Source organism: Desulfoluna spongiiphila, from assembly GCF_900101345.1.
GTDB lineage: Bacteria > Desulfobacterota > Desulfobacteria > Desulfobacterales > Desulfolunaceae > Desulfoluna > Desulfoluna spongiiphila.
The window spans coordinates 229,313-459,998 of the sequence record NZ_FMUX01000001.1 but is presented as its reverse complement, the minus strand read 5'-3'; the positions used below and the strand labels follow the sequence as shown (position 1 = coordinate 459,998).

The window sequence follows — 230,686 nt, the reverse complement described above, 5'->3', positions numbered from 1 at the left end:
GGCAGCGGGAAGCGGCCCGGGCCACGGGTCTGGGTGAGCTGCAGGTGTTTCGCTACGTCATCCTGCCCCAGGCCCTGCGGAAAATCCTTTCGCCCCTTGCCGGGCAGTTTATCTCCACCATCAAGGACTCGGCCATCATGAGCGTCATCTCCATTCAGGAGCTCACCTTCCAGGGCATGGAGATCATGTCCGCCACCTTTCTCACCTTCGAGGTGTGGCTCACCGTGACCTTCCTCTACTTTATCCTCACCTTCAGCCTCTCCCGGGGTGTGGCTCTCATCGACCGCCGGATCACCAAATTCTGAGCCGGGTCAGATGGCTGCAGAAATAAAATAAAAGCACAAAAAGCATCGCCTCCGGCGGCAAGGTGGGCCACCTTGAAAGCAGGTTACCGCCGGGGTTTGCCCTTCGTTCCTCGGGGCAAATCCCGGCGGTATTCTGGCGAACCATTGGATGATTATTTGGCCGCGACCTGCAAAGAGCCAATTCGTAGGGTGCACTCCGTGCACCAAAATCAAAGCCCGTCATGCCCCGAACGCCTCGGTAGAATATAGACCTTGGGTGACCCGGACATGGTGCACAGAGTGCACCCTGCGGGCCGTCGGACTTTTGGGGCGGTGTCATCAATAAGATCCTGATGGCCCAAACGATGACCATGGCCCGGCGAGCCACAAAAGCCCCACAAGGCGGAATCCGTCGCTCCCCCCTTTATGACCTATCCCCCTATGACCTCATTTACCTGAGCTCTATATCCGCCTGCCGAACCTGCCTCAGGGCCTGCCTGATGCGCTCTTCATTCTCCACCAGGGCCAGGCGGAGGTAGCCTTCGCCCTCTTTGCTGAAGCCCGCACCGGGGGCCACGGCCACGTGGGCTTTTTCCATGAGTTCCATGGCAAAGGCCATGGAGTCCTGGCTGTTTTTGTAGCGTTCGGGGATCTTGACCCAGAGGAACATCCCGGCTTTGGGGGCGTCCACTTCCCAGTCCATGCGCCGGAGGACGTCGCACATGGTGTCCCGCCGTTTGAGGTAGACCTCCACCTGTTCGGTGATGTTGGCCTCGCAGTCGCGAAGGGCGACGATGCCTGCTGCCTGGATGGCGGTGAAGATGCCGTAGTCGTAGTATCCCTTGATTTTTTCCAGCCCCTTGATCATCTCGGCGTTGCCCACGCAGTAGCCCATGCGCCATCCGGCCATGTTGTAGGATTTGGAGAAGGATCCGAATTCTACGCCCACGTCTTTTGCCCCGGGGACCTCGAAGAAGCTGGGTGCTTTGTAGCCGTCGTAGGTGATGCGCGAATAGGCGAAATCCTGGATCACCATGAATCGGTATTTCTTGGCGAGTTTCACCACCTCTTTGAAAAAGTCGACGCTGGTGACCTGGCCCGTGGGGTTGTGGGGGTAGTTGAGCATCAGCATCTTGGGCACGGGGTACATGGATTCGCAGAGGTCGGCGATCTGCCTGAGCATGTCCTCGTCCGAGGCCATGGGGAACCGCATGACGTTGGCCCCTGCGATGATGGCGGCGTAGATGTGGACGGGAAACGCCGGGGTGGGCACCATGATGGTGTCTCCGGGCCCTAACAGGGCCAGGCAGAGGTGGGAGACCCCCTCCTTGGAGCCGATGGTGGTGATCACCTCGGAGCCGGGATCAAGAGAGACCCCGTAATCCCTGTCGTACATCAGGGCCAGCTCCTGCTTCAGATGCTTGATGCCCCCGGCCACGGGGTAGCGGTGGCTCTTGGGGTCCTTGGCCACTTTGCAGAGCATCTCGGTCACCTTGTCCGGTGCCGGGTCCACGGGGTTGCCCATGCCCAGGTCAATGACATCGAGTCCCTTCCTGCGCTTATCCATCTTCATTTTGTTGATCATGCCGAACAGGTACGGGGGCAGGTGGCCCATTCGTTCCGAGTATCTGATGATTGAATCTTCCGTCATGTGTCGCCTCCGGTTGGGTTTTTAGTAAGAAGGCTTTACGGGTCGGTTCGGGTGGGGCGGGTGCCCCGGGGACAACCCGGGGCAAAAAAAAAGCCATGGGTTGCCGTCGTCAACCCATGGCGTTCTTACTGCGGTCTGTCTATTCAGAGGGCAGCGAAACGACAATGGGTTGACCCCATGGCCGCTGCCGCCGCCAATATGTGGCAAGCGTTGTTCATCTGGTATCCTTGAATAAAAGTTCCTTTTTTGATTACGCGTATTGACGCCGTCTGTCAATCGAAAAACTCGGGAGGAGACGGCCTCCGGGATCCCGTGGCGGGTCCTGCGTCACGTGTTCCCCCGGGCTCAGGGCAGAAGGAACCCCCGTTGTTTTTTTGAAACGTATTTGTCAAACGTTTCAAGAATGTGTCCCCCGGCAGGGCCGCCGGGGGCTCTTTTGCCGTCATGGTTTTAGTGCCGGAAGGTCCACACGATGAGAAGGCCTCCGGCCGTGCCTGTCACGGTGACCTTATCCAGGGTGGCCTGGATATCCACGCGGGTGAACTCCCGTTTCATCAGGTAGCTGGCAATGAATTTTCGCGATTTGACGGGGAGCTCCGAAAACCCGTCCAGAAGGGCTTTGGGCACCTCGATGGCCCCCGGGATGTACCGGGCCTCGTCGGTTAAGCCCCGGGGCCTCGGGCTTACACGGATGGTCTCTTTGGTGTGCAGCTTCAGGGTGATGGACTCTTCGGGGCTCAGGTGCACCACCAGGTCCACGGGGGTGTTGTAGCAGCTGAAGTTGGTCAGCTCGGCCGCCCAGTCCCCGGCGTTGATGATGTGATACCAGGGAAGGCCCGGGGTGAGGGATCCCAGGTTATCCATGTTTTTGGCGTAGTACCGGTCGTCCCGATCCCCCAGGGTGAGGTGGGTGGTGTCCCCCTCCCGGTTGTCCAGGATCGTACCGGACAGGGGCATGCCCGTGGGGTGAAAGGTCCATTGGGAGGTGTCGTCTACCTCGGTGATGTCCTTTTCAAAGTACCCGGTTACCCCCTCGTCGTTGCTGCCTTCCACCCGCAGGGTGCGATGGATGCAGTTACGCCCGATTTTGTGGATGCTGATGCGGTCCGTGATGGTGCCGGAGATTTTCGGGTGGCGGATCCAGTCCGTGGGGATCTGGATGAGGGGGATAAGCTTGTCGCGCTGGTCTTCGTAGGAGGAGGGGAGAAAGGCGTCGGCACCCCCGATATCAAAGTCGTAGAAACGTGTGTACATGTCCCCGTACTTGTTGATGAGAAAAAGGTGCGACCCGCTGGTGCTCAGGTTGACCGCCTGGAAGGCCCCACGCTCCGGCCCGCAGATTCCGTAGCTGTAGTCCGTGGGAAGCCAGGGGTCGTTGTAGATCAGGTCCTGGCCGTTGGGGCCCAGCATCCAGATATGGGAGCACTTGGCCAGCCCCACCTCGAACAGGTTGCCCGCCGGATCGGTCCAGAACCCGTCTTCCCGCCTTGAGACCACGGAAAAATCCCAGGTGAGGATCTCATCGGTAAGCTTCATCCCGGGGCCCATCCAAAAGGGAATACCCCACTCCTTCTGCCAGGTGAAGTCCGACACATCGTCCAGTCCCTTCCACATGGTATAGATCTGACGCTCGCCGTTTAAGGCGATGATGTGCTCATCGTCCATGGCAAGCTCGGTGACCTCGCCAGCCAGACCGTCGGGCAGGTCCAGCTTGACCCGCGGCTCCGGTGTGTTTACACCGGTTCGTTCCTTGATCCAGATGTCGCCATCTTTGATCTTGACGTCGTACCGGGTGTTGAACGAGGCCTGGTTGCCTCGGAAACAGACCCTGTCTTCGAAACTCTCTGCCATAAGGGCGGTGGCCGGGATCAGGCTGAAAAGAAAAAATGCCGTTAACACGAAACTGAGTTTTTTCATGACGTGTCCCCCTGGGCTGGACGGTTATGGGTGGCAAGGCTTTTGGACAGACAGAGGCCAGAGAGGGGGCTCGGGCAGCGAGAGCACATCCAGGTGGGGCATGCGTGAGCCCTTCGTTCGCGTTGTGTGTGATGGGATACCCTGAAGTATAAAGAAAGGCGTGGGGAATCGCAATGAACATATGAACAAAACTCCCATATGTTCATTTTTTTTAGGGGGCCATGGTCCGGTTGAGGATGGCAGAAAACCGGGCCTTGAACACCTGCCGGGAGACCCCCTGGATGATGGTGACCTTTCGTGAACCGGTGTCTGTGACGCGGGTTGTACCGCACCGGTTGTCGGTGTCGTTCTCCGTCAAGTCGACGTCCAGATAGGCTTTGTGGGACTGGCAGCCTGCCATGTCCCCGGTCATGACCAGGGTGGCCAGGGGGTCGAAGACGGGCACGGGGATGCCCTCGTTGTGGCTGCCCGTTTTTCTGAGGAGGATGCGCTTTGCCAGGGTGGCCAGGGGATCCACGGCGGTGATGGCCTCCGCCATGTCCGGGCCCAGGAGCACGTGGTTGCAGGCGTCCAGGGGTACCAGGGTCAAGGGGATGGTGGAACCCACGATGCGCCTGGCCGCCAGGGAGTCCACAAAGACGTTCCACTCCGCCCCGTGGTTGGTGGCGTAGGCCGGGCCCTGGTCCCACTCCTTTCTGGCGTTGTTGAGCAGGGCCACGTTGCCGTCCACATGGACGGCCCCGGCCATGGCGACCATCTCTTCAATCCTGTCAAGCCGGGCGGACGGGAAGGCGTCCAGCATTCTGGCGGGGGTGGTGAACCCGCCGAGGCAGAGAAGGGTGATTTTATCCTCGGCATTCTCCAGGGTGTCGGCCAGGAACTGCCAGGCGTGTCGCGTGTCTGTATCCGGGATAATGGCGGGGGTAAGGGGGCCCAAAAGCCCCATGACGCTGTTCATGTCGTCTTTAAAGGGTTGGGGAAAGGTGTGGCCGTATCCCGTGGGCGTACTCGTTCCCGCGCAGAGCCTCGTTTGGGTCTGCCTTCCCAGCTCCACAAGGGTCCGGGCGATGGTCGTGCCCCACCGGAGGTCGGTCTCTCCGCACCCGGTGACGCAGATTCCGAGGAGATCCACCGAAGGGTGCTTCATCAGGGCAAGGATGGAGAGGATGTCGTCCCATCCCATGTCTGAGTCGACAATGACGCGTTTGCGTGCTGGGTTCACGGAACCTCCTTTGGGCTTTGTGAGGCGGTCTGGTCGTGGGGGCTTTCAAACAAAAGGTCGGAGAGCGGTTTCCTGCATTCTACACCGGCCGGGCCGCCGGAGGCAAAAAACAAAAGCGATGCCTTCCATGGTGAACGTGAGAGAAAAAAGCAAGCCTCCGGCGGCCAGGGAATAAATCCCCTGGACCCCAGGTTGCGAATGCTCCCAGCCCTCGTTCCTCGGGCTGATCACATTCGCGGGTGGGCTTCGCTCATGGTGAACAAACAAAGCCTGTTTATTGAATTTTCAGGATGTTGTCTTCATGCAGGGCCGCCGGAGGCAACAGCATGCGGAAGTAGCGCAACAACACATGCTTTTGCTGCGTTCCAGGCCCTTCGTTACATTTCTTCACACATTCTCCACAGAATGACACGCACAACCCGTGATAGCCATGGACTCATCGGAAGTCATGCTGCCCTAAGGCAGCAAAGATCAAACACAAGGCTTGAGGATGCGAGGTGACTATTGTGGGACGGTTTGTTTTTTTTATGATGTGCGTGGTGTTTTGTTGTGCCCCCTTGGGCGTATGGGCCGAGGGCCCGGCCCCGGAGGGTGACGAGGGTGGATTTTACGGCACCGCCATGCTCGGGGGCGGTGTGTCTCACTGGCAGCCCAGTCTTTTGGATGCGGAAGATGGAAACGAAACCATCACCAGCCTGGAAGACACCGCCGATAAAGAGACCTCGTTTATCCCCTTGATGACCCTGGAGGGGGGATACTATTTTGATTCCACGGGGACGTGGGTGTCCATGGACGTGGTGGACGGCCTCGAAGAGCTTGAGACAAGCGTCATCGGCAACCTCACCGTGGGGCAGTCCCTGGGGGAGATGGGGACCATGGCCCTGAGCTTTTCCCGGCATCGCACCGATGTCTGGAAGGATCCCTACCTCGTGGGATCGGCCCGGGAGATGACCAAGTCCAAAGACCGCACCCTGGGTCTCTCCTGGGAGGATGTCCTGGGGCTCCCCGTTAGCCTGGACGTCGCCTACACCCTTACGCGGGTGCGGGACGACGTGTCCGGGAAGAACAACCCGGACCTGAAAAGGGACGGGGAGACCGGTGAAGCCACGGTGTCGTTTCCCCTGTTCTTTGGAGAGCGGTCCTTCGTCCTGGCCGGACTGGGGGGTGTTCAGGGTGATTTTGACGGCAAAAGCAACAGCTACGACGGATACCGCGTAAACCTCATGTACATTCTGGATATGGATCGCTGGAGTCTCTCTTCGGTGGTGTCCGGAGAGCAGAGACGTTACGATGCAGCCCACCCGGTGTTTGGAAAAACTCGTGAGGACAAGGGGTGGATTTTCAGCACGGAATATGTCTACCACGCCCCGTTGGGGTACGACCGTTATTTCTTCCAGGCAAGGGCGGCCATGGGGGAGACGACAAGCAATATCTCCTTTTTTGAAAGCTCTACGCTGATGGTGGGGGCGGGCATCGGGTATACCTTTTAAGCCCGGTGTCTTTTATTACTCTGTGGGTGGTTCTGCTGATCTGACATATCTGAAATTGCTTTCACGGTATGCATTGCCTACAATGCGGAGGCTGATTCTCAGATCAGCTGGGACAGCAGGACATGGCCCTGTAAAGGGGCCACCCCCAAGCGATATCTTGACTGACACACAGAAGGTACACCTTAGGTATGAGAAGCGCGACCAGTGCAGTGGTTTTTTTACTGAGTGTATGGGTTGCAGGGCCTCTTCACGCCCTGACCCTGCAGGACGCCGTAAAGGCGGGCCTGAGAAACAGCCACACCCTGAAAGAGGCGGCCCATGGGACCGACATTGAGAAGTACAGGCGGGACACGGCCCAGGCGGCGTTGATGCCCAAGGTCACCTCACGCTACGGCTACTCCCGGACAGACCGGTCGGCGGGCGTTGACGGACGGGACAGCTCGTCTGCCGGGGTGGCGGTGAGCTGGAACCTGTTTAACGGGCTGGCCGACCTCAACGCCTATCGGTCTGCTGCGTCAGGCTATCAGGCCCGGCAGTTTCAGGAGACCGGCCTGGTGGAAGACTACAAGCTTAAGGTGATTAAGGCCTACATCGAGGTGTTGAGCGCCCGGAAGAAGAGGGCGGTGGCCACAGAGTCCGAGGCGCTCCTGCAGTCACAACTCAAGACCACGCGGTTGTCCTACAAGGTGGGGCTCTTCCCGAAAAACGAGGTCCTCAAGGTGGAATCCCGGGCCGTGGCCGCCCACCGCAAGGTCCTGGAAGCCCAAAGCAAGGTGAGGGTGGCGATCTTCGACCTGGAGAAGGTGACGGGGCTTTCCCTTTCCAGCGCTGTGCCTCTGACGGATTTTCCGGCGGAGACCCCGGGGGTTCCTGCCATGGAGCAATTGACGGCCATGATGGATGCCCACCGCAGCGAACTGAAATATCTGGACACATTGCTGACCTCCAGGGGGTACGATGCACAGGCTGCCAAAGGCAGCTGGTGGCCTTCCCTGGACGTGTCAGCCGGGTGGAATCATTACGGGGATTCGGCCATGCCCGACGGCAGGGCCTACGGCAACAACGACGATACCGTGGCCCGGGCCGATCTCAGCTGGACCCTTTTTGACGGCACGGCCAGGAAAAGCCGCCTGGCAAGCGCCCGGTCCGAGGTCTCCCGGGTTCAGGAGACCCTTGCAGACACCCGGACGACCCTTGAAACGGCCTTGAAGCGGGTGGTGGAAGATTATCGGCTCGCCGTGGCGAGCTACGATGCCGCCCACAGCGAGGTGGCTTCGGCCCGTGAGAACCATCGCGTTACAGAGGCCATGGTCAAGGCCAGCAGCGCCACGCCCACGGACCTTCTGGATGCCAACATGATGCTCACCCAGGCGGAGAACAGCCGTGCCGAGGCGCGGTATGCCATGTATAGGGCCATGGCGGAGATGGAGCGGGCCGTTGAAACGCACCTGTTTTATGACGGCGGCAAGAGGTTCTTCGATTATGATTGAGATCAAGGGTCTGCACAAAACATACCCCCTGGGAGAGGGGCGGCTCCATGTGCTCAAGGGCATCGATCTGTCGGTGGGTGAAGGGGAGATGGTGTCGGTGATGGGCTCCTCGGGATCGGGGAAGTCAACCCTCCTGAACATTCTGGGGCTTCTGGACAGCTACGACAGCGGCTCTTACCACCTCAACGGCATGGCCGTGGGTGCCATGGACGAAACCCGGGCAGCACGTCTTCGCAACCGGAACCTGGGCTTCGTCTTCCAGTCCTTTAACCTTATTCCTTTCAAGACAGCCGAAGAGAACGTGGCCCTGCCTTTGTACTACCGGGGCGTTCGAAGGCGCGAGAGAAATCGTCTTGCCAGGTCCCTGTTGGCGCGCGTGGGGCTGGCAGACCGGGCTGGCCACCTTCCCGGAGAGCTCTCCGGCGGGCAGAAGCAGCGGGTGGCCATTGCCCGGGCCCTTATCACCGATCCACCCCTGATCTTGGCGGACGAGCCCACCGGCGCCCTGGACACCGACACCTCCTACGGGGTGATGGCCCTGCTCCGGGAGATCAACGCCACGGGCAAGACCATCGTCATCATCACCCATGAACCCGACATCGCGGAGATGACGGACCGCATGATCCGGTTGAAGGACGGACGCATCGAGACCGGGGCACCGGCGTGCAAGGGGGGCGGAGATGTTTGACGCGGACCGCTGGCGTGAGGTCTTCGGCGTGTTGAACAGGAATCGCCTGAGGACCCTTTTGACGGGGTTTTCCGTGGCCTGGGGGATTTTTATCCTCATTGTCCTCCTGGGGGCGGGCACCGGCCTTGAAAACGGCCTGCGGGAAAACTTCAAGGGAGAGGCCATGAACGCCATCTCCGTGTACGGCGGGTTTACCCAGAAAGACCACGGCGGGGTGTCGGCGGGCCGGGAGATTCGGTTGGCAGAAGGGGATCCAGAGCTGGTCCGCGGGCGCATCAGGGGCATTGGCCACATGGCCCCGGTCATCGAGCTGAACCTGGAGACCCCGGTGCGCCACGGCAGCGAGTACGGGTTTTTCAGCGTGGAGGCCGTCTGCCCGGAGAACCGGCACATCACCCGTGTGGAGATGACCCGGGGGCGCTACCTGAACTCCGTGGATATGCGGGAGACCCGCAAAACAGCGGTGGTGGACGACGAGATCGCCCGGGCTCTCTTTGGAAAGGCAGAGGCCGTGGGCCAGTCCCTTCTCATCGGGGGGATTCCCTTTACCGTGGTGGGTGTCTTCAAGCGTCTGTCCAGCTTCGGCAGTCGGACGATCTACATTCCCTTTGCCACGGGACAGCGCCTTTTTCAGGCCGACCGGAAGATCTCGGGGTTTACCTATCTTGTGGACGGCGAGACCCCCCTGGCAAAAAGTCGCCTCATGGAAGCCGGCACCCGGGTTGCCCTGGCCGGCAAGCATCGCTTCGACCCGTCGGACAAAGCCGCCCTCATGACCATGAACAGCCAGGAAGAGTCCATCATGATCCGCAAGCTTTTTACGGCCATTCGCCTGTTTCTCTGGATCACAGGCATCGGGACCCTTATTGCGGGCATCGTGGGGATCAGCAACATCATGCTGATCACCGTGCGTGAGCGGACCCGGGAGATCGGCATCCGCAAAGCCGTGGGGGCCACACCCGCATCCGTGGTGGGCATGGTGGTGACCGAGGCCGTGCTCATCACCGTGGCGGCCGGGTACACCGGCCTGGTGGCAGGGGTGGCCACCCTGGAACTGGTGCAGTGGATCATGGCGGTGACAAGCGCCAAGGCAGCCGAGAGCACAGACCTCCTTGCCAATTTCACCGTGTTCCTCAACCCCACCGTGGACTTCGGCATCGCGGTAAAGGCGCTGCTCCTCCTGTCGGCTGCCGGGGTCCTGGCCGGTTTTTTCCCGGCGCGAAGGGCCGCCCTTGTGAAACCCATTGAGGCCATGCGGGAGTAACGACCATGTTTGATGCGGATTACTGGAAAGAGATTTTCCACACCCTGGGATGCAACAAGACCCGGACGTTATTGACGGCCTTTGGGGTGTTCTGGGGCCTCTTCATGCTCACCCTCCTGGCCGGTGCGGGAAACGCCCTGAGAAACGGGGCCATGAAGGACTTTGACGGGTACGCCAAAAACGGTGCCTACCTCTGGTCCCAGCCCACGGGAAAACCCTGCGGTGGATACAGCCGGGGACGGGAGTGGCATATCACCCTGCAGGACGTGGCCGTGCTCAAGCACAAATTGGCCGAGCTTAAAAGCATTGCCCCGCGCCTTCACGCGGGCAGCGGGGCCAAGAACGTGGCCCGGGGGGCCCGGTCGGCCTCCTTTACCGTGGTGGGGGACGTGCCGAGCTGGCGGGACATCGAGTCCATGAAGATCCTGAAGGGCCGGTTTATCAACGGCCTGGACATCCGGGAAAAGCGGAAGGTGTGCGTCATTGGCAAACGGGTGGCTGAGGTGCTCTTTTTACCCGGAGAGGAGCCCATCGGAAAAAAGGTGAAAGTCTTCGGCGGGTATTTCCGTGTGGTGGGGGTGGTGGCCCCCGTCTCCGCCCAGGATCGCCAGAAAAGTCGTACGGTTCACCTGCCCTTTGCCACCCTGGGCGGCCTCCTGAATTTGGGAGACGACATCCACTACATGGGCGTCACCGCTGCCGACGGTGTGAGCGTGGCCACCCTGGAGGAGCGCATCATCGCCATCCTCAAGGAGCGCCACAGCATCGCCCCCGACGATGCCCAGGCCGTGGGCCACCTGAACATCGAGCGCCAGTACAGAAAAATGACGAGCCTCTTTTTCGGGATCTCCGCTCTCTCCTGGGCCGTGGGCCTGGGGACCCTGGCTGCCGGTGTCATCGGGATCTGCAACATCATGCTTCTGGTGATCCGGGAGCGGACCCGCGAGATCGGGATCAAAAGGGCCCTGGGCGCCACGCCCCTCCAGATCCGGCTCCAGATTGTCTGCGAGTCGGCCCTGCTCACCTGCGTGTCCGGGTATGCGGGCCTGTCTGCAGGCGTACTGATTCTGGAGGCCGTCAACCGCGTGCTCAAAAAGGCCTCGGCCGTCGGAGAGGGGAGCATGTTCCTCAACCCCTCCATCAGCCTGGACGCGGCCCTGGGAGCCCTTGCCGTCCTGGTGGTGGCAGGCATTCTGGCAGGTCTTCTGCCTGCCCAGCGGGCCGTTCGCATCAAGCCTGTGGAGGCCATCCAGGACGAATAGGTTCGCACATGCTCCGGCCCTTCGGTCTCATTTGCTTACGGGCTGCGCCCGTGAAAAATTGACCGAAGCGGCCTTTTCGTCCGTCGTTACCCGTGCCGCACAGGAGTGCGGCACTCCAGGGGGCAAAGGGAGGCGGAGGGGATGTACATTAGGACGACGGTAACTATTAGCGACCCGCCAGAGGCAACCGAATAGCTACGGTAGACGTTTGTTTGAAAGGCGGATGTGTTTGACCCGAGGAACGAGGGGCAAAGCGCATTCGCAACCTGCTTTAAGCTGACCCATGATGGTTCGTGGGGCAAAATGCCACGACTATGGAGTGTGATGAAACGATGAAAAAAATAATGACATGTCTTGCTGTGCTTTCCGTTGCCGCTCTGTTTATCGGCACCTTTGTGTTTCTCTACGGCAAGTCCCACGGGCCGGTGGAGACCTTCGGGACGGTTTCGCCGTCCTATGGGGACATTTCCAACCGGATTCTCATCACGGGCCACATCGAGCCGAGAAAAGAGATCAACATCAAGTCCCGGGTGGCGGGCATCATCCAGAATCTGGAAAAAGAGGCGGGTATGTCCGTGAAGAAGGGCGAGATCATCGCCACCATTCAGATCGTGCCTGAGATGATCCAGTTGAGCGGGGCGCGCTCCCGTGTGGAGGTGGCTCGCATCAACCTCGCCAACTGCAAGGACACCCTCAGGCGTAACCGGGAGCTGTTTCAGTCCGCCTCCATTTCTGAGTCCAAGATGGACGAGCACGAGCTTGCCGCCGACCTGGCCCAGGCTGAGCTCAAGGCCGCGAGGGAGAACCTCCAGCTTATTCTGGAGGGACGGGCAGGGGACAGGGACACCGCCTCCAACACCCTCATTCGCTCCACCATCGACGGGATGATCCTGAGTGTTCCGGTGAAGCAGGGGGACTCGGTCATTGAGAGCAACTCCATGAACGAGGGCACCAACATCGCCGTCATCGCGGACATGAAGGACATGATCTTCAAGGGGACGGTGGATGAAATCGACGTGGAAAAGGTGAAGACGGGCATGCCTGTTGCCGTCACCCTGAGCGCGGACCGGCAGAAGGCCCTGTCCGGGGTCACGGAGTTCATCTCCCCCAAGGGCACCCAGACCAACGGGGCGGTAAAGTTTGACCTGCGGGCCACCCTGGACCTTCCAGGTGAAGGGCTGCTGCGATCGGGCTACAGCGCGGCCGGAGAAATTGTCCTGGCCGAGCGAAAGCACGTGCTCATGATCGATGAAGGGGTGGTGACCTTTGAAGAGAAAGGGGCCTTCGTGAACCTCGTCACCGGCGAAGACCCCCTGGTCTGTGAACGCCGCACCGTGACCACAGGCCTCTCCGACGGCATCCATGTGGAGATCGTCGCCGGCCTGGAACCCGGGGACAAGGTCAAGGCAGATGACAGCCTGGTCAAGAGCCTTGCGGGCCGACCGGGTGACGAAGAGTCGGACGTGATGTAAGAATAACTGTCATCAGAAAAAAATCATGCCATGAAGAAGATCTTTATCAAATTATACCTGTTGCTGCTGCTGGTTCTGGCGGTGTGGGTCGGGGCGTTTCTGGCTGTACTGCCCTACCTTGAGTCCCTTGAAAAAGAGAACAACGAGCGCATCATGAAAGGGGTGATGGATCTTGCCGTTCGCGAGTTCCGGGCGGTTCCCCCCTCCCGGTGGCCGGAGCTGGTGAGGGCCTTTGGGGAGGTGTCCGGCAGGCTTGCCTCGGTTGTGCCCCTGGCTGATGTGAAGGGCCTGGAAGAAGACGCACAACAGGGACTGCGAGACGGTGAACTCGTGAGTGATTACTCGGAAGACGCCTTTTACCGGCGGCTTGGCAAGAGCGACCAGGTGCTTCTGGTGGAGCCGGGCCGTGACGGGTCGAGCTGGTACACGGGGGAAGACGACCGGGTCTCGGACCTTACCGTGTTTCTGGTCTCCCGGGAACTTCGGCGACAGGATTCCCTTTCCGCCGAGGAGGCCCTTGCCGCCATCCGGCCGGTCTTCGGGTTTCCCGTCCGGCTGAGCAAGGCCCCTCCCGCCGCCGGGGGGGAACGGGCTGTGGACCGCCTGGCCCGCAGGGGGATCTGGGTGGACAAGAAGGCAGACATTGCCTGGTGCACTCTCCCCGGTGTTGAGAGTTACCTTGTCCTCGGTTCCCTGGACGAGGGAGAGGCCCTTCTCTATTACGTATCGGTGTACTGTGTCCTTGGCATGTTTCTGGTTCTTATTGCCGCAGGGGCCTTTCTCTGGACCCGGCCCCTGTGGCGGGACCTCGATGCCCTCACCGGGGTGGCCGAGCGGTTCAAAAAGGGTGACCTGTCGGCCCGGGTGGCGGTCTCCAAGGGGTCGGCCGTGCACATCCTCGCCGAGGAGTTCAACGCCATGGCAGCACAGGTTCAACGGGAGATCTCCTACCGCATTGACCTGGCCGACGCCGTCTCCCATGAGCTGCGGTCGCCTTTGGCGCGCCTCCAGTTTGCCTTCGGGCTGCTGGACGAGGCCACCGATGCAGGGGCAAGACAGAAACTCAATGCAGAGATCCAGTGCAGCATCGAAGAATTAGACGGGCTGGTGGAAGAGCTGCTCGCTTTTTCCCGCATGGAGCATGGGGGCGAAAAACCCGATTTTCAAGAGGTGAACATGACCCGGTGGCTGGAGACGTTTCGCGCCGGGATTTCCGTGGTGAGGCCGGAGGTGGAAGTGGCTTTCCGGGACCTCCTGGAACCGGAACAGGCAACGGCCCTGGCTGAAGAACGCCTGTTGGGGAGGGCCCTGGGGAACCTTGTGGGCAATGCGGTGCGGTATGCCCGGAGTTCTGTTGAGGTGTCCCTGGAACGATCAGGGGACGACTTTTTTCTCACCGTGGAGGATGACGGGTGCGGCATTGCCGAGGAACACCGGGAAAACGTCTTTGTGCCCTTTATCCGGCTGGATGGGAGCAGGGACAGGGAGTCCGGAAACCACGGCCTGGGCCTTGCCATTGTCCGCAGCATTGCCGAGCGCCACAGGGGCCGCGTGACCATCGGTGAGTCTCCCCTGGGCGGTGCCCTGGTCCGTTTGTCCTGGCCTGTTCAGGACGCATCTACGCAGGATCGTCCCACGCCGTCGTAACAAGCAGGTACCCCGCCGCCCAGACGGTTTTGATTCGTTTGGGGCGCTTGGGGTCATCCCCCACCTTTTTCCTGACCCGGGAGACCAGAACATCCACGGATCGATCCTGCCCGTCGTAGGCCACACCACGAATTGTTGTTGAGATTTCATCACGGCTGACCACCTCGCCCGCCCTGGAGGCCAGGAGGGTGAGCAGATTGAACTCGTTGGTGGTGAGGCTCAGGGGATCCCCTGAAAGGAACGCGTTTCGGTCCCGGGTGTCGATGACGAGGCTTCCGAACGTGAAGGTGTCCGTGGCATGTCGGGGCTCGGCTTCCGCCTGGGTGCGCCGGAGCAGGGCCGTGAGCCGGGCAAGGAGCACCCGGGGCGTCACGGGCTTGGCCACGTAGTCGTCGGCCCCGAGTTCCAGGCCCACCACATGATCGATGTCGTCCCCCTTGGCCGTGAGCATCAGGATCGGGCCGGTAAATGTGGGGCGGACAGCCCGGCAAATGGAAAACCCGTCCAGGCCCGGCAGCATGATATCCAGGACAATCACCTTCGGCGAACACTCCGCCAGCCTTTTTTCCGCGCAATCTCCCCGCCGTTCCCATGTCACGTGAAAGCCATTGTTATCAAGGTACTCTTTGATCATCGGGGCAAGGCGGTTGTCGTCTTCAACCAGCAGCAGGGGGATCTTCTTTTCCATGTCAACAACTCCAAGCATGTAACGGAAAAAGATAGCTCTCAGAATCGGAATCCGAGAGGTTCGACGCGCGGTATCCGACCGTGTCGGGTGGTGCGGCGGGGGAGACACATAACGATACGAGTCTGGTCGTACCATGGTTTTTTCCGTGGCGGCAACGGGTTTTTGCCGTGATGGGAACACTCATCCCTTTTGGGAAACTGTTTCTTCACATTTGTATACATTTTTACACACAATCTCCATAGAATGTGCCCCCTTGACGGCTCTACACTGTGCCCAGAAGTCAACCCCGTCGGCACACCGATGCGTGGTTACCGGAAACACACGATCCGGCCGCCATGGCGGAACCGGGTGTTAACTGCGAAGACAAAGCACACCAAGGAGTCAGAATGAAGAATCAAGGGAACACAGCGGCGGTTGTTTTATTTTTAGTCACACTCATTGCATGCGGTTTTTGGAGCTCTCCCGCGCTCTGCAAAGGGGCGTGCATCGAAGAGGCGGCACCGGGCATCGGAGCTGTGCCTGCCTCCATGGAACCAGGCTACAAACGGGCATTCTGCAAATATACCAAGGTCGTTGCACCCAACGGAAACCCCATTCATATTTTTGCCCAGGACAAGATCACCGACCTGCAAATGCTTCGGGCCAAAGGGGTGCTGGAGCATTACCTGACGGATTGCCCCGGCTCCCTTTACGGCGAGGACAAATCCGCCGTGGCCAACCGAATGGCCGACAACGGTGCGGCGTTGCTTTTGTTGAACGGGAGCGACGACCGGTGGTTTCCGGTGAGGGTGGAGGGGCAACCGCTTTATCAGGACGAAATCCAGGTGGAGGGCGGGGAGTGGTACATGAACCAGGACTACGAACACCACCGGGACGCCACCTTTGAAGAGATCCTGCACCTGGTGCATGACTTCGGCATCGGCGTGGACGGACCCCACTCCTTGCCGGGAGCCTTGCCCGGGCTTCAGGCCAGGATTCGTGTCGCCCAGCAACATGCCCTGGCAAACGGTCTGATGGGGGACCTGCCGGAGGAGGTGGTTGACGAGTGGACCCGGGAAAACAGCCTCTCCCAGGAGTACCTGGCCGCCGTGGTGGACAGCTGGTACGGCCTCTGGGGGGCCTGGCCGTGGAATGATCGCGGCATGTACGGGCAGTACTGCGCAAAGGACCGGAATGGCCTTCGACAGAACGACCCCATGGGGGCGGCCATGATGGATAACACCTTTTTTCACCCCTATCTCACCTACAACGCACGCATCGACCCCGGGTTTGAAGGGACCTTTTCCCTGCGCTTTGACCCCGAGCTTCCGTATACCCATCATGCCCGTTACCTCAAAGACGTCACCCTGACAGGGGACAGAAGCAGCAACGTGCGTGTCAACGGGTACAACAATGACATCACGGGCAACAGCGGCAAAAACACCGTGCTGTTCAGCGGGAACTACGCAGAGTACACCATCCGCCTGAGGAGCGGCTTCAGCATCCGCGTCGAGGATGGGGTCTCAAACCGGGACGGCATCAATACCCTGCGAGACATCGAGGTGCTTACGTTCCAGGATCGTGTTCTGGTGTTGGGCTCCGAAACATAAAAGGGCGTGTTTGCTTAGCGGAAGGAGGTTCGGTTTCTCCCGGAAGCCTTGCTCTCGTAAAGGAGGGTGTCGGCTCGTTTGATGAGGGTGTCGATGGTGTCCCCACGGCGTACGATGGTGGCGCCCATGGAGATGGTGACCTTGAGGGGGATGCCTTCGTGGAGGCAGAAGGTATTTTCGATGAGGGTGCGCAGGCGGTTGCCGAGGGACTCCAGGGCTTCGGCCGTGATGTTGCGTATGATGCCGATGAACTCCTCTCCGCCCCACCGGCCGTAGAGGTCAAAGGCCCGGGAGTTGGCGGTGAAGGTGTCTGCAATCACTTTCAGGACCTTGTCCCCGGCGTCATGGCCAAAGGTGTCGTTCACCACCTTGAAGTGATCGATATCCATGAAAAGGATGCCGAAGGGGACGCCGTAGCGCTTGTGTTCCTCCAGGTCCCCCTGGAGGGCCCGGATGATGCCGGTACGGTTGGCCAGCTGGGTGAGAATGTCCAAAAGGGCCAGTTTCTCCAGCTCCTTGATCCTCTGCTCCGTCAAGGTCTGGTAGCTGATGTCCGTGAAAAGCTCGATGCCGCCGATTACGTTGCCGGCCGTGTCGTTGAGGGTACTGACCCGGACGGAGACCGGGATGCGGTGGCCGTTTTTGTGGTGCAGGAAGATGTCGGCTTCCCGCATCTTCTTATCGGCCATGGTTTTTTCCAGGGGGCACCTGCCGGTGCAGAGCTTGTTTCCCTTGCCGTCCAGGTGGGTGAGGATGTTTTCCGAGCATTTTTTGCCGAGGACCTCCCCTGCGGCGTACCCGGTGATGCGTTCGGCGGCTTTGTTCCAGAAGGTGATGGCGCGGTTTTTGTCCACGATGTACAGACCGTCGTGGATGTTGTCGACGATTTTCGGGAATGCGGTTTTGATGTCCATGGGGCCCTTCTCTCGTGTTTCTGTCTTCAAAGACGGGCCGTGGAGGGGGGTGGGACGGGGTAAAACCGGGTGTATCTTTTCATGTTACGACCTGTTGCGAGCATATCACAAAGATTGCGCTGCGGGCAATGAAAGAGACCGGGGTGAGCAGGGCGATCAATACGAAGCGCGGGGGCGAAGATGAAAAAAACGGTAATTGCTCGGCTGCAAAATAGCCGACTGGCTAACACGTTGTAAGAAGAGGTGGCAACGCACCCCGGATCATCAGGTACACGCCCCGCCGCCACGTTGCTCATGTGGGTAGACGTCGGTGACGTGATCGTTTGAAATGCCGTGCAGCCAGAATCGACAACCGTTCATTCGGTTTGCTGCTATTTACAGTGCTAAGGAAGACGTATGAAATTTTCACGCCGTATCGAGTCCATGACTTACCACCTTGTCAAATCATTAATAACCTTTATCGGGCTAATTTCCCCACGACGAGCCGACCGGCTTGCTCATTTCGTCGGACATGCCTGGTTTAAGTACGATACACGGCATCGAACCGTGGCCATGGACAATCTGACCCATGTCTTCGGTGATTCCATGGACCAGAAAGCGCTTACGGGACTTGCCAAGCTGAATTTTGTCAACACGGTTCGTATTCTTTTTGAAATGGGGCAGAGCACCCGGTGGCCATTGGAGAGTATCTGCCATCAGTTTCGTTATTACGGTATGAACCACGTCATCAATGCCCATAAGAAAGGTAAAGGGGTCTTGCTGGTTATGGCTCATATCGGTAATTGGGAGCTTGCGGCCCCAGCTATTATGGCCTCCGGTTTTCAGTCCGCCGCCGTGTATCGAACCCTTGATTTTAAGCCTTTGGACCGATACACCAAGGAGATTCGACAAAAGTTTGGATGCCGTATGTATCCCACGCGAAGGGCTGTCTATGGTATTCGTAAAGAGCTTTTTAAAGGAAATCTCGTGGGTCTGCTTATTGATCAAAATGCCAGCAAACCCCGTCAAAGCGTTTTTGTGGACTTTTTGGGGAGAAAGGCCAGTGCGAATAAAGGTTTGGCCTTCTTTGCCATGGCCACTGACGTGCCAGTAATCTCTTTTTTTGTGGTACGAGAAAACGGCAAATTTCGGGCGGAGTTCGGTCCGGAAGTTCCCGTGGTGAAGACCGGTGACCCGGAGAAGGACCTCGTGGAGAACACCCAGGCCTTTAACCGTGTCATCGAAGAGATGGTACGGCGCTATCCGGATCAGTGGTTCTGGATCCATCGACGCTGGAAGACCAGACCCCTTCAGGAGAGCGTCTCCGGAAGGGAGGTTGGCCATCTCGAAACCCTGTAGACCTGGTCGTCGCTCGTCTTAAACCGTCGGCCCGTCCAGGAACACCGGAGACAAAGTCTAAATGCGTTGGACCTGCAAGGGTGAGGCGACTTGCTGTTTTCCTGCTTTTGATGGCCCTGTTGGCTATTGCCATTATGGGAAATCCATGGCAAGTGAGTGGGGATGTGTTGATGCCGGAATCACCTTTACTCGACGTATAAGGCATAATCTATGACTTCATTTTCATTCCCCCTTATCAGTGATCGCCTCTCTCTCCGTCCCCCCCGGCCAACGGACCGCGATTTTTTCGTTGCGCTATACGGCGACGCGGATGTGATGCGCTATATTCCACCCCACAACGCCCCGCTTCCCGAAGAGGAGGCGGCCCTTCGCCTTGAGGTGCTCATGGACCACTGGCGGGAGTTCGGCTACGGAATGTTTGTGGTGTCCTGGAAAGAGACCGGGGAGCCCATCGGCTACTGCGGGCTGCGGTACCTTAAAGAGGTGAAGAGCATCGAGCTGGGCTCCATCCTGGGCAAGGAGAGCTGGGGACAGGGCGTGGGCCCGGAAGCGGGCCGACTGTGCATTGAATTCACGCGGGACCACCTGAAGGCGGAGCGCATCGTCTCCCTGACGGACCCCGACAACGCCAGGTCCGGTCATGTCCTTACCACATTCGGCTTTTCACGGCGCCCGGAGCTGGACGGCGAGTACCACGGCATGCCCCACCTTTTCTTCCAGATGGATTTTTAGCCCGGATATTTCACGAAATGCCTAAATATCTCTGAGTCACCAGTTGCCATGACACCTTCTTGTTTTAACCGGACCGTTTTCTCATGAAATATACGGGTTAAGGTCACGGTAAAGAATAGTCCCCAGGGTCTTGAAGAGTATTCTCCAGTCGTGGACCGCGAGTCGTGTTTTCTTTTTTATTGAGGCGGTGCATGGTCCGGCCCGGCGGCGTTTTTTTGTTTTTCAGCCCGGGCCCTTCCTGTGGCATGTTTTGTGTAACGTACCCTTACCATACAATGTTTCAATCCATGACGATTCAGCCGGCGTTGACCGGTATGTATAAGCGTAAGGGAGGTACCGTTATGAAGACCATGAAAAAAGCCTATCTGCATGTCGTTTTCGCCGCCGTGGTTGCAGCCTTTGTGATGGCTGCCGCACCGGCCCAGGCCGGGATATTTGATTTTACTCAAGGCAGGGTTGCCGTTCCGGGTACCGAGCTCCATGAACTGGGCACCGAAGCCCTGGACCGTGGGCTGGGTGGCATCAGCTACTTTACCAACGGTGAAGGCCGTGTGGTGGAAGTCCGGGCCAAGGAGATGGCCAACGGGGACTTGCGCGTGGCTGTAAGGCGGGTTCATATCCCGAAGAATTATGTGGCTGATACCCATGACCAGACCCTTGAGGCAGAGCGCACCTGGCAGAGCCTGGCGGACCTTTCCGAGCAGCAGCCCTGGGTCGGTGGATACGCGGTTCTTCCCCACAATGAGGGGGTGAAGGCCTATAAGTTCGGCGTGATGGTGGAGACCGAGTTCAATAGAAACCACCAGAGAGACAACTGATCCACGCCCGCCTTAACGGCGGGGGTGCCCTTTACGAAAAGGACAGGAGAACGGGGGTATGGAGCCCATGCCCCCTCGCTTGTCATCTTCCATGACGTCCTTTCCTGGGGCGAGCCTTGTGATTCGCAGCACCGACTGTGCTGCATGCATTGGCAAAAACAAACGGCAGAAAAGGAGTACATCAAGCATCAGGCCCGGCTATAACGGCTCCACTATGATTCCAGACCAGACCCTTTCTCGTCATCCCTATTCCCCTTTCTTTCCTCCCGGGCGACCACACAAGCGCAATCAGTGAACAGAAAATGAGGGGCATCAGCCCATGAGCAGAGGCCGCAGGGTTAACCCAGCGGCAGAAAGCGGTGCCCAGAGGCATCGGATAACGAACCATTCAGCCGGAATTCTCCGGCTTTGATACATCCTTTAAGTTAGAGGAATACCCATGAAGACCTTAAAAGGCATATATGTCCATATCGTCACCGTCACCATTGTCATGGTTGCGTTGAGCTTCTCCTCCGGCCCCGCTGTTGCAGGGCTTTTTGATTTTACAAAAGGCACGGTGGCAGAGCCCGGCACCGAACTCCATGACCTGGGGACCCAGGCGTTGAACGATGGCCTCGACGGCATCAGCTACTTCACCAACGGTGAGGGGCATGTGATGAAGGTTCAGGCCAAGGAGATGACAAACGGCGACCTGCGTGTGGCAGTCAACAAGGTTCATATCCCACGGGATTATGTCGTTGAAAACACCGAGCAGGCCATGGAGGCGGAGCGCACTCTAAAAGAGCTGGATGCACTGGCTGAGCAGCAGCCCTGGATCGGCGGTTACGCTGTCCTTCCCCATAACGAAGGCATGAAAGCATACCAGACGGGGGTGATGGTGGAGAATGAGAAGCGGCGCAGTGAGTCCGGCGCATACGACAACAACCGGGCCGATTGCTGCTGGGGCTTCTGATCCCCTTTGGGGGACAGTGCTACACGGATTCTCTCCGGGCCTTGCCCCCGGCTGTTTGCGGAAGGGCCAGCCTCCCAACGGTCGGTGAGAAGGCCCGGTTCACGATGGTACAAAGGGCCGAGGCCCCATACAAAAGCGGGCGCATGAATGTCATGCGCCCGCTTTTGTTTGTGGGCTCACAGGTGCCGTCCTATGGCCTGCCCCGCCATTGACAGTTCCCGCGCCCTGGCCCATGATGGACACCTGACCTGACTTTATTTTTTGGAGATCCCATGGAACACAACCTGATTGCCTATACCATCGCCATCACGCTTCTCACCATCACACCAGGCATCGACACCATCCTGGTGATCCGCAACACGACCCGGGGGGCCATGAAAGACGGTTTTTTTACCAGCCTCGGCATCTGTTCGGGGCTCTTTGTCCACGCCACCTTTTCCGCCGTGGGGATTTCCGTAATCCTTCTGCACTCCGCCGTTGCCTTCGGGCTGCTCAAGCTCATGGGGGCCGCGTACCTGATCTGGCTGGGGATTGTGAGCCTCCGGTCGGCCGCCACCCCAAGGAGCGGGAGCTCCGTGGAAGACATACCGCCGGGTTTCGGTGACTTTCGCGTGGCAAGGTCCCTGCGCGAGGGGTTTCTCTCCAACGTCCTGAACCCCAAGACCATCGTCTTTTACATGGCCTTCCTGCCCCAGTTCATCGACCCCGCCCGTCCCGCCCTGGTGCAGGCCCTTGGCCTTGCCGGACTCCATTTTGTGATCGCCATGGTCTGGCAGACAGGCCTTGCCGCCATGGTGGACCGTGCCAAGGTTATTCTCATGAAAGAGGCGGTGCAGCGCACCTTGGATGGCATCACCGGCGTTTTGATGGTGATGTTCGGGGTGTTGTTGGGGTGGGAGAGGTGAGGTAAGAAAAATAGGAAAAACGGGTAATAGGTCATAAAAAGAAAGTGATAAGCCATAGGTGGTGGGGTATTTTCTATCACCTATCACCTATCACCTATCACCTATCACCTATCACCTATCACCTATCACCTGTTTACCCGTTTTTTCGGAACACCTCCGCAATGCCCTCCAGGGCCGCCTGGATCACGGGCTCTTTTTCCCGTTTTTTTACATAGCCGAAGGAGAGGGGAAGGGTCAGGTTTTCTCCGTCCCAGACGGCAAGGGTGTCCCTCTCTTCAGCTTTGAGGGCGTCTTCCCGCAGCATGATGGAGAGGCCGAGGCCGGACTGGACCATGGTGGTGATGGTGGATTCGTTGTCCGAGAGCATGGCCGCTCCGGGGCGGGTGTCGTCTTTCCGGAGCAGAGGTGTCAGGGCTTCGTTGTAGGGACAGTGAGGGGGAAAACCTACCCAGGGCAGGGCGGCGATAGCCTGCCAGGAAGCCCCTTTGATTTTATCGGCCCACGGGGCCGGTCCGGCCACCACCAGGTCGATCTCTTTGAGAAAGAGGCCGGCGATTTCGCCGTGGGGGCACGATCCGTAGAAAAACCCGCCGTCGATGACACCCGCTTTTAAATCCAGGAGAATTTTGCCGGAGATGCTCTGGTGGTAGGAGAGGTGAACCCCGGGGTGCCGCGTTTTGAGCCAGGTGGCAAAGGGGGCGGCCTTGAGACCCGAGGGCTCCGAGTTGAGGCCGATGCGAAGGGTGCCGGTAAGCTCCCGGCGCAGCTTCTGGGCCTGGAGCTCCATGGCGCGGGTCGCCTCAAGGATGGTCCGGGCCGACTCTTTTAAAAGGAGCCCCTCATCGGTCAAGACCATGCCTTTGGGGGTGCGGTGAAACAACGGGGTGCCGAGGGATTCCTCAAGGGCCTTGATGTGGGCGCTCACCGCCGGCTGGCTGGTGTTGAGCCGTTCGGCTGCGCGTGTCAGGTGGGCTTCCTCCGCCACCGCGACAAAGGTTTTTAGCTGGTATATTTCCACGGTTTCCCCCGGTTGATCAGGATTTGTGAAGAGGCCGATCCGCTCTTACGATTGGATAGAAATTACCACACCGATGTAGGTTAAAGACAGGATTATTTACTTTAATGAGGTGTGGTATGAGACAATCAGTCGGCGTGGTATGTTCTTTTTTTAAGGACCTTTTAAGGGCTGAGGATTCCCGGTTGATAAAGCCGGAGTTGCATTGTTCATGGACCGGGACGGGATGGGGCGAGGCATGTAAAACCGTGGTCTGGTATGGCCTGGCGGTTGCCGGGGTGATGCTGGTGGCGCGGTTGTAGCCCGGCCCTCGGCACGGACGCGGGGAAATATCCGGGCTAAGGCCATGGCAACACCCGGTATTCGGGTTAAGGTTTTTTAAAGGGCAGCCGAAAAGAAAGAGACAAGGCAACTTCAAGCGGGATGGGCAGTGCAACGCGGGGTGGATCGCCACAGCGCGTTGCCGGGCAAAAAAACACGCGTTGACGGGCACAAGCGATGGTCTCTTTATTTGGATTCGGAAGCGGAAAAACCGCCGGGCCGCGGCCCCTGGCACCAGGTCGGCTGGTGACAGCCCGTGTGGTGCAGGCCAACCCCGACGGCACAGCCACCCTTCAAATCGGCAAACGCGAGGTGGAAGCCACGGTCAACCAGCCCATGAAAAACGGGGCCCTGATGCGCATGCGCGTCACCGACGTGGACACGAGCCGCATCGCCCTGCGTCAACTCACCTTTGCAAACCATCCCGTGGGGCGCTACCTCGTGGCCCTTCGAAACCTGGGGCGCCAGGGACCGTTTCAGCACCTCTTCACCCTCTTTGGCGCCACCCTCCCCACCAAGGGAGCCACCGCCGCCACCCACCTCAAAGAGAAACTCCAGCGTTTTGTCTCCCAGATTGCCGTCAAACCCGGAAAGAGCGGGGCCGAAGACGTCCGGCGCATGGTGCGTCAATCCGGCCTCATGCATGAGCACAACCTTATGCAGGGGGGCCAGGGCGGTGACGAGGACCTCAAAGGGCTCTCCATGAAGCTTGCCCAGGCCGTGAAACGGGAAGAACCCCTCGGAAAAGCGGTGAAGGCCCTCATCGACGGCATCGAAAAACTCCAGGTGGTGAATCGCGCCACCGGGGAGGTGTCGGGGCGTTTTCTCCTGCCCTTGCCCATCGTGATGGACGGCACCCTGAGTTTCGGCCAGCTCCTCATCGACCGTGGGGAAGAGGGGCCCTCCGGCAGGGACGCAAAGGAGAGGGTGACGCGGATGTCCATGCTGCTGGACCTGACCCGGCTCGGGGAACTTCGGGCCGATATCTCCCTGTTCAAAGGGGCGGTGAGGGGGACCTTTTCGGTGACGACCCCCGAAGCCGAAGCCCTGTTGACCCACGACCTGGAGGCGCTGACCCGGAGCCTTTCGGAAAAAGGCTTTTCCGTGAGGAAGATGGGCGTTCAGCGGGTCGACCGCGCGGTGATGGCGGGCACCTCCCTGGTGGATGACCTGGTGGATGCAGTGGATGGGCTCCATGTCTCGACCTGATAAAAAACGGCAGACCGCCGTGGCCCTTGGCTACAAAGGAGGCGAGGGCAACGCGCCCACGGTCAAGGCCAAGGGGCATGGGCCCGTGGCTGAAAAGATCATCGACCTGGCCCGTGAACACGGGGTGCCCATCCAGAGTGACCCCGACCTGGTGGAAGTCCTGGCCGCCCTGGACCTCGATATGGAGATCCCCGAAGAGATCTACGCCGTGGTGGCCGAACTCCTTGCCTTTGTCTACCGTACCAACAACAAAGTCCCCGAAACTCCTTGATTTTCTGTAATGACATCCCATTGTTTTAGCCTGGTCGTTTTCTCATGAAATATCCGGGTTAGGGTCACCTTCACGTTTATCGCACCACCCGCATCATGAAGCCCGGCAGTATCCCATAACCAACATGGGTTCCCGCCTTCGCGGGAAAGACGGTACAGAGTGTGATGCCCTTCGCACCTCCTCGTCTTCCCGGGAAAAGGGGCCGGTTGTACCGTTTTGCTGTCCGGCACCTGCCACCTTTCGTATCCTCAAGTGACCGGGGACCCATGCCCGGAATTACATGTTCCTTCTGTAGTATGGCGACCAAAGGTAATTCGCGGTTTTTATGGTCCTGGCTGAAACGATGACTAAGGCCAAAAAAAACGAGAAAAATCGGCGGAAACGGAGCGCCGCACTCCGGTGCGGCTTTTTAGTCCGTCGTTACTCGTGCCGCACAGGAGTGCGGCGCTCCAGGGGGCAAGGGGGTTCGGGGTGCGGGTAAATGACGATGGTCAAGGCCGCCGTTTGTTTGAAAGGCGGATGTGATTTGACCCGAGGAACGAGGGGCAAAGCGCATCCGCAACCTGCTTTCGAGGTGGCACACCTCGCCGCCGGAGGCCTATGCATGCTTTTTCCAGCCGTTTTATGTGGGTTAACCCAGAACGATCCCGAAGGGTTGCAGGAGCTGGAAGGCATTTGCCCGGTCGAAGGTGGCCCCTTTCAGGTCGTTGTGGCAGGGGTTGATGGTGAAGCCTGCGGCGCCCCTGAAGTCGGCACCTTTGAAGGCGCAGCTGGAGAAGGTGGTGGTGCGGAACTGGACGTTGGTGAAGTCGGTGCCCCTGAGGTTGCATTCCCGGAAGTTGGACCCTTCGATGACGGAGTTCGAAAACGGTGTGTTTCTAAGGTCAAGGCCGGTGAAGGTGCAGGAGATGAGTTTGGTTCCCGTAAAGACCAGGTTGATGCAGAAGTCGTTGAGGGTGCTGAAGTTGATGCCCGCAATTTTGCATGCTTCGAACCGGACCCCGTCAAAGGTGGTGCGCAGCACCTCGGACATCATCAGGGATGAGGAGAGGAAGGTGCAGTTCTCGAAGGTGGTGTTGGTAAGGGCGGTATTCGAGAAGGTGCAGTTCGTAAAGGAACACCCTTCGAACACCTTGCCGGAGAGGTCGGCGTCTGTGGCGTCCACATGGGTGAAGGCCTCGTCGTAAAAGTCGTCGCTGTGGTAAATCATGGCGGTCCGGTGTGTTATCCCGTGGGGTTCGTGTGGTTGGGGCCGTTGTTGTGTCGGGCCCACGATACCACAAGGTGATTCTGTTTCCTATTGGGATTCACGAGTCCAAGTCAGGACGCCCGCGCGTGGCCGTTTTATTACGGAACGGCCGCGCGCGGGTTTGCCAGGCGACTGTGTTCAGGCGCGCTCGGGGTTTCCCGGTGCATTGCAGGCCTGCTTTACTCTGTGACACACGTCTTTTGAAGAGCCCTTACTGCTGGCCACGGGCAAAGCCCGTCAGCGAATGTGATCGGCCTGAGGAACGAAGGCCGGGAGCATTTGCGACCCTGGGGTCAAGGGGCTCAGCCCCTTGCCGCCGGAGGCTGTTTTTTTTGAGCTGAATAGTTACAAAAAAAACGACCGAAACGGTGCGCCGCACTCCGATGCGGATTTTTGGTCCGTCGTTACCCGTGCCGCACAGGAGTGCGGCGCTCCAGGGGGCAAGGGGCTTTGGGGAGTGATGCCAATACACCAATCGCCCAAACGATGATCACGGCCGACGTTTGTTTTATAGGCGGATGTGATTTGCCCCGAGGGACGAGGGGCAAAACGCATCCGCAACCTGCTTTCAAGGTGGCACACCTTGCCGCCGGAGGCTGCTTTTTTACCCGATCCCCATGGCCGCGGCCTGGTTGGCGAGTTCGTCGCGGAAGTCGGGGTGGGCGATGCTGATGAGGGCCTGGGCCCGCTCAACCGTGGACTTGCCCTTGAGCTGGACCATGCCGTATTCGGTGGCCACGTACTGGACCAGGGAGCGGGGCAGGGTGACGATGGAGCCCGGGGCCAGGGTGGGGTTGATGCGGGAGTGCACCTCCCCTTTGCTGTCCGTGTAGGTGGAGCTGATGCCGATGATCCCTTTGCCCCCTTTGGAGCCGAAGGCCCCGAAGATGAAGTCGAGCTGGCCCCCGGTGCCCGAGACCTGACGGGTGCCTGCGGATTCCGAGCAGACCTGGCTGTAAAGGTCGATGGCAACGGCGTTGTTGACGGCCACCACCTTGGGGTTCAAGGCGACGATCTTGGGATCGTTGATGTAGTGCACCGGATAGGAGGCACAGGTGGGGTTGTTGTGGAGGAAGTCGTAGAGCTTCTGGGTGCCCATGGCAAAGGTGTAGGCCATTTTGTATTTGTCGATGACCTTTCTGGCTCCGGTGATTTTTCCGCATTCATAGAGGTCCACGCAGGAGTCCACGAGCATTTCGGTGTGAACCCCCAGGTCCTTGAGGTCGCTGTCGGCGAGCATGCTGCCGATGACGTTGGGCAGGGCACCGATGCCCAGCTGGAGACAGGAGCCGTCTTCGATGACTTCCATGATGTGGGCCGCAATGGACCGGTCGATGTCCGAGGCGTTGGCCGCCGGGACCTGCACGAGGGTATCGGTGCGTCCTTCCACCACCGCATCCACGCGGGTGATGTGGATGGATTCCTGGTTTCCGCCCAGGCAGTTGGGGACGTTGGGGTTGACCTCCACCACCACGCGGCGGGCTTTGTCCACGGCGGCAGAGGCCATGGAGTTGGAGATGCCGTAGTTGAAATAGCCCCGCTCGTCCATGGGGCCGGTGGTGAGGACAACGATGTCGTAGTCCTGGTACTTTCGCATGATGCGGGGGCCCTGGTGGTAGGTCAGGGGGATGTAGTTGCAGCGGCCCTGCTTGTGGAGCTTCCGGCTGACGCCACCGAAGTGCCAGTCGTTGAGGATGAAGTGGTTTCCGTCGGGGTCCACCTCGGCCACCTTGGGCATCTGGGTGAAGCAGACGCTGTCCACATTGACACCGGTCACTCCATCCTTCTGGGCGGCCAGGGCGGCATCGCACAACCTCGGGAAGAGGGTGAACTCCCCGTAAAAGATTCGGTCGCCCGATTTTACACCTGCCATGGCTTCCGCTGCGCCGGTTCTTTTCAGTTCATACTCACGCTCTACTCGTTCGCTCATCTGGCCCTCCTTTTTGCGGTTTGATTTATGGGGGAACAACAGTGTTCCTTTGCAAACCGCGTGTCGCACCGCGAATAAAAATGATTACACCAGAAAACAGTCACTGATTTAAGGGACCGTTATACACACAAGTAGAGAGTAATTCAATATATCCTTAATAAATACACGCTGTTAATATATAGTAACGCAATTCACAAAAAGAAATAGATTCTTTTAAGCAATAATGGGTTCAATATCGGATCCGAGGTGCGAATAAGTCATATTGTTTTCGGTGTTCAGCTGGTCCGACTAAGGGATCCCAACGGGATCACTGTGTTGACAACCCGTCCTCCTTTGCGGATAGTCTAAGGATAGTATCCTGTTAAATTTTGTGTAAACGCACGTGTATGGCGTGGGGAGGGATGGCTCGGCATGAAAATTTCGACCTTGAGTCTGCTGGAGGAGTTGGAACGTCCTGAGTATGCTGCCATGAAAAAGGCCTTTCGGAGGCGGCGGTATGTGAAGGGGGAGAGCATCGCCTTTCCCGAGGCGTCGCAAAACGAGGTGTTTGTGGTGGCTGAAGGGCGTTTACGCGTGTTCAGGGCCTATGAGGAGAAGGAGTTTACCTTTGCGGTGCTGGAGCCCGGGGACATCTACAGCAGTCACACCGGTGCCCATGTGGTGGCCCTCACCGACGGGGTTCTTCTTGTCACCGATGTGGGGACCTTTCATCGGGAGATGATGGAGACCCCGGCCGTAACCCAGGCCATGGTACGGGTGCTGGGGGGGCTGTTGAAAAACGCCTTTCAGATCATCGACGGCCTGGTGTTCAGCGACAGCACCACCCGCCTTGCCGCTTTTCTCCTTGCAGAGGCCCGGGGCGAACCCGAAGGGCCCGTGGTTCGCCTGAGCGTGACCATCGAAGAGCTGGCCCTTCACTTGGGCATGTCCCGTCAGACCGCCTCCACCCTCCTTGCGGACATGGGCCGCTCCGGCGTGATTCGAAAACTGGGGCGGGGGGTCTACCGGATTGAGGATCCTGACCGCCTGGGGGGGGCTGGCGCGTTGATGATTCCGGGTCGGACCGCCTTGCATGCCATGTGACAGAGTCCTGTCTTTCCTGTATTTCGGCCTCTTATGTCGCCTGGCTGACAGAAAAAGGCCCCCGTACAAGGTACGCTGTGCGCATAACGGTGTGGTGTCGGCACTCTTGCCGGAAGGGGTTCGGGGAGATATCGGCACTGGAAACATGGAGGTCGGCATGGCAAGGGAAAAACGGAAGATAGAAGAGCTTTCGATGTGGGAAGACGCCCGGGCAATGATTAGAAAGGCCCAGGCAGAGGGCATTGAGACGGTGTGGGACCGCCTGGAAGAGCAGACCCCCCACTGCAGGTTTTGTGAGCTCGGCACCACGTGTCGGAACTGCACCATGGGGCCCTGCCGCATCAGCCCGAAAAAGGGCGGCAAGATGCAGCGGGGCGTGTGCGGGGCCGACGCAGATGTGGTGGTGGCCCGCAACTTCGGCCGGTTTATCGCCGGCGGAGCTGCGGGTCACTCCGACCATGGCCGGGACCTCATTGAGGTCCTGGCCGGGGTGGCCGAGGGCGAGTGCCCGGATTACGGAATCCGTGACAAGGCCAAGCTCGTGCGCATTGCAGAAGAGCTGGGCATCAAGAGCGAGGGGCGCTCGGAGATGGATATCGCCGGGGACCTTGCCGAGGTGCTGTTCGGGGATTTCGGGAGCCGGAAGGCGGAGGTGGCGTTTTTAAAGCGGGCGCCTGAAAGCCGTCGCGAGACCTGGAAACAGCTCGGCATGACCCCCCGGGGCGTGGACCGCGAGATCGCCGAGATGATGCACCGCACCCACATGGGCTGCGACAACGACGCCCCGAGTACCCTGATCCACGCCGCGCGTACAGCCCTTGCCGACGGTTGGGCCGGTTCCATGATCGGTACGGAGCTCTCGGATATCATCTTCGGCACGCCCACGCCGTCTGAGTCCACGGCCAACCTGGGGGTGCTCAAAAAGGACCAGGTCAACATCCTTGTCCACGGGCACAACCCGGTGGTCTCGGAGATGATCCTGGCGGCGGCACGCATGCCGGAGCTCGTGGCCCGGGCCAAGGACGTCGGCGCGTCCGGGATCAACGTCGGGGGCCTGTGCTGCACGGGCAATGAGCTGTTGATGCGCCAGGGGATCCCCATGGCAGGGAACCATCTCATGACCGAGCTCTCCATCGTCACCGGTGCCGTGGAGGCCGTGGTGGTGGATTATCAGTGCATCATGCCCAGCATGGTCCAGATCTCCGGCTGTTACCACACCCGGTTCATCACCACCTCGGGCAAGGCACGTTTCACCGGGGCCACCCATTTTGACATCCACCCGGAAAACGCCATGGAAAAAGCCCGGGAGATTGTGGCCCTGGCCGTGGACGCCTTTGCCGAGCGGGATGCTTCTCGTGTTGAGATTCCCCATGAGCCGGTCCCCATCATGACCGGGTTTTCCAACGAGGCGATCCTTGCGGCCGTGGGCGGTACCCCCGATCCCCTTATCGACGCCATGAAGCGGGGCGCCATCCGAGGCGTGGTGGGCATCGTGGGCTGCAACAACCCCAAGTTTACCCAGGATTCCATGAACGTCGGCCTGGCAAAGGCCCTTTTAAAAAAGGATATCCTCGTGCTGGTGACGGGCTGCGTCACCACCGCTGCGGGCAAGGCCGGGCTCCTCATGCCCGAGGGGGCCGAGATGGCCGGGCCCGGGCTCAAGGAGGTGTGCGGAGCCCTGGGCATCCCGCCGGTGCTCCATATGGGCAGCTGCGTGGACAACGCCCGTATCCTCCAGCTCTGCGCCCTCCTTGCCGAAACCTGCGGCGTGGATATTTCAGACCTTCCCGTGGCCGCCTCTTCCCCGGAGTGGTACTCGGAGAAAGCCGCTGCCATCGGCCTCTACGCCGTGGCCTCGGGTATCGAGACCCACCTGGGCCATCCCCCCAACATCCTGGGCTCCGACACCGTGACCCACCTCGCCACCGAAGGCCTGGAAGACCTGGTGGGTGCGCGGTTTATCATTGAAAAGGACCCGGAAGAGGCCGCCGAACGCCTGGACAAACGCATCACGGCCAAACGGGTGGGGCTGGGGTGGAATCCTTAGGTGTGGAAAGGGCTCAGAGGCAAAGCTAAAAGCAGCCTCCGGCGGCGAGGTGAGCCACCTCAAAAGCGGATTGCCCTTGCGCTTCGCCCTTCGTTCCTCAGGGCAAATCGCAAGGACGTTCGCTGCGGGCTACGCCCGCCACCAAAGCTGGCGGCTGGATGGGTAGTGTCACAAGGTTTGTAAGGGTGAGGGGACGGTGTCGGCACTTTAGGGCCGGGACAAAAATAAAACATACAAAAGCGATGCCTCCGGCGGCAAGGTGAGCCACCTTGAAAGCTCTTTGCCGCTGCGCATTAACCCTCGTCCCTCGGGCTAAAGCGCAGCGGCATTTTTGGTACATTTATTTGTGTTTGAACCCTTAGCAGAAGTGTTTTTTATCTGAATGCCTCCGGGGAGTAACGAGCAAAAAAGCTTACCGCCGGAGTTCTTCCGCTCAACGACAAAGTAGATTCAACGGTTTTTATGTTTCTTTACCACGAAGATGTCATCGTGCTGAATGAAGGCACTTGAGCACCCTTGTCGTTAACCACGGGCGCAGCCCGTAAGCGAATGCGACACCCCGAGGCACGAGGGGTGGAGCATTCGCGAGCCCGGGTTATTTTTCTCGGATGACCTGGGCCCTTGAGGTAAAGGAGATGCCCTGCTGGGCCCGGGTGCTGATCATGATGGTCTCGATGAGGGCTGGTGAGATCGGGCTGTTTGCCTCCCAGGAGACGATGAAGCTGGCCCCGGAGCCTCCGGTCTTGTCGGACTCCTTGAGGATAAAGCGGGTGGCGGCCAGGGGGGCGATGGTAAGGGGTTTGGTGACATGACGCCTGAGGAGCTTGCCGTCGGAGCCGTAGTAATCCACACGGTTGATGGTGACGGGGCTGTGGGGGTCGGTGTTGCGGAGGCTCAAGGTCACCGCAAGGTCAAAGGGTTTTCCCATGTTTCCGCTGTAGATGTGCGAGTACACCGGCACGTAGACGGTCTGGCCCTTTGAGGCGGCATGGGCGCTGGGGGCAGTGGGAGCGAGAAGGACAATGAGGGCCATGGCAGCCAGGACGCGTATGCATTTCATCTGGGATTCCTCTCTTTATTACAGTGATGCATCAGTATACGGCCAGGGGCCCGATGCCTCTATCTTTTTTTTTCTTTGAGTTAATATTTCCCTTCCAATCAGGCCAATCATAACACATTTTTCCTATCACCTATCACCTATCACCTATCACCTATCACCTATCACCTATCACCTGACTTCCCTGCATCTCCTGCTTCAGGTAGCATTTCTGGGCAAAGGCTGCGATCTCCGCTTCCAGGTTGGGCAGCTCCGAGTCCCCGAAGACAGCATCCATAAAGGGCACAATCCGTTCATGTGCCGAGCCCGCACTCATCCTGTGTTTCTGGGTGATGGACTGGATCTGGGAGGTGGCCGCTGTCTCCTGCATGCACCCGAAGGGGCCCACATGGTAGATCCCGCTGATGCGGGGCATGTGTCCTTTGGTGAAGAGATAGGCCTCACCGATGGAGATGGGGGATTCCCCCTGGATGTGCCGGTCGTACACCAGGTCCTTCTGGATCTGGCTGAGGAGGTGCTCGGAGTCGTGGCTTTCCCTGCCTTTGAGAAAGTCCTGAAAGGGGGCTGTGAGTTTTTTTCCACGGCTCTGCATGTAGCTTTGTTTGATCATGGACAGGACCATCCGTTTCCAGCTGTACGCCTTTTTAAACTCCTCGATGGCGGTTTTGTTGGTGTACCCCATCCACTGGCCCAGGGGAGAGAGCATCACCTCCAGCCCGTATTTTTCCAGCAGCAGGATGGACTCCTGGTTTGCGTTGCGGTGGAGCCGTACAAAAATTTCTCCGTTGATCACCACCACGGGTTTTCTCTCGATGCCCGGGTCGAGGATGGCCTGAAAGTCATTGTTAGCCCGGGTCATAAATGCGACGAACTCTTTTGAGCCGGCCCGTCGGGCCACCATGGCGTAAAGTTCCGTTGTCAGGTCGTCGTAGAGGGTCTGGGCGGCTCCCTTTTTCTTTTCGTAGGGCCGGGTCCGCAAAAGGGCGTTGCCCAGGATATCCAGGCAGGCGGTTCCCTTGAAGAGCCCGGCAGCCTGCCTCAGGATCCCGAAGTCGGAGACGGGCACATTGGTGTAGTCCTTTTCCGCGTCCGGGCTCAGGATATCCACGTTTCCGAGGCCGTTTTCCCGAAAGAGCTGCTTTAAGATCACGTGGTACTGCCCGAACCGGCAGGGGCCCTGGGCCATGGGCTGGAAGACCACGGCGTTGGTGTTGGGGTTGATGCCCCGGTCCATGAGACTGTAGAGCCAGGCCAGGCAGTCTCCCACCTGGTAGGCAAAGGGCATGCAGGTGTTGGTGCCCACCATCTTGCGTGCGATCTCCTGGGCCCTGCCGGTCTGGGTGGGCATCACCTCTGCGGTGAACCCCAGGCTTTGGAAGGAAGCGGCCAGGACATGGGAGTTGTCCCCCATGTAAGGGATGCCGATGCGTTTGTCTTTAAGGACCACCGGGCGTATTTTTCGCCGGAAGTCGGCCAGGCGAACGGACTTGGGTTGGTGGGTTTTGACCACCTCGTTGTTGGCCAGGGTCCGCGTGCCGAACTGGGCGTTGCTGGAGTGGCCGTCGGTCTGCAGGATCAGGTGGGGCTTGCCGGCTTTATTGATGATGGCCTCTTCGTGGTAGAGGAGGATGGAGTCGGTACCGCAGTTGAAGTTGGTGGCCCGCACGGGGTAGAGGTTGGGCCCAAGGGCGGTTTCAAGGGTGTATCGGATGATGGCTTTGCCCTGGACCCAGTACATGTTTTCGGCAATGTCGTTGATATCAAACTCCGGCGGCCTCGTGAAAAAGGCCGGAACAAAATGGAGGCCGTGGGAGGCAAAGAGTTCGTGGATCCGTGAGCCGGCTTTGTTGTCCAGCAGGGTGTACCCCCGGCCGATGCCCATGAAGATCTTCTCCCCCTTGGCCGTGAGCCCTGCGATGATTTTTTCTCCCCGGCTGTAAATCTCCGACAGGCATTCGGCTTCAGCTTTCCGGGCGCTTTCCACGGCCTCAAACACCCGGCCCAGGGAGAAACGGGGTCCGAACACACGGGAGAGGTCCTCCCACACCGCCTTTTCGATGGGGTGGGCCGGGTCGTCGAAGTGGAGGACGGGAAGCAGCACATCGTCGTTGCCGATGCCCACGGCATCCTTGGCCAGGAACCCGTCTCCGGCCACGTACGGGCAGAATCGGTTTTTTTCCCACAGGGCCCCGATGGCGTTGACGAGCAGGACCTTGTCCTTTCCTTTTCTGAGGTGCTCTTTGAGAAAGGCGGTGTGGCCGTGGGCAAGCTTTACGGGAAAGCAGGTCTCGGAGTGGGAGTAGTGGATCCCCAGGTTGGTGATCCGGTCGTCGGATTCCGGGGAGAGGGCCACTTCAAAGCCGAGGTGGTGATAAAGGGCCGCGTAAAAGATCCCTTTTTCATTGAGGAAGGTGAGGCTCCGGGGAATCAGGACCCGCTCTTTGTCCGACGGGGAGTCAAGGGCCTGGGTAAAGCGCTCCAGGTGGCGGTTCATCATCCGTTTGTACCGTGCCACATAATCCGGTGCCTTGGCTGTTCCCGAGTCTGTGTTCCCCTTGGGGCAGGCCCCGCCGGAGAGGACCAGATCGTCGCCGATGGTGTAGACCTGCAGCTTGCAGTCCTTAACGGAGCAGGAGTCGGCCACCAGGCGGCTGCAGCGTTCCTCTGAGGTGGTGAATTCCGTGTCGGCAAGGCCAAGGCCCCTGAATCTGCATTCAACGGGTTGCCCCTGTTTGCGGCACGTTTCCATGGCCTGACGGGCGGCGATGGCGGCGCCCAGGGCCCCGAAGAGCTGCCGGTGGGGAAAGGCGTGGACCTCCATGCCTGTATGCAGGGCAAGGGCCGCAAGGCAGGCTGTGCCCTTGAAGGGGCCCCCCTGGGCCGAGGCAAAGTCCCCGAAGGGCTCGTTGCCGATGAACTTGTTGACGTACCCTCCCATGAATCCGTAGGCGATGGCCGCAGCGATCTCCTCTTTGGGAAACCCCAGGGCCACAAGCCGGGCGATGCCCGCTTCGGTGAAGACACCGCAGGTGTCGTCCACTATGGGAGTCCGGGCTGCCCTTAAGGCATATTCGTGAAAGCTGGTGCCGATATCCAGGCCGATCATCTCCACCATGTTCTGCATGGTCTGCCCGGTTCCGGCCATGCAGCTCAGGTTCATGCGGGACTTTTTGACGGTGCCGTCATCATTGAAGAGGGTGAACTTGGCATCCTGGCCCCCGAGTTCGAAGATCGTGTCCACCTTTTCGTTGAAATGTTTGACCCCGAAGGCATGGCAGGTGATTTCGTCTTTGACGATGTCCATGGAAAGGGCCGACGGGCTTTTTCCCGTGTCGGTGAAGAGCTTGTGGTAGAAAGCGCCGGAGGAGCCCGTGTAGGCCACCGCCTGAATGGAGAGGGCATCGCCCAGGGCAGAGCGTATCTGGCGGAACACCTCCTTGGCGGCGTGAAGGGGCCGCCCGTTGGTGTTGAGGCAGATCTCGGCCACGATGGAAAGGTTCGAAGCATCGGCCACGATGGCCTTGGTGGTGGTGGAGCCGCCGTCAATGCCCAGGATCACCTCCCGGTGGGAGGGGCCGTCCGTGTCATACACCGACAGGTCCTGGATTTTTGTGACGCGGGCGGGTTCATCGTATATGCGTACCCTGCCAAGGGCCGTGGAAAGGGCCGGGGCCGTCTTGACGGTGCCCTTTTCCGCCTGGGATAGGGCGACCAGGGCGTCGCTGCGGAAGGTGGCGGAAACAGGTCCGGCGCAGACCACCGCCCCGATGGCCCCTGCGCTGCGAAACAGCTCGGGCACGTCGATGGTGAGGTTTAACGTTTCGGCAAGGACGTTCACCAGGTGCCGGTTGCCGAAGATGCCCCCGGTGACCACGGCCCGCTCGGTTCCGGCAAAGGCCCGTGTTTTCAGCACGTCGGACCGGTAATTTTTGACGATGCGGTCGCAAAGGCCCTGGAGGATATTGGGGATCTCTTCCCCCCGGTTCTGGAGGTGGATCATGTCGGACTGGATGACCACCCCGCACCTTCCGCCCACGTCGATCTCCCGGGTGGCTTGCTCCAGGGAGGCTTCGGCTTTGCCGAAGATCGTCTCCAGCTGGTCCTGAAGGCGTCCCCGGTTGGTTTTTCGGTCCTCGCTAAGGGAGACGGGCACCTCGCCTTCAAAAAACCGGCGGCACTGCTTGGCCATGAGGATCCCGCTTCCCCCGCCGCACTTGGTGCCCGTGGCATGATCCGGCACAAAAGCCCGTGACCCGTTTCCGCCTGCCAGGGTCTCCCGCTTGAAGTAGTAGGGGTCTTTGGCCCCAATGTGGAAGATGTGATCGGCCGACGGCGCAATGATCCCCACGCCTGCGGGGATGGTGAGGGTGTCGTAAAAGAAGGGGACGTTCAATGCCTCGGCAAAGTACTCCCCGCCGCTTCCCGTAAAGGCTGTGGTGGCGATGTTTTCACGGCCGTAGCGCGCAATGATCTCATCATAGGCCTCTTTGAGGGCGTCTGCGGGGTTGCCGAAGTGCATCAGGGCATCCGGGGCGTGGACCACCTCGAACCGGGGTGTCAGAACAACCGAATGCACAGAATCCGTACCGATATCGAAACCGACAGCGTAGTGTTTCATGGCGAGTGTTCTTTCATTGTGGTTGAGTTTATCCGTTGCGAGGGCAGGCGCGCGAAGCAGGTAAGGGCCGCAGGAAGATCAACGTAAGAAAAGGCTGGCTGCGGGTCGCTTTGGCGCTGGTGCGCAACAACGCGTTTTGGGGGCCTTGGGGTGTGATTGTTTCCACCCCGGGAAACAGCTTGCCCAATGATACCAAAACACAGCGGATTATGAAGAAAAATCTGCCAGCCGGTCTCCCGGTCTCCCGGGGTGATGGCCGCCCATCGCTTGAAACGGCGCGGACTGGCATGGCTTGAAAAAATATGGGCCTGTGGCGGTGCCGGAGCTCTGCATGATTCGAAACGGTATGGTATAGTAAAGAAACGGTTAACTTATGCCCATCTGCATTTCTCCCTTGATGTTCCCCTTCCAAGTCACTATAACCGAACGCCCGGACCGACGGCCGGCTCACAGGAGGTGAACAGTGGACCCGGCTTGATCCAGTCTTTCAATTCCTCTCACGTTGGCTGCCTTGCAACACCTTTTGATTCCGGCGTTTTTTCAATGCTATTGAGGGGACAGCTCCCATGCCACAGTATGATATCGTTATTTTAGGTGCCGGGGCCTCGGGGCTCTGGGCCGCCATGACCGCGGCAGGTCGCGGGAAATCGGTCTGTGTGATCGATCACGGAAAGAGGGCGGGCCGAAAGGTGCTCATCGCAGGGGGCGGCAAGTGCAACTTTACGAACCTTCGGCTGACCCCCGGGGATTTTGTCTGCGCAAACCCCCACTTCGTGAAATCCGCCCTGGCCCGGTTGACCCCCTGGGACCTGGTGGCCTTCCTTGAACGCCACGACATCCCCTGGGAAGAGCGGGAGCACGGGCAGTTGTTCTGCAGGGAGTCTGCGGCGGATGTTGTCTCTGCCCTGGAGTCCGAATGCCGAAGGGCGCGGGTGACCCTGCGCCTGGGTGAAGAGATCAGGGCCGTTAAGAAAAAGGACCATTTCCACGTGACCCTGGGCCGTGGGGAGGTGACGGCCACCTCCTGCCTCATCGCCCTGGGCGGACCGGCCTGGCCCCAGGCCGGTGCAACGGATACGGGGCATCACATCGCCAAGCAGTTCGGACACACCATCATCCCGGCCCGTCCGGCCCTGGTCCCCTTTACCCTCCCCAGCGACTGGCCGCTGCGGGGCCTCACCGGCATCGCCCTGCCCGTTGCCATCACCGTCGGCGGGGCACGTTTTACCGAAAACCTTCTTTTCACCCACAAAGGTGTGAGCGGACCCGTGGTACTCCAGGCCTCCTGCCGATGGGAAAAGGGCATGGCCCTTGCCATGGATTTCCTGCCGGAGACCCCCCTCGATGCCCTTTTTTACCGGGCCGGGGGCAAACCCCAGGTACGTACCGTCCTTGCCCGTGTTCTTCCCGAACGCCTGGTCATCGCCCTGTTGCCGCCTAAGCTGGCAACGAAACAGATTGCCCAGCTTACCCGCAAAGACCATGACCTCCTCACCCGCCTTGTCCACACCTACACCGTCACCCCCGCAGGCACCGAAGGCATGCGCAAAGCCGAAGCCACCGCAGGGGGCGTGGACACCGCGGATGTCTCCTCCAAAACCATGGAGAGCCGACTTACCCCGGGGCTTTATCTTACCGGTGAGGTCTTGGACGTCACCGGCCAGCTCGGCGGGTTCAATCTCCACTGGGCCTGGGCTTCGGGGCAGGCCGCGGGGGAGGCGATGTAGGGGCGGTCTTCATGTTGCGAAAGACACAGGGGCCGCTTCTGCGCCGCATGTGGGGACCCCAGCCGTGGCAGCCGTATTACCCTGTAGGGTGCACTCTGAGCACCATGTTCGATGGGATAAAAGGTTGTCATGTTCTAACGGTTTGTGGGAATTCGGGGGCGTGGGTTTTGGTGCATGGAATGCACCCTACGGGTCTCGGTGGTCCTTACGCCCGGGCTTAATCCCTAAGCTCAAATGCAAAAGCGCCTTGCCCCGAGGAACGAGGGACAAGGCGCTTTTGCAATATGCTTTCGAGGTGGCTCACCTCGCCGCCGGTGGCAGGCTTTATTTGATGTACCGGATGCCTTCCCCTTGTGTGACGGTTCCGATTTTGTAGGCTTTTTCGCCCATGGTTTCGATGGTCGCCATCATGGCGTCGGCCTCTGAGGGGGAAACGGCGAGGATAAAGCCGATGCCCATGTTAAAGGTCTTGAACATCTCGGCCTCATCAATGTTGCCTTTTTCCTGGATGAGGGGGAAAAGGGGGTTCATCTCCCAGCTGCCCATGGTGATGTCGGCGCCTAAGCCCTCGGGGAGGACCCGGGGGATGTTTTCGGTAAAGCCGCCGCCGGTGACGTGGACCATGCCGTTGACCGGGTGGTTGGCAAGGATCTCAAGGATCTCTTTGACGTAGATCTTGGTGGGGGCCAGAAGGGCCTCGCCCAGGGTCATGCCCAGCTCGTCCACGTGGTCGCTTACCTTCATCTCCAAGACGTCGAAGAAGAGCTTTCGCACCAGCGAGTAGCCGTTGGAGTGGATGCCCGTGGAGGGCAGGCCGATGAGGACGTCTCCGTCCTTGATCTTGCTGCCGTCGATGATTTTCTCTTTTTCCACGATGCCCACGGTAAAGCCCGCGATGTCGTACTCGTCATCGGTGTAGAATCCGGGCATTTCAGCGGTCTCTCCGCCGATGAGGGAGGCACCGGACTGCTTGCAGCCCTCGGCGATGCCTTTCACGATGTCGGCCACCTTGTCGGAGCTGATGCGGCCCGTTGCGATGTAGTCGAGGAAGAAGAGGGGCTTTGCCCCCTGGACCAGGATGTCGTTGACGCACATGGCCACCAGGTCGATGCCGGCAGAATCATGGACGTCCGTCAGGAAAGCGATCTTCAGCTTGGTGCCCACCCCGTCGGTACCGGAGACCAATACCGGCTTTTTGTACCCTTCCAGATCCAGCTCAAACAGCCCGCCGAATCCGCCCAGGCCACCTAACACCCCCTTGGTGAAGGTCTCCTGCACATAGGCTTTCATCTTCTCAACGGCGGCAGCGCCCTCTTCGATGTCCACGCCGGCGTCGGCGTACGTCAGTTTCGTCTTCTCACTCATATCTTTAATCCTCATTCAGGATAAATTTTTATTAAAAATAAGCCTCCGGCGGCCAGGGGATGATCCCCTGGACCCCATATTGCGAATGTTCCAGGCCTTCGTTCCTCAGGCCAGTTACATTCGCTGACGGGCTGCGCCCGTGAAAACGGCTTTTGTGGTTCAATTTTTTTCGCGACGTCCAACGGGAGCGTAGCCTTTGGCGAAGGCCGGTTGTGAACGTCGTGGTGACGATTTACCGCAACCTGCATGATGCCATCAGCTCTCCCACGGGCGCAGCCCGTAAGCAAATGCGACGGCCGAGGAACGAGGCCAGGAGCATTTGCGAACCCCCGGCTATTCGAACATGTTTTTGTCGACTTCTTCGGGGACGTCCATGGGGTAGTCTCCGTCGAAGCAGGCGGTACACATGTCGCAGTTGGTTTTGCCCACAGACTCCAGGAGGCCTTTTACGCTGATGTAGCCCAGGGAGTCAGCGCCGATGAGTTCGCGTACCTCTTCGTCGCTTTTGGAGGAGCCAACGAGCTGTTTGCGGTTGGGGGTGTCGATGCCGAAGAAGCAGGGGTATTTTACCGAGGCGGAGCTCACCCGCATGTGGACTTCGGTGGCGCCTGCGTTTTTCAGGGCGTCCACGATCTTGCGACTGGTGGTGCCACGGACGATGGAGTCATCCACCACCACGACCCGTTTGCCCTTGATGTTCTCTTTCAGGACGTTGAGCTTGAGGCGGACGGCCAGCTCACGGGATTCCTGATCGGGCTGGATAAAGGTACGGCCGATGTATTTGTTTTTGATCAGGCCGATGCCGTAGGGGATGCCGGACTCCTGCCCGAAGCCGATGGCGGCGTCGATGCCGGAGTCGGGAACCGCGATGACGATATCGGCGTCCACGGGGTGCTCCTTGGCCAGGGTCTTTCCTGCGCAGCGACGGGAGCTGGAGACGCTGACCCCGTCGATGATGCTGTCGGGACGGGCAAAGTAGACGTATTCGAAGATGCAGTGGGCAACGCGCTTGCTGTCGTCGTAGGTGATGGATTCGATGCCGTTTTCATCGATGATGACCATCTCGCCGTTTTTCACGTCCCGCACGAGCTCGGCGCCTACCACGTCCAGGGCGCAGCTCTCGGAGGAGAGGACCAGGCCGCCGTCGGGGAGCTTGCCGATGCATAAGGGGCGCAGGCCGTTGGGGTCCCGCACGCCGATGAGTTTGCCCTCGCAGACGATGACCAGGGCAAAGGCCCCTTTGATCTGCTGCACGGTCTTGAGGATGGACTCCTTAAACCCCAGGGAGTAGTTCTTGGCGATGAGGTTGGCAATCACCTCGGTGTCGATGGAGGTCTGGAAGATGGAGCCGGAGAGCTCCAGTTCGTCCCGGATCTTGTCGGCGTTCACCAGGTTGCCGTTGTGGGTGAGGGCGATGCTGCCCCCCCGGTAGTTGATGACCAGGGGCTGGGCGTTGGAGACGTGGGACTCTCCCGTGGTGGAGTACCGCACGTGTCCCACGCTGATGGTGCCCTTGAGGCTTTCCAGGATGTCGTTGTTGAAGACGTCCTGGACCAGGCCCATCTCCTTGTAGTGGCGGACCTTGCCTTCGTCGTAAGCGGCAATGCCTGCGCTCTCCTGGCCCCGGTGCTGAAGGGAGATGAGTCCGAAGGCGACCCGGCGTGAAAGGTTTCGGCTTGTCTTGGAGAAGATACCCAGGACACCGCATTCGTCTTTAAACTTGTCGCAATTCATTGTGAATCCTTTAATCATGCCTGTTTACTGGAAGTACCTTACCCCAGACTCAAAAATCTTCATATCTGTTTTGCCGTAAATGTTTCCGGCCACATGGTTTCCGATGCGTTCACTGTGTCCCATTTTGCCCAGGATACGACCGTCGGCGCTGGTGATGCCCTCGATGGCGTAGATGGACCCGTTGGGGTTGAAGCTGCCGTCGTAGGTGGCGTTTCCGTCTTCGTCCACGTACTGGGTGGCGATCTGTCCCGCCTTGATGAGTCCTTCAAGGACCTCCTCGTTTGCAAAGAAGCGCCCTTCGCCGTGGGAGAGGGGGGACTCGAACACCTCGCCCACCTCGGTGCCGGCAAGCCAGGGCGAGAGGTTGGAGGCGACGCGCGTCTTGGCGTAGCGGGCCACGTGGCGGCCGATCTTGTTGTAGGTGAGGGTGGGGGCTGTCTCGGAGAGGGTGCGGATCTCTCCGAAGGGCAGGAGGCCCAGTTTCACAAGGGCCTGGAAGCCGTTGCAGATGCCGAGCATGAGGCCGTCCCGGTCGTTTAAGAGGCCGTGGACAGCGTCCTTGATCTGTTCGTTTTTGAAGATGGAGGCAATGAACTTGCCGGATCCTTCGGGCTCGTCCCCTGCGGAGAACCCGCCGGGCAGGGCGATGATCTGGGCCCCTTTGATTTTGCCCGCCAGGGTGGCGATGGACTCTTCCACCCAGGCGGCAGTGAGGTTTTTGAAGACCACCACCTCGGCGTCGGCCCCGGCGCGTTCAAAGGCGCGCTGGGTGTCGAGCTCGCAGTTGGTGCCGGGAAAGGCGGGGATGATCACCTTGGGGCGTGCAACCCGGGTGCTTGCCACATGGATGGTTTTGGCCGTGTGGCTTAAGGTTTCGATGGGACCGTGGTGGTCTTCTTTGATTTCGAAGATGTCGTTCAAGGGTGCTTCCCACGCGGTGATGAGATCGGACAGGGCGAGGGTCATCTCGCCGTGGGTGATGGTCGCGTCGTCCGTGACCATCCCAAGATCGACATAGGCTGATGTGAAAAGTTCTGCAAGCTCTTTTTCGGAGCTGACCTCAAGGATCAGGGATCCGATGGCTTCGTCGGTGAGGATCTCTTTGGTGATTTCCGGGTTGACGTCCATGCCCAGGGTGTTGCCGAAGCACATCTTGGAGATGGCCGCCATGGCGCCACCCTTGCTGACGGTGTGGGCGCTGATGATGTGGCCCTCGGCCATGAGCCGGGTGATGCGGTCGTATTTTTCCTTGAGGTCGTCAAAATCGATGATGTCGGCGTCGTTCCGGTTGGCCCGGATCATCACGACGCGGGAGCCTTCCCGCTTGAACTCGGGGGTGATGAGGCGGTTTAAGTCCGTGGCCGCCACGGCAAAGGAGATAAGGGAGGGGGGAACGTCCAAATCTTTAAAGGAGCCGCTCATGGAGTCCTTGCCGCCGATGGCGCCGATCTTGAACTCTTTCTGGGCGCGGTAGGCGCCCAACAGGGCGGCAAAGGGCTTGCCCCAGCGAACTGCTTCCCCTCGCAGTTTTTCAAAGTACTCCTGGAGGGAGAGGTAGATGTCCCGGTAGTCGCCGCCCATGGCAACGACCTTGGCCACGCTCTCCACCACGGCGTAGAGGCCGCCGTGGAAGGGAGACCAGATGGCCATCTCGGGGTTGTAGCCGTGGGCCATGAGGGTGCCGGTGCTGGTGTCGCCGTGCTCCACGGGGATCTTGGCGGCCATGCCCTCGGTGGGGGTGCGGTAGGTCTTTCCTCCGTGGGGCATGAGGGCCGAGCCCGCCCCGATGGTGCTGTCGAAGAGCTCCACCAGGCCCTTCTGGCTGGCGACGTTCAGGTCCGACAGGGTGTTGAACCAGGCCTCGGCAAGGTCGGCGTCTTCTTTTTTATCAAAGACGCAGGCCTCTGCAACAGGAGACTCCACCTCGATCTTCGTGGACTGGCTGACGCCGTTGGTGTCCAGAAAGGCTCGGGAGACGTCGATGATCCAGTTGCCCCGCCACTGGATGCGCAGGCGGCCGGTGTCGGTGATGTCGGCGATGGCCGTGGCTTCAAGGTTCTCGTCCCCTGCCAGGCGGATAAACTCTTCGGCGTTTTCACGCCGGACCACAACGGCCATGCGCTCCTGGGATTCGGAAATGGCAAGCTCGGTGCCGTCCAGGCCGTCGTATTTTTTGGGGACACGGTCCAGGTAGATGTCGATGCTGTCGGCAAGTTCCCCGACGGCAACGGAGACGCCGCCGGCGCCGAAGTCGTTGCAACGGATGATCATCTTGGAGACGGCCTCGTTCCTGAAGAGACGCTGGATTTTTCGCTCCTCCGGGGCGTTGCCCTTCTGGACCTCGGCCCCGCAGGTGGCCAGGGACTCTTCGGTGTGCTCCTTGCTGGAGCCGGTGGCCCCGCCGCAGCCGTCGCGGCCTGTTCTGCCGCCCACAAGGATCACGATGTCCCCGGGTTCCGGTACCTCGCGGATGACTTGGTCCTTGGGGGTGGCGGCGATGACGGCCCCCACCTCCATGCGTTTGGCCACGAACCGGTCGTTGTAATACTCTTTGACAAAGCCGGTGGTGACGCCGATCTGGTTGCCGTAGGAGCTGTAGCCGTGGGCGGCCCGCTTGCTGATGGTGCGCTGGGGAAGTTTGCCGGGGAGGGTCTCTTCAAAGGGTGTGCGGGGGTCTGCGGCCCCGGTGATGCGCATGGCCTGGTACACATAGGAGCGGCCGGAGAGGGGGTCCCGGATGGCGCCGCCCAGGCAGGTGGCGGCCCCGCCAAAGGGCTCGATCTCCGTGGGGTGGTTGTGGGTCTCGTTCTTGAACATCACGAGGTAGGGGACTTTTTCCTCGGACCCGTCCACGTCCACATCCACGTTGATGCTGCAGGCGTTGATCTCCTCGCTGACGTCGATGTCTTTGAGGTAGCCGTCGTTTTTAAGGGATTTTGCCGCGATACAGGCCAGGTCCATGAGGCATTCGGGTTTTTTGGCGCCGCAGGCGACCCGGTCTGCCCGGTAGAGGTCGTAGGCTTTCTGGATCTCGTCGGCATACTTGCCTTCCCGGATCTTGACTTCTTCGATCTCGGTCATGAAGGTGGTGTGACGGCAGTGATCCGACCAGTAGGTGTCGATGGCCTTCATCTCGGTGATGGTGGGGTTCCGCTTTTCGGTGCCCTTGAAGTACGCCTGGCAGGAGAGGATGTCCCCCATGCTCATGGCAAAGCCTTCGGCGTCTTTAAAGGCGGCAAGCTCGGCTTCGGTGAAGTCCGTGAAGCCCTCAAAGACCATAACGTCTTCGGGAACCACCGCGTCCATCTCAATGGTCTCGGGCAGCTCAAGGCCCAGCTCGCAGGATTCCACCACGTTGATCATGTGGGTTTTTATCTTTGCCTTGTCCGCCTCGGAGATGGTGCCGTTGACGGCAATGACCCTGGATGCCCGGATCAGGGGACGTTCTCCTGCGGTTAAGAGCTGCACGCACTGCATGGCAGAATCCGCCCGCTGGTCAAACTGGCCGGGGAGCAGGCCCATCCTGAAGACAAAATCGGACTTCGTGAATCGGGAGGGGGCCTCATACACCTCATCGATGTTGGGCTCGCTGAAGACATTGGCCTTGGCCAGCTCAAAGGTGGCGTCGTCAAAGCCCGTGCACTCGTAGCAGTTGATGATGCGCACATCGGAGACCCCGTCGATGTTCAGGTTGTGGGTGAGGTCCGAGAGCAGGTGGTCCGCCTCGACCTTGAAATTAAGTTTCTTTTCAACAAAGACCCGTCTGATTCTGTTTGGCATGGAAAGACCCCTGAATAAAGTATGTGTTCGTCGTTCACGGTTTCCCTGGGACACCTGCGTGGCCGCACAAAGAGTCGTGAATCGGTATGTCCTTAATTAGCAAAGGGGCGGGCCCTGTGGCCGCGCTCCCAACGACACCCTTGACTTACCACAGGTGGTTTTATAAATGTAATTAATAATTATAACGTCAATAAAAGGCATGGCTAATATAAGGACACGGCGTGAACATAAATTTTGAATTGTACAAGGTCTTCTACCACGCGGCACGGCAGCTGAGCTTCACCCGGGCCGCCGAATCCCTTTTTGTGACCCAGAGCTCCGTATCTCAATCCATCAAGCAGCTGGAGACCCATCTGGGGGCCCTGCTTTTTATCCGCAACCGGCGGAACATGCAACTTACCAAGGAAGGGGAGATGCTTTTTTTTCATGTCTCCGAAGCCTATGACCTGATCAAGGCAGGGGAGCGAAACATTGAGAACACGAAAACCCTGGGCTACGGGGAGGTGAAGATCGGTGCCAGTGATACCATCTGCCGCTATTTTCTCCTGGATTATATCAAACGGTTCCACGAAGACTATCCCAACATCAAGATCAGTATCACCAACCAGCCCTCCATGCAGACCCTGGAAGACATCGCCGGGGGCAAGATGGACTTCGGCGTAGTGAACCTGCCCGAATCCATGCGGGTGAAGGGGGTGAACGTCACCGAGATCAAGGGGTTCCAGGAGGTGGCCATCGCCACGGAGGCCTGCGCCCGGACGCTCCCGGCCCACCCTTCCATCAAAGACCTGACCGGTGTACCCCTGATCACCCTGACCCCCAACACCAATACCCGCAGGTACCTGGACACCTTTTTCAGGTCCCAGAAGATGACGCTCGCCCCGGAGTTCGAGCTGGAGAGCATCGACCTTATCGTGGATTTTGTCCGTATTGGTCTGGGGGTGGGCTTTGTTATGGCCGATGCAATCCCGGCAGGCGATCCCGTGGTTCGCGTTCTTGATCTCAAAGAGACCCTGCCGTCCCGCTCCATCGGCATCGTCACAAACAAGAACAGTCCTTTGAGTATTCCCACCGAGCATTTTATGAACGTCCTGATCAAGGGGCGATGAGGGGCCTGGAGCGGCGCCAATGGGGCCGTCGCACCAATGACTTTTTTTGCTTTTCAGGCGATATGTAAGTCAATGGAGTGCTGAAAAGGCGCAGTGATTTTTCTCGCCTTTTCGGCATGGTTTTAAGTCGGGTCAGGTGTACGGCCCTCTTTTTTAAGGCGCATTGCGGTTTTGAGGTCTGTCGGGCTGTGCGGGCGCCTTGGCATCGCCCCGGGGGATGTCTTTGCTGCATTCTTGTGATTCATGAGCAAACTTCACTAAGCCTCTGATTGTTAAAATCAAATGCGATTCTCCATGTGAATGGGTGAATCTTTTTCACTTCTTTTTCTATTCCGGGTTAGTATAAAATTCTTTACAACGATTTACGGCCTATCTATAATTTTCCTGTTTTACGTGGTTATAGGACGAATTGGGTAGTGTTTTGAGTTGTGGAGTTTTTAGCTTAAGTTGATATTAAAATCCGGAATCCAATTCAATGTATTCCTGATTATCTGTTGTGCCCCGCATCACGACCTTTTTTCGCAGCAGCCTGTTTTCAAGGCCTGCCTCGCCGCCGGAGTGATCGTTTTGTGTCCCGCTTGAGCCTGCCAGCGTTTCTTTTGGTCATACACACCTTACTCTCTTTGTGGGGGAGGGGACGCCCTGCGCGTTGCCCGGTTCCTTGTGCCACCCCTGGGGCCCTTGTCCCGTCTTAGTCTTTTTAACGAGAAACAAGAAGAAGGAAATTGAGATGAAAAAGTCCCTGTTACTCTCCGTCATGATGGTGCTTTTCTTTGCGGGTGCCGGTCAGGCAGCCATGACCTTCGGTGTGATTCCCCTGGAGGATACACACATCATGGAGAAGAAATTTACGCCCCTCACCGAGTATTTGAGCGCGAGCCTGGGCGAACCGGTGACCCTTCGGATCGGGACGGATTACGAGGCCATCGAAAGGGCGCTTGTTTCCGGTGAGCTTGCCTTTGCCTACATCGGCCCGGTGGGGGCGGTGAAGGTGAACACCCAGAAGAAAACGGTTATTCCCATTGTGAAAGTGGTCAAGAAAGGGTCCCCGTTTTACAAATCCTACGTGGTGGCCGCCAAGGACTCTCCGGTGACGGACATCTCCGGGCTCAAGGGGAAAGTCTTTGCCTTCGGCGACAAGGGGTCCACCTCGTCCTACCTGGTGCCCCGGTACCTTCTGGCCAAGCAGGGGGTGGCCCTGGGGGATCTCAGGACCCATCTTTTGACCGGTTCCCATTCCAATGTGGTGCGGGCCGTCCTTGAGGGAAAGGCGGCGGCAGGGGGCGTCAAAGAGAGTGTCGCCCTGAAGAACAAGGATTCCCTGAAATTCCTGGACATCTCCAAGCCCATCCCGAACTTTCCCATCTGCGCAAACATCGCGTCCCTGGGCAAGGAGAAGGCGAAGAAGCTCCAGAAACTCCTGGAGGAGCTGCCCGCAGACGCACCGGAGATCAAGGCCATCAACGCCAAATACGATGGGTTTGCCAAGGCCACCATCGGAGACTACCGGATCATCCAGGCCATCATGAAACAGCAGTAAGCGGCGGTGGGCCGTCCATGGAAAAGGTGCGCAAAGCCCGCCTGGTGCAGGGGCTGCGCAGTGGCGTTTGCAACCTGATAGGTTAGGTGATTAGCGTGAAACTCAAGGTCAAGTTGTTGCTGTCCATGATCATTGTCGGGATGTTGCCGGCGCTGTTTGTGGCTGGGTATGCCAGTTACAGGATTTCAGGGTTTATCGAATCGCGTCAGTCCGAGCAGATGGTGGCGGACAGCCAGATCGCCGCCGAATACCTCCGGGATTTTCTGGACCAGCGGACCCGGGACATCCGGCTGCTGCTGGCAAACCCCATCCTGGGCCAGTCCCTGATCACGGATTTTGATTACGGGGATGTGGACACCCTGCTCACCGGGCTGGTGCGGGACAAGGACAACCCATTCTCCTTTTTCATGGTGACGAATCAGGGCGGTGCCTGCGTCTCGGCAAGCGACCCACACCTCATCGGCGGGCAGCACGCAGACGAGGCATGGTACCGGCAGACCCTTTCCCGGGGGACCTATTGCTCGGACTGGCACGAGCAGCCGGAAGGGTCGGTTCTCTCCCAGCCGCCCTTTGGCGGGGACTACCGGTACACCATCGTCATCTCCGCCGCCATACCCGATGCCGACGGCGGCGTGTTGGGGACCTTGAGCGCCCGGGTCAAATGGCAGCTGGTGCAGCAGTGGCTGGAGGGCCGGGTGAAAAGCTTCAGGGCCCTTGGGTGGGAGAGCAAGTCCCTGACGGTTATGCGTGCCGACGGCACGGTCATCGGTCATGAACTGGGCAGCAAGGGGTATGGCCGGATGTTCCAAGAGAGCCTGGACGACGGGTCGGAGAACATGGCGTACCTGGAGGCCCGGGACCGGGGATTTTTCCGTGAGGCTTCCGCCGAGCATGCCATGGTGTACGGCTTTGCCACGGCGGATTTCAGTGACTTTTCCTGGAAGGTGCTCACCTCGGCCTCCGAGGAGGAGTTTTTCCATGTCCAAAAAGAGTTTCTGGTGGCCATGGTCTTTGTGTGCATCCTCTGCCTTCTGGTGGCCGTTGGGCTGGGGCTCTTTACGGGCAACGGCATCGTGCGCCCCCTGAACCGGGTGGTCTCCATGCTCCAGGGCATTGCCACCGGGGAGGCGGATTTGACGGCGCGGCTTCCCATGGGCAGCGGCAAGGGGAAGCCCGACGAGATCGGGGCGCTCTCCCTTGCTTTCAACACCTTCATCGGGAACCTGGAGCGCCTGATCCGCAGTATCCGGGGCAACGCCGAAACCATCGGCCATGCCTCGGTGAACATGGACCGCATCGCAGGGGAGATGTCCGGTGGGGCCCGCCAGATGTCAGCGGACTTAGGGGAAGTGGCTTCCTCATCCGAGGTGATGAACGCCAACATGGATGCCATGGCAACGGCCATCGACGAGTCGGATCGCCTGGTGGGGCTCATGGCCGAGTCGGCCAGGACCATGACCGCAAGCGTGAAGGAAGTGGCTGATCAGTCGGAGCAGGCCAAGGAGATGACCCGGGAGGCCGTGGCCCAGGCGGAATTGGCCAACACCAGCGTGGAGGCCCTGGGCAAGGCAGCCGGCCAGATTACCCTGGTGACGGAGACCATCAAAGAGATCGCCGACCAGACCAACCTGCTGGCCTTGAACGCCACCATCGAGGCGGCACGGGCCGGGGAGGCGGGCAAGGGGTTTGCGGTTGTGGCCGATGAGATCAAGGCCCTGGCCAGGCAGACCGCCGAGGCCACCCTGGAGATCGAGGACCGGGTCTCAGGGGTGCAGGACTCCACCACCCAGACCGTGCAGGTGATCGACCGCATCACCCAAAGCAGCACCCGGGTCAGCGACATGGTGAGCACCATTGCCACGGCCGTGGCCCTGCAGGCCGATGCCAGCCGGGAGATCTCCGCCAAAGCCGACGACGTGTCCCGTTCCATGCAGGAGGGCAACGAGCATGTGACCAGCGCCTCGGGCGTCAATGCCCTGGTCTCCCGGGAGATCGGGTCGGTGAAAGAGGCTGCAGACGGCACGTCCCACCGGTGCATTGAGGTGGGCGGGTTTGCCGGAGAACAGAAGGCCATCGGCATTGTTTTGCAGGAGGCCATCAGCCGGTTTAGGGTCACCTCGCCGCTCTTTGACATGGGCAAGGTAAAAAATGCCCACTTTGACTGGAAGATGGGCATTGAGACCGCCCTTCAGGGCATACGGACCATGGAACCCGGCGAGGTGCCCGGCCACGGGGCGTGTGCCTTTGGCCGCTGGTATGCCTCGGTGGACGATTCCGTGGCCGTCCTGCCCCAGTACCGGGCCGTGGGCGTCTGCCACCAGGAGGTCCACACCCGCGCAGAGGCGGTGGTGTCCCTTCATGCCCAAGGAAAGGCCGAGGAGGCCCGGGCAGAGGTGGCCCGCTTTGAAGAGGCCCGAAATGCCCTGTTCGAGGCCTTGGATGAGCTCTACCTGTGTCGGTGACGCCACGGCGGCCCTGCCGGTGCCAAACGTTTAAACAAGTGTGGCAAGAAGGCCTTGCGAATTGTTTGGACCGTCAGGCCGGTCGTCGACGATCCGATTATTATCCGGGGTCAACAAATTCAATGTTGGCTTCCCGTGAAAAGTCATGCAGGGCCCCGACAGCCTCGATGGATTTCGGGTACATGTCGTGGAAGAGGATGATCCCTTTTCTCCACAACAGGATCAGGGTGGTCACCCGGTCGGATAGCTGGTCAGGGCCGATTTTCCTGTTCCAATCCTGGCTGTCGATATTCCAGAGGGCCACGAGGCTGTGGTGCACGGTGCGAAGGTGCGCGATCATCTCCGGGGTGCGCTGACCGTACGGAGGGCGAAATCCGATGCGGTTGGAAGGCGTCGAAAAAACAGCCGAGATCAGGGCATGGGTCCTGTCTATGGATGATTGCCACTGGGCGTACCTGGGGTGGGCCTTGTGGGTATACCCGTGGGAACCCACATAGTGTCCGGCATAAAGGGCTTGGGCTTTTTCAGGGGGCAATGTTTCCAGGCGCTCCCCCAGAAGAAAGAACGCCGCCTTAAGGTTTCTGCTGTTCAGCTCAGAGATCATTTTCCCGGTGACCCCATTGGGGCTGGGGCCATCATCAAAGGTCAGGATGAACTGCTTGTCGTTGAGTTCAAACCCGTTGCGTTCGGATTGATCCAGTTTCAGAATTTCACTTGTGATCCGGGGGAAGAGGGCAGCCAGGCGAAGTTGCTCGTACACATAGCGGGTATGGAATTTTCGGGAACGCTCTTTCCACTGATCGTACTCGGGAGGAAGGGTGAGGTAGTGGGGCCGCATCAGTGCCAGGTAGGTCTCTGCGGAATCAATTTTTGAGCCCCCGCCCCACCCTTTGGCGTCCTGCCTTTGGGCCGCGTTGAAATTTTTAACCAGCTCGCCCCGGGCAAAACGGACCCATCTTTTTACAGACGCCATGTCGGGTTCTTTGACGCCGGTGAATGCCCGGATCGTCTCTGCGCTGCCTGTGTCCACGGCGCTCAGCACATCGAGGAAATGATAGCCTTCGAAGGCTGAGGCCCGGTCAAAGGCGGCATTGCTGTCAATGGCTTCCGGCCAGGTCTTTCTGTCATAGGTTGCTATTTTTTCGGGGCCCGCGGCATGAGCGGCGGAGGTGAAGATGAGTAAAAGAATCAGAATGTATCTCATGGGTAGTCCCCTTGCCTCGGGCGGGCCGCTTTGTGAAAAAGTTTCCCGCACATTTTTTCCGTTGCAAACGATGTAGACGGTGTACCGAAAGAGTGGGGCTCATGAACCTGTGCGGCAACCCCACTCTTTCGGACCAGGCAAAACAGGGCCCCCGGCAGGATCGCCGGAGGCAGGCAGGGATTACATCCCGAGCTTCTCATTCATGCGGGCGATGCCGGAATCGTAAGCGCTGTGGCTTTTGAATGACTTGGCCCAGATGAAGTTCTGGAGCGCCTCTTCGTACTTGTTCTGCGCTTCGAAGATTCGAGCGATGTTGTAGTAGGAGCTGGCGCTGACGGTTTTCTTGTGTTTCCCCCTTGCCAGGGCAATGGCCTTTCTGTTTGCCCAGATGGCATTGGGGTAGTCGTCTGCGCGCTGGTAGGCCAGCCCGAGGTTGCTGAACGCCTGGGCATAGGTGGGGTCTTTTTCGATGGACTCTTTGTAGTAGTAAATGGCCTCATCGTATTTTTTCTTGTGATAGAGCTCTTCGCCCTTCTTGTTCATGTCCCGTGAGATTTTACGGGAGAACCGGATCTCCTGGGCTTTTTTGAGGGGTCCGACCAATGCCCTGGGCTTTCCGCCGGAGAGTTCGATCTTGGAGAAGCCGACGGTATCTCCGCTGGCCTTTTCGATGGTGACCTTGAACTGCGTGATGGGCAGGTCTTTATCAAAGGTCCCGGAAATAAGGCCGCTTCCGGGATCAACTTCGTAGTGCCGCTTGTCGTCTCCGTTGAGGGTTACGGAGATGCTCGATGGCATGCGTACCCCGTTTTTCGGGGGGTGGATGGTAAAATGGTCGGCCATTACCGGTTCATTGAAGTTCAGGGCGATCCACTCTTTAACGCCGCTTCCCGCTACGCCTTCGGCCCAACAGGTGTTTTTGTCCCCATCAACCACAAAGTGGGGAGAATAGGGACTTTCGTTGCCCTTCAGGCTGTATCGCCGACTGGATGCGGTCACCCAGCTCGGAGCCTGGTATTGCGTGACATTGTCTGCCAGGGGGTGGCCTGCAAGGGTCAGTTCGACAGATCTCCAGGTGAAATCGTAGGACGGGCGGCGGCTTGCGAAGGTGAGGGTGTAGTTACCGGAGCTCCCCCCTGCAATCTGGGTGATGATGCGCTTGAACTGGCCTGAGTCCTTGTCGTAGAAGGTGCCGCCCAGCTCAGAGGTCATGGCCTTGTACTGGTCGATGTTGGGGCCCACCACGTGGAGCTGGATGTTTCGCTCGGCCAGGTCCGTGATGATCTCCTGCATGGAGAGGGGGCTTATGGCGTCCCGGGCATGGAAGGTCGCGTCGGTGATCAGGATAAAGATGACCCGTGCCTCATCTCTGAAGGGCTGGCGGTATGCGGCCTCTATGGCGTCCAGTGCATTTTCCGGTTCATCCGCGCCTCCGGTCGCATGCAGGGAGGAGACCCAGCCTTTGAAGGCCTCGGCGTTTTTTGTGCGCCTGAAAGGTTTGTTGATGGTGTCTTTGTACGTGATCAGACCCAACTCATAGTCAAACCCCGAGGACTGGATGATATCGGCAAACTCAATGGTTTTCTCTTTGAGTCCTTTAATTTCGCTTGCCATGCTGCCGGTGTCGTCAAAGACGAAGACGATATCCACCTTGTTGTGTTTCATCTCCTCCGCCTTTTTTGCTTCAAATCCTGTTATTTCAACGGATTTTAAATCTTCCATAAGGGAGAATTGCTCAGGCTTCAGGCCGTAAACGGGGTGACCGTTGCTGTCCAGGATGTTCACGTTCAGCTGGATCTGGGGGAAATCGGTGACGATGGGCTGAATGAAGGCTTTGCCTGTGGCTGCGTGTGCTTCAGCAATGGAAAAAATGCCCACGAGAATCAATGAGCACATTTTAATGATTTTTGACATGGAACTTCCTTTCTCTTTGGCACGTCAGGTTACATCAGTTGGGAGGGCCATCAGAAAAACTTTTCCGGTAGGCAAATAAGAAAACGCTTGGTAAGGGATTTTGGGACGAAATGATGAAACGGGGCGTCCGGCTATCCGTTGGGAAACATCTTGTAATAGCACCTGTTTTGGTATGATTCGCAGGCGAATTGACGGGTATGATATTTCGAAAAGAATAGAAATGTCAACCTTATCTGACGTGCCGGGGCGAAGAAAAAGGGGAGGCATGACATCTGCGGGTTAAGGGTAGGGACGCTGAGCCATGATCTCTTGGTGGTGCTTTTGGGAAAGGGGGTAGAAACCGGCAACGGCAAGAGCCACAATGCTCAAGAGGCAGGGGACAAGGGCGTACAGGGTCCGCAAGGCAAAGACGGCTTCTGGTCCCTGGGGCTGGCCCGCCTCATAGCCGAAAAATCCGAGGGCCCAGAGGCCGAGGCCTGCGCCTGTGGCACCGGCCATTTTTTTTGCCACGGAGAAGACCCCGATGTACTGGCCTTCGCGCCGTTTGCCGGTGAGGGATTCGTCGAAGTCGATGACATCGGCGGTGAGGGCGGAGGGGAGGGCAAGGCCGGCGCCGAAGCCGATGCCCGAGACAAAGACCAGGGCCCCGTAGACCCCTTCGTCACCGGGGCCAAGCCAGAAGACATAGAAGAAGGCGCCGGTGTTGATGGCCATGGAGGCCATCCACGCCGCTTTTTTTCCGATTCGCCTGGCAAGCCGCACCCATGCGGGGAGAAAGACGACCCCCGAGACAAAATAGAGGAGCAGGAACAGCTCGGCCCGGTTGGATTCAAGGACGTGTTCCACATAAAAAAGGATCAGGGTGGCGGGCATCTGGGCGGCGATGGCGCTGAAGGCAAAGGCCACGACCAGGATGCCGAAGGGTTTGTTATCCAGAAGGGGTGCCAGGCTCTCTTTGAGGTGAAACGGCTCCGGCACTGCGGTGGTGGGGTTCTCCCGGACCCTGACGACGCAGATGCCGCAGCAGGCAAGGATCAGGGGGATGTAGACAAGGGACATGATGAAAAAGACGGTGTGGTCGGTAAATGACGTATCGGTAGATCGCAGGGCGGTGCGGATGATCACGGGGACGATGGCCGCCACCATGGTGCCGGCGATGAGAAACCCGTCCCGGTAGCTGAAGAGAACCGTTCGTTCATGGTAATCAAAGGTGAGTTCCGGCCCCAGGGCCTCGTATGGCACCACCGCAAGGGTCCAGGAGAGGAAGACCAGGGCCAGCCAGATGAAAAACCAGGCCGTGGTCCACGCCTCGCCGAGTTGGGGAGGGTTGAAGAGGCAGGCGATGGCCAGGCAGAGAATGGTGGCCCCGATGGCGATATAGGGCCGCCGCCTGCCGAAGGGGGTGACGGTGCGGTCGGAGAGCATTCCCATGACCGGATCGGTGACGGCGTCAAAGAGTCTCAAACCGAGCAGGCCCGCCCCCACCACGGCGATGTCCAGGCCCATGACGTCGGTGTAGAACTTGGGGATGTAGATGTAGACGGGGATACCCACCACGGCCATGGCAAAGGCGGGCAGGGCGTAGGCGAGCTTGACCGGACAGGGCAGACTTTCGGGCCCGGGCTTCACTTCGCCCCCAGGAGTCGCTTTCGAAAGGCCTTGTCGATGGGGGCGTCGCCGAGCCAGACGGCGAACATGGCCCGGGCAAAGTCAGGCCCCTGAAAAGTCCCCAGCAGGATGCCGTTGAGGGTGAGGGAAAGGCCCGATTCCGGCGTGTAGGTTAGGGCGTAGCGGTCGGTGGGGGCAACGGAGCGGAAGGCGCGGCAGAGGCGGTACAGCTCCGGGGCGATGCGGGAAAAGGTATCCGCGTCGGTGTTTCTCTCCACCATGGCGCGGGTGGCGTCTGCAAAATCCTCGGCGTCGATGGATTGGAAGTATTCAAGGACCAGGCGCTTGGGCACATCGCGGAGCACGTCGTCCGAGGGGATGGCCTTGGGCATGTAAAGCGCCCCGGCATAGGCCTTGATAAACCGGAGGTACCTGAGGGTTGCAACGCCCCTTAAGCGAAGGGGCGTCTGGTCGTTGGGGTAGACCAGGGCAAAGCGGACCCCGTCGATGGAGGCAGCAGGCTCCAGGCCATGGACGGGCAGGGCCATGATGCAACAGGCCACAATCAGGATGGTGTGTTTCATGGGGGACATGGCACTCCTTGGCCCGCATCGTGTGGGAGCGGGCCGGGAAAGGAAAACGGGGTGACTGTTCGGTTCAGGGGCGGAGCAAAAAAGCATTCAAAGACAGCCTCCGGCGGCAAGGTGTGCCACCTTGAAAGCAGGTTGCGGATGCGTTTTGCCCCTCGTCCCTCGGGGCAAATCACATCCGCCTATAAAACAAACGTCGGCCGTGATCATCGTTTGGGCGATTGGTGTATTGGCATCACTCCCCAAAGCCCCTTGCCCCCTGGAGCGCCGCACTCCTGTGCGGCACGGGTAACGACGGACCAAAAATCCGCATCGGAGTGCGGCGCACCGTTTCGGTCGTTTTTTTGTAACTATTCAGCTCAAAAAAACAGCCTCCGGCGGCGAGGTGAGCCACCTCGAAAGCAGGTTGCGAATGCGCTTTCCCCTTCGTTCCTCAGGGAAAATCACATTCGCCATTGGTTCGGATTAAACGGAGTCTGTTTTTAAAACCTGTTTATCAAACGTTTCAAAAGTTTGGCCCCCGGCAGGGCCGCCGGAGGCATTTTTCACCTGTGGAGCATTCTAACGGCGCAGATGGTTTTCATGGGCTGTAAGGGCCTCAAGGAGCTGCCTGCGTTCGTCTTCTGTTTCACGGGTCCCGGGAAACACATGGGTGCCGTGGGGGCGCCGGTCGAGCCAGAAAAGGCCGGAGCACTGGCCTGGTGCCACAGCCGAGGCCAGCCATTCCAGGGTATCGGCCCCCTGGGCCGGTGAGCGGAGCAGGGGGCGAATGGCTTTGTGAAACCGGGGCAGGGAGGCGGCAAGGCCCGGGGTGTCCACCCAGCCGGGGTGCATGGCGTGGACGGCAAAGGGGCGGTGGCGAAACGTTTCGGCCCAGAGTTCCGTCAGAATCACCAGGCCCCGTTTTGCCCATGCGTAGGCAGTCGGGCCATCGTAGGGGGCGCTTTCCATCTCCAGGTCGCCCACGTGGATTCTCTGGGTGTACATGCCCCCGGAGGCGACGTTGAGGATGCGCGGAGCCTTGGACCGGCAAAGGGCTGGGAGGAGTCTCCGGGTCAGGGTGAACACGCCCAGGAGGTTGGTGGCGAAGGTGCGCTCCAGTCCCTCGGCCGTGGTCTGGCGTTGGGGAAACAAGGCCCCGGCGTTGTTGATGAGTACGTCGATGCAGGGCGTCCCTTGAAGGATCTCGTCGGCAACGCGGTGAATCTCAGCCATGATACTCAGGTCGGCCACGGCCACGGTGATGTTCTCGTTGCCTGTGGCGCGGGTGAGCTCGCGGCTCGTCTCCAGGGCCTTTTGCCTGTTGCGAGCGATGAGGATGAGCCGGGGGTCCCGCCGGGCCAGTCCCAGCGCCGCGGCCTTGCCCAGGCCCGATGTGGCCCCGGTGAGGACAACGGTCTTGCCGGTGAGAAGTTCGGTGTCGGGCTTCCAGAAGGATTTGGCCAGGGTGTGCCCCCACTTGCTGAAGCCTAAGGCTCCGGGCACCACCAGGCCGTCGGCCACCCTGTCCACGGGGTGGATTCCGCTCGAAAAGAGGGCGACGGACCGGGGTGGCCCTGAACTGGGGGAGAGGGCGGCCTTTAATCCGGCCATGGCGGTTCGGCCGATACGCTTCAGGAGAGGGCGGATCACCGGTGCAAGGTGGGGCGGCATGTCGGGCAGATCAAAGGCTGCCGTGTAGGTCACCGTGGTCAGGGGGCCGTTTTCGGCCATTTCAATGGTGTCGGTGACGGCAAAGGAGTCTCCGGTCCCCTTGAGCACCACCCGGAAGGGGGGCAGGTACTCTGCGATGGTATAGACCATGCGCATGGAAAAGATTCCGTACCTGAGGGCCAGGGCAAAGGCCGACCCCACGCCGACAGGCCCGTCGGACACTTTCTCGGAGGAGACAACGCCGGGGTCCCATTGTGCGATGAAGGTAAAATCGCTGATGACGCGAAATACCGTTTCAATGGACCTCTCAACGGCGATGGTTTCCTTGATTTCAATCATGAATCCCCCTTCGGTGAGGGTCGGGAAAAATGGCAGGCGTGTGGCGGCCGGGGGCCACCGATGCAGAACCGGTGATGCCGGCGTCGGAGATCCCATGGGGATGGCGCATGTGATGGGCACGGTAACTTTAGAAAAATACCGTGAAACGGGTCGGGGTGTCAAATCCTTCGGTGTATGTCGCGGATATCACGGCCTGTTTGTCGCCTTTTTCATTCCACGCCATGATCGTTTGGGATATATTTATCTGTACACACCCCCTTCCTGACCGACGCCATCCATTTGACTGCCCGAGTTGTTTCGGGGTATGTCCTGTCGGTCCTTTGCAGGTGGCAAGCGGCAGGCCGCAGCCAGAACAATGAATCATACCATGACTATTATCAGTCCGGACCCTGGATTCGTTCAGGACGGCATGCAGGATGAGATGTTGATCCCCGATTCGACGAAATGTGAACGGTACATGCGCGCTCCGCAGGCGGGACCGAGAATTCTCTTTTTCAGCGGCGGCACCGCCCTGAGCGAGGTCTCCCGGGAGCTGACGCGGTATACCCACAACACCATCCATATCATGACACCCTTCGATTCCGGCGGGAGCAGCGGTGAGCTCCGCAGGTGGTTTCACATACCGGCCATGGGCGATATCCGAAGCCGGCTGCTTTCCCTCTCGGCCGCATCCCCCGGAGAGCCCCAGGCGGCTGCGGCACTTTTTTCCCACCGATTTTCCATGGATATGCCTCGTCACGAGGCGACCTCGGAGCTGGCCGCCCTGGCCGGCGGGTCCCATCCCCTGATGCGCGGGCTTTCCCTGCAGACCGAAGAGATTCTTTGTCCCCATTTTCGGCTGTTTCTGTCGTCCATGCCCGATGCCTTTGACCTGAGGGGGGCCTGCATGGGGAACCTGATCCTCACCTCGGCGTATCTCGCCTCAAGCTGCAAGATGGCATCGGGGATCCGGCTGCTGTCCGCCCTTGTGGGGGGGCACGGTGTGGTACACCCGGTGGTGGGGGAGGACATGCACATCGCCGCAGAACTCGACGACGGGTCCGTGGTGGTGGGGCAGCACCTGTTGACCGGCAAGGAGGGCGGGGCCATTCAGGCCCGGATCGCCAGGGTGTGGCTTACCCGTTCCCTGGACAACGCCGCCCCGGCGAAGGTCTCCATCGACGGAGAGACCGCAGACAGGATCGGAGAGGCCGAGTTGATCTGCTTTCCCATCGGAAGTTTTTTTACCAGTGTGGTCGCCAACATCCTGCCGTGGGGTGTGGGCAAGGCCGTTGCCGCCAACCCCTGTCCCAAGGTGTTTGTGCCCAACCCCTTTGACGATCCAGAGCTCCTGGGTTACAGCGTGGAAGATCAGGTGGCCACCTTGATGGCGTACCTTGGGGCGAGCGGTGCCCCTGAGGGGCGGGACGCCCTGCAGTATGTGCTGGTGGACACTGGAAAAGGGACCTACCCCGGGGGGCTGAACCCGGACGCCATCGAAGCCATGGGGGCCCGGGTCATCGACGTGCCCCTCATCGCGGAGCCAGCCGGTGCGGGCATCGACAAGGGTCTTCTGACCCGTGCCCTGCTCTCGTTTACCTGAGCGGTACGTTCCCGGGACCATTTGGTTGCCCTGCCCGCTTCGGGCAGGGGCAAAGGAAGAGGCCCATGACAGAGAAAACAGCAGCCGCCGGAGAGGCCGGGCTTTTTCCCCGGCATGGATTTTCTGAGGAGGTCTCCGAAGGGGACCTGGAGCGTTTCCTGGGGATCGTGGCCACGGACCTGGCCCCCTGGCAGGTGGAGCAGGTCATCGAGCCTCCCGTGGTGCATCATCGCCAGGAGGCGCTCCTGGCGGTTCACTGGCACCCAGAGTTCGTCCCCATGCCCCTTATCCGGCAACGGTTGAAGACGGCCTTTCCCAACATCCGGGAGGCCCTGATCATTCCTACTCAGCACAACGAGATGATGAGCTGGGGCGGGTACACCGGCGTGGAGGTGGACTGCTATGCCCGGGCATTCGACAGCAAGGTGCAGCTCCTGCTCCACTTCGCCGATGAGAAGGTGAAAGAGGCCCATGTGCTGAAATCCATGCTGGAACTCACCGCAAAGTACCGCTCCTCCCAACTTTTTGACTTCATGGACACCATCACCAGGCCCCGGGAGGAGAGACTCCGTGAGGCAGCCATGGCCACGGGGGCCGATGCCGAGCTTATGGCCTTTACCCGGGCCCAGGTGACCCGCGTACAGAAGCTGTTGGATGAGAACTGGCCCCGGGTTCCCACGATCTCCGTGAAAAACAAGCTTCTCCGGAACTGGTTCGATACGTTGCGCCCCGAGGTGGGGGACCTTCCCATCGGTCGTGTACAGGCCTATCTGCAGGCGGTGAAGCAGATTGTGAAGGCTCACTTCCCTTTGAGTTATTTCTATAGGGCCGCAGAGGTCATTGAAGAGGCCCGGGGCCTGGGCGGGGGCGTGGTGATTCCCCATCCCGAAGAGTTCTGGCCCATTCTCCTGGCCGACTATGATGTGGACGGCATCGAGACCTGGAATCCCCAGTCCCAGCGATACACCGAATTTCTCATCTCCGTTGTGAACGACCAGAACAAAAAGAACCCCGCGACGAGGCGAAAACAGCTCATTTTCATGGGTGATGATTGCCATATGGGGGAAAAGACCAAGGCCAGGGAGTTTCAGGATGAGGCCAAGGCAAGTCGCGAGATCGGTTACCAGCCTGCCTGGGACAACCTGAGCATCCGGAAAAAGCTGGTGGTCAACAGCGTCAGCAGGCGCTCTGTGATCCGTGAATACAAAGAGCGCCTCAAGGGGTAGGCCCCCAGGGGCCCATTTTTCCTGCCCTGCCTGTCATCGCGGTATCCATGCCGGTGGCTGTGTCGCAAGCTTCCCATGGGTGACCATCCCAATTTATGTGAAAGCACCAACCCCAGGAGCTCTTCCATGTCCGATGACACATTTGTTTTTGACTCCCTCCAGGACAACGACACCATCACAAGGTTTCTCGCATCCCTCACCGAAGGTTTTCGCAAGGGGGAGATCGCCTTGTCCGGCGACGGCGTCGCCGTTGACCTTCACCCCGAAGGGCTGCTCAACTTTACGGTGAAAGCCAAAAAAAAGGCCGGCCGCACCAAGCTGAGCATCACCATCAGCTGGCGAGACAACGAAAGGCGGGAGGGACAGGTGGACCCACCGCTGACGGTGAGGTAGCCCATGGCCACCGTAGAAGGGCTTGACCACCATTTTCGGTTCCTCGTTCTGGCCGTGGAGACCCAGGCCCATGCCACTCGGCGGTACCTCCTTGATCCCGGGCGGAAAGGCCTGGCCAAGCTCCATGCCCGGGAGGAGTACATCGACAACCTGAAGACGGTTGTTGACAATGAGTGCATTGGGGCCATCCACGGCGACGGTTCCCTGCCGCGAGACCGCTTGAACAGGCTCCGGGCCATTCAGGGGATCGTCATGGGCCTGGAGCGTATCGGGGACTGCTTTGTGAGGGTCCTTCGTCAGTCCGAGCACTTGAGCTGCCCGGACCTCCAGGCGATCACCGATGTGGAGGCGGCTTTTTCCGCGATCTCAAGGGGCCTTGCCCCGATTCAGAGGGCCCTTCTCAAGGGAAAGGTGGAAGGGGGCCTTGCCATCTGTCGGGTGGAGACGGTGCTGAATCGGATCTACGCAGAGGGTTCTCACCGTGTCATGGGAGCTCTGGAAGGGGGAGGCAACCCGCGGCACCTCATTCCGGCTCTGTGTATCCTTCAGGAGCTGGAGCGCGTGGGAGGCGAGATCCTCATCATCGGCGAGGCGATTCTTTTCTCCATCCTGGGTGAGCACATCAAGGTCGGGCAGTTTGAGGCCCTGCAGAAAACCCTGTCCAAATCAGGGGTCAGCAATTCCGTGGAAGGCATTGATTACCGGGCCATTGATGGCACCCGGTCCGGGTGTCGCATCGGCAAGGTAAAGGGGCCGGGCGTTGTGCCGGAAGCCCAGAGTCGTATCTACAAAGAGGGGCCTTTGGAAAAAATGAGGCGGGAGCGGGCAAACAACAGCCGATGGCAGGCCTGCTGCCCCGGCCTGGTGCCCGATGTTTACAGTTTTCATACCGAAGGGGAGAAAGCGTCCCTGCTCCTTGAGTACCTGCCGGGTGACACCCTGGACGAGGTGATCCGCTCGGCAGGTGACGCCGAGGTCCAAAGCGCCTTTGACTCCCTTGAGCGAACCCTGCTGGCCATTTGGGACCGCACCTGTGTTGCGGCCCCCGGTGCCACGGATTATATCCCTCAGGTCCAGGCCCGCCTGGCGGATGTGCTGGCGGTTCACCCTGCGTTTTTCAGGGAAAGCACCTCCGTGGGGCATGCCACCGCCCACTCCATGGGGGAACTCCTCTCCAGGTGCGCCGCCATTGAAAAGGGGCTGCAAGCCCCTGTCTCCGTGTTTATTCACGGAGATTTCAATACCAGCAACGTGGTGTACAATCACGCCACAGATCATGTCCATTTTATCGACCTGCATCGGTCCCGGGACTTTGATTACGTTCAGGATGCCTCGGTGTTTCTGGTGTCGCTATTTCGCCTCCCGATGTTCAACACCCGCTGCCGCCATCGGATCAACCGGGGCATCGATCGCTTTTACAAGGTGTTTCGCGTTTTTTCTGAACAACACAAAGACGCCTCTTTTTCCGGGCGCCTGGCCCTGGCCCTGGCCCGGTCTTTTTATACGTCCACCCGTTTTGAACTCAATGCCGATTTTGCACGCTCAATGCACAACCGCGCCATCTTTCTCCTGGAAAAGGTCCAGGACTTTGACGACAGGAACTGGTCGGTGTTTCGGTTTCCCGAAGAGATCCTGTTTTACTGATAAAAGGACCCGAAACCTGACGTGGCGGCCATTTCAACGTGTTTCATCGTTTAGGAGGGCACCGTGAAGATCGGAGTGATTGGCACACCCGGGGGATGGTCCTCGGAGCAACTTGCCGATGCGGTGGCCGGCAGGACCGGCCGCCGCATCCTCATCTCCCCGGACGAGATCCGTTTGGACCTTCCCTCGGGAAGGGCGTGCTGCGGGGACCATGACCTCGCCGGATTCGATGCCCTGTTGATCAAGAAAATCGGAGCGCGTTACTCCCCGGACCTTCTGGATCGCCTGGAGATTTTGCGGTATCTGGAAGGGCGAGGGCTCAAGGTCTTCAGCTCTCCTTTGGCCCTGCTCAGGGTCCTGGACCGGCTCTCCTGTACCATCACCCTGCAACTGGCAGGGATTCCCATGCCCCCCACCACCATCACCGAAAGCGTTGACCACGCCCGGGATGCCTTGCGTGGGTACGGTGAAGCCATCTTAAAACCCCTGTACACCTCAAAGGCACGGGGCATGGTTTTCATAAGGGATGAGCCCGGGGCAGGGGACCTTATCAGGGCCTACAAAGAGAAACATTCCATCCTCTACCTCCAGAAGCGCATCCCCCTGGGGGATCGCGACCTCGGCGTCGCCTTTGTCGGCGGAGAGTACCTGGCCACCTATGCCCGGTGCAGGCAGGGGGTGGCATGGGACACCATCAGCGATTCAAAAGAGAAATATCGCGCCTTTGAGCCCTCCCCCGGGGTGATCGAGATGGCCCGCAGGGCCCAGGGCCTGTTTAACCTGAGTTTTACCTGTGTGGACGTGGCCCTCACCGATGACGGGCCCTACGTCTTTGAAGTGTCTGCCTTCGGGGGCTTTCGGGGCATTCTGGAGACAAGCGGGATCAATGCGGCTGAGCGGTATGTGGACCATGTGCTGCAAAGGGTCTCCCCATGAACCTTGACGGTGCCAGTTGCGGAGAGCTCATCGCCAGTGTGCGGGGCCGTCTCCCGGCCGAGCATGGGCTGACACTGGGGTTTGGAGACTGCCTGGTCGAGGTCTCCTGCAGCACTCATGCCCTGGCGGTTGTCCTGGCCGACTATTTTCAGGAGTTCCTCTGTCCGCCAAGGGCTCCGGACATCTTCATCAGCCTCCATGAATCGGCCATCCTGCATCCCCCCCACCCCTTTGTTTTTAAACAGCCGGAGCCTGGCAAGACAGGCATTAAGGAGGCGTGGGTGGATTTTCCCGACGGGCGCATGGTGCGAAAGGAGCGTACCGGGATGCTTTTTCTCTTTGGCGGGGAAGAGCACCTTGCCGTGGGACCCTGCCTTGCCAACACCAATCAGGTGGTCAATTTTATCAACAACCGGTTTATCGCGTGGAAGCTGCTCAAGGGGAGCCTTTTGGGCCATGCGGCAGGGGTTGTGCTGAACAATCGGGGCCTTGCCCTTGCCGGGATATCCGGGGCGGGAAAGTCCACCCTGGCCCTGCACCTCATGGGCCGGGGGGCCTGCTTTGTCAGCAACGATCGCCTCATGGTCGAGAAAAAGGGGACGGGCCTTGTGATGTGCGGGGTGGGCAAGCAGCCGCGTATCAACCCGGGGACGGCCCTGACCGTTCCCGGGCTTTCCGGGGTGATAGAAGACCGGGATAAGGCCCGGTATGCCTCTTTGTCCCGGGATACCCTCTGGGCCCTTGAGGAAAAGCATGATGCCCCCATCCACCGGTACTACGGGTCGGGCCGTTTTGTTCTTGAGGCCCCCTTGACCGGGCTGGTGATCCTGAACTGGAAGCCGACGGGGGCCCCCACGACCTTCAGGGCCATGGGGGCCAACCGAAGCGCGCTCCTGGCATCCGCCTTTGTCAAAAGGCCCGGCCTTTTTTTTAAGCCGCCCCTGAAGCGGGGGTTCAAGGCCCCGGATATTTCCACCTATGCCGCGCTCTTGTCGTCGGTGGAGATGTTTGAATTGTCCGGGGGCACGGATTTTGCCGAGGGGGCTCGGGCCTGCCTCGGCATACTTTCCCCCGGCGTCGGGGGTGCGCCTTAAAGCCAGATCTCTTCCACGGCCAGGGAGAAAAACATCCCGGGCCGTCTCACGCAGACGATGATGGGTTTGCCGTAGGCCAGCACCTCCGGCGTGTACCAGACAGGGATGCCGTCCACCAGGGCGTTGCCATGGGCCTGTTTTTTCAGCGGGGTACCCCGGCGAACTGCCGGGGCCAGGTCTGGGGCCTGGCTGGACGGGCGTCAGCCGCCGCAGGCCTTTTTCTTCACCATGCGCAGGGTGACGGCTCCTCCCCATTTTTTCAAAGCGCGCCTGGCGTCTTCGGTAAACGCGACCCTGGGTGTCTCCATGTCGTTTGTCCCTCCTTTCAACCTCTTCTCTGTTAGGACGGATCGGCCCTTTTCACGGCGGTCTCCTCCTTTTCTCCTACCCCATATCCGGCCCGTCGTAAAGGTACCCCTCCTGGGTAAAAGGGGATACCGCCGGGGTGTGTGTCTCTATTTTTGAACACGTTATCAATGCGAAACCGGAGTGGCCGTCGGTCGCACAATGGCCTAAAGTTCCCTGTTTGCTGCGTCGATACGTGATGTATCAGAGATCTTTTTGGGGGACAGGGCCTTATGCGTGGTGTGGCCCTGTCACGGTACGTTGATAACGGAGGAAGGTGGATGTTTGCATCGGTAAGTCTCAGAAAAAAATTGATCGCGGGGTTCGCCCTGCTGGTGGGCGTGCTCCTGGTGGTGGGGGGGGACCGGTTATCTCAGCTTGAACCGGGTGATCCGTCAGGCGGACGAGGGGTACATGACCCTGGAACTCGATGCCGAACTCAAGGGCCTCATCAGCAAGCAGGTGTATTACGCCAAGGAGGGAAAACCCGAGCAGTTTGAGACCTTGGATACGGGCCTGGGTACCGTGGAGTCCATGTTGGACGAGCTTCGCCGTGTCTCCGGCGATACCGATGCCGTCAAGCAGCTCGATACGGGGCGGGAGCTCTATGAGAAGAACCTGTCCACCCTTAAGGCAGCCAAAGAGAAGAAGACCGAGCTGCGCGGGCACCTGCTGAAGACTGCCGCCCAGGTGAAGGCCACCACCATGGAGGAGTCTCGGCGGATTGGAGAGACCACCCGAGGCGAGGTGCTTGAAAACAGCAACTACTACCTGAAGAAGACCGCCTTTGCCTCGGTAAGAAACCTTGTGGACGTGGCCCACGATGCCGTTGCGGCCATGTACGGGGCCTCGCGTTCCCGGAAAGAGGCCCTTTCTGTGGTGCGCAAGATGCATTTTGAGGGGAGCAACTACTTTTTCGTGATGCAGCCTGATTTTACCCTGGTTGCCCACGGGGCCGACCGAAGCCTCGAAGGCATGGATTTTTCAGTGATCCGCGACAAGAAGAGCGGAAAGACCTTTATGATTGATGTGGTCAACGGGGCGGTAAAAGACGGCTCGTCCGTGACGGAGTACTACTGGACCAAACCGGGCATGGGCAAGGCCGTGTTCCCCAAGGTGACGGTGGCACGATACTTCAAGCCCTGGGACCTTGTGATCTGCGCCGGGGTGTACGTGGATGACATCGAGACCGCCGGACGGGAACTGGGCGGGGTCATCGAAAACGGATTTACCCGCCTTGAGCAGATCGGCCGGGTGAACGACGCCCTTGTGGATGCCCGCCTGGGAGCCCTCTATTACCTGGCTTTTCACACCGACCCGGCAACGGTGAACGCGGCCCTTGAAGGCCTTATGGAGATGGAGGCGTCAACGGACGCCATCCGGGCGTCGGCCGCCGAGTACAGGGACACATGGGACGACTATGTGGCCCGGGACGAGCATGAAATGGCAACCGGAGACGATGCCCGCGGGCTCATCGAGCAGGCCTCCGAGACCATGCACACCATGGCCGGACGGTCGAAAACGGCCTTTGTGGAGTCCGCCTCCTCGGGTAAAACCGTCATTGTGCTTTTTATCGTCATCGGGAGCCTCCTGGCCGTGGGGGCGGCCCTTTTTCTCATCGTCTCCATCACACGCCCTTTGAAGCAGGCCAGCACCATGCTGCGGGACATCGCCGAAGGGGACGGAGACCTTACCCAGCGCCTGACCGTTGCAAGCCGGGACGAGCTGGGCGATATGGCCCACTGGTTCAACATCTTTGTGGAAAAACTCCAGCAGATGATCCGGGAGATCGCGGGCAACTCCGAGACCCTGTCCGTCTCCTCTACCGGGTTGACAGGGCTTGCGGGCCGTATGGCCCAGGGCTCCGAGGCCTCGTCTTCCAAGTCCCACACCGTGGCGGCTGCCTCGGAGCAGATGAGCAGCAACATGGAAGACGTGGCCCGGGAGACGGAGCACTCCGCAGGCAACATCAACACCATGGCCTCGGCCACCGAGGAGATGACCTCCACCATCGGCGAAATTTCGCGAAACTCCGAGTCGGCGCGAACCATCACCGGGGAGGCCGTGAATCAGGCCCGGCGGGCCAAGGAGAAGGTGGGGGACTTAGGGGATGCGGCCCTTGCCATCGGCAAGGTCACGGAGACCATCGGTGAGATCTCCGAGCAGATCAACCTGCTGGCCTTAAACGCCACCATCGAGGCGGCCCGGGCCGGAGATGCGGGCAAGGGGTTTGCCGTTGTGGCGGACGAGATCAAGGAGCTGGCCAAACAGACCGCGGTCTCCAACCAGGAGGTCAAAGAGCGCATCGGCGGGGTGCAGGCCTCCACCGAGGAGACCGTCACCGAGATCGATGCCATCACAGAGGTCATCGACCAGGTGAACCAGATCGTTATCACCATTGCCGCAGCCATTGAAGAGCAGTCCGTCACCACCGCCGAGATCTCGGGCAATATCAACCAGGCCTCATCGGGGATCCAGACCGTCTCCGACAAGATCCTGGAGAGCACCGGGGTCTCCAGGGACATGGCCCGGGAGATCGCAGACGTGAACACCACGGCAGGGGAGATGACCGATGTCAGTGCCCAGGTGCGAAGCAACGCAGCAGAGCTCCAGGGCCTTGCAGACCAGCTGACCTCCCTTGTGGGGCGGTTCAGGGTGTAGGCACTCCGGCGGCAAGGTGAGCCACTTTGAAAGCTGTTTGCCGCAGCGTTTTAACCCCCGTTTCTCGGGTTAAAACGCTGCGGTATTCTTTGTGCATTTTTTCGACCCCTAAATGCGTTCATCCTGGGCGAACAGCGCTTTTGTATTGAACATCAGGTGGGGTTGCTGTAAAATTTTGAACTGGAATTTCAAACCATTGACGTGCAGGCTCCGCGGCCTGCGCTCACCTCTCGATATTCGTTTTACCCCGATATGCCTCGCCTGACAGTCCGTCTCCCACGGACTCTGCACGGCGGGTTCCTGTACCCTTTCATTGTTTCGAGTCCCCCGGGATGCATCCCTTCATGCTTGCGTCGTTGTCCTTGCATCCTGCAGGCGGGGCCGAATTGTTTTCCCAGTCCCTGAAGCGTGGCGGAGACAAGATAAAGATGAAGCAAGCATTGAGTGTGATGGACCCGGCCTCCGGGAAACGTGTGCGGCATGAAAAGGTGGTGCTGATATGCCACGGGCTGGCTCTTTCCCCCGGCGATGAAGAGATCGACAAGGAGTTCGCCTGCCTGATCATGCGCACCCTGATCCCGGATTTTTCCGACGGTATCGATGTGGAGTATATCTTTGCCAAAAGCAGGGACGGGGACGCTGCGGCCAGGAAGATGATGACCCTGTCCAAGAGACGGGGTCTTGATGCATTTATCCTGCCGGATGTCCAGGCGATGGTGATGCAGGTTGCCTTAGGGCTTGCCTTTCCGGCCACCAAAGGGAGGGAGCCTGTCGTGGTGCTGGTTTCCCAGGATGAGACCGATGATTTCAGGGATCGGGTCCGCGTGGATTCGGTGGGGGAACCCGCCGGGGCCATGGACACGCAAGGCGAAACAGGCGATCCGGTGCCGGATGCCGAACCCGCGCCCCCCGTGCGGGAGGGGCAGGAACAAAAAAGGGCAGAACCGCCTCCTGCCGTGGAACGCGCCGAAAAAGTAACGGCTTCACCCCGGAACACCAAACGGCTTGCCTGGAAGCTGATGACCATCGGGCTGTGCGCCCTTGCAGGCTTTTTGTACTATCGACTGCTGATGCTGCTGTGCGGCATGGCCTACAGCTTTTTCTGGGAGGGGGCGCTCCGTGGTGGCGTGGAAAAGGCGGGGGGGCATGTCGGTGTGCTTCTAATGCTTGTTCTCGTCATCGCCATGGTGCCGAGTGTCAGGGAAGAGTGGCGGGAGGTGTTTGGGTGGATCTGCATAGCCTTTGCCATTCCGGCCTTTATCGGTGCCATCTCTTTTTATTCCCCCGCAGAGCTGGCGGGGTTCCAGGCCATCATCACCGTCAACGCCCGGTCGGTGGTGCTCATCGCCGTGGGGCTGCTCCTCATCCTTTCCGGTGCCCTGTTTGTCCGGCTGAAGCCATGAGTCGCCACATGGTGTGGCGACCCCTTATGGCAAAGCAACCTTCCTTCCCTGTCCCCCGCCTTTGTGCCCAGGGCCTGTTTTAATGGAGGGTCCCGGGCTTATCCGATTCCCCGTCGCTGTAAATTTTTTCTTTCATGACCCAGGCCGCAGCCGTGAAGATATAGAGGCTGAAAAAGATGTTGCAGCTCACGGTGATGACTGAGGCGATGGTGCTGTTGCCAAGGGACGGGAGCAGCTCGGGGAGGAGGTACCCTTCAAAAAGAAAGGCCAGGACGCTCAAGACGATGAGGAAAAGGGAGTCCGACACGTTTCCGATGAGGCACTTGATGCCCGTGAAGACGGCATGCCTGGCCTGCCCGGTGATGAAGACCAGGGGAAAGACATAGATGGGCAGGATCTTTAAGGTGATCATGATGGTGTAGAACAGGGCCTGGGGATTTCCAGGAAAAAAGAGGGCGGACACCATGATAAACAGAGGCGTGACAATGAGCACGAGGAGCAGGGTGGCCAGAAGGTAGCCGGGGAGTTTTTTCCGTATGAGGGCAAGGGCCGGCATGGGCCTGAGCCCGAAGATCAGCTCCGTGATCCGTCCCAGGAAAAAGGTCATCACCAGGTAGCTGAGGACGGTGGTGACGGCAACGTGTGCCGCAAGGGCGTTTTGGACGGTGTTCTGGGCTTTCATACCGGCAAAAAAGATGTTGAGAAAAAGGGTCAGGGCGATGAACCCCAGGATATATCCCGTCAGGGGAAGAATGGTGTTGATGGCCCGTTTTGCGTCGTGAAGTCCGTATATATGCATGGGTAATGGTTCCGTTATGATGTTCGAGGTTGGTTACCGGTTATTGGGTTGTGTCTTAAAAAAAACAGGTTCGCAAACGCACAGCAAAATGACACCTCAGTCCCCAAGGCTATGCGCCCTTAGCCCTTAGCCTTTTCCCCAATACAATGTCAACACATCCCCTGTGACGTCGTAGCGATCCAGCCGTTCAAAAAAAGTCATGCCCAAAAGGGATTCGCGCATGGGGGCCTCGTTCACCGATGCCGCAACGTTCTCCAGTCGGAATTCTCCCACCGCCATGGTGTCTAATCGTATAGAGCTACCCCGACCCATGCCGTTGGCCGTCCTGAAGATGCGGTCGAAGGTGAGATCCGAGGGTCGGAACCCGCACTTTTCCGCATCCTTCGGAGAGAGGACGATGCCTGTGGCCCCGGTGTCCGCAAGAAAGAGGATGGGGACTCCGTTGACCGTTGCCCGGATGTAAAAGTGGCCGTTATCAGAGACTGGGAACCGGGCTGTATGGCGCTCTCCTTGCACCCCCCTGCCCGGGATCAGCTCGGCCAGGACCCTCTCCTTTGCAGCGGAAAGCTCCCCGCGATAGCTGTACCCGATCATCCCCACAACAAAAATCATGAACCAGATGAGAAGGTGCCGCACCTTTTTCCCGGGATTGCCGAAGGCCAGGGCAGAGGCGATGATGAGGATCATGAGGAGCCCGTAAATGATCTGGCCGAGGTCTTCTGTGGCAGACAGGGTGCCGAAGGTAAGATTAAGCCCTGTGACCAGGGCGATCAAGGCCAGGGCAATGACGGCAAAGCGAAGGCGCGGGTGCTTGTTGTGGGGCATGGCTGACTCTCCGTGTATGGGCGGTTCCTGCTGGGGTTTACCTTACAAGGGGGAGGGCGGCTTGTAAACAGGATCGCAGGGTTTCGCGATCCTTTGAGGTGGCTCCTGATAATGAGCCGGTGGTATGGTGTTTTTGTTCTTTTTTTCGTGTTTATAGTTGGTTGACAATATATGTTTACAAATGAATTCATTTGTCGTAACTATGTTGACGGACCCGGCGGGATGCCGGTGGACAATCCATAAATACGGGGGACGACATGCCGCCAAAAACAGTACCTTTCAGTGTACGCATCACAGAAGACGACGCCGAATTTTTAAGTCGGCTTGAATTTAAAGGGGCCAAGACGCCCAGTGATCGCTTTAGGGCCCTCATCGCCGAGAGACGGGCCGCCGAAAATGAAATCGAAGGTTATCAGGCCTGGTTTGATGAGATAACTCGGATCATGGGCCCTGCCGTGCAGAAGATCCGGGCCGACGAGCATGGGGCCGGGCTCTCTTCGGAGCTTGTGAAACGCTCCTTTGAGTGGCTTCCCGATTTGCTCGCTTTTTTCCTGTCGTATACGTCTGACCAGGGCGAGGGCACCCAGCCCCCCCTGCTTGGGCTCGAAAAGGGACTCCATGAACGCATATCCCGGATAATGGACGGGACCCTTGAGATGGGCGCATCGGATTTTCGCCTCTGCTACGATCCTGAAACAGTCAAAACACGCATCGCCTCCACCATGGAGCTGTCTGCGCTGATGCAAGAGATCATGACTCGAAAAAAAAAGGAGATCGGTGATGAGTAGTGAACGACTTTGGAAACGGGTACGCCGCATCGTGAGCGGCAGTGTGAACTCGGTTGTCTCTTCCCTGGAAGGGGCGGTACCGGAGAGTGTCATGGAAGAGACCATCCGGGACGTGGAAGGGGCCATGGACGAGGTGCGCGACGAGCTTGGGAAAGTGGTGGCGGGCAAGCACCTGGCCAACAAGCGCCTCATGGCCATGAACCGGAAGTACGAAGAGCTCACCGGACAGATCGAGCTGGCCGTACGGGAGAACCGTGATGACCTGGCCGAAGCGGCCATCAGCAAGCAGATGGACATCGAAGCCCAGATCCCCATCTTAGAGGCCACCTTGACAGACAACGCCGCCCAGGAAAAGGAGCTGGAGAGTTACATCAGCGCCCTGAAGGCCCAGAAGCGGGAGATGACCGAGGTCCTGGCCCAGTACCGGGACTCTGTTCGTGCCGAAACGGTAGGGGCCAGCGAGGATGCCTCCCCTTCGGCATCCGCCCCAAGCGATGTGGAGCGCCGGGTGGCCGGGGCCCAAGCGACTTTTGAGCGGGTAACGGCCAAGGCCGGCGGCATGGAGGCCCTCTCGTCGGACACAGGGCGCAGTGATGCGGTGAAGCTGGCCGAACTTGAAGAGATGGCCCGGCGCAACCGGGTTCAGGAGCGCCTGGCCGCCTTAAAGGGTGAGGGCGCCCATGGTTGAGTTGATGCTGCATCCCGCCAACCTTCCCTTCACCGCATCCCTTGGCCTGATGCTTTGTATCTCCGTGATGGAAGGGGTCGGGACCCTGGTGGGGTTCGGCATTTCCGAGTTTCTGGACAGCCTGTTACCGGACGTGGATGCCTCCGTGGATCTCGACGCTCCGGATGTGGACGCCTCGGGCTTTACCCGGTTTATGGGGTGGCTGCAGGTTCGTGGGGTGCCTTTCCTGATTCTCCTGGTGGTGTTCCTTACCTTCTTCGGACTTCTGGGGCTGGGCATCCAGTCCGTGGCCGGGAGGGTGACGGGGGCATACCTGCCGTCTGTTGTGGCCTCGGTTGTGGCCCTTGCAGGGACCCTTCCGTTGGTAAAGGTGTTCGGCCGGACCTGTGGGCGGTTTCTTCCCAAGGACGAGACCGAAGTGATCTCGGAAAAGAGCTACATCGGCAAGGTCGCCCATATCACCCTGGGCCGGGCCGAGGTGTCCAGCCCGGCCCAGGCCAAACTGAAAGATCGTTTCGGCACCACCCATTACCTCATGGTGGAGCCCGATGTGGAGGGCCAGGTGCTGGAGCAGGGGGACGCGGTGTTGATTGTGGAACAAAAGGGCCCGGTGTTCCGTGCCATTTTGAATACCTGTGAAGAGCTTGAAGAGTAAATTGTATGGGGTCGTACAAACCAAGACCTGTTTATTGAACTTTTTAAACGTTTAGATCCCGGCGGGTCGCCGGAGGCATAAGCTGAATCAAACGAGGAGGAATGCATGGGCAGTATGATGATTGTCGTAGGTATTGTCGTTACATCGGCATTGTGTGTGTTGATTATTTTTTCCAAGCTGTACACCCGCTCGTCCAAGGAGACATCCTTTGTCCGGACGGGCTTCGGGGGGCAGCGGGTTATTATGAACGGCGGGGCCCTGGTGTTGCCGGTGCTCCACGAGGTGATTCCCGTGAACATGAACACCCTGCGCCTTGAGGTGCGTCGCGCCGAAACCCAGGCCCTGATCACCATGGACCGCATGCGCGTGGACGTCATGGCCGAATTTTACGTCCGGGTAAAGCCCTCGGAAGAGTCCATCGCCAACTCAGCCCAGACCTTGGGCATGAAGACCATGAACCCGGATGAGTTAAAGGAGCTGGTGGAGGGCAAGTTCGTGGACGCCCTTCGGTCCGTGGCCGCCGAGATGACCATGACCGAGCTCCATGAGAAGCGGGTGGATTTTGTCCAGAAGGTGCAGCAGGTGGTCTCCGAAGACCTGCTGAAAAACGGTCTGGAGCTTGAGACGGTGTCCCTTACCGGTCTTGACCAGACCAGCAAGGAGTTTTTCAACCCGGACAACGCCTTTGACGCCGAGGGCCTGACCAAGCTCACCGAAGAGATCCAGGTGCGCCGCATGAAGCGTAACGCCATTGAGCAGGATACCGAGGTTTCCATCTCCAACAAGAACCTCGAAGCAGAAAAGCTGAAGCTGGAGATCCAGAGGGAAGAGGAGTACGCCCGTCTCAAGCAGGAGCGGGAGATCGAGATCCGCAAGGCTGACCAGACGGCCGAAATCGCCAGGGAGCGTGCCCAGAAGCAGCGGGACGCCGAAGAAGCCCAGATCGAGGCCAAGCAGAAGGTGGACATGGCCCACATCGAGGCGGACCGCGCCGTGGAAGAGGGTAAGATCGAGAAAGAGCGGCAGGTGCGCGAGAAGGACATCGCCAAGGAGAAGGTCCTGGAGACGGCGGAGATCGAGCAGAAAAAGGCCGTGGAGCTGGCCGAGCAGGATCGCTCCATCGCCATTGCCGAAAAATCCAAGGCCAAGTCTGAGGCCCAGGCCGAAGCCGACAAAGCGCGGGCCATGGCCGTTAAAGAGGAAGAGGGCGTGGTCACCGTGCGGGAAAGCCAGGTGGCCGAGCGTGAGAAGATCGTTGAGCTCATCGAAGCGGAAAAAGCCGCCCAGAAAGATGCCATCAAGATCAAGGTGGCAGCCGAGACCCAGAAACTTGCCGCAGAGGACGAGGCCGATGCCATTCGCATCGCAGCCACCGCCGAAGCCGATAAGCTGATGATCGAGGCCAAGGCCACCGCCGATGCCGAGATCCTCAAGGCAGATGCCGAAGAGCGAAGCTATGCGGTGGAGGCCGAGGGCAAAAGAGCCCTGAACGATGCGGACAACACCCTGTCCGAAGCCCAGGTGGCCATGCAGATCCGCATGGCCCTGATCAAGTTCCTCCCCGAGATCATCCGCGAGAGCGTCAAGCCCATGGAAAACATCGACGGGATCAAGATCATTCAGGTGGACGGCCTCAACGGGGCGTCTGCAAATGGAACAGCGGCAGCAGCCTCAGGGGACGCGAGTCTGTCGGATCAACTGGTGAACAGCGCCCTGCGATACCGCGGCCAGGCCCCGCTGGTGGATTCCCTCCTGTCCGACATCGGCCTCAAGGGCAACGACATCAACGGCCTGACCCAGGAACTGCTGGGCAGCGGTGCCAACGGTGGCGGATCCAAGGCGGAGAGCTAAAAGCACATAAAGCAATGCCTCCGGCGGCAAGGTGTGCCACCTTGCCGCCGGAGGCATGTTTTTGTTTTTTTCCCTGAGCCCTCTGTGACTCTGTTGTTGCCCCCCCCCCGGTCCCTGCATTGAGTGTCAGGGCGTAAGCCGGGCTTATGTCTCTTTCGGACGGTCCGCGATACCGCGAAGCAGCCTGCCCAGAATGTCCGCACCGGTCACCACTTTTTTTGTTTTTCCCCACAAGATGATGAGGTCGTCGTCGATGACGTCGTCGTCGGATCGCTCCGGGTGCACCTTCAGCTTGGGGAGTACCGAGCCCAGGGGGGTGGTGGCGTCCGTGGTGATGATGGGGCGGTGGCAGTGGGCCATGGGGTGGATGGGGGCGGTATCGAACAGGACGCTTCGGAGGAAGCTGTCGGAGTTGAGGGCAAAGCCGGGGTAGCCCATGTCGTCGATGAGGATGATCCACTTTTTCCCCGAGGACTGGATCTGGTTGATGAACTCCTCAAAGGCCGGAGTGCCCGGGGTGGGGAAGCAGGGGATGTTGTTTTTAAAGGGCAGGTGGATGATGCTCAGAGGATCGATGAATTCACCCTCTTTTGCAAGGGGGATGTCGTCCAGGTTCAGGAAGTTGATGGCACCTTTGCCTTCCACGGCGTCGATGTCCGACTGGTCCGACTTCATGTGCATGGTGATGAGCTGCTGCATGTCCCGTTCACGCATGAAGTGGAAGGACTCTTTGCCCAGCCATCGGTCCAGCATCATGGCCGTGGGTTTGGCCACCACAAAAAGGATGCATTGATAGAGCCGGAGAAGGGGCGAGAAGCCGTAGGCCATTTTCAGGGCGTGCCTGGAAAAATAGGCCTGGGGGATGACCTCCCCCAAAAAGGTGATGAGCACCGTCGAAAAGAGAAAGGCGGTGATGCCGGTCATGACGGAATTGGCCAAAAGGGCCAAAAGCACGTTGATGCCGACGTTGCCCCAGAGGATGGTGGTGAGAAGGAAGTTGGAGTCCTTGCGGAGTTTGATGACCCGGGCCGCATAGATGTTGCCCTGGGAGGCCTCGACCTCCAATCGGAGTTTGCTGATACTGAAAAAGGCCAGGTTCAGGCCGGAAAAAATGGCGGACTGTGTAATACAAAACACAATGCCCGCCCAGGTTATGCCTTCAATCATGGGTGGGGTCTTTGCCTCTGGTTGATGGGTTATGGAGACCGGGGCGTCCGTTCGGGTATTCGGGCCAAAGGGACGCCAGCCTCACGTTCTGATAAGCAAAACATATTTCAACGGAATCTGCCAGAGGATTCCGCCATTATGCGTGATCGCCCCTCAAGTTTAAAACCAGGCTGTGCAGGCCCTCTGCCGTTGCATGTTCCGGGGCCACGGCATCCCCTACGGTGTAGTGGATCTTGGAGTAGAGCCGCCTGGGGCGCTTGACCAGGGCCGTGCCGTCCTTGTGGCTGAAAAAGCTTCCCCAGAGGCCTTTAAGGGCGGTGGGGATCACCGGGGCCGGGGTACGGCGGATGATCTTTTCGATGCCGTTTTTAAAGGTGTCGATCTCTCCGTCCCGGGTGAGCTTGCCTTCCGGGAAGATGCAGACCACCTGGCCGTCTTCCAGCTCTTCGGCGATGCGTTGAAAAGCTGCCTCGTAGACCTCCGGGTCTTTGCGTTTGGCGGTGATGGGGATGGTCTTGCCGGTGCGGAAGATAAAGTTGAGGACCGGGATGCCGAAAATGCCCTTGTCCATGACAAAGCGCACGGGACGCCTGCAGCAGCTCCCGATGATAAGGGCGTCCATGTAGCTGACGTGGTTGCAGACGATGACGGCCGGGCCTTCGGCGGGGATCTTGTCCAGGTGCTCGTGGTGGATGCGGTAAAACAGGTGGGTGATGACCCAGACGAGGCAGCGCATGGTGAATTCGGGCACCAGGGTATAGATGTAGACGGCCACGGCGATGTTCATGAGGGTGATGGTCAGGAACAGGGTCGGGATGGAGAGGCCCATGGGGCCGAGGAAGACCCCGCCCAGGAGGGCTGCGCCAACCATGAACAGGGCGTTTAAGATGTTGTTGGCCGCGATGACCCGGGACCGGTGGCTCTCATCGCTCCGGGTCTGGACGATGGCAAACAGGGGCACGATGTAGAGCCCCCCGAAGATGCCTATGAGCACAAGGTCAAAAAGGATGGGAAGGCTTCCCTTGGCCGCCAGGAAGCCCATGAGGCTGTGGGGGACTTCGGGCACGGGCAGGCTGCCCGCTGCGGCCAGGTGAATTCCGAAGAGGCTCAGGCCAAGGGATCCGATGGGCACCAGGCCGTACTCCACCTTTTTACCGGAGAGGTACTCACAGAGCATGGAGCCCGCGCCGATGCCGATGGAGAACATGGCCAACAGCAAGGTGGCCACCCCTTCGGTGCTGTGCAGGACGTTTTTGGTGTAGGCCGGGATCTGGGTGACGTAGCAGGCCCCCAGGAACCAGAACCAGGAGATGCCGAGGACCGAGAGAAACACGGTCTTCTCTTTTTTTGCGTAGCCTAAGGTGCGGACGGTCTGGCTGAAGATGTTCCAGTTGACGGCAAGGTCCGGGCTGGCGGCAGGGGCTTCGGGGATCTTGCGGCTGGCCAGCCAGCCGGCCACGGCCGTGGCGATAACGGCCAGGGCGGCGTACACGCTGTGAACCTGGATCAGCAGCCCCCCTGCGATGGTGCCGGCCAGGATGGCCACGAAGGTGCCCATCTCCACAAGGGCGTTGCCCCCGACAATCTCGGTGGCGTCCAGGTGCTGGGGCATGATGCTGTACTTCACCGGTCCGAAGAAGGCGGACTGGGTCCCCATGAGGAAGAGCAGGGCCAGAAGGGAGGCGGTGCTGCCCAGCAGGAGAGCAGCGGCCCCCGCGCACATGATGCCGATCTCCGCCACCTTGATCATGCGGATGAGGCGGCCCTTTTCGTATTTGTCGGCGATTTGCCCTGCAAGGGATGAGAAGAGGAAGAAGGGTAGGATGAAGAGCCCTGCCGCCAGGTTCATGAGGATATCGGTCTGCCCGGGCTGGGCGGCGCGGAAAGCCAGGAGCAGCATGAGGACGTTTTTAAAGATGTTGTCGTTAAAGGCCCCGGCAAACTGGGTCCAGAAGAAGGGGGCGAAGCGTGGGGCCTTCAGAAGGCTTGAAGGGGCGTTCTCATGCTGTGTCATGGGGTCTCCTTGGGGTCCGAATAGTTGATTATGCATACCACAGCGGGATGACTTTCGCCGGGTGTTTTTTCTTTGGGGGTATGTATATCAAAAGTCGTGCCAGGGGCGGCGGGCTTCGGTAACTCCGTGATTCTCAAGGGGAAGGGGTCGGTGTGTGGTGGGACGGGGTTGCGATGTGTTGTCGGGGGTATGTAATTTATGATATTTGTGTATACAAAAAATGATAAGTTAGGGGCTGAGGTGCTTCGGTTAAAGATGCCTCCGGCGGCCCTGCCGGGGGCCAAACGTTTGCCAATTTTTATGCGCTGGGTTTAACAAACAGGTCTTAAACGTTTTTTTTGTATGAATGCCGTTTTAAAGGCGGATGTGATTTGACCCGAGGAACGAGGGGCCAAGCGCATCCGCAACCTGCTTTCAAGGTGGCACACCTTGCCGCCGGAGGCATGTTTTTGTTTTTTTTCTTAGCCCTTTGTGACTCTGTGGCTTACCCAACTTTTTCACGTAAGGACCCGACCGATGATCCATCGTTTGACCGAAGACGAACGGCAATTTTTTTCCCTGGTGCGAGACGCGGTGCGGGCCAACCCCTTCAGCGAGGCGCGGCAGGCCATCAATCGGCGCATCGCAGGGTTTTACGGCGGCGGAGAAGGTGACGATTCGCTGGCCCGGACCATTGATGACGTGGAGCGCCGCATGGCAGGGCTCCGTGAAAGGGGCCGGGGCGATTTGTCGGCCTATGGCCGCGACGACGGCGACCTGCTGAAGTATGCCCATTTGTTTGCCCTGTTCCATCGCCACATAGGGGCCTTTGATTCCCATATCATCGCCCAGGCGGCCGAAGGGGCACGTGTCCTGCCCGTGCCCTTTGCAGAAGAAGCCATAGGGACCCTGGTGTCGTCGGGCTTTTCCGAGGCCGAGGCCCTGCGTTTTTTTGCCTTGAGTTTTCAGATCAGGCGGGCCTTTTACTTCATTGACCGGGGGCTTCCGGGCCTGAGCCCCTCCATGGTTTCACTGCGGGAGGATCTCTGGAACAACGTCTTTACCAGCGATATCGATCTCTATGAATCCTGGCTGGTGAACCGCATGGAGGATTTTTCCACCCTGCTTCTGGGGGAGACCGGCACCGGCAAAGGCAGCGCTGCCCAGGCCATCGGGCGATCCGGATTTATCCCCTTTGACGCCGGAACCATGCGCTTTACCGAGAGTTTTGCCGCCTCCTTTGTCTCCGTCAACCTCTCCCAGTTTTCTGAGACCCTTGTGGAGTCCGAACTCTTCGGCCACACCAAGGGGTCCTTCACCGGGGCGGTCAAGGACCACGAGGGGATTTTTTCAACGTGCAGCCCCCACGGGGCCATTTTCCTCGATGAAATTGGTGAGGTGAGCCCGGGGCTTCAGATCAAGCTGCTCAAGGTGCTGGAAGAGCGCACCTACACCCCCGTTGGCAGTCGTATGGAAAAACGGTTTTCCGGCCGCATCATCGCCGCCACCAACCGTCCCCCTGACGAACTGACCGCCACAGGCCGCATGCGCGACGATTTCTTCTACCGCCTCTGCTCGGACCTTATCGTCATGCCCCCCTTGCGAACCCGGCTTCAGGAGACCCCGGACGAGCTCGGGGCCCTGGTGGACTACACCGTTGCCCGCATCATCGGAAAACCCGCTCCGGACCTTTCAGCCATGGTTACCGCCACCATCGAAAAGGACCCCGGCAGGGGCTACCCCTGGCCCGGAAACGTCCGCGAACTGGCCCAATGCGTCCGCCGCATCCTTCTCAAACGTCGCTACACCACCCAGGCCCCCGAATCCGAACCCCCCGATTTTGCCCAGGCCATGGCCCAGGGGCGCCTCACCGCCACAGAACTCCTCCAGGCCTACTGCCACCACCTCTGGAGCGGGTGCCACAACATCGGCGAAGTGGCCCGTAAAACCGGCCTCGACCGTCGCACCGCAAAAAAGCACATCGACGGGTTCCTTGCGAGGGCTTAAAAAGCGTGCCTCCGGCGGCGAGGTGGAGCCACCTCGAAAGCATATTGCCCTTGCGCATTTTCCTTCGTCCCTCAGGAAAATGCTCAAGGGCGTCCGCCTCGGGCTTCGCCCGACACAACGTCTGTCGGTTTGTACGTACAGGGTCACAAGCTTCGAAGTATCAGAATACGTTTTCGTCACGTGAATATTGTCAGTTGAAATTTTTGTGTATTGGGTATGGGTTACAGTCCCTGCACCTCAGGTTCACGAATGCTTCGGGGCTCCTCACATTCCCTTAAGGGCTGCGCCGTGGGAGGCAGTCCGGTTAAAGATGCCTCCGGCAGCCCTGCCGGGGGCCAAACATTTGAAAAGTTTGATATACAGGATTTAAATACAGGCTCAGTTTAATCTGAACCAATGGCGAATGTGATTTTCCCTGAGGAACGAAGGGGAAAACGCATTCGCAACCTGCTTTCAAGGTGGCACACCTTGCCGCCGGAGGCTCGCTTTTGATTTTTCTGTGGTTCATCCGACTTTAACCATAGAAGGCATGCTTTTTAAAAAAAGGCAGCGTGGTTGGAGTTGAACACCGGGGGGTCGCGGTGGACGATGGGGGCGATGTGGGGGTGTTTTTTGAACTCTTTTTCGAGAAAATGGCGGATGAGGGAGCGGTTCCAGCCCAGGGGGTGGTTGAACTCGCTGTAGAGGGAGAGGTCTCCGTCGTAGAAGGTGCTGGTGTTGAGGGTTTTTGCCTCGGGGGCGAAGTAGGGGAGGTTGAAAACGGAGAGGTTGAGAAAGCCGATGGCCTCGTGGTGGTCGGCCACGAAGTCCAGGGTTTTTCTGGCGGCGGTTTCGGTTTCCGTGGGGGTGCCGAAGAGGAGGTAGACGTAGGTGGTGATGCCCACCTTGCGCAGGGTGGCAAGGGCCCGGGAGACCATCTCCGGCGGCACCCCTTTGTTCATGTCCGACAGGACCGAGGCATCGCCGGATTCGATGCCGAGTTTGAGCATGCGGCACCCCGAGGCTTTGAGGTCCCTGCAGAAGGCTTCGTCGGTGAGGTGGGGGGTGACCCGGGCGAAGGCGTACCAGGGTGTGTTGAACCCCGTGGCAAAGAGTTTTTTCAAGAAGGCCGGTCCCACGGAGTTGTCCACGATGTGGACCAGGGCGGGGTTCAGGGTCTCCACCAGGGTGTTGAGGTGGGCAACGGCGGTGGCGGTGGCCACCGGGGTGTAGGGGTTCTGTTCCGCCCGCTCCGGGCAGAAGGTGCACTTGCGCCACCAGCAACCCCCTGCGGCGCAGAAGGGGAGGACAAAGCCCGGGGCCAGGTAGGGGAGTTCCTTGAAATCATCGTAGTCGGGCAGGTAGTGCTTTTCGGTGGGCTCCTTGCCGAAGAGCCGGAGGAGCGGGTGCTCGCCCTCCCCTGCGATCATGTCGTCCACCAGGTCCGCAAAGGGGTTGTTCCAGGAGGGCATGCGCATCCAGGAGGTGACCAGGCCGCCCCCTAAGACGATGCGGACATGGGGGTAGGCGGCTTTCAGGTGTCCGATGATGGCAAAGGTGGTGAGGGCCTGGTTGAGGTAGTTCATGGAGATGCCCACGGTGGTGAGGCCCCCGCACTCTTGTTCGAGTTCCTTAAACCGTGCTTCGAAGTAGGGAAAGTAGGCGTTTTCTTCCGGGTTCCGGGCGGCCTTGAGGAGGTCCTCGCTTTTGACGGGCGACAGGGCCTCGCTTTTGTAGTTGGCAAGGGACGCAACCGCCCCGCACCCTTCCGAGGCCACCTTCAGTACCCGGTTGATATCCAGTACCGCGTTGCGGTACCGGTCGATGTGACCGTACCCGGCCATGGTGGTGAGCAGCTCCAGGTTGCGGGCTTTGCGGCTAAGGGCCCGGGTGCTCCAGCGGTCGTCGGCTGTCGACTCTTTATCAAACAGGTACATGAAGCCTTCAAGGCTCATGTCCACGGATTTTGTGGTGACCCCGTGGTGCCTCAAGGCCCCGGCAAGCCGGGCGATGCCCGCAGGTGGCTCGCTGACTTTGGCTGCGGGGGGATAGATAAAGAGCATGTCGGTTCCGGTGGTGCCTCTGGTTTGTTTCACTGGCCAATTCAATCTCAAAAGGGGTTGTAAGAGCCCGCCATATGATGAAAAATATCCGGGTATGATTCAAATTCCGATGGGGTCATAACACAGCTGCCAGTGGCTGCAAACAGTTTACGGAGAAACAATGGACCGGCAACGAAAAGAAGGCGGCGCTGCGGCGCGAAGGAATCTGTTTGAGGGCATACCGGAAGAGCTTCCCGAGGAGCTCATGACGATCCTTGCCACGGGTAACGGGGTGACCATAGAGCGGATTGTTTCAAAGGGCCAGGCCTCCCCCGAGGGGTTCTGGTACGATCAGGAAACCCACGAGTGGGTTCTGGTGGTGCAGGGGGAGGCGCGCCTTCGGTTTGAGGGGGAAGAGGAAATCCACCTTCGGGCAGGGGATCATCTGCTGATTCCGGCCCGCGCCCGCCACCGGGTCACCTGGACACCCGAGGACCGGGAGACCATCTGGGTGGCGGTGCATTTCAGCTGAGCCGAATGAGCCGGGGAACCAGGGCCGGAGCTTGAAGGGCAAGTCCCCGGGGGCGCTGCGGATTGGCCTTGACAGGGGGCGTGTATCTGCTTATTAAATGAACATTCAATAAATAAGCAGGCGGAGCAGTCAGTTTCGCAAAGGATGGGTATGGCAGGGCGAAAAAGACAGAGCGCAGACGAGCGAAAACCGGCTATTTTAAAGGCCTTTTACGAGGTGATCGAGGCCGAGGGGTTTGAAAATGCGTCGGTGGCCAAGGTGGCCAAACAGGCAGGGGTCCATGCCAGCCTGATTATTCACTACTTCGGCTCCAAAGAGAAGATGGTCATGGCCCTGGTGGACGAGGTCCTGCGAACCTATGCGGCCCTTTTTGCCCGGCTCCCCGAAGGCGGGGACCCGGAAGAGCGTCTGGAGTGCCTCCTTTCCCTGATTTGGAGCAGGGAATGGTACGAGGCGGCCAGTTTTTCCGTGGTTTTTTCATTTCTGGCCCTGAGCCAGCGGGACGCCGAGGTGATGGAGCGGGTGCGGAACCTCTACGGCAACTACCGGCGGTACCTGAATAAGCAGATGGCCCTTTTGTCCGATGCCGGGGTCATCCGCGTGGATGATCCTCAGGCCACCACAGAGGCCCTGATTTCCCTGTCCGAGGGATCCCACTACTTCTGCCAGTACCACATCAAGGCCGGGACCTTCGATGCCCACTGCGCGCACATGATCCGATCGGCCAGGCTCCTTCTCGGGACGAAGTAAGGAAAAAATGCGCCTTCTATGGTTAAAGGCTGATGAATCACAGGGCAAGAGGGCTCAGGAAAAAACAAAAGCAATGCCTCCGGCGGCGAGGGTGGCGAAACCTCTTAGACAAAACACCTCGAAAGCAGTTGCGAATGCGCTTTCCCCTTCGTTCCTCAGGGAAAATCATATTCGCTATTGATTATGATTAGGCCTGAATCTGCTTTTTAAAGCCTGTTTATTAAACTTTTTAAAAGTTTAGCCCCCGGCAGGGCCGCCGGAGGCATTTTTTAAACGTTAACCCTGCCGGTGCCATGGCACCGGCTGAACAATATGACCAACGTGATGAATCTGCATTTGGGATTGGGAGAGAGACAATGACGGAGAGACAATGGAAACCCCTTGCCGGGGTGGATCGGGACTGTTTTGCCTGCGGGACGGAGAATCCCCATGGCCTGAAGATGCGTTTTGAGTCCAACGGGGAGCAGCTTCGTTCCTTTTTGACGGTGAGGCCCCGATTCAGGGGGTGGAGCAATCTTGTGCACGGAGGGATTCTTTCCACCATGCTGGACGAGATGATGAGCTGGACGGCCATCCACCTGACCGAGCGGTTTATCCTGACCAAGGGGATGAACGTGGCCTTTAAAAAGCCCGTACGCGTGGGCACGCCTCTTTCCCTGAACGGCTATATTACGGAGCGGCTCAGCGAGCGGAAGGCCCGGGTTGTGGCTGAAATCCGTGATGAGGAGGGGGAGGTCTGCGCCTCATCGGAAGGGGAGTTCGTCCTGTTCACCATGGAAGAGTTCGGGGCCATGGGCATCATGGCCGAAGAGGAGCTGGAGACCATGGCAGCGGCCATGGGCTAAGAACGAAAGGAGAACACATGGCAGGCGAGTTATTGATTCTGGCTGGCCACAGGGCGTATGAGAGGATCCGGGAGAAGGGGCTTTCCCCGGACGATGTCTCCATGGTGGTGGGGGCCTCAGGTGCAGCCAAGTGGCTGGTGCTGCACGGGTTGGAGTCGGCGATTTTCGGTCGATGGTTTGAGGGGCGGCAAAAGCCCCTTCACCTGTTCGGGACCTCCATCGGAGCATGGAAGTCGGCGGCGGCGGCCCAGGCTGACCCGGAGGCGGCCTTTGACCGGTTGGCCCGGGCTTATATCCATCAGTACTACACAGGGAAGGTGACGCCCCGGCAGGTCAGCGCCGAGGCCCACCGGATCATGGACACCTGTCTTGGCCCGGGAAAGGCCGAGGAGATCCTGGCTCATCCCTATTGCAGGCTCCATCTGTCCACAGTGCGCTGCAGGGGCCCCCTGGCTTCGGACCACCCCCTGGCCATGATCGCGGGTATCGCCGGGGCCTGGGCGGCGAACCGGGTTTCCCGGGAGTTGTTTCGGGCCCAGTGTCGCCCCACGCTGTTCTTTGATCCCCGGGACGTGCCTCCTTTTTCCGGAAACGGCGAGTTTTCAGGGGGGACGTCTCCCCTGACGTCGGAAAATCTTCGGCAGGCGCTTCTGGCCAGCGGATCGATTCCCTACATCATGGAGGGCGTGCGGGACATTCCCGGCGGCCCCAAGGGGGTGTACCGGGACGGCGGGCTTTTTCATTATCACCCCGCCTTTGATTTTCTGCACGGTGACGATGGGCTTGTGTTGTATCCCCATTTTTACGGCGAGGTGACCCTAGGCTGGTTTGATCGAAACCGACCCAGCCGCATGGCAGGGGGCGCTCTGCTTTCCGATGTGGTGCTCCTGGCGCCCTCTCCTTCCTTTGTCGCCTCCCTTCCCCTGGGGCGGATTCCCGACAGGCGGGATTTTGACCGCCTCGCCGGAAAAGACGCCGAACGTGTGGCGTTCTGGGAAACGAGTGTTGCCATGGGGCGGGTCTTGGGCGAAAGCTTTCTGGAGGCATCGGCTTCCGGGCGTATACGTGAGATGGTAAGGAGGATTCCTTGACAGGCAGTGAGATAAGGACGTTTGAGGTCTCATTTCAGGTCCCCTCGTGGGATTGCGGTCCCACAGGGCGCATGGTCCCTGCGGCCATGCTGCGGTATTTCCAGGAGGGGGCCATGCGTCATTCGGACGCGGCCCACGGTGCCTTTGACCGGGTGGGCGAGTTCGGGCTTTTCTGGGTTCTGGCCGGTATGCGGGTCGCCTTTGAGACCCTTCCCATGCGGGGAGAGTCGGTGCACATCACCACCTGGCACGGGGGGCGGAGTCGCCTGTTGTTCTACCGCGCCTTCAAGGCCGTGGGGGATGACGGGCGCCCCCTGGCCTCGGCCGTGAGCAGCTTTGCCCTGGTAAACAGCGAGACGCGCAAAATGGTGAGGACGTCTGCCTTTCCCGTGAAGATTCCGGTGTGTGACCTGGGGGACGAGCACCAGGCGTTGATTCCGGATCGCCTGGATGCCATGGATGTGCCCGGCGGCGGGCTGCACTGGCAGGCGGGCTTCAGGGACCTGGACATCAACGGGCATGTGAACAACGTGCGCTATGCCGAGTGGGTCCTTGAGACCGTGCCCCCGGAGGTGCTGATGAACCGGCACCTGGCATGCCTGGAGCTGGAGTTCAAGCATGAGATCCGGTTTGGTGAGGCCCTGCGGTCCGTGGGGACCCCTGCCGAAGAGCCCGGCCTTTTCGAACACGCCGTGGTCAAAGATAAGGATATCCTTGCCTGCAGGGCGCGGACTCTCTGGCGCCCTGAAGGATCCTACCCCGCACCCGGTGGCGGCAGGGTGTCCCTCAGATAGGGGAATTCAGGCACGGGAACCGGCTGTGACCAGAGGTATCCCTGGGCCGATGGACACCCGATGGACTCCAGGTATGCTCGCTGCCACTCCTCTTCCACCCCTTCGGCCACCACATGGATGTTGAAGTGGGTGCCGATCTTGACGATGGTGGCAAGGAGAAACCGGCTTTTTTCATCCTCCGGGACCATGGCCGCGATAAAGGAACGATCGACCTTCAAGGTGTCCACCGGAATGCTCCTGAGGTAGTTGAGGGAGGAGTACCCGGTGCCGAAGTCGTCCAGGGCGATGGAGATGCCCCGTGTCCTCAGCAGGTTGAGGGTGGCAATGGCACCGGAGAGGTTTTTCATGATGGCGGTCTCTGTTACCTCAAGCTCCAGCCATCCTGGATCGCAGCCTGTCTTCTTGAGGATATCCATCACCCGGTCGGGGAGCCTGTTGTCCCGGAAATGCCATGCCGACACATTGAGGGCGAGGCGCAGCGGAGGTTTTCCGTGCACGGCTTCCCGTTCCTTGTTCCACTGCGCCACCTGCCTGCATCCGGTTTCCATCATCCATAAATCCATGGGTACAATAAGGCCGTTGAGCTCGGCACAGGGAATAAACTCTGCCGGTGAGCAGATCCCTTTTTGGGGGTGGCACCACCGTATGAGCCCCTCCATGCCGAGGAGTGTGTGATCGGTCATGGCGACCCGGGGTTGGAGGTAGATGGAGAACTCCTCTTTTTCCACGGCTTTTCGCAGGTCCTGCTCCAGCTCAAAGTGAAGCCTGGCGTCGCGATCCAGGCAGTGGGTAAAGAAGCTGTAGGTGTCACCCTGTTTTTTGGCGCGATACATGGCAAGGTCTGCATTTCGGATGAGGGTTTCGGCACGTTCGGCATCATCGGGGAACCGTGATACCCCGATGCTCAAGGTGATGTGGAGCTGGGTGGATCCCAGGTCAAAGGGCTCCACAAAGGCAGTCTCCAGGCGGTGAAGAATGGCAACGATGTCCTGGGTGTCCTCGATCTCTTCGGACAGGACGATGAATTCGTCTCCACCCAGCCTGGCCACGGTGTCGCTGGTGCGCATGGTCTTTACCAGTCGCTTCGCCACCAGGGTGAGGAGCTTGTCCCCGCTGGGATGGCCCATGGTATCGTTGACGTTTTTAAAGCCGTCGAGGTCGATGAGGAACAGGGCCACAGGGCGCTGCTTGCGCCTGGCCACATCCAGGGCATGGGTCAGGGTTTTTTCAAAGAAGCGGCGGTTGGCAAGGCCTGTGAGGCTGTCGTAGAATGCCTGCTGGCGGAGCATCTCTTCGGCTTTTTTCTGGCGGGTGATGTCCAGGATGGAGACGATGCGCTCCTGGGTTCCCGGCAGGCGCATGATGTGTATCTTGGCGGTGTGGGTACCCCCCGAAAGGTCGTGGAAGGTCACCTCCACGTTGTCGTCGAAGGAGATACCGGCCCCTTTTTTTTCCGACAGGTACGTCTCAAGCCGTGCCCTGTCCTCGGCATCGACAAAGTCGGACCAGTGCCGCCCCTCAAGGTCCCGTGGGCTTTTTGCCCGTGCATACCGCAGGAATTCCCGGTTCAGTTTGGCAATGTGCCCGTTGATGGAGAAAAGAACGCTTGGGGTGGCGGAGTTTTTAAAGAGGGTGCGGTAATGGGATTCGGAGCGTTTGGCGTCGTCCACCGCAGACTCAAGGGCCTGGATGTCCGTAAAGGTTTCGATGCGGATGGGGGTGCCGTGATAACGGGTCGCGGTCTTTGTTCGGAGGACGTGGCGTGTGGAGGGCCCTTTGAGAATGCCCTTTTCCTGATGCGGTCCTCCCGGACGGTGGCCTCCATGGGTCGAGAGGTAAAACAGCTCGTCGGCGCGTTGTCCCACCAGCTCCTCCCTTTTTTTTCCTGTCATCTGCTGCATGCAGGTGTTGGCTTCATGGATTTTTTCCGATTCCGCATCGATCATGAGTATCCCGACGTTCAGGGCCGTGAGGATGTTTCGGTTGAGGTTTTCCTCTTCCACGATGCGCTTAAACACTTCGTTGATGTCGGTTGCAAGGTCTGAAAGTTCATCGTTGCCGTCCGGGTACACGTTTTCAACCGGGGTTCCCGGAGCGGCCACCGGGGCCACCTGGTGACGCAAAAAGAGCAGCCGTTTGAGAAGGGTCCGCTGGATGAGAACGTAGGTGAGAAGGCTCAGCATGAGGCCGGTGAAGAGGATGGCGCCTTCGGTGAGGCTCAGAAGGTTCCGGCCTGCAAGGGTGATGGTCGACTTGCCCTCAAGGGTCAGGTCGATGGTTTCTTTTCCCAGGATATCGGTGAGGGTCCCGGTACACATATAGCGGGACTGGTTGTCCGTAAAGGCGAAATGGACGGCATCCGAATCTGCCGGGGCTGGTCGCGTGGCAAAGGAGACCTTGGTGCCCGTATCAGGAAAAAGGCCGGTAAAAAAAGTGTCGCTGAGCCTTTGGACCATGGTGAGCCAGCCCCGTGACGGACCGGATTCATCGCTGCGCAGGATCGGGGTCGCAGCCATGACGTGCAGGGTCCCTTGGCATACAAAAAAACCGGTCGGGGTTTCCGAACCTGGTCCTTGGCTTCTAAGCGCCACGATGAGTGTTTGCATGGTCCGGGCAAGGACCGGGGGAGGGGGGGCCATGGTCCCTTTGGCGTGGTCGTAGAATCCCTCCCACCGCGGCTCGCCGCGAAGGGGAAAGAAGCCGATGTAGCAGAGTCCGGTGTCCATGTAGGTGTCTGGCGGCAGATTGCTTTCGATAAACAAAGGGGCTCGCTGGTTCATAAACGCATAGGAGTCGTTCCAGCTGCCCCAGTCCCTGCTGAGGAGGGTAAGGTTGTCCAGGCTGTTGTTGAGGAGTCGGAGCACGTAGTTGATACGGCTTCGGGCCCGGTGTTCTTCAAGGGCGTTGAAGCGGGTTTTGATGGTCCGCTCGGCAAGCTGGTAAAAAAGGCCGATGGAGATCCCCACGGCGATGAGGATGGAAAGGATTGTTTTTTGGCGAATGCCCATGAAAACCCTTTGTGGTTTGTCGCAGGTGAGACGACGATGCAGGTTCTTTTCGGGAAAGCCGAAACGGTGTGGCACGTTGACCTCGGGCCCGGGGTGCGCGGGCGATAAAAGCTCGCAGCACCGACAAAGGGAACGCGGCAATCGTTATGATCCCGAGTGACCTGACGTGTGGACATGTTGATGGAGATGGGGTTTATTTTATCCTGAACAGCTACCCGGGTCAAAGGGAAAGGAAACGGTCGAACGGACCGGGGGTGTTCTTTAGATTGGGTGTAAACCTGTTGAATTTACACTTAATAGCGGCGCTTTTGTTGCTGTTTGATACCCCCTGTATGGAACAATCCTTTTATGGCGAGGCGAAGGATGATGCTTGCTAAGGAGCGGCGTTGCAGGTACCCTGAATCTATTTCATATGTGTAATGAATGACACGGAAAGAGATGGCGATATCAAACCAGTCTGCGGCTTACGAAAGGTGTCGGGGGCGCCATGATGCATCGGGGGGGATCTATGGGGGAATGGATGGACGAGATAATCACGCGCTTTTCTGAGCAGGCGGCCTTGGTATGGGCGGAACAGGAGACGCTGGAAGACGATGCCATGTTTCGTCGCCTCTGGAACCTTGCAGGGGAGACAGGGCTTTGCCGGGTGGGGATCCCCGAGGCCCACGGCGGGGTCGGAGGGGGCGGACCTGAAATTTCGGAGATGTTGCGGCGCCTTACCCTGAAAACGGGGAACCTTGGTCTTCCCCTTGCTCTGATGATCTCCCAGCTTGTGGCACACTTTATGGTGGGGGCTCTGGGAAGCGAGGACCAGAAAGCCGCCTGGCTTCCCCCCATGGCCGAAGGGCGCTTCCCTTCGGCCTTTGCCGTGTCCGAACCCAAGGTCGGTGCCCACCCCGGCAAGCTCTCCACGCACGCGGAGAAAATCGATGGGCAGTGGTGTCTGGCCGGGAAGAAATCGTATATCTCCAATGGGCCCATGGCCGGCCTTGTGGTGACAATTGCTGTGGTCGGTGAGGAGAAGGGGAGAAAGCAGTTCAGCGCCTTTCTCCTGGGGGGGGACACCCCGGGGGTGGATCGTTCGGATGCCATGGCCCTTCCGTTTTTCCGTCCCGCCCTCCACGGGAATATTCGGTTGGACGGGGTGTCGCTTGGGGCAGGAACGGTTCTGGGACACCCCGGAGAAGCCTATGCTGAGCTTGTGCTTCCCTTCAGGCGTTACGAAGATGCCATGATGATGGGGTGTGTGGTCGGGGCGTTTCGGTTTGTGCTGGATCGGCTCGGCGATGCCGTCGCGAATCCCGACGATGCGGTGTGCGAAACCGCAGGAACCCTGGCGGCCCATGTCACGGCCCTTGAGCGGGTGGCCAGGGTAAGTGCCGACCTGACCGCGGACCCTTCCCCCGAGGCTGTGGAGGAATCCACGGCCCTTCTGCTTCATTTTCGGCAGGTGGCAGGGTGCTGCCGCACCCTGGTGGCCTCACTGGAAGAGTCCGGGTTTCCCCTTGATGACCCGAGCCGAGCCGTCATGGAAGATCTCGCGGCATCATCCGGCATTGCCGCAAACATCGCCAGGGCAAAACAGGTTAAGCTCGGCAGGGCATGCCTTGCTGCCGGCAAAGGGCTCTGAAGCCCATGCCGATCCGTGTCGGATGTTTCGTGTGGGGTGGTTTTTGTTGCCCAGGCCCGCAACTAGATATTCAAAGGCTTTCGTACGATGCCGTCCAGGGCAGACGGGAAATTTTGAAATGAATTCTTGAATAAAAAGTTCAGTGTTCTATAATTGACTTAGTGGTAAAAAAAGCCGTCAGGGGAGACGGCCGTTTCATCTGCTTCTCTTCGCTCGATAATGCCCTGTATTTTTAATCGCTTGACGTGTTGCTTGTTTGAGGTGTAAACAATGATATCTTACAGGGAACATCGTTATTGCTCGATATGGCGTTGACGGAGAGGCCGATGGGTGTCGAGGATCCCGGGGGGTGGCGAACCGCGGGTCTTGGATTTTGTGGGGGTGGTCGAGGTCTGTCCCGAAGGCCAAAACGGCCTGATGTGTATGGACCGGCAAGAGGGAGATCGTTTACCAAACAAAGGGGGGAGGGGATGAATTTTAATGCACTTACGGAGCATGACGTGGCCGTGAAACGCCTGGCAGAGTTGGGAAACGGAACACGTCTTGCCATCATCAGGTACCTTGTCAACGAAGGGCCCGAAGGGGTCCCTGTGGGACAGGTTCAAAAAGCCCTGGGGGTGCCTCCGTCGACCCTGTCCCATCATATCGCACGGCTCATGTCCGCAGGGCTCCTTCGACAGGAGCGCAACAGCCGTACCCTGTACTGCCATGCCGAGGTCTCGGCCATTGATGCCCTGGCATCGTATATCCGGTCTGCCTGCCTGTGCGCGGAAACCGCCTAAAGGGTGTGGCGGCACCTGAAATGCCTCCTTGGTTTTTCATCTTAAGGACCCTGGGATACATGCCACCCGTCATGGTGGCACGGTAACCGTTCGGGCTTTGTCTATGGCCACACCCTTCCCATGCGTGTATGCCCTTGTTCCCCCATCCTTGTCATCATCCTGTCAAAAAGCTATGATTGAACGATCAATCCATTGTTGCTGCGACGGACCGCGAATGGGGATTCATCTCATCGCGTAACGAATCCATGGTATCGCCCGGCGGGTGGCGCAGTCCCCCGTTCTCTTGTGCGCGATGGCATCCATCCTTGGGGGGAGGTGTTGTGAAACGATTCACCGACAGCCGCGTGTTTATTGCAGGTGTCTCTCTCGTTTGTTTTCTGCTTCTTGCCGGGGGAAGTGAGTACCTTGTCTACGTGGGGAAGGAACGCTGGCAGGCGCGGGAACGTGAGGCGTTGATCAAGGAGGCCGGTCGCGTGCGGACCCTCCTGGAGTCAGAGGTTAACACAACCATGAGCCTGAACCTCGGGCTGGTGATCTATGTGGCCACCAATCCCGAGGTCAGACCCGAGAGTTTTGAGACCATCGCCCGCCGACTGGTGCGCCGAACGCCGCATATTCGCAATATCGGCCTGGCAAGGGACAACGTGATCACCCACATCTACCCCCTTGAGGGCAACGAAGCCGCCATTGGTTTTCGTTACAGGGAGAGTCAGGCCCAGTGGCCCATGGTGCATCGGGCCATTGATACACGGCGAACCGTGGTGGCGGGTCCCGTGGAGCTGGTGCAGGGGGGACGGGCAATCATCAGCCGGAGCCCCATTTTTCTCACCGACAAGGAGAGCTCATATTGGGGGATCTCCAGCATGGTGATGGATGTGGATTCCCTGTATGCGGCCAGCGGGCTCATGGATGCCGGTGACCTTCGGTATGCCTTGAAGGGAAAAGACGGCATGGGAGCCCAGGGAGAGGTGTTCTACGGGGACCCCGCACTGTTTGGCCGCAGCGACGCGGTTCAGCTGCCCATCACCCTGCCGGTGGGTTCCTGGATCCTGGCCGCGGCACCCCACAGGGGGGCTTCGACCTATCACGCAGCGGGCCTCATACGCAGCGCAGGGCTGGGGCTCTCATGTCTCATCACCGCCATGCTGTTTGCCCTTCTTACCTCCCTTTCCCGTATCCGCTACCTGGCCCACCACGATCCCATCACCGAATTGCCCAATATTCGGTATTTTGAGGCTTACATCAAGCAGCTGATCACCGTCAACCTGTATAAGGACGAACCCTTTGCCCTGTTTTATGTTGATCTGGACCGGTTTAAGCCCATCAATGAGGCGTATGGTCATAAGGCCGGGGACCGGGTGCTGAGGGACGCCGCACGTCGGCTCAAGGAGATGGCCCCTGAGGAGAAGGTGGTGTGTCGCATGGCGGGCGATGAGTTTGTGGTGGTCCTTGAAACGGTTCGAACGCGGGACAAGGCCGAGGAAATCGCTGAAGAGATGACCCGGCTCCTTGTGGAACCCTATACCCTTGACGGAAGAGGGGAGGTGTCCATTGACGCGCGTGTGGGGGTGAGCCTCTTCCCGACCCAGGGCGTGACATCTGAAATTCTCATCCGCGAAGCGGACCTGGACCTTTCCCTGAGAAAAGGGGAGCCCCTCTTCTCCACCGAGGGGAAGACCGAGTCCTGATGACGCCCCTTGTCCCTTAGGCCCCGGTGCCGTCCCGGTACACCATGACCTGAATCGTCTCCAGGGTGATCATGCCCTTGATCAGCACGGCTTTGAGGTCTTCCAGAAAGGCCTCGATGCGTTCGGGGCGATCCACGATTTCCACCACCACGGGCAGGTCTTCGGAGAGGCGCAGAATCTTGTCGGTGTGGATGCAGCTGCTGGCTCCGAACCCCATATGGCCCCGGAATACCGTGGCTCCGGCCATTTTTTTCCGCCTGGCCTCTTCAACAATCCACTGGTACATGGGCGAGCCCATGTGGCGGGCCTGGTCGCCGATGTATATTCTCAGACGTTGCGCTTCATTCTGGATGGGCATGGTACCTCCTGAAAATTAGGGATCACTCTGTGGAACCGCCCTGGGCGGTTTTTTTATGGTGCATCTTTTGTTTTTCGGCTGTTACAGCAGGCGGGCCAGGGCTGCCCCGGCGGCAAAGAGAGCAAGGCCGACTCCCACCTGAAGGGTGACGTTCCCCAGGGCGACCCACCACTGGGCGCCTCCGGCGAGCTGGCTGGTCTCGGAAATAAAGGTGGAGAAGGTGGTAAAGGCCCCCATGAATCCGGTGAGGATGATGGTACGGGCTTCGGCACCGATGGCCATGCGCTCGGCTCCCAAGGTCCAGATCAGACCAAAAAGAAAACAGCCGATGGTGTTGACGGTGGCAGTGCCCCAGGGGAACCCGCTCCCGGCGAGGCGCTGAACCAGCCCGGCCAGTCCGTAGCGGGACAGGGTGCCTAAGGATCCGGCTGCGGCGATGCAGAGAAGTTTTTGATAGAGGATCATGGTATGGAATCTCCGATAAGGACCGGCAGGGTCTGCCGGGCTTTTGACGCATAAAAAAACCCGCTCACGGCGGGTCTGTCTTGTGGCTGGCCACCACGGGACAAAAAGGTGCCGTCGGCAGGAGTCATCAGCCCAGGGGCAGTTTGTACCGGCGCACAGGGCCCCGGATGCCGGGGAACTCCATCCCCGTGTAGGTGATCCCAATTTACTGAAAGGGGCCCGATTCGTCAAGACGCGGGGCCATAAAGAGTGAATGGGGTAAGGGGGCGGCCATGGCCCTGGACGTCTTTTTTTTGCCATGGATAAAGTGGGATGCCCCCAGCTTATCCCCTCCTGCGTTTTGTTCCGGGACTCATCACTCCGGGGTGAAAACCCGCGGCAACTTTGTTTGATCTTCCTTTATAAATCCCTAAAAAATATTGACAATTATCGGGGCTGGAGGTAAGAACCTCAATCTATATGCTTTGGTTCTATATTGTGTTAATGTATATCAACCAAGTATACTTAGCGGGAGAGAGGTGGCACTGCCGAGTCGCAGCGGCGTGCGAAACCATAACGCAGAGGAAGATATGAAAAAGATTGTCATTCTGGGTTCCGGAGCCGGTGGGACCATGGCCGCCGCCCACCTGAGAAAGCAGCTCAGCATCACCGAATGGAGCATCACCATCGTCGACAACGATGAAGAGCATCACTATCAGCCTGGTTGGCTGTTTATTCCCTTTGGCATCTACACCCGGGAAGATTGCGTGAAACCCAAGCGGGACTTCATTCCCAAGGGCGTGGAGTTTCTGCTGGACGAGGTGGTGGGAATCAACCCGGATCAAAACTATGCGGAAACCAAGGCAAATGGAAAGCTTGCCTACGATATCCTGATCGTTGCCACCGGGTGCGATATTGCCCCGGACGAAGTGGAAGGCCTTGAGGAGTGGAACGCCGACCCCGAAGGAAACGAGCACACCATCTTCAGCCTTTCAGGCGCCCTGGCCCTTGCCAAGCGGCTGAAGCGGTTTGAAAAGGGAAAGCTGGTGTTCAATATTGCCGAGATGCCCCACAAGTGCCCCGTGGTCCCCATGGAGTTTGTCTTCCTTGCGGACTGGTACTTCAGGGTGAACGGGGTGCGCGACGACGTGGAGATCGAACTGGTCACCCCCAACACCGGCATCTTCACCAAGCCCATTGCCACCAAGGTGTTGTCCAAGACCGCCGAAGAGAAGAACATTCTCGTCAAGCCCAACTTTGACCTGGCCGAAGTGGACACCTCAGGCAAGCGGCTGATCTCCCCCTCGGGCGAGACGGCCGATTACGACTTGATGGTCTCCACCATGCCCAACCTGGGGGCGGACTTCATCGATGAGTCCGGTCTGGGAGACGGCATGGGGTATCTCATGACCGATCACCATACCCTCAAATCCGTGAAGTACGACAACATCTATGCCGTGGGGGATGTCTCCAACGTGCCCACCTCCAAGGCGGGGTCCGTGGCCCATTACCAGGCGGAGCTGGTTACCGAGAACATCCTTCGGGAGATCGACGGCCTGGAGCCAAAGGCCTCCTTCGACGGCCACTCCACCTGCTTTATCGTTTCCGGTTACGACAAGGCCTTTCTCTTCGATTTTAACTACAAGACCGAACCGCTTCCCGGCAAATACCCCTTCCCGGCCCTGGGGCCCTTTGACCTTGTGGGGGAATCCCACATGAACTACTGGGGCAAGATGATGTTCAAGTGGGTGTACTGGAACCTTCTTCTCACCGGAAAAGAGTTGCCCCTGGAGCCCCAGATGTCCATGGCAGGCAAGTTCTGGCCCGCATTCGCCAAGTAGGAGGGGCCACATGACCAACGAGGAATTGATACTTCAAAAGCTTGAAAAGCTGGATCGCCTTGAAGAGCAGCTTGCTCCCATTATTCAGGGTCACAAGGCGCGCACCGAGCTCATGGCGGACTTATCCCCCTTGGGACGGCAGGCAGCACACCTGGTGACCCGGGGGCTCCAGGAGGTGGAGACCAGCTTTCAGGCCGACGATGTCTTGGACCTGCTCACCATGGTGGCGAGGAACACGCGAAATTTTTCGTACGCCCTGCGCCAGTTTGAGAGCCTGCTCGATTTTATGAAGGACATGGCCCCGCTGATGAAATCCACGGTGCCCAAGCTCGTCAGCTACCTGGATACCCTGGATCAGAGGGGTGTCTTCCGGGTCCTGAAGATCTGGATGGTGGACTTCAGGGAGAAAATTGCCGCCAACTACGGGCCGGAAGAGTCGGAAGAGATCATCGACGGCATCGTGGCCTTCATCGGCCTTGCCAAGACCCTCTCCGATCCGAAAGCCGTTGAGTTCTTGACGCGTGCCGCGGCCCTGCCCGGCATGGTGGATCTGGACAACGCGCCCAAGGTGGGCCCGGCCGGTCTTGCCATGGCAAGTTTCAGCGATGAGATGAAAGAGGGACTGGGGGTGGTGGTGGAACTCACCAAGGCCCTTGGGAAACTCAAGGAGACCGAAGGCGAATAGGCCTCGATTCATTCGGGATCAGGAAAGGGCGGTGCATGTCGGGCCGCCTTTTTTTGTAACGGCCCAGCCCCCTGAAAATCCTCCGGCGGCAAGGTGTGCCACTTTAAAAGCGGCTTACGGATGCGCTTTGTTCCCTCGTTCCTCGGGGCAAAGCGCATCCGTCCTTAAAACGTAATCCACTCGAGCAGATTTTTTAAGACCTGCTGGTTAAACTTTTTGAAAGTTTAGCCCCCGGCAGGGCCGCCGGAGGCTTTTGTTATTTTTGGGTGGGGCTGTGGGGATCCATGAGGTCGGAGATCTTGACCTGGTCGAGGTTTGCGTACAGGGCGTCCGTAGCCTCTTTCCATGCCTGGCGGAACCTGCAGCTGGTGGCCTTGATACAGGTTTCCGGTGAACTGATGCACTCCACCAGCTCGTCCTGGCCTTCAAATAGGCGCACCACGCGGCCGAGGCTGATTTCTTCCGGGGGGACGTTGAGCACATGGCCGCCTTTGGGCCCTCGCACGCTTCGCACGATACCTGCCAGCCGCAACAGGCGAATCAACTGCTCCAGGTATTTCATGGGAATGTCCTGGCGGCGGGCAATTTCGCTGACCTGAAGGGGGATTCCCGTGGCATGGTGCCGGGCCAGCTCAACAAGGATGCGGGCGCCATAACGACTTTTGGTGGAGAGTTTCATGGGGTTCCTTAAGATGTGGTGTTGCATATCAACAAAGTCAAGTTAATGGAGTTCCCGCAGACGTGTCAACGTTTTTTAAGGCGCAGGTTCCCATGGGCCGGCTCCCGGGGTAACAGGAGGAAAAAGATGCCGGACGCTTATCTTGTAGAGATTCACAGGTTTCTTGCAGGGAAAAAAAAGGAGGCGCAACAGGGCCTCGAAGGGGCTGAGGACGCCCGTACCAAGGCGTTCTACACAGGAATGCTCCATGAGGTGGCCGCCATGGCGGCCCTTGTGACGGAAAGGTACGATATGGATTTCCGTGATTACGGGGAGGCGGTGTGATGAGCCATACCCATCTGATTGAACTCTACGCCTACATCGGTGGGCGCCAGGATGAGTCAAAGGCCCTGCGCCTTGACCCCGGTTCATCTGAGGCCGCGCGGAACGAGGCCGAAGGGGCCGAAACCTTTCTCGCCGATGCCATGGCGTTTCTCTCCTCCAGCTACCACGGCAAGCTCCCCAAGCGGCTGCGAGCCAGGTACCTTCCGAAGTAACCCTTTCCCCGCGGTTCATTTGGTCCTTTTTCAGCCCCCTTCATCTGTGGTAAGAAAAGCAGGTTTTTAGTGCCTAATTTCAGTTTATGCCTCCGGCGGCCCTGCCGGGGGCTAAACTTTTATAAAGTTTAACAAATAGGTCATAGAAAAAACCGTTTGAATCAATGACGTTTTAAAGGCGGATGTGATTTGACCCGAGGAACGAGGGGCAAAACGCATTCGCAACCTGCTTTCAAGGTGGCACACCTTGCCGCCGGAGGCAGCTTTTTGAGTGCAGAATAGTTATGATTTTTAAGCAGATACGATAGAAAAAGGAATGTCGATGCTGGGAACTGTGGTCAACGCGTGCGCAATTATTGCAGGGTGCCTCACCGGCCTTGTGTTCAAAGGCGGCATCGCAGAAAAATACAAGGAGACGGTGATCCATGCCGTGGCCCTGGCCGTGGTCCTGGTGGGGCTCAAGGCCGCCTTTGCCTCCGAAGCCCTGCTCGCGGTCATCCTCTCGCTGGTCATCGGCGCCCTCATGGGCGAGTGGATGGATATCGAAGGGCGACTCCAGGGGCTCGGGGAGTGGCTGGAGACAAAGGTCCCCGGTGGCGAAGGATCCCTTGCCAAGGGGTTTGTCACGGCGAGCCTGGTCTTCTGCGTGGGATCCATGGCCATTGTGGGGGCCCTTGAAAGCGGGCTCACCGGCAACCACCAGACCCTCTACGCCAAGGCCATTTTAGACGGCATCATCTCCGTGATCTTTACCACCACCATGGGCATCGGCGTGATCTTCTCCGCCGTGGCCGTCTTTCTCTACCAGGGGAGCATCACCCTCACCGCCACCGTCATGAAGCAGTTTCTCACCCCCGAGGTGGTGGCCCAGATGACCTCCGTGGGCGGCCTTCTCATCCTTACCATCGGTCTCAACATGCTTAACGTCACCAAGATTCGCGTGGGCAACATGCTCCCCGCCATTTTTCTGCCCCTGCTCTGGTTCATCGCCAGGGGTGCCCTGCCTGTATTTTCTTTTTAACAGGAAAAAAAGCCTCCGGCGGCAAGGTGTGCCACCTTGAAAGCAGGTTGCGAATGCTCTCGGGTCGATCACATTCGCTGATGGGCTACGCCCGTTGGTAATAATTGGAGTGGTATAGTCTACGTTGGCGGGTAGGGAATCCCTATGGCAGGGGAGTAAAGAATTGCAGAACTTCAGGGCTGCTGTGTGTCTCGTGACATATCCTGGTTAAAGCTGATTTCGGAAAATCACGATATCGTGTCCACCGTTTTACGCCGCTTGTGGGAACGCCCGGATAGTCATCCATCTTTGATGTCGGGCGTAGCCCACAGTGAACGCCCTTGCGCTTTTTCCTGAGGTACGAAGGAAAAAGCGCAAGGGCCTCCAGCTTTCGAGGTGGCTCACCTCGCCGCCGGAGGCATGCTTTTTATTTGAGCTGTGATTACCCTTCGATCCCTCTGGGGCTCTCTTTCAAAAACGCCTGGAGTTTTCTTCCCGCCTTTTTACCGGGCTCAACGCCCGAGGGGCCGGCAATGCAGCCGCCTTCACATCCCATGATCTCCACGAAATTTCCCGGGCATTTTTTCGCATAGGATTTCAGTTTTTTGACCGAGCGTTTGTCCAGGCCGTTGACAGCCACAGGTTCGATGGCAGCGCGGTCTCCGATATAGGCCTTGATGCCTTCGGTGACGCCGCCGGAAACGGGAAAGCCGCGGCCTTCGGCCAGGCCTGCCAGATCAAAGGCGGTGTCCTCGCACTGGAGGATCTCGATGTTGCGCGCAGCCAGCAGGGCCCTTAACTCCCGGAAGGTGAGGACGTGGTCCACGAAGGGGTCGTCGGAGGCCTCTTTGCGTTTGGCCACGCAGGGGCCGATAAAGACGGTGACGGAGTCCGGGGCCTCTTCCTTGGCGGTCTGGGCCGTGTAGTGCATGGGTGTCCGTGTGTCCGAGACAAAGGGCTTGAGCTCCGGCAGGTGTTTTTCCACGCATTCGGTGTACGCGGGGCAGCAGGAAGAGGTCATGAAGGGAGCCCCTTCTTCCATGCGCTCCACAAATTCATCGGCTTCACAGATGGCGGTTTTGTCCGCCCCGGAGGCCACCTCGAAGACGTGGGAAAACCCGGCGGACTTCAGGGCGCCCACGAGCTGCCCCATGGTGGAGGGGGTCTCCCCGATGATGGCCGGGGCCACCAGGGCGGTGACGCGTTTGCCTTCGGCCATCTCCCGGATGACATCCACCAGCTGGGAGCGCTCCAGGATGGCGTTGAAAGGGCAGGCCGCCAGGCATTTTCCGCAGAAGATGCACTTGTCGTAGTCGATGGTCTCCTTGCTGTTGCTCATTTTGGAGATGGCACCGGTGGGGCAGGACTCCTCGCAGGGAATGGGGATGCGCACGATGGCGTGGTAGGGGCAGACGTCCATGCATTTTCCGCACTGGATGCACCGGTCCGGATCGATAATGGATTTTCCGTTCACCAACTCCACGGCGCCCTTGGGGCAGACCTCCACGCAGGCATGGGTGAGGCATCCCCTGCAGGCGTTGGTGGCTTCGTACCGGGTGCGCACGCAGCCGTTGCAGGCTTCGTCGATGACCGTAAGGACGGGGTTGGGTGCTCCCTTGCGGGTGAGGCTCATCTCGGCGTATCGGGAGAGGGGCACGAGCTCGTCTTCTTCCTCTTCAATGCCGAAGCCCAGAAGGGCCATGAGGCGGTACTTCAAGATGGCACGGTCCCGGTAGACACAGCACCGGCTGTGGTCTTCGCCGCGGGGGCGCATCTCCACGGGAATACGGTTGACGGTGTCTGTGAAGTTTTCTGAATCAAAGGCTCGGATGAGTCGGACCATGAGTTCAAAGTGGGTGGTGGCGCTGTAGCTTTTAAAAAACACGGGCGGTTCCTTGGGTTCGGGTCTTGCGGTGATACGGGCGTCTCGACGCCGGGTGAATGCGTCCATAGCCCCACGTGTATCACAGGTTCCGGCAGAAACATGTCGCCTGCGGGACAGAGCGCAAAAAGGATACCGCTTTCCACGGCCCAGGCGCGGGGGCGTTGTGAACATCATAAAAAATCAAAGAGGTTGTATAGCGGATTGTGCCGGGGCCGGTCAATACCGGAATGGGGCATACTGGGAAGGGGCGGGCAAACACCCCCGCCAGAGGCGGCGGGGGCGTTTTTTTGATTTGCTATCGCTGGTTCATGGGCAGGTAGTCGGTGACGGTGTTGCCGGTGTACACCTGACGGGGCCTGCTGATTTTCCAGTTGGGATCGTCGGCCCCTTCCTTCCACTGGGAGATCCAGCCGGGGAGTCGGCCGATGGCGAACATCACGGTGAACATCTCCGTGGGAATGCCCATGGCCCGCAGGACGATGCCGCTGTAGAAGTCCACGTTGGGGTAGAGGTTCTTGTCGACAAAGTAGGGATCGGTAAGGGCCACCTCTTCAAGCCGTCTTGCGATGTCGAGGAGGGGGTCTTCCACCTTGAGTTTGGGCAGGACGGTGTCGCACATCTTTTTCATGATTTTTGCCCGGGGGTCATAGGTCTTGTACACCCTGTGCCCGAAGCCCATGAGACGGAAGGGGTCGTCCTTGTCCTTGGCGCGCTTGACCACATCCTCAATGTCCGCCCCGCTCTGGTGGATATTGGTGAGCATCTCGATGACCGCCTGGTTGGCACCGCCGTGCAGGGGCCCCCAGAGGGCGGCAATACCTGCGGAGATGGCTGCGTAAAGGTTCACGCGCCCGCTGCCCACCACGCGAACGGCCGCCGTGGAGCAGTTCTGCTCGTGGTCGCCGTGGAGGATCCAGAAGACGTTCAGGGCTTCCACAATGTCCGGGTCGAGCTCGTAGGGCCTCACCGGCGAGTCAAACATCATGTTGAGAAAGTTCGCGCAGTAGGAATAGTCCGCCCTGGGGTAGACCACTTTGTGGCCCCGGGAGATACGGTAACTCATGGCCGCCATGGTGCGGATCTTGGAGAGGAGCCGCAGGAAGGTGCGGTTGATCCCTTCCGGGTCCGTGTCTTCGAGCTCCGGATAGAAGCTTCGCAGGGCGTTGAGCATGGCGGACAGAATCCCCATGGGGTGCGCCCGCCTGGGAAAATTCTGGTAGAAGATCTGCATGTCTTCGTGGATGAGCGAGTCATCGTTGAGCTGGACGCTGGTCCGGGTCAGCTCCTGCCTGTTGGGCAGCCTGCCGTTGATGAGAAGGTAGGCTGTCTCGACGAAACTGGAGTGCTCGGCGAGCTGCTCCACCGGAATGCCCCGGTAGCGCAGGATTCCTTTTTCTCCGTCCATAAAGGTGATGGCGGATGTGCAGCTGCCTGTGTTGCCAAAGCCGGGGTCCATGGTGATGTACCCGGTTTGCTGGCGCAGTTTGGTGATGTCGAAGGCTTTTTCCCCTTCAGAACCCACAACCACCGGGAATTCGTAGGTCTTTCCCTCGATGATCATTTTTACCACTTCAGACATGGTATTCCTCCTTTTTACGGTTGCCCTGCGGGGCTGTGCGGATACAGCTTCGGGAAGGTACCGAAGACAGCTTCGGGAAGACTCCGGCCGTGCTGGTTTTTTTGTGCGGGCGGATGCGGTCAGTCAAGGGTGCGGTTCAGCCGCATGCTCATGATTCTCCGACAGGTGGTACGGGGCACCATTATATTGGGTATCCGGGTGAAGAGCCCGGAGACCGGATGGCACTATACAGCCGTGCCATTTTTTCATCCACCCTAATAAAACTATCCCCATAGAATCGTGGATGAGGCCCCGGCATGCGCGTTTTGTTCTGCGCATGCCTGCTCAGGTTTTCCGCCTTTGTGTTCGGCTCGGTGAAAAAACAGTCATATCCCGTTGGTGTGCCTTGTCAGGGTGCAGGGATCCGTTTCATTTTGTTTCGTGTTGTTGATCATTGCTAATGAGCCTGTCAGAGTGAGGTCAACGGCCTAAAATATCTGATTCATCCTTTCAGGTCAAGGAGTTCCAGCGATACCGGTCTGGAGAAAGGTTTTTTTCATGAGTTAATTCGAAAGGGATGAAAGCTTGTTATTTAAGATATATTCGGCTATTTTGACCGTTGTTGACGATGGCATCTCATTGTTTTATAAACGAAATGCCTTAAGGAATGATGTTGCCTGACGATATAGAGGACAACGGGTTTGTCCCGCCATAATGATCAGCTCAAAACGATGGAGGAAAAAATACGTATGAAACGATGGTTATTCATTTTGCTTGCAGTCGCAGCTGTCATGGTGCCCGGACGCTCCTTTGCGCTCCTCGGCCTTGTAAGTGTGGAAGGGGCTGTGGGAGGGTTCATGCCGTCTCCGTCCGGTGACTTTCAGTACGGAAGCGGAGACAGCGGAGACCTGGAGTCCATCCTGGGCTTTGACAACGAAGTGTTTCCCGCGGCCCGCCTTCGCGTGGAGCTGCCCCTGGTCATTCCCAACGTTTATCTCATGGCCTCGCCCATGGAGTTCGAGGGAAACCTTACCGAGGAGTTTGATTACGGGGATAAGACCTTTGCTGCCAACTCTGCAACCAAGCTGACCCTTAACCAGTATGACATGGGCCTCTTCTACGGGGTGCCCTTTGTGGGGCTGGCGACCCTGGGCCGCCTGGGACTGGATGTGGGCCTTGATATTCGCGTGGTGGATATAGAAGCCGAGATGACCGATTCCGTGACCAAAGAGACACGCACCGAAAGTGCCACGGTGCCCGTTCCCCTTTTGTTTGTTGCAGGTCAGCTCAAGCTCATCGGTGGCTTTGCCGTGGAAGCTGAGATCCGGGGCCTGGACGTGAGCTACGCCCGTATCATCAGCGCCATCGGCCGCGTGAAGTACAACACCATGGGGCCGCTTTTCATCGCCGCCGGTTACCGCCACGAAGAGGTTGAGGTGGACGAGGATGATTTCGACGTCGACCTGACCTTTGCCGGTCCCTTTGCCGAGGTGGGTTTTTCCTTTTAGGCCCCTGGGCCATGCCCATTGTGATTTTATAGAAAGCGGCTCCCTCGGGAGCCGCTTTTTTATTGGGCTCCCATCTTCTTGAGGTCGGCTTCAAGGGTGGCCTCGTTGAACACCTTGCCCTTGCGCCATGTGCCGTTGAACTCCAGAGTGGGCACCACCCACTGGCCGCCGTTGATTTCAGCGACCTTGTCCACGACTTCTTTGGGGGCTGTTTCGATGTCGATGGATTCAAAGGGAATGCTCTTTTCTTTAAGGTATGTTTCGGTCCGGGTGCAGTGAGGGCACCAGGAGGCAGAGTAAACTTTCAGCATGGATTTTCTTCCTTGGATGGTGGTTTTGAAACGGGAAGCGGGCAGGCCGCTTCTGCCTTCCGGGGTTGTTGATCTTTTCCTGCAAGTGTGGCAGTGTGTTTTCCAGTTGATTTTTAAGGCATCCCGTAAGCAACGTGCTGACTCTGTTGCAGATGACCCTGGCGTGGAGATGTTTCCCGGGGAAGTATACCATACTTATAGGACCGTCTGGAAAAAGTCGACGCCTGAACATGACCGAAGCCCTGCCCGGTTCACCCACACGATGCGGATGCCCACAAGGCACCCCGTGCTCCGGGTCGGCAACGGCGGGTTCCGTCGCCAATCATATTCAATTTGAACAGGAATTCTCCATGATGAAAAGACTTTCGAGCATCGCAGCCTCCCTTCTTATGGTCACAGCCACCCTTTTAATAACCGTCCCTTCAGCGTCTGCAGAGGGGCTCAGTTTCGGGATTTCAGCCAACAACCGCGCCGTTGGAACGAACGTCAGCATGCTGACGAGCAGCCCCCTGGGGACCCTTGAGGTGGGCGGCGGGCTCATGTACAACGAAGACCGGTATACCATCGGAAGCGGCCTTGTCAGCGTCAAAAGCGACAACCTGAGCCCCGGTCTCAGGTACGGCCTGGGTTTCAAGTACGTGCTGGGTTCCATGAAGAGCAAGGACAAGAGCCAGCGGGCCGACCTCAGCGCCCTGGGCTTTAACGTGGGGGCCGGATACGAGCTGCCCGCCACCATCAACCCCTTCAACATTCCCATTGAGGTGACCGCCGACATGACCCTGGCCCCTGAGTCCATTACCTTTGACGAGACCGACGGGTACATGGATTTCAGCGTTGGACTGAGGTTTTACCTTTTGGAGAATGCGTACGTGACCCTGACGCATACTTACATCGATGCGGAATTTGATACCGGTCATACCTGGAGCCGGTACATCAATGAAACCACCTGCGGCGTGGTGCTGACGTACTGATCCGTCCCTGCGGTTGATCGACGGAAAATCGTATGAGGGTCGGCCACCGGGTGGCCGGCCCTTTTTTTTGGTGGGCCGGGGACTCTACCCGGGCCGATGCAATGGGATCATCAACCTCAATGCCTGAGGGGGCAGGAGTTATCGATGGACGAGAAAGAGGGCAAGACCCTGGGGCTGCGAGCCCGCATTACCGCCTGGATTACAGGGGTTCTTGTGGTTATGGCTCTGTTCTTTTTTGCCTTTGTACACCACCAGACCCGCTCCGTTTACATCGCAACCCTTGATGCCGCGCTGCTTGCAAGGGGTGAGCTGGCGGCCCGGGGAGGCATGGGACCGGGAACACCCCTTTTGCAGAATCCCGGTGGCACCGCAGTGGAATGGGTCGAGACACCGACTCTCTTTCTGGGGGTGCTGGTGGAAGGGCAGGGCGATTCAAAGGCCATGCAGGGGGTGGGGGCGGCAGCGTCTGCCCTCGGTTCCGAGGTGGCGGCCCATGGGGACATGCTGGCGGAAGCCAGGCGTAAGGGGGGACCCGTTGCCCGAACGGCGGGGTTGAGGGGCGGCACCTTTCGATTGATGGCCTTGCCCCCCGCAGGGGAAAACGGTGTGGGAACCCTGGTCTTTACCCCGGTTTTTGCCCACCCCAGGGGGACCGAGGGCCTTGAAGCCCGGTTTGCCGTGGCCGCAGTGTGCCTTTTGGGCGTGATCCTGGCCGGGGGGACCCTGTTCACCTGGCATCTGATTCGTCCCATCGAAGAGCTGCGGGACGTCTCGGAGAAGATTGCCGAAGGCAACCTCGACGCGGGGGTCCAGCTTTCGGGAAGTGCTGAGTTTGTCTCCCTGTCCCGGAGCATCAACCGCATGCGCCGTGCCATTGCCGACATGCTCCATGAGTCAACGCGCCAGAACCAGGCCCTTGTGGACAAGGGTGGAGAGCTTGAATCGTCCAACCGGGAGCTGGAGCGGGCCATTTTTACGGCCAACCAGATGACGGCCGAGGCCGAGATCCGCAGCTACGAACTGGAGCATGAGATTGCCCAGCGCCACCAGGCGGAAGAGGCCCTCCGGTCCAGTGAAGAGAAGTACCGGACCATTGTGGAGAACATGAAGGAAGGGTATTGCGAGGTGAGCCGGGATGGCTGCATCACCTTTGTCAACGCCGCCATGTGTGAGATCTGCGGGTATGAGGCGGATGAAATCCTGGGGATGTACAGGGGGCAGTTTGTTGTCGAAGAGAAGCGTGACGAGGTGATGTCCCGGTTTGCCGCTGTTCTTGAAGGCAACGACGAGGTGACCGAATTCGATTACCCGATCCTTCGAAAAGACGGGCGTAAACGCCATATCGGCGTGTCGGTTTCTCTGATCCGGAACGGGGCGGGGGACCGGGAAGGCTACCGCACCATTGTCCGGGATGTGGAGGCGAGGAAGCGCTACGAAGAAGAGCTGATCTACATGGCCTACCACGACCCCCTGACGGGGCTTAAGAACCGCAAGGGGTTTTACGAACGTCTGGAGACGGACATCCTGAGGGCCAAGCGTTACGGGGGGCAGGTGGCTCTTTTGTATATCGATATCGACCGCTTTAAAGAGGTCAACGACACCCTGGGCCATGAGGCCGGAGACGAGGTCCTTCGGCAGATCACCCGGCGGCTCGTGGACAACCTTCGCCAGAGCGACTGCGTGGCGCGGGTGGGGGGCGACGAATTTGCCGTGGTTCTGGACAACGCAGACGGGTGTGATGTGGAGGTGGTGGTGCGCAAGGTGGCCGTTATCCTGGCCCAGCCCTACAGCGCCGGGGGCCGGGATGTGGCCTATGTCTCGGGCAGTGTTGGGGTGGCCCTGTTCCCCGAGGACGCCGTGACGGCCAGTGATCTGATCCGGTATGCGGACAGCGCCATGTATGAAGTCAAACGCAGCCGCAAAGCCTCACGGTGCCATTGCCGGGGGGAAGGAGTCCATGCCTGATGGAATCGATACCGACAACCAGCTATAAAAACCGGTTCCCCTTTTCCCTTACCGTGCCCTCCTGGCTCTATCCGGCGGGGTACGAAGAGAATGTGGCCCGGGTGGCCCCCTTTGTGGACGGGGTGGAGCTCCTTTTTTTCGAGGGCAGGCCCGAGAGCCTTCCGGTCCCGGAGACCTTCCGAGCCCTGGCAGAGCTCCGGGAGCGCCATGGGCTCTCCTACAACATCCACATGCCCATCGACGAGAACCTGGCCTCTGCGGATGGGGGCGAAAGGGCGCGGTCTCTGGACGCCCACAAGCGGCTCTTCGAGCTGGTGGCTCCTTTGGAGCCGGTAACCCATACCATCCATCTGGAACAGCCCAAAGGCACCGATCCGGCGGCATGGACCCTATGGGCCTGTCAAAGCCTGGAAGCCCTTGCAGGGGGCATGGACCCTTCCAGGGTCACCGTGGAGACCCTGGACTACGACCTGCTGCCATTGGCCGATACCCTGGAGTCTCTGGGATACAGGGTCTGCCTTGATCTGGGGCATCTCATTCACTTCGGTCTTCCCGTGGAGGAGACCATCCGCCGTCTTGGCCCCCTGTGCCGCATGGTCCACCTCCACGGGGTGGCCGGTGGAAAAGACCACCGCGCCCTTTCCCTCATGGATCCGGCCCTTTTTCAGCGCCTCCTTCCCTTTTTGTCCACCTACACCCACACCCTCTCCATGGAAATCTTCAAGGCCGCTCCCTGTTTCGACTCCATCGATTTTCTCGCTGAACATCTGTAACGATTCAGCGTGTGCCTCCGGCGGCCCTGCCGGGAACCAAATTATTGAAAAATTTTTGAAAATAGCTTCGGTTTAATCTGAATCAATGGCGAATGTGATTTTCCCTGAGGAACGAAGGGGAAAGCGCATTCGCAACCTGCTTTCGAGGTGGCTCACCTCGCCGCCGGAGGCAGGTTTTCCCCGCCCACTTTAACCATAAGAAGGCATCGCTTTTGCATTTATCGACCGGTTGACACCACGGTATGGGTGGTTAATTTCTTCATTGAACGCATCGGTAAGACGACAGAGCTTCTGCGATGAACAATGCGAAAAGCTGTGAAGGCCCGACCGTGGGGGGAGGGTCTTTCAAGACGTAAAGGAGTGGATGATGCGATTTGACCGATTGACGGTAAAGTCCCAGGAGATGATCCAGGAGGCCCATGAGCTGGCCTCTCACAAGGGCAACCCCCAGATAGAGCCGGAGCACATGCTGGCGGCGATGATGGAGGACCGGGAGGGGATTGTCCTCTCCATTTTTCGCAAAATGGGCGTGCCCCTTGACGGGGTTTCCCGCCAGCTGACGGAGATCCTGGGGCGGTTGCCCCAGGTGAGCGGGGCTGCAGGGGACGCCACCTTGTCCCAGGAATCCAGGCAGGTGTTGAACCATGCCTTCGGCGAAGCCGAGACCATGAAAGACGAGTATGTCAGCGTGGAGCATCTTCTCCTGGCCCTTGCCGGGTGCGGGAGAAAAGGGGTGAAGGAGCTCTTTTCCCGCTTCGGTCTCACCCGGGAGGCCCTGCTTTCGGTGCTCATGGAGATCCGGGGGAGCCAGCGGGTCACGGATCCCAACCCCGAGGCGACCTACCAGGCCCTTGAGAAGTTTTCCCGGGACTTAACGGAGCTGGCCCGGGCCGGCAAGCTGGACCCGGTCATCGGAAGGGACGAAGAGATTCGCCGCGTGGTGCAGGTGCTCTCCAGGCGCCGGAAGAACAACCCGGTCCTCATCGGGGAACCCGGGGTGGGCAAGACCGCCATCGTGGAAGGGCTGGCCCGCCGCATCGTGGAAGGGGACGTGCCCGAGATTTTGAAAAACAGGCGCCTTGCCGCCCTGGACATGGGGGCCCTTGTGGCCGGTGCCAAGTTCCGCGGAGAGTTCGAAGAGCGGCTGAAAGCCGTCCTTAAAGAGGTGGAGGACGCCGATGGCGAGATTGTCCTTTTCATCGACGAACTCCATACGGTGGTGGGGGCCGGAGCCGCCGAAGGGTCCATGGACGCCTCCAACCTGCTGAAACCGGCCCTGGCCCGCGGGGTCCTGCGCTGTGTGGGGGCCACCACCCTGGATGAGTACAGAAAGTACATCGAAAAGGACGCGGCCTTAGAGCGTCGGTTCCAGCCGGTCTTTACCGCAGAACCCAGCGTGGAGGACACCATCTCCATCCTGCGCGGGCTCAAAGAGAAGTACGAGGTGCACCACGGGGTGCGCATCAAGGACTCTGCCATTGTGGCGGCGGCAACCCTTTCCAACCGGTACATCGCGGACCGGTTTCTTCCGGACAAAGCCATTGACCTCATCGACGAGTGCGCTTCCCGGCTTCGCATCGAGATTGACAGCATGCCTGCCGAGATTGACGAGATGATGCGGCGCATCACCCAGCTGGAGGTGGAGAAGCAGGCCCTCACCAAGGAGAACGACCGGGGCTCCAAGGATCGTCTGGAGTCCCTGGAGCGGGAGCTGGGCCAGCTTCGGGAGGAGACCAACAGCAAGAAGGCCCACTGGGCCAACGAAAAAGCGGTCATCGATCGCATCCGCAGTCTCAAGGAAGAGCAGGAGCAGCTGGGCATCGAGGAAGAGCGCGCCGAACGGGAAGGGGATCTGGCCCGGGTGGCTGAGCTCCGGTACGGGCGCAGCGAGGAGCTCAAGCGCGCCCAGGCCGAAGCCAACGAGGCCCTGGCCGAGCTCCAGAAAGATCGCAAGATGCTCAAGGAGGAGGTGGACGACGAGGACGTGGCCGAGGTGATCTCCCACTGGACCGGCATCCCGGTGGCCAAGATGTTGGAAGGGGAGATGGAGCGCCTTCTTGCCATGGAAGAGGGGCTGGGCAAGCGCGTGGTCGGCCAGAAACGGGCCATCACGGCCGTCTCCGATGCGGTGCGGCGCGCGCGTTCCGGTCTCCAGGACGCCAACCGGCCCGTGGGTTCTTTTATTTTCATGGGGCCCACGGGCGTGGGGAAAACAGAGCTTGCCAAGGCCCTGGCCGAGTTTCTCTTTGACGACGAACGGGCCCTGGTGCGCATCGACATGAGCGAGTACATGGAAAAACATGCGGTGGCACGGCTCATCGGGGCACCTCCGGGGTACGTGGGCTACGACGAGGGCGGGTACCTCACCGAGGCCATTCGCAGGCGTCCCTACGCCGTGGTGCTCTTTGACGAGATCGAAAAGGCCCACCCCGATGTGTTCAACCTCCTGCTCCAGATCCTGGACGACGGGCGGATGACGGACAGCCAGGGGCGCACCGTTGATTTCAGGAACACCCTGATCATGCTCACCTCCAACATCGGCAGCCACGTGATCCAGGAGTACGGCGGAGAAAACCGTGCCGAGATGGAAGCTAAGGTGGAGTCCATGCTGCAGGCATCGTTCCGGCCCGAGTTTTTGAACCGCATCGATGAGACGGTGATCTTTGACAGCCTGACCCGGGATGATTTGTCCCGTATTGTCGAGCTGCAGTTGAAGCGGGTGACCGAGCGGCTGAAAGCACGGGGTATCGGGTTTTCCGTCTCGGAGGCGGCGGTGGCTCATCTGGTGGCATCGGGGTTCGATCCCGTGTTCGGAGCACGGCCCCTGAAGCGCGCCATCCAGCGGGAGGTGGAGAATCCCCTGGCCGTGGAGATCCTCAAGGGGCGCTTTGGGGACGGGGACACCATTGGCGTGGATGCGGGAGCTGACGGGCTTGTGTTTGAATTGTCCCCTGAGTCAAAATAGCAAATAGAAGTTTCCTTTTTGAGGAAGCCGTATACATTGTCAAGGTCGGAGCAGCGAAGTAATAAGCGCTGTTCCGGCCTTTTTTTATTCAATTTAAAGGGTGCTCTCCGTGGGGAGTCGCAAGCTAATTATTCGCGCGTGATGATTGGATAATTGAGGATTATTCTGCTTTACTTTGACAGAGGGTTCATGTAATCATGATTATTTACGACTCCCTCGTAAAGTGAGGAAATATCCGCCCCGTGAGGCGGTACGGTATAGAGAGACCCGTGTCCGCAGGGATGCTCGGGATTGGCCGACGCCATGCACCGACCTGCGGGCCATCGAAGTTCCGGCCCGGATTTTGCCATTGCGCCACCGCAAAGAGAAAAGAACACCCACGCCGCAGGAATCGCCGATATGGCGGCACTGGGGACCCCTGCAGCCGGGTTTGCGGGTGTGGCGAATCCTTCCTAACGATTTAAAGGAGTTAACTATGGGGAAAACAATGAAGACCATTGACGGCAACACCGCTGCCGTCCATGTCGCCTACGCCTTCAGTGACGTGGCGGCTCTGTATCCGATTACGCCTTCAACGCCCATGGGCGAAACCGCCGACGCATGGGCAGCTGGATCCCGAAAAAACATCTTTGGCCAGGAAGTGATGGTTCGCCAGCTCCAGTCCGAAGCCGGTGCGGCCGGTGCCGTTCACGGCTCTCTGGCAGCAGGGGCGCTGACCACCACCTTCACCGCCTCCCAGGGCCTCCTGCTCATGATTCCCAACATGTACAAGATCGCAGGGGAGCTCCTGCCCTGCGTCTTCCATGTGTCGGCCCGTGCCATTGCCGCCCATGCCCTGTCCATTTTCGGGGATCACCAGGACGTCATGGCCGTTCGCCAGACCGGTTTCGCCCAGCTCTGCTCCGGCAACGTTCAGGAAGTCCAGGACATGGCCCTTGTGGCTCACCTGGCCACCATCGAGAGCCGCGTTCCCTTTGTTCACTTCTTTGACGGGTTCAGGACCTCCAGCGAGATCCAGAAGATCGAGATGATTGACTACGAGGACATGAAAGGCCTCGTGAACATGGACGCCCTGGAAGAGTTCCGCGCCAACGCCATGAACCCCGAGCATCCCGAGATTCGCGGCACGGCCCAGAACCCGGATATCTATTTCCAGGGGCGCGAGGCGGCCAACCTCTACTATGAGGATGTGCCCAACATCGTGGCCGAGTACATGGAGAAGGTCTCCAAGCTCACCGGGCGTCCTTACCGTCTTTTCGACTACGTGGGCCATCCCGAGGCGGAGCGGGTCGTCATTGCCATGGGCTCCGGCTGCGAAGCCATCGAAGAGGCCGTTGCCAAACTGACCGCCATGGGTGAGAAGGTGGGCCTTGTGAAGGTTCGTCTCTATCGCCCCTTCAGCGCCGAGCATTTCCTGCAGGCCATCCCGGCCACGGCCTCCACCATCACCGTCCTCGACCGAACCAAGGAGTCCGGGAGCATGGGCGAGCCCCTTTACCTGGATACCTGCGCCGCCTACATGGAGATGGGGGACATGCCCCAGATTCTCACCGGTCGCTACGGCCTGGGCTCCAAGGAGTTCACCCCGGCCATGGCCAAGGCGGTCTACGACAACATGAAGGTCACAGGGCCCAGGAACCACTTCACCGTGGGCATCAAGGACGATGTTTCTTACAGTTCCCTGGAGATTGACGAGAACTTCGATGCCGGCATCGAAGGCACCGTCAACTGCAAGTTCTGGGGGCTTGGTTCCGACGGTACCGTGGGGGCCAACAAGAGCGCCATCAAGATCATCGGCGACAACACCGACATGTATGCCCAGGGGTACTTTGCCTACGACTCCAAGAAGTCCGGCGGGATCACCGTGTCCCACCTGCGCTTCGGGGACAAGCCCATCAAGAGTACCTACCTTGTGGACAAGCCCGACTTCGTGGCCTGCCACAAGTCCAACTACGTCCATCTCTACGACGTGGTGGAAGGGATCAAAGAGGGCGGGACCTTTCTTATCAACGCCCCCTGGACGGCCGACGAGATGGAGGCCGAGCTTCCCGGTTCCCTCAAGAGCGCCCTGGCTGCCAAGAAGATCCGTTTTTATGCCATTGATGCGGTGAAGGTCGCCTCCAATGTGGGCCTTGGCGGGCGCATCAACATGATCATGCAGACCGCTTTCTTCAAGCTGGCCAACGTGATGCCCTTTGAGGAGGCCATTGCCCTCCTGAAAGAAGACATCAAGAAGACCTACATGAAGAAGGGCGGTGCCATTGTGGACATGAACATCGCCGCCGTGGACCAGGCCCTGGCAGGGCTCGTGGAGATCCCCGTTCCCGAAGAGTGGGCAGGCTCCAAAGACGCGGCTTCCGAGGTCGAGGACGCACCGGAGTTTATCACCGAGGTGCTCCGCCCCGTGAGCGCTCAGAAAGGGGATTCCCTGCCGGTATCCACCTTTCCTGCCGACGGCGTCTTTCCGGTGGGCACCTCGCGCTACGAGAAGCGCGGTGTGGCCATTGAAGTGCCCGAGTGGGTGGCTGAGAACTGTATCCAGTGCAACCAGTGCTCCTTTGTCTGTCCCCATGCGGCCATCGTGCCCATCGTGGTCAGCGATGCCGAGCTGGCTGACGCCCCGGCAGGTTTTGATACCCTGCCCGCCGCCGGCAAGGAGCTCAAGGAGTACAAGTTCCGCATCCAGGTCAACGCCATGGATTGTCTGGGCTGCGGCAACTGTGCCGATATCTGCCCGGCCAAGACCCCGGCCCTGGTGATGAAGCCCATCGCCTCCCAGGCCGAGGCCCAGGCCGAGAATTTTGAGTTCTCCAAAACCGTGGAGTACAAGGAAGGCCTGCTCAAGCGCGAGTCCGTCAAGGGCAGCCAGCTCATGCAGCCCCTTCTCGAGTTCTCCGGTGCCTGTGCGGGCTGCGGCGAGACCCCCTATGTGAAGGTCCTCACCCAGCTCTTCGGTGAGCGCATGACCATCGCCAACGCCACGGGATGTTCTTCCATCTGGGCAGGCTCTGCACCCTCTTTCCCCTACTGCGCCAACAAAGACGGGTTCGGTCCCACCTGGGGCAACTCCCTGTTTGAAGACGCGGCAGAGTTCGGGTACGGCATGGCCCTTGCCATGAACCAGAGGCGCCAGAAACTGGCCGATCTCATGGTGGAGGCCCAGGATCGTGAGGTCTCCGATGAGATGAAGGCCGCCATGAAGAGCTGGTGCGAGAACATGGGCGACGCCAAGCTTTCACGGCAGTACGGAGACGAGATCAAGGCACGCCTCCTGACGGAGATGGGCGACTCCATCCTCGATGAGATCGATGCCATGAACGACCTGCTCACCAAGAAGTCCCACTGGATCTTCGGCGGGGACGGCTGGGCTTACGACATCGGTTTCGGCGGCCTGGACCACGTCATCGCTTCCGGGGAGGACGTCAACATCCTGGTCATGGACACCGAGGTCTACTCCAACACCGGCGGTCAGGCATCCAAGGCAACCCCCACAGGGGCCGTGGCCAAGTTTGCCGCCTCCGGCAAGAAGATCGGCAAGAAGGACCTGGGCCTCATCGCCATGAGCTACGGTTACGTGTACGTGGCATCCGTTTCCATGGGGGCCAACAAGCAGCAGCTCATGAAGGCCTTTATCGAGGCAGAAAACCACCCCGGTCCCTCTGTGGTGATCTGTTATGCCCCGTGTATTAACCAGGGCATCAAAAAGGGCATGGGCAAGACCCAGGAGGAGATGAAGCTTGCGGTGGCCGCCGGATACTGGCCCCTGTATCGCTACAACCCCGCCCTGGTGGAAGAGGGCAAGAATCCCTTCGTCTTTGAATCCAAAGAGCCCGATGGCACCCTTCAGGAGTTCCTGGCCGGTGAGAACCGTTTTGCCAGTCTGGAACAGATGTTCCCCGAAGAGTCCAAAAAGCTCCGCGGACAGATCGAAATGGAGTTCGCCAAGCGCTACGAGCACTACAAGCGTCTTGCCGAATAGCCCTTTAAGGCTGCGGGCCGCGATAACTCGTGGCCCTCTGGGGCGAAACATCCTGAAAACGTAAGGTAAACAAAACAGGCAGGGGTCTCTTGCGCGGTGCGCAGTTGGCCCTTGCCTTTTTTTCTGCTTTGATGTTTGATGACCTGCGGTATTGCACATACTTCGGGCCTTGGTGCCTCAGGCTGTGCCTCCGGTGGGTCGCTTTTTGAAAAAAGCTCCGAAAAAACTTTCCGGTTGCATCTGATTTGCCAACAATGGTGGTGACAATGAATGGTGGTGGGCATAAACCTGCTTTCAAGGAGGCACACCTTGCCGCCGGAGGCATGCGTTTCCTGGCCCCTTTAACCATAGAAGGCATGGCTTGTGTGCGTTTCTTTTTTCTGTAACCTGCATCGGATTTTAAGCCTGTTTGTCTTTGGCCGCCGAAGGCACGCGGCAAGCGGGCTCAACATGATTTATATATAAGGAAGGGCTTTATGGAGTTCATAACCGGCGGAAACGAAGGCTGCAGCGGGTGCAGCGCACCCCAGACCTCATGCAATCACTGCGGCGCCTGCTGCACGGGCGGCGGACCGGTGTTGCGGACCCAGGATGAGCGCCTCATCAAGACGGGTAAATTGGATCTCTCCGTGCTCTATACCCAACGGGCAGGGGAGCTGATGTTTAACAAGGAGACCCTGAAGATGGAACCCCTGGATGGGGACCGCATCAAGATCAAGGTGGCTCCCGAGACCTTGCGCTGCCTGTTCCTGGACGCGGAGAACCGATGCGATATCTACAGCCAGAGGCCCTTTGAGTGCCGGTCCTTCAAGTGCTGGGACGAGCGGGAAATCGAAGACGTGTATGCCTCGGACGACCCCCTGTGTCGTGAAGACATCATCGGGGGGATCAAGGGGCTGTGGGATCTGGTCACCGACCATCATGAGCGCTGCAGCTACGCACTTTTGGGGGAGTTGATTCGAAAGGTCGATTTCGTCTCTGATCAGGAGGCCATGGCCAAGGTCTGCGACATCATCGCCTACGACCGCAGCCTTCGGGAAACCCTTGTAGAGAGCGGAAGGGTCAAACCAGAGATTCTCGATTTCCTCTTCGGGCGGCCCCTGTCTACCACCATCGTGATGTTCAATTACCGCATCGAAAACCAGGACGGTAAAGACATGCTTGTTCCTGTGGCTTAAGCCGGGGCAACGCCGACACTCTTTGTTTGACAACGCAAAAAAGCTCACCGGATCTTTGCCCGGTGAGCTTTTTTTATGCGTTTTTTAGCCGGTCAAACGGCTTACAGAAAGTCCTTCTGGTACAGCTGGTGAACATAGGTATGGTACATGTGGTTGGCAATGCGCAGGGGCATATTCCATGTGCCTCCACAGAAGGTCAGGTGATCCAGCCAGTAGACCTTATCGGCATTGCCGTAGCGGGGGCAGGTGGCGAACGGGGAACTGTCGTTCATCTGTCCGTCGGTGTCCACCAGGGGGCAGTTCTTGACATTGATGTGGGTGATGTTGGCGACCATCTCCTCGGTAACGGGCTGGCTTGCACTGTCGATAACACCCTGTTCAACCAGGGTGGCGGCGGTCAGTCCGGCTGCGTTGAAGCAGGTGGTCTTGACCCCGGTTTTCAGGCCGGTAATCTGGGCCAGCCCGCCGCCCAGGCTGTGGCCGGCAATTTCCATGGTGTAGCTGTTGGTGTCGGCAAAGGCCTTCAGGCCCACGGCAAGGCCCATGGCTTTCTCATACTGAACCGACCCAATGGAGTTGACGAAAATATTGAGCGCCTGCCTGACGTCGGCAATCCAGTCATTGACGTTGAGGGCTTCGGTGCCCCTGAAGACCAGGACAAGCCGCCCGGGGTTGTGGATGTTGATGTACACCTTTGCGTCCAGGCCGTCCCAGCCGCCCACATAGGTGTCCAGCAGGGTTGTCACCGACGAGCGCTGTGCCTCGGTCATGTAGTTCAGAGTATTTTCATCCCGTGCAACATTGAGGTAATCGGATGAATTGCCGACGAAATCGAGATTTGTCAGCACGAAAGGGGCCAGTTTGTCCAGTATCCAATCCCAGGCGTTGTCGTAGATCCGTGCCGTGAGGTTGGCCATGTCCAGAATGTATTCGTACTCACCCTGGGTCATGTTCGCGGGGAGTCCGGAGCGATCAGCATCGCCTTGATCAGATGCGAACACGGCCCCGCTTAACACAAAGAAGAAACCCATTATCATGACAAGTCGTTTCATCTCAACTATCTCCTTTTTCAAGTGTAAGAGTGTATGGATTCATTGTATCGTGTGGCCATAGGGCATATGTCTCGGCTTCTTGCGTCAAAACGATTGTGCAACCCGAAGTGGGGGAGCCCCTTGTCATTGCAAGGTCCATGGAACCTGCCCCGCTATGACGGGCGCACCCCGACGAATGGGGGATGCCTCAGCCCATATCGTTGATGTGGGTTGATCCGGCCCAGGTTTGCTGTTATTCCATCCGGAATTCCCGTGATGTAGATTGGGGTGCTGGATTTTCGAACCCGTGAAGGCGAGATACTATCTCTTTTTTGTTAAGTGATACTGTTTTACCAGTAAGACCGAAGCATTGAATAATGATCATTCAGTGCTCCATTGATTAAATGTCAATGTAGTCATATATATCTAGATTTTCTGTGTCAATAATAATTTCTGCTGCCACGGCAGTGCGCTATCTGGCCTGTTTTACCCTGCCATGGTCTGGCGACCTGGAGCGTGCCGTCTGTTGTCTTTTTGCAGCTGTGGGGAAACAGGTTAACCACCTGTAAGGGCAGTCTTTTTGATGTCAGGGATTAAAGGTCGTTTCGGGTGTTGGGCAGGAAGTAGCGCATGGGGTGGGACCGGACGTCCGTGAGTTTTTTTTGACTGATCGTAACAAGGTGAAGGCCCTCGGTGAGGCGCGGCGGTCCGGTGAGGTGGCCGGAGGGGTCAAGGGCCAGGGCCAGGGGGGGGAAGGAGAGGTTCGCCTCGTTGGTACCGCACTGGTTGACCGCCGCCACCCAGAGGCCGTTGTCAAAGGCCCGTGCCGGGAGGTGGCGCATCCATGAATCGTACTTCTCTTCACTGGTGCCCCGGGGGGAAGCATGGGGAACAATGATAAGGTCTGCACTGTCTTGTGCCATCCGGTGGAAGGCCAGGGGGAAGTGTGCGTCGTAGCAGAGCATCATGCCGATGGTAAAGCCTTTGAAAGCGAAGAGAGGCAAGTCGGTTCCGGGGCGGTAAAGTCCCTTCTCGGGTGGGGCCAGGTGAAGCTTTCGGTACGTGGTATGTCCCCCGTCGGGAAGAAGGGCCGTGTGGGAGGCGTACATCTCCCCTGCCGCGTTTTTTTCCGCATACCCTGCAAGGATCCCGATGCCGAACGCGTCAACGGCTCCTTCGATGAGATCAAGGGCCTGCTCTTCGGTGAGGGCGCGGTTGGCGGCACCGCTGGCGTTGGCATAGCCGGTGAGGGAGAGCTCAGGAAGGACAACCAGGTCGGCACGGGCCTCCCGGGCCTTCCGGCAGGCCTGGTGCATGGTTTGCACATTGGCATGGGGGTCGGCAAGGGAGGCGGAAACGGAGGCCAGGGCAAGGCGCAGGGACTCCATGGCTACTCCACGGTGAATTCGGCGCGTATCTTGAAAATATGGGTGGCAGGCAGGTTGTAAATGCTGGTGACGCCGGTGCGCTCGGCGATTTCCGCCAGGTTGGCTTCGATCTGGGCAACGGAGGCCTCGATGAAGGTGAACCAGACGTTGAATTCATCGTCACGGACGTAGTTGTGGGTGACCCCCCGGTAGCTGTTGACCACCTCGGCAAAGGCCTCCACCTTCTCTTCCGGGACCCGTGCCCCGCAGAGGGTGCTGTGGAACCCGACCTTCTCCGGGCTGAAGTTCCCGCCGATACGCCGGATGATGCCCATCTCCTTAAGCTTTGCGACCCGCGTGATCACCTCGGATTCCTCCATGGACAGGGCTTCGCCAATGGCGGCGTAGGGCCGTTTGCAGATGGGGAAATCGGATTGGATATGGTTGATGATCTGCTTGTCCTTCTCTTCGAGGATCATGTACGGGTGCTCCTTTGGGCGCTCAGGGGTGGTCGTCTGCCGCAGTGACCTGTGGCAAGGTGGCTGCGTGCTGCCTTCTTAAAATCGGTATCTTATGACGCCGGGGCCGCTGCGTCAACAGTTGGACGGATGGACCTTCGGCAGGTGCCGGCTGGAAAACGTGTTCTGCCGGAAGGGGTTCATCAGCCCGGAAGGCATTTGAGGATCACCCGACGTTTTCGGGGGCCGTCGTATTCTGCGAGGTAGATGCCCTGCCAGGTGCCGAGGACGAGCCGACCGTTTTCAATGAAGAGGGTCTCCGACGAGCCGGTGAGGCTGGTCATGACGTGGGCATCCGAGTTCCCTTCCATATGGCGGAATGCGGGGTGGTCCGGAAAGGCCGATGTCAGGGCGTAGATGAGGTCCGTCTGTACCGTGGGGTCGGCATTTTCGTTGATGGTCACGGCAGCGGTGGTGTGGGGGACAAAAAGAAAGAGGACTCCGTCGGGGCATCCCCATTGGTCGATTTCTGCCTGTACAGCCGAGGAGATATCCACCAGTTCCTTATTTTTTGTGGTTGGAACAACGAGGGTTGTCTGCATGGGCGTATGGAATTTTGGGGTGAGGGTGATAAACCAAAAAAGGCCCCGCCGTAACCGACAGGGCCTGATTTGAAAAACTTAAAAATGGCGTCCGGTGACTATACGCAACCGGTGGGCTTGGGAAGACCAGCCATTTTGCAGGCGCCTTTGCCGGGGCCTGAGGGGAACAGCTCGTAGATGTGCTTGAGCTTGAACTTGGTCAGCTTGGAGAGAACGCGAACCATGGGAGCAATACCGTTTTTACGGTAGTAGTCCTGGAGAACGTCGATAACGAGCTTGTGCTCTTCGTTCAGCTCAGAAATACCTTCTTCCTTCATAACAATCTCCAGCCACTCTTCGGTGAACTGGTTGAAGTCAAGAAGGAAACCATCTTCATCTACGTCAAACGACTTTCCGTTGTATTCAATTGTCTCGGCCATTGAATCAAAACCTCCTGTTGAGAATTATCAATTTGAAAGGCTTATCCCTTATTTTGTCCTGTCCACTTCGAAGAGAAGAAATACAGTAAAGAAAGGGCAATGTCAACCCGTAACATACAATATGTTACGGGTTTAACCGCCTATATTCGTTTACTGATCCTCTTCCGGCATCTCATTGAGCTTGTCGAGGGTAAAGACAGGGCCGTCTTTACAGACCAGCTCCTTGCCGATGTTGCAGCGACCGCACATGCCGATACCGCATTTCATGCGGTTTTCCAGGCTCATGATGATGTGGTCTGCTTTGTATCCGAGCTTGTCCAGGACAGGCTTGGTGAACTTCAGCATCATGGGGGGGCCGCAGAGGATGGCGTAGGTATCGTCATCGGCCTGGGGCGCCTGGGTCTCGGTGATGGTGGGCACGAAACCGGTGTGGTATTTCCAGTCGGGATCATCGGTGCCGTCAACGGTGAGGTTGAGGTTGATGTCGTCCCGTTTTTCCCACTCCACCAACTCATCCTTATAAAGGATCATGCCGGGGTTACGTGCACCGTAGATGACGTCGAGGCGACCGAAGCGCTTGCGGTTTTCGGGCTCGAGCAGGTACTTGATGGTGGAACGCAGGGTGGTAAAGGCAAAACCGGCGCCGATGATGACGATGTTTTTGCCTTCGAGGTCCTCGATGGGATACCAGTTGCCCAGGGGGCCTCGGATGCCCATGATGTCGCCTACCTTCATGTTGTGAAGGTGGTCGGTCACTTTACCGGTACGGAACACGGTAAACATGACAAATCCCTTCTCGGAAGGGGAGGAGGCGATACCGATGGGAATTTCACCCTGGCCGGGGATGGAGAGCTCTGCGAACTGTCCAACCTTGTAGGCAAATTTCTCTTCATCTTCCGGGTTGAGAAAGACAAACTTAAAGGTTCTGAGCGTCTTATCCGCGGTCGCAACCTGAATGTCGTCAATGCGAACGGGATACGCCTTATAAGGATTCTGCACAGGTCTTCTCCTTTTTTTAGCTGGCGGCTTCGTAACCGTTCATCTTGTTACAGATGCTGCGGATATCAATGTTGGCAGGGCACTGCTGAACGCAGCGGCCGCAGCCCACGCACATGAGGCCTTTGTCGTACTTGTCGACAAAGTACTTGAGCTTGTGCATGAAACGCTGACGGAAACGCTGATGCTTCTGATCCCTGGGGTTGTGGCCGGAGCCGTGCAGGGTAAACAGGGAGGTCATGCAGCTGTCCCAGTTTCTCATGCGCACACCTTCGTTGCCCTTGTTCTCATCCTGGATGTCGAAACACCAGCAGGTGGGGCAGGTGTAGGTGCAGGTGCCGCAGTTGATGCAGGCAAAGGAGAGATCTTTCCAGAAGGGCGCGTCATACAGCTCGAGGCTGTTTTTGCCGCGAAGGTTGGAAGAGTTCACCTTGCAGGTGATCTTGGCTTCGGCCTCGGCTTTTTTGGGCTCGAAGACAGAGTCATCGCCTTCAGCAGCCCAACCGGCGGCTGCCAGGAGCTTTTCACCTTTTTCCGTCAGGGCTTTGGCCACGTAGGCATCGCCGCAGTCGGAGAGGAGAACGTCAAGGCCTTCCTCGTGGTAAGGACCGCATCCTGCGCTGGTGCAGAAGCATGTCTCGTACGGGGCGTCGCAGGCCAGGCCCACAAAGGTGGTGGCCTCGTAGGCGTCCATCCAGAAGGGGTCGCGGTACTCTTCGGTGTCGAAGTTCATGCGAACCAGTGCCAGGGCCTTGGCGTCGCAGGGACGCATCCCGATGACGGCCCGGGGGGAGTAGTCCTTGGGGGCGTCTTTGAGGATGTGGTGTTCCGGATCGGATTCGTCCAGGCTGTACGTAAACATCGGCTCGGACTGGGGGAAGACCACGGACTTGGGGGAGAGACGGGTGTTGGTGTACGCCATGTCCGGCGTTTCGTCACTCGTCAGTTCCTTGTATTCGTGGGCATCACCCTGCATCACGGGGCCGAGGAGGCGGTAACCGCTTCTCAGGCTGTCAATCCCGCCGGCCCATGTATTTTTATCAATTTTGATGACCTTCATGATATTTGCCCTTGTTCATATGATGGTTCATTCGCTCTGTTACACAACACAAGAGAGGCGAACGGGATTACATGATGAATTTTTCGGGATCGTCCAGCTTGAAGCTGTCCAGCGGCGGACGCTGGTCGACGGTAAGTCCCGCTTCCCAACCGTAGAGCTCGTAGCAGTCTTTTTCGAGCTTCTTGGTGAAATTGCGCACCTTGATGTTCTGGGGGCAGGCCGCTTCGCAGGCGCCGCAGTCGGTGCAGCGGCCGGCGCAGTGGTAGGCCCTCAGGAAATGATAGGTGCGGATATCAATGGGATCGGTTCCTTTGCCTACCCACTGGGGTCGGGACTCATCCACGAAGCAGGTGGGGCAGTAGCACAAGGGGCATGCGTTTTTGCACGCGTAGCAGCGGGTGCAGCCGGAGAGAAGATCTTCAAAGAAGGCCCACTTCTCCTGGGTGTCCATGGCTTCAACCTTGCGAACATCTTCGTAGCGGTCCACGTCCTTCTGCTCTTCCACGAGGTCGGCACAGAGTTCGTCGTAGATGACGGGGTTTCTGTGCGTGCAGGTGGCGCAGTTGGCCTGAAGCTGCTCGGGGTTGTTCTTGTCCACCATCCCTTTGCAGGGCACACCGATGATCACAAGCTGCTCACGGGAGATCTTGTTTTCGATGATGTGGTTGACGATGTTCCGAGAATCACACCCCTTGGCGATGATTGCGATCTTTTCCGTGCGGCCGGTGATGTAGTTGGCCAGGTTCAGACGGCAGTTTTCATCCCATACGAGGGTTTCGGCATCGCTTGCGTTGGTGATCATGCAAGGCTCATTGGTAAGGGCCACAGTCCCTTTACGGAATCCAACGACGCATTCGACGGTTCCGTCGCTCAAGAGCCTTTCCGATATCTCTCTGATTTTTCCGATGTATGATTCCATGGCTTATACCTTCGCCGCGCTCTTTTTCACGTAATTGGTATTGGGACCCAGGGCCTTGACGGATTCCGTGACCTTTGTCACCACATCCACGAACTTGGTGGATTCGGCAGACGAGATCCAGGAGAACTGCAGGCGACCGGGTTCGACGCCCATGTGCTCCATAAGGTTTTTCATCAGGGCGAACTTTCGACGTGCGTAGTAATTACCTTCCAGGTAATGGCAGTCACCGGGATGTCAGCCGGAAACCCAGACGGCGTCTGCGCCTTCCCGTAAGGCAGCCAGAAAGAATTTGGGGCTCATGCGACCGGAGCAGGGGATCCGGATCACGCGGACGTTGGCAGGGTACTGGGCTCGGCCCACACCTGCGAGGTCAGCGGCTCCGTAACTGCACCAGTTACAGAGAAAGCTGACGATTTTCGGTTCGAATTCAGCCATTTTTATTTAATCTCCTTTGAATCCCGCCCCTTCGAAAAACTCGGAAAGGGCGGGCCAAACAGGTTTAGTGCGAATCTGTCCTTACGCTTCGGTCATGGCAAAGATCTGCGACATGATCTGGTCGTTATCAAAGCCTCTGTGGCGAATGGCACCGGATCGGCAGGAGCCGACACAGAGCCCGCAGCCCTTGCAGAGTACGGGGTTGATCTGGGCCTTGCCTGCGTCCCGTCCTTCGGTCATGAATGAAGGCGCGGAGTAGGGGCAGACGCTGACACAGATCCCGCAGGAACTGCAGAGCGTGGGGTTCACATGGGCGACCTGGCCGCTGGTGTGAATGGTTTCACGGGCCAGCAGGGTGATGGCGCGGGACGCCGCCGCCTTGGCCTGGCCGATGGCCTCGTCAATGGGCTTGGGATAGTGAGCCATGCCGCAGAGGAAGACGCCGTCGGTGGCGAATTCGCTGGGACCGAGCTTGGCGTGGCGTTCCACGAAGAAGCCGTTGTCGTTCATGGGCAGCTTGAAGAACTGGGCGATCTTCTCATCCCGGTAGGGCACCACGGCGGTGGCCAGGGAGAGGAGGTCCGCTTCGATCTCAATGTCGCGCCGGAGAACATGGTCGACGGTTTTGATGGAGACCTTGTCCCCGTTGACGGCGACAACAGGCTTGTGCTCGACGTCGTAACGGATGAAGATAACCCCTTTTTCACGTGCTTCGCGGTAGAGGTGTTCGCGCTCGCCGTAGGTCCGAATGTCGCGGTACAGGATGTAGACGTTGGCAAGGGGATTGCGGCGCTTGATTTCCAGGGCGTTGTCGATGCTGTGGGTACAGCAGACACGTGAGCAGAAGGGACGCTCGGGCTCGCGGGAGCCGACGCACTGGATAAATACGGCTGAATTCACGGTGCTGAGGATCGGATCGTCGGCCTTGAGTTTTTCGTCCATCTCGAGGCTGGTGACGATGCGGTCGCTCGTGCCGTAACAGTATTCGGTGGGGGTGTAGGGCTGGGCCCCGGTGGCCATGACGGCAACCCCGTGCTTCAAGACGGTCTCGGCACCGTTGGAGTCGATGGTGGATTCGAAGTTGCCCACGAAGCCTTCCACGCCTTCCAGGGTGGCGTTCAAGTGAACGGTGATGTTCTCGTCTTTGTTCACGTCATCGATGAGCTCGGCGAGCTTCTCGGCCACATTCTCGCCGGTGGCGGTACGGTAGATACGGTTGGCGTTGCCGCCAAGCTTTTCGTCACGCTCGATGATGTGGGTGTTGTAGCCCTGACGGGAGAGGCTCTGGGCCGTGGTGATACCGGCAAGGCCCCCGCCGAGAACCATGGCGGTCTGGTTGACCTGGAGTTCCGCTTCGTCAAGGGGCTGGAAGAGGGCCACTTTCGCGATGGACATGCGAATGAGGTCCTTGGCCTTTTCCGTGGCCATCTCCGGCTGATCCTTGTGTACCCAGGAGTCCTGGTTACGGATGTTGGTCATCTCGAAGAGGTACTTGTTGAGGCCGGCAGCCAGGAGGGTCTCCTGGAAGAGGCCTTCGTGGGTCTTGGGCGTACAGGCGGCAACCACAACGCGGTTGAGGCCCTTCTCCTTGATGGTCTCGGCAATCTTGTCCTGGGTGTCCTGGGAACAGGAGAAGAGGTTGTTGCCGACATATTCCACGTAGGGGAGGGTCTTGCAGTACTCTGCCACGGCCTCCACGTCCACGGTGCCTGCGATGTTGGTACCGCAGGAGCAGACGAAAACGCCGATCTTGGGCCGCTCACCACCCACGTCGAGCTGGGTGACCATCTCGGCTTCCTTGGTCAGGGTGTTCCGGGCCGAGGCAATGGATTCACCGGCAGCGGCAGCGGCCGCACTGGCGTCTACAATGGACTCGGGAATGTCTTTGGGACCCTGGAAGGCGCCGCAGACATAAATGCCCTCGCGGCTGGTGGCCACGGGGTTGAAGGCGGAAGTAGCGGCAAAGTTGCTGGGGGTAAGCTCAATGTCCAGCTTCTTGGCCAGCTCCACAGTCTCCGGAGCCGCCTGAAGACCGATGGAGAGAACGATCATGCCGAAGACTTCGGTCTCGATGCGACCGTCTTCGGTGACGTAGCGTACTTCCAGATCATCGGTTTCGGGAATGGGGTTGATGGTGTGAACACGGCTGCGGACGAAACGGATACCACGATCCTTGCTCTTTTCGTAGTACTCTTCGAAGTCCTTGCCCGGTGTACGCATATCCATGAAGAAGATGGCGCAATCCAGGTCGTCTCCGTTGTGTTCCTTGGCCATGACCGCTTCTTTGATGGCGTACATACAGCAGACGCTGGAGCAGTGGCCGTTGTCGCAGCGGTTGATGTCCCTTGAGCCGATGCACTGGAACCAGGCGATCTTCTTGGGCTCTTCGCCGTCCTTGCTCCGACGGGTCAGGTGACCCTGGGTGGGGCCTGAGGCGGAGAGGATACGCTCGAATTCCAAGGAGGTGACGACGTTGGGGAACTTGGTGTACTGATAGGTGTCGAAAACGGAAGGATCAAAGGGCTTGAAGCCAGTGGCCAGGACCACGGAGCCGACGTTCAGCCTGGTCTCCTTGGCGGTCATCGTGTAATCGATGGCGCCGGTGGGGCAGACCTTTTCGCAGTTCCCGCACCTGTCTTTGGTAAGCTTGAGACAGGTATCAGGATCAATGGCGTACTTGAGCGGCACAGCCTGGTCATACTCGACGTAGATGGCTTTGCGCTTGATCAGGTTTGCGTTGTAAGGGTCCGTGACCTTCTTGGGGCATTTTTCGGCACAGAGACCACAGGCGATACATTTGGACTCGTCCACGTATCGGGGTCTCTCGTTCAAGGTAACCTCAAAGTTACCTGCCTCGCCCTGGATGTCGATCACGTCAGAAAGGGTTTTTAACTCAATGTTCAGATGCCGGCCGACCTCGACCAGTTTGGGTGAGATAATTCACATTGCACAGTCGTTGGTCGGAAAAGTCTTGTCCAGCTGGGACATGACACCGCCAATGGAGGCCCCTTTTTCGACCAGGTATACGTAATAACCTGAATCGGCCAGATCCAGGGCAGTTTGCATACCGGCGATACCCCCCCCGACGACCATCACGGATCCGATTACATCCTTAGACATGGCTTCTTTCTCCTGTTGAATGGTGCGCAGGCGCATTCAAATCGCTGAGAACGGCCTTGCAGTGTTACAAAATATTCCAAATAAACCTGAAAAGTTATATTTCCAGAGTTGACGAGCGCGCTGGCTCGGCGCTATCTTACCTTATATTAAAGATAAAATGAGCAAATACACTTACTACCCGCTATATTGGGTGTTGTCAATAGAATTATATTTATATATTAAGGGACTAAATGTCCGGTATCCGTGCGGCTGTTCAAAGGTGGACACCGGGAGAAACCGGCGTGAATCCGTTTAGGGATGTTTACATTATTTACTGGTATGAATAGAAAAATTGTTGTTATATGCGGCCCCACCGGTGTAGGAAAAACCTCTGCGGCCATCGAGGTTTGCAGGCGGTTTAAGGGGGAGGTTGTCGGCGCGGATTCCATGCAGGTTTATCGGCAGATGGATATCGGCACGGCCAAACCCACCGACGAGGAGCAGCGACTTGCCACCCACCATATGATTGATGTGGTGGACCCCGACGAGCCGTATGATGCCGCACGTTTTGCATCCCAGGCCGACGCGGTGATTGAGTCCCTGGGCCACCGGGGTGTCCTGCCCGTGGTGGCCGGCGGCACCGGGCTCTATGTGAAAGCCCTGGTCCATGGCCTGTCCGAGGCAATCCCGTCGGATCCTGTCATCACCGAGCGCCTCACGGCGGAAGCCCTTGACCATGGCCCGGCCCCCCTTTATAAGCGGCTCGTCCTGGTGGATCCTGCCTACGCTGAAAAGATCAGTGAAAACGATGCGCTGCGCATTGTCCGGGCCCTTTCCGTCTTCGAGGCCACGGGCAAGCCCTTCAGCGCCCATCATGCGGAGCACGGGTTTACCGAGTCCCGCTACGAGGCCTTGATGGTCTGTCTTTTTGCCGACCGTGAGGTGCTGTATGACCGTATCAACCGGCGTGTGGACCTGATGGTTGAGCAGGGGCTCCTGGCCGAGGTGAAGGATCTCCTTGCCCGCGGGTATCACCGGGGCTTGAAGTCCATGGGGTCCATCGGCTACAGGCACATGGTGGAACACCTGGAAGACGGGGTCCCCTGGGAGGAGACCGTAAGGCTCCTGAAGCGGGACACGAGGCGGTTTGCCAAGCGGCAGCTCACCTGGTTCCGGGCCGATCCCGACATGATCTGGCTGGATCCCGGGGATACGGAAGGCCTTTTTTCGGCAGTCGAATCATTCATTGCATGAGAACTCCATTATATTAAAGGATGGCCAAAGGCTATGACGACTGAAAACCCGTTAGTGAAAAGAGGGGGCCGGGCACTTTTATTTGTGGTGCTCCTTGTGTGTCTGGCCGGGTGCGGACAGAAGGTGTACGGACCCGAACGTGTCCTGCCCGAGGATGAGCAGCTCTTTGTCCGTGCCGAAGAGGCCTTTGGTGCCCGTCGGTACGATCGCGCGATGGAGCTGTACCAGGACGTGGTAACCCGCTACCCGAGCAGCCATGTGGCTGCGGCGGCCCTTTTGAAACAGGGGATGATCTACGGACTCACCGAGGCCTACGGAAAGGCCGATGCCGTGCTGGCCCGGGTTGCCGAGGAGTACCCCGAGAGCCCGCTGGTGCCTGTGGCATTGGTGGAGTCCATGACCCTTTCGTATCGCCGGGGGGATTTTCCCGGGGTGATCCGAAAGGGCGTGGCGATTCCCGATACCCTCTCTCCGTCCGATTACCGCATGCGAAAATACGCCATCATGGGTGATGCCTACCTGGCCCTGGGGGACACCGTGGATGCCGTGGGGGCCTATTTTACGGCCTGTGAGCTGGCACACCCGGCAGAGCGACGGGGCGTGGTGGCGCGGCTCCGGGAGACGGTCTCCAACCTCACCCTGCCCGAAACCAGGGAGATGCTCTCCCGGGTCCATGGCAAGGAGAAGAGGGGCTACCTGCTCCTTCGTCGCATGAGAGCCCTTGCCGAGGAAGGCCAGGGGGACGAAGCCCTTAAGGGGGCGGTGGAGTTTCTAAGCCTCTACGACGAGCATCCGGTGCGCGATGAGGTGGTTGCGTTTCGAGAGGCGCTGAGCCAGACCCATTTCAATCCCAGGGTGCTGGGGTGCCTGTTGCCCTTCACCGGTCGGTACGCCGAATACGGCAGGCAGGCAAGGCAGGGCATTGAGCTTGCCTTTCAGTCCATGGCCGCAGAGCCCGGGCACCAGGACTTCCAGCTGATTTTTCGTGACACGGGCTCGGATGACCAGAGGGCCCGCCAGGCTGTGAGGGAGCTTGTGGAGGCCGGTGCGGCAGCCATTATCGGGCCGGTGGGCAATGTGGAGAGTGCCGCTGCCGAAGCGCAGCTCAGGGGCGTTCCCCTTATCACCATGACGGGCAAGGACGGCATCACCGCGTCGGGTGATTTTATTTTCAGGAATTTCATGACGCCCAGGATGCAGGTCCGTTCTGTGGTGTCCTATGCCTTTGAGGTTCTGGGCTTAAACGATTTTGTGATCCTCTATCCCGATGAGCCCTATGGCCGGGATTTCATGAACCTTTTCTGGGACGAAGTGGGTCGCTATGGGGGAGAAATTCGCGGGGTGGAGGCCTACGCCGCCGGAACCGTGGACTTTTCAAGGGCCATCAAAAAGCTCACCGGGCTCTGGTACGCCAGGCCCCAGGTGCCCACCGGCATGCAGGCCTGGGGGCGGGTGCTGCCCAACGATGCCAAAGGCTCGGGCCAGGTGGTGGACTTCGAGGCGATCTTTATCCCCGACGGACGCAAGAACCTGGAGATGATCCTGCCGCAGCTGGCCTTCCACGACCTGGGGGGTGTTTACACCCTGGGGACAAACCTCTGGCACAACAGGGCCCTGAGAAAAGGGGTGTCCGGTCACCTCGGGAACAGCATTATCCCGGACGGCTTTTTCGCCCGGAGTCGGGAGCCGAAGGTCAAGCGGTTTGTCGCCGATTTCAGGAAGGCCTATGGCAGAACGCCGGATTACATCGAGGCCGTGGCCTTTGACTCGGCTTCCCTGGTGCTTTCGGTCCTCTCGGAAACACCGCCGGAGACAAGGGGGCAGGTGCGGGACGCCCTCCTGGTCGTCAACGCCTACCCCGGGGTTACCGGGACCACCTCCTTTGACGAAACCGGGGATGCCGATAAGGCCCTGACCCTGCTGAAGGGGTCGAGGCGGCGGTTTGTAGAGGTGGGAAGATAGGGGCAAGGCCCTATGGTGTCGGCGCGCATCAATGGTGCTAAAAACGTAACTGTTCAGCTTGCCTCCGGCGGGTCGCTTTTTTGAAAAAAAGCTCCGCAAAAAACTTTTCTAATGCACCCGCGCTTCGTTTTGATCGCCCTGAAGGGCGATCAAAACGAAGCGCGGGTGCGAAAAAGTGGAAGTTATTTCGGCGGAGCCTGGAAAGGCTTGCTTAAGACCTGTTTGTCAAACTTTTTAAAAGTTTGGCCCCTGGCAGGGCCGCCGGAGGCTTGTTTGAGCTGAATAGTTACAACTTCTTGAATGCATTATGCCGTAAAGGCGGATGTGATTTTCCACGAGGAACGAGGGGGAAAGCGCATTCGCACCCTGCTTTCAAGGTGGCACACCTTGCCGCCGGAGGCAGTTTTTTTTTGAGCTGAACTATTGCCTTGAAGATTTGTATGCCGCCACGCCTTTCCCGGGAAGCAAAGGGAAAGCGCGGCGGTAACCCGAACGTTTCTGCGGCGCTTTTTTCTAAGAGCGACCTGTCGGAGGCGTTTTTTTTATGCCTTTTTCGGGGCGGGGTTCTTGAGGGAGCTTTGTCCTGTGGCTTCAAGGACCGTGGCCCAGAGCTTTCCGTCGGGGTCCACTTTTTTACGCTGGGTGATCACCTGGTCCATGGGGACGTGGACGAAGTGGTTGTTCCAGTGGCTCACCACCAGCTTGGTTTTTCCCGACATGCCGGCGTGGACCGCGTCGCGCCCTAAGAAACTGCAGAAAACGTGGTCGTTGGAGTTGGCGGGCAGGCTTCGGATGATGTAGCTGGGGTCGATGTACTTCAGGCTGACGGAGATACCCCGCTCCTTGAAATGGGCCACGATCTTGCTTTTGATGAGGAGGCCGATGTCGTAGAGCTTGACGTTGCCTGAGGCGTCGTGCATTTTTTTCCGCCCTTCAAAGAATTCCTGGCCTGCCCCTTCGGCCACCACCACCACGGCGTGTCCGCGATGGGTGAGCCGTTTTTCCAGGTTTTCCAGGAAACCGTTGGGGCCGTCCAGGTCAAAGGGAACCTCGGGGATGAGCACAAAGTTGACGTCCTGGCGGGCCAGGGCAGCCGTTGCAGCGAGAAAGCCGGACTCCCTGCCCATGAGCTTGATCAGGCCGATGCCGTTGGGGTAGGCCTCGGCTTCGTTGTGGGCTCCGCTGATGGCCTGGGTGGCGATGTCCACGGCCGTGTCGAACCCGAAAGAACGGGCCACGAGGAAGACGTCGTTGTCGATGGTTTTGGGGATACCGATGACGCTGATCTTAAGGCCCCGGGAGTGGATGGCGTCGGCAATTTTGGAGGCGGCGGCCAGGGTGCCGTCGCCGCCGATCATGAAGAGGATGCCGATGTGCATGCGCTCCAGGCTGTCCACCACCTCTTCGATGTCCTGGTCTCCGCGGGAGGATCCTAAAATGGAACCGCCGCTGTCCAGGATGTTGGTGACGGTCTCCGGGGAGAGGTCCATGGTGCTGTGTCCGTATTTGGGGATAAACCCCTGGAGGCCGTGGCGGATGCCGCAGATGTGACGGACGCCGTAGCGGTGATGAAGCTCTAAGACCACCGAACGGATGATGTCGTTGAGGCCGGGGCAGAGCCCGCCGCAGGTGACAAGGGCGCATCGGAGCTTGCTGGGGTCGAAGTAGATCTTGCGCCGGGGGCCGGCTGATTCAAAGGCGGGGGCGGGGATGCCGTCGGCCTTGAGTTGGGCGACCTGCTTTTCATTGACGTGCAGGAGGATCCGTTCGTCGTCATCGACGAAGTAGGCCCCGCACTCGCCGTTGGCGGGTTGCAGAAGGGGGGACGGAATTTTGGCTTCACCAAGGGTCTGGATGGTGGTGTCGATGTGTTCAAATCTCATAATCACTCCCATCATGGCGTGGCGATGTGCCCCTCTTTTCCGGCAACGGAAGGGGAGGGGACCGGTATCAAGGGTGATCCGCTGGCGGATCAAGGTTCTATCAAAAAGCAATCGGATGCGCCCCCTTTCAGGGGCGCGGGCTGGCATCGCTCGGCCGCAGCCTGCCGTCGGGCCAGCAGGCTGCGGCCCGGAGGGGCCGGATTAGCTTCCGTTGAACTGGAAGGCACCTTTTCCGAGGATGTCATGGAGATGGAGCAGGCCCTTGACGCGGCCTTGCTCGTCGGTGGCGGGCAGCACCGTGATCTGGTGTGCCTCCATCATGTTCAGGGCGTCGTAGGCAGGGGCCGTTGTGGCCACGGAACGGGGAGACCGGGTCATCACCTCGGAGACGGGGCGGGTCAAATCGAACCCTTCTCCTGCCATGAGGTGGCGGACATCTCCGTCGGAGAGAAGCCCCAGAAGGAGTCCTTCGTCTCCGGTGACAAAGACAGCGCCCAGGCGCAGGGCGTCTAAAGCTGTAAGGGCTTCCCCGATGGAGGCCGAGGCCGGGACCAGGGGGATCTTGTCTCCGGTGACCATCATCTCGGAGACCTGCAGGGAGAGTCGCTGCCCCAGGGCGCCGCCAGGGTGGAACTTCTTGAAATCGTCGGGCTGGAAGCCCTTGGCATCGATGAGGACCACGGAGAGGGCGTCGCCCATGGCGAGTTGTGCCGTGGTGCTTGAGGTGGGGGCAAGGCCTAAGGGGCAGGCTTCCTTTTCCACGCCGGTGTCGATGACGAGGTCCGCGTGCTGACCCAGGGTGGACTTGGGGTTGCCCGTGAAGGCCACCACCGGACACCCGAGGGCTTTTATGCTGGGCAGGAGGTGGTTGAGCTCAATGGTTTCGCCGCTGTTGGAGATGGCTAAAACCACGTCCCGGGGGGAGACCATGCCCAGGTCGCCGTGCATGGCTTCCACCGGGTGCATGAAGACGGCGCGGGTTCCGGTGCTGCTCAAGGTGGCGGCGATTTTCCGGCCGATGAGCCCGGATTTGCCGATGCCGGTGATCACCACGCGCCCTTCGCTTTCAAGGATGGCTGTAACGGCCTTGTCAAAGTTGTCGTCAAGTCTATGGGTCAGGTTGAGGAGGGCATCTGCTTCGGTGCGGATAACCTCGGCGGCCTGTTCGATTCGATTCATGGTGTTGTCCTTGCGTCTGTATGTATGGAAGCACACCATGGACACATATGGACTGTGTGTCCAAGATGTTGTTGTTTTGTGTTGGCCTTTCAAAGGATCGGGTCAGCACCTTCCTTCGTAAGTGGCATCAAACGGGCCAAAGATCAAGGGAAAAAGGCGGGTGAGACCCTGGGGGGAGATCATTTGAAACGCGGCCTTTCGAGGAGGGGCCAAGCCCCGGGCCTCACGGCCTTGCCGCGACCTGGCCTCCGGCATTGCCAAAGGGGCTTTGGCCTGTTTTTTGAAAGCCCCCATGAATTTGAATTTGACAAATGGGGGTCAGTTCTTTTATAAATATTTGGTTTAATTTTGATCTATTGAGATACCATGAGTCGGCCTATTGGCCAAAATCTGTGATATGGAGAGTATATCCAATGATTTGTACAACAGTTCGAAACGGCAGTGATTGCCCTTTCATGACCAAAAGCGGTTGCTCTTACGAGGGCGGCGTCTGCAAACCCATCATCGAAAAATGCGAAGGCTGCGGCCGTGTCGGTGAATTTGCTTCCGAAAAATACTGTACGTCCGCACCCGATCCCGACGCACGCTGGAAAAACGGCAACTGCAACCTTGCCACCCACGTGAAGAACGTGATCGAAGAGAAGAAGCAGAAGATCAACCCCATCAAAGCTTCAAAGCGTGGGGGAAGATAGCGTATCGAGTCGATGCAGAGCCGATCATAGATGCGCCTTTTCGGACGATTCAAAAACCCCCGCCCTTTCTACCTTTGTGGTTCAATGACGGGGGTTTTTTTATCTTTTGGTTTTTGCCTGGAGAATAGGGGCGGCACCTTGCCGCATGACACGTATACGATTAGATGTGGCCCGGCCCACATCGGATGTGTTGAACCGACACAGATTTGAAGGAGCCTGATCCATGAACGAAATCGCCAGACAGCTGAATGAAGAGATCGCCCAGGGTAACGGTCATCTGATGGAGATGTTGTCAGAGGTTGGTAAAAATCTTTTTTTCCCAAAAGGGATCCTGAGCCAGTCCGCTGAAGCAAAACAAAAAGCGCACCGGATCAACGCCACCATCGGCATCGCCAAGGAAGAGGGCGGGATCATGCGTCTTCCGTCCGTCATGGACAGCATCGAGGGGCTGGCGCCGGAAAACAGCCTGACCTATGCCCCCTCTTTCGGCATCCCCGGTCTCCGCAGCGCCTGGAAAGAGGCGATGTATGAAAAGAACCCCTCCCTGGCAGGTGCTGAAGTGAGCCTGCCCGTGGTGGCCTGCGGCATCACCCAGGCCATCAGCGTCATGGCCGACGTCTGGGTCGATCCCGGAGACGTGGTGATCCTGCCGAACATGATGTGGGGCAACTACAACCTGATTCTCTCTGTTCGAAAAGGGGCGACCCTGTCCAAGTACAACCTCTTTACCGAGGCGGGCGGTTTTGATCTCGATGCGTTTCAGGCCAAGGTGAAGGAAGAGGCGGCGGCCCGGGACAAGATCATTGTGCTCCTCAACTTTCCCCAGAACCCCACCGGCTACACGGTGACCAAGGCCGAGGCGGCTAAGATCGCCGACATCCTTGAAGAGGTGGCCAAGGGCGGGACCAATGTCATCGCCGTCACCGACGATGCCTACTTCGGCCTGTTTTACGAGGAGGATGTGCTCAAGGAGTCTATCTTTTCTCTCATCACCGGTCGCCACGAGCGCCTCATGGCCATCAAGATGGACGGAGCCACCAAAGAGGATTACGTCTGGGGCCTTCGCGTGGGCTTTCTGACCTACGGCATCCCCGCCTGCGACAACCAGGCCGCTGTCTACGAGGCCCTGGAGAAGAAGACAGCCGGTGCCGTTCGCGGCAGCGTCTCCAACGCCTCCCACCTGAGCCAGTCCATTGTCTTGAAGGCCATGCAGACCGAAGGGTATGCCGCCTCCAAGGAAGCCAAGGGTGAGATCCTCAAGGCACGGGCCAACAAGGTGGCCGAGGTGTCCCGGGATCCCAAGTATGCAGACGCCTGGAGCGTTTACCCCTTTAACTCAGGTTACTTCATGTGCATCCGTCTTGCGAATACCGATGCCGAAACCCTGAGGCTTCACCTCCTTGACACCTACGGGGTGGGGCTCATCTCTCTGGGGGCCACGGACCTTCGGGTGGCTTTCTCCTGTATTGAGCTCGACGACGTGCATGAACTTTTTGATACCATATATAAAGGTGTGCAGGACCTCGCGGGCTGATCCCGGCTCTTTTTAAGGCACCCGGGGGTCGGCCTGTCTGTGCGGGCCCCCGGTTTATTTTGAAAGCCCCGGCCTTTTTGGGTCGGGGCGGCACATATGAATGTCCATTGGAGTTTTTATGGTCTTGTTGACCAAAGGCGCCCGGGGTCGAGAAGGGATCTACAACGCCGGCAAGTGGTTCTCTTATTTTCTGATCATAGGCCTTATCGCCGGATGCGGGTCGGTTCTTTTTCATTACCTCTGCCAGTTGGGGATTCATTATTTTATGGATTTTATGGCGGGGTATCGACCGACACCCCCCGCCGGTGAGCACCACCTGCTCGTTCCCACCACCCGCCCCTTCAACCGGTGGATTCTTCTGTTTCTTCCCGCCATGGGCGGGCTTGTCAGCGGTTGGCTTGTCTATACCTTTGCCCCTGAGGCCGAAGGTCACGGCACCGATGCCGCCATCGACGCCTACCACAACAAGGGCGGCTTCATCCGAAGCCGGGTGCCCATCATCAAAACCATTGCCTCCACCATCACCCTGACCACGGGTGGCTCCGGCGGCCGGGAAGGCCCCATTGCCCAGATCGGGGCGGGGTTTGCCTCGTTTCTGGCCACGCGGTTCAATCTGTCGGACAGGGAGCGGCGCATCATGATGGCCGCGGGTATCGGCGCAGGGGTGGGCAGTATCTTCCGTGCCCCTCTGGCAGGGGCTCTGTTCGCCTCGGAGGTTCTCTACCGGGACCCCGAGTTTGAGTCCGACGTCATCATTCCGGCGGGGATCTCCTCGGTGGTGGCGTACTGTGTCTACTGCCTGGTTTTCGGCTGGGGCTCTCTTTTTGAATCGCCGGATTTTCTTTTTCGGAATCCCCTGGAGCTTGGGCCCTACCTGGTCCTGGCCGGGGTGCTCGTGGCCACGGGCTGGTTCTACGTGAAGGTGTTCTACGGCACGGAAAAAGTGTTCAAGAACCTCACCGGAGTGCCCAACCACCTGAAACCGGCCATGGGCGGGCTTTGCACGGGAATCATCGGGTTTTTCTTTTCCCATACCCTGGCCTTCGGCTATGGGTTTATCCAGACAGCCCTGACCACGGGGTTGCCCATCACCATGCTTTTGACCCTTGCCATCGGCAAGATCTTCACCACCTCCTTTTCCATCGGATCCGGGGGCAGCGGCGGGGTCTTCGGGCCGTCGGTGGTCATCGGCGGTGCCATGGGCGGCGTGGTGGGCCAGATCTTCCACCAGATCATGCCGGGCGTGGTGACGGCCCCCGGGGCCTTTATCATTGTGGGCATGGCCGGTTTTTTCACAGCCGTCTCCAACACCCCAATTTCCACCATCATTTTTGTCAGCGAGATGACCAACTCGTACCATCTTTTGCTTCCGAGCCTCATGGTCTGCTCCATCTGTTATCTCATGGGCCAGAAGTTCACCATTTTCGAGAACCAGGTGAAGACCAAGGTGGACTCTCCGGCCCATGCCGGTGAGTTTATGGTGGACATTCTCCAGAAGATTCGGGTGAAGGACCTGATGCCTGCGGTGAAACAGGTCCCCCACGTCCATGAAGAGATGGGGTTTCTTGCCTTCAAGCGGTTCTTCTCGGAGACCAAGCAGCACTACTTTCCCGTGATGAACAAAGAAGAACGCCTGGTGGGTATCTTCTCGTCAACAGACATCCGGAGCGTGATTTTTCTCAAAGAGGTGGAGCATCTTATCGTGATGCGGGACATTGCCACCACCGAGATCATTTCCACCACCCCGTCCGAAGATTTAAACGCTGTTCTACAGAAATTCACCACGAAGAACATCGACAGCCTGCCCGTGGTGCAGGAGCATGACGCGGGCATCCTCATCGGCATGCTGGAACGCCGGGACGTCATCGCCACCTACAACCGCCAGGTAGAGCGCATGAAAACCAGGGGATAAATCGATTGCGAATGCTCCTTGGGCTCGTTCCTCGCCTGCGTCGCATTCGCGTACGGGCTTCGCCCGTGGGGAAAACGTAGGGTGTTGGATAAAAAAAAGGGAGACCACGTCGCTGTGACGTGATCTCCCTTCTTTATTTGTAAGGCACGGGCGTCAGCCCGTCAGCGAATGTGATGAGCCTGAGGCACGAAGGCGAAAGAGCATTCGCGAACCTGGGGTCCAGGGGCTTAGCCCCTGGCCGCCGGAGGCATTGCTTTTGTCTGTTTTGTTTTTTACAGCAGCTCGAGCAGCTCCAGGGGATGGTTGATGAGGTGTTTGGCGCCGCTCTCTTCGAGTTCTTTTCTTTCACGGAAGCCCCAGAGGACGCCCACGGGGACCATGCCTGCGCCGACGGCGGTTTTCATGTCCACGGCGGTATCGCCCAGGTAGAGCATCTCTTCGCCTTTGATGCCGGTTGTTTCAAGGATCTCCACGGCCCCTGCGGGGTCGGGTTTTCTGGGAACGTTGTCCCGTGCGCCGAGGACCTGGTCAAAGGCCCAGTGGGGCATGATGTCGGCGACACACTCCCCGGCGGACTCGTGGGGTTTGTTGGTGAGGACAAAGAGCTTGATGCCTCTCTCGGCCAGGGCGGTAAGAAGGTCGGGGATCCCTTCGTAGGGATGGGCGATGGTCCCGGTGAGCCGGTGGTAGGCAGAGAGAAATCGTTCCAGCAGGGGTTCGAAACGATGGGGGTCGGCGACTACGTCCTTGGGGGCGGCCCGTTCCACCAGCACCCGGGCTCCGTGGCCGGCAAAGTACTTGAAGGCTTCTTCCGGGTGGGTGGGGTAGCCAAAGGCCTCCAGGGTGCGGTTGGTGGCGGTGGCGATCTCTTCCAGAGAGTCGATGAGGGTGCCGTCCAGGTCAAAGACGACCCCTTTGATTTTTGATGTCATGTGTGTATCTCCTAACAGGGCCCCAGCCAGAGGCCGGCGGGGTAGAGGGGGGAGTCGGTGAACTCTCTCGGAGCGTGGGGCGTATCTTCATACGCCACCCGAACCAGGAAGAGGCCCCGGGATGGGGCGGTGGCACCGGCATGTTGTCGATTGCAGGATTCAAGGATTGCCTTGAATTCGCCCGGGGTGGTGCGGGAGAGTCCCACATCCACCAGGGTGCCCACCAGGTTTCTCACCATGAACTTGAGAAATCCGCTGCCGCAAAAGGTGAGGGTGACGAGTCCCTGACCGTGGTCGTGGACGCAGGCCTCAAAGAGGGTGCGCACGGTGGTGGCCCGGGGGCTGCCCGTTCCTTCGAAGGCCTTGAAATCATGGGTGCCTTGAAGGTGTGCGGCCGCCTGTTTCATGGCGGCGATATCCAGGGGGTTCCGGATGTGCCAGAAGGTGTCGGCACTCACGGCCGGGGCCACGGGGCGGTTGATGATGCGGTATGTGTAGCGCTTGCGCCTGGCGTTGAACCGTGCGTGAAAGGTCTCGGGGACCTTTTCGCATGCGTGGATGGTGATGCTCTCGGGGAGCATGCTGTTCAAGGCATCCTGGAATTTTTCCGCAGGGATGGCGGTATCTGCCTTGAAATGGGCCACCTGTGCCACGGCGTGGACACCGGAGTCGGTGCGGCCAGAGGCGATGACCGTCACAGGCCGGGTGAGCATGCGGGTGAGGGCCTCCTGGATGGCCTGTTGAACCGTGGGCTGATCGGGTTGGATCTGCCAGCCGGCATAAGGCGTTCCGTGGTATCCGATGGTGAGTCTGAAGGTGGTTTCCATATCAGATGCGGTTGATGGGCACGCAGGCCATTTTCCGTTCAAAGGCTTCGTCGATGAGTTCCTTGAGCCTTTCGGGGCGAAAGCTTGTGTTGCAGGACCTGCAACGGAAGGTAACGCGGGTTCATGAGCGTTGCACTTCAAGGGGGCTTCCGCATTCCGGGCACTCCCCGTGTGTGTCGGTTTGATTGAACATTTCAGATGTTTCCTGTACATAGGGTAAGGGGCGTGGCGCATTGCCGGCACGGCCCCGTATCTTTGGGTCGCAACATGGCCCAAGTCACGCATTAGGTATATAGAAGAAACGGGGCGGATTCAACCGCTCTTTGGAAGGAGAAGGGGTTGTGACTGAAATTCAGGGGGTGCGCCTGCAGAAATACCTGGCCCATGCAGGGGTCTGTTCCAGGCGAGCTGCCGAGACGCTGATCAAAGACGGGGCCGTAACGGTAAACAGCCGGGTGGTGACGGAGCTCGGAACCCGTGTGGATCCCGAATCGGATGAGGTCTGTGTGAATGGAAAGGCGGTTCGCGCCGAGGAGAAGAGAGTCTACCTTGTCCTGAATAAGCCCTTAGGGGTGATCACCTCCTGCAACCACGGGGACGCAAAGGTGGTGACGGACCTCGTGGACGTTCCGGAGCGTGTGTTTCCGGTGGGGCGGTTGGATCAGGACTCGTCCGGGCTCCTTATTCTCACCAACGACGGAAGGATCCATCATCGGCTTTCCCACCCTTCCTTTGATCACGAAAAGGAGTACCGGGTCCGCGTGGCAGCAGAGATTTCCGGCTCGGAGCTCGCGCGTATGGAGGGGGGCATCCGTCTTAAAGAGGGTATGACCCGGCCCTGCAGGATTCGCCGTGAGGCCAAAGACCGGTACACCATGGTGCTCAAAGAGGGGAAGAATCGCCAGATCAGACGCATGGCCCAGGTGGTGGGGCATGAGGTGGTGGCCCTCAAGCGGGTGCGCATGGCCAATATTCGGCTGGGGAACTTGAAACCCGGCCAGTGGCGCCATCTCTCTGAAGGAGAAGTCGCCGAATTATTGAAACGCACCGGAGTCGGCTCCGGAAAGGGGCAACGACGCAGGTGAAATTTTTGTTTGGGCGAAGCGACAGGTACAGGTGCATCCCCCGGGGCGAGTTTTACTGCCCCGGGTGTCGTCAGACCGCGGTGTGTCTGGGGATGGATACATTGACGGTAACCCGGGTGCTTGGCGTCCCGGTCCACAGGCGTTCCAAAGACTCGGGGCTGGTGAAGTGCGGCATATGCGGCGGGGTGTTTGACCGGGATGTGACGGCCTTCAGCCCAACAGTGTCCCGGGAGGGGCTCAAGCCTGCGTTGCTGGCGGTTCTTCTGGCCATGCTGAGCGCGGACATGGAAGGGGAGCATGCCGAGGCCTGCGTGGAGGTTGCGGTTGTTTCCAGTATTGTGGCGGAGGTGACCGGAGAGGCGGCGGACCCTGAAGCCCTTCGCAATGAAGCGCGTCACCTGAAAGACGATTCGGGTGCCTTGGACCAGCGGCTTAAGGTCATCACCCCTTATCTGACCAACGCCGAAAAGCGGATGCTCTTAGAGTCCGCCCTACGTGTGGCCCATGCCAATGGGGACGCCTCGGAAATGGAGATGGCCCTTATTCAGCGCATCGCGGGACTCCTTGACGTCTCGGATGCCCTGTTCCGTGGGGTGACAGAGGCCGGGCTGGAGTCGGCCGGGTGACAGCCCGCATGCACCTTTCATCTTCCGGTAAAAAAATGGGCTGCGGCGGCAAACTGGCGTAGCTTTCATGGCTTCAACAAAAAAAGGACACCCGATGCCGGGTGTCCTTTTTTTTATATAAAACCGAGGGTGCGTTTAAGACGGTCTGTCATGCCGGAGTGCCGGCACGGATCAGTGGCCCAGGAGGGCCGCCCGTGCTTCACCAGCAACATACAAAGAGCCGGCAACGAGAACCAGTTCCCCTTCCCGGGCTGAGGCGCGGGCTGAGTGAACGGCCTGCTCGATGTCGGGGATGACGGAGACGTCGCGGACGTACTTGGAGGCGGCGGCTCGCATGGACTCGGGGTCCAGACTTCGGTCGGTTTTTGCTTTGACGAGGACGACGCGCCGACAGAAGGGCAGCAGGTTGGCGAACATCTTGGGGTAGGCCTTGTCGTCCAGAATGCCAGTGACCAGCGTGATGTCCCGGCCCCGTTGCTCCTCTTCCAGGTACTGGACAAGGACCTTTATGGCTGCGGGGTTGTGGGCACCGTCGATGATGGTTTCCGGGTATCCGGCGACGCGTTCGAGGCGTCCGGGCCAGGGTGTGGTGGCCAGGCCCTGGCGGATGGTCTCGTCGGCGATGCGGAATCGGTAGCCCTTTCTCAAGCTGGCGCAGGCGGCCACGGCCAGGGCCGCGTTGTCAACCTGGTGCTTGCCGAGAAGGGAGGTTGTCAAATCGCTAATGGAGATGCCGCTGCAGCGGCAGCTGAACCCTTTTTCGGAGCGGCGGACATGGATGTCCCGGCCCAGGCGGATGACAGGGGCCTCAAGCTCCCGGGCGGTCTCTTCCACCACGCCGATGGCGCTGGCCTGACGGACACCGACGATGGCCGGGATGCCCTCTTTGATGATGCCCGCTTTTTCGTAGGCAATCTTGGCGATGGTGTCGCCCAGGTGGTCCTTGTGCTCCAGGGACACATTGGTGATGATGGACAGGGCCGGCGTCACGATATTGGTGGCGTCCAGGCGGCCGCCCATGCCTGTTTCGATGATGGCCACATCCACCCCTTTTTCAGCGAAGAGATCAAAGGCCATGGCCGTTGTCAGTTCGAAGAAGGTACCGGAGCGTTCACCGACATTGGCGGCTTCCACCCGGTTGTAGCTGGCCACAACCTCTGCGTCGGTGACCATGTTGCCGTCCACCGCGATGCGCTCGTTAAACCGAACGAGGTGGGGGGAGGTGTACAGGCCGGTACGGTAGCCGGAAAGGGTCAGGATCCTGGAGAGATAAGACGCCACAGAGCCCTTGCCGTTGGTGCCCGCCACGTGGATGACGGTGAATTTTTTCTCCGGGTTGCCAAGGCGCTCAAGGATGCCTTTCATGGTATCCAGGCCCAGGATGATGCCGAAGCGGCCGAGTTTGTACATGGTGTCGAGACAGCGCTCGTAGTCGGAATGCATTGTCATGGTGGATGTTACTCTGAAGATGTTGGTGGTGTGCCAATACAAAAAACCCGGCTATATGCAGAAGATGCCTAAGCCGGGCCTTTTGAAAAAAGAATCGATAGCGATATTGAGGTGTCAGGCCCTAGCGGTTACGGGCACTGGCAATCCTCTGTCGACGCTGCGCTTCGCGCTGCTTGCGGCGTCGGAATTCGCTCGGCTTTTCATAGCTCTTCTTGAGCTTCAGCCGCTTGAAAAGGCCGTCGTTCTGAATTTTTTTCTTCAGAATACGCATGGCTTTTTCGAGATCGTTATCGAGTACTTTAACTTCGATTTCCTTCAAATATATCGCCCCTTTCTCAACATCAGAGGCCGGTGATCTCTTGCGGTCGGCGTGATGGTTAGTCTGTATACTATTAAAAAGTAAACTCCTGTAAGGATAAAACAAAAAAAAGGTGATGGCAAGAAAAAAAACCTGCCACCACCTCTTGTGTGTCGTGTTGCCCGAAGGCCCCTGTCATTAGGGGGGATTGCGGGACTACAGCTTGGAGACGAGTTCGTCGGTGACGGACTTCATGTCTTTTTCACCGGCCAGGGTGATGTACTTGGTGGCATCGCTCTTGGCGGCGACATCTTTGAAGTAGTAGGCGGCGGCCAGGGTGCCGTCCACTTCGTTGTAATAGATGGAGTGTCGCTTGTCGATGGCTGCATCATCTTGGTCGTCGGCACGGGAGGTGAGGGCCCCGCCGCAGACGCGGCATTTGTCGCCGTTGGGCTTGATGGCTTCGATGCCGATGTTGTTGGGGTGGTTGGGGTCGTTTTCGCAGAGACGTCGGCCGGTGATGCGGAGCTTGGCAATCTCTCGGTCCAGAACGATCTCAACCACGTAGTTGAGTTCCATGCCGGCGGCTTTGAGGGACTCGTCGAGTTTTTCGGCCTGCACCTTGTTTCTGGGGAAGCCGTCCAGGAGCCAGCCGTTGGCGCAGTCGTCCTGCTTGAGGCGATCAAGGATCATGGGGATGGTGATGTCATCGGGCACGAGGTCACCGGCGTCGATGTAGCTTTTTGCTTTTTTGCCGAGTTCGGTACCGCCCTTGATGTTCTCGCGGAAGATGGCGCCGGATTCGATGTGGGCAGCATTGTACTTGTCCTTGAGGATGGATCCCTGGGTGCCTTTTCCGCTTCCGTTGGGGCCGAAAAATAAGATGTTCATGCGAAAATCCTTTCTCTAAAAGTGGTAAACGATAACCTATACAATGGGTGGACGGAGTCTTAGCGTCTCGGCTCCGTTGCCTTTGGTCCGTTAGGGTGGGGCAAGGAGAGTTCCTCGTCCTTGTCAGCCCGGTTTATTAGCGAATGCATGGAAAAACGGCAACGCCTTTCGAGGGGCGAGCCATTCGGAGGGATGCATTCTTCGATTATTTTTTACATAATCATCAAAAAAGTTTAAGTAATAGAATGCGCATGGCTTGTCAAGGGAAGGGATACATTGTATGGGATGATGGCCCCTGGCGCGGGGCGATTTTTCAATGACGCGGTGTGGAATGCGGCGGAGAGGTAAACCGCACCTTTTAAACGGTCATGCAACCATCCGGGACGGGATATCAGGGCTTCAACAGATGGAAAGCGAGGTGGAATGGTCAAGGTAGGGCTGACGGGGGGAGCTGCCTCCGGAAAAACGACGGTGTGTCGCCTGTTCAGGGAGAAGGGGGTGGCGGTATCCATTGCCGATGACCTGGCGCGGGATGCAGTGGCGCCGGGGAGTCCGGGATTTGAGGCTGTGGTTGACTGGTTTGGCGACGGTGTGGTGGGGGCAGACGGCTGCCTGGACCGTCCGGCCCTCAGGCGAAAGCTGATCTCCGATCCCGAGGCGCGCCGGGTTTTGGAGTCCATTGTTCAGCCCGAGGTGATTCGGTTGATGGAGCGGTTTCTGGAGCAGGAGGCGGCAACGGGCGCCTCCATGGCGGTGTGTGAGGTGCCCCTTTTGTTTGAGCTTAATCTTGACTCCATGTTTGACATCACCCTCCATGTGGGGGTGGATCGTTCGACCCAGTGTGCCCGGTTGATGGCAAGGGACGGCGTGTCCGAGGCAGAGGCAATGCGGCTTCTGGCGCTTCAACTCTCCGACGGGGTCAAACGGGAGAGGGCCGATCTGGTGATAGAGAATCTGCAGGGGCTTTCCGAATTGAAAGGGGCATTTTATAAGGTGTTTGAAAAAATTGTAAAAAAATGCAGTGCCCATTTATAAGTCCTTGACATGCCGCGCGCGGGATTGTATCTAACCAATAAAACCGCTCTTTTTGTCATTACCAACGTCATGATCCTTATAGGACCTGCAGAACAGACACTCACCTTACAGAAATCATGGTAAAAAATCTGTAACACATCCCGGCGTTCACAGTCGATCTGTGTGGCGCGATGTGCCTTCCGGAGGGGCCTTTTCATGTTTCCATTGCGGGTAATGCGGGGGTGGATACCATTGCACCGAAATCAATACCGAAATCAATACGGATTGGGACGACGCTGATTGTTGTTCTGGATGAGCATATAAAAATGTGGGGAAACTGTTGATGAACATTGTTGAATTGAAAGCGATGCGGATTGAAGAGCTGGCCAAGATGGCGCGGAGTCTCAATATTGAGGGCGCCGGCGGTCTTCCCAAGCAGGAGCTCATTTTTATGTTGCTTCAGGCACAAATTGAGCGGGAAGGCCAGATTTACGGGGAGGGTACCCTGGAGGTGCTTCCCGACGGGTTTGGCTTCCTTCGATCTCCGGATTGCAACTACCTGCCCGGGCCCGATGATATCTACGTCTCCCCTTCTCAGATTCGCAGATTCAACCTCAAGACCGGGGATACCGTCTCCGGCCAGATTCGCCAGCCCAAGGAGTCGGAGCGCTACTTCGCTCTGCTCAAGGTCCAGGCGGTCAACTACGAAGACCCGGATGTGGCGCGTGAAAAGATCTTTTTCGACAACCTGACGCCCCTCTATCCTGAAATGAAGGTGCAGCTGGAAAACGACAAAGACAACTACTCTACCCGCATCATCGAGCTTATGGCTCCCATCGGTTTTGGCCAGAGGGGGCTCATTGTTTCCCCTCCCCGTTCCGGCAAGACCATGATCCTGCAGACCATTGCCAACAGCATGATCAAGAGCCACCCCAATATCGTCCCCTTTATTCTGCTGATCGACGAACGTCCCGAAGAAGTGACGGATATGGCCCGTTCCGTAAAAGCGGAAGTGATCAGCTCCACCTTTGACGAGCCCGCCGAGCGTCATGTTCAGGTTGCCGAGATGGTGATTGAAAAGGCCAAGCGACTCGTGGAGCACAAAAAAGACGTTGTGATCCTTCTGGATAGTATCACCCGTCTGGCCCGTGCATACAACTCCGTCATGCCTCCTTCGGGCAAGATCCTTTCAGGCGGCGTGGATTCCAACGCCCTTCACCGTCCCAAGCGTTTCTTCGGCGCAGCCCGAAACGTGGAAGAGGGTGGCAGTCTCACCATCATCGCCACGGCGCTCATCGATACGGGCAGCCGCATGGACGAGGTGATCTTCGAAGAGTTCAAGGGTACCGGCAACATGGAGCTGGTCCTTGATCGCAAACTCGCCGATCGCCGCATGTTCCCTGCCATTGACATCAAGAAATCCGGTACCCGAAAAGAGGAACTCCTCGTTGAGAAGGGGCAGCTCGATCGGATCTGGATTCTGCGCAAGCTTCTGGCGTCCCTCAATACCGTGGACAGCATGGGCTTTTTGCTTGACAAGATCAGTGGAACTAAGGATAATATGGAGTTTCTTGATTCCATGAATTCATAATGCCACGGCTGCTTATTAACGGCAGCGTAAGGCGGCCCTTAAGGGGTTCCCTGGGTGGTATTTTTTCATATATTTATTTTTTCTAAGGAGTTTTTTGTCATGAAAAAGGGCATTCACCCCGAATACAAAATGGCCACGGCCACCTGTGCATGCGGCAACGTCATGAACGTGGGTTCTACCCGCGAAGAGATCAAGGTGGAAATCTGCTCCAGCTGCCATCCGTTCTTCACCGGAAAGCAGAAGCTTGTGGATACCGCAGGTCGTATCGATCGTTTCCGTAAAAAATTCGCAAACTTCGATGCCAGCAAGGTTGGCAAGTAAGTTTCGCGACGAAATCAAGACCGTATGGCTTGGGAGAAGAAGGGGAATCGGTTTTTACGATTTCCCTTTTTGTCGTCCGGACGGTGGGTCCGGGCAGTGAGGATTCGAACACTTCCCTTTGTGTGGTGATATTGCACTGAAAAGGGGCTATGGGGCAGGCAAAGCAATGTTTGGTAAACTCGAGGGTGTGGAAGACCGGTTTATAAAACTGGAGCAGCTTCTCAGTGATCCCGCTGTGGTCAGCGACCGGGTTCAGTATCAGAAGTATATCAAGGAACACGGTGAGATCTCCAAACTGGTGGAGGGGTATCGTCGGTACAAGAAGGTTGTGGCTGACCTTGAGGAGGCCAGGGAGCTTCTCAACGATGACGATCCCGATATGAAGGAGATGGCCGCAGAGGAGATCGGGCCTTTGGAAACTCAGGTCGAGGCGCTGGGTGAAGAGCTCAAGATTCTTCTGGTTCCCAAGGATCCCCTGGACGAGAAGAGCGTTATTGTTGAGCTTCGCGCCGGTACCGGCGGGGATGAATCGTCTCTTTTTGCGGGCGACCTCTTTAAGATGTATACCCGATACGCCGAGGGCCGGGGTTGGGGTGTGGAGCTTATGGATTCCCATGGCTCGGATGTCGGCGGTTTTAAGGAAGTGGTCTTTCAGGTGAACGGCAAGGGCGCTTACAGCTCCTTTAAATATGAGAGCGGGGTCCATCGGGTCCAGCGCGTGCCTGCCACCGAAACTCAGGGGCGTATCCACACCTCGGCGGTGACCGTGGCGGTTCTTCCCGAGGCGGAAGACGTGGAGCTCAAGATTGAGCCCAATGAACTCCGTATTGATATTTTCCGTTCGTCGGGTCCCGGTGGCCAGAGTGTCAACACAACGGATTCAGCGGTTCGCATCACCCATATCCCCACGGGTATCACGGCCACCTGCCAGGATGAAAAATCTCAGCACAAGAACAAAGACAAGGCCATGAAAGTCCTTCGTTCTCGTATCCTGGACAAGATGATCCAGGAGACCGAAGCAAAGCGTTCCGCCGCCAGAAAGGGGCAGATCGGCAGCGGGGATCGCAGCGAGCGTATCCGGACCTACAACTTCCCCCAGGGCCGGATGACCGATCACCGTATCGGGCTGACGCTCTATCGGCTGGATGCCATCATGGAAGGGGATATCGATGAGATCATCGCGTCTCTGCGAACCCACGCCCAGGCCCAGGCTCTTCAAAATGAACAAACCCTCTGATCCCCTTTTTTCAGTTTCCGTCAGTATCGGTGAGATGCTGGCGGAGGCTGCTCGCCTTTTTGACGCGGCCGGCGTGGACGCCCCGCTTCTTGCTGCCGACCTTTTGATGATGCATCTTCTTGACACCGGTCGTGCCGGCCTTGTCCTGAGAAAAGGCGACATCGCCACAGCGTCCTTGAAACAGGGCTACGAAGACCTGGTGCGGCGTCGCCTTGATCGGGAGCCCATTGCCTATATTGTGGGTGAGACAGGTTTCTGGGATCTTGATCTGGAGGTGGTGCCCGGGGTGCTTGTGCCTCGTCCCGATACCGAGACCCTGGTGGAGGCTGCCCTTGAGGTGCTATGCCAGGCGGATGGCGGGTTGCGCATTGTGGATCTGGGGACGGGGTCCGGTGCCATCGCCCTTTCCCTTGCCAAGGCTTGTCCCCAGCATGTTGTTTTTGCAACCGACCGGTCCGCAACAGCCCTTGATGTGGCTCGGGGGAATGCCCGGAAGAATAACGTGGCAGATCGTGTCACCTTTGTTCAGGGTGTGTGGTTTGACCCTTTTGTGGGTGATTCACCGGTTTTTGACGTGGTGGTCTCCAATCCACCTTATATACCCACGGCCGACATCGATCTGCTTGAGCCTGAAGTGGCAGTCTTTGAGCCCCGTCTGGCCCTGGATGGTGATGCGGACGGTCTTCGTGATCTATCGCTGATTATTTCCGGGTGTCGCCGCCATCTGAAGCCCGGTGGCTGGGTGTTCCTTGAGATGGGGTGGGATCAGCGGGAAGCGGTTCGGTCCCTTCTGGAAGTAGACGGCTTGTTTGAGTCCATTCTTTTTTTTGACGATTATGCCGGCAACAACCGGGCTGTGCGTGCCCGGCGGAAGGCCTGACGCGGTCCGGCTTAGACATCTCCGGTGGCGCTGTCGGGTGCTGCTTTTTCGTTTCCTTTCTTTTTTTTCTTCACATCTCTCCGAAACATATCGGTTTGTGCCGGGGCGGCAGAAGGTTTTCTTTTGGCTGGTCCGGAATGCCCTTGCCACACGCTGCAGGACCTGTTATTAATGTTAGGATTTATCGATCGAGGCGTATTTTTGCGCCCGACGGTTGATTGGCTCCCCTCGGGGGGCAAACTTTCAAGCGGCACAATGGGGCCGCTTTTGTTGAATTTGTCCGATTGACGGGCAGATGCATTTTAATGACACACGCCTCCTGACCCGTATCAGGTTCTTTCCTTCGATGTATCGGAGAAAGTCGATCCCGGGGATGACGGGGGCGGTGGAAAAACCAAAGGAGTAAGGATATGTCTTACGTAAGCATGAAAGAGCTTCTCGAAGCCGGATGCCATTTCGGTCACCAGACCAAACGCTGGAACCCGAAGATGAAGCCGTATATTTTCGGCGCCCGCAACGGCATTTACATCATCAACCTTCAGAAGTCCGTGGGTATGTTCAAGAATGCCTATGACTTCATCGCTGATGTGGCCGCCAACGGAAAGTCCGTTCTCTTTGTCGGCACCAAAAAGCAGGCTCGAGAAGCCATTTACGAAGAAGCCAACCGCGCTGAGATGTTCTATGTACAGAACCGCTGGCTCGGCGGCATGCTCACCAACTTCCAGACCGTAAAGACAAGCATCGAGCGCCTTGGCAAGCTCAATGAGATCCAGAACGACGGAACCATTGAAAGCTACACCAAAAAAGAGCGTCTCAAGCTCGGTAAAGACCGTGACAAGCTCGAAGCCGTCATCGGCGGTATCAGCATGATGAACGGCCTGCCCGGTGCAATCGTCATCGTGGACCCCAAGAAAGAGAGCATCGCTGTTAAAGAAGCCCAGCGTCTCAACATTCCCATTGTCGCCCTTGTGGATACCAACTGTGACCCGGATCCCATCGATTACGTGATTCCCGGCAACGACGACGCCATTCGTTCCATTCGTCTGATTACCTCACGCCTTGCCGATGCCTGCATCGAAGGCCGCAAGCGCTACACCGAAAAGCGTGCCGCTGCAAGCGACAAGGGCAACGACGAAGTGGAAACCAAGGCAGCAGCTGTTGCCGAGGCCGCTGCGGGTGACACCGAAGGTCCCGTGGTTGAAGTGATCCGTAAGAAAACCGAGAATGATGCCCCGGCAGCAGACGCCGCGGCCGAGAATGCAGGAGAGTAGTCATGGCAGATATCAGCGCAGCAATGGTAAAAGAACTTCGTGAAAAGACCGGCTCCGGAATCATGGATTGCAAGAAAGCCCTGAAGGAGAGCGACGGCGATGTGGCCAAGGCCCTCGACTTCCTCCGGAAAAAAGGCCTGGCAGCCGCTGCAAAGCGTTCCGCCCGAGCCACTTCCGAAGGCACCGTCATGAGCTACATCCACATGGGCGGCAAAATCGGTGTTATGGTTGAGATCAACTGCGAGACGGACTTCGTTGCCAAAAACGAAGACTTCCAGGCTTTCGCCAAAGATGTTGCCATGCACATTGCAGCCGTCAACCCTGCCGGTCTTGCCCCTGAGGACATTTCCGAAGACGTTGTTGCCAAGGAACGGGAGATTTACCGTGAGCGCGCTCTCGAGCAGGGCAAGCCTGAGAACATCGTGGACAAGATCGTCGAAGGTCAGGTCCAGAAGTTCTACAAGGATTCCTGCCTCATGAGCCAGGCTTATGTAAAGAATCCCCAGATCACCATTGAGGACTATACAAAAGAGGTTATCGGCAAAATGGGCGAGAACATCCGTATCCGCCGTTTCGTCCGTTACCAGTTAGGAGAGTAGATGACAGCGGCGAAGCCTGCCTTCAAGCGTGTTCTTCTGAAATTAAGTGGTGAAGCTTTGATGGGTGATCAGAGCTTCGGTATCAGCCCCGACATGATGAAATACGTCGCCGAAGAGGTGAAGTCGATTCATGAACTGGGCGTTGAGGTGGCCATTGTTGTGGGCGGAGGCAATATCTTCCGAGGTATCGCCGCAAGCTCCTACGGCATGGACAGGGCACCTGCCGATCATATGGGAATGCTGGCCACCGTTATCAACAGCATCGCCCTTTCCGGTGCCCTTGAAAAGATCGGGATTCCCACCAGGGTCCAGTCCGCCATCAGCATGCATGAGGTGGCCGAACCCTTTATTCTCCGTCGGGCGGTTCGCCATCTGGAGAAGGGACGTGCCGTGATTTTCGCCGCAGGGACAGGCAGTCCCTACTTCACCACCGACACGGCGGCGGTGCTTCGCGCCCAGGAGATCCATGCGGAACTCCTGATGAAGGCCACCAAGGTGGACGGCATCTACGACAAGGACCCGGTCAAGGATAAGGACGCCACGTTCTTTCCCCGGGTCAAGTACATGGAGGTTCTGGAGAAGCAGCTCAATGTCATGGACATGACGGCGATTTCTCTTGCCATGGACAACAACCTGCCTTTGTCGGTGTTCAATCTTTCCGGCAAAGGAAATATTTTCAAAGTGGTCACCGGGGCGAAGGATATCGGCACCCTGATTGACAACTGATGATCTTACGGGTATGAAAGAGATCAGGTTCGCGATACGCGGGCCTGATCTTTTTCTGTTTTGGGGGGGCCGGATCAGCGCTGTAGACGGATCTTTGGGACCCTTTCAATCCCCCCTTGCCATACCAGATTTTAAAACCATCTAATCTAATCTTAACTAAGACAGGAAAGGTGACGATATGATCAACGCGCTTCTCGATGAGACCCGGGAGAGGATGGGCAAAACCATGGACGCTCTTGAAAAAGAGATGGGACGTGTCCGTACCGGGCGTGCCTCGGCCAATATGCTCGACAGCGTGAAGGTGGACTACTACGGTACCCTGACCCCCTTGAACCAGATGGCTTCCGTGTCTGTTCCGGAACCTCGCCTGCTCGTCATTCAGCCCTGGGATGCAACGGCCCTTAAAGAGATCGAAAAGGGCATCCTCAAAGCGAACATCGGCCTGACCCCTTCAAGTGACGGCAAACTGATCCGTATCTCCGTTCCCCCCCTTACGGAGGAGCGACGAAAAGAGATCGTCAAGCTTGTTCACAAGACCTGCGAAGACCACAAAGTGGCGGTTCGGAACATTCGGCGCGACTCCAACGAGACCCTGAAAACCTTGAAAAAAGACGGGGACATCTCCGAGGACGAGCAGTTCAAGACCCAGGACCAGGTCCAGAAGGTTACGGATGATTTTGTCGGCAAGATCGAAGCGATCTACAAAGACAAAGAAAAAGAGATTCTCGAGGTTTGATGGAACGAGAGCTTCCCGACGGACTGTCAGCAGACCGGCTGCCGGAGCATGTCGCCTTTATTATGGACGGCAACGGCAGGTGGGCGAAAAAGCGGGTGATGAACCGCGTCAAGGGCCATGAAAAGGGCGCGGGGGCGGTTCGCACGGTGGTGGAGAGCTGCACGAAGTTCGGCATTCCCTACCTGACCCTTTATGCCTTTTCCACGGAAAACTGGCAGCGGCCGAAAAAAGAGGTGGATGCCCTCATGGGGCTCCTCACGCGATTTCTTCGCAATGAGAAGGCGCAGCTTGTGAAAAATGGCGTCCGCCTGACGGCCATCGGTGAACTTCATCGGCTGCCGGACGAGGTGCGCAATGAGCTCGCTCTTGCCATGGAGGCCACGCGGCACAATGCGCGCCTGACCCTCTGCCTTGCCTTAAGCTACGGCAGCCGTTCCGAGATTGTCGAGGCGGTTAAGGGCATTGCCGACGAGGTGACCCAGGGGCGGATTCAGGCTGCAGATGTGGATGAAGAGGTGGTTTCACAGCATCTTTTTACCCGCGGCCTCCCCGATCCGGATCTTGTGATCCGCACGAGCGGGGAGATGCGCCTCAGCAATTTTCTGCTCTGGCAGTGCGCCTACAGCGAGATATTTTTTACCGAGACCCTTTGGCCCGATTTCGGCGAATCGGAGTTTACCTCCATTCTCAAGGATTTCCAGGCGCGTGAACGTCGGTTTGGAAAAGTGCTTCAGTCCTGAGTCGAGGGTGAACAAAGTGGGTACCCGAAGGGAGTATCGGCTGCCGCATGCGGCGGGACCGGTCTCCCTTTTGCTGTATTAAAAAGGATGTGAGACCCATGCACGTGAAACGGATACTTTCTGCGGTTGTAGCTATTCCCCTTCTCTGGCTTTTTATTCTTAAAGGCGGAGCCCTGCTTTTTACCCTTCTGATCATGGCTGTGGCCGTGATTGCCCTGTCCGAATACTATCCCCTGGTGGACGAAACCGCCGATCGGTTCGGAGCCCTTCCCCTTCTCGGGTACGGCTCGTCCCTTGTCATGGTGGCCCTGGCCTATGCCATGGACAATCCCTGGGGAGCCCTTCTCGGCGTGGTTTTTCTCAACATCCCCCTGGGCGGTTTTTTTCTGCTTTCCCGCTTTGAAACGGATACCAAGGTGATCAAGCACCTTTTGACCCACGTCTTTGGTCTTTTGTACATCCCCATGGTGCTGGCCACCGTGATGCGGCTGCGCATGGCGCCGGAACACGGGGTGATGTGGATTTTTACCCTGCTTGTGACCGTGGCGGCCTGCGATACCGGCGCCTTTTACGCGGGGACCTTCCTTGGCAAGCGCAAGCTCTGCCCGGCCGTGAGCCCGGGCAAGACCGTCGAGGGGTTCATGGGGGGCATGGCAGGGGCCCTGGTGGCGGGATTTGTCATGAAGGCGCTTTTTGTCCCGGAACTCGGCTGGTTTGCCTGCCTGCTGCTCTTTCCCCTGGCCGGAGCCATTGGCCCCTTGGGGGACCTGTTTGAGTCGTCCCTGAAGCGCTCCTCCGGTATCAAGGATTCGGGCCAGCTCATTCCGGGCCACGGCGGTTTGCTCGATCGTATCGACGCCCTTCTCTTCGCGGCGCCTCTGTTTTATTTCTTTATGGTGCTTGGCGCCTGAAGGGGAGTCCCATGAAATATCTGACCCTGCTGGGATCTACCGGGTCCATTGGAAAAAACGTCCTTGAGATTGTCCGGATGTACCCGGACAGGTTTGGGGTGAAGGCCCTGTGCGCGGCCACCAGCGTGGATCTGTTGGCGGCCCAGATCCTTGAGTTCTCCCCCGAGATAGCCTGCGTGATCGATGAGGTTCATCGGGACCGGCTCAAGGCCCTGCTTCCGTCAACCTGTTCCACGGAGCTTCTCTGGGGCGTCTCCGGGTACAACCAGGCTGCCTCCCATGGGGATGTCTCCATGGTGGTCTCTGCATTCGTTGGGGCCGCCGGGCTTGTGCCGACCCTTTCGGCCATCGAGGCCGGAAAGAGCATTGCCCTTGCCAACAAGGAGACCCTGGTGACGGCAGGGGACCTGGTCATGCCCCTGGCCGCTGAAAAAGGCGTTCCCATACTTCCCGTGGACAGCGAGCACAGCGCCATCTTCCAATGCCTGAACGGAGAAAACCCCAGGGAGGTGAACAAGCTTATCCTCACCGCTTCGGGGGGGCCGTTTCGCAGCACGCCCAGGGAGGCCATGGGGGAGATCTCCCTTGCCCAGGCCCTCAACCATCCCACCTGGAGCATGGGGAAGAAGATCACCATCGACTCGGCCACCTTGATGAACAAAGGGCTGGAAGTTATTGAAGCCCATCATCTTTTTGCCGTTGAGGCCCACCGGATTGAGGTTGTGGTTCACCCCCAGAGTATTGTACATTCCATGGTAGCCTATGTGGACGGGGTGGTGATGGCACAATTGGGGCAACCGGACATGAAGGGAGCCATTGCCTATGCCCTGAATTACCCCCAGCGGTTGGATATCGGCATGGAACCCCCGGATTTTGCGGCCCTGGCCGCTCTGACCTTTGAAACCCCCGACTTCTCTCGATTCCGATGCCTGAAACTTGCCTTTGACGCGGCAGGGGCCGGGGGGACGATGCCGACGGCTTTGAATGCCGCCAACGAAGTGGCTGTGGCCTCTTTTCTTGAGGAGCGCATCGGATTTCTCGACATTCCCCGGATTATTGAATCAACCATGGATGCCCATTCCGTGGTCAGTCGGCCCGTTCTGGACGATGTCCAGGAGGCAGATGCCTGGGCGCGGCGAAAAGCAACCGAACTCATATGCCCTTAGCGGCATCAACCATGCAGGATAGTTCATGACGACCAACCTTTTTTCCATCATCATCGTTTTGGGCGTTCTCGTCTTCTTCCACGAGCTGGGTCATTTTCTGGTGGCCCGGTTGTTTGGCGTGGGGGTGGAAAAATTCTCCCTGGGCTTTGGCCCCCGTATTTTTGGCCGCAAGGTGGGCATGACCGAATACCTGGTCTCTGCCATTCCCCTGGGGGGCTATGTCAAGATGGTGGGGGAGGACCCCGACGCCGAGATCACCGATGAACAGCGCCATCTCTCCTTTACCCACAAGGTGGTGTGGCAGAGAATGCTGATCGTGGCCGCAGGACCCGTTTTCAACCTGGTCCTGGCCGTGGTGATCTACACGGGCCTCTTCGGTGTTCACGGAGTCAACGGCCTTGCCCCGGTGGTGGGGCAGGTGGTGGCGAATACCCCGGCATCCCATGCGGGCCTTGCCTATGGCGACCGGGTGACTGAGGTGGGCGGGAATTCCGTGACCCTCTGGAGCGATCTTGTGGACGCCATCGAATCCAGCGACGGCAGGCCTCTTTCCCTTACCTACGAGCGGGCTGGAGACCCACGGACCGTTGAACTCCTTCCCGAAGCTTCCACCACCCGGAACCTGTTCGGCGAAGAGGTCCCCTCCTGGGCCGTTGGCATCGGCCCCATACAGGACCCCGTCATCGGAGGGATCCAAGGCGATTCTCCGGCTGAAAAAGCGGGCCTTAAGGTCATGGACCGCCTCCTTGCCGTGGATGATACCCCCCTTGAGTTCTGGGGGGACGTGGTAACGGCCATCACGGGAAGCAACGGCAAGGCCGTGGAGCTGCTCCTGCTGAGAGACGGCGCCGAACTTACCTTGAGCCTTCAGCCGGAACAGCTCGACGGCAAAGAGGGCACCTGGCGTATCGGGATCGCCCCCTATTACGAGGTGGTGAACAAGCGCCTCGGATTTTTCGGCTGTATTACCGAAGGTGTGGCCAAAACCTGGTTCCTCGGCAAGCTCATGGTGGTGGGCCTTGTGAAGATGGTCAAGGGCAGTATACCTGCCGATCTGGGGGGCCCCATCATCATCGCCAAGATGGCCGGTGACCAGGCCCGTGTGGGACTCTCATCCCTGATCTCTTTTATCGCCTTCATCAGCATCAACCTGGCCATCCTCAATTTTCTGCCTATTCCGGTGCTGGACGGCGGGCACCTTCTCTTCTTCACCATCGAGTGGGTGACGGGAAAGCCGGTGAACGACAAGATCCGAGAAACGGCCAGCCAGGCAGGCATGTTTCTCCTGCTGTCCCTCATGGTCTATGTTTTCTACAGCGACATCATGAAACTTTTTTTCTAAGGATGACGCTTTTGCCGGGGACCCTTTGAACGGCTATCTCCGGCACATGGGTGATATAAAAAGGCTCCGGGAGTGATTCCGGGGCCTTTTTTTGTGGGGCGGGGTAGCCTCCGGCGGCCCTTCCGGGGGGCAAACTTTCGAAAAGTTAGACAAACAGGTCTTATGATAATGCGCTTGAATGAATGTCGGTTTTAAGGCGGATGTAATTTGCCCCGAGGAACGAGGGGCAAAGCACATCCGCAACCTGCTTTCAAGGTGGCACACCTTGCCGCCGGAGGCTCGTTTTTTTCTGATCGTTATCCATAGAAACAAAGAGGCGAAGATGATTGATTATCGATTGAAATTAAAGGCCACCACAGCGGCCACGGGTTTTTTTGAGGTGGTTCCCGAAGGGGTGGAGACCTTGGAGGCGGCCCTTGCAGCCCTTGGCAAATCCCCCATGGATTCGTTTATGCGGCAAAGGGCCCTGACCTTTTTGGGAAATCTCGGGGAAGAAGGGCTTGGCGCAATGCTGGCTGAAGCCGATCTTTTCGTGAAGGGGCTGATCTATGAGGCCTGCCTTGCCTTTGATGCCTTTGCCGGGCTGAGAGCATCCCTTGAAGGGGAGGGGTGGAGCCCGGAGGCGGTCGAGAGTCCGTTGACCTATGGGCGCTATGTGGCGGCACACGGCACCTCGGCACACCCGTGGACTGAGATGCTGGTCGAGAACGTGGACCGGCTGGTGGAGCTTCCCTTCTTTGGCGACGCTCCGGTCCTTTCGGCGGCACCCGAGCCCACCGGTCCTTCCGAGCCCCTTCCCGTAGCGGCCATGGCAGCGGAGATTCGGCAGGAGGTCTCTGCCATGGAGAGGGTTTCAGCCGCCGAAACAGCCTCCATTGCCAAGGCCAAGCTCGAAGCCGCAGGCATTTTCACCGGCAGCGAGATGCGCCATCAGGCCTCCCTTTCGCCCCTGGCCCTTCAGCGGACGTGGAAGGTGGCTACCCGGGTTTGCCAGGGCGATCTGGCCTATACCCTCACGGGAGAGCAGACCAGCTATGGCAAGGGCCTATCCCTTGCCGATGCCCGCGCCTCCCTGTACATGGAGATTGCCGAGCGCTTGAGTTCCTACGCCTCCATTGAAGACGGGCATGTGACAGGAACTATCCAAGGTCACGAGGTAACCAAAGCCCGCCACAGCGAGCTCCTGGCCAAGGGAAAAAGGGCGCTGGATCCCAACGCATTGATGCTGGATGTCCCCTACCGGGATGAGCCCCTTCACTGGATGGAAGGGACCATGGTAACAAGCGAAGGTGAAAAGCCTGTCCTGGTGCCCGTTCAGGCGGTGTTTCTTTTTATGAACCTGGATGAACCGAGCCTCTTTTCAAGCCTGGGTTCCACAGGCCTTGCCTCGGGCAACACCTTTGACGAAGCGTGTGTTTCCGGTCTGTATGAAGCCCTGGAGCGGGACGCGGAGGCCACCCAGCCCTTTGACCCGGCTCTCTGCTTTGAACTGTACACTGCCAATGAGAACCTGGGGCCTTTGCTGTCCGCTTACCGGCAGGAGGGCGTAAGCCTTTTCTTCCAGGAGCTCACGGGTCGTTTAGGCGTTCCCATCTGCAAGGCCATGGTCATCGATCACGAAGGCGCCGTGGCCAAGGGCTGCGCCGCCCACCTCGATGCCCGGCGGGCCGCGGTCTCCTCCATGACCGAGGTTCCCTTTGCCTTTCCCGGTGGTGAGGCGTCCATGGCTCCTCCGACACGGCCCGTTCCCGTCCATGAGGAGCAGCTTCCCGATTACTCCACGGGCTCGGCATCCGGTGACAGGCGCCTCCTTGAAGCACTCCTGGCAGAGGAGGAGTTTACTCCTGTCTATGTTGAGCTTACCCGGAAAGACCTTGAAATTCCTGTGGTAAAAACCTTGGTGCCCGGCTTTGCCTTTACTGCTGATTTCGATCGGTTTACCCGTCTGAGCCCGAAAACTGTCAATTGCGCTGCGGCCATGATGAAAGCAAGGCACTGCAACCACTGATATTTATGGGTGACTTTTTTTTTGCTTTTTACTAAAAGAGAAAAGGTAAAATACCTCCGGCGGGTCGCTTTTTGAAAAAAAGCTCCGCAAAAAACGTTTCTAATGTGAAAAAGTGGAAATTATTTCGGCGGAGCCTGGAAAGGCTTACTTAAGACCTGTTTGTCAAACTTTTTAAACGTTTGGCCCCCGGCAGGGCCGCCGGAGGCAATATCCCTCCCCCCGCTTTTTTTTGAGTTGAACTCAACGGAGACATGTCGCTTATGTCCAATGGCATCAAGACAAGCATCAGCGTGAACCTTGCGTTTCTCTTTCTTTTTGCCATGGGGGTGACCGCCTTTTCCGCCCTGACCTTGGTGCGTCAGGTGATGGTAAAAAAGGAGGTGGAAAGGGCCCTTCACCTGGCCCGGGCCGTGGCGGACTTCGGATTCGACGGGGCCGGTAAACGCGATGTGGCGGGACTGCGTTTTGCCCTTGGGGGGATGGTGGAGGGCAGCGCCATCACCCTTGTGAAGGTGTCCCTCTTGGATGAGGACTTGAGTTACGGGTTTGGCAACGACCCCCGGGTGGGAGAGGCCGAGACGGCTATCGCCAAGGCGATTAAGGCGGGGGAACCCCTTATTGACAAGGGGAACGGGACGCGACTGCTCGGCCTGGATGGCGCGGTGATCGCAGCTGTTCCCTTTGACGCCCCCAGGCGTGGCGGTGTGGCGGCGGTGGTGGCCACAGGCAAAGTGAGCGCATGGCTTACCGACACCCTCAAATTATTGGCCCTGTATATTCTCATCAACCTGTTTGTGGTCACCTTTACCGGGGTGAGCCAGGTATCTAAAGTGGCCGTCAAACCGGTGGCACGTCTCCTTGCAAAGGCCGAAGATGCAGGTACCGAAGACCCCTTTGTCTTTCAGGAAGAGACGGGCAGTGAGTTTTCAAAGCTCTCCATGGCGCTGAATACCATGATCAGCCGGATCAACAAGGACCGGGAGAAATTGAAAATTTCTGTGCGGGAACTGAAGGATGCCAACGCCGAACTCTCCCGGGCCCAAAAGGACGTGGTCCGAGCAGAAAAACTGTCGGCCATGGGGCGCCTTGCCTCCGGGGTCGCCCATGAAATCGGCAACCCCCTGGGAATCATTACCGGGTACCTCTCCCTTATTCAATCCGCCGAAACAGACCGGGAACGTACCGACTACATCGCTCGAACGAACGAAGAAGTGGCGCGTATCGACGGGATCATCCGCCAGCTCTTGGATTTTAACCGCAGCGGAGACTGCGGGGAAAAGGCGGCTGTGGGCGTCCATGAACTGGTTGCGGAAATCCGTGAGCTGGTGCGCGTGCAGCCCCTGTTAAAGGGGATTCATTTCACCACCGACCTGAGCGCCCGTGATGACGGCGTCATGGCCACCCGCGGCGCCCTGCGCCAGGTGTTTCTTAACCTCGTGTTAAACGCCTCCGATGCCATCGCCGCTGCAGGCAGAGACCAGGGCACCCTTGGAATCACCACCCGCAACGTCCTTGAAGACGGCGGGCGCCGGTTCTTAGAGGTTATTGTAGAAGACAACGGATGCGGGGTGTCCGAGGCGGATCTCCCCAATATCTTTGACCCGTTTTTCTCCACCAAGGAGCCGGGGCAGGGCACCGGCCTGGGACTCTCCGTCTCATTTCTCATTGTGGAGGGCCTGGGCGGAAGCCTGCACGCAGAAAGTTGTCATGGTGAGGGGACGCGTATGGTGTTGCGCTTTCTTTCGATAAGGGATGGGGGCATGTAAAAAGAAGCCTCCGGCGGCCCTGCCGGGGGCTAAACTTTTAAAAAGTTAAACAAACAGGTCTTAAAAAATGATTATTGAGTAACGCCTGTTTTTTTAGGCGGATGTGCTTTTCCCCGAGGAACGAGGGGGGGGAAGCACATTCGTAAGCTGGGGTCCAGGGGATCATCCCCTGGCCGCCGGAGGCATGCTTTTTCTGTCCACTTTAACCATAGACGGCATATTTTTGCCTGTCTTATTTTGTGTTTGTTTCTAAGGAGAAAGGCGTGGCGGGAAAGATCCTGATCATCGATGATGAGAAGAACATGCGGCACATGCTTACGGCCCTCCTTGAAAAAGAGGGCTATGCCGTGGACACGGCGGCCTCCGGGGGCACCGGCGTCAAGATGGCAGCCAGAGCCCTGAAGCTGGATGCCCCGTATGATTTTATCCTTCTCGACGTAAAGATGCCCGGCGTGGACGGGATCTCCCTCCTGAAAGACAATAGGGGGACTCTGACCCGCTCCATGGTGATCATGATGAGCGCGTACGGCACCATCGACACGGCTGTTTCGGCCATGCGCCACGGTGCCTTTGATTTTATCTCCAAGCCCTTCAAGCCCGATGAGGTGAGCCTTCTTCTCCAGCGCGCCGCCGAGCACAGGGATTTAAAAAACGAAAACCTCTACCTTAAAGACCAGCTGGGCCGCATGGAAGGCCGATTTCGATTTTCCAGTATGGTGGCAAAGAGCGATGCCATGAAGTCGGTATTTGCCCTGGCCCGCAAAGCGGCCCGGTATCCCACCACGGTGTTGATTTTTGGCGGCAGCGGCACCGGCAAGGAGCTCATCGCCCGGGGTATCCACGGGGAGAGCGACCGGGCCCAAAGGCCCATGGTTCCCGTGAACTGCGGCGGCATCCCGGAGACCCTCATGGAGAGCGAGCTTTTCGGGCACAAGAAAGGGGCTTTCACCGGTGCCGTTTGTGATAAGAAGGGGCTCTTTGAAGAGGCCGACGGCGGGACCCTTTTTTTGGATGAGATCGGTGAGCTGCCCCTCTCCATGCAGGTAAAGCTCCTGCGCGTGCTCCAGGAAGGCGAGGTCCGACCCGTGGGGGACGTGCGAACCCGCAAAATCGATGTGCGCGTCATCGCCGCCACCTCACGCAACCTGCGGGAAGAGGTTGCCAAAGGCGCCTTTCGGGAAGATCTTTACTTCCGCCTGAACGTACTTTCCATCGCGCTCCCTCCCCTTGCAGGTCGTCAGGAGGACATTCCCCTTCTCTGCGATCATTTCTTAAAGACCTTCAACCATAAGCTCGGTTGCCAGGTTTCCGGCGTGTCTCCGGCTGCCATGAAGCTTCTTTTGGCCTACCCCTGGCCCGGCAATGTCCGGGAGTTGGAAAACGCCATGGAGCGCTCCGTGGTCTTGACCGACAGGGAGCGTATCGATCCCGCTTCCCTGCCTTCAGCCATCACAGGGTCCCAACCGGGACATCCCGTGAATGGGCATTTTTCCCCGGAAGGGTTTTCCCTCAAAGCCGCTGTGCGAAAACTCGAAGGGGTGATGATCCGCCGCGCCCTTGAAGAGACAGGCGGGAATCGCACCCAGGCCTCCAAACTCCTCGAAATCAGCCATCCGTCCCTCCTTAGCAAAATGAAACTCCATCACCTCAGGTGAGTCCTGGGGGCATTTCCTCCTGTTATTTAGCCATAATACCTGATTTTTACGAACGGCATAAAAATATAACATACAAAAGCGATGCCACCGGCGGCAAGGTGAGCCACCTTGAAAGCTTTCTGCCGTAACACTTTAAGCATGCGTGCATAAATTGTCAGAATAAACAAGTTTAGCCGCATGCAGTTTATCTTATTAATACGGCAGGCCATATGAGTCAGGTGATTTGCAAAATAAGTTGTACGTATATATGCCTGCAAGCTTAGCCCTCGTTCCTCGGGTTAAAGCGCTGCGGGATTGATGGTTGACTTGTGCATTCGTTTTTTGATCGAGCCTTGAGTTATATATTCTCTCGGAAAATAAGTGATGACTTTTGACTGATCTGGAACATGTTATGCCCCGACGTTTAGTTTTGGATTCGTAAGCGATCGTAAAAAAAAATGTTTTGACAGATATTCAGCTGAGTTATGCGTTGTGCTGCTAATGTCGTTTTGTTTCAAGCTTTTATGGTTGTGTGGATGTGCGTGCGATAAGGGGATATAAAAAATATTTATAATTGTTTTTTACTTAAGTGCCTGCTTTTATAGTGTTTTGTTTTTGGGCGTAAATAGTTTTGATAGCACAATTGCATTGTGTGGGGCTTCGAGTGTGCGTGCGGTACTGGCTGACCGATTGATGTGTTCATTCCATAGAGCAATAATCATGGCGAAATCCTTTTTACTTGTAATTCTTCCATACCAGTGGAATTGTCGATTGTTAAACAATGTTCATTGTTGGTTTGAGTCTTGCTTGGTATGTGTTGTGGGTAAGAATAGAAGCTGAATGTTTTGTGTAGTATCAAACCTAAATTATAGTAATTTTTTATTGTAATATTTTTACTGTCGTAAATCTCCCGGGAGCGTATCATGAAGAATCAAAGAGGCTTTACCCTCCTTGAGATAATGATAGCCGTCGCCATGATGGCCATTGTGGTTGCTATCGCCTCGCCTGACTGGCAGGCATTTATCTCGAATCGGCGAACGACCGGTGCATCAAGGGAGCTCTACAACGTCCTTCAGCACGCACGCATGAAAGCCATCAAGGAGGGACAATCTATTACGGTGATCTATTTCGACGACAAGGGCGATGCGGTGTCTGGCGCGAGTGATGATGCTCCGCAACCTTTTGCAGCGGCTCGGATCAGCTGGGACCAAAATGGAGACGGGACACCCGCAACCACGGAGATTTTCAGCACTTCAAATCATGTCCTTTGCGATACCAACCAAGACTCCATGGCCTACACCTCACGGGGGATTCTCTTTGGGGGCAACAGTGGGACCCTGAGGGTCTGGAATGAACGCACACTTCGTCAGTACAGTATTGTTATCAATAATTTGGGCGCAATGAGGCAGGCAATAGGGATTCATAACGCGTCAAGCAGCAAAGCCTCATTTTGGAGCGGTTCCCAAGGCGGGGCGGGGGGGGGGCAGCCATGAAGACCATGCAAAAGAGTTCCTCTATATGCACATTGGAGGTGCCGGTGCCCACATGCTCCATGGGTTTTACACTCCTCGAAATCCTGGTGGCTTTGGCCATGGGTTTCATTTTTATCACGGCACTTTTCACCCTGATTATCCATCAGACCAAAAGCCATGAAGACCACCAGATGAAGGTGATGATGCAGCAAAATGGCAGGGCGGCGCTGGCTGTCATCGGAAATGACTTGATGCTGGCCGGATATTCCCCTGTGCCTCGGGACGACGGAGGCTCAGGCCGGCTGGCCACCTTTCGCGTTGCAGGTATGACACACATGGACTTTACCTTTGATGCAAATGCAGATGGTGACATTGATGAGAAAGACTCGGCTGAAAACAACATATACATTGAGAGGACCGTGCTCGAGTACTTTGATGCCAGTAATCAACTTGGACGGAATAACAACACAAACCGACTGCTCCAAGACGTCGAGGCCTTTCGGGTGCTGTATGCTTATGATGCAGATGATCTGGGTGCCGGATCCGGCAGCTATGGTGTGCTAGAAAAAGAGGCTGATGCGGTGAGGTGGGCCTATGACAGCACGCCGGAAGATACCGAGCTTAAGCTCACCCACTACTATACCTTAGATGCAGCAGGGAAATTAGCAGGCGATGATGTTGCAGAAACCCCCATTGAAGGGCCTGATCCCTCCCTTGACCGGATTCGCGCTGCCAAGATCTGGCTGCTCATACGAAGCAACAAGCGCAAGGCCCAAAATACATTCGAAAACCAAGTTGATTTTATCCCTGACTTTTCGGTTAGAGGTCTTGATACGGCCAATTACTCCTATCGCCTCTACACCACCACGGTGAAGTTCAGGAACATGTACTATTGAACACTAACCGGGACTCTGATTCCGGATTTTGTGCCCATTGTGGAGACCTGACGATGAAAAACAAAGACGGATTTACCATGTTGGAAGTGCTCTTTGCCATGGCAATTTTTGCCGTGGCCATGTTCGGTGTCATCGGCCTTCAGGTCCATGCGATCCAGACCGACGAAGAGACACGCCGCAAAGATATGGCGGGGCAATTGCTCACGGCTGGGGTGGAGATGGTGGAATGCACCGATTATGGTGCCACGTCGAAGGCAAACGATCTGTTCCGAAACGGCAATGTCCTTCCGGATACTGGGTTTGGTGCCTTTGTGGATGATGTACAAAATGAAAACATCAGTATGCCATGGATGACGTGGAATAACGGAAACGCTTCTCTTTATCTGCGGCACGAGGTTGACGACCGGGATGTGGACGGTGACGGAGACACGGATTTTTCTGTTCGAAACGTCTACCTTGTTGCGGCTTGGAAGTCCATCACGACCAGTGGAATAAAAACCATGACCCGCATGATGGTCAAACCGCAAAATAACTTGCAATAGGGAGACGAGATGTCGAAACATCTGACCGACGATACCGGGGCCGTGATGCTTTTTACCTTGTTGTTTATTTTGATCATTACCGTCATGGGGCTTATCGCAACCCAGACGTCGGTGTTTGAGATCAAGATCACTGAGAATTCGAGGCGGTACAATGAAGAGTTTGCAAGGGCCGAGGCAGCGCTGAACGATGCCATCGCCAACTTCAGGAACATGCCGCCGTTTTCAGAAACCACTCAAACCACATTCGGTGGCGGCGAAGCAACCTCAGAGACACGAACCTATGTCATTGAAAAGGTACTGAACGATACCCGATACGCGGATTACCGAACCGCTTTTTACAAGCATGGCAGCTACCCTGTAAGCAGCCCGTCGGCGGCCATTGAAATACGTCGGATTGAAAAAAAAACAGCGCCTGTTCCCGGCCTGTCAACTCAGGCCAACAACGTTCCTAAAACCTTGCCTCATCGCTACTATGCAGGCTCTATTGATAAGCGGCGGTTTGCTGTGACGGCAACGGCACTTAAACGAAATTCTACCACATTTTCAACTATCTGGGTACAGAAGGGTATTTCATTGCCTGCGGAGCAGGATAAAGATCTGTTCTAAGATGGCTTTGACAAGGAGGATAAGATGAAACGAATTCTGATGATGGTGGTATTCCTGTTCATGTCTGCATCAATTGCCGCTGCCTACGATATTGACGTGTTTGATGAATGCTCTGTCGCCATAAAGCCCAATGTGTTGTTTTTGATGGATACGTCTTTGAGCATGAGGCGGCAGGATGTGATTGATGATGGTATTGAGGATTACAACAGTGAAGGTGCGTTTGTCATAAATTATGATTCTGCAGGCAATCTTGTTTTAAAAGACAAAGATGGAAAAGAGTTAGATCAAAATGCGGATTTGGATAGCAGTGGTCAAGTGACAATTCCAATTTCTGATGGGTGGTATTGGGACATAAGTCGCGATGAACGCAATGATGACCCATGTTCTGATAAAACAGGGGCGCTGCTTCAAAAATGTAAGATTATGAGACAAAGCTACATGGATAGAGATTTTGTAGGAGATCCTCAGCCTTGGAATCTTTTAGTTGATATGGAAACTGTTGATGAAGATCAGGTGTTTAGGAGGTCTACAAGTAAGATTTGGGTTAAGGTGGAATGGGAAGAAGAGTATACAAAAACAATATTGGGGGTTACGTATAATCTAACAAGAGACGTGCCTCTTAAGCTCAGTAAGATTAATGACCGCGAGGTGTTAGAACAGTTTTTGCGGTTTGGGTATTATGAAGGAGATTTCAAAGACGGTAAGGTCGATCGTGCTTCTAATGACATGCATTTGTATGTTACCGGCGATTATATGAACTATATGGTTTATGTAGAGGGTGCTCAGAAGGATATTGACTGGGGTGATTACGGAAGTGACTATCAATCTAATTACGATTATCGTTGCTACCACAACAATACCAATCACACTTGTGATGGAAATCCTGAGTTGGGATATGGGGATTATATCTCCAATAAAGTGTATGTGAAAATGGCAGGGGACATAAGGCCTTTTTTTAGTATTGAAAATTGGGAAGAGAGCGATATACCAAATGGCGTTTACATAGATGATAGGTACAATGAAAACGTCGCAATCATTGGGTGTGATAAGGCTCTTGATGGATATTCCGATCATCCAGAGTATGGTGGTTTGAAAGTACACGGTTGGGTAAAAGCAAAGGTTATTGAATTCGAAGGGACTGGGTGTACTGATTTTTTTGGGGTGTTGGCCATTAGATACACTCTTTTCTCAGGTAATTTTCTGAACTATCTGGATATGAAGAAATCCAGGCGCTACAACGCCATTGATGCCATGTGGGATGTGATCAGCGCACGGCCCCATGATGCCCGTTACGGCATCATGCAGTTTGACCTCGGGATTCAAACCAAATTTTTTGACCTTTCTCATTGGCAGAGCCAGGGCGCTGACCTTTCAGTCCCTTGTGAGGATTGTTATCCCACGGCAAATGGGGATCTGTGTGATCAACTGGCTGATATCAAGAGAGTCCTTTACGGTAAGTTTAGCCATAAGGATCGTATGACCAACCCTGAGTTTGGTCAGCCTCTCTATTTTGGTCATCCCGCCGACATTTCCAAGGAGACACCCCTTGCAGAGTCACTTATCGAAGCAGGGTGTTACTTTGCCGGTGCAGAGAGTTGGTTTAATGATGATCCGTTTACAAGTGGCTTTTTTGACGAAACCCATAGTGGCGATGGATCTTCAGCAAAGTGTACGTACAAAAGCCCCATTCAGTGTCCCGACCAAAAGAATCATGTTGTAATTTTGACGGATGGGTCTCCAAGGGACGATTTTGAGATTTTTGATGGTTTCCTGACGCGTAACGGTAAAGGGGCTACTTGGATGAACATTATAGAAAAGTCATTTGTCTGTTACGACCCCAATGATAATACTAAGCTTACGAATACCAAAATAGGTAATTATTATAAGTCCGACCCGTTGTCCAGTGATAATGATGTTTGGATGTCAAAGATAATCAAAGGCGATAACGGGAAATATGCCACTTTAGGAAGTGTTAATTACAAGCAAAAATGGTTGGATGATGTTGCAAAGTTTCTTTATGACTATGACATGAGTAATTTATCAAATGAAGAGGGACGGCAGAATATTCATACCCATGTCATCGGTTTTGAGATCGAAGCCGGTAATAGTGAAATTGATAGATTCTTGATGGAGTTGACCGCTGAAAATGGCCATGGCCGTTATGTGTTTTCCGATGATAAGGAAAAATTAAAAGAAGAAATTAATGCTATCCTCGATTCTGTTATGGAAGATTTCTCATTTTCCTCTGCAGCTACCCCTGTCAATCAATCTGACATGATTTATACGGGAAATGACCTGTATATGTCTTCTTTTATTTATGAATCCGGGGCAAGGGGTCGTGGAAATATTACCAAGTTTGACCGCGACGGAGATGTCGTGAAAGGGTATGGACCAGCAGACTTGTTTGATGAAGATGGCAATGTAAAACCCACCACACGTGACTGTTGGTACCCAGGAACAGCTCCCACAAATAATCCAGCCGACAACCCAAAAGCCAAGGATGGGCTTGCTCGGATACTTTACGATCAAATTAATTCAAACCTTTCCTTTAGCGATAGTTCTACTCCAAGAGAGATATTAAATGCGGTAAGGCAAACCCGGAATATTCTTTTTCTACGTGGCGGATTGTTAGAAGATATTACTGAGTTAGCTTTAGATGGATCAATTGAAATTCTCAAAGAAGGCGGAGGGCATTATGGGGATAATGACAACCCTCAGGCAGGTGGTGAGTTGGATCTTTTCCTCTCACGGAAAATTTATGGGTATGGATACAACTGGCCATTGGGAGACATCGTTCATTCAAATTTGGCCGTTGCATATTATCCGGACCCAACGAATCCCTGGTCTAATGGGTCAAACTATCTTTTTGTAGGAACTAACGCAGGGTTGCTTCATTGTTTCAATGTGAGTTCAGGTGCCGAAGAGTGGGCAGTTGTGTATCCTGATTTCAAGGACCGCCTTCATCAACTGGAGAGCTTTTTTGACGATGAAGAACACTGGTTCGCTGACGGCTATATTACCCTGTACTATGTTAATGACGATCATCCAGGCACGGTTGATGGAAAAAACATCGCGTATGTGGTTAAAAATCCAAAGTACCTCATTGCCGGAGAGCGGCGTGGGGGTGAAAAATATCATATTATCGACATTTCAACCGTTGGGTCCCCCTTCTATAATGGGGACGTTGGAAAAGAAACCGATGCTCATGCATGGGGGCAGTCGTGGAGCAATCCCCAACTTTGTCAGGTAAAGGATAGCTATGGAAGGCGAACAAAGGGTTTTATGGTGGCGGGGGGGTACGATACCAATCAGGATGATATATATCTAAGTTCTGAAGATGATGAAGGGCGATTTGTTGCCATCTACAAATTCGATGGAACCCCGATTCATATATTAGGGGTTGACGCAAGTGGGGCACCCGACCTTGCAGAAGCCTGCATCGTGGGAGCACGCATAATTGATCACGACCATGTTGGTGGCAAGAATCGCATCTTTTCCCGAATTTATGCCGGTGATCTTAAGGGGAATGTGTATACGTGGGAGGATGCACAGCAAAATGGTGCATGGGGACGCGGGAATAAACTATTTTCCGGGCCGACATTTCCAGTATCCATAGGGGGTACCACCAGGACCCTGTATCAAAAAATATTTTATGCACCCGTGGCTGGTATGGCATGCTCTGAAGACCGGGTCTTTTTCTGTACTGGGGACCGAGAGCACCCTTTAAGTGACTATTCTGGATTTAAAGACAGTGTTTATAGTGTGCCGGATAGCCGTATCAAAACATACACGCGCAGTGATTTGACCAAGTTTATCCTTGATGCAAGTTCTATCACTGAGATGGACAAAGATGGAAATACCCTTCCGGCAACTGGAAGTATTCCAGGTGGTGTGGTGCAGGAAGTGTATGGAAACATAGAGAAGGCAGAATCAGGTAATATGACATCGTGTAAAGCTGAGTGCGATGATGCTGCCCTTGCTTGTATCGAGGCATGTGCTATTGGTGTTGAGACTAATAATCATCATACCTGCGAGTTGGATTGCAGCTTGAAGAAGGAGCATTGCAATCAACAGTGTGGCAGGGGATGGTACTTTGATTTTATTCGAGGCGGTGAAAAAGTTGTCTCGCCTCCGATCGTGATGGACGATGTCTTAATCTTTGGTACCTACACCCCGCCAACGATAACCATTACGGGGGACGTGTGCAATGCCGGAGGTACCTGTGTCCCCGGTAGAGGACGTGTTTATGTTGTCAGTAGCTGTGAAGACTCTTTTGCTGTAAAATCATACAAGCTTGTGAACAATCCAATGCCACAACCTTCGCTTGTCTTTGACGCGGACTCCGGAAAGGTTCTCGTGAGTACCGGGGACGGGACCATTATCGATCCCCAGTTGCCTGTGATCGTGCCCGATTACTGGAAGCACAGCGGTTCCGCCCTGTAGTCCCTCTGAAATAAAATTAGCTCATTTACTAAAGCCAATCTGACAATCAGCGGGTTGGCTTTGGTGTGTCTGAAGGTTAAAAACAGCTTATAAAGGGCGTGGGGATAGGTCATGAGGGTTGAAACCCGTCAGCGATATTTATCGCCCCAAGGAACGAGTGCCAGGGGTATCGAAAAATGGAGTCCAGGGGTTCATCCCCCGGACGTCGGAGGCAGGTTTTTTTTAGCCCTTTCCACCAACTTTCCCAGTTGTGAGAGCTTCGGGTTGTTTAAGCCCTTGAGCCTTTTTTCAAGGGTAGCCAGGGCCCGAGGAATGTGTTCTTTGAACCCTGGTTTGCCGAGGGCCGACAGCTTGCCGAAGGCACCCAGCATCTGGAGGTTTCGGGCCATGGCGTAGAAGGTGTAGCTGGTGTGAAATTCTTTTTTTACAGGAATGCCATGGTCTGCAAGGGCTTGGGTTGCGTAGGCTATGAGTCGACCCTGGAGGGGGGCTGAAAGTCCGGCGTACGGGTCGATGAGCAGGGAGGCGAGATCGTACTGGAAGGGGCCGAGGCGAGCGCCCTGGAAGTCGATGATGGTCGGGGTGTATGCTTCGGATGCGTCCTGATGGACCATGATGTTTCGGGACTGGAAATCTCGGTGCATGAGGCCTGGGAGGGCACCTTTGAGGGCCTTGTCGGCGATGAGGTCGAAGGCTGCCTGGTAGGGTTCTGCGGGTTCGTTCATGCCAAGGTAGCCGTTGATGAAGGCGTCCATGAAGTAGCGGCACTCCATGGTGAGGATCATGTCTTTGTCATACGCCGGGGTTTGCCAGCACCATTGGGTGTTAAATGCGTGAATGCCTTCTTGGGAGAAGCGGATCAGGGCATCAATGATGCGCTGGTAGAGGGCTTCCACCTCGGGTTCGGGCAGGGTTTTGGCTAACTCGGCGAGGTGGATGTTGCCGGCGTCTTTGACGCAGACAAGGCCCGAGACCGCGTCGCCTTCCAGAATGGGGGAGACGGGAATGCCTTTGGCTTGGAGGTGCGTGCCGATGCGGATCATGGCCTCGGCTTCTCCGGTGGTAAACCCTGCGTTGATACCGTGCTCGCAGGCAATGAGGTCGCCTTTGGGGCTTTTGAGCCGGGACCACCTCCGGTCGGAACCGTCTCCTTTGAGGGGTTCGGTTGTATGGTGCTTCGGTGCTGTGCCGAAGGCCTGCCTGAAGGCCTCTGGCACCATGAGGGCACGGGAGGCTTCCAGGTATCTCTCCTCGGTGCCGCAGTCGAACCAGAGGCAGTTTTCCATGGTGATGCCCTGAACCCTTTCATCCTTGTCGATGAGGTCCCGGTAGAGGTCCACCATGCCGTATTTTTTTCTGGGAATGGCAGCCACGGCCTCTGGCGAAAGAACCTGCATGCCGGTAAAGGCCAGGCGCTGCATGCCCTCGGGTGTCGGGTCCCGAAACACATGGATTCTCCCTGTGTCATCCACCGAGACATTGTTGAACGCCGCATGGTCCATGAGGGCCAGGGTGGCCGTATTCTCCTGGGTCAGGTGCGCCTCGTAAACGGCCTTGGGGTCAATGTCGGTGAGGGTATCCCCGTTGACCACGAGCAGGGGGGATCCGTCCAGAAGGTCCGCCACATTGGCAACGGCCCCGGCACTTTCCAGCAGGGTCTCTTCCTGCCTCAGGTGAACCGGTATCGGCCATGATTTTTTGCCGATACACCGGCGGATCTCCCCGGCCAGGTGGCAGGTGTTGATGATGATGGCGTCAAACCCTGCGTCGGCCAGTGCGTTGATGTGCCGCTCCAGGAGCGTGATCCCGCCGATGGTAAACAAGGGCTTGGGCCGAACCTCGGTATGGGGAAGCAGCCGGGTTCCAAGTCCCGCCGCCAGTATCATTGCCTGCATGTCATTGCCTCCGGCGGGTCGCTTTTTAAAAAAGGCTCCGCAAAAACGTTCCGGTTAGGTCGTTAGAATATCGGTAACTATTCAGCTTATGCCTCCGGCGGCCCTGCCGGGGGCTAAGCTTTCAAAAAGTTTAACAAACAGATCTTAAAAAGATCCCTTGAATGAATGTTGCTTTAAAGGCGGATGTGATTTGCCCCGAGGAACGAGGGGCAAAACGCATCCGCAACCTGCTTTCAAGGTGGCTCACCTTGCCGCCGGAGGCGTTTTCGCTCTTCCAGTTTCACCAAAAAAGCCGCAGGCCACTCCAGCGAGTCGCCCACGGCTTTTATTAATCACTTGCCAGCCCCAACCGAAGCTGCTCCAGAGCTTTAGCCTTTAGCCTTTAGCCTTTAGCCTTTAGCCTTTAGCCTTTAGCCTTTAGCCTTTTATTTCTCCATCACCTCCAGGTAGTGCTGGATGGAATGTTTGTAGAAAGAGTGGGTGGCCTCACCGCTGGATTCGTCCAAGATTCCCTTCTCTTTAAAGAGGCGGACGGCGTTTTTGAAGGTGATATCGCTCAGGGCTTCGGGAAGCTCGATCTCGTTGACCTTGAACATCTTCTTGCCGCGGCTCTGGCACTTTTTGACCATGGCCTTGGCGTCTAATTTGGCGGCTTTTTTCGACTCGTAGGCGGTAAGGGCCACCAGGTACGACTCCAGGTAGGTTTTGAGGAACCGGGAGAAGAGGGTGAGCTTGCGCAGGCCGTCCGGGGTGATCTCGTAGGTGTCCGGACTGGATGCGTGGGGCACGATGGTGTTGGTGTCGATGAAGGCCTTCAGGTCTTTTCTCACCATAAACTCGGTGGTGGCGGTGCGGTTGAAGGCGAACTCCGGGTCGAAGAGATCGGCGAGGAAGTCGTAGGTCTCCAGAAGCTCCCCGGCCTGGAACTGGAATCGGTTGACCTCCTTGATGGCAAGGGCGGTCATGGCAGCGGAGATAAAGTGGATGATGCAGTTGTTCTTGTAGTAGTCCAGGACGGGGCGCTGCCCTTCCGGGAGGTTGAAGACCGTGCCCGGGTCCAGGTGGCCCTTGCAGTCGGATCCGCACTCCAGGAATTTTCGCCTGACGTAGCTGTCCAAAACGCTCTGGAAGGAGCGCTCCCGGTTTTCGCCCAGGGAGTCGGCCACCCAGACATCCATGGCGTCCAGATGGGCGGTGTAGAGGCGGATGTCTTCCCGGATCTGCTCGAAGGTGAATCGTTTTTTCATGCTGTTGAGCACCGCGCTAGCAACGACCCCATAGGGGGTGGCGATGGAGACGTCGTTGATGCTGTTGATGATGCGGTAGCCCAGGTCGTTGCAGAATTCGTTGTGCTGGTCCTTGTCCATGGTCTTGAAATCGAGGCCCTGTTCTTTGATGACATCGGACAGGGAGATGGGCTCATGGAAGTTGACGTACACTTTGCCGTAGCGGCGCTTCAGGAAGCGGCGTGCCTTGAAGAGCTGGCTCAGGTTTTCAGACTCTTTGGCGCCGCCTTCCACCTCGTGGAGGTAGGCGTCTTCCTCCAGCACCCGGTCGTAGCCGAAGTAGACGGGCACGAACTGGAGGTCTTCGCAGGCTCCTTGCCTGCAGGCGTCAATGAGCATGGAGAGCAGGCCCACCTTGGGGGAGAGCAGTTTGCCGGTGCGGCTTCGGGTGCCTTCGATGAAGAGCTCCACGTTGAATCCTTCGGAGAGGAGCTTGGACATGTATTCAAAAAAGACGCGGGAGTACAGTTTGGCTCCCTTGAAGGTGCGTCGCATGAAGAAAGCGCCCCCGCCCCTTAAGACAATGCCCAGGGGCCAGAAGGAGAGGTTGCGCCCTGCAGCGATGTGGGGGCAGGGCATGTTGTGTTTCTTGAACACGTAGGAAAGAATCAGGTAATCCAGGTGGCTCTTGTGGCAGGGGACCAGAATCAAAGGGGACTGCTTGGAGCGGATCTTGACCCGGGCGATGCCTTTTTTGTCGGTGACGATGCCCTCAAAGAGGCTTTTGAACAGGCGGTCCAGGACGACCTCGAAGATGCGGATCCACCGGGCGCTGTAGTTGGCGGCAATCTCATCCACGTAAGTGTCCGCTTTTTTGTGGATATCCTGCAGGGGGGTGTCGGTCTCTTCGGCATGCTCAACCATGAAATTCTTGAGGGATTTTCCGGTGAGGATGCTCTCGCGGATCTCCTGGCGGCTTTTAAGGACCGGCCCGGTGATGGTCTGGCGGTGGCGGTTGAGCTGTTCGATGAGCTCCCGGCGGAGCAGCAGAGCCTGCTCGCCCAGGGATTTTTCTTCCATGCCGGGGGCGGCCAGCCAGGTTTTCAGGCAGACCGGGTCGCAGAACTCCACAAAGCTCTCTTTGTTTCGCTTGAAGATGCCTGCAAGGCGACGGATTTTGCCGGGGCGTTCCCGGGTTCCGAAGAGGATGTCGAAAAAGGAGAGCCCGCTCTTTTTCGGCTTCATGGAGAAGACCATCACCTCGGGGATGATATACAGAGGGCGGTCGGTGTCGGCCTGGAGTTCCAGAAGGCAGGCAATGGGATCGGTTTTGGATTTGACGAAGCTTCGGTAAAAGGCGTCCCTGCCGATGAGGGGCAGGATGGCTGTTTTGCCGTTTAAAAGCTGGTTTTTGAAGTGGCCGCTCTCCACCGGGTCGGGCACGGAAAAGTGACGGAAAAAGTAGCGGATGTGGGAGCCCAGGATGTGCAGGAGGTGGCCGATGGGCTGCCAGGCGTAGATGGTGCAGTCAAACCCGATGGTGGGAAAGGGCAGGCCCATCTGCTTGAGCCGGGTGTGAAAGTAGAGAAAAGAGAAGTGGCTCCGGTACTTGGACGCGTAAACAAAGATGCCGTTCTCGTCCAGCTGGGTGATTTTTTCTTTTTCCGTATCGGAGAGCACGATGTTTCTGAAAATGAATCGGCGCAGCAGATCGGAAATGGCGCCCCCTCTTTCGGGGATGTAGTTCGAGTAGTGGACCCGCATGGCATCGGTCACGGGGGTCTTGCTTTTGCGTTTTCGTCGAAATGTCAGCATGTCTCAAAGATTCCGATTGTTTGGGTGTCCGGGTTGCGAGGCTGCCTTGACAGGCAGGGTGCCGATGAAAGGCACAGTGGCACATGTGGCAAGGCGCTTCAGCTCTCTATGCCGGATCGCATAGCAGCGGTATGAAAAAGCCGGATCAGCAGCTGCTCCGATGGGGCTGAAGGGTGAAGCAGAGCTGAGCCATCCAAGGCCCCCGCCGTATTCAGGCAAGGGTCTTTATGGTTTAACGCTTGTAAATAATATAGATCCTGTGAATGTGCAACTCTATTATCCCGGACAAACAGGGCCGATTGGGCTCTATTGTGCGCTATTTTAAAGGGTTGGGGTGTGGCGCCGTGCCCCAATAAGGAGCATCCGGGGGTTTTGTGGGACGATGCCATCTGGGGCACCCGTGGACGGCATGGCAGACAGGGGGAACACGGGTCATTATGCGCCGGAATCCTGTGGTAAAAGAGACAATGAACAGGGATTCATCGCCCCTAATCACTCGTAAATTTATCGGGATTTGGGGTTGCGTTGATTTCGTTGATATGGTACCTTCCACAAGTTATATTCTACAGAGAAACAGGCGTTTTGCCGGCTTCTACTTTGTTGAAATGATATGACTATTACGTTTGTATCTGGTTGTTTTCTCAAGGTTTAGCCTGCTGCCTCTCCCGCCGGTGTCATCGGCAGTGTTCTTTCGTAAGGATCCCCGGTTGGGGAGATTATAAAGTTAAAAATAAAGAAAATTTATGCTTAAAGGAGGAACTGGTTTATGAAGACGTTAATCGGTGGTGCCATTGCAGCGGTTCTTGGCCTGATTGGTATTGCGGTATGGTTTGATGCACTGCTTCAGCTTCTTGCAGGAACAGTACCCGCGCTTCTTCTTCTTGGTGGCGCACTTGCTCTTTACCTCGGCTTTGACGAGCTGAAGGAATCCTGGAAGAACGACGAAGGTGTTGAAGAAGAAAAACCCGCCGAGAACGACTAGGCAGTTTTTCCAAAGTTACAATTGCTTTGTTGGGAAGCCCTGTGGTGTGTTGTCACCCCAGGGCTTTTTTTGTGGGAAAAGGCCCTTCCCGGCACGGTGGGCAGAAAGTTTACCCTTGGTGACCGGTTTCGGGTTATAATCAAGGGTAATTGACATACAACCCCTTCATTTTTCCAGGTTTCGGGGCGCACGCCTGTGGCCTGCCTTTGTGTTTCCCTCCTTGATAGTGGCCAGGCGCTCCGGAAAGGAGCCATCATGGAGACAACCCCAACCGTATTGTACCATCTCTCCGACAGCGGCGTTCGTGACAAACTGCGCGGTATGGATACCCGCTTTGTGTCCGACAAAGAGGTGTATGCCCTTTACAACCATCTTCGTCACACCTACGACCTCAAGCCCGACACCATCCTTGATTCCATAGAAACCGTCCTGACAAAGACCGACCTCGGGCCCTATTTTTACCGGTCCCTATCCACCGAGGAGATCGCGTTTCTCATTGCCGGCAGCCGGTATCAGGAGGCGATGCTCACCAGCCGCCATGCATCGGGCAGCGGCGAGGGGATCAACGTCACCGGCCGTTTCGGCAACAAGCATCTTTTTTTTATATCCGAAACCCGGGAGCTGGTCCGCGAGACCCTGGAGGCCATCAAGGCGTTGATGCGTGAAAATCCCGTGCAGAGTTTTCGCATGAGCTCTTATGTGGTCTGCCTGGAAGGGAACCCCGATGCCAACCGCCGGTTGTACATTGTGGAAGGGGAGACGCCCGGGGTGAGAAAGCCCGGGCTCATGAGGCATGCGGCCCATCATATGGAAGAGAAGCTGGGGGCGGTGGCTGAAAAAAAGGAGGTGGTGGATTTTCTGGGGACTGCCACCGAGGGTTTTGTCCATGCCCTTCTCCATAATCAGCGGATCCGAACCCTGGAGAACTATTTCACCTCGTGGAAACGGGTGGTGCGCCGGTTGAAAAAGGGGAAAACGGTTCATATCTGTATTGACCAGAATATCATCGCCGATGAGCCGGTCCCTGAGCGCAGGCTTCAGCTCTGGCTCCCCTACGAGAATTTTCGAAACAACCTCACCTCCATCGAGGGGATCTTTGAGAAGAAAGGGATCCCCTTTACCCGTCAGTATTTCGAAACCTTTGTGATGGGAAACCGCCGCATGGTGGCCTTTTCCACCTACATCGCCGACTCACTGATTACCCCTGAATTAGACGGGTTCCTGCGCAATGAGCTCTCCACCCGATCCATTTTGATGAAGGGCGATCCCATTCCCACGGGTCAGATTGGTGACTTTCTAGGGAACCTTGGGCTGGCGGACTCCAGGGGAAAACTTGCCTACCTGGGGCGGATGCAGGCCCACCGCCACAAGGAGTACCTCATCCCCCTTGTCTTTCTGCTTTCCGACCCCAACGAGCGGGTGCGAAAGATTGCCTTTGACACCATTCGAAATTACCTCATGGCCCCGGACGGAGAGATGAAGAGTGACTACTATTGGGCAACACTCTACCACATTTTTGCCGCGGCCACGGTGCCGGTGGAGATACCCGGCTCGGGAAAAAGGGCCCTGTTCGGGGATGAGATCTCCCGGCTGGTCCGGTTCCGGGGGATCCATTACGAGAGTTATTTTGACGACTATTCCGGAAAGAGCTGCCTTTTTATCCGGATGAACGGCGAGGGGATCGGCAAAGGGGGAATCCGGTGCCATAAAACCCATGTCTCCTTCTCCGGGGAGGGGGCTCTGTCCACCAACATGCTTTTTAAGAGCCTGGGGCTCGGGATTCCTTACTACGCCACAGGCAAGGGGGGGATTCTGGGCAGCCTGGGCAAGGGGGAGGTGCGCGAGCGGGTGCTGGCGGCCTACGGTCGGTTTCTCTTTAAGAAGGCGGGAATCGGGCCGTTTTCCGATGTACCGGCGGGGGACGTGGGGGTGGGGCCCTCCGAGATCGGTGCTCTGTTTGAGATTATCACCGATGAGGCGGCACGGGACCTGGCAGCCATTGCCGAAGGGAGCTTAGAACTCCAGGCGGAGAGGTCAGATCGGTTGAGACGGCATTTCGGTATCAACGTGGCTGACGCGGCCCTGGTTGCTACTCTTGCTTCGGACCGGGAGGAGCTCAAGGGGTATACCTCATCCGCCATCACGGGAAAACCCGGTGGGCGGGGCCTGGCCCTTCGGACCGGTGCCACGGCCCGGGGCCTTTACGAGGTGCTGGCGGTGCTCAAAGGATTCCACCGCTACAGCGACCCTGATCTTTGGCTCAACCCCTCGCGTATCGACGAGGCCCTGGATACGGAACCCGAATTTTACAACGCGGCAGACGCCAATATCCGTATGCTCTCCTTTGCCATTCAGGGGTTTGGCAAGGTCGGAGGGGCCTTTGCCGGGATTGTCCATGCCAAGGGGGCCTCTGTGCACATGATTTCCGATGCCGGAGGCACCCTGGTGAATTTGCGGGGCATTCCCCAGGTGGAGCGCCTGGTCCAGGGCGCCGCCTCAGGAAAGGGGCTTGCCGAGATGGTGGAGAAGGGGATGGGTCGTTTTGTGGAAGGGGACACCACCCGGCCTCTTACCGCCATGGTGGATGTGGTGGTCCCCGCCGCCCTGGAGGAGGTGGTGACCCTGGATGCGGAGATGCGAACCGGTGCCATCCATGCGTCGCGGGTGGAGGCGGATTACATCCTGCAAGGGGCCAACGGTCCCTTGACCCCCGAGGCCGAGACCTATCTGGAGGACCGGGGACGCATTTCCATTCCCGATATCCTGGCCAACGCGGGCGGGGTGCTGGGATCCTACCTTGAATGGGTGGATGGGCTCATCAAGATGTTCGGGTACGGGAAGGTGACCAAATACGGGCTGGTGCACCCCGTTGTCCAGGGGCTGGTTCGGCACCATTGTGGCCAAGGGTGCGGGGAGGACCTGCATGCCGTGGATGAGCTGGTCTACAGCCGGGCGTTTCGCTTTATCATGCGGGGCACGGCCATGGGCAGTGTGAGGCTGGCTTCGGAGCGGCGCATCTCCCTTCGTACCGCCTGGATGGCCGAAGGCATCGCAGCCGCAGCCCGGGAAGGGCGCCTGGACGACAGCTTCGGCGACCGGGTGGCTCACCTGAGAACCCATTTTGCCTCACCCGAGCAGGGTGCTTCGCAAAACGTTCGGCCTGTGGTGGCACGGTGAGAGGGGCCTTTAAGTGATGGAGAGTGCTTAGCTTTACTCATGATGGAAGAGTCTTCTATGGTAAAGGCGAATGAACCACAGAGGGCCCAGAGAAAAAAAAAGAGGCCTCCGGCGGCAAGGTGTGCCACCTTGAAAGCAGGTTGCGAATGCGCTTTCCCCTTCGTTCCTCAGGGAAAATCACATTCGCCTTTGATTCAGATTGAAATGACTCTATTTTCAAAACCTGTTTATAAAACCCGTCTTTATGAGATCAGGTAAAAGTTTGGCCGCCGGAGGCCTTTTTTATCGGGGTGCAAGGTGGTTTTGGTGGGGAGGGTATTTTTAAACGTGCGGCCCGTTATGGGCCGCACGTTTTTTTATGCGTTGAGGCTGGGGCGGGGGCCGTCGGGGCCGGTGATCTCTCTGTAGTAGGCGGCAAGGAAGCGCAGGTCGCTCTCCATGTCTCCGGTGGGGGAAAAGAAGACGCTGGAGCTGTCCACATAGGCCCGGGTGTCGGCATCGATGGCGTCGTTGCCGGAGAAGATCTGGGCTTCGCCGTACTGGTCCGGGTATTTGCCGGAGACGTTGCGGTAGAACCCCTTGATGAGCTCCATGTCCGCCTCGATGTCCCCGGTGGGGATGAGGGCGGGCCCGAAGCCCCCCATTTTAAGGGAGAAATCAAGGAAGCCCATGGCGATGGGGACCCCTGCTCCGTTGGCGATATGGTAAAAACCTGTCTTCCAGTACCGGGTCTTGGAGCGGGTGCCTTCCGGCGGAATGATGAGGACAAGTTTTTCGTTTTCGTTGAAGGCAGCAATGGATTGCTCCACGGTGTTGCCTGCCTTGGTGCGGTCGATGGCCATGCCGCCGAGCCAGCGCATGATGGGGCCGGCCGGACCTTTAAAGAGGGTGTGCTTGCCCATCCAGAAGACCTTCACCCGGAGCTTCAGGGCGATGCAGATGGTCCAGATGAAATCCCAGTTGGAGGTGTGGGGTGCGGCAATGCCGACGTATTTGTCCACGGCGGGCAGGGTGCCCACTGCTTTCCATCCCCCGGCTTTCAGGGTCATGATGGCTGCCCAGCGCATAAGGGTGCGCAGGATCGGGGTATCAAAAACGGTGGTTCTCATGGTTCCTCTTGGGTAACAGGTGTCGAATTAATGGCATACCGTCAGAAATGATGTCTGGAAAAAAAAGGAGGGACGGTGTGTGAGGAATCCCTTGCAGCGGTGGGCAGTTGGCGCGTCGTTGCTTTTTTTTTGCATTGTCATCACGTTTCGGGAGCCTGGACTCGGCCGATGGTGTCCTGGGTAACACAGCAAAATTCGTACCTATGGACTTTGCTAAGCTTAATATTTTGATATCAAAAGATAAAGTCTTAAATGGCCTGGGCCTTTATTTGTGGGGCTCGGGCTGGGTGTACAAAACGTGTAGGGCGATGTGCGTGAAATGATCATGCTGATGGCGAGGAAGAAATTTCCCACGAAGCGTCAAAGGGGAAGTTTCTGCTGGGTTGGGATTTTAGGGGGTCTGTTTGTGTAATCCTTTGAAATAAAACATGATCGTTGGGCGGTTGTTGTGTTGGCATGAGCTTTGCTTAAAGTCAGGGGTACGCAGCGCCCCTCCGGTGGGGCCGGCGAGCCGAAGGGGCTTTAAAGGCAGGCTTGATTCGTTTCGACAAACCCAGGCAATCCAAACCGGGAAAGTGAAGAGGTTCATGCAGACAGCAGTTCAAACGACATCGGAAGCAACCTCGGGTCTTCAGGCATCTGGCAGGCAACGCGGGGTAAAGGGAAAGCAGCCCGGCGGGTTTGCAGCCCTTCTGTCGGCTTTTTTCGGGAAAGGCAACCAGGCAAAGGCCATGGGCCCTGAAGCCCTGGGAGCCGGTGCCACGGAAGGGGCTTCCTTAAAAGGAAAGGCCACCTCGGCAAAAAAGACCGCCCTTCCCATGGTGGAAGCAAAGGCCCGGGGCAAAAAAGGTGAGGCCTCTGAAGCAGAGGACGGAAAAGGAGAGGAGGCGGTTGCCGACCTCCTTGCCGGATTGGCAGCGACCCCTTCGGTTCCGGCCGTCATGAAAGAGGGCACCCTGCCTGCAGAGCTTGGTGCCGGAACCCCGGCCGAACACGGGCCGGAAAAAAATGCCGGGGCTCCCGGCAGGCCCGGGGCAAAGCTGCCGCCTGCACCCGGAGGCACGGACCGTATGACTTTTCAGGCCGGTGGCACGCCTGGGGCCGGGAAATCCCCTCAGCCCGCCGGTGAGGTGGGGGTGGACCGTTTCGCAGAGATGGTGCGCGGGGCTGCCGAGGGGAAGAAATCCCCCCGCATGGAGACGCCCCCCTCATCTCCGGCTGCCGCAGCGACCAAGGCCACGGACGGCAAGGCCGCCACGGCAGTGGCCGGGGCAGCGGAAGGGCTTGGGAATGCTGTGGTGCGTCCGGCCTCTCGGTTGAAATCGGGTGGGGCAAAGGGGACGTCTCCGGCAGAGCAGATCGTAGATGATGCAAAGGCCCCCCGGGCCGGTCGAAAGGAGACCCCGGCCATGGCGGCAGGCCATGGAGCCCGTAGCAGGGCGCCCCAGACAGAGGAGCCGGTGGCGGACCCCCTTCGAGCCGTGAAGCCCATTGCCGTGGATCGCGCAGGCGCTCCGGTGGTGCCGAGTGCGTCGGAGATTGTGGCCGCCGCAAGCGAGCTGGAGCCTACCGCTGCAACGGATACGCCCAAGAGCGGATTGACCCGCCAGCTGGCCCTGCAGGTCGGGCGCCAGATCGCCACCTCCTTAAAGAAGAACGATCGCGAAGTGACCTTTCAGGTTCGCCCCCCTTCCCTGGGGCGGATTCAGATACGCATAGAAAAAGAGGGCGAGGCTGTCTCGGTTCGCATTGTCTCTGAAAAAGAGAAGGCAGGGGAAATTCTTGCCGCGGGCAAGCATGACCTTCGGGCCTTGATGGCCGATCACGGGATCCGCCTGGACCGCATTGAGGTGACCTCCGGGGCGACCATGGATTTCATGGCTCAAAACGGCGGCAGCATGGATGACCGAAGCGGCCGGGGGCGCTCCAGCCCGCGGCAGGATGGGCAGGGACGATCCGGGGAGGCCGAAGGCGAGGTGGCCGCCCAGAAGAAGAGGGAACACGACGGTGCCATCAGCGTGATGGCGTAGGCAAGGGACCGAGAATCATCAGGTGAAGACGAGTAAGGAGAGCGCATGACAACTTCGGGAGTTGAGACAACATACAACAACCGATCCATTTTCATCGACGGCCAGTCCCATGGCAAGACCGGCCGGAAAACGGATGAGGACGAGGCCCTGGGAAAAAACGCCTTTCTCACCATGATGGTGGCGCAGATGAAAAACCAGGATCCCCTGAACCCTCTGGACGGCACCGATTTTACCGCGCAGCTGGCCCAGTTCTCCGGGCTGGAGCAGCAGGTCAACATGAACGACAATTTGAAATCCCTCCTGGCCGTGAACCAGGCCAGCAAGGAGGAGAACAATCTCTTTGACTACATCGGTAAAGAGGTGGTTTCAAACGGCAACCCCGTCTCCCTGAGTGCCGGAAGCGTCACCTCCGGCGGTCATTACACCCTGAAGGAGCCGGCCATGGTCAACATCATGGTCTACAACCCCGAAGGGGTGCTGGTCAAAGCTATCAACTCCGGCACCGACTTCATCTCCCAGGGTCGCCAGCAGATTGCCTGGGACGGCACCGATGAAGACGGAAACCATCTTGCCGATGGCAAATACATCTACAAGATCATTGCCCGCAATGCCAAGGGCGATTACGCCTCCGTCTCCACCACCGACCGTGGAATGGTGGAGGGGATTACCCGGGAAGGTGGCCGCAGCTTCCTGGTGGTGGACGGACGCAAGGTGGCTCCGGGGAGCGTGGCCAAGATTGTGGCCCCTGAAAAACCCCCGGTGGCAGCCGGTCCGTCACTGCCGGGCGGGGCCATACCCGGGGGGCTTCCCCCGGAGATCGCCGCTCAATTGTTCGGAACCCAAGGGGCACAGCCCCGGGCAGCCATGGCTGCCGCACCGCAGCCCCAGGCAGCTCCGTCTGCCGATGGCGGAAACCGATAGAGGAGAAATAAACGCATGTCACTTACCAGTTCACTCTTTTCAGGCGTCAGCGGGCTCTCAGCCATGGGCAATGCCATGACCGTCATCGGTGACAACATTGCCAACGTCAACACCATCGGTTTCAAATCCAGCCGGGTTACTTTTCAGGATGTCTTGAGCCAGACCGTGGCCACCAACTCCGGAAGCGCCCAGGTGGGGCGTGGTACCTCCGTGGGCGAGATCGCCGGGCAGTTTGCCCAGGGCTCCTTTGAGTCCACAGAGTCCCCCACGGACCTTGCCATCGGCGGCGAGGGGTTCTTCATTGTGCGCCACCCCAAGAATGAATCCGAACAGTACTTTACCCGGGCCGGTGAGTTCCGGTTCGACAAGGACGGCAACTTCACCACCCCTTCCGGTTACATCACCCAGGGCTGGTCTGTCAGGCGAAACGAGGCCACCGGGGACGTGGAGGATGTGGGGTCCATTCAGGACATCCAGCTGGAGTCTTTTACCTCCCCCCCGGAAAAGACCAACAAGATCTCCATTATCACCAACCTGGATGCCCGGGGCAAAGACAACACCGTGGGGCCGGGGGTTCCTCTGGCCACGGCCTGGGACGGCCGTCCGGGGGCAGGCATCAACATCAGCGATCTTGCCTTTGAGTACCAGACCACGGTCAAGGCCTTCGACGCCCTGGGCAGTACCCACGACCTCACCCTTTACTTTGACAAGGGCGCAGGGGACGGCAGCTACGAATACATCGTTACCTGCAACCCCGAAGAGGACATGAGGGACATCTTTAACTCCGATGAGGACCGGGGCCGGGGCCTCCTGGGCCGGGGTACCCTGAATTTCACCACCGACGGCCTGTTGGCCAGCCAGACCTTTGAGCGGTTTGTGGGCAACTCCGGCGGCAACCTCGCCGTGGCCAATTCCAGCTGGACCAGCGGCACGCCCAAGGTCAGCGGCGACTGGAGCGGCGACCCCGCGGTCCTGGCCGGTGGCCCCCCTGCCACGGAAACCTACACCTTTACCGTGGCTCCCCCTGCGGCTTCGGCAGATCCCGCAGCAGACGCCGCGGCAGGCGGAGGCATTGTGGTTGGCACCAACCCCGTTGTCCTCAACTGGACGGCGGTTGGCAGCGGCAAGACCGGAACCATTTCCGTTCCCGGAGATTTCAAAAACGGAAACTCCGTGGAAGGCCCCGACGGCATCATCCTCAGCCTGGAAGAAGGGACCGATGTGGCCAGCGGAAGTACCTTTGATGTGGTGATTTCCGCAGGGGACCCCAACGCTCTGGACAACGCCGACGGGTGGTCCGATATGAGCGGGGATTTCCAGAACCAGCACTTCACCGTGGGTGCCGATTTTCTCGGGGGGTCCAACAGGACCACGGAGATGGACATTGAGCTGGACATGGGCATTGCCTACGACGGAAGCAACTGGGCCCCGGCAGGTCTCTCGTCCACCCAGTTTGCCTCGGCCTCCACCACGGTGTTCCAGTCGGCCAGCGGATACGGTGCGGGCAGCCTGCAGAACATCAGCGTGGACGTGGACGGCATCATCACCGGCCAGTACTCCAACGGTCAGGTGACCCCGCTCTTCCGCGTGGCCCTGGGCAAGTTCCAGAACGTCCAGGGGCTCTTCAAGGAGGGGGGGAACCTCTTCAGCGAGACCCGTCTCTCCGGCTCGGTGATCACCAACCGTCCGGGCACCAACGGCCTCGGCAGTCTGGCTCCCAACTCCCTTGAACAGTCCAACGTGGACATGGCCTCGGAGTTCGTGAAGATGATCACCAACCAGAGGGCCTACCAGGCCAACTCCAAGATCGTCACCACCGTGGACACCATGCTGGGAGACACCATCTCCATGAAGCGATAGCCCTATCGCTGCACCACGGTTTTTTTCAAGAACGCGACCGACTGGGGGCACCCCTGGGGGTCGCGTTTTTGTTTTGGGTGTCATGTTTTTGACGATTCTGCCGATACCTGAAAAAGAGGGGGTGTCCCGTTGCACAGGTGGATCATAAAAAAACATCCCGCAAGGGATTAGAATCAGACACCCTTTTTTTTGAGGCCATCCATGGCCGGGCCCCCGCAGGGCTGTTGGCACGGTGGTTGCTATACCTTGTTGGTCGGCGCGTATCGGGAAGGCTCCGTCACCGGTTGGGTGCGGCTCCCTTCTTTAAAAGGCACAGGACATGCCGACAGACATGGTGCCTCCGCTTCCCCCATCCGGGGGGGACCCATGATTTCCGGATTCAACGAAGGCGAAAGGCGGTTCATGCCGGATTTTTTGAAAGACAAAAAGAAGCTGTTGATCATCCTTGCAGGGGGCCTTGTCCTGGCTGTGGTCTGCGCCGGTGGGGCATGGTTTTTTTTAAGGACGCCCGCAGAAGAGGCCGCCATGGAGGATGTTCCTCCGCCGCCGCGCCACAAAGAGCCCTTCCAGGCCCTGTGGCCCCTTGCGGACATCCAGGTGCCGCTTTCCGGGCGCATGGGAGACCGGGTTCTGACCCTCGGCTTCAGTTTTGATCTTAACTCCGAGGTGTTGACAGAGGAGCTGGAGCTTCGCAGGGAAGAGATCGTCGAGGCCCTGGGCCTTGCCCTTGCCGGGCGATCCGTCGAGGAGATGGAGCGCAGCGGAAGCAGGGTGCGCCTCAAATACGAAACCCTGCGCCTGGTGAACGGCCTTCTGGAAACGGGGCGCGTCAAAGATGTCTATCTTACTGAATTTTTTATCCTGTAGGTGACCATGAGCGATATTCTGTCACAGGAAGAGGTGGACAGCCTCTTATCCGGCTTGAGCACCGGAGACATTGAAACGGAGTCTGATTCGGGCCAGCCCGATCCCGACGGGGTGCTCGCCTACGACTTTACCAGCCAGGATCAGGTTGTGCGTGGGCGCATGCCCACCTTTGAGGTGTTGAACGATCGGTTTGCCCGGGAGATCCGCACAAGCCTGTCGTCCCTTTTGCACACCAACGTGGATATTGCGGCGGAGTCCCATGATATTCTGAAATTTGCAGAATTCGGCCGCAGCCTTCCCGTGCCAACCAGCCTGCACGTGTTTCGGTTGGAGCCTTTGAGGGGACACGCCCTTTTTGTCATGGAGAGTCGGCTGGTCTTCAACCTCATCGACCAGTTTTTCGGGGGCAAGGGCAACTCCACGGCCCGCGTGGACGGCCGGGAGTTTACCAGCATCGAGCAGGCCATGATCCTCAAGGTGGTGGATGCCTGCCTCAAGGATTTTGAGACGGCCTGGATGCCGGTGGAACAGGTTCATCCCGCCATGGTCCGGTCCGAGGTGAACCCCCAGTTTGCCGCCATTGTCATGCCCACGGACCTGGTCATCGTCTCCCGCTTCGAGGTGGAGCTGGAGCAGTCGGCGGGCACCCTCATCGTGTGTATCCCCTATGCCATGATCGAGCCCATCCGCAGCAAGCTCTCCGCCGGGTTCCAGGCGGAAACCGAGGATGTGGACTACACATGGCAGAAACGCCTCAAGGAGATCATCTTCGACTCCGAGGTGGAGATGGCGGTGAGCCTGGGTAAGGCGGAGATTACCGGCGAGCGGCTCATCGGGTTGAAGGAGGGGGATGTCATCGAGCTTGGCCAGGATGCCTCGGAGACCCTTTTGGCCATGGTGGGCGGCGTTAAGAAGCTCAAGGGCTTTGCCGGGACCCAGCGAGGGTTTCAAGCCTTCAGCATTGAGGAAAAACTTTACACCCGATAGCAAAGGGACAGATATATGGAAGACAACAACGGCAAGAATGATGAGATGGATGATTACGGATCAGAGACCCAGGACATCGATTTTATTCTGGATATTCCCTTAGAGCTTTCCGTGGAGCTGGGACGGCGAAAGATGCTGGTCAACGACCTGCTCCAGCTGGGCCAGGGCTCCATTGTAGAGCTGGACAAGCTGGCCGGCGAGCCCCTGGAGATTTACATCAACCGCAAGCTGGTGGCCCGGGGCGAGGTGGTGGTGGTCAATGAGAAGTTCGGTGTGCGTTTAACCGACATCATCACCCCCATGGAGCGCGTGCGCAGCTTGAGGTCTTAATCGGGAGGACGGCCGTGGATGCGGGAGCGGTTCAGAATATATCGGTGATCCCCGACATGGGGGCGCTGGTGCTTAAAAGCGGGGCCATGCTGCTGGTGGTACTCGCCGTGCTCATGGGGTGCGTGTTTCTGCTGAAACGCTTCAGCGGTATGCGGCAGCTTGCCGGCCAGGGCGCGGTGACGGTCCGCGGGACCTACCACCTGGGGCCCAAGGAGCGGATCATGCTCGTGGACGTGGAAGGGGTGCGCCTGCTCCTGGGGGTGACCCCCGCCGGGATTAGTACTCTCCACACCTTCGGGGACACGGAAGAGACCCCGGAGGACGAAGGGGGTTCCCCGTCTTTTTTTGAGACCCTTTTCAGGCGTCGCCTTGAAAAGGGCGGAGACAGGGCAGGGGAGACCACCCATGAAACCTGACCTCAAACGGCGTAGCGGCGGTATTTTCCGGCCCTTTGGGGTCTGCCTGCTTTTCCTTTTGATCCCCGCCGCCGTGTGGGCCGAGCTCCCCATCCCCTCCATCCAGATCGGGGTGGGGCAGGCCACTTCCCCTGCGGACGTTGGCGTCGCCCTGCAGGTGCTGGCCCTTCTCACCGTGCTGGCCCTGGCCCCCACCATCCTGATCCTCATGACTTCCTTTACCCGGGTGGTGGTGGTGTTTCACTTTCTCAGGCAGGCCCTGGCCACCCAGTCGGCGCCCCCCAACCAGGTGCTTGTGGGCCTGGCCCTGTTCATCACCTTTTTCGTCATGAAGCCGGTGTGGCAGGAGGCCTACGACAAGGGGCTCAACCCCTATCTGGAGGAGAAGATCTCCTTTGTGGAGATGGTCGGCGAGGTGGAAAAACCGGTGAAAAAATTCATGCTGGCCAACACCCGGGAAAAAGACATCGCCCTGTTCGTCAAGATCGGCCGGGACAAACGGCCGGAAAACCACGATGCCCTGCCCCTGACCACCCTGGTGCCCGCCTTTGTCATCAGCGAGCTGCAGACGGCCTTTATCATCGGATTTCTTATTTATGTGCCCTTCATCATCCTCGATATGGTGGTGGCCAGCGTGCTCCTCTCCATGGGTATGATGATGCTCCCCCCTGTGATGATCTCTCTTCCCTTCAAGCTCATGCTCTTTGTGCTGGTGGACGGCTGGAACCTCATCGTGGGTTCCCTGGTGAAGAGTTTCGGCGTTTAAGGAGGCTTCTTTTTTATGACCCCTGAATTTGTGGTGACCTTTGCCAAGGAGAGCATCATCCTCACGTTGCTGCTCTCTGCCCCCATGTTGCTTCTGGGCCTTATCGTGGGGCTGCTGATCTCTATTTTCCAGGCGGTGACCTCCATCCAGGAGATGACCTTGAGCTTTGTGCCCAAGATCGTGGCCGTGCTTCTGGGGTTTCTTTTTTTTCTGCCCTGGATGTTGGAAAAGATCACCAGCTTTACCATCCGGGTGATAGAAAACATCCCCATGTACATCCGGTAGGGTCATGGAAATTCTCAACATCCCCACCGAGGAGTTCCGCATTTTTCTTATGGTGCTTCTCAGGGTGAGCACCCTTCTCTTTCTTTTCCCCTTTTTCGGCAGCCCCGTGATCCCGGTGCGGGTGAAAACAGCCCTCTCCCTGGTGCTGGCCTTCACCCTCTGGCCCGTGGCGGCCAAAACCGCCCCGGTCTTTCCGGACGGGACCGTGCCCATGCTCATTTCCATGGGGGCGGAGCTGATCCTGGGGGTGTGCCTGGCCCTTTCCGCCCGGATTTTTTTTGCCGCCATTCAGCTGGCGGGGGGCATCATCAGTTTTCAGATGGGTTTTTCCATGATCAACACCATCGACCCCCAGTCCGGGGCGCCCATGGCCATCATGAGCCAGGTGGGGTACCTCGTGGCCATGCTGCTCTTTTTGGCCTTCGGGGGGCACCATGTGGTGCTCACCGCCCTGGCCGACAGTTTTTACCTGGTCAAGCCCGGGGGGCTCCTTTTGACCCAAAGTCTTTGGAATACGATGGAAACCCTGGTCTCCGCCATGTTTACCGTGGGCATCCGCGTGGCGGCCCCCACCATGGTGGCCCTTTTTTTTACGAGCTGCGCCTTTGGCATGTGTGCCCGCTTTGTCCCCCAGATGAACATTTTGGTGCTGGCCTTTCCGGTGAAGATCGCCGTGGGGCTTTTTCTGTTCGGCTTGACCCTTCAGGTGATCCACATCATGGTGGGGCGCTTTGTGGAGGATTACGCTACCCTTCTTACCCACATGATGGAGATGATGGGGGGCACCCGTGGCTGAAGATTCCATGCAGGAGAAGACGGAACCGGCCACCCCGAAAAAACGGGAGAAGGCCCGGGAAGAAGGGGATGTTGCCCGCAGCGCCGAGTTGCCGTCGGTCTTTGTGCTTTTGGGGGCCATCGTCATTCTGCTTTTCACCTCCGGCTTTATCTCCGGGCACTTTGAGGATCTTTTTCGGGACGCCTTCGGCTTTGAGTCGGTGCAGCCGTTGACCATCAAGGCCGTGGTGGATCTGTGCTTTCATATGGGAGGGCTCTTTCTTCTCATCATGGCCCCGGTGCTTCTGGCGGTGTTCGTGCTGGGGCTCTTTGCCAACGTGATCATGGTTGGGTTTGTGATCTCCCCCAAGGCTGTGATGCCCAAGATCGAGCGCATCGATCCCATCAAGGGGTTCCAGAACAAGTTTTCCCTCCACGCCGTGGGGGAGCTGGTCAAGAGCCTGGCCAAGCTGACCCTTATCATTTATGTATCCTGGGTGGTCATCAGAGGGGAGCTCAGCCACATCCCCCTTCTCTACGACGAGTCGGCCCTGCGGATTTTTCTCTACATGGGGCGTGTGGCCTTTAAGATTTTTCTCTCTGTCACCCTGCCCATGGTGGCGGTGGCCATCGCCGACTACCTGTTTCAGCGGTGGCGTTTCGAGGAGAAGCTCAAGATGACCCGCCAGGAGGTCAAAGAGGAGCACAAGGAGATGGAAGGGGATCCCCTGGTAAAATCCCGTATCCGCAACCTCCAGATCGAAGCCTCCAGGAAACGGATGATGCATGAAGTACCCGACGCTGATGTGGTGGTGGTCAACCCCGTGCGCCTTGCCGTTGCCATCTCGTACAAGCCGGGTCAGATGCCTGCTCCCAAGGTGGTGGCCAAGGGGGCGGGAAAAATTGCCCAGCGAATCCGGGAGATTGCCAGGGAAAATGGGGTTCCCCTGGTGGAAAACCGCCCGTTGGCCCGGAATTTGTATAAAGTAGTGGAGGTGGGCAGGGAGATCCCCGACGACCTTTTCCAGGCGGTGGCGGAACTTCTGGCCTACGTGTTTCGGCTCAAGGGTCGATAATACATAAGATTTCAAGCAGACGAGACGCACCGGCCCATTGCCCCGTTGACCCGACAACAGGGGGAGAACCGGGGCCGGTGGGGCAGCAGAGTGACAAAATCATGACGCCCACCGACGGATACCGGACGCAGCAGGGATAACACTCGGATCAGAGCAGGACTGACGGTTACATGGCAAGCAGCACAGGCAACGCGCCCCCTCTTCTGGGGGCCTTAAAAAAGGAGTCGGCGGAGATCGCCGTGGTGGCAGGCGTCATGGGGATCCTCACCGCCATGATCCTCCCCCTTCCCGCCGTGATCCTGGACTTGCTCCTGGCCCTGAACATCACCCTGGGCATTATTGTGCTGATCACCACCATCTACACGGTGAAGCCCACGGATTTTGCCGTTTTTCCCCCGTTGCTTCTGGTCCTGACCCTCTTTCGCCTGGCCCTGAACGTGGCCTCCACCCGTTTGATCCTCTTGCACGGCAACGAGGGCGCCTCGGCCGCCGGATCCGTGATCCAGGCCTTCGGCAATTTTGTGGTGGGGGGCAACTATGTGGTGGGGATGGTCATCTTTGTCATCCTGGTCATCGTGAACTTCAAGGTCATCACCGCCGGTTCCGGCCGTATCGCCGAGGTGGCGGCACGGTTTACCCTGGACGCCATGCCGGGCAAGCAGATGGCCATCGACGCCGACTTAAACGCAGGCAACATTGATGAAGAGGAGGCCCGGAAGCGGCGCGAACTCATCGCCCGTGAGGCAGAGTTCCACGGAGCCATGGACGGTGCCAGCAAGTTCGTGAAAGGGGATGCCGTGGCTGGCATCATCATCACGGGCATCAACATCCTGGGGGGCATCGTCATCGGGGTGATGCAGCTTGACATGGACGTGGCAACAGCCGCCGGGAACTACACCCTGCTCACCGTGGGGGACGGACTGGTGAGCCAGATTCCTTCCCTTGTCATCTCCACGTCGGCGGGTATCCTTGTTTCCCGGTCCGGTTCCGAAGGGCGCATGGGCGAGGAGTTTGCCAAGCATATTTTTTCCAGCGCCTTTCCCATTTACGTCGGGGCGGTGATCGTGTTCCTCCTGGGGCTGGTGCCCGGTCTTCCGGGATTTCCCTTCATGATCCTGGGGCTGGCCCTTGCCGGCGGGATGTTTGCCTTTGGTAAGCGCAGCAGCGAACCCGGCGATGAGATGCCCGCAGACGAGATGGAGGAGGCCCCGGCAGACTCCGGCCCCGATGATGTGGAGAGCCTTCTGGCCATGGACAGCATGGAGCTGGAGGTGGGCTACGGCCTGATCTCCCTGGTGGACCGCAATCAGGACGGCAGCCTTCTGGGCCGCATCAAAGCCATCCGAAGGCAGTTTGCAACGGAAATGGGCATTGTGGTGCCCCCCATCCACATCCGTGACAACCTGAAGCTGAAACCCTCCGGGTACCGCATGTTGATCCGCGGGGTGGAGATGGCCGCCGGGGAGATGATGGTGAACCACCTTTTGGCCATGGACCCGGGGGACGTCAACCAGACCATCGACGGCATCCCCACCCGGGAGCCGGCCTTTAACCTGCCGGCCATCTGGATTCCCGTCGAGCGGGAGGAGGACGCCAAGTTTGCCGGCTACACGGTGGTGGATACCTCCACGGTCATCGCCACCCACATCACCGAGGTGGTGCGAAACAACGCCTACGAGCTCCTGGGACGCCAGGAGGTACAGGCCCTTCTGGACAACCTGGCCAAGTCCAGCCCCAAGGCGGTGGAGGAGCTGGTGCCCTCCCTCATGACCCTGGGGATGGTGCAGAAGGTGCTTCAGAATCTTCTTCGGGAGCGCGTCTCGGTGCGGGATCTTCTTACCATTGTGGAGACCCTTGCCGATTACGCCCCCATGAGCAAGGACACCGACCTGTTGACCGAGTATGTGCGCCAGCGCCTTGCGCGGGGCTTTCTTGCCCCGTACCTGCAAGGGGACGGTTCTCTTCCCGTGATCCTTCTGGATCAGGGCCTGGAGGATCAGCTCAGCGGCTCGCTGCAGAACACCGAAGGGGGGGCCTGGCTCGCTTTGGACCCCATGGTGTCTGAACAGGTCATTATGGCAATTCAAAAGGAAGTGGACCGAAATATGGGATTGAATGTTCAGCCGGTGATTCTCTGTTCGCCGGTGTTGAGGCGGCATGTTCGGGCCCTCATCGAGCCCTGGATTCCATCGGTGATGGTGGTCTCCCATGGTGAGATTACCCGAAGCATGAACATCAAAGCCACGGGCAAGGTGGCCTTGACCCACGGCATGGAGTCGGCCCATGGCAGTTAAGACCTTTACAGCGGGCAGCATGCAGGCGGCCGTGGCCAAGGTGAAGGAGAGCATCGGGGATGATGCCATCATTTTATCCACCCGGCGCATCCCCGTGGGGGTGAATAACCCGTACGGACGTGATATCTTTGAAGTGGACGCGGAGAAACCCTCGGCGGGGAATACCGAGTCCATGTTCACGGAGGCGCCTCCCGCACGGAAAAGCGGGGTTGACTCCCGTTCGGGAAGGGATATAACCGAAGAGGGGGACCCGAAGGAGGGGTGGGCTGCCGTGCAATCGGAGCTGGCCGTATTAAAGGAGTTGATGCTCCTCTCCCAGCAGGCCGAAGAAGAGCGCCAGATCCTTCGCAATCCCGAAACCCACAGCATTTTTACAACCCTGCTTCGCGCAGGGGTCTCCGACTCAAGGGCCCGTCAGGTGGTGGCCCGGGCGGAGGAACGACTGGCATCCCAGGCAGGCGGTGAGGAGGTTCCCCCCGACACCATCGGTCGGGAAGTGCTCTCCCTGCTTGTGGGGCAGGTGAAGGTGGCCGATCCCTTCGGTCTTTCCGGCCGACCGCCGGAAGGGCGCGGGCGTCAGGTGGCAGCCTTTGTGGGGCCCACGGGATCGGGCAAGACCACGACCATCGCCAAGCTGGCGGCGGAGCTGTTCTTGAAGCAGGGGAGAAAGGTGGGACTGATCTCCGTGGACAGCTATCGCATCGGCGCCATCGATCAACTCAAGACCTACGCCTCTATCATGGGCATTCCGTTTGTACCCGCCTTCAGCAGAGAGGACCTGGTGTCGGCCCTCTCCAAGCTGGAGCGCTGCGAGGTGATCCTCGTGGACACGGCCGGTCAGAGCCACCTGGATACCCCCCGCATGGAGGAACTGGAGACGATTCTGGGCAGTGGCGTGCCCCTGTCGGTGCACCTGGTGGTGAGCGCCGTCACAGGACGCCTGGATGCCCGGGAGGTGGTGCAGCGCTTTTCGGTCCTCGGGCCGGAGACCCTTGTCTTTACCAAGGTGGACGAGACAAGGCGGGCCGCATCGATTTTTGACACCATGGCAGAAGCCCGGCTTCCCTTATCGCTCATTACCAATGGGCAGAGGGTGCCGGAGGACCTGGTGGTCGCAGACAAAAAAAGTGTGCTGGGGCTGGTCCTTTCGAACCCCTCTCAAAAAACCGACATGGAGCAATAGAACACAGTGGATCAGGCAAGCAGTCTTAGGGAAATGGTTAAGGGCAGAGGGGCCTCTTCCGTTCGCAGAGGAGGCTTACGCGCATCCTCAACGCGCGTGATTTCCATCACCAGCGGCAAAGGAGGCGTGGGGAAAACCAATATGGTGGCCAATCTCGCGGTGGCGTTTGCAGACATGGGAAAACGGGTGTTGATCTTTGACGCCGACATGGGGCTGGCCAACGTGGACATCATTTTCGGTATCCACCCGAAGTACCACGTGGGGCATGTTATCACCGGAGAGAAGGAACTTTCCGAGGTGATAGCAATGGCTTCCGGCCGGGTCGGGGTGATTCCGGCGGCGTCCGGTGACACGGCCTTTGCCGATCTCACCGAGGGGCAGAAGCTGAGTCTTCTGGCTGAATTTGAGGGGCTGGATAACCTTTACGATATTATGTTGATCGACACGGCAGCCGGGATTTCCTCAAATGTAATTTACTTTAATTCAGCTGCTGAAGAGTGTATAGTGGTGGTTACCGGTGAGCCGACGTCGGTAACCGATGCCTACGGCATGATCAAGGTCATGTTCCTGAACGGCACGAAGCATTTCAAGTTGCTCGTCAATATGGCCCGCGGCCTTCAGGAAGCCAAGGCGGTTTACGCCACCTTGAGCCAGGCGGCGGACAGGTTCCTTAAAGGGGTCGTGCTTGAGTTTGTCGGCTATGTTCCCTTTGATGATCATTTGAGACAAGCTGTCGTCGGGAGAAAACCCGTAATTGAGCAATACCCTGCAGCCGCATCAAGCAGAAGTATTACTAAAATAGCTGAACAGATCCTCAAATCCCCGTCCGGGACACCCGGTACCGGCAACATTTCGTTTTTCATGAACCGCCTGATTTCCGGGGAGAACCCCTAGCGCCTTCAGCCGGTCAGACAGTCGAGGGGGGGAGAGGTCCATATCTGCGGACGTTGTTGGGCGGTTCAAAACGCCGGTGACGGACGTGTCGGATAATCGGATCGTTTGAATGACGTCTGCCTACGAAAAGAAAATTGAGAAGAGGCGATGCCACTTTTCACCGCTTGAGCGGGATGAGATGATCCGCAAGTACGCCTATCTGGTGAAGTACATTGCCGGACGCGTCGCGTCGCGCCTTCCCGCCAATGTTGCCTTTGACGAGCTGGTGAGCGCCGGTTCCCTTGGGCTCATCGACGCGGTGGACAAGTTCGATCCTGAAAAGGATGTGGGGCTTAAGACCTACGCCCAGTATCGCATCAAAGGGGCCATCCTGGACGAGCTCCGAAGCATGGACTGGTATTCACGGTCCATGCGGAAGAAGATCCAGGATGTGGAAGCCGCCGTTCAAAAGATTGAAGCCCGCAAAGAGAGGCCCGCCAGCGATCTGGAAGTGGCCGAAGAGCTGGGCATGCCCCTGGAGAAGTACTACAAGACCCTCTCCGATATCCACAGCGCAGCCATCCTCAGCCTGGATGCCTGCATCCGCAACGACGACAGCGACGAAGGCAGCGGCAGCACCTTTTCCGAGGGCATCCGAAGCGAGGACGACCCGTCGGATTCGGTGATGAAAAAAGAGCTGAAACAGGTTCTCATCGAAGCCATTCAACGGTTGACGGACAAGGAGCAGACGGTGATCTCCCTGTATTATTACGAGGAGATGACCCTGAAAGAGATCGGCAAGATCATGGATCTCACCGAGTCCCGTATCTGCCAGATTCATACCCAGTCGCTGATCAAACTTCGATCACGCATTCGCCGATATCAAAAGTAGCGCCGTATGTCCCTTCCCGATTCGAGCCCATATGCCGATAACTTTGTTTCACAGGACCAGATCGACACCCTGCTCAAGGGAAGGGGCGATTATGCGTTTCCCGACGGAGAGGATCCGCTGGGGGATATTGCCGATTTTATCAACACCGATGAGATTGATCGCCTTCTGAGTGACGACGAGCCTGAGGGCGTCCCCAAATCCAACAGGGAGGATGAGATGACTGACGAGCTGCTTCCTGAGGATGATGGCCTGGAAGACGAAGACCTGTCCATGATCTCCATGGACGATATCCAGCGGGTGTTGTCCGAGGACGACCCCGAGGCGCCGGAAGAGGCTTCCCTGGATGAACTTTCCCTGGATGAAATTGCTGGCGAGCCCCAGGGAGAGCCTGCGGAAAGTGAGGAAGACCTCATCAGCCAGGACGACATTGACCGCCTTTTGAAAAACAGCGGTGTCGATGCCGAAGAGCCTGCCAAGGAGGAAGAAGATGGGTTTCAGATCTCCGATGAAGAGATCGAGACCATCCTCACCGATACCCTTGAGGACCCGCCCCGGACCCGGGCGGACGAGACGGTCGTGCCGGATTCCGAGGTGCCTGCCGAAGCGATGGACGAGGCGCCTTCCGAGGAACCATCCGGGGGGAAAAAGAAACGGGTCCTCATTGCTGCCGGGGTGGTCTTGTTTTTCCTGCTGGGAGGCGGCGCCGGCTGGTTTTTCCTTAAGGGCGGCGATGACCCGTCCGTGCCTGTTGACCAGCTTGTGGATTCCATGGGGCTTGAGCAGACGGCGGTCCCTGCAGATGCAGGGGCCACGGGGGAACCTCAGGTTGTGTCCCGCCTCGAGAATTTTTTGATCCCCGCTGCCGACGGGAATGATTATGCCTTTGTGGCCACCCACGTGGTGCTCACCATCAGGGGGGTCAAACGGGACCCCCTGGCAGGCTATGAAACCTTTTACCGGAAGCGCATCTACGATGAGCTGGCCGCGCGGCTTGCCACGGTGTCCGGCGAGAAGCCCGTGGAGCGCGAGTTGCGTGAGCTGGTGCGTAAAACCGCCGGCGCCCTTCTTACAGAAGGGGTGATTGACAAGGTTGTCCTGGAGGATTACCGCCTTATGTAAGCCCTGCGGGCAGGTGGCCTGGTTTGTCACCGGACTGACAAGGCGCCTGAGGCATTTTTTGACGGTGCGTGATGTGTATCGCCATGTTTATTTTCTGCACGGCTATCAGGAGATAGGGAAAAGCCCATGACTCTGCATACGATGCTGGCATTTCTGCTCTTCGGTTTGGGCACAGCCTGCCTGGCCCTGGCCCTGTCCGAGTTGATCCAGACCCGACGCACACGGCAACGCCTGGAGGCGGAATCCGTGCGCGCGGCTCATACCCGGGTGCTCTCCTTGCTGGAGCCCGTCCTGGCCGAGGCCAAGGCCGTGGCCGACGCCTTTGACGGGCACGTGGCGGAAAAACGGCTTATTGTCACAGAGTTGAACCAAAGTCTCGAAAAGCGCATCGCGTCCTTAAAGCTTTTCCTCAATCGCGCCGATGCCCTCATGGCACGCCAGCAGCAGAGCGCCGCCGAAGAGGAAAACGCCGAACAGCGCATCTCCGAATCCCGACAGAAAATTATCCAGCTTGCCGCCAAGGGGCTCTCCGTGGATGAGATCTCCGAGCGCCTCACCCTGCCCAAAGGGGAGGTGGCCCTGGTGGTGGGGCTGCGAGGCGGAAGATAGGGCCAGAGGTTCGGAAATGCTGCTGTGCAAGGTAATTATGCAACTTGCCTCCGGCGGGTCGCTTTTTTGAAACGAAGCACGGGTGCGAAGAAGCCAAAATCATTTGAAAAGTTTGCTTAAGATCTGTTTGTCAAATTTTTTAAACGTTTGGCCCCCGGCAGGGCCGCCGGAGGCATAAGCTTCATGGTCGCGAGTGGTTCATTGCTTTCCGCCAGCCTTATTGAAGGGGCTCGAAGCGAAAGGGTTTCCCATGCAGATAGCGTTTGTAACCGTTGGAACCGATGACATTGATGCCTCGGTGCGTTTTTATACCGAGGCCCTTGATTTTCAGCTCACCAGTCGCCTGGCCCCGTCCCCCGGGGTGGAGCTGGCCTTTCTGACAGACCCTTCAGGCATCAAGGTGGAGCTCATCACGCGGGACACCGATCCCCCTGTTACCAACGCCGCCTGCTCGGTTTTCCTTACCTTCCATGTGGACGATATCGACGCCACCTACGCCCGGCTTTCAGAAAAAAAAGCGCCGGGGCTTAAGAGCCCCAAAACCCTGCCCGGGGGATTGAAACTGCTGCTGGCCAAAGACCCCAACGGGGTGGTGCTGGGGTTTATTGAAGAGACGGATTAAGTCAGCGATTCGGCAAATGCCGCCACCTTGCCCAAGGTGATTTCGTCTTTTTCGCCATTTTGAACGGAGAGGAAGGCTGGGGCCATTGGCTTGGCGACCCCTTGGAATTTCTTGCCTGCCCTGGCATCTCCCTTGCCCGCAAAGGTGCAGAAAAATCCCATGGCTGACCCGTTGATGTGTGTCGCGTTTTGGGTGATCCAGGTGCGGATTGCGGGGGCAAGGTTGCCGTACCATACCGGGGTGCCGATGATGATTCGGTCATAGCCTGACGCGTCGTGGGTGGAGGAGCCGATATCCGTTTGCCTCTGAAACAGGGCGTCTATGCCCCCGGTAAGGTTTCCGAAAAAGCCATCCCGGCCCTTGAGATCGATGACCTCCTCCATGTCGACGTCGCAGCCCAACCGCGCCCGGATTTTTTCTGCCAGTGCCTTGGTGGTTCCGCTTCTTGAGTAAAAGACGAGTAATGTTTTTCGCATGTTCTTTGCCCGGTATCTGAGGGTTTCAGGCTGTCTTTCAGCCTTTGAATGTCTTTACATATTTCTTATCAGATAAACCGGGGTTGCGTCATGCCAAGAAAACGGATGCAGAGGACGGCAGGATCCGCTTGTGGCTGGTGTGGTGCTCATCAGTCTGAAATATCGGCCCATTTGTTGATGGCCTCAAGGAAGACAAAACTCTCCGTTCCCCTGACTCCGCTTATGGTGGCAAGGTCTTCGATGAGGAATTGCCTGAGCTCGCTTCGGGAGTCCACAAAGACTTCGATGACAAGATCGTATCGCCCGGTGACGTTGTTGACGGACTGAACGCCCTTAAATCGTGAGATCTGCTCCATCACCTCTTTGTTTGCAGGCTCTTCCAGGTTGATGCCGATCTGGGCCATGATGCAGTTTTCGAAAAAGAGCGGATCCACGGAAGCGCTGATTTTCAGGTAGTCGTTTTTGATCATTTTTTCCACGCGAAGCCTTACCGTACCGTCCGATACCCCAAGTTCCCTTGCGATGTTCTTGTACGATTCGCGTCCGTTTTTCTGCAATGCCTTGATAATGGCCCTGTCGATGTGGTCTGTCTGAAAACTTCGCTCTGACATATGGTTTGTCCCCTGGTCCTGTGGAAGGGAAAAGGCCGGGAAATACAGTCACCGCTCCGGCCCTGCCTTCGGATTTCATAACGCGCCTGTCGCCTGATGAATATACCTTGATTACCCCACGAAGATATCGCGGCACAACTCTTTTTTCTCTCCTTGCGGCGACCTTTAATCCTTGGACAGGGAACGTATTCTTTGAATCGGTGTTTCTGGGGATCGGATTCGAGGCATCTGGTCACCCCAGGCCAGGGATTCGAGGTCGGGTGGTGGCTTGAAATAAGCTTATTCGAGATTTGGTGATTCAAAATTCATTATTTCGTATTTTTTTGTCGGTAATTTTACGTAATGAGTAATATTTGTATGATAATTTGATTGACAACCCATAACGGGTGTGCTTTTACAATGATTAAGAGATGATGAACCGGAAAAGGCTGCCCCACCTCTCCATGGGGCGACGACAGGGCCCATTTTTTGCCGGTCGCGCATCATCGCGAGCCTTTGGGTCCATGAAGGGCCCGCTTATCTGCCTCAACAACCCATGGGGGTATGCCATGAAGACGGAACTGCTGACGCACCTTGCCAAAGAGACGGAGGCCTTGAAGGCTGCCGGCCTCTACAAAGAGGAGCGCGTCATCACCTCTCAGCAGCAGGCTGAGATCAGCGTGAAGGGAACCCGCGAGGTCATCAACCTCTGCGCCAACAACTACCTCGGCCTCTCCAACAACCAGACGCTCATCAATGCGGCCCATGCCTCCCTGGACCGGTACGGGTTTGGCATGAGCTCCGTGCGGTTTATCTGCGGTACCCTGGATATCCACAAAGAGCTGGAGGCTGCCTTAAGTGGCTTCCTGGGCATGGAGGATACCATCCTCTACAGCTCCTGTTTTGATGCCAACGGCGGTCTCTTCGAGACCCTCCTGGGGCCCGAGGACGCCATCATCAGCGATGCCCTGAACCACGCCAGCATCATCGACGGGGTCCGCCTCAGCAAGGCCAAACGGTTCCGGTACGCCAACAACGACATGGCAGACCTCGAAGTCCAGCTCAAGGCCGCTAAAGGATCCCGCTTTATCCTCATCGCAACGGACGGGGTCTTTTCCATGGACGGGACCATCGCAGACCTTGCCTCCATCTGCGACCTGGCCGATGCCTACGGGGCCTACGTCATGGTGGACGACTCCCATGCCGTGGGCTTCACCGGCGAGACAGGCCGGGGTACCCACGAGCTCTGCGGGGTCATGGGTCGGGTGGACATCATCACCGGCACCCTGGGCAAAGCCCTGGGGGGTGCCTCCGGCGGATACACCTCGGGCAAAAAAGAGGTCATTGACTGGCTTCGGCAACGCTCCCGTCCCTACCTCTTCTCCAACACCCTGGCTCCGGTGGTCACCGCCACCTCCATCGCCGTCCTCGACCTTCTCAAATCCAGCTCCGAGCTCATTGACACCCTCAAAGAGAACACCCGGTACTTCCGGGCAGCCCTGGAAGAGGCCGGCTTTGACCTCGTCCCCGGCAACCACCCCATCATTCCCGTGATGCTCGGAGACGCCACCCTGGCAAAAGAGATGGCCACCCGCCTTCTTTCCGAAGGCATCTACGTCATCGGGTTCAGCTTTCCGGTGGTCCCCAAAGGCAAGGCACGCATCCGTACCCAGATGTCCGCAGGTCACACCAAGGCCCACCTGGACAAGGCCATTGCCGCCTTTATTAATGTAGGGAAAGAATTGCATATCATTGAATAAAAAAGCCACCGGCGGCAAGGTGGGGGCACCTTGAAACCCTGTGGCGAATGCATGGAGGTCGTCTTTACTCCGGCGTTTTCGGGGCATTCGCGTGACGTCTGACATTCGGCAACCGTCTCTGCAGGAGATGTCCATTTCATTCTTCTGAAAACACTCCATTGAGCCTGCAAATCTGGGGTGCAGGGACTCTGCCCTGCTTTCCGGAGTCACGGCGGTCAAAGTTGATAATCAACAAGTTACGGTAACGTATCCTGTTGCTTCGAAGCTTGTGGGCCAGCTCGCACAAACCCTCAGTTTTTATGTCGGGCGAAGCCCGAGCCGAAGGCCCTTGCGCTTTGGCCCTAGGAACGAGGGACAAAGCGCAAGGGCAATCAGCTTTCGAGGTGGCTCACCTCGCTGCCGGAGGCATTTTTTTTAATATGTTACCAGACAAGGCATTTTTCCATAACCCGACCACAGTAGATGAGGTAAGCGATGGAGACAATGAAGGTGTTAAGCAAGGCAAAGCCCGAAGCCGGGATCTGGATGGAAGAGGTCGATGTTCCCAGGCCCGGTCACAACGACATCCTGATCAAGGTGAAGAAAACCGCCATCTGCGGGACCGACATCCATATCTACAACTGGGACGAGTGGTCGCAAAAGACGGTGCCTGTCCCCATGGTCATCGGCCATGAGTTTGCCGGGGTCATCGTGGAGGTGGGAAGCGAAGTGGAGGGCTACAAGGTGGGGGACAGGGTGTCTGCCGAGGGGCACATCACCTGCGGCTACTGCCGGAATTGCAGGGCGGGAAAGCGGCACCTCTGCCGAAACACCGAAGGCATCGGCGTGAACCGTACCGGCTGCTTTGCCGAGTACATCGCCGTGCCCGCGGTGAATGCCTTCCGGATTCCCGAGGGCATCAGCGACGAGACCGCTTCCATCCTGGACCCCCTGGGCAACGCCACCCACACGGCCCTCTCCTTTGACCTGGTGGGAGAGGACGTTCTCATCACCGGGGCTGGGCCCATAGGCATCATGGCCGTTGCCATCGCCCGGCACGCCGGGGCCCGCCATGTGGTCATCAGCGACGTGAACGATTACCGCCTGGACCTGGCACGGAACATGGGGGCCACCCGGGCCGTGAACGTCTCCCGGGCCAACGGCTCCATCTTCGATGCCATGGACGAGCTGGGTATGAACGAGGGCTTTGACGTGGGCCTTGAAATGTCCGGCAGCCCCCACGCCTTCCGGGACATGCTCGAAGCCCTGAACTTTGGCGGCCACATCGCCCTTCTGGGCATCCAGCCCCCGGAGACTGCTGTGGACTGGTCCCAGATCATCTTCAAAGGTCTCAAGCTCAAAGGCATCTATGGCCGCGAGATGTTCGAAACCTGGTACAAAATGAGCAGCATGCTCCAGAGCGGCCTGGACATCTCGCCGGTCATCACGCACCGTTTCGGTATCGACGACTTCCAGAAAGGCTTTGACGTCATGCGTTCGGGGGACTCCGGAAAAGTCATTTTGGAGTGGTAGCACGCCCCATGATCGGGTTGCCACAGGACAAGCCATGGGATCCGGATAGGTCGCCGATGCCAGCTTATGGAAAACCCGGACCCCCCGGATCAAAGATTAAGGAGCAGGCATGAAGAAGCTTATGTTTTTGAGCGTTGTGTTTGTGGGCCTTACGGGGTGTTTGGGTGTTCCAGATTCAGTTTCGCCTGTCCAGGGGTTTGACCTCCAGAGGTATCTGGGTACATGGTATGAGATTGCGAGGTTGGACCACTCCTTTGAGCGAGGGTTGGAACAGGTCACCGCAGAGTATTCCATGCGTGAGGACGGCGGTGTGCGTGTGAAAAATCGGGGATTTTCACCGGGTAAAAACCAATGGCGCGAAGCCGAAGGCAAGGCATTTTTTGTGGGCGAGCCCAGTGAAGGGTATTTGAAGGTTTCGTTTTTCGGACCGTTCTACGGGTCCTACGTGATCTTTCACCTGGACAAAGAGAACTATGGGCATGCCTTTGTCTCCGGGCCCGACACCTCGTACCTCTGGCTCCTGTCTCGAAGCCCTTCGGTTGACGGGGAGGTGCTGAAGGCCTTTGTGGCAACATCAAAGGCCCTTGGATTTAACACGGATGAGCTGATCTATGTGAATCATGAATCAAGGTGACAGGTCTTGAGCTCTCCACAGGCCCCTGGCATCTCTGCCTTACGATGGGTTCATTTTCCCCAGCTCCACAGGCTCGATACGAATCACCGTAAACTCCCGCAGCTCGCTCATGTGTTTCCACAGGATGTCATGCCCCTTGAGCCGGCGAAACAGGCGGACTTTATCAAGCAAGGCCCGGCGCTCTTCTTCTGTTGCCTGACGGCGGGCCCCGGCTTCACACACCAGCCGTATGGCAGGCTGGCTTTTAAACTTTCCTCTCCACAATGCCGCCGTCCAGAATCCAATCCCCGGAGCCACAGCCATGATGCTCATGCGCGGATCCCGCTCCAAGTTGTTTCTCATGTGCTCAGGAAATTTTTCGAAATAATAGCCTTGCCCTTCACCGGTAAAAAGAACGGAGCCGATGGGAGAGACCCTCGGGCAACCGTCCGGGTCCACCGTTGCAATGGCTGAATGGGGAACTTTGCTGAAAAGGGATACGACGTCCGACCATGGGATATCATGTTGCATGGTTTCCTCCGTTGTCAGGTGCTGGTTTCCGGCATCTTATACAACTCGCTTTTCATCAGCTTGATGAGTGCGTCCCGCTCATCGCCGGCAATGGCAGGCGCCACCATGCGCGTGCCCACAAAAAGCGAGTATCCGATACGGGAGAGAAGGTGTGCCCTTTTGGCATCACCGGAGATGTCCAAAAAGATGTTGAACAGGTAATCCATGCGCATGGCATCGACTCGTTCCAGAAAACGCAGCGCCAGTGCATCCCGCTGCGCCCATGCGCGAATGCTGGTTTCCGGTCCATGGGGCAGGTTGTTCGAGCTTTCGACGATGGCATCAAAACGCTCTACGGCGCCGGCTGCCGTGTCTGCCTGCTGCATACTCCCGACAGTCCAGTCGTTAACCCAGTGTTCAAGCATGCGCTCAAGGTAGTCTTCCCGGCCCTTGAAGTGATGATAAAACGAGCCCTTGGTCACGTGCAGCTTTTTACACAGGGCATCAATGGTCAACTGCTGGATACTGTGCTCCGCAAGGAGGTTCAGTCCGGCGTCCAGAAGCTCAACAGCGCTGCGTCTGGCCTTTTTGTTTTCGTTGTCCTTCGGTTTTTTCAAAACAGTTCCCCCCTTTATTCAATACCATACGGTATGGTATGTTTGCACGATGGGTTGCTGGGAGTCAAGCGCAAGGGGAGACTATTTTTTAAAAAAGTGAGTGGTGACAGCATAGGCTCCCATCCTTTTACGGCTTGTTTCGTTGGAAAGAAGAGGCAGATTACGCTGGACTCCGTAAATGTGCCTGTGAGATACTTGCTGCGTATATCTATCTTGAATTAAAGACGAATTTTTTTTGTTCTATCCTCCTCATTTCGTCCATCACAACCTCGCCTCGCCATTTTCAGCCTCACTATTTATGATCTCGTCCGCAGGGGTGACGGCACAGGGAAAGACAAAGCACCGGACTGCCGTCCGGTTACTGTTCCGAACCGGCGGGGCGCACGGTGTGGCGTTCGTAGAAAAAACGATCCATAACCCCAGGAATCAAGGAGAAACGTCATGAGAACGAAGCTGTCGGTTTTCGCCTTGTTGTTTTTGTTCGGTATGGTTGGGCTGCTCTCGGCCGGGCAGGCCGCCATGAAGATGACCACCGAGGTGCCCGCGGGCATTTCCACGCCGGACAAGCTGGAGACGTCCATCGGGGTCCTGACCGGCTTCGATGGGGTACCCGATGCGGCCACGATCCAAAAGGTCTACGACCAGCTTGATCTCCAGCGTGCGACCCAAGCTTTTCTCTCCACCATTCCCATTGCCTCGATGTATGCCATGGAAAAGGGGCTTCTGGCATTCGGGCCGGCAAACAGCACAGCCCTTCTTTTCGAAGACCTCATGGACTCCAAATCGCTGTGGCTGACTCCGAACACTGTGTCGGTCTACATGGCGGCCTGGATGGAACTCGGGGAGGAGCCCATGGTCATCGAGACACCGCCCAATGTGCTGGGGTTTATCAATGATGCCTGGTTTCACTATGTCGTGGATTTCGGCAACGCAGGGCCGGACAGGGGCAAGGGCGGCAAATTTCTCATTGTTCCGCCAGGCTACAGGAAGGATGTACCGAGCGGGTATCACACGGTAAGGACAGAGACATACGGACATTGGGTGGTATGGCGGGGGTTCCAGGTGGGCGGCTCGCCCAAACCGGCTGTGGAGGCAACCAAGAAGGCCTTTCGCATCTATCCCCTTTCTAAAAAGAGCAACCCCCCGGAGATGGAATTCGTGAACGTATCCGGGACATATCACAACACCATACACAGTATGGATTTTCATTTCTGGGAGGAGATCGACGCACAGATCCAGGCCGAACCCGTCCAAGGGCTCGACCCTGAAATCCGTGGGCTCCTTGCTGCCATCGGCATCGAAAAGGGGAAAGATTTCGCACCGGGCGAGCGCATGAAAAAAATCCTCACCGATGCCGCAAAGATCGGCTCGGTGACGGCACGGGCCCTCACGGCCGTCCCCCGGGATCAACGCCATTACCTCTATCCGGGGGAGCGTGTCTGGACCAACCCTTTTATAGAGGGGCGCTACGATTTTTTGATGGATGGAGTCCGGTTGCTCGACTCTCGGATCTACATGCATTTCTATGCCACGGGGATCACTCCTGCCATGGCGATAAAGAACGTGGGCAAAGGCTCGCAGTACGCCATTGCTTACCTCGACAAGGACGGCAACGCCCTTGACGGCGGCAAGACCTACAAGATCAACCTCCCCAAAGACATCCCGGCTAAGGATTTCTGGTCCTTTACCCTCTATGACAACCAGACTCGAGCCATGCTGCAGACCGACCAGCGATTCCCCGGCATCGACAATCTCCGGGGAGGCCTGAAGCAGGGCAAGGACGGGTCATACGATATCTACTTCAGCCCTAAACCACCAAATGGCCAGGAAAACAACTGGATCCAGACCGTGCCGGGCAAGGGATGGAACACGATTTTACGCCTCTACGGCCCCTTGGAGTCATTTTACGATAAAACCTGGAAGCCCGGAGATCCTGAGCTGATCGATTCGTCGAGCCTGTAAAAGACAGAGAGGAAAGCTTTCAAGGGACTGGCTCCGCAGCAGGTCCGGCGGGCCTTTCCCCAAATAAAAAGGGCCCCATGGGAACGATTCCCAGGGGGCCCTTTGTGTTGTCTCTCTAAGCGCGGAAACTTATGCAGCAGCAGCTGTCTCGGCTTCGGTCTCGGTTGCGGCAGAGCCCTTGGCGTTGAGATCCGCAGCGGCGGTGAACAGGACGTCGGTGGAGCTGTTCAGCGCGGTTTCAGCAGAATCCTGGATGACGCCGATGATGAAACCGGCGGCAACAACCTGCATGGAGATCTCGTTGGGAACGCCGAAGAGGCTGCAGGCAAGGGGGATCAGAAGCAGCGACCCGCCGGCAACCCCGGAGGCCCCGCAGGCGGAGACGGAGGCGATGATGCTCAGCAGCAGCGCCGTTGCCATGTCGACCTGGATGTTCAGGGTGTGGACGGCTGCCAGGGTCATCACGGTGATGGTGATGGCGGCTCCGGCCATGTTGATGGTGGCTCCCAGCGGAATGGAGACGGAGTAGGTGTCCTCGTTGAGGTCGAGGCGCTTGCACAGGTCCATGTTTACGGGGATGTTGGCGGCGGAGCTGCGGGTGAAGAAGGCAGTGACGCCGCTCTCACGCAGGCAGGAGAACACCAGGGGGTACGGGTTGCGCCGGGTCATGAAGAAGACGATGGCAGGGTTTACCACCAGGGCGATGATGAGCATGGCGCCCAGGAGCACCTGAAGCAGGTGGGTGTAGCCGGAAAGGGCGGTAAAGCCGGTGGTGGCGATGGTCTGTGCCACCAGGCCGAAGATGCCCAGCGGGGCAAACCGGATGACCAGCTTGACAATGCTGGAGACCCCGTTGGAGATGTCGTGCAGGAAGGTTTTGGTTGTTTCACCCGTGTGCTGGAAGGCGATGCCCAGGGCGATGGCCCAGGCGAGGATGCCGATGAAGTTGCCCGTGGCCAGAGCGTTGATGGGGTTGTCCACGATCTTGAAGAGAAGGGTGTTGAGTACTTCTCCGATGCCGTTGGGCGGCGTGGCTGCCGTTTCCGAGGCCACCAGGGTCATGTTGGTGGGGAAGAGAAAGCTTAAGCTGACGGCCACCAGCGCCGCCATAAAGGTTCCCACCAGGTAGAGGCCGATGATGGAGCGCATGTTGGTGTGGGCGCCGCGCTTTTGGTTTGCTATGGAAGAGGCGACGATGACAAAAACGAGGATGGGTGCAACGGCCTTGAGCGCCTTGACGAACAAGCTGCCGAACAGACCAGCTGAGTTTGCGGTATCCGGTGATGCAAGGGCGAGGATCACGCCTGCAATGATTCCGATCACAATCTGCAGTACCAGGCTTCCCGATGCGATTTTTTTAAAAATCCCTGTCACTTGATTCATGAATTTCCCCCAAATTGGTTAAATATTCCTTATTCCACTAACACCAATTCATAGGGGAAATATCGCTTATATGTCAATATTTTATTTGGAAATAGGCTTATTCGCAACGTGGATGCCTTGATTTTGCGAATTCATCAATCTGCGGCCGGGAGCTGGTGGGTTACAGCTGCATTGCGTACGAAAACCAGCGGGGTATAAGGAGCTTAGGGGGAACATTAGGGGCGGGAAGTGGCAGGGGGGGGGCCGCGAGACCGTTTTTCATGGCCCGTGATCGCTCCGTGGCCTAATGAGGGTATGCATGGAAGGGAGCCTGTGGTGTATCGGGAAAAGGGCCCGGCAGGCACGGTGTCATTTTCTCCTTGACGCTCTTCGCCGATTTCGTGTAGAGCATGGGCAGTATCCGGTAACAGGGTACACATTCAATTTGTCATACGGTGTCATGCAAACGGAACTACGGTGAAAATCCGTGACGGTCCCGCCGCTGTAACCGGGTGGCCCGACGCAGGTTGGCTTGCTTTTCTTCAGGAAAGATCAAGGCAACAGTCACTGCTTCTCTTGAAGGGGGGCGGGAAGGCGCGGCGGGAGAGTTTAACCCCGGAAGTCAGAAGACGTGCATGAGACTTACGTGACCGAGTTCGATGGCAAAGGGCTCTGCGGTACATCTGTATGTACCGCAGGGCCCTTTTTTTATTGCCTGAAATCGGGTGTTCGACCGGCACGGGTTGGTGTCGGCCGGTTGAAGACTTTTTGGGATCCGGGAGTTGTCAGGTTCGTACTCCTTGACTGTCCTGCAACAGACGGATTCCAATGACGGTATCGGGTACATTTCCGGGTGGAACCGGGACACTGTCGAAATCGGTGGCCAAACGAATCATTATGGCGGCACGGGCGTGCCTGCCGATATGTTTGAAGGAGAAGAGATACAATGGCTGTAGCAAAAACCCAGATTGAATTGGCCCGGGAGGGCGTGGTTTCCCCCCAGATGCAGCAGGTTGCCGAGAAAGAAGGGCATGCCCCCGAACGCATTCGTGAGCTGGTTGCCAAAGGGGAGATCGTCATCCCCAACAATCCCAAGCACAAAGGCCCTGCCGTGGGCATCGGTACCGGTCTCCGGACCAAGGTAAACGCCTCCATCGGGACCAGCTCCGATATCTGCGATATCAAGAGCGAAATTGAAAAAGCCCTGGCCGCAGAGGAAGAGGGCGCCGATACCCTCATGGAACTCTCCGCCGGAGGCGATCTGGACCTCGTCCGTCGCGAGGTGCTGGCAGCCACCAACCTCCCCCTGGGCAATGTGCCCTTATATCAGGCCTTCAAAGAGACCGGGCGCAAGTACCAGGATCCCTCCAAGCTCGATCCCGAATACCTCTTTGACCTTATCGAGCAGCAGCTGCAGGACGGCCTCTCCTTCATGGCCATCCACTGCGGCATCAACCAGTACACCATTGAGCGTCTTCGCGCCCAGGGTTTCCGTTACGGCGGTCTTGCTTCCAAGGGCGGCACCTTCATGGTGGCATGGATGGACGCCACCAAGCGCGAAAACCCCCTCTACGAGCAGTTCGACCGTGTCTGCGCCCTCATGAAAAAATACGATGCGGTGCTCTCCCTGGGCAACGGCATCCGCGCCGGCGCCATCCACGACAGCCATGACCGCGCCCAGATGGCCGAGATGATCATCAACTGCGAGCTGGCCGAGCTGGGCCGTGAGATGGGCTGCCAGATGATGGTGGAAGGCCCCGGCCATGTGCCCCTCGATGAAATCGAAGGCAACATCATGCTTGAAAAGCGCATGAGCGGCAACGCCCCTTACTACGTCCTCGGACCCATTCCCTGTGACACCGGCGCCGGGTACGACCACATCACGGCCGCCATCGGGGCTGCAAGTTCCGCCCGCTTCGGAGCCGACCTTATCTGCTACATCACCCCCGCCGAGCACCTGGCCCTGCCCACGGTTCAGGACGTGCGTGAAGGCGTGAGGGCCACCCGTCTGGCCACCCGCATCGGGGATATCGCCAAGTACCCCAACCGTCGTGAGACTGAGAAGATGGCCGCCATGGCCCGTCGCGAGATGCGTTGGGATGACCTGGAGAAACACCTCCTCTTCCCGGAGGTGGCCAAGTCCATCCGTGCCGAACGCTGCCCCGAGAATGAAGACACCTGCACCATGTGCGGCGACTTCTGCGCCATGAAAAAGGGCATGGAAGTGTTCCAGCCCGACATCAAAGGCGATAAAATTTACAAGGGGTAGGTTCGCGAATGCTTCAACCCTCGTGCCTCGGGTTGTCGCATTCGTTGACGGGCTGCGCCCGTGCTTAACGGCACGGGTTATTCACGTTTTTGGCGACGACGATTTTTCAGGTTGCTTACCCGTTCCCCATGGTGCCATTACCCAACCACTGGCATCATGGGGGGACAGGCCATGCAACCGGCGTTTTTTATATTTGATCATGAGGGGGGCTTCTGAATGAAATTGCTCGAAAAGACCATTGATTCCATTGTCGGGATTGATCGCGGGATGGAGCAGCTGGCGCTTGCGCGCCTGGCTGACCAGGCGCGGCCCCAGGGGAGTTTGGGGGTTCTGGAGCCCCTTTCCGCGAGGCTTGCCGCCATTGCCGGGGTCATCGACGTCAAATTAGAGAAGAAGGTTGTGGTGACCTGCGCCGGGGACCACGGTGTGGTGGAGGAGGGCGTGAGCCTGTTTCCCCAGGAAGTGACCGAGCAGATGGTCCACAACTTCGTGATCAAAGGGGCCTCCATCAACGTCCTTGCAAAGCACGCCGGGGCAGAATCCCTGGCCGCGGACATCGGTGTAAAGGCCGAATTTGATCCGTCCCTTCCCATCATCCATAAGAAGGTGGCCCGGGGCACCGAGAATTTTACCAAAGGCCCTGCCATGACCCGTGAGCAGGCCGTTGCGGCCATTGAAGCCGGGATTGAGATCGTGGAAGAGCTTGTGGCCGAAGGCCGGCTGGACATGCTCGGCACCGGGGACATGGGGATCGGAAACACCACCCCCTCCACGGCCATCATCGCCGTGCTCTCCGGGGAAAAGGTGGAAGACCTCACCGGCCGGGGCACAGGCATCAACGATGCGGCCCTTCAGCGCAAGATCGATGTGATCAAACAAGGGATCGAGGTGAACAGGCCCGATCCCACGGACCCCGTGGACGTCCTGGCCAAGGTGGGCGGCTACGAGATCGGCGCCCTGGCAGGGCTCGTCTTGGGCGCTGCCGCCCACGGCATCCCCGTGGTGTGCGACGGGTTTATTTCAACGGCCGGGGCCCTCATCGCCGGCGACCTGGCCCCGAGGGCCAAGGAGTACCTCTTTGCAAGCCACCGCTCCGTGGAGGTGGGGCATACCTTCATGCATGACCACTTGGGCGTGGATCCCTTGCTGGATTTGGGCTTCCGATTGGGCGAAGGCACGGGCGCGGCCCTGACCATGGAACTCCTGGATGCCTCTACCCGCATCCTGGCTGATGTCCTGACCTTCGAAGAAGTTGCCATCAAAGATCCCCATACCAAAGGGTAAGGTCTTTTTTGTGATCGGTTGTGATACGATGCCCCTGCATGACGCCATGCAGGGGTATTTTTGTTTTGACCATTCAGCTTATGCCTCCGGCGGCCCTGTCGGGGCTAAGCTTTCAAAAAGTTTAACAAACAGGTTTAAAACAACAGATCCCGTCCAGCCTTGATCAAAGGCGGATGTGATTTTCCCCGAGGACCGAGGGGAAAACGCATACGCAACCCGCTTTCAAGGTGGCTCACCTTGCCGCCGGAAGCAGCCAAGTTAAAACTGCCTCCGGCGGCCCTGCCGGGGGCTAAACTTTTAAAAAGTTTAATAAACAGGTTTTAAAAAATAGATTCGGTTTAATCTGAATCAATGGCGAATGTGATTTTCCCTGAGGAACGAAGGGGAAAGCGCATTCGCAACCTGCTTTCGAGGTGGCACACCTCGCCGCCGGAGGCTTTCTTTCATGCACTTTAACCATAGAAGGCAGCTTTTTGGAGCTGAATAGTGACCTTTTTGCTTGTGATTGTTGAGGAGGATGCATGGGTGAGATGACACCGTATTTGAAATTTAAAAGCCTGCTGACGGGGTATCGCCAGTACCGGTTGCTGGAAGCCGCCTTTGATGCCGGGGTGTTTGACATCGTGGGGGCGGGCTCTGTAACGGCAGAGGCCCTTTGCGGTAAGGTGGGGTGGGACGTTTCCTTTGGCTCCCGCGCCCTTGGGGCCCTTTGCGTTCTGGGCTTTTTAGAGGAGACCCCCCAGGGCTTCCGGTTGTCCCGGCATGGTGCCCTTTTCTTTGGGACTGGGGCTCCCCATCCCATGGCCGGTACCCTGGTCTTTGAAAAACGTCTGTTCGATGCCTGGGAGCTTCTGGGGGAGACCCTGAAGACCGGGGAGCGGGTGTATTCGGCGACGGAGAAAAGCGAGGCCGAGTATAAAAAAGATCTGGCCCAGTACATTGAGGCCATGGATGAAGCGGCGCGGATTCGGGCGGAAGAGCTCTGGGCTTTGGTGATGCCGGAAAAGGAGGCGGGGCGCTTCGTGGAGCTGGGCTTCGGGTCCGGGGCTTACAGTCTCGCCTTTCTGGATCGGCACCCCGGCTGGAGCGGTTCCCTTGCGGATCTCGACGATGTGGTGGGCTTTTTTGCCGAAAAAAAGGCACACCACCCAGCCTTTGGCCGCATCGGCCTCTCCTGCGTGAACCTTCTTGAGGAGCGCTGGGACCTTCCCGGGTGCGAGGGAGCCGACCTTCTCCTGCTTTCCAATCTGGTGCACTGCCAGGGGGATGACGAAACCCTTGGGATCGTGCGTCGCGCAGCGGCTCTCCTGGCCGGTGGCGGTACCCTGGTCGTCCATGATTTTTACAGGGATCGGGGCGAGGCAGGGGGCCTGTACGACCTTCACATGATGCTCAATACCTACAACGGAAAGGCCTATACCACAGGGGAGATGCGGGCCATGGTGGAGGCGGCCGGGCTCGTCTTTGCCGGGGATCTCTCTCTCCCGTCGGGTTCCTGCGCTGTTCTGGCACGAAAAATGTGAGCCTTGAAACCCTTTACAACCCGCCGTCCTCTGGCTATGATTCCGGCATTCTTGGGTCACACGTTCGACACTGACGCAGGCTTCCGGCACAGACGGGGCATGCGTCCATAATGGTCTTGGATCGACAGGACGCGAGGCGTCCGACACGATGAAAGAGTGGGATTATGAAGTGGGACAGGGAGGTGTTTCTCCACAATCTGGAGGAGCTGGTGACACGGGAGTATGGCGGGCGGCTCGGTGAACTGGACCGTACCGTCGGTCTGACCGGGGCCTTTGAATCGTGGCGGGACGGCACGTCCCCAACCATTGATGCTATTTTCAGGATCTGCCAGGCCTTTGACTGTGACATCACCTGGCTCTTGAACGGGTACAAAGGGGGAGAAGGGGCAGGCATGGTCAATGCCCTGGTGTATATTCCCAAGTACCGCGCGACCCTTTCAGGTGGCGGCGGCTCCTTTGAGACCACGGCTGAAGTGCTCGAAACCTGCCCCTTCGGGGAGGTCTGGCTCCGGAACAAGGGCAATCCGTCGTCCCTGGTCCTGTTTGATGTGGCCGGTGATTCCATGGCCCCCATGATCTTAAGTGGCGACACCGTCATGGTGGATCGGTCCCGCATCGGGGACGAGGGCCGGTTCAAGGGGGGGATTTTTGCCTTCCGCGAAGGGGACACCATCAAGGTCAAGCGGCTTTTTACGGAAGGCCTTTCCGTTCGTGTGCTGTCCGACAACAAAGCCGAGGCCGTGGACTATCAGGCTGATCTCACGAGCTTTGAGGTAATTGGAGAAGTTGTCTGGGTGGCCCGGGACCTTTTATAATCGCTTAAGTCAAACGCGCCTCCGGCGGTTAGGTGATTCATGTTGAACGCTGGCTGGCCATTGTACCTGTTGTTCTTTCAAGCAACCATGAGCACATGGGCCAAGATGTCCAAGTGACAGTTCCCTTGGGTGGGATTCCACGGGATAGTACCTGCCGGCTGATCGACACAACCTGGCACGACCTGTTTATCAAACTTTTTAAAAGTTTGGCCCCCGGCAGGGCCGCCGGAGGCGTTTTTAGTCTTTATATATCAGTGATAGGTGACCTCCATTACCATTATCAACCGCTACATTCTGAAAGAGCTGTTGCAGCCTTTTTTGTTGTGCCTGGGCTTTCTCAGCCTTGTCTTTCTTCTGACCAAAATCATCGACATCACCGACCTGGTGGTGAACTACCGGGCGAGCCTCTCCACGGTCCTTGCCATGGTGGGCTACACCCTTCCGGTGATGATGCAGTATACCCTGCCCATGTCCGTGATGATGGCGGTGCTGCTTACCCTTCTGCGCATGTCCGCCGATCGTGAGATTGTCGCCATCAAGACCGGCGGTGCCGGTCTCTCCGCCATTTTGTTTCCGGTGGGGGCTTTCTGTGTTGTGGGCTCCCTGCTGACCCTGGGCGTGACGGTGTATGGGGTGCCCTGGGGGAACTACTCGTATAAAAAAATGGTGGTGAATATCGCATCCGCAGGTGTGGATGCCTCCTTGAAAGAGGGGACCTTCAACACCAATTTTGACGGCGTGATGCTTTATGTGGAGCGGATCAACCCCGAGGACAAGAGCCTCCACGGGGTGTTCATCAGGGACACCCGGAACCCCGAAAGCGAGGTGGCCATTTCGGCCCCCCGTGGGGTGCGGTTTTTCTCCAAGACAGCCGAGACCCTGACCCTGCGGCTTTTTGACGGCGAGGTCAATCAGGTGAACCTTGCGGACCGATCGGTCAATGCCATCGCCTTTTCCACCTATGACATCCGGGTGAGCTTCGGCAAGCTGCGCTCCGACAAGAAGCTGGGGGCAAAGGCGCGGGACGAAATGAGCCTGTCCGAGCTTTCCGATTACATTGCATCGGAGAAGAAGGCGGGGCGCAATCCCGATACGGCCATCATGGAGATCAACGAAAAATTCGCATTGGCCCTGGCTGCCCTGACCCTCGGGATCCTCTCCATTTCCCTGGGACTTCGCAGCGCCTTTTCCCGCAAGAGCTCGGGTATGGGCCTGGGACTGGTCTGTTTTCTTCTCTACTACGTGATGCATGCCTCGGGATGGTCCCTGGGCAAATCCGGGGTGGTGCCACCGGAACTGGCCCTTTGGATGGGCAATGCGGTTATGGGCAGTGCGGGGATCGTTTTTCTTGTGCGGGTCTCCAAGGAAAAGACCCTGGGCTTTGATGTGCTGGGCGGGTTGATTACCTCGTGTGTTCGCCGGGTAGCAGGGCTCTTCCGGAAAGGAGGGCGGGCATGACGATTGTTCAGCGGTATGTCCTGAAACAGTTCTTCAAGTATTTCGCCATGATCCAGGTGGTGGTTTTTTTCCTGGTGGTGGCCATCGACTATCTCTCCTGGATTTCAAAGTTTCTCAAGGCGGATTACAACCTCCTCGACGGGGTAGGGTTCGTGGTGATGAGGAACCTGGGGATCATTGTGATGATGACCCCGGTGTGTGCCCTGTTGTCCAGCGTGGTCCTGTTCGGGCTCATGCGCAGGAACAATGAGGTGGTGGCCCTTATGGGCGGGGGGATCAGCACATGGAAGCTCGTAAAGCCCCTTGCGTGGGCGGGGGTCATTCTGACCCTTCTGGTCTTTACCCTGGCTGAAACCCTGGTTCCCATAGCCCTGAACAAAGCCACACACATTCGCATGGTGGAGATAAAAAAACGAAATATCCAGACCACCCACGGGAACAACATCTGGCTGCGACACGGGCGTGAGATTATCTACATCAAGCACTACACCATCGCCACCAAGACCCTTTCAGGGGTTTCCGTCACGCGGTTTGCCGACGGCTCCTTTGTCCCCGTCCGGCGGGTGGATGCGGCAAGCGGGGTCTACACGGGAAGGGGATGGTCCCTGAAAGATGCCATTATTCAGGAACCCTCGGACTCGGATGGTCAGCGATCTCAGTATGTGTCCGCCGCCATCGACATGGTCGGCGTGATGCCCGAGGATCTGGGCAGCGTGGTGAAACAGGCCCGTGAGATGAGTTTTTTCAACCTCTGGGAGTACATCCGTAAGATGGAAAAAGAGGGGTACGACGTCACCCGGTACCGGGTTGATTTCCACGCCAAGATGGCTTTCCCCTTGCTTTGCCTGATGATGGTGATGATCGGCTCCGGCATTGCCCTGACGCGTGAGCGCCATGAAGGGATCCCCATTTCGGTGGGGATCGGCATTGGAACGGCCTTTCTCTTCTGGGTTTTCTACAGCCTCTGCCTCTCCCTGGGGTACGGGGAAATGCTGCCCCCCTTTGTTGCCGCCTGGGCTGCCGATGTGGTGTTTCTCTGTGCGGGCGGGCTGCTGCTGCAGGACGTTGAATGATGATCGGGGCTTGTTTTACCGGTGCGATGAAGGCTTGCCTTGGCACCGGTGGCCCTATTTTATTGCCCCTTTTCGCACCCGGGGCTCCGGGTGACCATGTGATTGTATGGGAAAAATGACGGATTACATTGAACGTGCCTTTGAGGATGACGGCAAGACCTCTCCTGTGTCCCCCAAGGTTGCCCTGCTGGGGCTCTCCAAGGTGTACGGCGCCCTGGGGCGGGTCAAGCGCCTGGCCTATGAAAAGGGGGTGCTGGAGGCCAAGCGCCTGCCCGCAAAGGTGGTGGCCATCGGCAACCTGACGGCCGGGGGAACGGGCAAGACCCCCATGACCCTTTTTGCCGCCCGCTGGTATCGTCAAAAAGGGGCCCGGGTGGTCATCGTGAGCCGGGGGTATGGCGGGAGCCTTTCCAAAAGGGGGGCCGTGGTCTCCGACGGAGACGTTGTGTTTCTCTCCCCCCATGAAGCCGGGGACGAGCCCGTGATGATGGCCGAGCAGCTTCCCGGTGTGCCCGTTGTCATCGGCAGCGATCGGGTCGCAGCAGGCATGGAAGCCTGCGATCGGTTTCGACCCGATGTGGTGATTCTGGATGATGCCTACCAGCATATTCGCCTTGCGCGGGACCTGAACATTCTCCTGGCCGATGCCAGCCGTCCCTTCGGCAACGGGCATGTGCTTCCCCGGGGGCCCTTGCGCGAACCCCTTTCCGCCTTGTCATGGGCCGACGCCGTGGTACTCACCCGGGCCGGGGATGGGGCTGCGGGGGATTTTTTGAGCCACCTTTCCGGTGAGCTGAAATCCAGGGCCGCTGCCCTTCCGGTTTTTGCCTCTTCCCACCGCGTCTCCCTTTCCGATGGGGCGGGAACACCCATGACACCTGATGCGCTGGGCCCTGCCTTTCTTTTTTCCGGTATTGCAAAAAATCACGCCTTTGAAGAGGGGGCCCGGGCACTTGGGGTGTCCATTGCCGGAAGCCGTTTTTTCGGGGACCATCACCCTTACACAGAGGCGGAGATCACCGCCCTGGAAGCCCAGGCCAGGGACTGTGGTGCCTCCGTCCTGCTTACCACGGACAAGGACAGGGTCAAGGTGCGAACCATGACCACCATGCCCCTTGCCACCATCTCGGTTTCCATCGACTTTGGTGAGGATCTTTCTGCCGTCACCTCCCTTCTGGATATCCTGCTTCGCCCATAGGTACGGCCTGGCCTTTATGGGTCGTTTTCAGTTGTTTTGCTCCCCTTTTGCGGGGGCTCCCCACGGGTCAATCCGGCGGTAATCGTATGGGAAATACGCTTTCATGCTGTGAAAACCCCCTGTTGTGTGCTATTGACCTAGTTGACGATTCTATGTCAACGCCGGAGGGGAGTTCGTGTGGGAGCGGCTCCCCTCCGGCACCTCTCCAGAAAAACAATACGCCTTTATCCTGGCATCTTCCGTGCCCTCCTTTTGTGCTGATCCCCATTTTGTTTTCAGTTTTTCGTATACTCTCCTGAATTTTTATGACTGATTTTAAACGGATAGCCCGTTTTTTAATGGGCGTGGCCCGGAGTGGTGCTTTATATAGGGTACGAGGCCGGGCTGTGGTCCGGCCATGGGTAAAAATGGGTTTTATTGTTCATTGAAATGTATTAAAAAAGCCACCGTACGATGGCTTTGACTGAATTAAGGTAAGAAGCCATGGAAGAGATCACTCCGGGGTGATCGGAGACCGTTGCCGTGGGGCAACGCCGATGACGCCTGGGGGATAGGCACCGGTGGCTTTGTCCGCAGGGGAGAACGTCTGCCAGTGGGTGCCGGAGTTGTGTTGCTGGAGGCGTTGTATGCAGTACCTGAGTAAGTTTCGTCCGTCGTGGCGGGCGTTTTGTGTTGAGTTGCAGAAGGACATGAAGTTGCTTTTTATGTTGATCCTTTCGTTGCAACTGTATCGTCTGTTTGTTCTCGTAATGTTTCGCCATGCCATGGCGGGGAGTGTCGGTCCTTCCGGTTACGTTCTTGCCTTTTTCAGCGGGCTTCGGTTTGACGGCCGCGTGTCCGCCCTTATCCTGATTCCCACCTTTCTCGTATCGATTCTGTGTGCCTTTGTTGATTTAAAAGCGGTGGCTGCCGTGGTTCGGGCATGGATGGCGCGGATTGGGCTGCTGATGAACGCCATCGTTTTTTCGGTGAATTTTATGTTTGTCACCGAGTACAAAGACACCTTCAACCAGTGGGTTTTTGGGGCCGTGTACGATGATTTCGGAGCCGTCGTCAAATCAGCCTGGACCACATACCCCGTGGTGACCATTGTCGCGGTTGCGGCTCTTTTTTATGTGGCCGCCTTAAAGCTTGCCCTGGCGTCCATCAAGACGCCGATCTTTCCGGAGACGTGGTTCTCTTTTCTCGGCAAGTCCCTGCCGTTGAAGGTGGTGACCATGGTCTGCATGCTCGGTATCGTGACCTTCTGTGCGCGGGGGTCGGTTGTGAGCAGGCCGGTCCAGTTGAAGGATGCCTCCGTAACCCGGGACTCCTTTGTAAATAGGATGGTGTTAAATCCCTGGTCGGCACTTCGGTACACCCTCAAGCACCACAAGAAGGTGGCCAGTGCGGCCGGTCTTGAAAGCATCCTTTCGGGCGGGGATATCGAAGGGGCCGTTGAAACGCTTTTCGGTGCGGCCTCCGGGGGATCCCTTGATAATACCATGGCCAGAACCAGCCGGGGGGCGGCAGCGGTTCGGCCCAAGCATATTTTTTATTTTGTCATGGAGAGCATGGACAGTTGGTCCACCCTGGAGCGATATCGCTCCCTGGACCTGATGCCCGAGATGGCACGCTTAGGGCGGGAGGGGTTGCAGGTCCGGTCCTTTATCTCCGCGGGCAGCGGGACCATGGTCTCCCTTTCCGCCATTATGACGGGGCTTCCCGATGTGGGGGTGATCACCAACTACCAGCCCGCCGCCCAAACGCCTTTTCCCACCTCCATGGCGCCTCAGTTCAAGGCCCTGGGGTATAAGGCGAACCTGTTTTACGGGGGGTACCTTTCCTGGCAGCGCCTTGAAGATTTTGCCCTGAATCAGGGCTTTGATGCCTGCTACGGCGGCAACCACATGGGGGATTGGCTGGAGGGCAACGAGTGGGGGGTGGATGACGGGGACCTCTTCGACTTTATCTTGAAACAGCTTGATAAGGAGACCCCTTCGTTCAACCTGATCCTCTCCACCTCCTATCACCCTCCCTACGACCTGGATGTGTACGGCAAGGGTTTTCCTTTGAAGGATATTCCGGCGGAGCTTAAGGAGGTGTACGACGGAAAGATCCCTCTGGGGACCTTCGGGCACCTGTGGTACTCGGACCATGAGCTTGGACGGTTTGTACGCGAAGCGGAGAAAAGGTTTCCCAAGGCTTTGTTTGCCGTTACCGGAGATCACTGGTCTCGGAAATTTTTGAACGAACACCCGACCCTCTACGAGAGCCGCAGCGTGCCGTTTGTGCTGTACGGAAAAGAGGTACTCGACGGGGTTTCCATGCCGAGCCAGGTGGCCGGGAGCCATCTGGACATCATGCCCACCTTGCTGGACCTGGCAGCCCCCGAAGGGTCTGCTTACCACAGCCTGGGCACCAGCATGCTGGATCCGCATCGCAGGCAGGTGGGGATAGGGCGAGGCATGATGGTGACGCCGGGATTCATGATCTCCGGCAACCGGGTGGAGCGTCTTCCCTATGCTGAGGAAGCCGAGGCACCCGATTCATCTGAGGTCTCACGGCTTGTTCAAAGCTGGCGGGCCCTGGGGTGGTGGCGGATCATGAAGGGTGGCGAGCTGCCCGAAGAGCCAGACGTTGTGGCCGGGGTGTCGCATTAAGACCTGTTTGTCAAACTTTTTAAAAGTTTGGCCCCCGGCAGGGCCGCCGGAGGCATAGCCTGAATCGGTGCGATTCATTTGGGGAAAGGGCGACACGGGGAACCGTGTCGCCCTTTGTTGTTAGTCCTGATTTAAAATCCGTTGTTCAATGCCCGTGGTGCTGTGGCCTTCCATGAGGGGCACGAGCTCCACTCTGCCCCCGTAGCTCTCCACCACCTCCTTGCCCACGACCTCGTGGGGCTTGTAGTCCGCGCCCTTTACCAGGATATCGGGCTTCAGGGCCCGGATCAGCTCAATGGGGGTGTCTTCGTCGAAGATAACCACGAGATCCACAGACGAGAGGGCGCTTAGGATGGCACCGCGGTCTTCCTCTTTGACGATGGGGCGGCGGCTTCCTTTGAGCCTGTGCACGGACGCATCGCTGTTGAGGCCGACTACCAGACGATTCCCCAGGTTCCGGGCTTTGTGGAGAATATCCACGTGGCCGTGGTGGAGCAGGTCAAAGCAGCCGTTGGTGAAGACCACCTCATCGCCGTTGTCCTGCCATCGGGCCACGGTGTGGGCTGCCGTGGCCCGGTCACATGTCTTGATGAAATCCGATTTTTTTTTGTCGCTCTCCACCTGCTTTAGCTCGCCGATGGTGACAGGACGCGTGCCGAGCTTGCCCACCACGATGCCGGCCGCGGCGTTGGCCAGCCGTGCGGATGATTCAAAGGGAAGCCCTGCGGCGACCGATGCCGCCAGTGTGGCGATGACCGTGTCGCCCGCTCCGGAGACATCAAAGACTTCCCGGGCTTCGGTGGGGATAAAAAGGGCCTTTTCGGCATCCGTCTTGAGGCACATGCCGTCGGCACCCCGGGTGAGGAGCAGGTGGGCAAGGCCGTAAGTGGTTCGGGTTTCTTCCACCTGATCGGTGACGGCCGTTTCCCCCGGGGAAAGGCGGTGCCCGAGGACCAGTTCCAGCTCACTGGTGTTGGGGGTGATGCAGGTGGCGCCGTGGTATCGGTCCCAGTCGCTTCCCTTGGGATCGACAAAAACGGGAATGCCTTTGGCTGCCGCCATGCGGATCAACATCTGACAGAGGCCTTCGGTCTGCATCATGCCCTTACCGTAATCGGAAAGAAGAAGGGCGTCCGCCTCTTCCACGGCCGACCGGCAGGTGGTTATGAGTTGGGCCTCGTCGGCCTCGGAAAGGGTCGTCGCCACCTCGCTGTCCAGCCTGAAAAGCTGCTGCTTCTGGGCCATGATTCGTGTCTTGGTGGTGGTGGGCCGCTCCGTGGACGTAAAGAGCCCGTTGGTTTTGATGCCCATGTCCTTTGCCAGCCAGGTGATGCGCCGGCCGGTCTCGTCGTCGCCCAAAAGGCCCACCAGGGTGACATGGCACCCCAGGCCCGCCAGGTTGGCGGCCACATTGCCCGCACCGCCGAGGATCTCTGAGGTCTCACCGGTTTTTACCACGGGTACCGGGGCTTCTGGGGAGATGCGTTCCACCTCTCCCCAGATATATCGGTCCAGCATGACATCGCCGACCACAAGGACGCGTGCGTTGCTGAAGGTATCGGTGTTGATTTGCATGATGCGTTGTTTTTCCTTGTTTGGATGGGAACTGTTCAGCTCCAAAAAATCAGCCTCCGGCGGCAAGGTGTGCCACCTTGAAAGCAGGTTGCGAATGCGCTTTGCCCCTCGTTCCTCGGGGATAACCACATTCGCCTTTTAAAAGCCAACCCATTCAAAATGAGTTTTAAAAACCTGTTTGTTAAACTTTGTAAAAGTTTAGCCCCCGGCAGGGCCGCCGGAGGCATAAACTGAGTCGTTCTGTTTGGGTTTCGGGAAAATTCTTAGAGGTTCCCAGCCTCGATCTCCATGATGGCAGAGGCCAGCAGGGGGATCATGATTTCGTGGTGACCAGTGATGGCATAGCCCTTGCCGCCAGGCATGACAGGGCGGGAGACCACATTGACGTGGGGCCGGTAATGCTGGATCATGTCAAAGTTCGCCGTGGTGAAGTGGGTGACCTTGTGACCCAGGTTACGGGCCACGGCCAGGGCCTTTAAGAAGACTTCGGGCATGATGACGGCGCTGCCGAAGTTAAGGACCACCCCCCCGTCTCCCAGGCCGGAGACGCTGTGGGCGAAGATGCGAAAGTCCCGTAATGAGGCCTCACCGATGGCGGCTCCTTTGGCAGTGGGATGCTGGTGAACGATGTCGGTTCCCAGGGCTACATGAAGGGTGTAGGGGATCTCCAGCTCATGGGCCCTTGCCAGAAGGGCCCGACCCCTGTGGGGAGCCTCTTCTTCAATGAGAAGGGCGCCCACGGCCTGTCCGAATCCTTCGGTACCGGAGGCTGCGCGCTCAGCGGCCTTGTTGACCAGGGCGGCGGTGTCTTCGGCCATGCCGAAGGAGCCGTCTTCAAGCTGGGCAGCCACGTCTTCGGAGGTGTGGCCGAAGCGGGCCAGCTCTGTGTCGTGGATCCCTGCCGCGCCGTTGGAGGCGAGGTGGGTGATAAAGCCTTTCTGGGCGAGGTCGGCAAGGATGGGGGAGCAGCCGGTCTTGATGACGTGTCCGCCGATCATGGCCATGACGGGTTTTCCCTTTGCCCTGGCCGCCACCACGGCCCGGGCCACGGCAAGGAGGTCGTCCGCCTTTAAGATGCCGGGAAGGTTTTTGAAGAACCGGGCCATGGAGATGCCCGCCTCTGCAGGGGTGCCCTCAAGGGAGGTGGTCACTTTGGAGGGACGCTGGGTGGCGGAGTAGGTTCGGACCTTGGTTATGTCTATCTCTTTGTATCGGGTCATGGTATCACAGAGTCGTTGTTTGGGTTATAAACGCACGGGACGCTTGGCGTTGGGTTTCGTGTGAGGTGCCTTTTTCGTGCATCAAGTCATATCACAGCGTTGCCCGGCAGTGGAAGGGGGTTTTTTTCCAGCTTTCAGGGGGTGCGCGGTGTATTTTTTTATGCTGCAGGTGATTTTAAACCAAAAACCTGTTTGTCAAACTTTTCAAAAGTTTGGCCGCCGGAGGCGTTTTTGGACATAAGAATTCATGAAGGACGTGGTATGGGAAAAATTCCGGCCAAAAAGATATGTGTTATTCGGACCTCGGCCTTGGGGGACGTGGTCCATGCCATGGCCCTGATGGGGGCCTTGCGCCACGGGTATCCCGATGCGGAGATCACCTGGGTGGTGCAGCCCCTGGCCTACGAGATGGTCAAGCACCAGGGAGCGGCGGATCATTATGTGCTTTTTGACCGCAAGGGCGGGCGAAAGCACTGGCAAGCCTTGCGCAAGCGGTTCAAAGGAGAGGTGTATGATGTGGTCCTCATGCTCCAGGTGAGCATCAAGGCCAGCGCCATCTCCACCCTGATCACGGGGCGGATCAAGCTGGGCTTCGATATGGCGCGGTCCCGTGAGTGCCAGTGGCTCTTTTCCAACAGGCGCATTCCGAAAAAAACGCCGGGGCACGTTCAGGACCAGTTTTTTGAGTTTGCGGATTACCTGGGGGTGACGGACTACCCTGTTGCGTGGAATTTCGGGTTCACCGAAGGCGAGGTTGCGGAACGATCGGCCTTTTTTGACGGCCTGGGGGCCCCTGCCGTCACCTTTGTGGTGGCGTCTTCAAGCCCTGATAAGGACTGGCCCGCGGACCGTTATGCCAGGGCAGTGGATCACGTGGCCCGAAAAGGTCTTGTTCCGGTGCTCACCGGCGGTCCCAGCCCACGGGAAAAGGCGCTGGCCGATGAGATCAGCCGCCTGTCGCAAGAGAAGCCCGTCGTTGCCCTTAAAAACGGGATCCGGGATCTTCTCGTGGTGCTTTCGGGCTCCACCGTGGTGGTTTCGCCGGATACAGGCCCTTTGCATATGGCCGTGGCTCTCAACGTGCCCACGGTAAGCCTTTTTGGCTACTCCAACCCCAGGCGGTGCGGGCCTTACCGGCGGTTTCAGGAGCTTCTTATCGACCGGTTCACCGAATCCGGTGAAGAGAACGAGGCCAGGCGGTATTTCAAGACGGGGCGCATGGAGTACATCTCTGTTTCCGATGTGACGGAGAAGATCGATCTGGCCCTGGAGCGATATGCATTTTTATAGTTTCGCCATCATGCTGGCAAACTGTTTGCTGAGGCTTTCAGGCAGGCGGTGTTTTATAACGGCTCGGGCCCAGCGTTTTACATAGAGCTCGGAAAGGGCCTTTTTGTCTTCAATGCCTATCCGGGCTTTGTCAAAGTCGATGAGAACGGGCAACCCTTCATGGGTGACGATGATGTTGCCGGGGTGCAAGTCCACGTGGTGGATTCCCAGGTCAAGGAGAGCCTTCATCTGGGGTGCAAGGCGTGCAAAGAGAGCCTCCTGCTGGCTTTCCGTGAGGGGGGCCGACGCCAGGGTGTGGTCGTGGGGGACGGTTTCCATGAGCAGCCAGCAGCGGCGAAGGAGCAGGCCCGATTCAATGTAGCCAAAAGGGGGCGGTGTGGTGACGGCTGTTTCAGAAAGCCTTTTGAGGAGCGCATATTCTTGTGCTGCCCTGCTCTTTCCCCGTCCAACATAGTAAACTCGGTTTACTTTGCCCATGAGCCCCCCCCTCAGGTAGGGCTTGATGGCCACATGCTTCCCGGCAATCCCGTCAATAAATTGCAGGGAACCACGTCCCCCCAGTGTTGCAGTGCTCTGCATCGTGGTAAGGGGAAGGGCCTCCGTGAGGATGGATGCCTCTGCGGGTGTGAGGGGGAGGGGGCTTGTGATGGTGTAGGGGCCGATTCTCATGGCAGCTCCTCCCCAAGGAGGGTTTCTACAGAAGAGAGGACCTGTTCCGGGGTAATCTCCCGCATGCACGCTTCGGTGCCGTTGGGACACTCCCGTTTGCCGTGGCGGCCACAGGGGCGGCAGGGGAGCTCCTTTTCCACCACAATGGCGCGGTTTTTCCACGGGCCGAAGCCAAAGGCCGGGGTGGTGGAACAGAAGATCGCCACATTGGGCACCTTAAGGGCCGAGGCCATATGAAGGGCCATGCTGTCGTTGCAGATGATCACCGCAGCCTTTTTGGCAATCCAGATCATCTCTCCGATGCCCGTTTTTCCGGCAAGGTTCACAGCCGCGGTCCCTTCGGAGGCCTTGCGGCAGGCCTGCGCTTCATCGGGGCCTCCGGCAACCACCACGGAGAGCCCTTTTTGCAAGAGGGACTTAGCTACGGTTCGATAGCCTTCGGAGTGCCACATCTTGGTCTCCCAGGCGCTTCCGGGAACCATAAGGGCAAAGGGGCTTGTGGGGATCGCATTTTTGACTGCCTCGGAAATCTCGCTGTCCGGCGGAGGAAAAAGGCGCATGTCGGCCTTTAAGGCGGTGATGTCGGCCTCGCCCTCAAGGATGGCCAGGTTTCTCAGGACATCATGGATCGACGGGTCGCGACGAAAGGTCCGGTGGTATAGAAAGCGCCCTTTGGCATTGGAAAAACCCACCCGTTCGGGGATTCCTGCCAGGGCGAGCATGACGCTTGTGCGAATGGAACGGTGAAGGGAGTAGACCCGGTCAAATCCCATGGCCTTCACCTCAGCCGCCATGGTCCGAAGGCCTTTGATCCCCTTGGAACTCCCCCGTTTGTCATAGGGGATCACCCCTGCAAGAAGCGGGTCGTTGGCCACAAGGTGGCTGGACAAAGGGGTGGTCATCATCCAGAGCTCGGCATCGGGATAAAGGGCGTTGATCCCTTCGATGACAGGGGTGGAGAGGATGGTGTCTCCGAGGAAGCTGGTTTGAACGATGAGGATTTTCATAAGGTCTGTTTCTTCAGTGTCTCTCTTACTCATGTGGAGTGGCTGGTGAGCCGTCAGGCTTTTTTTCAAAAACGAGAATAAGCGATCGGCTGAACAACAGATTGTGTTGAAAAAGCCAGTTGGGCGACTTTGAGGCCTTACCACCGCTCCATTTGTGCTGGAACTTGGGCATCTGCACCCACAGGTAGCCCAGGAGGAGAACCGGGGAAAGCAGGGGAATCAGGATTTTGCGTTTGAACTTGTCCCCATTGATACCGGTGAGCTTTGCGTCATAGCATGAAAACAGGTATTTGAGCTGCACGATACTTAACGATGAAATATGGCCCCTGTCGATTTTTTCATCAGGGCCCACAGGCTGGTTGGCGTAAGGCTCAAACTGAAAAAATGTTCCCGTAAAGAGAAACTGAAACCTGCTGTAGAGGTTGTGAATGTTGGGCAGAGAGACAATGACGCGCCCGTTCGGCCTGCAAATTCTGCACAGCTCGGCAACGAGCCGGTTCGGTTCAATCACATGTTCCAGCCCTTCAAGACACATGATGGTATCAAAGCGTTCATCCTCAAAGGGAAGGCTTGATTCCATATCGGCATATACATAGTCGGGCTTTTCGGAGTTGATGTCGGCACAGGTGACGTCGTGGCCAGCTTCGGACAGTTTCTGGGACAGAAGGCCGTTTCCCGCAGGGATATCCAGAATGTCCTGCTTTTCAGAACGCTTGATGACTTCGTTGTACACCTTGGCCATGTACCCTGTGAAATTTTTAACGTGTGAGAATTTTTTCATTGCCGCTGTTTTTTTCTCGTGTAAGTTAATATAAAGTAAACATGAATTATTTTTGATGCTGAATATATAAACATCGGGTCAAAAAGTCCAATGAATATCTATGCCATTAAGGACGGTCTGGTCCTGGTGCCCTGCTGACCACGACCCAATCCACGGGAACAGTTTGAATAGCCCGAACGCATGACAAATAAAAGTGTGTAAGCGATTTAAACCTCATGGTCGTTACGAATTTTTTCAGAGCGCTTTGCGAATGAAGGGTGTGGGGTTTATGGCGTTGTTACAGCCTCAGGGGTGTGATATCTCTTTTCGTCAAGTGACCCGGTCCGGGGCATCGTATGGTTGTGCTTTGGCCGGGTGGTATAGTTTTTTGCGGTAACAGTCCTGGCACAAAAAAACGAAAACGTTGGCCGTCAAAGGTGAACCAAACGGCATGTATCTGTATCATGTTATACCCAATCATGACGGGTGGCGTCAGGCTGGGGGTCAAGGAGCGGTGTGTGGAAGAAGATGTGTGTAGCCTGAAAAGCAGGCGGGAGACATGGGGGGACTATCTGGACAATGCGACCTTCGGGGTTGCTGTTCTTTTTTGCCTGTTTGTTTTTATGTCCAAAGCGGCCATGAACTCGTTGGGGGGGCTGTTGTTGCTCATGGGGATTGTTTCCATGGGGATAAACAGGCGCCGGGTCGTTAAAGAAAACCGGTATCTCCTGCTTTTTTTGATCCCCATTGGTTTTGGATCGGTCACGGCCCTGTTTTCCGTCTCAGGTGGCCTGGCGTCGGTGGCTTCATTTTTAAATGACATGAAATTTTTCTTTCTTCCCATTGTGCTTGCCCCCATTATTCGGGACGAAAAGAGACTGGCGTGGCTTTTCGGTGCGGTGGTTGTTTCCGGCATCGTCGCCACCTTCTGGGGTCTGGCGGATCCCGGCCAGCGCGTCTTAGGTTTGTTTCACGGCAGGCATGTCGTCGGACGCAATGCGGATATGCTGATGATTACTCTTTTGGGCGTTGTTGCGTTTATCGGAAATGGCGTTTTCAGGCGAAAGATCGGCCGGGTGGGGATGGGGCTGCTGGTCTGCGTGGCCATGTTGCTTTTCTGGGGACTTGTTATGAGCGCCATTCGCGGTGCCTGGTTGGGTGTTGTTGTGGGCGTTGGGGTGTATGCGCTGCTTTTTAACCGCAGGTTCCTCATTGTGGGCGGCATGTTGGTGGTGATCGCCTGTACCATAGGGCCCACCGGTGGGGTTGTCAATGAGTTCAAATCCATAGGGGACACCACCTCCAATGCTTCAAATCTGGCGCGACTTCAACTGTGGCGAGCGGGGTTGGAATTTTCCAAAAAACATATGGTGTTAGGCTCAGGCCGCGAGAAGATCGACGAACAGTTCAAGGCCTTTTACGCTGCGCAGCCCGAGACGTTTCAAAAGAAGTACACGTGGAGCAATACGTTTCCTGGAAATTTTCATAACAGTTATATTCAGCTGTTTGTCGAATGCGGTGTGTTGTTTTTTACGGTGTTTTCCGTGTGCGGGGTTTTGATACTCTACCGGCTTATCCGATCGCTGGCTTGGGTGCCATCCTCTTCTGCGGTGTATGTGCAAGCCGCCATTGTCTGCAGTTCGGGATTTCTGGTGACACAGTTTTTCCATGGGGAGTTGGTTTCGTACGGGGGGATATTGCTGGTGCTGGCCCTTTTTGGGGGGCTGATGGTCGCTCAACGCACGGAGAACGAAATCACTCTGTCCTGAATGGATGAGACGACAGCAAGTCGGCCACTGGTATTTATAGGGACTGGTTAATCTGCCTGGATTCTTATACGGAGCTATTTTATGAACCAGAATATTCTGCAGTTGTGTCTGTCTCCTGATTTGGGAGGCCTTGAACTCTACGTATTGAGACTGTCAATGTTCTTGCAGTCTGAGATAAACCTGACGTGCATTGTGTCTGAGACAGGTCGATTGAAAGGCGCCTTTGACAAGCAAGGCTTACCGTATGTTGCCATTCAGAAGCCTCCCAAGCTGATGCCGTTTCGGACGGCAAAGAGGATTGCCGCCATCATCGATTCCAACGATATCGATGTCATTCATATTCACTGGACAAAAGATATTCCCATGGCCGTGCTGGCCAAGCTGTTTTCAAAGAAAAAACCGAAGCTGGTGCAATCGCGGCACATGACCATGACACGATTCAAGGGGGACTTCTACCATAAGTTCTTGTATAAACACATGGACATGATGGTTGCGGTCACCCGGCAGGTCCAGGAGCAAATTGAGACGTATGTTCCCCGTGATGTAAGGCCAACGGTGGAGACACATTATATCGGTGCAAAAACGCCTGAACCCATTGATGAGGAGAGAAAAGCAGCGCTTCGAAAACAGTATGGGCTGGGTGCTTCCTTTACCATCGGCGTGGTTGCTCGAATCGAGGAGGGGAAGGGGCAATACCTGCTGGTTGATGCCATAAAAACCTTGAAACAAGAGGGGGCGGAGGCCAAGGCCCTTCTTGTGGGGGATGCCATGGAGGCCTCGTACCTGGAAGACCTGAAAACAGGCTTGAGCCGGGACGGGTTGGCGTCGAACATCGTGTTCACCGGCTTTGTGAACAACGTGCAGGAACTCATGCAAATTTGTGATGTGATTGTATTGCCCCCGGAGGAAGAGACATTCGGGCTTGTCCTGATTGAGGCCATGAAGTGCGGTGTGGCTGTTATCGGGAGCAATCGCGGCGGTCCCCTTGAAATTATCGAAGACCACCAGTCCGGGTTGTTGTTTGAGAGCCTGGACAGTCATGATTTGGCTGACAAGATCGGGTTTCTTTTAGCACATGACGATGAGAGGAAACGACTTGCGCAGCAGGGGAAGCAAAGAGCAACGGACTGCTTTGACGAAGATACACAATTTCAGGAAATGATGACTGCATTGACCTCGTTGTAACATGAACAGGTTGAGGTGTATTATCGCTGTTAGCAGCGAAAGGCAATGGTGGGGGGATTTTCTGACGTACTTATGGTCCGGTACCCGGGAGTAAAATCACCGATTAAGGATAAATGGTTTACTATATTCTGTGGAAATAAAATGAAAATTACATTGATAATTTCTACCTACAACCGATCGGATTTTTTAGAGATTGTCCTTTCGTCCGTGTTTAGCCAAAGTTATAAGGATTTTGATGTGATTATTGCTGAGGACGGAAACAACACGGATGTTAAAGAGGTTGTTGATTCGTACAAATCACGAGAGTCTGTTTCGATTACACACCTGACGCAGCAGGACAAAGGGTTTCGAAAATGCCGGATACTGAACAGAGCTGTGGCATCGGCCGCCGGAAAGTTTCTGGTGTTTATCGATGGAGATTGTGCACTGCACCCTCACTTTATTTCAGAGTATGCAAAACGCAGCAAAGACAATGTGTGCCTGTTTGGTCGTCGGGTGATGCTGGGCAAATCCTTTACAGACAAACTGATGAACAGGGAACGGACAACAAAACAGATGAACATGCTTTCTATTGTTTGTTCTGATAGCAAACGAAAGGAAAATTCTATCTATTTGCCGTTTCGATTTTCGTTTAAAAAACATGGCATCGTGGGGTCGAATTTTTGTGTGTCAAAAGAAAATATACTGAAAATCAACGGATTTGATGAAGACTTTGAAAGTGCGTGTCTTGGTGAGGATACAGATATAGAGCGCCGTTTGCGGTTGGCTGGTGTTGGTTTTCGATCCACAAAATTCAACACCATTCAATACCACCTTCACCATGCCATGACAGATCGAATAGAGTCATACAACAAGAGTTTTGGGGTCTACGCTAAAAAGTTAAAGCAGAACTCCTATTGGTGCCTCAACGGACTCATTAAAAAGAAGGAGTCATTATAGTGCGTGGCTTGTTGGCTGTGTTTTGATTTTATTGGGTGTGTATATTTTTAGATAAAAATAGTGAAAAATGACTGATGTTTGAGGTGCTCCAAAGGGGGGGCGTGCAGCAGTTGGGATAGGTTCTGAATCCAGGTGGTACGTGGCTGAGCGTTGTATGGAGGCATGGTAACGAGTTTATTGGTGAATTAATTTTTGTTGGGCGAGGGAAATCATGTTGAAAAAATTGTTGTTCTACGCTCGAAATAAGGTGCGGATAAAGGGTGACCACTTTTTGAGTATTGATAAGAGCGTTCGTATAAGGCGGTGCTTTATATCCATCAAGGGTGAGAATAACAGGCTGGTCATTCATAAAGGGGCCAATATCCGTGATACGTATATAGAGATTGATGGCAGTGACTGCTCCATCATTATCGGTGAAAATTGCCGTATTGGTCACAAGTGTTACCTGTCGGCAAAAGAGAAGAATATCTCTATTCGTATCGGAAAAGATTCATCATTTTCTCGCAATGTGAAAATCATGACAAGCGACGGGCACAATGTCATTCAACATAACAGACGAATCAACCCGGCCAAGAGCATAGCCATTGGGGAACATGTATGGATTGCCGATGGTGGCACCGTCCTGAAAGGTGGAGGGGTCGGCGACAATTCAATTATCGGGATTCATTCCGTGGTAACAAGGAACATCGGATCAAATAAAATCGCTGTGGGAACTCCAGCGATTGAAGTCAAGGACGCTGTTAATTGGTGTGAAGAATTAACATATTTAAAATGACTGCAAGATTGGGGTAATTCTGCATGCTGCTTTGTGGTCGAAGCTGTAACCGTTTTTCACTCTACTGGTTTAAGACTCTCTTGGCTGTTTTGTGAAATTTGATTTTCTGAGTCTTTTTATGATTTAAAATTGTAATAACTGTACTTGGAGATGGCATATGGAAAACCTTGTATATGAAGGGATTAGTAAATATGTTGCGGATTATCTCAAGACTTCGAACTGCTTAGAAAACGCCGTTGTATTGGATATTCCGGCGGGCGACGGACGGTCCAGTGCGATTTTGAAACAAAAAGGGGCACATGTCCTTGCCTTTGACCTTTTTCCCTCCTTTATGAAGGCAGAAGGGATCAAAACCGAATTTGCGGACATGATGAATGGTATCCCTCTTGATGACAAAACAGCAGACATGATCCTTTCCCAGGAAGGTGTTGAACATATTCCTGATCACATGAAGCTGTTTCGAGAATTCAACCGGCTGTTGAAGCCCGGGGGGCTCTTGGTTATAACCGTTCCCAACAAGTCGTGCCTTGTCGGCCGTTTTACGTCCCTTGTCCATGAAGGGGAAACCTTGCGGAATATGCCGCCTTCTGAAGTGGACAGCATCTGGCATTCGGAAGGGGACGGGAATATTTATTATGGACACCTTTTTACGCCCACGGCACACAGTTTAAGAACGATATCCTCTTTGAATGGGTTTGAAATTATTGAAAACATTTCATGTCATAAGAGCCGGTCGTCTATTGCCCTTTTGGCTTTCATGGGACCCTTTGTGTATGCTCTTTCAACATATGCATTCATAAGAAATTGCTTGAAATGGAAGCACAACAGACCTGCCCTTACGTTGTTTTGGAAGCAGTACAAGATCAATTTGTCGCCCAAGACGTTGCTAAACAAACACACTTTTTGGGTGTTGAAGAAACGTGCTGAAGCGG

General features: G+C 57.7%; 181 protein-coding genes, 1 pseudogene and 2 riboswitches (2 of these 184 cut by a window edge). Of the genes and pseudogenes, 121 read left to right on the top strand and 61 right to left on the bottom strand.

From position 1 onward, the window contains the following. Positions 1–305 carry the 3' end of an amino acid ABC transporter permease gene (locus BLQ12_RS01940; protein WP_092207689.1) on the top strand. Its footprint begins 580 nt before the window's first position, so only the last 305 of its 885 coding nucleotides appear in the window; its start codon lies off the left edge, out of view; it ends in the stop codon at positions 303–305. Positions 306–735: 430 nt separating this feature from the next. Here BLQ12_RS01940 and BLQ12_RS01935 read toward each other — a convergent pair whose 3' ends face one another. From BLQ12_RS01935 to BLQ12_RS01925, 3 genes are all read right to left on the bottom strand, one after another. Then, positions 736–1,935, bottom strand: a complete 1,200-nt coding sequence (locus BLQ12_RS01935; RefSeq protein WP_092207688.1) for an aminotransferase class I/II-fold pyridoxal phosphate-dependent enzyme — start codon at positions 1,933–1,935, stop codon at positions 736–738. A gap of 450 nt (positions 1,936–2,385) precedes the next feature. Then, positions 2,386–3,852: a hypothetical protein gene (locus BLQ12_RS01930; protein ID WP_092207687.1), complete on the bottom strand. Its 1,467-nt coding sequence runs from the start codon at positions 3,850–3,852 to the stop codon at positions 2,386–2,388. A gap of 211 nt (positions 3,853–4,063) precedes the next feature. Next, positions 4,064–5,074: a nucleoside hydrolase gene (locus tag BLQ12_RS01925; RefSeq protein WP_217640215.1), complete on the bottom strand. Its 1,011-nt coding sequence runs from the start codon at positions 5,072–5,074 to the stop codon at positions 4,064–4,066. Positions 5,075–5,580: 506 nt separating this feature from the next. On the opposite strand from BLQ12_RS01925, the gene BLQ12_RS01920 reads away from it, so the two are divergent. The 7 genes from BLQ12_RS01920 to BLQ12_RS01890 all read left to right on the top strand — a co-directional run bounded on the left by BLQ12_RS01920 (position 5,581) and on the right by BLQ12_RS01890 (position 14,387). Next, complete coding sequence (locus BLQ12_RS01920) at positions 5,581–6,564, top strand: DUF2860 family protein (protein ID WP_092207686.1); 984 nt, start codon at positions 5,581–5,583, stop codon at positions 6,562–6,564. 188 nt (positions 6,565–6,752) lie between these two features. Then, on the top strand, positions 6,753–8,054 hold the full coding sequence (locus BLQ12_RS01915; protein WP_092207685.1) for a TolC family protein: 1,302 nt from the start codon (positions 6,753–6,755) through the stop codon (positions 8,052–8,054). Continuing rightward, complete coding sequence (locus BLQ12_RS01910; RefSeq protein WP_092207684.1) at positions 8,047–8,742, top strand: ABC transporter ATP-binding protein; 696 nt, start codon at positions 8,047–8,049, stop codon at positions 8,740–8,742. The genes BLQ12_RS01915 and BLQ12_RS01910 overlap by 8 nt, the downstream gene beginning before the upstream one ends. Beyond that, positions 8,735–10,006, top strand: coding sequence for an ABC transporter permease (locus BLQ12_RS01905; RefSeq protein WP_092207683.1), 1,272 nt, complete (start codon positions 8,735–8,737; stop codon positions 10,004–10,006). Before BLQ12_RS01910 ends, BLQ12_RS01905 begins: the two co-directional genes overlap by 8 nt. Before the next feature lie 5 nt (positions 10,007–10,011). Continuing rightward, on the top strand, positions 10,012–11,268 hold the full coding sequence (locus BLQ12_RS01900) for an ABC transporter permease (protein ID WP_092207682.1): 1,257 nt from the start codon (positions 10,012–10,014) through the stop codon (positions 11,266–11,268). Between the two features lie 344 nt (positions 11,269–11,612). Next, positions 11,613–12,740 (top strand): efflux RND transporter periplasmic adaptor subunit, encoded by a 1,128-nt coding sequence (locus BLQ12_RS01895; RefSeq protein WP_175469433.1) that lies wholly within the window; start codon positions 11,613–11,615, stop codon positions 12,738–12,740. A 30-nt stretch (positions 12,741–12,770) separates the two neighbouring features. Continuing rightward, positions 12,771–14,387 (top strand): ATP-binding protein, encoded by a 1,617-nt coding sequence (locus tag BLQ12_RS01890; RefSeq protein ID WP_092207680.1) that lies wholly within the window; start codon positions 12,771–12,773, stop codon positions 14,385–14,387. Here BLQ12_RS01890 and BLQ12_RS01885 read toward each other — a convergent pair. Continuing rightward, positions 14,359–15,075 (bottom strand): winged helix-turn-helix domain-containing protein, encoded by a 717-nt coding sequence (locus BLQ12_RS01885; protein ID WP_092207679.1) that lies wholly within the window; start codon positions 15,073–15,075, stop codon positions 14,359–14,361. The genes BLQ12_RS01890 and BLQ12_RS01885 overlap by 29 nt on opposite strands. A 386-nt stretch (positions 15,076–15,461) precedes the next feature. Here BLQ12_RS01885 and BLQ12_RS01880 point away from each other — a divergent pair, with 386 nt between their 5' ends. Continuing rightward, positions 15,462–16,664, top strand: coding sequence for a hypothetical protein (locus BLQ12_RS01880; RefSeq protein ID WP_175469432.1), 1,203 nt, complete (start codon positions 15,462–15,464; stop codon positions 16,662–16,664). A gap of 14 nt (positions 16,665–16,678) precedes the next feature. On the opposite strand, the gene BLQ12_RS01875 is transcribed toward BLQ12_RS01880, so the two are convergent. Further along, positions 16,679–17,578 (bottom strand): sensor domain-containing diguanylate cyclase, encoded by a 900-nt coding sequence (locus tag BLQ12_RS01875; RefSeq protein ID WP_092207678.1) that lies wholly within the window; start codon positions 17,576–17,578, stop codon positions 16,679–16,681. Positions 17,579–17,974: 396 nt separating this feature from the next. Here BLQ12_RS01875 and BLQ12_RS01870 point away from each other — a divergent pair, with 396 nt between their 5' ends. From BLQ12_RS01870 to BLQ12_RS01850, 5 genes are all read left to right on the top strand, one after another. Then, positions 17,975–18,916 (top strand): lysophospholipid acyltransferase family protein, encoded by a 942-nt coding sequence (locus BLQ12_RS01870; protein WP_092207677.1) that lies wholly within the window; start codon positions 17,975–17,977, stop codon positions 18,914–18,916. Between the two features lie 210 nt (positions 18,917–19,126). Next, a complete protein-coding gene (locus BLQ12_RS01865; protein ID WP_092207676.1) occupies positions 19,127–19,648 on the top strand; it encodes a GNAT family N-acetyltransferase in 522 nt (173 codons plus the stop codon). Positions 19,649–19,989: 341 nt separating this feature from the next. Continuing rightward, positions 19,990–20,466 carry a hypothetical protein gene (locus BLQ12_RS01860; protein WP_092207675.1) on the top strand — a complete coding sequence of 159 codons (477 nt, stop codon included), beginning with the start codon at positions 19,990–19,992 and terminating at the stop codon, positions 20,464–20,466. A 439-nt stretch (positions 20,467–20,905) separates the two neighbouring features. Then, positions 20,906–21,418, top strand: coding sequence for a hypothetical protein (locus BLQ12_RS01855; RefSeq protein ID WP_092207674.1), 513 nt, complete (start codon positions 20,906–20,908; stop codon positions 21,416–21,418). A gap of 272 nt (positions 21,419–21,690) precedes the next feature. After that, on the top strand, positions 21,691–22,323 hold the full coding sequence (locus BLQ12_RS01850; RefSeq protein ID WP_092207673.1) for a LysE family translocator: 633 nt from the start codon (positions 21,691–21,693) through the stop codon (positions 22,321–22,323). A 133-nt stretch (positions 22,324–22,456) separates the two neighbouring features. On the opposite strand, the gene BLQ12_RS27245 is transcribed toward BLQ12_RS01850, so the two are convergent. Beyond that, entirely contained in the window at positions 22,457–23,341 is an 885-nt protein-coding gene (locus BLQ12_RS27245) for a LysR family transcriptional regulator (protein ID WP_092207672.1), read from the bottom strand. Positions 23,342–23,836: 495 nt separating this feature from the next. On the opposite strand from BLQ12_RS27245, the gene fliK reads away from it, so the two are divergent. Together fliK and BLQ12_RS01830 are read left to right on the top strand one after the other, a co-directional pair. After that, positions 23,837–24,868: a flagellar hook-length control protein FliK gene (gene fliK, locus BLQ12_RS01835; RefSeq protein ID WP_092207670.1), complete on the top strand. Its 1,032-nt coding sequence runs from the start codon at positions 23,837–23,839 to the stop codon at positions 24,866–24,868. Then, the gene (locus BLQ12_RS01830) at positions 24,855–25,139 is read left to right on the top strand and encodes an EscU/YscU/HrcU family type III secretion system export apparatus switch protein (RefSeq protein ID WP_092208147.1); all 285 of its coding nucleotides are present in this window, start codon (positions 24,855–24,857) and stop codon (positions 25,137–25,139) included. Before fliK ends, BLQ12_RS01830 begins: the two co-directional genes overlap by 14 nt. A gap of 631 nt (positions 25,140–25,770) precedes the next feature. Here the strand turns inward: BLQ12_RS01830 and BLQ12_RS01825 are convergent. Together BLQ12_RS01825 and BLQ12_RS01820 are read right to left on the bottom strand one after the other, a co-directional pair. Then, positions 25,771–26,349, bottom strand: a complete 579-nt coding sequence (locus BLQ12_RS01825) for a pentapeptide repeat-containing protein (protein ID WP_092207669.1) — start codon at positions 26,347–26,349, stop codon at positions 25,771–25,773. Positions 26,350–26,992: 643 nt separating this feature from the next. Continuing rightward, entirely contained in the window at positions 26,993–28,318 is a 1,326-nt protein-coding gene (locus BLQ12_RS01820) for an acetyl-CoA hydrolase/transferase family protein (RefSeq protein ID WP_092208145.1), read from the bottom strand. A 411-nt stretch (positions 28,319–28,729) separates the two neighbouring features. On the opposite strand from BLQ12_RS01820, the gene BLQ12_RS01815 reads away from it, so the two are divergent. Both BLQ12_RS01815 and cooS read left to right on the top strand, forming a co-directional pair. After that, a complete protein-coding gene (locus BLQ12_RS01815; protein ID WP_092207668.1) occupies positions 28,730–29,401 on the top strand; it encodes a Crp/Fnr family transcriptional regulator in 672 nt (223 codons plus the stop codon). Between the two features lie 157 nt (positions 29,402–29,558). Beyond that, entirely contained in the window at positions 29,559–31,448 is a 1,890-nt protein-coding gene (cooS, locus tag BLQ12_RS01810) for an anaerobic carbon-monoxide dehydrogenase catalytic subunit (RefSeq protein WP_092208143.1), read from the top strand. A 595-nt stretch (positions 31,449–32,043) separates the two neighbouring features. Here the strand turns inward: cooS and BLQ12_RS01805 are convergent. Continuing rightward, complete coding sequence (locus BLQ12_RS01805; RefSeq protein WP_217640214.1) at positions 32,044–32,508, bottom strand: DUF3124 domain-containing protein; 465 nt, start codon at positions 32,506–32,508, stop codon at positions 32,044–32,046. Between the two features lie 154 nt (positions 32,509–32,662). Beyond that, positions 32,663–37,123 (bottom strand): BadF/BadG/BcrA/BcrD ATPase family protein, encoded by a 4,461-nt coding sequence (locus tag BLQ12_RS01800; RefSeq protein ID WP_092207667.1) that lies wholly within the window; start codon positions 37,121–37,123, stop codon positions 32,663–32,665. A gap of 566 nt (positions 37,124–37,689) precedes the next feature. Between BLQ12_RS01800 and BLQ12_RS01795 the strand changes: the two genes are divergently transcribed. Continuing rightward, positions 37,690–38,850, top strand: coding sequence for a BaiN/RdsA family NAD(P)/FAD-dependent oxidoreductase (locus BLQ12_RS01795; RefSeq protein WP_092207666.1), 1,161 nt, complete (start codon positions 37,690–37,692; stop codon positions 38,848–38,850). A gap of 324 nt (positions 38,851–39,174) precedes the next feature. On the opposite strand, the gene purM is transcribed toward BLQ12_RS01795, so the two are convergent. From purM to BLQ12_RS01780, 3 genes are all read right to left on the bottom strand, one after another. Then, positions 39,175–40,215, bottom strand: coding sequence for a phosphoribosylformylglycinamidine cyclo-ligase (gene purM, locus BLQ12_RS01790; RefSeq protein ID WP_092207665.1), 1,041 nt, complete (start codon positions 40,213–40,215; stop codon positions 39,175–39,177). Between the two features lie 333 nt (positions 40,216–40,548). After that, positions 40,549–41,949, bottom strand: a complete 1,401-nt coding sequence (gene purF / locus BLQ12_RS01785; RefSeq protein ID WP_226860012.1) for an amidophosphoribosyltransferase — start codon at positions 41,947–41,949, stop codon at positions 40,549–40,551. Positions 41,950–41,973: 24 nt separating this feature from the next. Next, positions 41,974–45,729 (bottom strand): phosphoribosylformylglycinamidine synthase, encoded by a 3,756-nt coding sequence (locus BLQ12_RS01780; protein WP_092207663.1) that lies wholly within the window; start codon positions 45,727–45,729, stop codon positions 41,974–41,976. Between the two features lie 221 nt (positions 45,730–45,950). Here BLQ12_RS01780 and BLQ12_RS01775 point away from each other — a divergent pair, with 221 nt between their 5' ends. The 3 genes from BLQ12_RS01775 to BLQ12_RS01765 all read left to right on the top strand — a co-directional run bounded on the left by BLQ12_RS01775 (position 45,951) and on the right by BLQ12_RS01765 (position 50,840). Further along, positions 45,951–46,838, top strand: coding sequence for a LysR family transcriptional regulator (locus BLQ12_RS01775; RefSeq protein ID WP_092207661.1), 888 nt, complete (start codon positions 45,951–45,953; stop codon positions 46,836–46,838). Between the two features lie 730 nt (positions 46,839–47,568). Then, positions 47,569–48,378, top strand: a complete 810-nt coding sequence (locus BLQ12_RS01770; protein ID WP_092207659.1) for a phosphate/phosphite/phosphonate ABC transporter substrate-binding protein — start codon at positions 47,569–47,571, stop codon at positions 48,376–48,378. 95 nt (positions 48,379–48,473) lie between these two features. Beyond that, positions 48,474–50,840, top strand: a complete 2,367-nt coding sequence (locus BLQ12_RS01765) for a methyl-accepting chemotaxis protein (protein WP_092207657.1) — start codon at positions 48,474–48,476, stop codon at positions 50,838–50,840. Positions 50,841–50,940: 100 nt separating this feature from the next. Here BLQ12_RS01765 and BLQ12_RS01760 read toward each other — a convergent pair whose 3' ends face one another. From BLQ12_RS01760 to BLQ12_RS01740, 5 genes are all read right to left on the bottom strand, one after another. Next, complete coding sequence (locus BLQ12_RS01760; RefSeq protein WP_092207655.1) at positions 50,941–52,044, bottom strand: polysaccharide deacetylase family protein; 1,104 nt, start codon at positions 52,042–52,044, stop codon at positions 50,941–50,943. A 180-nt stretch (positions 52,045–52,224) separates the two neighbouring features. Next, positions 52,225–53,958: a tetratricopeptide repeat protein gene (locus tag BLQ12_RS01755; protein WP_092207653.1), complete on the bottom strand. Its 1,734-nt coding sequence runs from the start codon at positions 53,956–53,958 to the stop codon at positions 52,225–52,227. Between the two features lie 279 nt (positions 53,959–54,237). After that, positions 54,238–55,587: an MFS transporter gene (locus BLQ12_RS01750; protein ID WP_254781947.1), complete on the bottom strand. Its 1,350-nt coding sequence runs from the start codon at positions 55,585–55,587 to the stop codon at positions 54,238–54,240. Continuing rightward, positions 55,584–56,150: a chalcone isomerase family protein gene (locus BLQ12_RS01745; protein ID WP_175469429.1), complete on the bottom strand. Its 567-nt coding sequence runs from the start codon at positions 56,148–56,150 to the stop codon at positions 55,584–55,586. Before BLQ12_RS01745 ends, BLQ12_RS01750 begins: the two co-directional genes overlap by 4 nt. Positions 56,151–56,717: 567 nt before the next feature. Beyond that, positions 56,718–58,148 carry an SDR family NAD(P)-dependent oxidoreductase gene (locus BLQ12_RS01740; RefSeq protein WP_175469428.1) on the bottom strand — a complete coding sequence of 477 codons (1,431 nt, stop codon included), beginning with the start codon at positions 58,146–58,148 and terminating at the stop codon, positions 56,718–56,720. A gap of 367 nt (positions 58,149–58,515) precedes the next feature. Here BLQ12_RS01740 and BLQ12_RS01735 point away from each other — a divergent pair, with 367 nt between their 5' ends. The 8 genes from BLQ12_RS01735 (at position 58,516) to BLQ12_RS01695 (ending at position 69,432) form a co-directional block, all read left to right on the top strand. Beyond that, a complete protein-coding gene (locus BLQ12_RS01735) occupies positions 58,516–59,730 on the top strand; it encodes a GAK system CofD-like protein (RefSeq protein ID WP_217640213.1) in 1,215 nt (404 codons plus the stop codon). 65 nt (positions 59,731–59,795) lie between these two features. Continuing rightward, positions 59,796–60,956, top strand: coding sequence for a hypothetical protein (locus tag BLQ12_RS01730; protein ID WP_092207645.1), 1,161 nt, complete (start codon positions 59,796–59,798; stop codon positions 60,954–60,956). Between the two features lie 126 nt (positions 60,957–61,082). Beyond that, positions 61,083–61,349: an amphi-Trp domain-containing protein gene (locus BLQ12_RS01725; protein WP_092207643.1), complete on the top strand. Its 267-nt coding sequence runs from the start codon at positions 61,083–61,085 to the stop codon at positions 61,347–61,349. 3 nt (positions 61,350–61,352) lie between these two features. Next, positions 61,353–62,993, top strand: coding sequence for a phosphotransferase (locus tag BLQ12_RS01720; RefSeq protein WP_092207641.1), 1,641 nt, complete (start codon positions 61,353–61,355; stop codon positions 62,991–62,993). Between the two features lie 63 nt (positions 62,994–63,056). After that, positions 63,057–63,929: a GAK system ATP-grasp enzyme gene (locus BLQ12_RS01715; RefSeq protein WP_092207639.1), complete on the top strand. Its 873-nt coding sequence runs from the start codon at positions 63,057–63,059 to the stop codon at positions 63,927–63,929. Beyond that, a complete protein-coding gene (locus BLQ12_RS01710; RefSeq protein WP_092207637.1) occupies positions 63,926–65,023 on the top strand; it encodes an HprK-related kinase B in 1,098 nt (365 codons plus the stop codon). The genes BLQ12_RS01715 and BLQ12_RS01710 overlap by 4 nt, the downstream gene beginning before the upstream one ends. A 732-nt stretch (positions 65,024–65,755) precedes the next feature. Beyond that, complete coding sequence (locus BLQ12_RS01705) at positions 65,756–68,029, top strand: methyl-accepting chemotaxis protein (RefSeq protein WP_254781958.1); 2,274 nt, start codon at positions 65,756–65,758, stop codon at positions 68,027–68,029. A gap of 428 nt (positions 68,030–68,457) precedes the next feature. Continuing rightward, a complete protein-coding gene (locus tag BLQ12_RS01695) occupies positions 68,458–69,432 on the top strand; it encodes a hypothetical protein (RefSeq protein WP_139163799.1) in 975 nt (324 codons plus the stop codon). A gap of 79 nt (positions 69,433–69,511) precedes the next feature. Here the strand turns inward: BLQ12_RS01695 and BLQ12_RS01690 are convergent, their stop codons facing one another. Both BLQ12_RS01690 and BLQ12_RS01685 read right to left on the bottom strand, forming a co-directional pair. After that, complete coding sequence (locus BLQ12_RS01690; protein ID WP_092207629.1) at positions 69,512–70,231, bottom strand: hypothetical protein; 720 nt, start codon at positions 70,229–70,231, stop codon at positions 69,512–69,514. 126 nt (positions 70,232–70,357) lie between these two features. Then, on the bottom strand, positions 70,358–71,056 hold the full coding sequence (locus BLQ12_RS01685) for a retropepsin-like aspartic protease family protein (RefSeq protein ID WP_092207628.1): 699 nt from the start codon (positions 71,054–71,056) through the stop codon (positions 70,358–70,360). Positions 71,057–71,313: 257 nt separating this feature from the next. Here BLQ12_RS01685 and BLQ12_RS01680 point away from each other — a divergent pair, with 257 nt between their 5' ends. The 4 genes from BLQ12_RS01680 (at position 71,314) to BLQ12_RS01665 (ending at position 75,038) form a co-directional block, all read left to right on the top strand. Next, positions 71,314–71,844 (top strand): hypothetical protein, encoded by a 531-nt coding sequence (locus BLQ12_RS01680; protein WP_092207626.1) that lies wholly within the window; start codon positions 71,314–71,316, stop codon positions 71,842–71,844. Next, the gene (locus BLQ12_RS01675; RefSeq protein ID WP_092207624.1) at positions 71,837–72,532 is read left to right on the top strand and encodes a PspA/IM30 family protein; all 696 of its coding nucleotides are present in this window, start codon (positions 71,837–71,839) and stop codon (positions 72,530–72,532) included. Before BLQ12_RS01680 ends, BLQ12_RS01675 begins: the two co-directional genes overlap by 8 nt. Beyond that, positions 72,525–73,187 (top strand): YqiJ family protein, encoded by a 663-nt coding sequence (locus tag BLQ12_RS01670; RefSeq protein WP_092207622.1) that lies wholly within the window; start codon positions 72,525–72,527, stop codon positions 73,185–73,187. Before BLQ12_RS01675 ends, BLQ12_RS01670 begins: the two co-directional genes overlap by 8 nt. A 105-nt stretch (positions 73,188–73,292) precedes the next feature. After that, on the top strand, positions 73,293–75,038 hold the full coding sequence (locus tag BLQ12_RS01665) for a flotillin family protein (RefSeq protein ID WP_092207620.1): 1,746 nt from the start codon (positions 73,293–73,295) through the stop codon (positions 75,036–75,038). A gap of 144 nt (positions 75,039–75,182) precedes the next feature. On the opposite strand, the gene BLQ12_RS01660 is transcribed toward BLQ12_RS01665, so the two are convergent. Both BLQ12_RS01660 and BLQ12_RS01655 read right to left on the bottom strand, forming a co-directional pair. Then, positions 75,183–76,205: a DUF21 domain-containing protein gene (locus BLQ12_RS01660; protein ID WP_092207618.1), complete on the bottom strand. Its 1,023-nt coding sequence runs from the start codon at positions 76,203–76,205 to the stop codon at positions 75,183–75,185. A gap of 136 nt (positions 76,206–76,341) precedes the next feature. Beyond that, positions 76,342–78,219 carry an MFS transporter gene (locus BLQ12_RS01655; protein WP_092207616.1) on the bottom strand — a complete coding sequence of 626 codons (1,878 nt, stop codon included), beginning with the start codon at positions 78,217–78,219 and terminating at the stop codon, positions 76,342–76,344. Between the two features lie 516 nt (positions 78,220–78,735). On the opposite strand from BLQ12_RS01655, the gene BLQ12_RS01650 reads away from it, so the two are divergent. Continuing rightward, on the top strand, positions 78,736–80,205 hold the full coding sequence (locus tag BLQ12_RS01650) for a sigma-54-dependent transcriptional regulator (RefSeq protein ID WP_092207614.1): 1,470 nt from the start codon (positions 78,736–78,738) through the stop codon (positions 80,203–80,205). A 536-nt stretch (positions 80,206–80,741) separates the two neighbouring features. Here the strand turns inward: BLQ12_RS01650 and BLQ12_RS01645 are convergent. Beyond that, positions 80,742–82,280, bottom strand: coding sequence for a B12-binding domain-containing radical SAM protein (locus BLQ12_RS01645; RefSeq protein WP_254781944.1), 1,539 nt, complete (start codon positions 82,278–82,280; stop codon positions 80,742–80,744). A gap of 127 nt (positions 82,281–82,407) precedes the next feature. Between BLQ12_RS01645 and BLQ12_RS01640 the strand changes: the two genes are divergently transcribed. The 5 genes from BLQ12_RS01640 (at position 82,408) to BLQ12_RS01620 (ending at position 86,238) form a co-directional block, all read left to right on the top strand. Beyond that, complete coding sequence (locus BLQ12_RS01640; protein ID WP_092207610.1) at positions 82,408–82,758, top strand: cupin domain-containing protein; 351 nt, start codon at positions 82,408–82,410, stop codon at positions 82,756–82,758. A 150-nt stretch (positions 82,759–82,908) separates the two neighbouring features. Further along, positions 82,909–83,508, top strand: a complete 600-nt coding sequence (locus BLQ12_RS01635; RefSeq protein ID WP_175469427.1) for a TetR/AcrR family transcriptional regulator — start codon at positions 82,909–82,911, stop codon at positions 83,506–83,508. Between the two features lie 356 nt (positions 83,509–83,864). Next, the gene (locus BLQ12_RS01630) at positions 83,865–84,353 is read left to right on the top strand and encodes a PaaI family thioesterase (RefSeq protein WP_175469426.1); all 489 of its coding nucleotides are present in this window, start codon (positions 83,865–83,867) and stop codon (positions 84,351–84,353) included. A 17-nt stretch (positions 84,354–84,370) separates the two neighbouring features. Next, complete coding sequence (locus tag BLQ12_RS01625) at positions 84,371–85,444, top strand: patatin-like phospholipase family protein (protein ID WP_092207604.1); 1,074 nt, start codon at positions 84,371–84,373, stop codon at positions 85,442–85,444. Beyond that, entirely contained in the window at positions 85,441–86,238 is a 798-nt protein-coding gene (locus BLQ12_RS01620) for an acyl-[acyl-carrier-protein] thioesterase (protein WP_092207602.1), read from the top strand. The genes BLQ12_RS01625 and BLQ12_RS01620 overlap by 4 nt, the downstream gene beginning before the upstream one ends. On the opposite strand, the gene BLQ12_RS01615 is transcribed toward BLQ12_RS01620, so the two are convergent. Beyond that, complete coding sequence (locus tag BLQ12_RS01615) at positions 86,199–89,246, bottom strand: EAL domain-containing protein (protein ID WP_092207600.1); 3,048 nt, start codon at positions 89,244–89,246, stop codon at positions 86,199–86,201. The two genes, BLQ12_RS01620 and BLQ12_RS01615, sit on opposite strands and share 40 nt — an antisense overlap. A gap of 520 nt (positions 89,247–89,766) precedes the next feature. Between BLQ12_RS01615 and BLQ12_RS01605 the strand changes: the two genes are divergently transcribed. The 3 genes from BLQ12_RS01605 (at position 89,767) to BLQ12_RS01595 (ending at position 93,346) form a co-directional block, all read left to right on the top strand. Beyond that, on the top strand, positions 89,767–90,876 hold the full coding sequence (locus tag BLQ12_RS01605; protein WP_175469425.1) for an acyl-CoA dehydrogenase family protein: 1,110 nt from the start codon (positions 89,767–89,769) through the stop codon (positions 90,874–90,876). A 470-nt stretch (positions 90,877–91,346) separates the two neighbouring features. Continuing rightward, positions 91,347–91,658 (top strand): ArsR/SmtB family transcription factor, encoded by a 312-nt coding sequence (locus BLQ12_RS01600; RefSeq protein ID WP_092207594.1) that lies wholly within the window; start codon positions 91,347–91,349, stop codon positions 91,656–91,658. A 320-nt stretch (positions 91,659–91,978) separates the two neighbouring features. Then, positions 91,979–93,346 (top strand): diguanylate cyclase domain-containing protein, encoded by a 1,368-nt coding sequence (locus tag BLQ12_RS01595; RefSeq protein WP_175469424.1) that lies wholly within the window; start codon positions 91,979–91,981, stop codon positions 93,344–93,346. A gap of 16 nt (positions 93,347–93,362) precedes the next feature. On the opposite strand, the gene BLQ12_RS01590 is transcribed toward BLQ12_RS01595, so the two are convergent. Together BLQ12_RS01590 and BLQ12_RS01585 are read right to left on the bottom strand one after the other, a co-directional pair. Continuing rightward, positions 93,363–93,704 (bottom strand): DUF190 domain-containing protein, encoded by a 342-nt coding sequence (locus BLQ12_RS01590; RefSeq protein WP_092207590.1) that lies wholly within the window; start codon positions 93,702–93,704, stop codon positions 93,363–93,365. 81 nt (positions 93,705–93,785) lie between these two features. Then, positions 93,786–94,169, bottom strand: coding sequence for a fluoride efflux transporter FluC (locus BLQ12_RS01585; RefSeq protein ID WP_092207588.1), 384 nt, complete (start codon positions 94,167–94,169; stop codon positions 93,786–93,788). 111 nt (positions 94,170–94,280) lie between these two features. Then, positions 94,281–94,366: riboswitch (Fluoride riboswitch) on the bottom strand. Between the two features lie 372 nt (positions 94,367–94,738). Between BLQ12_RS01585 and sqr the strand changes: the two genes are divergently transcribed. Both sqr and BLQ12_RS01575 read left to right on the top strand, forming a co-directional pair. Beyond that, positions 94,739–95,989: a type III sulfide quinone reductase, selenoprotein subtype gene (gene sqr, locus BLQ12_RS01580; protein WP_092207586.1), complete on the top strand. Its 1,251-nt coding sequence runs from the start codon at positions 94,739–94,741 to the stop codon at positions 95,987–95,989. Between the two features lie 10 nt (positions 95,990–95,999). Further along, positions 96,000–96,674, top strand: coding sequence for a DUF1641 domain-containing protein (locus BLQ12_RS01575; RefSeq protein WP_092207585.1), 675 nt, complete (start codon positions 96,000–96,002; stop codon positions 96,672–96,674). A 256-nt stretch (positions 96,675–96,930) separates the two neighbouring features. Here the strand turns inward: BLQ12_RS01575 and BLQ12_RS01570 are convergent, their stop codons facing one another. After that, on the bottom strand, positions 96,931–97,353 hold the full coding sequence (locus tag BLQ12_RS01570) for an RrF2 family transcriptional regulator (RefSeq protein ID WP_175469423.1): 423 nt from the start codon (positions 97,351–97,353) through the stop codon (positions 96,931–96,933). 126 nt (positions 97,354–97,479) lie between these two features. Between BLQ12_RS01570 and BLQ12_RS01565 the strand changes: the two genes are divergently transcribed. From BLQ12_RS01565 to BLQ12_RS01555, 3 genes are all read left to right on the top strand, one after another. After that, the gene (locus tag BLQ12_RS01565) at positions 97,480–97,677 is read left to right on the top strand and encodes a hypothetical protein (protein ID WP_092207581.1); all 198 of its coding nucleotides are present in this window, start codon (positions 97,480–97,482) and stop codon (positions 97,675–97,677) included. Continuing rightward, complete coding sequence (locus BLQ12_RS01560; protein ID WP_092207579.1) at positions 97,677–97,889, top strand: hypothetical protein; 213 nt, start codon at positions 97,677–97,679, stop codon at positions 97,887–97,889. The genes BLQ12_RS01565 and BLQ12_RS01560 overlap by 1 nt, the downstream gene beginning before the upstream one ends. A gap of 322 nt (positions 97,890–98,211) precedes the next feature. Next, positions 98,212–98,910: a DUF554 domain-containing protein gene (locus BLQ12_RS01555; RefSeq protein ID WP_092207577.1), complete on the top strand. Its 699-nt coding sequence runs from the start codon at positions 98,212–98,214 to the stop codon at positions 98,908–98,910. Positions 98,911–99,331: 421 nt separating this feature from the next. Here BLQ12_RS01555 and BLQ12_RS01550 read toward each other — a convergent pair whose 3' ends face one another. After that, the gene (locus BLQ12_RS01550; protein WP_254781942.1) at positions 99,332–100,840 is read right to left on the bottom strand and encodes a monomeric [FeFe] hydrogenase; all 1,509 of its coding nucleotides are present in this window, start codon (positions 100,838–100,840) and stop codon (positions 99,332–99,334) included. Between the two features lie 229 nt (positions 100,841–101,069). Next, positions 101,070–102,353, bottom strand: coding sequence for a citrate synthase (locus BLQ12_RS01545; protein WP_092207573.1), 1,284 nt, complete (start codon positions 102,351–102,353; stop codon positions 101,070–101,072). A 728-nt stretch (positions 102,354–103,081) separates the two neighbouring features. Between BLQ12_RS01545 and BLQ12_RS01540 the strand changes: the two genes are divergently transcribed. Next, complete coding sequence (locus BLQ12_RS01540) at positions 103,082–103,840, top strand: TIGR04219 family outer membrane beta-barrel protein (protein ID WP_175469422.1); 759 nt, start codon at positions 103,082–103,084, stop codon at positions 103,838–103,840. Between the two features lie 59 nt (positions 103,841–103,899). On the opposite strand, the gene BLQ12_RS01535 is transcribed toward BLQ12_RS01540, so the two are convergent. Continuing rightward, on the bottom strand, positions 103,900–104,151 hold the full coding sequence (locus BLQ12_RS01535; protein WP_092207571.1) for a glutaredoxin family protein: 252 nt from the start codon (positions 104,149–104,151) through the stop codon (positions 103,900–103,902). 350 nt (positions 104,152–104,501) lie between these two features. Between BLQ12_RS01535 and BLQ12_RS01525 the strand changes: the two genes are divergently transcribed. The 6 genes from BLQ12_RS01525 to BLQ12_RS01500 all read left to right on the top strand — a co-directional run bounded on the left by BLQ12_RS01525 (position 104,502) and on the right by BLQ12_RS01500 (position 115,982). Further along, on the top strand, positions 104,502–105,122 hold the full coding sequence (locus BLQ12_RS01525; RefSeq protein ID WP_092207569.1) for a hypothetical protein: 621 nt from the start codon (positions 104,502–104,504) through the stop codon (positions 105,120–105,122). Positions 105,123–105,266: 144 nt separating this feature from the next. Further along, the gene (locus tag BLQ12_RS01520) at positions 105,267–107,087 is read left to right on the top strand and encodes a diguanylate cyclase domain-containing protein (RefSeq protein WP_139163797.1); all 1,821 of its coding nucleotides are present in this window, start codon (positions 105,267–105,269) and stop codon (positions 107,085–107,087) included. Beyond that, positions 107,087–107,860 (top strand): cobamide remodeling phosphodiesterase CbiR, encoded by a 774-nt coding sequence (gene cbiR, locus BLQ12_RS01515; protein WP_092207565.1) that lies wholly within the window; start codon positions 107,087–107,089, stop codon positions 107,858–107,860. The genes BLQ12_RS01520 and cbiR overlap by 1 nt, the downstream gene beginning before the upstream one ends. A gap of 367 nt (positions 107,861–108,227) precedes the next feature. Further along, positions 108,228–110,825: an ATP-dependent chaperone ClpB gene (clpB, locus tag BLQ12_RS01510; RefSeq protein WP_092207563.1), complete on the top strand. Its 2,598-nt coding sequence runs from the start codon at positions 108,228–108,230 to the stop codon at positions 110,823–110,825. Positions 110,826–111,300: 475 nt separating this feature from the next. Then, a complete protein-coding gene (nifJ, locus tag BLQ12_RS01505; RefSeq protein WP_092207561.1) occupies positions 111,301–114,804 on the top strand; it encodes a pyruvate:ferredoxin (flavodoxin) oxidoreductase in 3,504 nt (1,167 codons plus the stop codon). 476 nt (positions 114,805–115,280) lie between these two features. Then, positions 115,281–115,982, top strand: a complete 702-nt coding sequence (locus BLQ12_RS01500; protein ID WP_092207559.1) for a YkgJ family cysteine cluster protein — start codon at positions 115,281–115,283, stop codon at positions 115,980–115,982. A 101-nt stretch (positions 115,983–116,083) separates the two neighbouring features. Here BLQ12_RS01500 and BLQ12_RS01495 read toward each other — a convergent pair whose 3' ends face one another. From BLQ12_RS01495 to BLQ12_RS01450, 10 genes are all read right to left on the bottom strand, one after another. Further along, the gene (locus BLQ12_RS01495) at positions 116,084–117,034 is read right to left on the bottom strand and encodes a Tle-like phospholipase domain-containing protein (RefSeq protein WP_092207557.1); all 951 of its coding nucleotides are present in this window, start codon (positions 117,032–117,034) and stop codon (positions 116,084–116,086) included. A gap of 572 nt (positions 117,035–117,606) precedes the next feature. Further along, positions 117,607–118,401, bottom strand: a complete 795-nt coding sequence (locus BLQ12_RS01490) for a nitrilase-related carbon-nitrogen hydrolase (RefSeq protein WP_092207555.1) — start codon at positions 118,399–118,401, stop codon at positions 117,607–117,609. Between the two features lie 2 nt (positions 118,402–118,403). Continuing rightward, positions 118,404–118,859 (bottom strand): siroheme decarboxylase subunit alpha, encoded by a 456-nt coding sequence (gene ahbA / locus BLQ12_RS01485; RefSeq protein WP_092207553.1) that lies wholly within the window; start codon positions 118,857–118,859, stop codon positions 118,404–118,406. 182 nt (positions 118,860–119,041) lie between these two features. Further along, the gene (locus tag BLQ12_RS01480) at positions 119,042–119,440 is read right to left on the bottom strand and encodes a secondary thiamine-phosphate synthase enzyme YjbQ (protein WP_092207551.1); all 399 of its coding nucleotides are present in this window, start codon (positions 119,438–119,440) and stop codon (positions 119,042–119,044) included. A 98-nt stretch (positions 119,441–119,538) separates the two neighbouring features. After that, complete coding sequence (locus BLQ12_RS01475) at positions 119,539–119,859, bottom strand: TusE/DsrC/DsvC family sulfur relay protein (RefSeq protein WP_092207549.1); 321 nt, start codon at positions 119,857–119,859, stop codon at positions 119,539–119,541. A 150-nt stretch (positions 119,860–120,009) separates the two neighbouring features. Further along, on the bottom strand, positions 120,010–120,858 hold the full coding sequence (locus BLQ12_RS01470) for an FAD/NAD(P)-binding protein (protein WP_092207547.1): 849 nt from the start codon (positions 120,856–120,858) through the stop codon (positions 120,010–120,012). 16 nt (positions 120,859–120,874) lie between these two features. After that, complete coding sequence (locus BLQ12_RS01465; protein ID WP_092207545.1) at positions 120,875–121,915, bottom strand: 4Fe-4S dicluster domain-containing protein; 1,041 nt, start codon at positions 121,913–121,915, stop codon at positions 120,875–120,877. Between the two features lie 67 nt (positions 121,916–121,982). Next, positions 121,983–122,834 (bottom strand): 4Fe-4S ferredoxin, encoded by an 852-nt coding sequence (locus BLQ12_RS01460; protein ID WP_092207543.1) that lies wholly within the window; start codon positions 122,832–122,834, stop codon positions 121,983–121,985. A 3-nt stretch (positions 122,835–122,837) separates the two neighbouring features. Continuing rightward, positions 122,838–123,269 carry a hydrogenase iron-sulfur subunit gene (locus BLQ12_RS01455; RefSeq protein ID WP_152003762.1) on the bottom strand — a complete coding sequence of 144 codons (432 nt, stop codon included), beginning with the start codon at positions 123,267–123,269 and terminating at the stop codon, positions 122,838–122,840. Positions 123,270–123,350: 81 nt separating this feature from the next. After that, positions 123,351–126,389, bottom strand: a complete 3,039-nt coding sequence (locus BLQ12_RS01450; protein WP_152003763.1) for a CoB--CoM heterodisulfide reductase iron-sulfur subunit A family protein — start codon at positions 126,387–126,389, stop codon at positions 123,351–123,353. A 297-nt stretch (positions 126,390–126,686) separates the two neighbouring features. Here BLQ12_RS01450 and miaA point away from each other — a divergent pair, with 297 nt between their 5' ends. Both miaA and BLQ12_RS01435 read left to right on the top strand, forming a co-directional pair. Further along, complete coding sequence (gene miaA, locus BLQ12_RS01440; RefSeq protein WP_367888769.1) at positions 126,687–127,622, top strand: tRNA (adenosine(37)-N6)-dimethylallyltransferase MiaA; 936 nt, start codon at positions 126,687–126,689, stop codon at positions 127,620–127,622. A 33-nt stretch (positions 127,623–127,655) separates the two neighbouring features. Beyond that, complete coding sequence (locus BLQ12_RS01435; RefSeq protein WP_092207535.1) at positions 127,656–129,584, top strand: penicillin-binding protein activator; 1,929 nt, start codon at positions 127,656–127,658, stop codon at positions 129,582–129,584. 542 nt (positions 129,585–130,126) lie between these two features. Here BLQ12_RS01435 and BLQ12_RS01430 read toward each other — a convergent pair. Beyond that, the gene (locus BLQ12_RS01430) at positions 130,127–131,467 is read right to left on the bottom strand and encodes an ATP-dependent 6-phosphofructokinase (protein ID WP_092208137.1); all 1,341 of its coding nucleotides are present in this window, start codon (positions 131,465–131,467) and stop codon (positions 130,127–130,129) included. Positions 131,468–131,668: 201 nt separating this feature from the next. Beyond that, positions 131,669–132,646, bottom strand: a complete 978-nt coding sequence (locus BLQ12_RS01425; RefSeq protein WP_092207533.1) for a KpsF/GutQ family sugar-phosphate isomerase — start codon at positions 132,644–132,646, stop codon at positions 131,669–131,671. 413 nt (positions 132,647–133,059) lie between these two features. On the opposite strand from BLQ12_RS01425, the gene BLQ12_RS01415 reads away from it, so the two are divergent. From BLQ12_RS01415 to BLQ12_RS01405, 3 genes are all read left to right on the top strand, one after another. Then, positions 133,060–133,338: a PxxKW family cysteine-rich protein gene (locus BLQ12_RS01415; RefSeq protein ID WP_092207529.1), complete on the top strand. Its 279-nt coding sequence runs from the start codon at positions 133,060–133,062 to the stop codon at positions 133,336–133,338. Between the two features lie 223 nt (positions 133,339–133,561). Further along, entirely contained in the window at positions 133,562–134,872 is a 1,311-nt protein-coding gene (locus tag BLQ12_RS01410) for an aminotransferase class I/II-fold pyridoxal phosphate-dependent enzyme (protein ID WP_092207527.1), read from the top strand. Between the two features lie 118 nt (positions 134,873–134,990). Further along, complete coding sequence (locus BLQ12_RS01405; RefSeq protein ID WP_092207525.1) at positions 134,991–136,784, top strand: chloride channel protein; 1,794 nt, start codon at positions 134,991–134,993, stop codon at positions 136,782–136,784. Positions 136,785–137,056: 272 nt separating this feature from the next. On the opposite strand, the gene BLQ12_RS01400 is transcribed toward BLQ12_RS01405, so the two are convergent. From BLQ12_RS01400 to BLQ12_RS28275, 3 genes and pseudogenes are all read right to left on the bottom strand, one after another. Next, positions 137,057–137,716 carry an HAD family hydrolase gene (locus tag BLQ12_RS01400; protein ID WP_092207523.1) on the bottom strand — a complete coding sequence of 220 codons (660 nt, stop codon included), beginning with the start codon at positions 137,714–137,716 and terminating at the stop codon, positions 137,057–137,059. A gap of 11 nt (positions 137,717–137,727) precedes the next feature. Then, positions 137,728–138,543 carry a tRNA pseudouridine(38-40) synthase TruA gene (truA, locus tag BLQ12_RS01395; RefSeq protein ID WP_092207521.1) on the bottom strand — a complete coding sequence of 272 codons (816 nt, stop codon included), beginning with the start codon at positions 138,541–138,543 and terminating at the stop codon, positions 137,728–137,730. 1 nt (position 138,544) lies between these two features. After that, positions 138,545–138,652: pseudogene (locus BLQ12_RS28275) on the bottom strand (dual CXXC motif small (seleno)protein); the annotation flags it as partial. Positions 138,653–138,884: 232 nt separating this feature from the next. Between BLQ12_RS28275 and BLQ12_RS01390 the strand changes: the two are divergent. Then, complete coding sequence (locus BLQ12_RS01390; RefSeq protein ID WP_319016573.1) at positions 138,885–139,628, top strand: pseudouridine synthase; 744 nt, start codon at positions 138,885–138,887, stop codon at positions 139,626–139,628. A 92-nt stretch (positions 139,629–139,720) separates the two neighbouring features. Then, complete coding sequence (locus BLQ12_RS01385) at positions 139,721–140,254, top strand: TerB family tellurite resistance protein (protein WP_139163796.1); 534 nt, start codon at positions 139,721–139,723, stop codon at positions 140,252–140,254. Positions 140,255–140,425: 171 nt separating this feature from the next. On the opposite strand, the gene BLQ12_RS01380 is transcribed toward BLQ12_RS01385, so the two are convergent. The 3 genes from BLQ12_RS01380 to BLQ12_RS01370 all read right to left on the bottom strand — a co-directional run bounded on the left by BLQ12_RS01380 (position 140,426) and on the right by BLQ12_RS01370 (position 142,892). Then, positions 140,426–141,703, bottom strand: coding sequence for a bifunctional folylpolyglutamate synthase/dihydrofolate synthase (locus BLQ12_RS01380; protein WP_254781938.1), 1,278 nt, complete (start codon positions 141,701–141,703; stop codon positions 140,426–140,428). Positions 141,704–141,824: 121 nt separating this feature from the next. After that, entirely contained in the window at positions 141,825–142,022 is a 198-nt protein-coding gene (gene rpsU, locus BLQ12_RS01375; protein WP_092207517.1) for a 30S ribosomal protein S21, read from the bottom strand. A gap of 195 nt (positions 142,023–142,217) precedes the next feature. Continuing rightward, positions 142,218–142,892, bottom strand: coding sequence for an adenylate kinase (locus BLQ12_RS01370; RefSeq protein ID WP_092207515.1), 675 nt, complete (start codon positions 142,890–142,892; stop codon positions 142,218–142,220). Between the two features lie 423 nt (positions 142,893–143,315). Between BLQ12_RS01370 and coaE the strand changes: the two genes are divergently transcribed. The 21 genes from coaE (at position 143,316) to BLQ12_RS01265 (ending at position 168,793) form a co-directional block, all read left to right on the top strand. Beyond that, positions 143,316–143,927: a dephospho-CoA kinase gene (coaE, locus tag BLQ12_RS01365; protein WP_092207513.1), complete on the top strand. Its 612-nt coding sequence runs from the start codon at positions 143,316–143,318 to the stop codon at positions 143,925–143,927. A 322-nt stretch (positions 143,928–144,249) separates the two neighbouring features. Then, entirely contained in the window at positions 144,250–145,497 is a 1,248-nt protein-coding gene (gene rho, locus BLQ12_RS01360; RefSeq protein ID WP_092207511.1) for a transcription termination factor Rho, read from the top strand. Between the two features lie 99 nt (positions 145,498–145,596). Next, the gene (gene rpmE / locus BLQ12_RS01355; RefSeq protein ID WP_092207509.1) at positions 145,597–145,818 is read left to right on the top strand and encodes a 50S ribosomal protein L31; all 222 of its coding nucleotides are present in this window, start codon (positions 145,597–145,599) and stop codon (positions 145,816–145,818) included. A gap of 166 nt (positions 145,819–145,984) precedes the next feature. Beyond that, on the top strand, positions 145,985–147,055 hold the full coding sequence (prfA, locus tag BLQ12_RS01350) for a peptide chain release factor 1 (protein ID WP_092207507.1): 1,071 nt from the start codon (positions 145,985–145,987) through the stop codon (positions 147,053–147,055). Then, positions 147,039–147,935, top strand: a complete 897-nt coding sequence (prmC, locus tag BLQ12_RS01345; protein WP_175469421.1) for a peptide chain release factor N(5)-glutamine methyltransferase — start codon at positions 147,039–147,041, stop codon at positions 147,933–147,935. The genes prfA and prmC overlap by 17 nt, the downstream gene beginning before the upstream one ends. Before the next feature lie 410 nt (positions 147,936–148,345). Then, entirely contained in the window at positions 148,346–149,206 is an 861-nt protein-coding gene (gene rpsB / locus BLQ12_RS01340; protein WP_092207503.1) for a 30S ribosomal protein S2, read from the top strand. A 2-nt stretch (positions 149,207–149,208) separates the two neighbouring features. Then, the gene (gene tsf, locus BLQ12_RS01335; RefSeq protein ID WP_092207501.1) at positions 149,209–149,805 is read left to right on the top strand and encodes a translation elongation factor Ts; all 597 of its coding nucleotides are present in this window, start codon (positions 149,209–149,211) and stop codon (positions 149,803–149,805) included. Then, positions 149,806–150,531, top strand: coding sequence for a UMP kinase (gene pyrH / locus BLQ12_RS01330; protein ID WP_092207499.1), 726 nt, complete (start codon positions 149,806–149,808; stop codon positions 150,529–150,531). Positions 150,532–150,709: 178 nt separating this feature from the next. Continuing rightward, positions 150,710–151,267 (top strand): ribosome recycling factor, encoded by a 558-nt coding sequence (gene frr, locus BLQ12_RS01325; RefSeq protein WP_092207497.1) that lies wholly within the window; start codon positions 150,710–150,712, stop codon positions 151,265–151,267. After that, on the top strand, positions 151,267–152,007 hold the full coding sequence (gene uppS / locus BLQ12_RS01320) for an undecaprenyl pyrophosphate synthase (RefSeq protein WP_092207495.1): 741 nt from the start codon (positions 151,267–151,269) through the stop codon (positions 152,005–152,007). Before frr ends, uppS begins: the two co-directional genes overlap by 1 nt. Before the next feature lie 98 nt (positions 152,008–152,105). Beyond that, the gene (locus tag BLQ12_RS01315) at positions 152,106–152,918 is read left to right on the top strand and encodes a phosphatidate cytidylyltransferase (RefSeq protein ID WP_175469420.1); all 813 of its coding nucleotides are present in this window, start codon (positions 152,106–152,108) and stop codon (positions 152,916–152,918) included. Between the two features lie 11 nt (positions 152,919–152,929). Further along, positions 152,930–154,084, top strand: a complete 1,155-nt coding sequence (locus BLQ12_RS01310; protein ID WP_092207491.1) for a 1-deoxy-D-xylulose-5-phosphate reductoisomerase — start codon at positions 152,930–152,932, stop codon at positions 154,082–154,084. 25 nt (positions 154,085–154,109) lie between these two features. After that, entirely contained in the window at positions 154,110–155,426 is a 1,317-nt protein-coding gene (gene rseP, locus BLQ12_RS01305; protein ID WP_092207489.1) for an RIP metalloprotease RseP, read from the top strand. 322 nt (positions 155,427–155,748) lie between these two features. Further along, complete coding sequence (locus tag BLQ12_RS01300; protein WP_175469419.1) at positions 155,749–157,434, top strand: YcaO-like family protein; 1,686 nt, start codon at positions 155,749–155,751, stop codon at positions 157,432–157,434. Positions 157,435–157,694: 260 nt separating this feature from the next. Continuing rightward, positions 157,695–159,200 (top strand): sensor histidine kinase, encoded by a 1,506-nt coding sequence (locus BLQ12_RS01295; RefSeq protein ID WP_175469418.1) that lies wholly within the window; start codon positions 157,695–157,697, stop codon positions 159,198–159,200. A 263-nt stretch (positions 159,201–159,463) separates the two neighbouring features. Next, on the top strand, positions 159,464–160,855 hold the full coding sequence (locus BLQ12_RS01290; RefSeq protein ID WP_092207483.1) for a sigma-54-dependent transcriptional regulator: 1,392 nt from the start codon (positions 159,464–159,466) through the stop codon (positions 160,853–160,855). Positions 160,856–161,757: 902 nt separating this feature from the next. Further along, entirely contained in the window at positions 161,758–162,327 is a 570-nt protein-coding gene (locus BLQ12_RS01285) for a GspH/FimT family pseudopilin (RefSeq protein WP_092207481.1), read from the top strand. Further along, the gene (locus BLQ12_RS01280) at positions 162,324–163,202 is read left to right on the top strand and encodes a PilW family protein (RefSeq protein WP_092207479.1); all 879 of its coding nucleotides are present in this window, start codon (positions 162,324–162,326) and stop codon (positions 163,200–163,202) included. The genes BLQ12_RS01285 and BLQ12_RS01280 overlap by 4 nt, the downstream gene beginning before the upstream one ends. A 53-nt stretch (positions 163,203–163,255) precedes the next feature. Further along, positions 163,256–163,744 (top strand): type IV pilus modification PilV family protein, encoded by a 489-nt coding sequence (locus BLQ12_RS01275; protein WP_092207477.1) that lies wholly within the window; start codon positions 163,256–163,258, stop codon positions 163,742–163,744. Between the two features lie 9 nt (positions 163,745–163,753). Beyond that, complete coding sequence (locus BLQ12_RS01270; protein ID WP_092207475.1) at positions 163,754–164,350, top strand: pilus assembly PilX family protein; 597 nt, start codon at positions 163,754–163,756, stop codon at positions 164,348–164,350. Between the two features lie 24 nt (positions 164,351–164,374). Beyond that, positions 164,375–168,793 (top strand): pilus assembly protein, encoded by a 4,419-nt coding sequence (locus BLQ12_RS01265; RefSeq protein ID WP_092207474.1) that lies wholly within the window; start codon positions 164,375–164,377, stop codon positions 168,791–168,793. A 191-nt stretch (positions 168,794–168,984) separates the two neighbouring features. Here BLQ12_RS01265 and BLQ12_RS01260 read toward each other — a convergent pair whose 3' ends face one another. Then, the gene (locus tag BLQ12_RS01260) at positions 168,985–170,688 is read right to left on the bottom strand and encodes a sugar phosphate nucleotidyltransferase (RefSeq protein ID WP_092207473.1); all 1,704 of its coding nucleotides are present in this window, start codon (positions 170,686–170,688) and stop codon (positions 168,985–168,987) included. A gap of 425 nt (positions 170,689–171,113) precedes the next feature. Beyond that, complete coding sequence (locus tag BLQ12_RS01255; RefSeq protein ID WP_092207471.1) at positions 171,114–173,729, bottom strand: 1-acyl-sn-glycerol-3-phosphate acyltransferase; 2,616 nt, start codon at positions 173,727–173,729, stop codon at positions 171,114–171,116. 766 nt (positions 173,730–174,495) lie between these two features. Between BLQ12_RS01255 and BLQ12_RS01250 the strand changes: the two genes are divergently transcribed. Both BLQ12_RS01250 and BLQ12_RS01245 read left to right on the top strand, forming a co-directional pair. Then, complete coding sequence (locus BLQ12_RS01250) at positions 174,496–174,711, top strand: hypothetical protein (protein WP_092207469.1); 216 nt, start codon at positions 174,496–174,498, stop codon at positions 174,709–174,711. 255 nt (positions 174,712–174,966) lie between these two features. Continuing rightward, on the top strand, positions 174,967–177,888 hold the full coding sequence (locus tag BLQ12_RS01245; protein ID WP_092207467.1) for a Glu/Leu/Phe/Val dehydrogenase dimerization domain-containing protein: 2,922 nt from the start codon (positions 174,967–174,969) through the stop codon (positions 177,886–177,888). A gap of 356 nt (positions 177,889–178,244) precedes the next feature. Here BLQ12_RS01245 and BLQ12_RS01240 read toward each other — a convergent pair whose 3' ends face one another. Continuing rightward, entirely contained in the window at positions 178,245–178,997 is a 753-nt protein-coding gene (locus BLQ12_RS01240; RefSeq protein ID WP_092207465.1) for a lysophospholipid acyltransferase family protein, read from the bottom strand. Positions 178,998–179,584: 587 nt separating this feature from the next. On the opposite strand from BLQ12_RS01240, the gene BLQ12_RS01235 reads away from it, so the two are divergent. The 18 genes from BLQ12_RS01235 (at position 179,585) to BLQ12_RS01150 (ending at position 196,901) form a co-directional block, all read left to right on the top strand. Continuing rightward, a complete protein-coding gene (locus BLQ12_RS01235) occupies positions 179,585–181,027 on the top strand; it encodes a flagellar hook-length control protein FliK (RefSeq protein ID WP_175469417.1) in 1,443 nt (480 codons plus the stop codon). 45 nt (positions 181,028–181,072) lie between these two features. After that, positions 181,073–181,948, top strand: a complete 876-nt coding sequence (locus BLQ12_RS01230) for a flagellar hook assembly protein FlgD (protein WP_092207461.1) — start codon at positions 181,073–181,075, stop codon at positions 181,946–181,948. Positions 181,949–181,963: 15 nt separating this feature from the next. Continuing rightward, a complete protein-coding gene (locus BLQ12_RS01225) occupies positions 181,964–183,808 on the top strand; it encodes a flagellar hook protein FlgE (protein ID WP_092207459.1) in 1,845 nt (614 codons plus the stop codon). 366 nt (positions 183,809–184,174) lie between these two features. Beyond that, on the top strand, positions 184,175–184,675 hold the full coding sequence (locus tag BLQ12_RS01220) for a flagellar basal body-associated FliL family protein (protein WP_175469416.1): 501 nt from the start codon (positions 184,175–184,177) through the stop codon (positions 184,673–184,675). A 6-nt stretch (positions 184,676–184,681) separates the two neighbouring features. After that, the gene (gene fliM, locus BLQ12_RS01215) at positions 184,682–185,662 is read left to right on the top strand and encodes a flagellar motor switch protein FliM (RefSeq protein ID WP_092208131.1); all 981 of its coding nucleotides are present in this window, start codon (positions 184,682–184,684) and stop codon (positions 185,660–185,662) included. 15 nt (positions 185,663–185,677) lie between these two features. Then, positions 185,678–185,992 (top strand): flagellar motor switch protein FliN, encoded by a 315-nt coding sequence (gene fliN / locus BLQ12_RS01210; RefSeq protein WP_092207455.1) that lies wholly within the window; start codon positions 185,678–185,680, stop codon positions 185,990–185,992. A 14-nt stretch (positions 185,993–186,006) separates the two neighbouring features. After that, complete coding sequence (gene fliO, locus BLQ12_RS01205) at positions 186,007–186,408, top strand: flagellar biosynthetic protein FliO (RefSeq protein ID WP_092207453.1); 402 nt, start codon at positions 186,007–186,009, stop codon at positions 186,406–186,408. Continuing rightward, positions 186,398–187,174, top strand: a complete 777-nt coding sequence (gene fliP, locus BLQ12_RS01200) for a flagellar type III secretion system pore protein FliP (protein ID WP_092207451.1) — start codon at positions 186,398–186,400, stop codon at positions 187,172–187,174. The genes fliO and fliP overlap by 11 nt, the downstream gene beginning before the upstream one ends. Before the next feature lie 15 nt (positions 187,175–187,189). Further along, positions 187,190–187,459 carry a flagellar biosynthesis protein FliQ gene (gene fliQ, locus BLQ12_RS01195; RefSeq protein WP_092207449.1) on the top strand — a complete coding sequence of 90 codons (270 nt, stop codon included), beginning with the start codon at positions 187,190–187,192 and terminating at the stop codon, positions 187,457–187,459. Between the two features lie 4 nt (positions 187,460–187,463). Beyond that, positions 187,464–188,255, top strand: a complete 792-nt coding sequence (gene fliR, locus BLQ12_RS01190; RefSeq protein WP_092207447.1) for a flagellar biosynthetic protein FliR — start codon at positions 187,464–187,466, stop codon at positions 188,253–188,255. Beyond that, complete coding sequence (gene flhB / locus BLQ12_RS01185) at positions 188,248–189,309, top strand: flagellar biosynthesis protein FlhB (protein ID WP_226859938.1); 1,062 nt, start codon at positions 188,248–188,250, stop codon at positions 189,307–189,309. Before fliR ends, flhB begins: the two co-directional genes overlap by 8 nt. Positions 189,310–189,479: 170 nt before the next feature. Continuing rightward, a complete protein-coding gene (gene flhA / locus BLQ12_RS01180) occupies positions 189,480–191,603 on the top strand; it encodes a flagellar biosynthesis protein FlhA (protein WP_092207445.1) in 2,124 nt (707 codons plus the stop codon). Further along, a complete protein-coding gene (gene flhF / locus BLQ12_RS01175; protein WP_092207443.1) occupies positions 191,593–192,786 on the top strand; it encodes a flagellar biosynthesis GTPase FlhF in 1,194 nt (397 codons plus the stop codon). Before flhA ends, flhF begins: the two co-directional genes overlap by 11 nt. A gap of 96 nt (positions 192,787–192,882) precedes the next feature. Further along, positions 192,883–193,680, top strand: a complete 798-nt coding sequence (locus BLQ12_RS01170; RefSeq protein WP_254781936.1) for a MinD/ParA family protein — start codon at positions 192,883–192,885, stop codon at positions 193,678–193,680. Between the two features lie 109 nt (positions 193,681–193,789). Next, on the top strand, positions 193,790–194,551 hold the full coding sequence (locus tag BLQ12_RS01165; RefSeq protein ID WP_226859939.1) for a FliA/WhiG family RNA polymerase sigma factor: 762 nt from the start codon (positions 193,790–193,792) through the stop codon (positions 194,549–194,551). Positions 194,552–194,557: 6 nt separating this feature from the next. Then, a complete protein-coding gene (locus tag BLQ12_RS01160; RefSeq protein ID WP_092207441.1) occupies positions 194,558–195,670 on the top strand; it encodes a hypothetical protein in 1,113 nt (370 codons plus the stop codon). A gap of 126 nt (positions 195,671–195,796) precedes the next feature. Next, the gene (locus BLQ12_RS01155) at positions 195,797–196,279 is read left to right on the top strand and encodes a DUF6115 domain-containing protein (RefSeq protein ID WP_139163795.1); all 483 of its coding nucleotides are present in this window, start codon (positions 195,797–195,799) and stop codon (positions 196,277–196,279) included. Between the two features lie 250 nt (positions 196,280–196,529). Then, positions 196,530–196,901 carry a VOC family protein gene (locus BLQ12_RS01150; protein WP_092207437.1) on the top strand — a complete coding sequence of 124 codons (372 nt, stop codon included), beginning with the start codon at positions 196,530–196,532 and terminating at the stop codon, positions 196,899–196,901. Here the strand turns inward: BLQ12_RS01150 and BLQ12_RS01145 are convergent. Together BLQ12_RS01145 and BLQ12_RS01140 are read right to left on the bottom strand one after the other, a co-directional pair. Further along, positions 196,898–197,377: a flavodoxin family protein gene (locus BLQ12_RS01145; protein ID WP_092207435.1), complete on the bottom strand. Its 480-nt coding sequence runs from the start codon at positions 197,375–197,377 to the stop codon at positions 196,898–196,900. The two genes, BLQ12_RS01150 and BLQ12_RS01145, sit on opposite strands and share 4 nt — an antisense overlap. A gap of 149 nt (positions 197,378–197,526) precedes the next feature. Further along, the gene (locus tag BLQ12_RS01140) at positions 197,527–197,988 is read right to left on the bottom strand and encodes an Lrp/AsnC family transcriptional regulator (RefSeq protein WP_092207433.1); all 462 of its coding nucleotides are present in this window, start codon (positions 197,986–197,988) and stop codon (positions 197,527–197,529) included. Positions 197,989–198,536: 548 nt separating this feature from the next. Between BLQ12_RS01140 and BLQ12_RS01135 the strand changes: the two genes are divergently transcribed. The 3 genes from BLQ12_RS01135 (at position 198,537) to BLQ12_RS01125 (ending at position 201,873) form a co-directional block, all read left to right on the top strand. Further along, positions 198,537–199,727 (top strand): glycine C-acetyltransferase, encoded by a 1,191-nt coding sequence (locus BLQ12_RS01135; RefSeq protein ID WP_092208123.1) that lies wholly within the window; start codon positions 198,537–198,539, stop codon positions 199,725–199,727. A 474-nt stretch (positions 199,728–200,201) separates the two neighbouring features. Further along, positions 200,202–201,239, top strand: coding sequence for an L-threonine 3-dehydrogenase (gene tdh, locus BLQ12_RS01130; protein WP_092207431.1), 1,038 nt, complete (start codon positions 200,202–200,204; stop codon positions 201,237–201,239). Positions 201,240–201,348: 109 nt separating this feature from the next. After that, positions 201,349–201,873, top strand: coding sequence for a lipocalin family protein (locus BLQ12_RS01125; protein WP_092207429.1), 525 nt, complete (start codon positions 201,349–201,351; stop codon positions 201,871–201,873). A 39-nt stretch (positions 201,874–201,912) separates the two neighbouring features. Here BLQ12_RS01125 and BLQ12_RS01120 read toward each other — a convergent pair whose 3' ends face one another. Further along, positions 201,913–202,383 carry a pyridoxamine 5'-phosphate oxidase family protein gene (locus BLQ12_RS01120; protein ID WP_092207427.1) on the bottom strand — a complete coding sequence of 157 codons (471 nt, stop codon included), beginning with the start codon at positions 202,381–202,383 and terminating at the stop codon, positions 201,913–201,915. 14 nt (positions 202,384–202,397) lie between these two features. Beyond that, positions 202,398–202,979: a TetR/AcrR family transcriptional regulator gene (locus tag BLQ12_RS01115; RefSeq protein WP_175469415.1), complete on the bottom strand. Its 582-nt coding sequence runs from the start codon at positions 202,977–202,979 to the stop codon at positions 202,398–202,400. A gap of 441 nt (positions 202,980–203,420) precedes the next feature. On the opposite strand from BLQ12_RS01115, the gene BLQ12_RS01110 reads away from it, so the two are divergent. Then, on the top strand, positions 203,421–204,941 hold the full coding sequence (locus tag BLQ12_RS01110) for a DUF1254 domain-containing protein (RefSeq protein ID WP_092207423.1): 1,521 nt from the start codon (positions 203,421–203,423) through the stop codon (positions 204,939–204,941). A gap of 129 nt (positions 204,942–205,070) precedes the next feature. Here the strand turns inward: BLQ12_RS01110 and sstT are convergent, their stop codons facing one another. Continuing rightward, a complete protein-coding gene (gene sstT, locus BLQ12_RS01105) occupies positions 205,071–206,324 on the bottom strand; it encodes a serine/threonine transporter SstT (protein WP_092207421.1) in 1,254 nt (417 codons plus the stop codon). 404 nt (positions 206,325–206,728) lie between these two features. Further along, a riboswitch (cobalamin riboswitch) is annotated at positions 206,729–206,956 on the top strand. A 293-nt stretch (positions 206,957–207,249) separates the two neighbouring features. Between sstT and thiC the strand changes: the two genes are divergently transcribed. From thiC to BLQ12_RS01065, 8 genes are all read left to right on the top strand, one after another. Further along, positions 207,250–208,572, top strand: a complete 1,323-nt coding sequence (gene thiC / locus BLQ12_RS01100; RefSeq protein ID WP_092207419.1) for a phosphomethylpyrimidine synthase ThiC — start codon at positions 207,250–207,252, stop codon at positions 208,570–208,572. A gap of 216 nt (positions 208,573–208,788) precedes the next feature. Then, positions 208,789–209,856: a nicotinate-nucleotide--dimethylbenzimidazole phosphoribosyltransferase gene (gene cobT / locus BLQ12_RS01095; protein ID WP_092207417.1), complete on the top strand. Its 1,068-nt coding sequence runs from the start codon at positions 208,789–208,791 to the stop codon at positions 209,854–209,856. 521 nt (positions 209,857–210,377) lie between these two features. After that, the gene (locus tag BLQ12_RS01090) at positions 210,378–211,379 is read left to right on the top strand and encodes a methyltransferase (protein WP_092207415.1); all 1,002 of its coding nucleotides are present in this window, start codon (positions 210,378–210,380) and stop codon (positions 211,377–211,379) included. 164 nt (positions 211,380–211,543) lie between these two features. Continuing rightward, positions 211,544–212,194, top strand: a complete 651-nt coding sequence (locus BLQ12_RS01085) for a S24 family peptidase (RefSeq protein ID WP_092207413.1) — start codon at positions 211,544–211,546, stop codon at positions 212,192–212,194. 261 nt (positions 212,195–212,455) lie between these two features. Beyond that, positions 212,456–213,652 (top strand): LPS export ABC transporter permease LptF, encoded by a 1,197-nt coding sequence (gene lptF / locus BLQ12_RS01080; protein WP_092207411.1) that lies wholly within the window; start codon positions 212,456–212,458, stop codon positions 213,650–213,652. Continuing rightward, positions 213,649–214,725 (top strand): LPS export ABC transporter permease LptG, encoded by a 1,077-nt coding sequence (gene lptG, locus BLQ12_RS01075; protein ID WP_092207409.1) that lies wholly within the window; start codon positions 213,649–213,651, stop codon positions 214,723–214,725. The genes lptF and lptG overlap by 4 nt, the downstream gene beginning before the upstream one ends. A gap of 106 nt (positions 214,726–214,831) precedes the next feature. Beyond that, complete coding sequence (gene lpxK, locus BLQ12_RS01070; RefSeq protein ID WP_092207407.1) at positions 214,832–215,923, top strand: tetraacyldisaccharide 4'-kinase; 1,092 nt, start codon at positions 214,832–214,834, stop codon at positions 215,921–215,923. 626 nt (positions 215,924–216,549) lie between these two features. After that, positions 216,550–218,565, top strand: coding sequence for an LTA synthase family protein (locus BLQ12_RS01065; RefSeq protein ID WP_092207406.1), 2,016 nt, complete (start codon positions 216,550–216,552; stop codon positions 218,563–218,565). Between the two features lie 120 nt (positions 218,566–218,685). Here the strand turns inward: BLQ12_RS01065 and hldE are convergent, their stop codons facing one another. Together hldE and BLQ12_RS01055 are read right to left on the bottom strand one after the other, a co-directional pair. Continuing rightward, positions 218,686–220,140: a bifunctional D-glycero-beta-D-manno-heptose-7-phosphate kinase/D-glycero-beta-D-manno-heptose 1-phosphate adenylyltransferase HldE gene (gene hldE / locus BLQ12_RS01060; RefSeq protein WP_092208121.1), complete on the bottom strand. Its 1,455-nt coding sequence runs from the start codon at positions 220,138–220,140 to the stop codon at positions 218,686–218,688. A gap of 263 nt (positions 220,141–220,403) precedes the next feature. Then, entirely contained in the window at positions 220,404–221,360 is a 957-nt protein-coding gene (locus BLQ12_RS01055; protein WP_092207404.1) for a GSU2086 family protein, read from the bottom strand. Between the two features lie 261 nt (positions 221,361–221,621). Here BLQ12_RS01055 and BLQ12_RS01050 point away from each other — a divergent pair, with 261 nt between their 5' ends. Continuing rightward, positions 221,622–222,650, top strand: a complete 1,029-nt coding sequence (locus tag BLQ12_RS01050; RefSeq protein WP_092207402.1) for a glycosyltransferase family 9 protein — start codon at positions 221,622–221,624, stop codon at positions 222,648–222,650. Here BLQ12_RS01050 and BLQ12_RS01045 read toward each other — a convergent pair. The 3 genes from BLQ12_RS01045 to BLQ12_RS01035 are packed head-to-tail and all read right to left on the bottom strand — an operon-like array spanning position 222,645 to position 225,107. Next, positions 222,645–223,319, bottom strand: coding sequence for a lipopolysaccharide kinase InaA family protein (locus BLQ12_RS01045; protein ID WP_092207400.1), 675 nt, complete (start codon positions 223,317–223,319; stop codon positions 222,645–222,647). The two genes, BLQ12_RS01050 and BLQ12_RS01045, sit on opposite strands and share 6 nt — an antisense overlap. After that, positions 223,316–224,326, bottom strand: a complete 1,011-nt coding sequence (locus BLQ12_RS01040) for a glycosyltransferase family 9 protein (protein WP_175469414.1) — start codon at positions 224,324–224,326, stop codon at positions 223,316–223,318. Before BLQ12_RS01040 ends, BLQ12_RS01045 begins: the two co-directional genes overlap by 4 nt. A gap of 25 nt (positions 224,327–224,351) precedes the next feature. Next, the gene (locus BLQ12_RS01035; RefSeq protein ID WP_092207396.1) at positions 224,352–225,107 is read right to left on the bottom strand and encodes a class I SAM-dependent methyltransferase; all 756 of its coding nucleotides are present in this window, start codon (positions 225,105–225,107) and stop codon (positions 224,352–224,354) included. Between the two features lie 497 nt (positions 225,108–225,604). On the opposite strand from BLQ12_RS01035, the gene BLQ12_RS01030 reads away from it, so the two are divergent. The 5 genes from BLQ12_RS01030 to BLQ12_RS01010 all read left to right on the top strand — a co-directional run. Further along, positions 225,605–226,855, top strand: a complete 1,251-nt coding sequence (locus BLQ12_RS01030; RefSeq protein ID WP_175469413.1) for an O-antigen ligase family protein — start codon at positions 225,605–225,607, stop codon at positions 226,853–226,855. An 81-nt stretch (positions 226,856–226,936) separates the two neighbouring features. Next, entirely contained in the window at positions 226,937–228,040 is a 1,104-nt protein-coding gene (locus BLQ12_RS01025; RefSeq protein WP_092207392.1) for a glycosyltransferase family 4 protein, read from the top strand. A gap of 141 nt (positions 228,041–228,181) precedes the next feature. Continuing rightward, the gene (locus tag BLQ12_RS01020; protein WP_175469412.1) at positions 228,182–228,979 is read left to right on the top strand and encodes a glycosyltransferase; all 798 of its coding nucleotides are present in this window, start codon (positions 228,182–228,184) and stop codon (positions 228,977–228,979) included. Between the two features lie 211 nt (positions 228,980–229,190). Continuing rightward, positions 229,191–229,754 carry an acyltransferase gene (locus BLQ12_RS01015; RefSeq protein WP_092207388.1) on the top strand — a complete coding sequence of 188 codons (564 nt, stop codon included), beginning with the start codon at positions 229,191–229,193 and terminating at the stop codon, positions 229,752–229,754. A gap of 157 nt (positions 229,755–229,911) precedes the next feature. Continuing rightward, positions 229,912–230,686: the 5' portion of a class I SAM-dependent methyltransferase gene (locus tag BLQ12_RS01010; protein WP_092207386.1), read on the top strand. It continues 44 nt past the right edge of the window; only the first 775 of its 819 coding nucleotides appear in the window; the start codon lies at positions 229,912–229,914; its stop codon lies beyond the right edge, outside the window.

Bases quoted from the DNA above. Each gene is read 5' to 3' on its own strand.
- BLQ12_RS01425 (WP_092207533.1), bottom strand. From the start codon at position 132,646: ATGAATCGAATCGAACAGGCCGCCGAGGTTATCCGCACCGAAGCAGAT.
- BLQ12_RS01125 (WP_092207429.1), top strand. From the start codon at position 201,349: ATGAAGAAGCTTATGTTTTTGAGCGTTGTGTTTGTGGGCCTTACGGGG.
- BLQ12_RS01555 (WP_092207577.1), top strand. From the start codon at position 98,212: ATGCTGGGAACTGTGGTCAACGCGTGCGCAATTATTGCAGGGTGCCTC.
- BLQ12_RS01475 (WP_092207549.1), bottom strand. From the start codon at position 119,859: ATGGCCGAGACAATTGAATACAACGGAAAGTCGTTTGACGTAGATGAA.
- ahbA (WP_092207553.1), bottom strand. From the start codon at position 118,859: ATGATCCTCGAAGAGAAGGACAAGCAGATCATCAACCATATCCAATCC.
- BLQ12_RS01800 (WP_092207667.1), bottom strand. From the start codon at position 37,123: ATGAAACACTACGCTGTCGGTTTCGATATCGGTACGGATTCTGTGCAT.
- prmC (WP_175469421.1), top strand. From the start codon at position 147,039: ATGAACAAACCCTCTGATCCCCTTTTTTCAGTTTCCGTCAGTATCGGT.
- BLQ12_RS01935 (WP_092207688.1), bottom strand. From the start codon at position 1,935: ATGACGGAAGATTCAATCATCAGATACTCGGAACGAATGGGCCACCTG.
- BLQ12_RS01585 (WP_092207588.1), bottom strand. From the start codon at position 94,169: ATGATCCTCTATCAAAAACTTCTCTGCATCGCCGCAGCCGGATCCTTA.
- BLQ12_RS01885 (WP_092207679.1), bottom strand. From the start codon at position 15,075: ATGGAAAAGAAGATCCCCCTGCTGCTGGTTGAAGACGACAACCGCCTT.
- BLQ12_RS01500 (WP_092207559.1), top strand. From the start codon at position 115,281: ATGGAGTTCATAACCGGCGGAAACGAAGGCTGCAGCGGGTGCAGCGCA.
- BLQ12_RS01900 (WP_092207682.1), top strand. From the start codon at position 10,012: ATGTTTGATGCGGATTACTGGAAAGAGATTTTCCACACCCTGGGATGC.
- BLQ12_RS01380 (WP_254781938.1), bottom strand. From the start codon at position 141,703: ATGACAATGCATTCCGACTACGAGCGCTGTCTCGACACCATGTACAAA.
- BLQ12_RS01730 (WP_092207645.1), top strand. From the start codon at position 59,796: ATGACAGAGAAAACAGCAGCCGCCGGAGAGGCCGGGCTTTTTCCCCGG.
- BLQ12_RS01255 (WP_092207471.1), bottom strand. From the start codon at position 173,729: ATGCTGACATTTCGACGAAAACGCAAAAGCAAGACCCCCGTGACCGAT.
- BLQ12_RS01795 (WP_092207666.1), top strand. From the start codon at position 37,690: ATGCCACAGTATGATATCGTTATTTTAGGTGCCGGGGCCTCGGGGCTC.
- BLQ12_RS01820 (WP_092208145.1), bottom strand. From the start codon at position 28,318: ATGAGCGAACGAGTAGAGCGTGAGTATGAACTGAAAAGAACCGGCGCA.
- BLQ12_RS01665 (WP_092207620.1), top strand. From the start codon at position 73,293: ATGGGCAGTATGATGATTGTCGTAGGTATTGTCGTTACATCGGCATTG.
- BLQ12_RS01520 (WP_139163797.1), top strand. From the start codon at position 105,267: ATGGACGAGAAAGAGGGCAAGACCCTGGGGCTGCGAGCCCGCATTACC.
- BLQ12_RS01055 (WP_092207404.1), bottom strand. From the start codon at position 221,360: ATGACCCGATACAAAGAGATAGACATAACCAAGGTCCGAACCTACTCC.
- BLQ12_RS01895 (WP_175469433.1), top strand. From the start codon at position 11,613: ATGACATGTCTTGCTGTGCTTTCCGTTGCCGCTCTGTTTATCGGCACC.
- fliQ (WP_092207449.1), top strand. From the start codon at position 187,190: ATGACCCCTGAATTTGTGGTGACCTTTGCCAAGGAGAGCATCATCCTC.
- sqr (WP_092207586.1), top strand. From the start codon at position 94,739: ATGAAAAAGATTGTCATTCTGGGTTCCGGAGCCGGTGGGACCATGGCC.
- BLQ12_RS01135 (WP_092208123.1), top strand. From the start codon at position 198,537: ATGAAGACGGAACTGCTGACGCACCTTGCCAAAGAGACGGAGGCCTTG.
- BLQ12_RS01635 (WP_175469427.1), top strand. From the start codon at position 82,909: ATGGCAGGGCGAAAAAGACAGAGCGCAGACGAGCGAAAACCGGCTATT.
- BLQ12_RS01695 (WP_139163799.1), top strand. From the start codon at position 68,458: ATGAAGCAAGCATTGAGTGTGATGGACCCGGCCTCCGGGAAACGTGTG.
- BLQ12_RS01770 (WP_092207659.1), top strand. From the start codon at position 47,569: ATGAAAAAGTCCCTGTTACTCTCCGTCATGATGGTGCTTTTCTTTGCG.
- BLQ12_RS01615 (WP_092207600.1), bottom strand. From the start codon at position 89,246: ATGGGCATTCGCCAAAAAACAATCCTTTCCATCCTCATCGCCGTGGGG.
- BLQ12_RS01600 (WP_092207594.1), top strand. From the start codon at position 91,347: ATGAATTTTAATGCACTTACGGAGCATGACGTGGCCGTGAAACGCCTG.
- BLQ12_RS01020 (WP_175469412.1), top strand. From the start codon at position 228,182: ATGAAAATTACATTGATAATTTCTACCTACAACCGATCGGATTTTTTA.
- BLQ12_RS01150 (WP_092207437.1), top strand. From the start codon at position 196,530: ATGCAGATAGCGTTTGTAACCGTTGGAACCGATGACATTGATGCCTCG.
- BLQ12_RS01625 (WP_092207604.1), top strand. From the start codon at position 84,371: ATGGCAGGCGAGTTATTGATTCTGGCTGGCCACAGGGCGTATGAGAGG.
- fliN (WP_092207455.1), top strand. From the start codon at position 185,678: ATGGAAGACAACAACGGCAAGAATGATGAGATGGATGATTACGGATCA.
- BLQ12_RS01905 (WP_092207683.1), top strand. From the start codon at position 8,735: ATGTTTGACGCGGACCGCTGGCGTGAGGTCTTCGGCGTGTTGAACAGG.
- clpB (WP_092207563.1), top strand. From the start codon at position 108,228: ATGCGATTTGACCGATTGACGGTAAAGTCCCAGGAGATGATCCAGGAG.
- cooS (WP_092208143.1), top strand. From the start codon at position 29,559: ATGGCAAGGGAAAAACGGAAGATAGAAGAGCTTTCGATGTGGGAAGAC.
- BLQ12_RS01265 (WP_092207474.1), top strand. From the start codon at position 164,375: ATGAAACGAATTCTGATGATGGTGGTATTCCTGTTCATGTCTGCATCA.
- BLQ12_RS01300 (WP_175469419.1), top strand. From the start codon at position 155,749: ATGATTGATTATCGATTGAAATTAAAGGCCACCACAGCGGCCACGGGT.
- BLQ12_RS01495 (WP_092207557.1), bottom strand. From the start codon at position 117,034: ATGAAACGACTTGTCATGATAATGGGTTTCTTCTTTGTGTTAAGCGGG.
- BLQ12_RS01680 (WP_092207626.1), top strand. From the start codon at position 71,314: ATGCCGCCAAAAACAGTACCTTTCAGTGTACGCATCACAGAAGACGAC.
- BLQ12_RS01655 (WP_092207616.1), bottom strand. From the start codon at position 78,219: ATGACACAGCATGAGAACGCCCCTTCAAGCCTTCTGAAGGCCCCACGC.
- BLQ12_RS01245 (WP_092207467.1), top strand. From the start codon at position 174,967: ATGGAGACAACCCCAACCGTATTGTACCATCTCTCCGACAGCGGCGTT.
- BLQ12_RS01050 (WP_092207402.1), top strand. From the start codon at position 221,622: ATGGGAAAAATTCCGGCCAAAAAGATATGTGTTATTCGGACCTCGGCC.
- fliM (WP_092208131.1), top strand. From the start codon at position 184,682: ATGAGCGATATTCTGTCACAGGAAGAGGTGGACAGCCTCTTATCCGGC.
- BLQ12_RS01480 (WP_092207551.1), bottom strand. From the start codon at position 119,440: ATGCAGACAACCCTCGTTGTTCCAACCACAAAAAATAAGGAACTGGTG.
- BLQ12_RS01590 (WP_092207590.1), bottom strand. From the start codon at position 93,704: ATGCCCATCCAGAATGAAGCGCAACGTCTGAGAATATACATCGGCGAC.
- BLQ12_RS01405 (WP_092207525.1), top strand. From the start codon at position 134,991: ATGGTCTTGTTGACCAAAGGCGCCCGGGGTCGAGAAGGGATCTACAAC.
- BLQ12_RS01110 (WP_092207423.1), top strand. From the start codon at position 203,421: ATGAGAACGAAGCTGTCGGTTTTCGCCTTGTTGTTTTTGTTCGGTATG.
- BLQ12_RS01025 (WP_092207392.1), top strand. From the start codon at position 226,937: ATGAACCAGAATATTCTGCAGTTGTGTCTGTCTCCTGATTTGGGAGGC.
- BLQ12_RS01720 (WP_092207641.1), top strand. From the start codon at position 61,353: ATGGCCACCGTAGAAGGGCTTGACCACCATTTTCGGTTCCTCGTTCTG.
- BLQ12_RS01465 (WP_092207545.1), bottom strand. From the start codon at position 121,915: ATGAAGGTCATCAAAATTGATAAAAATACATGGGCCGGCGGGATTGAC.
- fliK (WP_092207670.1), top strand. From the start codon at position 23,837: ATGGTCTCTTTATTTGGATTCGGAAGCGGAAAAACCGCCGGGCCGCGG.
- BLQ12_RS01890 (WP_092207680.1), top strand. From the start codon at position 12,771: ATGAAGAAGATCTTTATCAAATTATACCTGTTGCTGCTGCTGGTTCTG.
- BLQ12_RS01570 (WP_175469423.1), bottom strand. From the start codon at position 97,353: ATGAAACTCTCCACCAAAAGTCGTTATGGCGCCCGCATCCTTGTTGAG.
- BLQ12_RS01460 (WP_092207543.1), bottom strand. From the start codon at position 122,834: ATGGAATCATACATCGGAAAAATCAGAGAGATATCGGAAAGGCTCTTG.
- BLQ12_RS01430 (WP_092208137.1), bottom strand. From the start codon at position 131,467: ATGAGATTTGAACACATCGACACCACCATCCAGACCCTTGGTGAAGCC.
- BLQ12_RS01735 (WP_217640213.1), top strand. From the start codon at position 58,516: ATGACTATTATCAGTCCGGACCCTGGATTCGTTCAGGACGGCATGCAG.
- BLQ12_RS01085 (WP_092207413.1), top strand. From the start codon at position 211,544: ATGAAGTGGGACAGGGAGGTGTTTCTCCACAATCTGGAGGAGCTGGTG.
- BLQ12_RS01870 (WP_092207677.1), top strand. From the start codon at position 17,975: ATGAAATTTTCACGCCGTATCGAGTCCATGACTTACCACCTTGTCAAA.
- BLQ12_RS01545 (WP_092207573.1), bottom strand. From the start codon at position 102,353: ATGTCTGAAGTGGTAAAAATGATCATCGAGGGAAAGACCTACGAATTC.
- tsf (WP_092207501.1), top strand. From the start codon at position 149,209: ATGGCAGATATCAGCGCAGCAATGGTAAAAGAACTTCGTGAAAAGACC.
- BLQ12_RS01260 (WP_092207473.1), bottom strand. From the start codon at position 170,688: ATGCAGGCAATGATACTGGCGGCGGGACTTGGAACCCGGCTGCTTCCC.
- BLQ12_RS01565 (WP_092207581.1), top strand. From the start codon at position 97,480: ATGCCGGACGCTTATCTTGTAGAGATTCACAGGTTTCTTGCAGGGAAA.
- pyrH (WP_092207499.1), top strand. From the start codon at position 149,806: ATGACAGCGGCGAAGCCTGCCTTCAAGCGTGTTCTTCTGAAATTAAGT.
- BLQ12_RS01040 (WP_175469414.1), bottom strand. From the start codon at position 224,326: ATGAAAATCCTCATCGTTCAAACCAGCTTCCTCGGAGACACCATCCTC.
- BLQ12_RS01675 (WP_092207624.1), top strand. From the start codon at position 71,837: ATGAGTAGTGAACGACTTTGGAAACGGGTACGCCGCATCGTGAGCGGC.
- BLQ12_RS01745 (WP_175469429.1), bottom strand. From the start codon at position 56,150: ATGAAACACACCATCCTGATTGTGGCCTGTTGCATCATGGCCCTGCCC.
- sstT (WP_092207421.1), bottom strand. From the start codon at position 206,324: ATGAATCAAGTGACAGGGATTTTTAAAAAAATCGCATCGGGAAGCCTG.
- lpxK (WP_092207407.1), top strand. From the start codon at position 214,832: ATGGGAAAAATGACGGATTACATTGAACGTGCCTTTGAGGATGACGGC.
- BLQ12_RS01525 (WP_092207569.1), top strand. From the start codon at position 104,502: ATGATGAAAAGACTTTCGAGCATCGCAGCCTCCCTTCTTATGGTCACA.
- BLQ12_RS01280 (WP_092207479.1), top strand. From the start codon at position 162,324: ATGAAGACCATGCAAAAGAGTTCCTCTATATGCACATTGGAGGTGCCG.
- BLQ12_RS01740 (WP_175469428.1), bottom strand. From the start codon at position 58,148: ATGATTGAAATCAAGGAAACCATCGCCGTTGAGAGGTCCATTGAAACG.
- BLQ12_RS01230 (WP_092207461.1), top strand. From the start codon at position 181,073: ATGACAACTTCGGGAGTTGAGACAACATACAACAACCGATCCATTTTC.
- BLQ12_RS01685 (WP_092207628.1), bottom strand. From the start codon at position 71,056: ATGCCCCACAACAAGCACCCGCGCCTTCGCTTTGCCGTCATTGCCCTG.
- BLQ12_RS01760 (WP_092207655.1), bottom strand. From the start codon at position 52,044: ATGAGATACATTCTGATTCTTTTACTCATCTTCACCTCCGCCGCTCAT.
- BLQ12_RS01535 (WP_092207571.1), bottom strand. From the start codon at position 104,151: ATGCTGAAAGTTTACTCTGCCTCCTGGTGCCCTCACTGCACCCGGACC.
- BLQ12_RS01270 (WP_092207475.1), top strand. From the start codon at position 163,754: ATGTCGAAACATCTGACCGACGATACCGGGGCCGTGATGCTTTTTACC.
- BLQ12_RS01690 (WP_092207629.1), bottom strand. From the start codon at position 70,231: ATGCATATATACGGACTTCACGACGCAAAACGGGCCATCAACACCATT.
- BLQ12_RS01090 (WP_092207415.1), top strand. From the start codon at position 210,378: ATGGGTGAGATGACACCGTATTTGAAATTTAAAAGCCTGCTGACGGGG.
- BLQ12_RS01630 (WP_175469426.1), top strand. From the start codon at position 83,865: ATGACGGAGAGACAATGGAAACCCCTTGCCGGGGTGGATCGGGACTGT.
- BLQ12_RS01120 (WP_092207427.1), bottom strand. From the start codon at position 202,383: ATGCAACATGATATCCCATGGTCGGACGTCGTATCCCTTTTCAGCAAA.
- BLQ12_RS01140 (WP_092207433.1), bottom strand. From the start codon at position 197,988: ATGTCAGAGCGAAGTTTTCAGACAGACCACATCGACAGGGCCATTATC.
- fliR (WP_092207447.1), top strand. From the start codon at position 187,464: ATGGAAATTCTCAACATCCCCACCGAGGAGTTCCGCATTTTTCTTATG.
- BLQ12_RS01415 (WP_092207529.1), top strand. From the start codon at position 133,060: ATGATTTGTACAACAGTTCGAAACGGCAGTGATTGCCCTTTCATGACC.
- coaE (WP_092207513.1), top strand. From the start codon at position 143,316: ATGGTCAAGGTAGGGCTGACGGGGGGAGCTGCCTCCGGAAAAACGACG.
- BLQ12_RS01860 (WP_092207675.1), top strand. From the start codon at position 19,990: ATGAAGACCATGAAAAAAGCCTATCTGCATGTCGTTTTCGCCGCCGTG.
- BLQ12_RS01560 (WP_092207579.1), top strand. From the start codon at position 97,677: ATGAGCCATACCCATCTGATTGAACTCTACGCCTACATCGGTGGGCGC.
- BLQ12_RS01605 (WP_175469425.1), top strand. From the start codon at position 89,767: ATGGACGAGATAATCACGCGCTTTTCTGAGCAGGCGGCCTTGGTATGG.
- BLQ12_RS01815 (WP_092207668.1), top strand. From the start codon at position 28,730: ATGAAAATTTCGACCTTGAGTCTGCTGGAGGAGTTGGAACGTCCTGAG.
- BLQ12_RS01250 (WP_092207469.1), top strand. From the start codon at position 174,496: ATGAAGACGTTAATCGGTGGTGCCATTGCAGCGGTTCTTGGCCTGATT.
- BLQ12_RS01435 (WP_092207535.1), top strand. From the start codon at position 127,656: ATGACGACTGAAAACCCGTTAGTGAAAAGAGGGGGCCGGGCACTTTTA.
- miaA (WP_367888769.1), top strand. From the start codon at position 126,687: ATGTTTACATTATTTACTGGTATGAATAGAAAAATTGTTGTTATATGC.
- BLQ12_RS01490 (WP_092207555.1), bottom strand. From the start codon at position 118,401: ATGGAGTCCCTGCGCCTTGCCCTGGCCTCCGTTTCCGCCTCCCTTGCC.
- purF (WP_226860012.1), bottom strand. From the start codon at position 41,949: ATGAATTGCGACAAGTTTAAAGACGAATGCGGTGTCCTGGGTATCTTC.
- BLQ12_RS01650 (WP_092207614.1), top strand. From the start codon at position 78,736: ATGATCCATCGTTTGACCGAAGACGAACGGCAATTTTTTTCCCTGGTG.
- flhF (WP_092207443.1), top strand. From the start codon at position 191,593: ATGGCAGTTAAGACCTTTACAGCGGGCAGCATGCAGGCGGCCGTGGCC.
- rseP (WP_092207489.1), top strand. From the start codon at position 154,110: ATGACGACCAACCTTTTTTCCATCATCATCGTTTTGGGCGTTCTCGTC.
- BLQ12_RS01045 (WP_092207400.1), bottom strand. From the start codon at position 223,319: ATGAGAATCGGCCCCTACACCATCACAAGCCCCCTCCCCCTCACACCC.
- BLQ12_RS01015 (WP_092207388.1), top strand. From the start codon at position 229,191: ATGTTGAAAAAATTGTTGTTCTACGCTCGAAATAAGGTGCGGATAAAG.
- BLQ12_RS01875 (WP_092207678.1), bottom strand. From the start codon at position 17,578: ATGGACATCAAAACCGCATTCCCGAAAATCGTCGACAACATCCACGAC.
- flhA (WP_092207445.1), top strand. From the start codon at position 189,480: ATGGCAAGCAGCACAGGCAACGCGCCCCCTCTTCTGGGGGCCTTAAAA.
- BLQ12_RS01660 (WP_092207618.1), bottom strand. From the start codon at position 76,205: ATGATTGAAGGCATAACCTGGGCGGGCATTGTGTTTTGTATTACACAG.
- BLQ12_RS01165 (WP_226859939.1), top strand. From the start codon at position 193,790: ATGACGTCTGCCTACGAAAAGAAAATTGAGAAGAGGCGATGCCACTTT.
- BLQ12_RS01160 (WP_092207441.1), top strand. From the start codon at position 194,558: ATGTCCCTTCCCGATTCGAGCCCATATGCCGATAACTTTGTTTCACAG.
- truA (WP_092207521.1), bottom strand. From the start codon at position 138,543: ATGGAAACCACCTTCAGACTCACCATCGGATACCACGGAACGCCTTAT.
- fliP (WP_092207451.1), top strand. From the start codon at position 186,398: ATGAAACCTGACCTCAAACGGCGTAGCGGCGGTATTTTCCGGCCCTTT.
- BLQ12_RS01155 (WP_139163795.1), top strand. From the start codon at position 195,797: ATGACTCTGCATACGATGCTGGCATTTCTGCTCTTCGGTTTGGGCACA.
- BLQ12_RS01145 (WP_092207435.1), bottom strand. From the start codon at position 197,377: ATGCGAAAAACATTACTCGTCTTTTACTCAAGAAGCGGAACCACCAAG.
- BLQ12_RS01315 (WP_175469420.1), top strand. From the start codon at position 152,106: ATGCACGTGAAACGGATACTTTCTGCGGTTGTAGCTATTCCCCTTCTC.
- rho (WP_092207511.1), top strand. From the start codon at position 144,250: ATGAACATTGTTGAATTGAAAGCGATGCGGATTGAAGAGCTGGCCAAG.
- BLQ12_RS01725 (WP_092207643.1), top strand. From the start codon at position 61,083: ATGTCCGATGACACATTTGTTTTTGACTCCCTCCAGGACAACGACACC.
- BLQ12_RS01225 (WP_092207459.1), top strand. From the start codon at position 181,964: ATGTCACTTACCAGTTCACTCTTTTCAGGCGTCAGCGGGCTCTCAGCC.
- BLQ12_RS01865 (WP_092207676.1), top strand. From the start codon at position 19,127: ATGACTTCATTTTCATTCCCCCTTATCAGTGATCGCCTCTCTCTCCGT.
- BLQ12_RS01275 (WP_092207477.1), top strand. From the start codon at position 163,256: ATGAAAAACAAAGACGGATTTACCATGTTGGAAGTGCTCTTTGCCATG.
- BLQ12_RS01065 (WP_092207406.1), top strand. From the start codon at position 216,550: ATGCAGTACCTGAGTAAGTTTCGTCCGTCGTGGCGGGCGTTTTGTGTT.
- nifJ (WP_092207561.1), top strand. From the start codon at position 111,301: ATGGGGAAAACAATGAAGACCATTGACGGCAACACCGCTGCCGTCCAT.
- purM (WP_092207665.1), bottom strand. From the start codon at position 40,215: ATGAGTGAGAAGACGAAACTGACGTACGCCGACGCCGGCGTGGACATC.
- BLQ12_RS01910 (WP_092207684.1), top strand. From the start codon at position 8,047: ATGATTGAGATCAAGGGTCTGCACAAAACATACCCCCTGGGAGAGGGG.
- rpmE (WP_092207509.1), top strand. From the start codon at position 145,597: ATGAAAAAGGGCATTCACCCCGAATACAAAATGGCCACGGCCACCTGT.
- thiC (WP_092207419.1), top strand. From the start codon at position 207,250: ATGGCTGTAGCAAAAACCCAGATTGAATTGGCCCGGGAGGGCGTGGTT.
- rpsB (WP_092207503.1), top strand. From the start codon at position 148,346: ATGTCTTACGTAAGCATGAAAGAGCTTCTCGAAGCCGGATGCCATTTC.
- BLQ12_RS01295 (WP_175469418.1), top strand. From the start codon at position 157,695: ATGTCCAATGGCATCAAGACAAGCATCAGCGTGAACCTTGCGTTTCTC.
- BLQ12_RS01540 (WP_175469422.1), top strand. From the start codon at position 103,082: ATGAAACGATGGTTATTCATTTTGCTTGCAGTCGCAGCTGTCATGGTG.
- BLQ12_RS01035 (WP_092207396.1), bottom strand. From the start codon at position 225,107: ATGAAAAAATTCTCACACGTTAAAAATTTCACAGGGTACATGGCCAAG.
- BLQ12_RS01370 (WP_092207515.1), bottom strand. From the start codon at position 142,892: ATGAACATCTTATTTTTCGGCCCCAACGGAAGCGGAAAAGGCACCCAG.
- BLQ12_RS01400 (WP_092207523.1), bottom strand. From the start codon at position 137,716: ATGACATCAAAAATCAAAGGGGTCGTCTTTGACCTGGACGGCACCCTC.
- BLQ12_RS01670 (WP_092207622.1), top strand. From the start codon at position 72,525: ATGGTTGAGTTGATGCTGCATCCCGCCAACCTTCCCTTCACCGCATCC.
- BLQ12_RS01640 (WP_092207610.1), top strand. From the start codon at position 82,408: ATGGACCGGCAACGAAAAGAAGGCGGCGCTGCGGCGCGAAGGAATCTG.
- cbiR (WP_092207565.1), top strand. From the start codon at position 107,087: ATGGAATCGATACCGACAACCAGCTATAAAAACCGGTTCCCCTTTTCC.
- BLQ12_RS01575 (WP_092207585.1), top strand. From the start codon at position 96,000: ATGACCAACGAGGAATTGATACTTCAAAAGCTTGAAAAGCTGGATCGC.
- BLQ12_RS01755 (WP_092207653.1), bottom strand. From the start codon at position 53,958: ATGTCAAAAATCATTAAAATGTGCTCATTGATTCTCGTGGGCATTTTT.
- BLQ12_RS01550 (WP_254781942.1), bottom strand. From the start codon at position 100,840: ATGGACGCATTCACCCGGCGTCGAGACGCCCGTATCACCGCAAGACCC.
- uppS (WP_092207495.1), top strand. From the start codon at position 151,267: ATGGAACGAGAGCTTCCCGACGGACTGTCAGCAGACCGGCTGCCGGAG.
- BLQ12_RS01410 (WP_092207527.1), top strand. From the start codon at position 133,562: ATGAACGAAATCGCCAGACAGCTGAATGAAGAGATCGCCCAGGGTAAC.
- BLQ12_RS01240 (WP_092207465.1), bottom strand. From the start codon at position 178,997: ATGAGAACCACCGTTTTTGATACCCCGATCCTGCGCACCCTTATGCGC.
- tdh (WP_092207431.1), top strand. From the start codon at position 200,202: ATGGAGACAATGAAGGTGTTAAGCAAGGCAAAGCCCGAAGCCGGGATC.
- BLQ12_RS01285 (WP_092207481.1), top strand. From the start codon at position 161,758: ATGAAGAATCAAAGAGGCTTTACCCTCCTTGAGATAATGATAGCCGTC.
- BLQ12_RS01855 (WP_092207674.1), top strand. From the start codon at position 20,906: ATGAAGACCTTAAAAGGCATATATGTCCATATCGTCACCGTCACCATT.
- frr (WP_092207497.1), top strand. From the start codon at position 150,710: ATGATCAACGCGCTTCTCGATGAGACCCGGGAGAGGATGGGCAAAACC.
- BLQ12_RS01220 (WP_175469416.1), top strand. From the start codon at position 184,175: ATGATTTCCGGATTCAACGAAGGCGAAAGGCGGTTCATGCCGGATTTT.
- BLQ12_RS01310 (WP_092207491.1), top strand. From the start codon at position 152,930: ATGAAATATCTGACCCTGCTGGGATCTACCGGGTCCATTGGAAAAAAC.
- BLQ12_RS01830 (WP_092208147.1), top strand. From the start codon at position 24,855: ATGTCTCGACCTGATAAAAAACGGCAGACCGCCGTGGCCCTTGGCTAC.
- prfA (WP_092207507.1), top strand. From the start codon at position 145,985: ATGTTTGGTAAACTCGAGGGTGTGGAAGACCGGTTTATAAAACTGGAG.
- cobT (WP_092207417.1), top strand. From the start codon at position 208,789: ATGAAATTGCTCGAAAAGACCATTGATTCCATTGTCGGGATTGATCGC.
- BLQ12_RS01930 (WP_092207687.1), bottom strand. From the start codon at position 3,852: ATGAAAAAACTCAGTTTCGTGTTAACGGCATTTTTTCTTTTCAGCCTG.
- hldE (WP_092208121.1), bottom strand. From the start codon at position 220,140: ATGCAAATCAACACCGATACCTTCAGCAACGCACGCGTCCTTGTGGTC.
- BLQ12_RS01850 (WP_092207673.1), top strand. From the start codon at position 21,691: ATGGAACACAACCTGATTGCCTATACCATCGCCATCACGCTTCTCACC.
- BLQ12_RS01825 (WP_092207669.1), bottom strand. From the start codon at position 26,349: ATGATTTACCACAGCGACGACTTTTACGACGAGGCCTTCACCCATGTG.
- BLQ12_RS01780 (WP_092207663.1), bottom strand. From the start codon at position 45,729: ATGCCAAACAGAATCAGACGGGTCTTTGTTGAAAAGAAACTTAATTTC.
- BLQ12_RS01880 (WP_175469432.1), top strand. From the start codon at position 15,462: ATGAAGAATCAAGGGAACACAGCGGCGGTTGTTTTATTTTTAGTCACA.
- BLQ12_RS01235 (WP_175469417.1), top strand. From the start codon at position 179,585: ATGCAGACAGCAGTTCAAACGACATCGGAAGCAACCTCGGGTCTTCAG.
- BLQ12_RS01915 (WP_092207685.1), top strand. From the start codon at position 6,753: ATGAGAAGCGCGACCAGTGCAGTGGTTTTTTTACTGAGTGTATGGGTT.
- lptG (WP_092207409.1), top strand. From the start codon at position 213,649: ATGACGATTGTTCAGCGGTATGTCCTGAAACAGTTCTTCAAGTATTTC.
- BLQ12_RS01805 (WP_217640214.1), bottom strand. From the start codon at position 32,508: ATGAAATGCATACGCGTCCTGGCTGCCATGGCCCTCATTGTCCTTCTC.
- BLQ12_RS01710 (WP_092207637.1), top strand. From the start codon at position 63,926: ATGAACCTTGACGGTGCCAGTTGCGGAGAGCTCATCGCCAGTGTGCGG.
- BLQ12_RS01385 (WP_139163796.1), top strand. From the start codon at position 139,721: ATGGATACATTGACGGTAACCCGGGTGCTTGGCGTCCCGGTCCACAGG.